Source organism: Actinoplanes sp. NPDC048967 (genome assembly GCF_040649415.1).
Taxonomy (GTDB): Bacteria; Actinomycetota; Actinomycetes; order Mycobacteriales; family Micromonosporaceae; genus Actinoplanes.
In genome coordinates this window covers 1-221190 of the sequence record NZ_JBEZFL010000001.1, presented here as the reverse complement: position 1 = coordinate 221190, position 221190 = coordinate 1, and the positions used below count along the sequence as shown (strand labels likewise).

The 221190-nt window shown below is 73.0% G+C and carries 218 protein-coding genes, 2 tRNA genes, 3 pseudogenes and 1 riboswitch (1 of these 224 only partly in view); of the genes and pseudogenes, 107 read left to right on the top strand and 116 right to left on the bottom strand.

All coding sequences use genetic code 11. From position 1 onward, the window contains the following. On the top strand, positions 1-431 hold the 3' end of the coding sequence (locus tag AB0C12_RS01115; RefSeq protein WP_360542796.1) for a lytic polysaccharide monooxygenase. It extends 691 nt beyond the left edge of the window; only the last 431 of its 1122 coding nucleotides appear in the window; its start codon lies beyond the left edge, outside the window; the stop codon is at positions 429-431. A 46-nt stretch (positions 432-477) separates the two neighbouring features. Here the strand turns inward: AB0C12_RS01115 and AB0C12_RS01110 are convergent, their stop codons facing one another. Further along, complete coding sequence (locus AB0C12_RS01110) at positions 478-1479, bottom strand: LacI family DNA-binding transcriptional regulator (protein ID WP_360544898.1); 1002 nt, start codon at positions 1477-1479, stop codon at positions 478-480. Between the two features lie 343 nt (positions 1480-1822). On the opposite strand from AB0C12_RS01110, the gene AB0C12_RS01105 reads away from it, so the two are divergent. The 4 genes from AB0C12_RS01105 (at position 1823) to yjfF (ending at position 6476) form a co-directional block, all read left to right on the top strand. After that, positions 1823-2830: an ABC transporter substrate-binding protein gene (locus tag AB0C12_RS01105; protein ID WP_360542794.1), complete on the top strand. Its 1008-nt coding sequence runs from the start codon at positions 1823-1825 to the stop codon at positions 2828-2830. An 84-nt stretch (positions 2831-2914) separates the two neighbouring features. Then, positions 2915-4438, top strand: coding sequence for a sugar ABC transporter ATP-binding protein (locus AB0C12_RS01100; protein ID WP_360542792.1), 1524 nt, complete (start codon positions 2915-2917; stop codon positions 4436-4438). Beyond that, complete coding sequence (locus tag AB0C12_RS01095) at positions 4435-5466, top strand: ABC transporter permease (RefSeq protein WP_360542790.1); 1032 nt, start codon at positions 4435-4437, stop codon at positions 5464-5466. The genes AB0C12_RS01100 and AB0C12_RS01095 overlap by 4 nt, the downstream gene beginning before the upstream one ends. Further along, positions 5463-6476, top strand: coding sequence for a galactofuranose ABC transporter, permease protein YjfF (gene yjfF / locus AB0C12_RS01090; RefSeq protein WP_360542788.1), 1014 nt, complete (start codon positions 5463-5465; stop codon positions 6474-6476). Before AB0C12_RS01095 ends, yjfF begins: the two co-directional genes overlap by 4 nt. 56 nt (positions 6477-6532) lie before the next feature. Here yjfF and AB0C12_RS01085 read toward each other — a convergent pair whose 3' ends face one another. Beyond that, positions 6533-7114 carry a GNAT family N-acetyltransferase gene (locus tag AB0C12_RS01085; RefSeq protein WP_360544895.1) on the bottom strand — a complete coding sequence of 194 codons (582 nt, stop codon included), beginning with the start codon at positions 7112-7114 and terminating at the stop codon, positions 6533-6535. 113 nt (positions 7115-7227) lie between these two features. On the opposite strand from AB0C12_RS01085, the gene AB0C12_RS01080 reads away from it, so the two are divergent. Next, a complete protein-coding gene (locus AB0C12_RS01080) occupies positions 7228-7800 on the top strand; it encodes a hypothetical protein (protein ID WP_360542786.1) in 573 nt (190 codons plus the stop codon). Here the strand turns inward: AB0C12_RS01080 and AB0C12_RS01075 are convergent. Beyond that, positions 7787-8281: a pyridoxamine 5'-phosphate oxidase family protein gene (locus AB0C12_RS01075; protein ID WP_360542784.1), complete on the bottom strand. Its 495-nt coding sequence runs from the start codon at positions 8279-8281 to the stop codon at positions 7787-7789. The genes AB0C12_RS01080 and AB0C12_RS01075 overlap by 14 nt on opposite strands. A gap of 135 nt (positions 8282-8416) precedes the next feature. On the opposite strand from AB0C12_RS01075, the gene AB0C12_RS01070 reads away from it, so the two are divergent. Both AB0C12_RS01070 and AB0C12_RS01065 read left to right on the top strand, forming a co-directional pair. After that, a complete protein-coding gene (locus AB0C12_RS01070) occupies positions 8417-12622 on the top strand; it encodes an NB-ARC domain-containing protein (RefSeq protein WP_360542782.1) in 4206 nt (1401 codons plus the stop codon). 246 nt (positions 12623-12868) lie between these two features. Then, on the top strand, positions 12869-13042 hold the full coding sequence (locus AB0C12_RS01065; RefSeq protein ID WP_360542780.1) for a hypothetical protein: 174 nt from the start codon (positions 12869-12871) through the stop codon (positions 13040-13042). 121 nt (positions 13043-13163) lie between these two features. Here AB0C12_RS01065 and AB0C12_RS01060 read toward each other — a convergent pair whose 3' ends face one another. Further along, positions 13164-13691 carry a SigE family RNA polymerase sigma factor gene (locus AB0C12_RS01060; RefSeq protein ID WP_360542778.1) on the bottom strand — a complete coding sequence of 176 codons (528 nt, stop codon included), beginning with the start codon at positions 13689-13691 and terminating at the stop codon, positions 13164-13166. Between the two features lie 101 nt (positions 13692-13792). Between AB0C12_RS01060 and AB0C12_RS01055 the strand changes: the two genes are divergently transcribed. Further along, a complete protein-coding gene (locus AB0C12_RS01055) occupies positions 13793-14359 on the top strand; it encodes a hypothetical protein (protein WP_360542776.1) in 567 nt (188 codons plus the stop codon). Here the strand turns inward: AB0C12_RS01055 and AB0C12_RS01050 are convergent. Further along, positions 14319-14678, bottom strand: coding sequence for a MerR family transcriptional regulator (locus AB0C12_RS01050; RefSeq protein WP_360542774.1), 360 nt, complete (start codon positions 14676-14678; stop codon positions 14319-14321). The two genes, AB0C12_RS01055 and AB0C12_RS01050, sit on opposite strands and share 41 nt — an antisense overlap. Before the next feature lie 48 nt (positions 14679-14726). Here AB0C12_RS01050 and AB0C12_RS01045 point away from each other — a divergent pair, with 48 nt between their 5' ends. Continuing rightward, a complete protein-coding gene (locus AB0C12_RS01045) occupies positions 14727-15230 on the top strand; it encodes a deaminase (RefSeq protein WP_360542772.1) in 504 nt (167 codons plus the stop codon). Next, the gene (locus AB0C12_RS01040) at positions 15227-16132 is read left to right on the top strand and encodes a TIGR03619 family F420-dependent LLM class oxidoreductase (protein WP_360542770.1); all 906 of its coding nucleotides are present in this window, start codon (positions 15227-15229) and stop codon (positions 16130-16132) included. Before AB0C12_RS01045 ends, AB0C12_RS01040 begins: the two co-directional genes overlap by 4 nt. Before the next feature lie 28 nt (positions 16133-16160). Here AB0C12_RS01040 and AB0C12_RS01035 read toward each other — a convergent pair whose 3' ends face one another. The 6 genes from AB0C12_RS01035 to AB0C12_RS01010 all read right to left on the bottom strand — a co-directional run bounded on the left by AB0C12_RS01035 (position 16161) and on the right by AB0C12_RS01010 (position 20718). Further along, positions 16161-16418 carry a type B 50S ribosomal protein L31 gene (locus AB0C12_RS01035; RefSeq protein WP_360542768.1) on the bottom strand — a complete coding sequence of 86 codons (258 nt, stop codon included), beginning with the start codon at positions 16416-16418 and terminating at the stop codon, positions 16161-16163. Positions 16419-16487: 69 nt separating this feature from the next. Further along, positions 16488-17624: a gala protein gene (locus AB0C12_RS01030; RefSeq protein ID WP_360542767.1), complete on the bottom strand. Its 1137-nt coding sequence runs from the start codon at positions 17622-17624 to the stop codon at positions 16488-16490. Further along, positions 17621-18952: an SDR family NAD(P)-dependent oxidoreductase gene (locus AB0C12_RS01025; RefSeq protein ID WP_360542765.1), complete on the bottom strand. Its 1332-nt coding sequence runs from the start codon at positions 18950-18952 to the stop codon at positions 17621-17623. Before AB0C12_RS01025 ends, AB0C12_RS01030 begins: the two co-directional genes overlap by 4 nt. A gap of 23 nt (positions 18953-18975) precedes the next feature. Then, positions 18976-19048 (bottom strand) — tRNA-Glu (locus tag AB0C12_RS01020). A 27-nt stretch (positions 19049-19075) separates the two neighbouring features. After that, positions 19076-20605 carry an ankyrin repeat domain-containing protein gene (locus tag AB0C12_RS01015; protein ID WP_360542763.1) on the bottom strand — a complete coding sequence of 510 codons (1530 nt, stop codon included), beginning with the start codon at positions 20603-20605 and terminating at the stop codon, positions 19076-19078. A gap of 38 nt (positions 20606-20643) precedes the next feature. Next, positions 20644-20718, bottom strand: a tRNA-Cys gene (locus AB0C12_RS01010). A 125-nt stretch (positions 20719-20843) separates the two neighbouring features. Between AB0C12_RS01010 and AB0C12_RS01005 the strand changes: the two genes are divergently transcribed. Continuing rightward, positions 20844-21590, top strand: coding sequence for a metallophosphoesterase (locus AB0C12_RS01005; RefSeq protein ID WP_360542761.1), 747 nt, complete (start codon positions 20844-20846; stop codon positions 21588-21590). Positions 21591-21593: 3 nt separating this feature from the next. Beyond that, positions 21594-22214: a LysE family translocator gene (locus AB0C12_RS01000; RefSeq protein ID WP_360542759.1), complete on the top strand. Its 621-nt coding sequence runs from the start codon at positions 21594-21596 to the stop codon at positions 22212-22214. Here the strand turns inward: AB0C12_RS01000 and zwf are convergent. Beyond that, complete coding sequence (zwf, locus tag AB0C12_RS00995; protein ID WP_360542757.1) at positions 22203-23597, bottom strand: glucose-6-phosphate dehydrogenase; 1395 nt, start codon at positions 23595-23597, stop codon at positions 22203-22205. The two genes, AB0C12_RS01000 and zwf, sit on opposite strands and share 12 nt — an antisense overlap. Before the next feature lie 202 nt (positions 23598-23799). Between zwf and AB0C12_RS00990 the strand changes: the two genes are divergently transcribed. Then, positions 23800-24546, top strand: coding sequence for a hypothetical protein (locus AB0C12_RS00990; protein WP_360542755.1), 747 nt, complete (start codon positions 23800-23802; stop codon positions 24544-24546). 76 nt (positions 24547-24622) lie between these two features. Here the strand turns inward: AB0C12_RS00990 and AB0C12_RS00985 are convergent, their stop codons facing one another. Continuing rightward, on the bottom strand, positions 24623-24754 hold the full coding sequence (locus AB0C12_RS00985; protein ID WP_360542753.1) for a hypothetical protein: 132 nt from the start codon (positions 24752-24754) through the stop codon (positions 24623-24625). A 145-nt stretch (positions 24755-24899) separates the two neighbouring features. Here AB0C12_RS00985 and AB0C12_RS00980 point away from each other — a divergent pair, with 145 nt between their 5' ends. The 6 genes from AB0C12_RS00980 to AB0C12_RS00955 all read left to right on the top strand — a co-directional run bounded on the left by AB0C12_RS00980 (position 24900) and on the right by AB0C12_RS00955 (position 30893). Next, positions 24900-25853: a helix-turn-helix domain-containing protein gene (locus AB0C12_RS00980; protein ID WP_360542751.1), complete on the top strand. Its 954-nt coding sequence runs from the start codon at positions 24900-24902 to the stop codon at positions 25851-25853. A gap of 79 nt (positions 25854-25932) precedes the next feature. Beyond that, positions 25933-26238 carry a hypothetical protein gene (locus AB0C12_RS00975; RefSeq protein ID WP_212988961.1) on the top strand — a complete coding sequence of 102 codons (306 nt, stop codon included), beginning with the start codon at positions 25933-25935 and terminating at the stop codon, positions 26236-26238. Further along, on the top strand, positions 26235-27221 hold the full coding sequence (locus AB0C12_RS00970; protein ID WP_360542749.1) for a phosphotransferase: 987 nt from the start codon (positions 26235-26237) through the stop codon (positions 27219-27221). The genes AB0C12_RS00975 and AB0C12_RS00970 overlap by 4 nt, the downstream gene beginning before the upstream one ends. Before the next feature lie 83 nt (positions 27222-27304). After that, positions 27305-28003, top strand: coding sequence for a sigma-70 family RNA polymerase sigma factor (locus AB0C12_RS00965; protein WP_360542747.1), 699 nt, complete (start codon positions 27305-27307; stop codon positions 28001-28003). Then, complete coding sequence (locus AB0C12_RS00960) at positions 28000-30072, top strand: EAL domain-containing protein (RefSeq protein ID WP_360542745.1); 2073 nt, start codon at positions 28000-28002, stop codon at positions 30070-30072. The genes AB0C12_RS00965 and AB0C12_RS00960 overlap by 4 nt, the downstream gene beginning before the upstream one ends. Before the next feature lie 29 nt (positions 30073-30101). Further along, a complete protein-coding gene (locus tag AB0C12_RS00955; protein WP_360544893.1) occupies positions 30102-30893 on the top strand; it encodes an SAM-dependent methyltransferase in 792 nt (263 codons plus the stop codon). An 18-nt stretch (positions 30894-30911) separates the two neighbouring features. Here AB0C12_RS00955 and AB0C12_RS00950 read toward each other — a convergent pair whose 3' ends face one another. Continuing rightward, positions 30912-31949, bottom strand: coding sequence for an LLM class flavin-dependent oxidoreductase (locus tag AB0C12_RS00950; protein WP_360542743.1), 1038 nt, complete (start codon positions 31947-31949; stop codon positions 30912-30914). A 173-nt stretch (positions 31950-32122) separates the two neighbouring features. On the opposite strand from AB0C12_RS00950, the gene AB0C12_RS00945 reads away from it, so the two are divergent. The 3 genes from AB0C12_RS00945 to AB0C12_RS00935 are packed head-to-tail and all read left to right on the top strand — an operon-like array spanning position 32123 to position 34795. Then, entirely contained in the window at positions 32123-32860 is a 738-nt protein-coding gene (locus tag AB0C12_RS00945) for a hypothetical protein (protein WP_360542741.1), read from the top strand. A gap of 16 nt (positions 32861-32876) precedes the next feature. Then, positions 32877-34148 (top strand): primary-amine oxidase, encoded by a 1272-nt coding sequence (locus tag AB0C12_RS00940; RefSeq protein ID WP_360542739.1) that lies wholly within the window; start codon positions 32877-32879, stop codon positions 34146-34148. Positions 34149-34204: 56 nt separating this feature from the next. Then, a complete protein-coding gene (locus AB0C12_RS00935) occupies positions 34205-34795 on the top strand; it encodes a DUF305 domain-containing protein (protein ID WP_360542737.1) in 591 nt (196 codons plus the stop codon). Here the strand turns inward: AB0C12_RS00935 and AB0C12_RS00930 are convergent. Then, the gene (locus tag AB0C12_RS00930; protein ID WP_360542735.1) at positions 34776-37007 is read right to left on the bottom strand and encodes an EAL domain-containing protein; all 2232 of its coding nucleotides are present in this window, start codon (positions 37005-37007) and stop codon (positions 34776-34778) included. The two genes, AB0C12_RS00935 and AB0C12_RS00930, sit on opposite strands and share 20 nt — an antisense overlap. 117 nt (positions 37008-37124) lie before the next feature. Between AB0C12_RS00930 and AB0C12_RS00925 the strand changes: the two genes are divergently transcribed. Continuing rightward, positions 37125-39869: a hypothetical protein gene (locus AB0C12_RS00925; protein WP_360542733.1), complete on the top strand. Its 2745-nt coding sequence runs from the start codon at positions 37125-37127 to the stop codon at positions 39867-39869. A 304-nt stretch (positions 39870-40173) separates the two neighbouring features. On the opposite strand, the gene AB0C12_RS00920 is transcribed toward AB0C12_RS00925, so the two are convergent. Further along, on the bottom strand, positions 40174-41157 hold the full coding sequence (locus tag AB0C12_RS00920) for a SemiSWEET transporter (RefSeq protein ID WP_360542731.1): 984 nt from the start codon (positions 41155-41157) through the stop codon (positions 40174-40176). A gap of 159 nt (positions 41158-41316) precedes the next feature. On the opposite strand from AB0C12_RS00920, the gene add reads away from it, so the two are divergent. Further along, complete coding sequence (gene add, locus AB0C12_RS00915; protein ID WP_360542729.1) at positions 41317-42282, top strand: adenosine deaminase; 966 nt, start codon at positions 41317-41319, stop codon at positions 42280-42282. Between the two features lie 68 nt (positions 42283-42350). Continuing rightward, entirely contained in the window at positions 42351-42620 is a 270-nt protein-coding gene (gene fliQ, locus AB0C12_RS00910; RefSeq protein WP_360542727.1) for a flagellar biosynthesis protein FliQ, read from the top strand. Positions 42621-42676: 56 nt separating this feature from the next. Here the strand turns inward: fliQ and AB0C12_RS00905 are convergent, their stop codons facing one another. Genes AB0C12_RS00905 through AB0C12_RS00895 form a run of 3 tightly spaced genes read right to left on the bottom strand, consistent with a single transcriptional unit; the run spans position 42677 to position 45604 of the window. Next, positions 42677-43957 carry a hypothetical protein gene (locus tag AB0C12_RS00905; RefSeq protein ID WP_360542725.1) on the bottom strand — a complete coding sequence of 427 codons (1281 nt, stop codon included), beginning with the start codon at positions 43955-43957 and terminating at the stop codon, positions 42677-42679. Positions 43958-43994: 37 nt separating this feature from the next. Continuing rightward, complete coding sequence (locus AB0C12_RS00900) at positions 43995-44672, bottom strand: phenylalanine--tRNA ligase beta subunit-related protein (RefSeq protein ID WP_360542723.1); 678 nt, start codon at positions 44670-44672, stop codon at positions 43995-43997. Further along, positions 44669-45604, bottom strand: coding sequence for a DMT family transporter (locus AB0C12_RS00895; protein WP_360542721.1), 936 nt, complete (start codon positions 45602-45604; stop codon positions 44669-44671). Before AB0C12_RS00895 ends, AB0C12_RS00900 begins: the two co-directional genes overlap by 4 nt. A gap of 50 nt (positions 45605-45654) precedes the next feature. On the opposite strand from AB0C12_RS00895, the gene AB0C12_RS00890 reads away from it, so the two are divergent. Then, positions 45655-47061 (top strand): PLP-dependent aminotransferase family protein, encoded by a 1407-nt coding sequence (locus AB0C12_RS00890; protein WP_360542720.1) that lies wholly within the window; start codon positions 45655-45657, stop codon positions 47059-47061. Here AB0C12_RS00890 and AB0C12_RS00885 read toward each other — a convergent pair. Genes AB0C12_RS00885 through AB0C12_RS00870 form a run of 4 tightly spaced genes read right to left on the bottom strand, consistent with a single transcriptional unit; the run spans position 47046 to position 50015 of the window. Then, positions 47046-47426, bottom strand: a complete 381-nt coding sequence (locus AB0C12_RS00885) for a 6-carboxytetrahydropterin synthase (protein WP_360542718.1) — start codon at positions 47424-47426, stop codon at positions 47046-47048. The two genes, AB0C12_RS00890 and AB0C12_RS00885, sit on opposite strands and share 16 nt — an antisense overlap. Positions 47427-47437: 11 nt before the next feature. Continuing rightward, positions 47438-47992, bottom strand: a complete 555-nt coding sequence (locus tag AB0C12_RS00880; RefSeq protein ID WP_360542716.1) for a GerMN domain-containing protein — start codon at positions 47990-47992, stop codon at positions 47438-47440. Beyond that, positions 47989-49341, bottom strand: coding sequence for a HAMP domain-containing sensor histidine kinase (locus AB0C12_RS00875; RefSeq protein ID WP_360542714.1), 1353 nt, complete (start codon positions 49339-49341; stop codon positions 47989-47991). Before AB0C12_RS00875 ends, AB0C12_RS00880 begins: the two co-directional genes overlap by 4 nt. Beyond that, positions 49338-50015, bottom strand: coding sequence for a response regulator transcription factor (locus tag AB0C12_RS00870; RefSeq protein WP_360542712.1), 678 nt, complete (start codon positions 50013-50015; stop codon positions 49338-49340). The genes AB0C12_RS00875 and AB0C12_RS00870 overlap by 4 nt, the downstream gene beginning before the upstream one ends. A 123-nt stretch (positions 50016-50138) precedes the next feature. Between AB0C12_RS00870 and AB0C12_RS00865 the strand changes: the two genes are divergently transcribed. The 5 genes from AB0C12_RS00865 to AB0C12_RS00845 all read left to right on the top strand — a co-directional run bounded on the left by AB0C12_RS00865 (position 50139) and on the right by AB0C12_RS00845 (position 53089). After that, positions 50139-50444, top strand: a complete 306-nt coding sequence (locus AB0C12_RS00865) for an STAS domain-containing protein (protein ID WP_360542710.1) — start codon at positions 50139-50141, stop codon at positions 50442-50444. Beyond that, the gene (locus AB0C12_RS00860; protein ID WP_360542708.1) at positions 50441-50797 is read left to right on the top strand and encodes an STAS domain-containing protein; all 357 of its coding nucleotides are present in this window, start codon (positions 50441-50443) and stop codon (positions 50795-50797) included. Before AB0C12_RS00865 ends, AB0C12_RS00860 begins: the two co-directional genes overlap by 4 nt. 167 nt (positions 50798-50964) lie before the next feature. After that, entirely contained in the window at positions 50965-51450 is a 486-nt protein-coding gene (locus tag AB0C12_RS00855) for a nucleoside 2-deoxyribosyltransferase domain-containing protein (protein ID WP_360542706.1), read from the top strand. Between the two features lie 48 nt (positions 51451-51498). Continuing rightward, entirely contained in the window at positions 51499-52554 is a 1056-nt protein-coding gene (locus AB0C12_RS00850; protein ID WP_360542704.1) for a diguanylate cyclase, read from the top strand. Positions 52555-52585: 31 nt separating this feature from the next. Then, on the top strand, positions 52586-53089 hold the full coding sequence (locus AB0C12_RS00845; protein WP_360542702.1) for an AAA family ATPase: 504 nt from the start codon (positions 52586-52588) through the stop codon (positions 53087-53089). 17 nt (positions 53090-53106) lie between these two features. Here AB0C12_RS00845 and AB0C12_RS00840 read toward each other — a convergent pair whose 3' ends face one another. From AB0C12_RS00840 to AB0C12_RS00800, 9 genes are read right to left on the bottom strand one after another with little or no spacing between them, the layout of a single operon-like run. Continuing rightward, on the bottom strand, positions 53107-53892 hold the full coding sequence (locus AB0C12_RS00840; RefSeq protein ID WP_360542700.1) for an IclR family transcriptional regulator C-terminal domain-containing protein: 786 nt from the start codon (positions 53890-53892) through the stop codon (positions 53107-53109). 16 nt (positions 53893-53908) lie between these two features. Beyond that, entirely contained in the window at positions 53909-54289 is a 381-nt protein-coding gene (gene pcaC, locus AB0C12_RS00835) for a 4-carboxymuconolactone decarboxylase (RefSeq protein ID WP_360542698.1), read from the bottom strand. Continuing rightward, complete coding sequence (pcaD, locus tag AB0C12_RS00830; RefSeq protein WP_360542696.1) at positions 54282-55166, bottom strand: 3-oxoadipate enol-lactonase; 885 nt, start codon at positions 55164-55166, stop codon at positions 54282-54284. Before pcaD ends, pcaC begins: the two co-directional genes overlap by 8 nt. Next, positions 55163-56572, bottom strand: coding sequence for a lyase family protein (locus AB0C12_RS00825; RefSeq protein ID WP_360542694.1), 1410 nt, complete (start codon positions 56570-56572; stop codon positions 55163-55165). The genes pcaD and AB0C12_RS00825 overlap by 4 nt, the downstream gene beginning before the upstream one ends. Beyond that, the gene (gene pcaG / locus AB0C12_RS00820; protein ID WP_360542692.1) at positions 56547-57062 is read right to left on the bottom strand and encodes a protocatechuate 3,4-dioxygenase subunit alpha; all 516 of its coding nucleotides are present in this window, start codon (positions 57060-57062) and stop codon (positions 56547-56549) included. Before pcaG ends, AB0C12_RS00825 begins: the two co-directional genes overlap by 26 nt. Then, positions 57059-57730: a protocatechuate 3,4-dioxygenase subunit beta gene (gene pcaH / locus AB0C12_RS00815; protein WP_360542690.1), complete on the bottom strand. Its 672-nt coding sequence runs from the start codon at positions 57728-57730 to the stop codon at positions 57059-57061. Before pcaH ends, pcaG begins: the two co-directional genes overlap by 4 nt. Continuing rightward, on the bottom strand, positions 57727-58485 hold the full coding sequence (locus AB0C12_RS00810) for a CoA-transferase subunit beta (protein WP_360542688.1): 759 nt from the start codon (positions 58483-58485) through the stop codon (positions 57727-57729). Before AB0C12_RS00810 ends, pcaH begins: the two co-directional genes overlap by 4 nt. Beyond that, positions 58482-59285 (bottom strand): CoA-transferase, encoded by an 804-nt coding sequence (locus tag AB0C12_RS00805; protein WP_360542686.1) that lies wholly within the window; start codon positions 59283-59285, stop codon positions 58482-58484. Before AB0C12_RS00805 ends, AB0C12_RS00810 begins: the two co-directional genes overlap by 4 nt. Continuing rightward, entirely contained in the window at positions 59282-60424 is a 1143-nt protein-coding gene (locus AB0C12_RS00800) for a 4-hydroxybenzoate 3-monooxygenase (RefSeq protein ID WP_360542684.1), read from the bottom strand. Before AB0C12_RS00800 ends, AB0C12_RS00805 begins: the two co-directional genes overlap by 4 nt. Before the next feature lie 116 nt (positions 60425-60540). On the opposite strand from AB0C12_RS00800, the gene AB0C12_RS00795 reads away from it, so the two are divergent. From AB0C12_RS00795 to AB0C12_RS00780, 4 genes are read left to right on the top strand one after another with little or no spacing between them, the layout of a single operon-like run. Continuing rightward, entirely contained in the window at positions 60541-61506 is a 966-nt protein-coding gene (locus tag AB0C12_RS00795; protein WP_360542682.1) for an ABC transporter substrate-binding protein, read from the top strand. Then, a complete protein-coding gene (locus tag AB0C12_RS00790; protein ID WP_360542680.1) occupies positions 61503-62309 on the top strand; it encodes an ABC transporter permease subunit in 807 nt (268 codons plus the stop codon). The genes AB0C12_RS00795 and AB0C12_RS00790 overlap by 4 nt, the downstream gene beginning before the upstream one ends. Continuing rightward, positions 62306-63073 carry an ABC transporter permease subunit gene (locus AB0C12_RS00785; RefSeq protein WP_360542678.1) on the top strand — a complete coding sequence of 256 codons (768 nt, stop codon included), beginning with the start codon at positions 62306-62308 and terminating at the stop codon, positions 63071-63073. Before AB0C12_RS00790 ends, AB0C12_RS00785 begins: the two co-directional genes overlap by 4 nt. A 14-nt stretch (positions 63074-63087) precedes the next feature. Next, the gene (locus tag AB0C12_RS00780; protein ID WP_360542676.1) at positions 63088-63879 is read left to right on the top strand and encodes an ABC transporter ATP-binding protein; all 792 of its coding nucleotides are present in this window, start codon (positions 63088-63090) and stop codon (positions 63877-63879) included. On the opposite strand, the gene AB0C12_RS00775 is transcribed toward AB0C12_RS00780, so the two are convergent. After that, positions 63824-65284: an aldehyde dehydrogenase family protein gene (locus AB0C12_RS00775; protein ID WP_360542674.1), complete on the bottom strand. Its 1461-nt coding sequence runs from the start codon at positions 65282-65284 to the stop codon at positions 63824-63826. The genes AB0C12_RS00780 and AB0C12_RS00775 overlap by 56 nt on opposite strands. Positions 65285-65787: 503 nt before the next feature. Further along, positions 65788-67026, bottom strand: coding sequence for a serine hydrolase domain-containing protein (locus AB0C12_RS00770; RefSeq protein WP_360542672.1), 1239 nt, complete (start codon positions 67024-67026; stop codon positions 65788-65790). A 108-nt stretch (positions 67027-67134) separates the two neighbouring features. Here AB0C12_RS00770 and AB0C12_RS00765 point away from each other — a divergent pair, with 108 nt between their 5' ends. From AB0C12_RS00765 to AB0C12_RS00740, 6 genes are all read left to right on the top strand, one after another. Further along, complete coding sequence (locus AB0C12_RS00765) at positions 67135-67845, top strand: DinB family protein (protein ID WP_360542670.1); 711 nt, start codon at positions 67135-67137, stop codon at positions 67843-67845. Between the two features lie 123 nt (positions 67846-67968). After that, positions 67969-68700, top strand: coding sequence for a DUF6082 family protein (locus AB0C12_RS00760; RefSeq protein WP_360542668.1), 732 nt, complete (start codon positions 67969-67971; stop codon positions 68698-68700). 330 nt (positions 68701-69030) lie between these two features. Continuing rightward, entirely contained in the window at positions 69031-70497 is a 1467-nt protein-coding gene (locus AB0C12_RS00755; RefSeq protein ID WP_360542666.1) for a hypothetical protein, read from the top strand. Next, positions 70487-70975, top strand: coding sequence for a hypothetical protein (locus AB0C12_RS00750; protein WP_360542665.1), 489 nt, complete (start codon positions 70487-70489; stop codon positions 70973-70975). Before AB0C12_RS00755 ends, AB0C12_RS00750 begins: the two co-directional genes overlap by 11 nt. Further along, positions 70972-72186, top strand: coding sequence for a cytochrome P450 (locus AB0C12_RS00745; RefSeq protein ID WP_360542663.1), 1215 nt, complete (start codon positions 70972-70974; stop codon positions 72184-72186). The genes AB0C12_RS00750 and AB0C12_RS00745 overlap by 4 nt, the downstream gene beginning before the upstream one ends. A 34-nt stretch (positions 72187-72220) precedes the next feature. Then, positions 72221-72574 (top strand): VOC family protein, encoded by a 354-nt coding sequence (locus AB0C12_RS00740; RefSeq protein WP_360542661.1) that lies wholly within the window; start codon positions 72221-72223, stop codon positions 72572-72574. Between the two features lie 706 nt (positions 72575-73280). On the opposite strand, the gene AB0C12_RS00735 is transcribed toward AB0C12_RS00740, so the two are convergent. Next, positions 73281-74657: a serine hydrolase domain-containing protein gene (locus AB0C12_RS00735; RefSeq protein ID WP_360542659.1), complete on the bottom strand. Its 1377-nt coding sequence runs from the start codon at positions 74655-74657 to the stop codon at positions 73281-73283. Positions 74658-74717: 60 nt separating this feature from the next. Between AB0C12_RS00735 and AB0C12_RS00730 the strand changes: the two genes are divergently transcribed. Beyond that, the gene (locus AB0C12_RS00730) at positions 74718-75422 is read left to right on the top strand and encodes an alpha/beta hydrolase (RefSeq protein ID WP_360542657.1); all 705 of its coding nucleotides are present in this window, start codon (positions 74718-74720) and stop codon (positions 75420-75422) included. 90 nt (positions 75423-75512) lie between these two features. Here the strand turns inward: AB0C12_RS00730 and AB0C12_RS00725 are convergent, their stop codons facing one another. Next, on the bottom strand, positions 75513-75884 hold the full coding sequence (locus AB0C12_RS00725) for a hypothetical protein (protein WP_360542655.1): 372 nt from the start codon (positions 75882-75884) through the stop codon (positions 75513-75515). 180 nt (positions 75885-76064) lie between these two features. Here AB0C12_RS00725 and AB0C12_RS00720 point away from each other — a divergent pair, with 180 nt between their 5' ends. Genes AB0C12_RS00720 through AB0C12_RS00710 form a run of 3 tightly spaced genes read left to right on the top strand, consistent with a single transcriptional unit; the run spans position 76065 to position 79646 of the window. Continuing rightward, positions 76065-76583, top strand: coding sequence for a sigma-70 family RNA polymerase sigma factor (locus tag AB0C12_RS00720; RefSeq protein ID WP_360542653.1), 519 nt, complete (start codon positions 76065-76067; stop codon positions 76581-76583). Continuing rightward, positions 76580-78010: an extracellular solute-binding protein gene (locus AB0C12_RS00715; RefSeq protein ID WP_360542651.1), complete on the top strand. Its 1431-nt coding sequence runs from the start codon at positions 76580-76582 to the stop codon at positions 78008-78010. Before AB0C12_RS00720 ends, AB0C12_RS00715 begins: the two co-directional genes overlap by 4 nt. Positions 78011-78044: 34 nt before the next feature. Beyond that, on the top strand, positions 78045-79646 hold the full coding sequence (locus tag AB0C12_RS00710) for a hypothetical protein (protein ID WP_360542650.1): 1602 nt from the start codon (positions 78045-78047) through the stop codon (positions 79644-79646). A 50-nt stretch (positions 79647-79696) separates the two neighbouring features. Here AB0C12_RS00710 and AB0C12_RS00705 read toward each other — a convergent pair whose 3' ends face one another. Continuing rightward, on the bottom strand, positions 79697-80563 hold the full coding sequence (locus AB0C12_RS00705; protein ID WP_360542649.1) for a pentapeptide repeat-containing protein: 867 nt from the start codon (positions 80561-80563) through the stop codon (positions 79697-79699). Positions 80564-80598: 35 nt separating this feature from the next. Between AB0C12_RS00705 and AB0C12_RS00700 the strand changes: the two genes are divergently transcribed. Then, on the top strand, positions 80599-81522 hold the full coding sequence (locus tag AB0C12_RS00700; RefSeq protein ID WP_360542647.1) for a 2-hydroxyacid dehydrogenase: 924 nt from the start codon (positions 80599-80601) through the stop codon (positions 81520-81522). Positions 81523-81571: 49 nt separating this feature from the next. Here AB0C12_RS00700 and AB0C12_RS00695 read toward each other — a convergent pair whose 3' ends face one another. After that, positions 81572-83368 (bottom strand): carbohydrate-binding module family 20 domain-containing protein, encoded by a 1797-nt coding sequence (locus tag AB0C12_RS00695; RefSeq protein ID WP_360542645.1) that lies wholly within the window; start codon positions 83366-83368, stop codon positions 81572-81574. A gap of 265 nt (positions 83369-83633) precedes the next feature. Then, positions 83634-84686: a LacI family DNA-binding transcriptional regulator gene (locus AB0C12_RS00690; protein ID WP_360542643.1), complete on the bottom strand. Its 1053-nt coding sequence runs from the start codon at positions 84684-84686 to the stop codon at positions 83634-83636. A 215-nt stretch (positions 84687-84901) separates the two neighbouring features. On the opposite strand from AB0C12_RS00690, the gene AB0C12_RS00685 reads away from it, so the two are divergent. The 3 genes from AB0C12_RS00685 (at position 84902) to AB0C12_RS00675 (ending at position 88672) form a co-directional block, all read left to right on the top strand. Continuing rightward, complete coding sequence (locus AB0C12_RS00685) at positions 84902-86155, top strand: maltose ABC transporter substrate-binding protein (RefSeq protein ID WP_360542641.1); 1254 nt, start codon at positions 84902-84904, stop codon at positions 86153-86155. A gap of 85 nt (positions 86156-86240) precedes the next feature. Then, complete coding sequence (locus tag AB0C12_RS00680) at positions 86241-87830, top strand: ABC transporter permease subunit (RefSeq protein ID WP_360542639.1); 1590 nt, start codon at positions 86241-86243, stop codon at positions 87828-87830. After that, complete coding sequence (locus tag AB0C12_RS00675; protein ID WP_360542637.1) at positions 87827-88672, top strand: sugar ABC transporter permease; 846 nt, start codon at positions 87827-87829, stop codon at positions 88670-88672. The genes AB0C12_RS00680 and AB0C12_RS00675 overlap by 4 nt, the downstream gene beginning before the upstream one ends. Here AB0C12_RS00675 and AB0C12_RS00670 read toward each other — a convergent pair. Both AB0C12_RS00670 and AB0C12_RS00665 read right to left on the bottom strand, forming a co-directional pair. After that, positions 88662-89090 carry a nuclear transport factor 2 family protein gene (locus tag AB0C12_RS00670; RefSeq protein ID WP_360542635.1) on the bottom strand — a complete coding sequence of 143 codons (429 nt, stop codon included), beginning with the start codon at positions 89088-89090 and terminating at the stop codon, positions 88662-88664. The two genes, AB0C12_RS00675 and AB0C12_RS00670, sit on opposite strands and share 11 nt — an antisense overlap. Before the next feature lie 25 nt (positions 89091-89115). Then, the gene (locus AB0C12_RS00665) at positions 89116-90570 is read right to left on the bottom strand and encodes a peptide MFS transporter (protein WP_360542633.1); all 1455 of its coding nucleotides are present in this window, start codon (positions 90568-90570) and stop codon (positions 89116-89118) included. A gap of 110 nt (positions 90571-90680) precedes the next feature. Here AB0C12_RS00665 and nhaA point away from each other — a divergent pair. Next, positions 90681-91870, top strand: a pseudogene (gene nhaA, locus AB0C12_RS00660) (Na+/H+ antiporter NhaA); the annotation flags it as partial. Between the two features lie 75 nt (positions 91871-91945). Then, positions 91946-92569: a thioredoxin domain-containing protein gene (locus AB0C12_RS00655; protein WP_360544891.1), complete on the top strand. Its 624-nt coding sequence runs from the start codon at positions 91946-91948 to the stop codon at positions 92567-92569. A 164-nt stretch (positions 92570-92733) separates the two neighbouring features. Here AB0C12_RS00655 and AB0C12_RS00650 read toward each other — a convergent pair whose 3' ends face one another. Beyond that, the gene (locus tag AB0C12_RS00650; RefSeq protein WP_360542631.1) at positions 92734-93294 is read right to left on the bottom strand and encodes a TetR/AcrR family transcriptional regulator; all 561 of its coding nucleotides are present in this window, start codon (positions 93292-93294) and stop codon (positions 92734-92736) included. A gap of 83 nt (positions 93295-93377) precedes the next feature. Between AB0C12_RS00650 and AB0C12_RS00645 the strand changes: the two genes are divergently transcribed. Further along, a complete protein-coding gene (locus tag AB0C12_RS00645; protein ID WP_360542629.1) occupies positions 93378-94562 on the top strand; it encodes a thiolase family protein in 1185 nt (394 codons plus the stop codon). Here the strand turns inward: AB0C12_RS00645 and AB0C12_RS00640 are convergent. From AB0C12_RS00640 to AB0C12_RS00615, 6 genes and pseudogenes are all read right to left on the bottom strand, one after another. Beyond that, positions 94559-95302: an ABC transporter ATP-binding protein gene (locus AB0C12_RS00640; RefSeq protein WP_360542627.1), complete on the bottom strand. Its 744-nt coding sequence runs from the start codon at positions 95300-95302 to the stop codon at positions 94559-94561. The two genes, AB0C12_RS00645 and AB0C12_RS00640, sit on opposite strands and share 4 nt — an antisense overlap. Next, on the bottom strand, positions 95299-96060 hold the full coding sequence (gene cbiQ / locus AB0C12_RS00635; protein ID WP_360542625.1) for a cobalt ECF transporter T component CbiQ: 762 nt from the start codon (positions 96058-96060) through the stop codon (positions 95299-95301). The genes AB0C12_RS00640 and cbiQ overlap by 4 nt, the downstream gene beginning before the upstream one ends. Further along, positions 96026-96407, bottom strand: a pseudogene (locus AB0C12_RS00630) (PDGLE domain-containing protein); the annotation flags it as partial. The pseudogene AB0C12_RS00630 and the gene cbiQ, both read right to left, overlap by 35 nt. Then, positions 96404-97135, bottom strand: a complete 732-nt coding sequence (locus AB0C12_RS00625) for an energy-coupling factor ABC transporter permease (RefSeq protein WP_360542623.1) — start codon at positions 97133-97135, stop codon at positions 96404-96406. The gene AB0C12_RS00625 and the pseudogene AB0C12_RS00630, both read right to left, overlap by 4 nt. A 98-nt stretch (positions 97136-97233) precedes the next feature. Further along, a complete protein-coding gene (locus AB0C12_RS00620; RefSeq protein ID WP_360542621.1) occupies positions 97234-98088 on the bottom strand; it encodes a hypothetical protein in 855 nt (284 codons plus the stop codon). Positions 98089-98111: 23 nt separating this feature from the next. Then, positions 98112-98879, bottom strand: coding sequence for a hypothetical protein (locus AB0C12_RS00615; protein WP_360542619.1), 768 nt, complete (start codon positions 98877-98879; stop codon positions 98112-98114). Positions 98880-99658: 779 nt separating this feature from the next. On the opposite strand from AB0C12_RS00615, the gene AB0C12_RS00610 reads away from it, so the two are divergent. The 4 genes from AB0C12_RS00610 to AB0C12_RS00595 all read left to right on the top strand — a co-directional run bounded on the left by AB0C12_RS00610 (position 99659) and on the right by AB0C12_RS00595 (position 102850). Continuing rightward, on the top strand, positions 99659-100267 hold the full coding sequence (locus AB0C12_RS00610) for a TetR family transcriptional regulator (protein WP_360542617.1): 609 nt from the start codon (positions 99659-99661) through the stop codon (positions 100265-100267). Positions 100268-100347: 80 nt separating this feature from the next. Further along, positions 100348-101814, top strand: coding sequence for an FAD-dependent monooxygenase (locus tag AB0C12_RS00605; RefSeq protein ID WP_360542615.1), 1467 nt, complete (start codon positions 100348-100350; stop codon positions 101812-101814). A 43-nt stretch (positions 101815-101857) separates the two neighbouring features. Then, positions 101858-102481, top strand: coding sequence for a hypothetical protein (locus tag AB0C12_RS00600; RefSeq protein ID WP_360542613.1), 624 nt, complete (start codon positions 101858-101860; stop codon positions 102479-102481). Positions 102482-102538: 57 nt separating this feature from the next. Beyond that, positions 102539-102850, top strand: a complete 312-nt coding sequence (locus tag AB0C12_RS00595) for a hypothetical protein (protein WP_360542611.1) — start codon at positions 102539-102541, stop codon at positions 102848-102850. A 10-nt stretch (positions 102851-102860) separates the two neighbouring features. On the opposite strand, the pseudogene smpB reads toward AB0C12_RS00595, so the two are convergent. Both smpB and AB0C12_RS00585 read right to left on the bottom strand, forming a co-directional pair. Continuing rightward, positions 102861-103346 (bottom strand): annotated as a pseudogene (smpB, locus tag AB0C12_RS00590) (SsrA-binding protein SmpB); the annotation flags it as partial. A gap of 88 nt (positions 103347-103434) precedes the next feature. Beyond that, a complete protein-coding gene (locus AB0C12_RS00585) occupies positions 103435-103875 on the bottom strand; it encodes a helix-turn-helix domain-containing protein (RefSeq protein WP_360542609.1) in 441 nt (146 codons plus the stop codon). 219 nt (positions 103876-104094) lie between these two features. Here AB0C12_RS00585 and AB0C12_RS00580 point away from each other — a divergent pair, with 219 nt between their 5' ends. Further along, positions 104095-104424, top strand: a complete 330-nt coding sequence (locus tag AB0C12_RS00580; RefSeq protein WP_360542607.1) for a putative quinol monooxygenase — start codon at positions 104095-104097, stop codon at positions 104422-104424. A gap of 64 nt (positions 104425-104488) precedes the next feature. Here the strand turns inward: AB0C12_RS00580 and AB0C12_RS00575 are convergent, their stop codons facing one another. Together AB0C12_RS00575 and AB0C12_RS00570 are read right to left on the bottom strand one after the other, a co-directional pair. Next, a complete protein-coding gene (locus AB0C12_RS00575; RefSeq protein ID WP_360542605.1) occupies positions 104489-105598 on the bottom strand; it encodes a cellulose binding domain-containing protein in 1110 nt (369 codons plus the stop codon). A 10-nt stretch (positions 105599-105608) separates the two neighbouring features. Beyond that, positions 105609-106127, bottom strand: a complete 519-nt coding sequence (locus AB0C12_RS00570) for a cellulose binding domain-containing protein (protein WP_360542603.1) — start codon at positions 106125-106127, stop codon at positions 105609-105611. A gap of 196 nt (positions 106128-106323) precedes the next feature. On the opposite strand from AB0C12_RS00570, the gene AB0C12_RS00565 reads away from it, so the two are divergent. Beyond that, positions 106324-108534 carry a cellulose binding domain-containing protein gene (locus AB0C12_RS00565; RefSeq protein WP_360542601.1) on the top strand — a complete coding sequence of 737 codons (2211 nt, stop codon included), beginning with the start codon at positions 106324-106326 and terminating at the stop codon, positions 108532-108534. Positions 108535-108537: 3 nt separating this feature from the next. On the opposite strand, the gene AB0C12_RS00560 is transcribed toward AB0C12_RS00565, so the two are convergent. Next, positions 108538-109062, bottom strand: coding sequence for a hypothetical protein (locus AB0C12_RS00560; RefSeq protein ID WP_360542599.1), 525 nt, complete (start codon positions 109060-109062; stop codon positions 108538-108540). Positions 109063-109129: 67 nt separating this feature from the next. On the opposite strand from AB0C12_RS00560, the gene AB0C12_RS00555 reads away from it, so the two are divergent. Then, on the top strand, positions 109130-109693 hold the full coding sequence (locus AB0C12_RS00555; protein WP_360542598.1) for a TetR family transcriptional regulator C-terminal domain-containing protein: 564 nt from the start codon (positions 109130-109132) through the stop codon (positions 109691-109693). Here AB0C12_RS00555 and AB0C12_RS00550 read toward each other — a convergent pair. The 3 genes from AB0C12_RS00550 to AB0C12_RS00540 are packed head-to-tail and all read right to left on the bottom strand — an operon-like array spanning position 109669 to position 113632. After that, the gene (locus AB0C12_RS00550) at positions 109669-111045 is read right to left on the bottom strand and encodes a heterodisulfide reductase-related iron-sulfur binding cluster (protein WP_360542597.1); all 1377 of its coding nucleotides are present in this window, start codon (positions 111043-111045) and stop codon (positions 109669-109671) included. The two genes, AB0C12_RS00555 and AB0C12_RS00550, sit on opposite strands and share 25 nt — an antisense overlap. Beyond that, positions 111045-112184 (bottom strand): FAD-binding oxidoreductase, encoded by a 1140-nt coding sequence (locus AB0C12_RS00545; RefSeq protein ID WP_360542596.1) that lies wholly within the window; start codon positions 112182-112184, stop codon positions 111045-111047. The genes AB0C12_RS00550 and AB0C12_RS00545 overlap by 1 nt, the downstream gene beginning before the upstream one ends. Continuing rightward, positions 112184-113632, bottom strand: coding sequence for an FAD-linked oxidase C-terminal domain-containing protein (locus AB0C12_RS00540; protein WP_360542594.1), 1449 nt, complete (start codon positions 113630-113632; stop codon positions 112184-112186). The genes AB0C12_RS00545 and AB0C12_RS00540 overlap by 1 nt, the downstream gene beginning before the upstream one ends. A gap of 153 nt (positions 113633-113785) precedes the next feature. On the opposite strand from AB0C12_RS00540, the gene AB0C12_RS00535 reads away from it, so the two are divergent. After that, positions 113786-116659: a M36 family metallopeptidase gene (locus AB0C12_RS00535; RefSeq protein WP_360542592.1), complete on the top strand. Its 2874-nt coding sequence runs from the start codon at positions 113786-113788 to the stop codon at positions 116657-116659. Between the two features lie 82 nt (positions 116660-116741). Further along, complete coding sequence (locus tag AB0C12_RS00530) at positions 116742-117200, top strand: hypothetical protein (RefSeq protein WP_360542590.1); 459 nt, start codon at positions 116742-116744, stop codon at positions 117198-117200. Positions 117201-117202: 2 nt separating this feature from the next. On the opposite strand, the gene AB0C12_RS00525 is transcribed toward AB0C12_RS00530, so the two are convergent. Further along, positions 117203-117472, bottom strand: a complete 270-nt coding sequence (locus tag AB0C12_RS00525) for a hypothetical protein (RefSeq protein WP_360542588.1) — start codon at positions 117470-117472, stop codon at positions 117203-117205. Between the two features lie 111 nt (positions 117473-117583). On the opposite strand from AB0C12_RS00525, the gene AB0C12_RS00520 reads away from it, so the two are divergent. Then, complete coding sequence (locus AB0C12_RS00520) at positions 117584-118585, top strand: ketoacyl-ACP synthase III (RefSeq protein WP_360542586.1); 1002 nt, start codon at positions 117584-117586, stop codon at positions 118583-118585. On the opposite strand, the gene AB0C12_RS00515 is transcribed toward AB0C12_RS00520, so the two are convergent. Next, positions 118582-119727, bottom strand: a complete 1146-nt coding sequence (locus AB0C12_RS00515) for a hypothetical protein (RefSeq protein ID WP_360542584.1) — start codon at positions 119725-119727, stop codon at positions 118582-118584. The genes AB0C12_RS00520 and AB0C12_RS00515 overlap by 4 nt on opposite strands. A gap of 124 nt (positions 119728-119851) precedes the next feature. Here AB0C12_RS00515 and AB0C12_RS00510 point away from each other — a divergent pair, with 124 nt between their 5' ends. Further along, positions 119852-120208, top strand: coding sequence for a YciI family protein (locus AB0C12_RS00510; protein ID WP_360542582.1), 357 nt, complete (start codon positions 119852-119854; stop codon positions 120206-120208). Between the two features lie 56 nt (positions 120209-120264). Next, positions 120265-121422, top strand: coding sequence for a DUF6596 domain-containing protein (locus tag AB0C12_RS00505; RefSeq protein WP_360542580.1), 1158 nt, complete (start codon positions 120265-120267; stop codon positions 121420-121422). Here the strand turns inward: AB0C12_RS00505 and AB0C12_RS00500 are convergent. The 3 genes from AB0C12_RS00500 to AB0C12_RS00490 all read right to left on the bottom strand — a co-directional run bounded on the left by AB0C12_RS00500 (position 121419) and on the right by AB0C12_RS00490 (position 124034). Then, positions 121419-122300 carry a glutathione S-transferase C-terminal domain-containing protein gene (locus tag AB0C12_RS00500; RefSeq protein ID WP_360542578.1) on the bottom strand — a complete coding sequence of 294 codons (882 nt, stop codon included), beginning with the start codon at positions 122298-122300 and terminating at the stop codon, positions 121419-121421. The genes AB0C12_RS00505 and AB0C12_RS00500 overlap by 4 nt on opposite strands. Positions 122301-122380: 80 nt before the next feature. After that, a complete protein-coding gene (locus tag AB0C12_RS00495; protein WP_360542576.1) occupies positions 122381-123610 on the bottom strand; it encodes an HDOD domain-containing protein in 1230 nt (409 codons plus the stop codon). A gap of 61 nt (positions 123611-123671) precedes the next feature. After that, positions 123672-124034: a nuclear transport factor 2 family protein gene (locus AB0C12_RS00490; protein WP_360542574.1), complete on the bottom strand. Its 363-nt coding sequence runs from the start codon at positions 124032-124034 to the stop codon at positions 123672-123674. 66 nt (positions 124035-124100) lie between these two features. Between AB0C12_RS00490 and AB0C12_RS00485 the strand changes: the two genes are divergently transcribed. Then, positions 124101-124958, top strand: coding sequence for a hypothetical protein (locus AB0C12_RS00485; RefSeq protein WP_360542572.1), 858 nt, complete (start codon positions 124101-124103; stop codon positions 124956-124958). Positions 124959-124981: 23 nt separating this feature from the next. Here the strand turns inward: AB0C12_RS00485 and AB0C12_RS00480 are convergent, their stop codons facing one another. The 10 genes from AB0C12_RS00480 to AB0C12_RS00435 all read right to left on the bottom strand — a co-directional run bounded on the left by AB0C12_RS00480 (position 124982) and on the right by AB0C12_RS00435 (position 134401). Continuing rightward, entirely contained in the window at positions 124982-126070 is a 1089-nt protein-coding gene (locus AB0C12_RS00480; protein ID WP_360542570.1) for a hypothetical protein, read from the bottom strand. 167 nt (positions 126071-126237) lie between these two features. Continuing rightward, complete coding sequence (locus AB0C12_RS00475; protein WP_360542568.1) at positions 126238-126609, bottom strand: NAD-dependent epimerase/dehydratase family protein; 372 nt, start codon at positions 126607-126609, stop codon at positions 126238-126240. Positions 126610-126685: 76 nt separating this feature from the next. Continuing rightward, complete coding sequence (gene recQ, locus AB0C12_RS00470) at positions 126686-128524, bottom strand: DNA helicase RecQ (protein ID WP_360542566.1); 1839 nt, start codon at positions 128522-128524, stop codon at positions 126686-126688. Positions 128525-128586: 62 nt separating this feature from the next. Continuing rightward, positions 128587-129249, bottom strand: a complete 663-nt coding sequence (gene ribA, locus AB0C12_RS00465) for a GTP cyclohydrolase II (protein ID WP_360542564.1) — start codon at positions 129247-129249, stop codon at positions 128587-128589. Between the two features lie 49 nt (positions 129250-129298). Continuing rightward, entirely contained in the window at positions 129299-129988 is a 690-nt protein-coding gene (locus AB0C12_RS00460; RefSeq protein WP_360542562.1) for a dihydrofolate reductase family protein, read from the bottom strand. Positions 129989-130061: 73 nt separating this feature from the next. Continuing rightward, entirely contained in the window at positions 130062-131102 is a 1041-nt protein-coding gene (locus tag AB0C12_RS00455; RefSeq protein ID WP_360542560.1) for a lysylphosphatidylglycerol synthase transmembrane domain-containing protein, read from the bottom strand. Positions 131103-131163: 61 nt separating this feature from the next. Then, positions 131164-131967, bottom strand: a complete 804-nt coding sequence (locus AB0C12_RS00450; RefSeq protein WP_360542558.1) for a methyltransferase domain-containing protein — start codon at positions 131965-131967, stop codon at positions 131164-131166. Next, positions 131964-133022, bottom strand: a complete 1059-nt coding sequence (locus AB0C12_RS00445) for a glycosyltransferase family 4 protein (protein WP_360542556.1) — start codon at positions 133020-133022, stop codon at positions 131964-131966. Before AB0C12_RS00445 ends, AB0C12_RS00450 begins: the two co-directional genes overlap by 4 nt. Continuing rightward, complete coding sequence (locus AB0C12_RS00440) at positions 133019-133417, bottom strand: 6-carboxytetrahydropterin synthase (RefSeq protein WP_360542554.1); 399 nt, start codon at positions 133415-133417, stop codon at positions 133019-133021. The genes AB0C12_RS00445 and AB0C12_RS00440 overlap by 4 nt, the downstream gene beginning before the upstream one ends. Continuing rightward, positions 133418-134401: a zinc-binding alcohol dehydrogenase gene (locus AB0C12_RS00435; RefSeq protein WP_360542552.1), complete on the bottom strand. Its 984-nt coding sequence runs from the start codon at positions 134399-134401 to the stop codon at positions 133418-133420. It abuts the gene before it with no gap. 106 nt (positions 134402-134507) lie between these two features. Here AB0C12_RS00435 and AB0C12_RS00430 point away from each other — a divergent pair, with 106 nt between their 5' ends. Then, positions 134508-135314 (top strand): CDP-alcohol phosphatidyltransferase family protein, encoded by an 807-nt coding sequence (locus AB0C12_RS00430; protein ID WP_360542550.1) that lies wholly within the window; start codon positions 134508-134510, stop codon positions 135312-135314. 6 nt (positions 135315-135320) lie between these two features. Here the strand turns inward: AB0C12_RS00430 and AB0C12_RS00425 are convergent, their stop codons facing one another. The 4 genes from AB0C12_RS00425 to AB0C12_RS00410 form a co-directional block, all read right to left on the bottom strand. Further along, a complete protein-coding gene (locus tag AB0C12_RS00425; RefSeq protein ID WP_360542548.1) occupies positions 135321-136205 on the bottom strand; it encodes an ABC transporter substrate-binding protein in 885 nt (294 codons plus the stop codon). Between the two features lie 2 nt (positions 136206-136207). Next, entirely contained in the window at positions 136208-137032 is an 825-nt protein-coding gene (locus tag AB0C12_RS00420) for an alpha/beta hydrolase (RefSeq protein WP_360542546.1), read from the bottom strand. Positions 137033-137186: 154 nt separating this feature from the next. Further along, positions 137187-137957, bottom strand: a complete 771-nt coding sequence (locus AB0C12_RS00415; RefSeq protein WP_360542544.1) for an alpha/beta hydrolase-fold protein — start codon at positions 137955-137957, stop codon at positions 137187-137189. Positions 137958-138008: 51 nt separating this feature from the next. Beyond that, positions 138009-139004, bottom strand: coding sequence for a nitronate monooxygenase (locus AB0C12_RS00410; protein WP_360542542.1), 996 nt, complete (start codon positions 139002-139004; stop codon positions 138009-138011). 86 nt (positions 139005-139090) lie between these two features. On the opposite strand from AB0C12_RS00410, the gene AB0C12_RS00405 reads away from it, so the two are divergent. Both AB0C12_RS00405 and AB0C12_RS00400 read left to right on the top strand, forming a co-directional pair. Continuing rightward, positions 139091-139432: a helix-turn-helix domain-containing protein gene (locus tag AB0C12_RS00405; protein WP_360542540.1), complete on the top strand. Its 342-nt coding sequence runs from the start codon at positions 139091-139093 to the stop codon at positions 139430-139432. After that, positions 139429-139995: a carboxymuconolactone decarboxylase family protein gene (locus tag AB0C12_RS00400; RefSeq protein WP_360542539.1), complete on the top strand. Its 567-nt coding sequence runs from the start codon at positions 139429-139431 to the stop codon at positions 139993-139995. The genes AB0C12_RS00405 and AB0C12_RS00400 overlap by 4 nt, the downstream gene beginning before the upstream one ends. Positions 139996-139998: 3 nt before the next feature. Here the strand turns inward: AB0C12_RS00400 and AB0C12_RS00395 are convergent, their stop codons facing one another. Beyond that, complete coding sequence (locus AB0C12_RS00395; protein ID WP_360542537.1) at positions 139999-141117, bottom strand: FAD-dependent oxidoreductase; 1119 nt, start codon at positions 141115-141117, stop codon at positions 139999-140001. A gap of 45 nt (positions 141118-141162) precedes the next feature. Between AB0C12_RS00395 and AB0C12_RS00390 the strand changes: the two genes are divergently transcribed. Then, positions 141163-141771: a TetR/AcrR family transcriptional regulator gene (locus tag AB0C12_RS00390; RefSeq protein WP_360542535.1), complete on the top strand. Its 609-nt coding sequence runs from the start codon at positions 141163-141165 to the stop codon at positions 141769-141771. A 194-nt stretch (positions 141772-141965) separates the two neighbouring features. Then, a complete protein-coding gene (locus AB0C12_RS00385) occupies positions 141966-142166 on the top strand; it encodes a hypothetical protein (protein ID WP_360542533.1) in 201 nt (66 codons plus the stop codon). Position 142167: 1 nt separating this feature from the next. Here AB0C12_RS00385 and AB0C12_RS00380 read toward each other — a convergent pair whose 3' ends face one another. Next, complete coding sequence (locus tag AB0C12_RS00380) at positions 142168-142626, bottom strand: hypothetical protein (protein ID WP_360542531.1); 459 nt, start codon at positions 142624-142626, stop codon at positions 142168-142170. A gap of 119 nt (positions 142627-142745) precedes the next feature. Between AB0C12_RS00380 and AB0C12_RS00375 the strand changes: the two genes are divergently transcribed. Further along, a complete protein-coding gene (locus AB0C12_RS00375; RefSeq protein ID WP_360542529.1) occupies positions 142746-143177 on the top strand; it encodes an ASCH domain-containing protein in 432 nt (143 codons plus the stop codon). Positions 143178-143196: 19 nt separating this feature from the next. Here the strand turns inward: AB0C12_RS00375 and AB0C12_RS00370 are convergent, their stop codons facing one another. Beyond that, a complete protein-coding gene (locus AB0C12_RS00370) occupies positions 143197-144543 on the bottom strand; it encodes a ferredoxin reductase family protein (protein WP_360542527.1) in 1347 nt (448 codons plus the stop codon). A gap of 120 nt (positions 144544-144663) precedes the next feature. Here AB0C12_RS00370 and htpG point away from each other — a divergent pair, with 120 nt between their 5' ends. Further along, on the top strand, positions 144664-146511 hold the full coding sequence (gene htpG, locus AB0C12_RS00365) for a molecular chaperone HtpG (RefSeq protein ID WP_360542525.1): 1848 nt from the start codon (positions 144664-144666) through the stop codon (positions 146509-146511). Between the two features lie 42 nt (positions 146512-146553). Here htpG and AB0C12_RS00360 read toward each other — a convergent pair whose 3' ends face one another. From AB0C12_RS00360 to AB0C12_RS00350, 3 genes are read right to left on the bottom strand one after another with little or no spacing between them, the layout of a single operon-like run. Beyond that, complete coding sequence (locus AB0C12_RS00360; RefSeq protein ID WP_360544889.1) at positions 146554-147435, bottom strand: aminoglycoside phosphotransferase family protein; 882 nt, start codon at positions 147433-147435, stop codon at positions 146554-146556. A 19-nt stretch (positions 147436-147454) separates the two neighbouring features. Beyond that, positions 147455-148306 (bottom strand): aminoglycoside phosphotransferase family protein, encoded by an 852-nt coding sequence (locus AB0C12_RS00355; RefSeq protein ID WP_360542523.1) that lies wholly within the window; start codon positions 148304-148306, stop codon positions 147455-147457. 27 nt (positions 148307-148333) lie between these two features. After that, entirely contained in the window at positions 148334-148858 is a 525-nt protein-coding gene (locus tag AB0C12_RS00350; RefSeq protein ID WP_360542521.1) for a TetR/AcrR family transcriptional regulator, read from the bottom strand. Between the two features lie 59 nt (positions 148859-148917). On the opposite strand from AB0C12_RS00350, the gene AB0C12_RS00345 reads away from it, so the two are divergent. Then, the gene (locus tag AB0C12_RS00345) at positions 148918-149925 is read left to right on the top strand and encodes an NADP-dependent oxidoreductase (protein ID WP_360542519.1); all 1008 of its coding nucleotides are present in this window, start codon (positions 148918-148920) and stop codon (positions 149923-149925) included. 55 nt (positions 149926-149980) lie between these two features. Here AB0C12_RS00345 and AB0C12_RS00340 read toward each other — a convergent pair whose 3' ends face one another. Further along, on the bottom strand, positions 149981-150886 hold the full coding sequence (locus AB0C12_RS00340) for an alpha/beta hydrolase (RefSeq protein ID WP_360542517.1): 906 nt from the start codon (positions 150884-150886) through the stop codon (positions 149981-149983). 182 nt (positions 150887-151068) lie between these two features. After that, entirely contained in the window at positions 151069-151305 is a 237-nt protein-coding gene (locus AB0C12_RS00335) for a hypothetical protein (RefSeq protein WP_360542515.1), read from the bottom strand. A 104-nt stretch (positions 151306-151409) separates the two neighbouring features. Between AB0C12_RS00335 and AB0C12_RS00330 the strand changes: the two genes are divergently transcribed. Continuing rightward, entirely contained in the window at positions 151410-151874 is a 465-nt protein-coding gene (locus AB0C12_RS00330) for a MarR family transcriptional regulator (protein ID WP_360542513.1), read from the top strand. Between the two features lie 88 nt (positions 151875-151962). Here AB0C12_RS00330 and AB0C12_RS00325 read toward each other — a convergent pair whose 3' ends face one another. The 7 genes from AB0C12_RS00325 to AB0C12_RS00295 all read right to left on the bottom strand — a co-directional run bounded on the left by AB0C12_RS00325 (position 151963) and on the right by AB0C12_RS00295 (position 157587). After that, on the bottom strand, positions 151963-152124 hold the full coding sequence (locus AB0C12_RS00325; protein WP_360542511.1) for a hypothetical protein: 162 nt from the start codon (positions 152122-152124) through the stop codon (positions 151963-151965). Between the two features lie 17 nt (positions 152125-152141). Beyond that, positions 152142-153374 carry a glycosyltransferase gene (locus AB0C12_RS00320; RefSeq protein ID WP_360542509.1) on the bottom strand — a complete coding sequence of 411 codons (1233 nt, stop codon included), beginning with the start codon at positions 153372-153374 and terminating at the stop codon, positions 152142-152144. 239 nt (positions 153375-153613) lie between these two features. Beyond that, positions 153614-153946, bottom strand: a complete 333-nt coding sequence (locus AB0C12_RS00315) for a hypothetical protein (RefSeq protein WP_360542507.1) — start codon at positions 153944-153946, stop codon at positions 153614-153616. Positions 153947-154058: 112 nt separating this feature from the next. Then, on the bottom strand, positions 154059-154331 hold the full coding sequence (locus AB0C12_RS00310) for a hypothetical protein (RefSeq protein WP_360542505.1): 273 nt from the start codon (positions 154329-154331) through the stop codon (positions 154059-154061). 50 nt (positions 154332-154381) lie between these two features. Continuing rightward, the gene (locus AB0C12_RS00305; RefSeq protein WP_360542503.1) at positions 154382-155722 is read right to left on the bottom strand and encodes a VWA domain-containing protein; all 1341 of its coding nucleotides are present in this window, start codon (positions 155720-155722) and stop codon (positions 154382-154384) included. Continuing rightward, positions 155694-156323 carry a class F sortase gene (locus AB0C12_RS00300; RefSeq protein ID WP_360542501.1) on the bottom strand — a complete coding sequence of 210 codons (630 nt, stop codon included), beginning with the start codon at positions 156321-156323 and terminating at the stop codon, positions 155694-155696. The genes AB0C12_RS00305 and AB0C12_RS00300 overlap by 29 nt, the downstream gene beginning before the upstream one ends. After that, on the bottom strand, positions 156310-157587 hold the full coding sequence (locus AB0C12_RS00295; RefSeq protein WP_360542499.1) for a hypothetical protein: 1278 nt from the start codon (positions 157585-157587) through the stop codon (positions 156310-156312). Before AB0C12_RS00295 ends, AB0C12_RS00300 begins: the two co-directional genes overlap by 14 nt. Positions 157588-157889: 302 nt before the next feature. Between AB0C12_RS00295 and AB0C12_RS00290 the strand changes: the two genes are divergently transcribed. Continuing rightward, positions 157890-159293 (top strand): serine/threonine-protein kinase, encoded by a 1404-nt coding sequence (locus AB0C12_RS00290; protein ID WP_360542497.1) that lies wholly within the window; start codon positions 157890-157892, stop codon positions 159291-159293. Between the two features lie 4 nt (positions 159294-159297). Here AB0C12_RS00290 and AB0C12_RS00285 read toward each other — a convergent pair whose 3' ends face one another. From AB0C12_RS00285 to AB0C12_RS00275, 3 genes are all read right to left on the bottom strand, one after another. Then, a complete protein-coding gene (locus AB0C12_RS00285) occupies positions 159298-160158 on the bottom strand; it encodes a PfkB family carbohydrate kinase (RefSeq protein WP_360542495.1) in 861 nt (286 codons plus the stop codon). A 14-nt stretch (positions 160159-160172) separates the two neighbouring features. Then, a complete protein-coding gene (locus tag AB0C12_RS00280) occupies positions 160173-160328 on the bottom strand; it encodes a hypothetical protein (protein WP_360542493.1) in 156 nt (51 codons plus the stop codon). 67 nt (positions 160329-160395) lie between these two features. Then, complete coding sequence (locus AB0C12_RS00275) at positions 160396-161265, bottom strand: amidohydrolase family protein (protein WP_360542491.1); 870 nt, start codon at positions 161263-161265, stop codon at positions 160396-160398. A 63-nt stretch (positions 161266-161328) separates the two neighbouring features. On the opposite strand from AB0C12_RS00275, the gene AB0C12_RS00270 reads away from it, so the two are divergent. Both AB0C12_RS00270 and AB0C12_RS00265 read left to right on the top strand, forming a co-directional pair. Further along, positions 161329-162873 (top strand): DHA2 family efflux MFS transporter permease subunit, encoded by a 1545-nt coding sequence (locus tag AB0C12_RS00270; RefSeq protein WP_360542489.1) that lies wholly within the window; start codon positions 161329-161331, stop codon positions 162871-162873. Then, positions 162870-163481 (top strand): TetR family transcriptional regulator, encoded by a 612-nt coding sequence (locus AB0C12_RS00265; RefSeq protein ID WP_360542487.1) that lies wholly within the window; start codon positions 162870-162872, stop codon positions 163479-163481. The genes AB0C12_RS00270 and AB0C12_RS00265 overlap by 4 nt, the downstream gene beginning before the upstream one ends. Here AB0C12_RS00265 and AB0C12_RS00260 read toward each other — a convergent pair. Further along, complete coding sequence (locus AB0C12_RS00260) at positions 163478-164065, bottom strand: TetR family transcriptional regulator (protein WP_360542485.1); 588 nt, start codon at positions 164063-164065, stop codon at positions 163478-163480. The genes AB0C12_RS00265 and AB0C12_RS00260 overlap by 4 nt on opposite strands. 105 nt (positions 164066-164170) lie before the next feature. On the opposite strand from AB0C12_RS00260, the gene AB0C12_RS00255 reads away from it, so the two are divergent. Then, positions 164171-164854: an SDR family oxidoreductase gene (locus AB0C12_RS00255; protein WP_360542483.1), complete on the top strand. Its 684-nt coding sequence runs from the start codon at positions 164171-164173 to the stop codon at positions 164852-164854. A 94-nt stretch (positions 164855-164948) separates the two neighbouring features. Here the strand turns inward: AB0C12_RS00255 and AB0C12_RS00250 are convergent, their stop codons facing one another. Then, positions 164949-165578 carry an NAD(P)H-dependent oxidoreductase gene (locus AB0C12_RS00250; RefSeq protein WP_360542482.1) on the bottom strand — a complete coding sequence of 210 codons (630 nt, stop codon included), beginning with the start codon at positions 165576-165578 and terminating at the stop codon, positions 164949-164951. 90 nt (positions 165579-165668) lie between these two features. Between AB0C12_RS00250 and AB0C12_RS00245 the strand changes: the two genes are divergently transcribed. Next, positions 165669-166109, top strand: coding sequence for a MarR family transcriptional regulator (locus AB0C12_RS00245; RefSeq protein ID WP_360542480.1), 441 nt, complete (start codon positions 165669-165671; stop codon positions 166107-166109). Between the two features lie 41 nt (positions 166110-166150). Then, on the top strand, positions 166151-167644 hold the full coding sequence (locus AB0C12_RS00240; protein ID WP_360542478.1) for an SLC13 family permease: 1494 nt from the start codon (positions 166151-166153) through the stop codon (positions 167642-167644). 45 nt (positions 167645-167689) lie between these two features. Here the strand turns inward: AB0C12_RS00240 and AB0C12_RS00235 are convergent, their stop codons facing one another. Continuing rightward, positions 167690-167884, bottom strand: coding sequence for a hypothetical protein (locus AB0C12_RS00235; RefSeq protein ID WP_360542476.1), 195 nt, complete (start codon positions 167882-167884; stop codon positions 167690-167692). Between the two features lie 167 nt (positions 167885-168051). On the opposite strand from AB0C12_RS00235, the gene AB0C12_RS00230 reads away from it, so the two are divergent. Both AB0C12_RS00230 and AB0C12_RS00225 read left to right on the top strand, forming a co-directional pair. Then, the gene (locus AB0C12_RS00230; protein ID WP_360542474.1) at positions 168052-169293 is read left to right on the top strand and encodes a sensor domain-containing protein; all 1242 of its coding nucleotides are present in this window, start codon (positions 168052-168054) and stop codon (positions 169291-169293) included. Then, the gene (locus AB0C12_RS00225) at positions 169281-169940 is read left to right on the top strand and encodes a response regulator transcription factor (RefSeq protein ID WP_360542472.1); all 660 of its coding nucleotides are present in this window, start codon (positions 169281-169283) and stop codon (positions 169938-169940) included. The genes AB0C12_RS00230 and AB0C12_RS00225 overlap by 13 nt, the downstream gene beginning before the upstream one ends. Before the next feature lie 37 nt (positions 169941-169977). Here AB0C12_RS00225 and AB0C12_RS00220 read toward each other — a convergent pair whose 3' ends face one another. Beyond that, the gene (locus AB0C12_RS00220; RefSeq protein WP_360542470.1) at positions 169978-170760 is read right to left on the bottom strand and encodes an LLM class F420-dependent oxidoreductase; all 783 of its coding nucleotides are present in this window, start codon (positions 170758-170760) and stop codon (positions 169978-169980) included. Positions 170761-170847: 87 nt separating this feature from the next. On the opposite strand from AB0C12_RS00220, the gene AB0C12_RS00215 reads away from it, so the two are divergent. After that, positions 170848-171879, top strand: coding sequence for a chlorophyllase (locus AB0C12_RS00215; RefSeq protein ID WP_360542468.1), 1032 nt, complete (start codon positions 170848-170850; stop codon positions 171877-171879). Positions 171880-171898: 19 nt separating this feature from the next. Further along, the gene (locus AB0C12_RS00210; RefSeq protein ID WP_360542466.1) at positions 171899-174058 is read left to right on the top strand and encodes a transglycosylase domain-containing protein; all 2160 of its coding nucleotides are present in this window, start codon (positions 171899-171901) and stop codon (positions 174056-174058) included. Positions 174059-174069: 11 nt separating this feature from the next. On the opposite strand, the gene AB0C12_RS00205 is transcribed toward AB0C12_RS00210, so the two are convergent. Together AB0C12_RS00205 and AB0C12_RS00200 are read right to left on the bottom strand one after the other, a co-directional pair. Beyond that, positions 174070-174753: a response regulator gene (locus AB0C12_RS00205; protein ID WP_360542464.1), complete on the bottom strand. Its 684-nt coding sequence runs from the start codon at positions 174751-174753 to the stop codon at positions 174070-174072. Next, entirely contained in the window at positions 174750-176324 is a 1575-nt protein-coding gene (locus tag AB0C12_RS00200) for a sensor histidine kinase (protein ID WP_360542462.1), read from the bottom strand. The genes AB0C12_RS00205 and AB0C12_RS00200 overlap by 4 nt, the downstream gene beginning before the upstream one ends. 93 nt (positions 176325-176417) lie before the next feature. Between AB0C12_RS00200 and AB0C12_RS00195 the strand changes: the two genes are divergently transcribed. The 3 genes from AB0C12_RS00195 to AB0C12_RS00185 all read left to right on the top strand — a co-directional run bounded on the left by AB0C12_RS00195 (position 176418) and on the right by AB0C12_RS00185 (position 179526). Further along, positions 176418-177818 (top strand): cation:dicarboxylase symporter family transporter, encoded by a 1401-nt coding sequence (locus tag AB0C12_RS00195; protein ID WP_360542460.1) that lies wholly within the window; start codon positions 176418-176420, stop codon positions 177816-177818. A gap of 182 nt (positions 177819-178000) precedes the next feature. Next, the gene (locus tag AB0C12_RS00190; protein WP_360542458.1) at positions 178001-179041 is read left to right on the top strand and encodes a hypothetical protein; all 1041 of its coding nucleotides are present in this window, start codon (positions 178001-178003) and stop codon (positions 179039-179041) included. An 80-nt stretch (positions 179042-179121) separates the two neighbouring features. Beyond that, positions 179122-179526, top strand: a complete 405-nt coding sequence (locus AB0C12_RS00185; protein ID WP_360542456.1) for an ester cyclase — start codon at positions 179122-179124, stop codon at positions 179524-179526. A 208-nt stretch (positions 179527-179734) separates the two neighbouring features. On the opposite strand, the gene bluB is transcribed toward AB0C12_RS00185, so the two are convergent. From bluB to AB0C12_RS00165, 4 genes are all read right to left on the bottom strand, one after another. Beyond that, positions 179735-180361 carry a 5,6-dimethylbenzimidazole synthase gene (gene bluB, locus AB0C12_RS00180; protein ID WP_360542454.1) on the bottom strand — a complete coding sequence of 209 codons (627 nt, stop codon included), beginning with the start codon at positions 180359-180361 and terminating at the stop codon, positions 179735-179737. A 35-nt stretch (positions 180362-180396) separates the two neighbouring features. Beyond that, positions 180397-180601, bottom strand: a riboswitch (cobalamin riboswitch). A 36-nt stretch (positions 180602-180637) separates the two neighbouring features. Continuing rightward, the gene (locus AB0C12_RS00175; protein ID WP_360542452.1) at positions 180638-181882 is read right to left on the bottom strand and encodes a D-arabinono-1,4-lactone oxidase; all 1245 of its coding nucleotides are present in this window, start codon (positions 181880-181882) and stop codon (positions 180638-180640) included. 23 nt (positions 181883-181905) lie between these two features. Further along, a complete protein-coding gene (locus AB0C12_RS00170; RefSeq protein ID WP_360542450.1) occupies positions 181906-183117 on the bottom strand; it encodes an acyl-CoA desaturase in 1212 nt (403 codons plus the stop codon). 50 nt (positions 183118-183167) lie between these two features. Next, positions 183168-184223 carry a ferredoxin reductase gene (locus AB0C12_RS00165; protein WP_360542448.1) on the bottom strand — a complete coding sequence of 352 codons (1056 nt, stop codon included), beginning with the start codon at positions 184221-184223 and terminating at the stop codon, positions 183168-183170. A gap of 95 nt (positions 184224-184318) precedes the next feature. Between AB0C12_RS00165 and AB0C12_RS00160 the strand changes: the two genes are divergently transcribed. Beyond that, on the top strand, positions 184319-185491 hold the full coding sequence (locus AB0C12_RS00160) for a helix-turn-helix domain-containing protein (RefSeq protein ID WP_360542446.1): 1173 nt from the start codon (positions 184319-184321) through the stop codon (positions 185489-185491). Between the two features lie 88 nt (positions 185492-185579). Further along, a complete protein-coding gene (locus AB0C12_RS00155) occupies positions 185580-186071 on the top strand; it encodes a hypothetical protein (protein WP_360542444.1) in 492 nt (163 codons plus the stop codon). 39 nt (positions 186072-186110) lie between these two features. Here AB0C12_RS00155 and AB0C12_RS00150 read toward each other — a convergent pair whose 3' ends face one another. The 4 genes from AB0C12_RS00150 to AB0C12_RS00135 are packed head-to-tail and all read right to left on the bottom strand — an operon-like array spanning position 186111 to position 191836. Then, positions 186111-187448, bottom strand: coding sequence for a UDP-glucose/GDP-mannose dehydrogenase family protein (locus AB0C12_RS00150; RefSeq protein WP_360542442.1), 1338 nt, complete (start codon positions 187446-187448; stop codon positions 186111-186113). A gap of 25 nt (positions 187449-187473) precedes the next feature. Beyond that, the gene (locus AB0C12_RS00145) at positions 187474-188661 is read right to left on the bottom strand and encodes a right-handed parallel beta-helix repeat-containing protein (RefSeq protein WP_360542440.1); all 1188 of its coding nucleotides are present in this window, start codon (positions 188659-188661) and stop codon (positions 187474-187476) included. Continuing rightward, positions 188658-190517, bottom strand: a complete 1860-nt coding sequence (locus AB0C12_RS00140) for a right-handed parallel beta-helix repeat-containing protein (RefSeq protein WP_360542438.1) — start codon at positions 190515-190517, stop codon at positions 188658-188660. Before AB0C12_RS00140 ends, AB0C12_RS00145 begins: the two co-directional genes overlap by 4 nt. After that, positions 190514-191836 carry a glycosyltransferase family 2 protein gene (locus AB0C12_RS00135; RefSeq protein WP_360542436.1) on the bottom strand — a complete coding sequence of 441 codons (1323 nt, stop codon included), beginning with the start codon at positions 191834-191836 and terminating at the stop codon, positions 190514-190516. Before AB0C12_RS00135 ends, AB0C12_RS00140 begins: the two co-directional genes overlap by 4 nt. A 275-nt stretch (positions 191837-192111) precedes the next feature. Here AB0C12_RS00135 and AB0C12_RS00130 point away from each other — a divergent pair, with 275 nt between their 5' ends. Both AB0C12_RS00130 and AB0C12_RS00125 read left to right on the top strand, forming a co-directional pair. After that, positions 192112-192354 carry a hypothetical protein gene (locus AB0C12_RS00130; RefSeq protein ID WP_360542434.1) on the top strand — a complete coding sequence of 81 codons (243 nt, stop codon included), beginning with the start codon at positions 192112-192114 and terminating at the stop codon, positions 192352-192354. Between the two features lie 10 nt (positions 192355-192364). Next, positions 192365-193858: a hypothetical protein gene (locus AB0C12_RS00125; protein ID WP_360542432.1), complete on the top strand. Its 1494-nt coding sequence runs from the start codon at positions 192365-192367 to the stop codon at positions 193856-193858. A gap of 3 nt (positions 193859-193861) precedes the next feature. On the opposite strand, the gene AB0C12_RS00120 is transcribed toward AB0C12_RS00125, so the two are convergent. Next, on the bottom strand, positions 193862-195370 hold the full coding sequence (locus tag AB0C12_RS00120; protein ID WP_360542430.1) for a diguanylate cyclase: 1509 nt from the start codon (positions 195368-195370) through the stop codon (positions 193862-193864). 88 nt (positions 195371-195458) lie between these two features. On the opposite strand from AB0C12_RS00120, the gene AB0C12_RS00115 reads away from it, so the two are divergent. Continuing rightward, the gene (locus AB0C12_RS00115) at positions 195459-196751 is read left to right on the top strand and encodes a serine/threonine-protein kinase (RefSeq protein WP_360542428.1); all 1293 of its coding nucleotides are present in this window, start codon (positions 195459-195461) and stop codon (positions 196749-196751) included. 3 nt (positions 196752-196754) lie between these two features. Here the strand turns inward: AB0C12_RS00115 and AB0C12_RS00110 are convergent, their stop codons facing one another. Beyond that, positions 196755-197678, bottom strand: a complete 924-nt coding sequence (locus AB0C12_RS00110) for an AraC family transcriptional regulator (protein ID WP_360542426.1) — start codon at positions 197676-197678, stop codon at positions 196755-196757. A gap of 4 nt (positions 197679-197682) precedes the next feature. Continuing rightward, the gene (locus AB0C12_RS00105; protein WP_360542424.1) at positions 197683-198495 is read right to left on the bottom strand and encodes an NAD(P)H-binding protein; all 813 of its coding nucleotides are present in this window, start codon (positions 198493-198495) and stop codon (positions 197683-197685) included. A 248-nt stretch (positions 198496-198743) separates the two neighbouring features. Between AB0C12_RS00105 and AB0C12_RS00100 the strand changes: the two genes are divergently transcribed. The 8 genes from AB0C12_RS00100 (at position 198744) to AB0C12_RS00065 (ending at position 206685) form a co-directional block, all read left to right on the top strand. Then, positions 198744-199880 carry an inositol-3-phosphate synthase gene (locus AB0C12_RS00100; RefSeq protein WP_360542422.1) on the top strand — a complete coding sequence of 379 codons (1137 nt, stop codon included), beginning with the start codon at positions 198744-198746 and terminating at the stop codon, positions 199878-199880. Next, positions 199877-200725 (top strand): SCO3242 family prenyltransferase, encoded by an 849-nt coding sequence (locus tag AB0C12_RS00095; RefSeq protein ID WP_360542420.1) that lies wholly within the window; start codon positions 199877-199879, stop codon positions 200723-200725. Before AB0C12_RS00100 ends, AB0C12_RS00095 begins: the two co-directional genes overlap by 4 nt. After that, positions 200722-201564, top strand: coding sequence for a sugar phosphate isomerase/epimerase family protein (locus AB0C12_RS00090; RefSeq protein ID WP_360542418.1), 843 nt, complete (start codon positions 200722-200724; stop codon positions 201562-201564). Before AB0C12_RS00095 ends, AB0C12_RS00090 begins: the two co-directional genes overlap by 4 nt. 70 nt (positions 201565-201634) lie before the next feature. Next, entirely contained in the window at positions 201635-202243 is a 609-nt protein-coding gene (locus AB0C12_RS00085) for an EboA domain-containing protein (protein ID WP_360542416.1), read from the top strand. Then, a complete protein-coding gene (locus AB0C12_RS00080) occupies positions 202243-203091 on the top strand; it encodes a TatD family hydrolase (RefSeq protein ID WP_360542414.1) in 849 nt (282 codons plus the stop codon). The genes AB0C12_RS00085 and AB0C12_RS00080 overlap by 1 nt, the downstream gene beginning before the upstream one ends. Beyond that, entirely contained in the window at positions 203091-204242 is a 1152-nt protein-coding gene (gene eboE, locus AB0C12_RS00075; protein WP_360542412.1) for a metabolite traffic protein EboE, read from the top strand. Before AB0C12_RS00080 ends, eboE begins: the two co-directional genes overlap by 1 nt. After that, positions 204239-205621 (top strand): nucleotide pyrophosphatase/phosphodiesterase family protein, encoded by a 1383-nt coding sequence (locus tag AB0C12_RS00070; RefSeq protein ID WP_360542410.1) that lies wholly within the window; start codon positions 204239-204241, stop codon positions 205619-205621. The genes eboE and AB0C12_RS00070 overlap by 4 nt, the downstream gene beginning before the upstream one ends. After that, a complete protein-coding gene (locus AB0C12_RS00065) occupies positions 205618-206685 on the top strand; it encodes a polyprenyl synthetase family protein (protein WP_360542408.1) in 1068 nt (355 codons plus the stop codon). The genes AB0C12_RS00070 and AB0C12_RS00065 overlap by 4 nt, the downstream gene beginning before the upstream one ends. A gap of 4 nt (positions 206686-206689) precedes the next feature. Here AB0C12_RS00065 and AB0C12_RS00060 read toward each other — a convergent pair whose 3' ends face one another. Continuing rightward, positions 206690-208999 carry an ABC transporter permease gene (locus tag AB0C12_RS00060; RefSeq protein WP_360542406.1) on the bottom strand — a complete coding sequence of 770 codons (2310 nt, stop codon included), beginning with the start codon at positions 208997-208999 and terminating at the stop codon, positions 206690-206692. Positions 209000-209090: 91 nt separating this feature from the next. On the opposite strand from AB0C12_RS00060, the gene AB0C12_RS00055 reads away from it, so the two are divergent. From AB0C12_RS00055 to AB0C12_RS00045, 3 genes are read left to right on the top strand one after another with little or no spacing between them, the layout of a single operon-like run. Further along, positions 209091-210332, top strand: coding sequence for a sensor domain-containing protein (locus AB0C12_RS00055; protein ID WP_360542404.1), 1242 nt, complete (start codon positions 209091-209093; stop codon positions 210330-210332). Next, positions 210305-210964: a response regulator transcription factor gene (locus AB0C12_RS00050; protein WP_360542402.1), complete on the top strand. Its 660-nt coding sequence runs from the start codon at positions 210305-210307 to the stop codon at positions 210962-210964. Before AB0C12_RS00055 ends, AB0C12_RS00050 begins: the two co-directional genes overlap by 28 nt. A gap of 23 nt (positions 210965-210987) precedes the next feature. Beyond that, entirely contained in the window at positions 210988-211938 is a 951-nt protein-coding gene (locus AB0C12_RS00045; RefSeq protein ID WP_360542400.1) for an MBL fold metallo-hydrolase, read from the top strand. Between the two features lie 47 nt (positions 211939-211985). Here AB0C12_RS00045 and ftsH read toward each other — a convergent pair whose 3' ends face one another. Further along, on the bottom strand, positions 211986-214091 hold the full coding sequence (gene ftsH / locus AB0C12_RS00040) for an ATP-dependent zinc metalloprotease FtsH (RefSeq protein ID WP_360542398.1): 2106 nt from the start codon (positions 214089-214091) through the stop codon (positions 211986-211988). Between the two features lie 131 nt (positions 214092-214222). Here ftsH and AB0C12_RS00035 point away from each other — a divergent pair, with 131 nt between their 5' ends. Beyond that, positions 214223-214387, top strand: a complete 165-nt coding sequence (locus AB0C12_RS00035) for a hypothetical protein (RefSeq protein ID WP_360542396.1) — start codon at positions 214223-214225, stop codon at positions 214385-214387. Continuing rightward, complete coding sequence (locus AB0C12_RS00030; RefSeq protein WP_360542394.1) at positions 214384-215598, top strand: LCP family protein; 1215 nt, start codon at positions 214384-214386, stop codon at positions 215596-215598. Before AB0C12_RS00035 ends, AB0C12_RS00030 begins: the two co-directional genes overlap by 4 nt. Before the next feature lie 28 nt (positions 215599-215626). On the opposite strand, the gene AB0C12_RS00025 is transcribed toward AB0C12_RS00030, so the two are convergent. The 3 genes from AB0C12_RS00025 to AB0C12_RS00015 form a co-directional block, all read right to left on the bottom strand. After that, the gene (locus AB0C12_RS00025; protein ID WP_360542392.1) at positions 215627-216451 is read right to left on the bottom strand and encodes a hypothetical protein; all 825 of its coding nucleotides are present in this window, start codon (positions 216449-216451) and stop codon (positions 215627-215629) included. A gap of 694 nt (positions 216452-217145) precedes the next feature. Further along, a complete protein-coding gene (locus AB0C12_RS00020; protein ID WP_360542390.1) occupies positions 217146-217631 on the bottom strand; it encodes a hypothetical protein in 486 nt (161 codons plus the stop codon). Between the two features lie 57 nt (positions 217632-217688). Then, on the bottom strand, positions 217689-218591 hold the full coding sequence (locus tag AB0C12_RS00015) for a LysR family transcriptional regulator (protein WP_360542388.1): 903 nt from the start codon (positions 218589-218591) through the stop codon (positions 217689-217691). A gap of 72 nt (positions 218592-218663) precedes the next feature. Between AB0C12_RS00015 and AB0C12_RS00010 the strand changes: the two genes are divergently transcribed. Continuing rightward, positions 218664-219542, top strand: coding sequence for a DMT family transporter (locus AB0C12_RS00010; protein ID WP_360542386.1), 879 nt, complete (start codon positions 218664-218666; stop codon positions 219540-219542). A gap of 843 nt (positions 219543-220385) precedes the next feature. Here AB0C12_RS00010 and AB0C12_RS00005 read toward each other — a convergent pair. Then, positions 220386-221042 (bottom strand): hypothetical protein, encoded by a 657-nt coding sequence (locus AB0C12_RS00005; RefSeq protein ID WP_360542384.1) that lies wholly within the window; start codon positions 221040-221042, stop codon positions 220386-220388. Positions 221043-221190: the final 148 nt, after the last annotated feature.

Here is a 221190-nt window from a genome sequence, read left to right as displayed (position 1 = left end):
TGACCGGCATCGGCGGCGGAACCTCCACGCCGCCGCCGGACCCGACGACCCCGCCGCCCGGCCCGACGACCCCGGCACCGGACCCGACGACCCCGCCGCCCGGTCCGACGACCCCGGCGCCGGGCACGGACAGCGGTTGCTCCGCGATGTACAACGTCACGGGATCGTGGGGCGGTGGCTTCCAGGGTGAGGTCATGGTCCACGCCGGCACCACGCCGGTGAGCAAGTGGAAGGTGTCGTGGACGTTCCCCGGCGGGCAGACGGTCAGCCAGCTGTGGAGCGGTAAGTACACCGGAAGCGGATCCCTGGCCACGGTGTCGAACGAGTCGTGGAACGGCTCGATCGCGGCCAACAGCCATACCAGTTTCGGATTCACCGGCACGGGATCGACACCCACCACGGTGCAGAATCTGAGCTGCACCACCGCGTGAGACGACGGGGGCCCGGGGCGCGAGCGCGCTCCGGGCCTCTGCGCGTCTACCGGCGGCCCCGGCGCTTCGGCGGGGCGGCGGTGCTGGCCCGTACGACCAGCTCCGGGGTGACGACGACGTGGGCCGGGGACTCGGGACCGGCCATGTGCTCCAGCAGCAGGGCCAGGCTGAGCCGGCCCAGCTCGGCGAAGTCCTGGCGCACCGTGGTCAGCGGGGGCAGGAAGTATCCCGAGTCCGGCATGTCGTCGAAGCCGACGACGCTGACCTCCTCGGGCACCTTGCGGCCGGCCTCGTGCAGGGCGCGCAGCACGCCCAGGGCGATCCGGTCGTTGGCGCAGAAGATCGCCGTGACCGCCGGGTCCCGGGCCAATGCCTGGCCCTGCACGTAACCGGTCTCGGCGTTCCAGGACTGCGGCAGGATCGGCGGCACCTCGGCGCCGGCCGCGGTCAGGGTGTCGCGCCAGCCGGCGATGCGCTCCTGCGCCTCCGGCCAGTCGCCCGGGCCGGCGACGTGGTGCACCGTGCGGTGGCCCAGATCGAGCAGGTGCCGGGTGGCGAGCTGGGCGCCGCCGGCGTTGTCCACGCGTACGGTCGGGACCCCGTCGGCGCCACCGGCCCCGCCGACCGCCACACAGGACAGGCCGGCCGGGGCCTGCGTCAGGGCGTCGGTGACCGCGTGCTTGGGGGCGATGGCGATGATGCCGTCCACCGCGTGCTGGCGCAGCCGGTCGACGGCCTCCAGCACCGGCCGGCGTTCCAGGTTGCGGAAGGTGGCGATGCTGACCAGGTAACCGGCGGTGCGGGCGGCGTCCTCGATGCCGTACAGCATGGAGGCCGGGCCGAACAGGGTGGTCTCGAAGCCGATGATGCCCAGGGTGTGCGACTGCCGGGTGACCAGCGTACGGGCGGCGAGGTTGCGGCGGTAGTCCAGCGACTCCATCGCCTCGAGGACCCGGGCGCGGGTCTCCTGCCGGACGTTCGGGTGCTCGTTGAGGACCCGCGACACCGTCTGGTGAGAGACGCCCGCGAGCTTGGCGACGTCACGCATGACCGCCGCCGGCTTCTTCGATGGCACGCAGTTCCCCTTGTCGCTCCCGCACCGGTGTCGGCCACAGTGTAGTTCTTTCAAGTTTCCGAACAGTGCCCTTGACCTCGGTGTCGGCGCTCTGTCGGCGCTTGCTAGGTCACGATACGGAACGATCTCTTGACGCCGGGATTGGGAACGGTAACACTCCTGAAACGCACCGTGTGACGGGAGCCACTGCATCGAGCGGCTTGGCTGTCGTCTGGCTGCTCCGCGCGTTCCCACCCCCGGACGCCGCGGGACTGCCGCTCTCCTTCCTGTCAATTGAACACCGGCTTCGCGAAGTTCAGATTGTGAACGCTAACAAATGAGATACCTGGAGGACGTTGTGCTCAAGAAATGGTCCGCTGCGGTCCTGGCCGGCGCGCTGGCGGTCGGCGCCCTCGCGGGATGTGGTGGTGACGACGCCGGCAGCGGCGACGGTGGTGGCGGCGGTGGCAAGATCACCATGGGCTTCTCCCAGGTCGGCGCCGAGAGCGGCTGGCGTACGGCGAACACCAAGTCGATCCAGGAATCGGCCGCCACGGCCGGCATCGACCTGAAGTTCTCCGACGCCCAGGGCAAGCAGGAGAACCAGATCAAGGCGATCCGGTCCTTCATCGCCCAGCGCGTCGACGTGATCGCCTTCTCGCCGGTCGTGGAGTCCGGCTGGGACACGGTGCTCAAGGAGGCCAAGGACGCGAACATCCCGGTGATCCTCACCGACCGTTCGGTGGACTCCCAGGACAAGTCGCTGTACAAGACCTTCATCGGCTCCGACTTCGTGCTCGAGGGCAAGAAGGCCGGCGAGTGGCTGGTCAAGGAGTACGAGGGCAAGACCGGCGACGTCAACATCGTCGAGCTGCAGGGCTCGCCCGGCGCGGCCCCGGCCAACGACCGCAAGGCCGGCTTCGCCGAGGTCATCAAGGCCGACCCCAAGTTCAAGGTCATCGCCTCGCAGACCGGTCAGTTCACCCGGACCGACGGCAAGGAGGTCATGGAGGCCTTCCTCAAGGCCCACCCGAAGATCGACGTGCTGTACGCGCACAACGACGACATGGGCCTGGGCGCGATCGAGGCGATCGAGGCGGCCGGCAAGAAGCCCGGCACCGACATCAAGATCATCACGGTCGACGCGGTCAAGGACGGCATGACGGCGCTCGCCGCCGGCAAGATCAACTACATCGTGGAGTGCAGCCCGCTGCTCGGCCCACAGCTGATGGACCTGGCCAAGAAGGTCAAGGCCGGCGACACGGTGGAGCAGCGCGTGCTCACCGAGGAGACCACCTTCACCCAGGAGCAGGCCAAGGCCGCTCTGCCGGACCGCAAGTACTGAGCGGGCCGTAGGTACCAGTCACGCACGAGCGGCACCGCCCCGGCCGGCAAGCCGGGGCGGTCCGCCGTCGACAAGGAGCAGACAATGGGTGACCCGCCGATCCTGCAGATGACCGGCATCCGCAAGACCTTCCCGGGCGTGGTCGCGCTCGACGGCGTCGACTTCGCGCTGCGGCCGGGCGAGGTCCACGCCCTGATGGGCGAGAACGGTGCCGGCAAGTCGACCCTGATCAAGGTCCTGACCGGGGTGTACGGCATCGACGCCGGCGACATCCGGCTCAACGGCACCCCGGTGCGCTTCGGCGGGCCGCTGCAGGCCCAGCAGGCCGGCATCAGCACGGTCTACCAGGAGGTCAACCTCTGCGCGAACCTCTCCGTGGCCGAGAACATCTTCATCGGCCGTGAGCCCCGGCGCTTCGGCAAGATCCGCTGGTCGGAGATGCGCCGCCGCTCGGCCGCCCTGCTCGCCGGGCTGGACCTGCACCTGGACGTGGCCGCGCCGCTGAGCACGTACTCGCTGGCCATCCAGCAGATGGTCGCGATCGCCCGGGCGATCGACATCTCGGCCAAGGTGCTGATCCTGGACGAGCCGACCTCCAGCCTCGACGCCTCCGAGGTGGAGCGCCTGTTCGAGGTCATGCGCCGGCTCAAGCGCGACGGCGTGGCCATCCTGTTCATCTCGCACTTCCTGGACCAGGTCTACGCCGTGGCGGACCGGATGACCGTGCTGCGCAACGGCACCCTCATCGGCGAGTACGCCACCGCCGAGCTGACCCAGATGCAGCTGGTCACCAAGATGATCGGCAAGGAACTGACGGTGCTGGAACGCCTCGAGGAGGAGCCCCGCACGGTCACCGCCGACGCGCCGCGGGAGCCCATCATCGAGACCCACGAGCTGGGCCGCACGGGCGCCATCGCCCCGTTCGACCTGACCATCCGCGGTGGGGAGATCGTCGGACTGGCCGGGCTGCTCGGCTCGGGCCGGACCGAGTTGGCCCGGCTGCTGTTCGGCGCGGACCGCCCGGACGAGGGCACCATCAAGATCGACGGCAATCCGGTCGCCCTGCGGACCCCGCGGGTGGCGATGAACCACGGCATCGCGTTCTCCTCGGAGAACCGCCGTACCGAGGGCGTCGTCGGCGAGCTCAGTGTCCGGGAGAACATCGTGCTCGCGTTGCAGGCTTCCCGCGGCTGGTCCCGGCCGATCCCGCGACGCAAGCAGGACGAGCTGGTCGAGCGCTACATCAAGACCCTGGGCATCCGCCCGGCCGACCCGGACGTGGCCGTGCGCAACCTCAGCGGCGGCAACCAGCAGAAGGTGCTGCTGGCCCGCTGGCTCATCACCGAGCCCCGGCTGCTCATCGTGGACGAGCCGACCCGCGGCATCGACGTCGGCGCCAAGGCCGAGATCCAGCGGCTGCTGGTCGAGCTGGCCGACGGCGGGATGGCCGTGCTCTTCGTCAGCGCCGAGCTCGAGGAAGTGCTCCGGCTCAGCCACAAGATCGAGGTGCTGCGCGAGCGGCACCTGGTCGAGGAACTCGACAACACCGGCGGCGGCGTCGACGCCGACCGCGTCATGCAGGCCATCGCGAGTGGAGCTACCCCGTGACCGCCATCGTCAAGCACCGGCTCTTCTGGCCCGCCGTCGTGCTCGTCCTGCTGCTGGTCAGCAACGTCTTCTTCGCCCCGCGCTTCTTCACGATCACCCTGCAGGACGGCCACCTGTACGGCTCGCTGATCGACGTGCTGCGCTCGGCCACCCCGCTGGCCCTGGTCGCCCTGGGCATGACGATGGTCATCGCCACCGGCGGCATCGACCTGTCGGTCGGCTCGGTGATGGCGATCTCCGGCGCCGTGGCGTGTCTGTTCATCGGTGACCTGAGCGACCAGGGCAGCGTCGGCGGCGTGCTGCTGGCGGTCGGCCTGGCCCTGGTCCTGTCGCTGGTGGCGGGCATCTGGAACGGCGTCCTGGTGTCGGTGATCGGCATCCAGCCCATCATCGCCACGCTGATCCTGATGGTGGCCGGGCGGGGCATCGCCCAGCTGCTCACCGGCGGCCAGATCATCAACGTGTCGTCACCGCCGTTCCGGGTGATCGGCGCGGGCTACGCGCTGGCCATCCCGGTCTCGGTGATCATCGTCGCGGTCGTGGTGGCCGCGGCCGTGCTGCTCATCCGCCGCTCGGCGCTGGGTGTGCTGGTCGAGGCCGTGGGCGCCAGCCCGACCGCGAGCCGGCTGGCCGGCATCCGGTCCCGCGGGCTGACCATCATGGCGTACATGTTCGCCGCCGTCTGTGCCGGCATCGCGGGCCTGATCTTCAGCTCCAACGTGGCCAGCGCCGACAGCAACGCGGCCGGCAACCTCATCGAGCTGGACGCCATCCTCGCGGTGGTGATCGGCGGTACGGCGCTGACCGGCGGCCGCTTCTCGATCGCGGGCAGCGTGCTCGGTGCGGTGCTGATCTCGGCGCTGGACATTACGACGTACACGATCGGCGTGCCGGCCGAGACGACCCTGTTGTTCAAAGCGGTCGTGGTCGTCATTCTGTGTCTGAGCCAGTCCGCCGCCTTCCGCGCCGCGGTGTTCCGCCGCCGCCGTACCCCCGCCGTCACTCCCGCAGCCGAGGTGCCCGCATGACCGACGTGAAGGCTCCGCCCCAGCCGGCGGTCACCGTGGCCGCGCCGCACAAGCGGCGCCGGCTCGACCGGCGGCACATCCCGGTGCTGGCCACCCTGGCCCTGCTCGCCCTGATGTACGGCCTGGGCGTCGCCAACTACGACAACTTCTCCGACACCCAGGTCCTGCTCAACGTCTTCGTCGACAACGCCTTCCTGCTCGTCGTCGCGGCCGGGATGACCTTCGTGATCCTCACCGGCGGCATCGACCTGTCGGTGGGGGCCGTGGTCGCCCTGACCACCGTGGTCGCCGCGACGCTGCTCAACGACGGCTGGCCGGCGGCGCTGGTGCTGCCGCTGGTGCTGCTGATCGGCACGACGCTGGGCCTCGGCATGGGCCTGGTCATCCACTACTTCAAGGTGGAGCCGTTCATCGCCACGCTGGCCGGCATGTTCCTGGCCCGCGGCCTGTCGCTGCTGATCAACCGCAACTCCATCCCGATCACCGACCCGTTCTGGACCGCGATGGCCCAGGAGCGGATCCGGTTCGGGCCGGGCATCTTCATCTCCACCAGCGTGGTCATCGCCCTGGTGGTGGTGCTGGCCGGGGCGTTCGTGCTGGCGTACACCCGGTTCGGCCGTACGGTCTACGCGATCGGCGGCAACGCGGACTCGGCCCTGCTGATGGGTCTGCCGGTGGGCCGGACCCGGATCGCGGTCTACACGATCAGCGGGTTCCTGTCGGCGCTCGGCGGCGTGCTGCTCAGCTTCTACATGCTGTCCGGCTACAGCCTGCACGCGCAGGGCATGGAGCTCGACGCGATCGCCGCGGTGGTGATCGGCGGCGTGATCCTGACCGGCGGCTCCGGCTACCTGTTCGGCACCGTGCTGGGCGTGCTGGTGCTGGGCCTGATCCAGACGATCCTCACCTTCCAGGGCACGCTCAGCTCCTGGTGGACCCGGATCGTGGTGGGCATCCTGCTGTTCGCGTTCATCGTGCTGCAGCGCCTGGTCACCAGACGGGCCCGTTAGCGGCACCACGTGAACTGCCCGGCGGACCGCCATCCGCCGGGCAGTTCTCGTTTCCGTCAGTCGCCGCGCACCCGGGCGTGCAGGTGCATGTCGTGCCGGCCGTCGGCATGCACGGCGGCGCTGCGCCTGGTGCCCTCCAGCCGGAAGCCGGAGGCGGTGGCGACCCGGCAGGACGCCTGGTTACCGGTCGAATGATCCAGCTCCAGGCGGTGAAACCCGGCCTGACCGAGAGCCCAGTCGCTCACGGCGGTGAGCGCCCGCGAGGCCACTCCCGCACCCCGGGCGGCCGGAAGCACCCAGTACGCGCACACAGCCACGCCGTCGCTGAGGTCGAAGCCGCGCAGGGCGATGCGTCCCAGCACGGCACCACCGGCCCGGGTCACCGCCCAGTGCCCGCCCCGCTCCTGCGCCCAGTCCCGCCGGTACTGCTCGAACCACTCGTCGACCTGCTCGGCCGAGGAGGGGCGGCGGGTGTGCCAGCGCCGGATCTCCGGGTCGCTGTAGGCGTCCAGGAAGACCCCGGCGTCAGCCGCCTCCCACGGCCGCAGCAGCAGGTCACCGGGGGCGGACAGCACGGGTTGGGGGCCGGCGGCGAGGGTGCCGGCGACGATGGTGGGCGGCGTCGAGAAGGCGGTCACGTCAGCCAGCTTCGCAGCCCGGCCGCCCGGGATGGCACACAGGTCATCTTCCCGGGTGCCGTCCGGCGGGGGAGAATCGATCGAGGTCACGCTGCTCGCACCCGGAGGCGGACATGAACGAAGCGGTCACCCGCCGACGTCAGCGGGGTGTGCTGGCCCGGCTCGGCTCCGCGATCGAGGCGCTGTCCTCCCGGTCACCCGCGGCGCCCACCGCACCACCGCATCCGGCCCCCGGCAGCCACCGCCACCAGGACGCCCTGGCCGTGCTGACGGCCGCCCGGGCCGTGGTCGCGCGCGGCTGGACGCAGCAGACCTGGTACGTCATGGAGACACCGGCCGGCCGCCGCCGCACCATGTCGTCGATCTTCCCCAGCCGCCTGGACCGCACCAGGGTCGTCGAGGCCTGCCTGGTCGGCGCCGTGATGCACGCGGCCTGGCAGCAGAGTCCCCGCCCGGAGCACGCCTACCCCGCGGTGGACGCGCTCTGGTGCACCCTGCTCGGCGGCGGCACCCCGGTCACCGACCCGGTCGGACCGCTCTCCGCGCCGCCGGTGCGCGTCGCCCGCGTCCGCGACCTGACCACCTGGAACGACCGGCCGTACCGGACCCGGGCCGAAGTGCTCGACCTGCTGGACCGCACCACGGCCCGGATCGCCGACGCGGACCGGCGGCTCACCCCCCGATGACCCGGGCCCGGTGGTCCTGGGCGAGGCCGTGCCGCGGGCAGGCCTCCCGCGGCTCCCGGGGGCACAGCACCCACATGTCCGACACCGTCAGCCGGTAGAGGCGGTACGAGGAAGACCCGGTCACGTCCTCCCTGGTCACCGGTGCGGCCCCGCCTCCGTCGGCCCGGGGATAGCTGCGCAACGCGTGCTCGAGGTCCGCACCGGCCACCTCCCGCGCCTCCCCGACCGCGTAGACGGCCCGGCCGTGATACGGCGCCACGGTGGAATCGAAGACGACCATGCTCACCCGCGGATGCGCGGCGAGGTGACCGGAGTGGACAGCGTCCTGTTCGGACACCCAGTAGTGGTGCCGGTCGCCGGACGGGGCGAAGTAGACCGGGGCGGTCCACGGATGCCCGTCCGGCCCGGTGGTGCCGAGCACGAGGTAGTGGTTGCTCGCGATGATGCCCCGCGCGTGGGCCAGGAGACCGTCGTCCGTCATGCGAGCACTCTGCCTCAGGGGGCGCGGGCGCGAAGGCCCGACCGGCGGTTCACCCGGAAGGAGGATGCGGTCGTCGCGGTTTGGTCGTCCGCGAGGCTCCGCGGTTCAATGAGCCGTCTCGGACGGGGAGGACTCGTGGCGCGGTTTGCCGGCGTGGCCGGCGCGACGATCGCCGGCGCCGTCATCACGGTGATCGTGGGCATCGCCGTCAACGTCGCGACGGGAAGCCCGGCGCCCTGGTTCCCCACCATGGACCGGCATCCCATCGCCTGGCTGGTCGGCGCCACCTTGGCCGGCGTCGCGACCACACTGCTGGCCATCAGAGTCCAGCGCCGGTATGACCAGGGACTGGCTGATCTGGTGCCCGCGCCTCAGCGGTCCGAGTCCTGGGTGGTCGACCGGCCCGCCGAGCTCGCCGGCGTCACTCGGGCACTGGGCGGCCGAAACGCGACGACCGTCGGTATCACCACCGCCGTGCACGGAGCCGGCGGGTTCGGCAAGACGACGGTGGCCCGGTTGGTGTGCTCGGACCGGCACGTATGGAACAGGTTCGGCGGCCGGATCTACTGGGTGACGCTCGGCCGCGACGTCCAGGGCGGCAAACTCGTGGAACGGGTCAACGACCTGCTCCGGCGCATCGATCCGGTGCGGGCGCAGCCGTTCACCGACGTACGTCAGGCCGCCGAACACCTCGCCACCGTGCTGGCGGCCGGCCCGCGCCGGCTGATCGTGGTGGACGACGTGTGGTTCGAGAGTCAGGCGGACGCGTTCCCGGTGGCCGGTCGCAGTGCGCGGCTGATCACCACCCGCGTTGCCTCGCTGATCCCCGACGGGGCCGTGTCGGTCCGGGTCGACGGGATGAGCGACGAACAGGCTCGCCGGGTGCTCTGTGCCGACCTGCTGCAGCCACCCGGCCCGCAACTGGTCGACGAACTCCTCGCGGCGGCCGGTAACTGGCCGCTGCTGTTGCGCCTGCTCAACAAGATCCTGGCCGACCAGAGCCGGTTCGGCGCGGAGCCGGAGTGCGCAGCCCGCGAGATCCTCCACCAGGTCCGCCGCGGTGGCCTGGCCCGGATCGACGAGATCGCCGGGACCGGACTCGACCTGGATGACCCGGACCGGCGCGACGGCGCCGTGGCCGCCACCATCGAGGCCAGCACCGGCCTGTTGAGCGCCGCGGACCACGAGCGGTTCGCCGAACTGGCGATCTTCGTGGAGGATGAGGTGATCCCGATCTCGCTGGTGGCCTCGCTGTGGCAGGTCACCGGCGGCCTCAGCGAGGTCGACACCCGCGCACTTTGTTCCCGCCTGACGGATCTCGCGCTGCTGAGCCGGGCGACCGGGGACGGCACCGGCGTCGCCGTGCACGACGTCATCCGCGACCATCTGCACCGGCGTCTGGAACCCGGAAGGGTGGTGCAGCTTCACGGGGTGCTGCTGGACGCGGTCGCACCGGCCTCATCGTCCTGGTGGCTGCTTCCGGAGAAGGACCGCTATCTGCGCGATCACCTGGTCGAGCACCTGCTCGCCGCCGGTCGCCACACCGAGGCCGAGGCGGTCGCCACCGACCTGTGCTGGGTTCTGGCCCGGCTCACCGCGTCCGGCCCTCTCGCGCCGCTGACCGACCTGCTGCTGGCCGCAACACCGGAGGCGGACCGGCTCAGTCGCCTGCTGGCCCAGATCGCGCATCTCCTGACCCCGACGCAGCCTGCGCACTCGGTGGCCGACATCCTGCTCTCCCGCGTGGCGCACGACCCGTCGTGGGGTCAGCGGGCACGCGCCGTCGAGCGGTCACTGCCCGCACTCGCCGCCACGTGGGCACTGCCGGACCTGCCGTCGCCCGGCCACCGGATGACCCTCAAGCACGGACCGGGACAGGTCGCGTTCCTGGCCGCGCCTCGGGACGGCTCATGGTTGGTCACGGCCGGTACGGACGGGCCGATCCGGATCTGGGACCTGGCCACCGGCCGGCCTCGCACCACGCTGGCGGCGCATGCCGGCCCGCTCCGTGCCCTCGGCGTCACGGCCGACGGTACACGGATCATCACGGTCGGCGGCCGCCGTGGCATCTGGCAGGTCTGGGATGCCGTCACCGGAGAACTGTGCGAAGAACGCGCCGCTGCCGTGGGACGGAACCACAAGATCCTCATCGCTCCGGATACCGGATGGCTGGTATCCCTGAGTCGACGGAACAACCTGGAGGTGCGCAACGTCGCCGGCGGCCGTTCATGGGCCCCGCGCGAACTCGGCAAGGTCATCGACGTGGCGATGCCTCACGACGCTGAGTGGCTGGCCGTCGCTGATCGGGACGGGAGGGTCGGAATCTGGGACACGGCCACCGGCCGCCTCCGCTACGAAGTGGCGGGCGCCGGGTTCGCACCGACCGACATGGTGTCCTCTCCGGACGGTGACTGGCTGGCTGTCATCGGAGCGGACGGGAGTGTCCGCATCTGGGATGTCGCCGAACGGCACCAGCGACACGAGTGGTCCATCCGGCCGTCCGTCGCTGAGAGAACGGTCGCGCTGGACGACGGCCGCCTGGTTCACCTGGACAGTCGCGGCGGACTGAACTTCTGGGACGTATCGACCGGTCTCTGGTCCGGTGAACTGGCCGCCTATCACCACGCCGTCACCCACGTGACGGTCAGCGAGCGAGAGGCCTGGATGGCCAGCGCTGCTCGGGACGGCACGGTTCGGATCTGGGACCGTGCCGCCGGCACCGCTTGCCAGAGCGAAGTAGGGCCGACGCCCGTCACCAGCCTGGAGGTGAGCAAGGACGGAAGACGCCTGGTAGTCGGCAAGGGCCAGCGGTTCGTCCATCGGGACGCCGACACGGGTGTCCGCCTGCCGCATCCACCGGCGAACGGGGTCCGGCTCCGGCACCCAGCCGCATACCGGTCGAGCAAACCGGCGCTGACCTGCGATCCGCAGATTCAGGAGCTGGTCGCCGAATGGTGCCATGACACCTGGCCGGACGCGCTCGCGATCGCGCCGGACCGCAGCTGGATCGCCATGGCACGGGATCCCGTCAACATCGAGATCTGGGACCTCGTCACCCGGCGGATGCAAGACATCCGGGCGGTCAGGGGCGATCCCAAACAGGTGAACAGTGGGAACTGTGCCGAGCGGCGCACCAACGCCCTGGCAGTGGCACCGGACGGCACGTGGCTGGCGAGTGTCGGCAACGACGGTGCGGTGCGCCTGTGGAAGGTTCCGGGGCTGACCCGCCGAGCGAGACTGCCCGGCCGCACCCCGCTGCACACGGTCGCGATCGCTCCCGACGGGAACTGGCTGGTCGCCGCCGGGCCGGCCGGTCCGCTGCGCCGGTGGGACGTGGCCACCGGCGGCGTGCGCGTCATCCACCCGGGCGGCCACACCGCCCTCGCCGTCGCACCGGACGGGGAATTTGCTGGCCGGCGTCGGAGTGGACGACGCGGTCCGGGTCTGGCGTCCGGACGGCGAGCCGGTCGCGATGACCCGGCTCGACGCGCCCGGGACCTGCTGCGCCTGGGCCCCGGACGGCCGTGTCCTCTTCGTCGGAGGAGTTCGCGACGTCTACCGCTTCGCATTGAACGGTCTGTAGTCACGGTCCGCGCCTTCGGGGCCGCAGCAGCGCACTACCTTCACCGGCAGCGCCACACCACGGCCTGGATCGTGCCGGATGCGTCGTCCGACTGGCCGCCGATGGTGCGTCCGTCGTCGCTCAGGGTGGTGGCGATGGTGGCCAGGCCACCGGGCTCGTGCGTGGCCAGGTCCGGCAGCACGACCGTCCTGCCGTCGGCCACCAGCACCGCGCGTCCCTGCTTGTCCGGGCCGACCTGCCAGCCGTGGGCGTTCGCCGTGTTCGCGCCGATCCCCATGCCGTCGATCAGCCGGACCTCGCCGGTGCGGACGTTCCAGCGGACGGCCGTCACGCGGGCCGGTGCCTTCTTGTCGCCTTCCTTGGCCCCGGGGGAGGGGTTGCCGCCGTCGCGGCCGGTGCCGTCGGTGGCCACCCCGGTCGCCCAGCCGTTGCGGATGCTGAAAGCCCGGGCGGTGGCGGCCGGCTTGCCGCCGACGACCGGCATCGGCAGCTCGCGGTGGGTGCCGTCCGGGAACCAGACGTACGGCCGTTCGTCGTCGAGGGTGCCGACCGCGGTGCCGTCCTCGTCGATGTCTGTCGCCTGGGCCCGGGACGTGCCGGCGGGCACCGGCAGCCGGATCGGTTCCGCGGTCGCCGAGCGCCACAGCAGCGCGGCGTTGCCGGTGTCGTTGTCGCCGACGATCGCGCCGGCCTCGTTGATCGCCAGCGCCGAGCCGCGCCGTACGCCCGGCAGTTTCGCCACCTTGCCGTCGCGGTAGACGTACGGCACCGGGCCGCTGCCGGCGTAGCTCCAGCCCACCGCGGTGCCGGCCGAGTTGACGTCGCGCAGGGACTCCTCCTGGTCGCCGGGGAGCAGCACCTTGCGGGCCTCGCCGTCGTGCCAGATGACTGCCTGGTAGCCGCCGGCCTTCGGGTACGAGCGGCCGACGATGTACCGGCCGCCGGGGTCGGCTCCAGAGACCAGCGCCATCGGTGCGTTGTCGGGCGCGGGTAGCTGGTGCAGCGTGCAGCTGCTGGGCGGGGTGGCGGCCGGCGCGGTCCACCCCGGGGTGCCGGGGACCGTGGCGGGGGAGGACCTGACCGGTGCGGCGATCTTCGGTTGCGGCTCGGCGACCGGCCCGGTCGCGACCGACGCCCCGGCGACGGCGAGCGCGGTCACCGCCGCCGCGCCGGTGTAACCCGCCGCACGGCGGGTGCGGTGCCGGCGGCGCCCGTCGGCGATCGCGCGGCCGATGTCCACGGTGGACGGCGTGCGCGGCTGGTCGTCGAGAGACCGCAGCAGGTCGACATCGGACGGCATCATCGGCTCCTCATTTCCTGGGTGGAAAAGCCCGTCAGTTCCCGCTCGCCCAGCAGGCGTCGCAGGGTGGTCAGACCGCGGGAGGTGTGGCTCTTGACCGTGCCGGCCGAGCAGCCGAGGATCGCGGCCACCTCGTCGACCGGCAGGTCGTAGAAGAAGCGCAGCACCAGCACGGCCTGCTGCCGGCGCGGCAGCCGGGCCAGCGCGACCCGGACGATCTGGCGGTCCTCGATGCCACTGCCATCGGCCGGCGGCAGCGGCTCCGGTGTCTCGCGCAGCAGCCGGACCCGGGCCCAGGCCAGCCGCCGCTCGTCCACGAACGTGCGGACCAGCATGGTGCGCACGTACCCGTCGAGATGCGTGACCGCGGCCGCCCGCTGCCATTTCACGTACAGCGTGGTGATGGTCTGTTGCACCAGGTCGTCGGCGCGGTGCTCGTCGCCCGCCAGCAGGAACGCCAGCCGCCGCAGCGCGGGTATCCGCGCCGTGACGTAGTCGACGTACTCCGCTTGAGAAGCGTCCCGCATCCTGCCGCCCTCCGTCGGGTCATCACTTCTCAGACGGGTGCGGAGGACCACCCGGTTGTCCGGTCGCCGGGCCCGATCGTGACACGGGCACAATCGCTGGCGTGGATGTGCCCGGACTCCTGCGCCAGGCGGCGGGCGAGCTGCCCGCCCGGCTGCCCCGGGCCGACCTCGACGAGTACCTGGACCGGCACGAGTGGGAGCTCGCGCTGGACGTGCTGCTCGACCGGGGCGACGACCATCCGGTCACCACGTCGTACTTCCAGATCCTCGAGGAAGCCGCGTACCGGATGGGCCTGGAACGCAGCGCCGCGTGGTGCGCGTGGCGCCGCCGCGAGGTGCTGCACGGCGTCATCCGCGCCGAGCTGCGGCTGATCCCCGGCACGCGCACGGCGGCGATCCCCGGCGCCGGGACGGTACGCCCGCTGTGGGACACCGGCCTGCTTACCCCGGCCGGCGCGCCGGACCTGGCGGTCGCGCTGATCTGGGTCGAGTTCGCCCAGGAGCTGCCACCGGGCGGTGCCGGTCCGGTCCGGCTGGCCCCGCTCACCGCTGTCCGCTGGCATCATCTCGAGCCCGGTGACCGGATCACCATGCACGAGGGGGGCGTGACCACCGGCACGGCGACGATCACCGAGGTGGTGTTCCCGGGACCGCCAGATCGCCGATGACGGCGTCGAGGGCGGCGACGGTCCCGGTCAGCTCGGCGATCTCGGCGACGATGCGTTCCCGCTCGGCCCGCAGCCGGTCGGTGAGCCACGGGGTCCGGATCGCCGGGTCGCTCAGGCAGGGCAGCAGGTCGGACATCGTCCGGCTGCTGATGCCCGCGTCGAAGAGCCGCCGGATCAGCAGCACCCGCTCGACCGCCGCCTCCGGGTACGTGCGCTGACCGCTGCCCGAGCGCACCGACGTCAGCAGCCCCTGCTCCTCGTAGTAGCGGATCGACCGCGTGCTCGCGCCGGTCCGGGCGGACAGCTCACCGATCCGCATCACAACTCCCTTGCCCTTCACACCGATGTCAACTTCTAGTCTCGTCGGATGACCACCGTTGATGTCAATGCGCTGATCGGCGTCCCGCTCGACGAGGGGGCGGCGCTGGCCCGTACCGTCGAACTGGCTCTGCACCAGGCCGCCACCGGCCGGCTGCCCTTCGTGGCGCTGGTCGTGCGCGACGGCGTCGTGCTCGGCGGCGGCGCCAACACCGTCGTGGACGACCACGACCCGTCCGGGCACGGCGAGGTCGTCGCCGTCCGCGACGCCACCCGGCGGCTCGGCACGGCCGACCTGTCCGGCGCCGTCGTCTACTCCAGCTGCGAGCCGTGCGCCATCTGCCGGCTGGTCGCCGCCGCGGCCGGGATCGGCGAGATCGTGTACGCCGCGGACAAGTCAATGGTCCCGGCGGCGATCGACGGCGACGCGGCGACCACGGCCCGGCTCATCGACGCCGTCACGGCGGTCCTGCCCGGCATCGCCCGTCCCGGGCACACCGACGCCGACGCCGCCGCCCCCTTCCGGCGCTACGAGCAGGCGGTCGCCCGATGATCCGGCTCGGCGTGAACGTGCCCAACTTCGGGCCCGAATCCAGCTACGACGCGCTGCTCGGCTGGGCCCGCTTCGCCGAGGACGGCGGCTTCGACACCCTGGTGGTCTCCGACCACGTCGTGCTGACCCCGGAGGTCGCCGCGATCTATCCCGAGCCGTTCCACGACCCGTTCGTGCTGCTCGCCTGGCTGGCCGGGCAGACCTCGACCGTGCGGCTGGGCACCTCGGTGGTGCTGCTGCCGTACCGGCACCCGCTGCACACCGCCCGGATGAGCGCGATGCTGCACCTGATGAGCGGCGGCCGGTTCGTGCTCGGCGTCGGGGCCGGCTGGTCGGCCACCGAGTTCGCCGCGCTGGGCGCCGATCACGCCCGGCGCGGCCCGGTCACCGACGAATACCTGGAGATCATCACGGGGGCGTGGGCCGCGGACCGGGTCGACGGGCCCGGATATCAGGGGGTGCGGACGGGGCCGCGACCGCCGCAGGGCCGGGTGCCGGTCTGGGTCGGCGGAGCGTCGCGCCGGGCGATCCGCCGCGCGGTCCGCTCGGGGAGCGCCTGGCATCCCATCAACCCCGACCTGGACTGGCTGCGGGACAAGGGGCTGCCGGCGCTGCGCCAGGAGGCGGCGGAGCAGGACCGGCCGGTGCCGGAGCTGGTCGTCCGCGTGAAGGCGCGGCTGCAGGCCGAGCCGGCCGGTCCGGAGCGCCCGGCCGGGGTCGGCACGCTCGAGCAGGTGGTGGGGGACGTGCACGCGCTGGCCGGGCTGGGCGCGAGCGAGGTGATCCTCGACCCCACCCCGGACGAGCCCCGCCCGCGTGACTACGCGGCCGAGCAGGGGCAGCTGGCCGAGATCAGGCAGGCGTACGCGGCCGGGTACGCGAAACCGGCGGCCACCCGGTGAGGGGTGCCGCCGGTTGCGTGGTGACGGTCTACTTTCCGCCGCGGGCGCGGGCGTACTTGGCGCGGAACTTCTCGACCCGGCCGGCGGTGTCGAGCAGCCGCTGCTTGCCGGTCCAGAACGGGTGGCTGCCGCTGGAGATGTCGACGTCGAGCACCGGGTAGGTCTGCCCGTCGCTCCACTCGACCGTCTTGTCACTGGTCGCGGTGGACCGGGTCAGGAACGAGTAGTCGGCGCTGCGGTCGCGGTAGACGACGTAACCGTACGCGGGGTGGATGCCGGTCTTCATATCTCAGTCCTCCAAGTGGATCCAGGGGGTAGAACGCAGGAGGACGCCGGTTATTCCACTCACCTCGGGCTATCGGTAGACGCTCGCGATCGCCCGGACATCGGCGTGCGGCACCGGCGCCGGCTGCCCCGCGAGCAGCTCCGCCGCCTTGCGCCGCTGCCGGCGCGGCACCCCGCCGTTGAGCCCCAGGTACGCCAGCGTCGGATGCCCCTGCACCGCCGTCACCAGCCGCCGGGCGCCGCGCCCGCCGATCTCCGTCCGCCGCAGGTCCAGCCGTTGCAGCCGGGCCCCGCCGAGGGCGTCGGCCAGCGCGTACGCGCCCTCGTCGCCGACCACGTTGCCCCGCGCGCCCAGCGACCGCTCCGACGGCGGCCGGGCCAGGTCCAGCGCCGTCCACGCGCCCAGGTGCCGGGCCAGTGCCACGGCCCCGGCCGGGGTCAGGCCGTTGCCGCCCAGCCCGAGGGTCAGCGCCACTCCGTCCGCGAGCCCGGCCAGCGCCGCCGCCCCGGCGTCACCGAGGTGGTTCGCGGCCAGGTAGATCTCGTGCACCCCGGCCTCGTGGATCAGCGTGCCCAGCACCGGCACGGCGTCCGGGCCGAAACCGTTGCCGCCCAGGTAGAGCCGCTGCAACCGGGCCGGGCGGGCGGCGAGCGCGGCGGCCAGCGCCCGCAGGCCGGGGACGGTCAGGCCGACGTTGACCAGGTCGAGCGTACGGATGGCCCGGTTGGTGGCCAGCGCGGCGGCCAGCCGGGCCACGCCGTCGTCGCCGACCGGGTTGCGTTTGAGCCAGAGTGCCCGCACGGTGTCGTCCTGGGCCAGCCGGGCGGCGATCGCGTCCACGCCGTCCGCGTCGATCCGGTTGCAGCCAAGGTAGAGCGTCTCGACGTGGTGGCCGGGCCGCAGCGCGCCGGCGACCGCGCGGGCGCCGTCGGCACCCAGGCCGTTGGTGCCGAGCAGCAGGTGACGCACCAGCGGCGAGTCGACGGCCGCCGCGACGATCCGCGCCGCCTGCGCGGGGCCGAGGCCCTGCTTGCAGAGGTCGAGCCGGCCGTCGGGCTGGACGGTCCCACGCGGGAACCCCTCGGGCCGGGCGACCGTACCCGCGGTGGCCAGCCGGGCCAGCAGGGGAGCGAAGTCCGCGGGGTCGGCCAGCCCGGCGCCGGGGTCGGTGATGGCCGGGCAGCGCACCGGGGTCGCGTCGCTCACCAGGGCACACTCCGGTAGTCCTTGAGGAACTGGCCGCTCACCGGGTCGCCGCGCAGCCCGCGCACGATCGGGTCGTACACCCGGGCGGCGCCGTCCACGACGTCGAGCGGCGGCCGGAAGCCGGCCTCCCGCACGGCCGTCCTGGCCGGGTGCGGGCGTTCGTCGGTGACCCAGCCGGTGTCCACGCTGTTCATGTGGATGCCGTCCCGCTCGTAGTCCGCGGCCACCGTGCGGACCAGCATGTTCAGCGACGCCTTGGCCATGTTGGTGTGCGGGTGCCGGACGGTCTTGCCCTGCCGCGAGAAGCTGCCCTCCATCGCCGACACCTGCACGACATGCCGCTGCGGGTGCCGGCTGGCGGCCAGCAGTGGACGCAGGCGCGAGGTCAGCAGGAACGGCGCGAACGCGTTGACGACGTGCACCTGGAGCCACTCGTGCGGGCTGACGTCACCGTCGTGCAGCACCCACGAGTTGACCGCCCGCAGGTCCAGCTGCAGGCCGGTCTCGTCGCGGTGCCCGGCGGGGAACAGCGGGTCACCCGTGGCCACCGGCACCCTCGGGTCGCCGGCGGTGATCGCGATGCGGGCGGCCGGTCCGGACAGCGCGGCGGTCTCGGCCGCACGCACCTCCCGGTGGTACGCCTCGGGCCGGTACAGCGTCTGCGCGGCGTTGTTGACCAGGATGTCCAGCCCGGTGAAGCGCCGTCCGGCCAGCGCCACGAAGTCCAGGGTGGCGTCGAGGTCCAGCAGGTCCAGCTCGTGCACGGAAAGCCGGTGTCCCCAGGCGGTGAAGTCGGGCACGGCCGCGTACCGGCGGGCGGCGTCGCGGGGGAAGCGGGTCGTGACGATGACCTCGGCGCCGTCGCGCAGCAACTTCAGCGCGGTGTGGAAGCCGATCTTCACCCGCCCGCCGGTGACCACAGCGGTACGCCCGGACAGGTCGCACCGGGCGTGCCGGCGCACCCTGTTCTCCTCCGCGCAGGGCGGGCAGAGCAGGTGATAGTCGGCGTCGACCTCCCGGTACGCCGTCTTGCACACGTAGCACCGGCGCTCGCGCCGCAGAGTGCCGGCGGGAGCGGGCGTGGCCGGGGAGGGGCCGGGCAGCTCCGGGGGGATCTCGGTGTGGAAACGGGTGGCCGTCGCCAGCACGGCCCGGTCCGCGGCCCGGGTCTCGGCGTCACGGCGCACCTTGGCCCGGCGCTTCACATCCCGGGCGGCCGAGGTCACGGCTCGTTCCAGCGTCAGCCGGGTGGCGTCGTCCAGGCCGGGGTCGCCGAGCCGCGCGAGCACGGAAAGGCACACCGCCAGCTCCGTACGGTCGACCGACACTGCGCCCTCCTGCGGCCCGGGGGCGAGACCGACCGGAATCGAACCGGCGTCCCCCCGCTTGAGAGGCGGGTGCGTCGACCTCTGCGCTACGGCCTCGCCGCGCGGAAGCATAACCAACCGCCGCTACGAGCCGCGCACCTCGGCCAGCACCCGAGCCGGGGTCCGTCCGAGCTGGTCGCGGGCGTGCGGGTCGGCGCCCGCCGCGATCAGGGCCGCCATCGTGGCCTCGGCGGACGACTCGGCCGCGGCGTGCAGAGCCGTGCGCCCCTCGTGGTCGCGGTCCTCCAGCGACAGCCCCGCGCCCAGCAGCACCGGCAGCAGCCGCTCGTGGTCCAGGTGGGCGAGCCAGTGCAGCAGAGTGCCGCCGCCCGGGCCGCGCAGGGCGGGGTCGAGACCGTCGGCCAGCCGGGCGAGCAGCCCGTCGCTGTCGCCGTGCAGGGCCAGGGCGAACAGCGCCTGCCGGTCCTTGCGGACGTCCTTGGGCATCGGCCGGACGCCGGTGCGCCAGCCCCGCACCGCGGCCGCGCAGCCGCTCATCGGCCCGCCCGCGTCGGCGTCGCCGTGGTGCGGGGTGCGCAGGTGCCCGCCGGTGGCGACGACCGTGTGCCAGTCGGTGCCGCAGCGGACCCGGATCGGCTCCGGCACGTGCGGAACCTGCGCCCGCCACTGCTGGACGCGGTCCGGGAACAGCGCCTCGTGCACCAGCGGATGCAGCTCGTCCGGGCCGATGTCACCGAAGCGCAGCAGGCTCGTCTCGGCCGGGGCGGGCACCTCGAACATCCACGGACCGGAGGCGGCGCGGGAGTAGTCCTGCCGGCGCACGGTGAACCGGGTGACGCCGACCAGGCCGTACTGCGCCCGGAAGCGCTCCTGCTCGTACCGGTGGGCGAGCCGGAGCAGCTCGGCGCGGGCCACCGGAAGGGCCCGGCCCATCCGGGCCAGCAGCTTGGTCAGCTCGGGGCCGTAGTGGTGGGTCGGGGTCCGGTCGACCTCGAAGCCGGCCAGCTCGAACGCCTCGACCGGCCGCCCGGCGGCCAGCGCCGCGGCGATCCGCTCGATCTCACCGGTGCGGTCGGCCGCCTGCTCCGGGGGCGTCACGGTGCCCTGGGGGTACGGGGACCCGTCGGCGAAATGCCACGGCAGCCGGTCCGGACCGGCGCCGTACACCCAGCGCCGGTCGGGCCCGGCGTCGGCGCGCCACGTCCATTCCGGCAGGTCGTAGAAGTGGGTGGGCAACTTGTGCACCACCCGCAGCGTCACGGCCTGCCGGACGACCTGCCAGCTGCGCGGATGGGTGGCGACCAGCACCGGCCCGTGCCGGCGGGTGCCTTCCCGGGCGCCGCGGCACGGCTCGTCGAAGCGCGACAGCACCACCGTGGCCCGCGGCACCAGCCGGCCCTCCGACCGGGGCAGGAACCGGCGCAGCAGGTCGGGGGCGAAGCCGGTCAGCTCGGCCTCGATCCGCTCGGCGTGCGCGGCACCGTAGGACGACGCCACCGCCCGCAGGTCGAGATCCACCTCGACCAGCGCGGCCGCGCAGGCCCCCCGCCAGTCACCGGCGAGCCGCCGCTCGGTGGCCGCGGCGATCATCGCGGGCGGCGCGCACAGGTTCAGCTCACGCCGGTACCGCAGGCGTTCCCGTCGCCGCTCCACGCCGACCCCTCCCGTCGCCGGACCTCCCCGCCGGTGGTGGCGGACCGGCCGGAATCGAACCGGCGTCCTCCGCATCTGCAGTGCGGCGCGACGACCTCTGCGCTACGGCCCGCCGCCGCAGGACTCTAGCGACACCAGGACCGCGCTGTCCGCCCGGGAAAAGGGGCGGCGCCGGGATCGAGGCCGTTGCTAGCGTGCGCGGCTGACGGTTGCCGCATCTACCCGCAGGGAGCTGCCGATGTTCGTGCTCGCCCACTTCAGCGACACCCACCTGGACGACACGCCGGAGTCGGCGGCCCGGACCGCAGCCGTCATGGATCACCTGAACGCCCTGCCCGGGCCGGTGGACGCCATCCTCATCACCGGCGACATCGCCGACAACGGGCGCGAGGACGAGTACCGGCTCGCCGCCAAGCTGTTCGCCTCGCCACTGCCGGTGCTGGTCTGCCCCGGCAACCATGACGTGCGGGACGCGTACCGCAAGGGCCTGCTGGGGATCGCCGAGGGCGGCACCGCCCCGATCAACAGCCGGCACGACGTGGCCGGCGCGGTCTTCCTGCTGTGCGACTCCAGCATCCCGGGCGCCGACCAGGGCCGGCTCGACGAGACCACGACGGCCTGGCTCGCCGGCCAGCTGGCGACCGTCCCGGCGGGGACGCCGGTCTTCATCGCCTTCCATCACCTGCCGGTCGAGCTGCACCATCCGGTGGCCGACTCGATCCGCCTGGTCGACGCCGGGCCGCTGGCCGCCCTGATCGCGGCGCATCCGCAGGTCGTCGCTGTGCTGACCGGGCACGCGCACACCGCGGCGGCGAGCACCTTCGCGGGCCGGCCGCTGCTGGTGGCGCCCGGGGTCATCTCGACGCTGCGGATGCCCTGGGAGGGCCCGGGCCCGCTCGCCACCCGCAGCCAGCCGCCCGGCGTGGCCTTCCACGTCCACGACGACTCCGGCCGGCTGACCACCCACTACCGCGTCGTGGTCTGAGCCGTGCGCCTCGCCGCGGTGCTCGGCTTCCTCGCCGTCGTCGCCCCGATCAGCATGAGCCCGGGCACCAGCCTGACCCTGGTCGTCTCGCGGGTCACCACCTCGGGCCGGCGGCACGGCCGGTGGGTGGTCGCCGGCACGGTCACCGGCCTGTACGTGCACGGCCTGCTCGCCGCGGCCGGGCTCGCCGCGCTGGTGCTGCACTCGGCCCAGGCCTTCCGGCTGGTGCAGGCGGCCGGCGCGGTCTACCTGGCCGGCCTGGGCCTGTGGATGATCGTCTCGACGCTGCGCCGCCGGGAACCACCGCCCCGGCCGCGGCGCGTCGGCCTGGGCCACCCGTACGGCCAGGCGCTGCTCGGCAACGTGCTCAATCCGAAGGCCGCCGCCGTCTACCTGACCCTCGCGCCCCAGTTCCTCGTGCCGGAGCGCCCGGTGTGGGCGCCGATGCTCGTCCTGGTCACCGCGCACGCACTCGTCGTCGTCGGCTGGCTCGGCGCCTGGATCGTCGTCTCGTCGGCGGGCGCCCGCCTGTTGCGCACCGACCGGGCCCGGCAGGTGATCAACCGGGTCGGCGGGGTGATCCTCGTGGTGCTCGGCATCCGCTCGGCGGCCTCACTGCCCTGACAGCCACCGGTACGGCGCCACCAGCTTCTTGGCCGCCGCCGGGCCCCAGGAGCCCTGCGGGTACTTCGCCGGCCGGGGAGGCGCGTCCAGGATCGGCTGCACCGCCCGCCAGGCCGCCGACAGCCCGTCCGGCCGGGTGAACAGCGACCGGTCCCCGAGCAGCACGTCGTGGATCAGCCGCACGTACGGCGGCAGCGGCTCGGCGTCCGGCAGCTCGGCCAGCGGCAGCTTGATCGTGGCCGGCTCGACCCGCAGCTCGACGCCCGGCTTCTTGGCCAGCAGCCGCAGCTCGATCTGCCCGTCGCCGGACAGCGAGAAGGTCAGCGCGTTCGCCTGGGCCGGCAGCCCCTCGATCGGCCGGTCCGGGGTCCGCAGCACGACGGTGACCCGCTGCTCGCTGGCGGCCATCCGCTTGCCGGTGCGCAGCAGGAACGGCACCCCCTTCCAGCGGGCGTTGTCGATCCACAGCTTCGCGGCGACGAAGGTGTCCGTCTTCGACCGGGGGTCGATGCCCTTGACGGCGCGGTAGCCGTCGAACTGGCCCAGGACCACCTCGGCCGGGTCCAGCGGCCGGAACGAGCGGATCACCCGTTCCCGGGCGGACTGCAGGTCGGCGGCGCCCAGGCCGGCCGGCGGCTCCATGGCGACCTCGGCGGCGACCTGGAACAGGTGGGTGACGAGCATGTCGAGCACCGCGCCGGTCGCGTCGTAGAAGCCGGCCCGGTCGTCGACCCCGAGGTCCTCCGGGACGTCGATCTGCACGCTCTCGATGTGCTCGCGGTTCCACATCGCGGCGAACAGCTCGTTGGCGAAGCGCAGCACGTGCAGGTTCTGCGTCGCCTCCTTGCCCAGGAAATGATCGATCCGGTAGACCTGCGACTCGTCCAGCACGCTGTGCACGATCCGGTTGAGCGACCGGAAGTTGCCCGGCGAGGTGCCGAACGGCTTCTCGTAGACCACCCGCGCGCCCTCGGCCAGGCCGTGCTGCCCGAGCGCCCGGGTCAGCTCGGGAAAGGTCTGCGGCGGTACGGCCAGGTAGTGCACGAGCTCCGCGTGGGGGCCCAGCTTCTTGCGGGCGCCGCCGATCACGTCGAGCAGGCTGCCGGGGGAGTCGGTGGAGAAGCCGCCGCCGGCGAACAGCAGCCGCTGCTCGAACTCGCGCCACGGGCCCTTGTCCGGGTGCGGTCCGAACTCGACCAGCACGTCGTGCACGTGCTTACGGAAGTCCTCATGGGCGACGTCGCCGCGCCCGTTGCCCACCAGCACCCAGTCGGCGGGCAGCAGCCCCTCGATGGCCAGGGTGTAGAAGGCGGGCAGCACCATCCGCTTCGCCAGGTCACCGGTGGCCCCGAACAACACGAACACGGTCTTCTTCGTCGCCATGCTCCCAGCATTCACCGTTCGCGGGGCCGGTTAACCGCCGATGGGCGTACCGCGGGTGTGACGCCGGACGCGCGCACGATGTGCCGAAAAAAGTCGCCGATATTTTGAACCGGTTGAATTCGCCGAAGATCTGAACCTGATCGCCATGCCTTCGCGTACTTGCTGCCGGAACGACATTGATGTCCGACGACGAGGAGTGGTGATGAGACTGCGACAGCGACGACGCATCGGGACCGGCCGGACCGGGGTCAACCGTAAGGCGATCGGCGGCGCGGTCATCGCTGGTGTGCTGGTGGTGGGCGGTGTCACCGGTCTGCAGCTCGCCTCGGCGGGCGAGCAGGCGCAGGCGTCGGAGATCGTGGTGGTCGACGGCCAGAACTTCGACATCGCGGGCTGCGAGAAATTGGAAATCAACGCGGGCGCCGTTGTCTGTGACGGCGAACCATTGGCGCCGGAGGACGAGATCGGTGCCGCCGAGGCGGCCGCCGCGTCGGCGCAGGCGCTCGAGGCCGCCTGCGATCAGTTCGCCATCGATCAGGCCGCCGCGGATGAAGAAGCCGCCGGCGCCGCCGGGGAAGGCGCGGAAGAGGGCGCCGGTGACGAGGCGGCCCCGGCGGAGATGTCCAAGAAGGCCAAGAAGGTCGTGGCCAAGAAGTACGCCAAGGGCATGGGCGCCGAGAAGGCGGCGGGCAAGAAGAAGGGCGCCGCTGAGCGGGGCGCTGCCGAGGAAGGTGCCGCTGAAGAGGGCGCTGCCGGTGCCGAGGAGCTCGACGCCGCTGTCACGGACGCCCGCGCCGCTCTGCTGGTCGCCTGCCTGGACCTCTCGGGCGCCAAGGCCGCCGCGGGCGAGGCCGCCGGTGACGCCGGTGACGCCGGTGCCGGCGAGGAGGCCGGTGCCGGGGACGAGGCCGGCGCGGCCGAGGAGCAGGGCGCAGTCAAGAAGAAGTAGTCGCTGAGCACCGAACGGCACCGGCCTGTCCCGCATGTCATCCGCGGGACGGGCCGGTGCCGTGTTTCATCCGAGGTCAAAATCTGTCCGGCGTACGCACGCCGTCGGCGGTGGGCTTCCAGTCGCCGCTGTCCCGGCTGTCGAAGGTGAGCCCGGCTCCCGAGGCGACGGCGATGGCGATGAAGAAGAGAAGGACGGCGAATCCCATGACGTTCACACCCTTGTTCCGGCGGTTCGTTGGCCGGTGCGCACCGGGTTGCTTGTCACCAGCATGGACCCGGGCCGGAGCCCCGGACAGTGGCAGAGATGCCATACATCTTCAAAATCCTGCCAGTACGCCGTAGGCTGGCCGCATGTTGCGCAGTGTCGCCGTGATCGCCCTTCCCGACGTGGCCGTCTTCGAGCTCGGCGTGCTCTGTGAGCTCTTCGGCTACGACCGCACCGCCGAGGGACTGCCGAGCTACGAGTTCGCCGTCTGCAGCGTCGACGGCGCTCCGGTCCGTACCCATGCCGGCTTCTCCATCTCGCCCGCCCACGACCTCGGCCCGACCGACCGGGCCGACCTGGTCGCGGTCGTGCCCGGCAACGGCGTCGCGGAACCGCCGGCGACCGTCCTCGAAGCCCTGCGCCGCGCCCACTCCCGCGGCGCCTGGGTGATGAGCGTCTGCACCGGCGCGTTCGCGCTCGGTGCGGCCGGGCTGCTCGACGACCGCCGCTGCACCACCCACTGGCGGCACGCCGACGCCCTGGCCGCCCGCTTCCCGCGGGCCAAGGTCGACCCGGACGTGCTGTACGTGGCCGACGGCAACGTCATCACCAGCGCCGGCACGGCCTCGGCAGTCGACTGCGGACTGCACCTGATCCGCGAGGAGCAGGGCTCGGCGGTGGCCACGCAGCTGGCCCGCCGGATGGTCGTGCCACCGCACCGCGACGGCGGCCAGGCCCAGTTCATCGAGACGCCGGTGCAGCCGATCGAGTGCGACACGCTCCAGCCGCTGCTCACCCACGTGCTGGAGACCCTGGACCAGCCGCACACGGTGGACACCCTGGCCGCGGAGGCCCACATGGCGCCGCGCACCTTCGCCCGTAAGTTCCGGGCCGAGACCGGCGCGACCCCGCACGACTGGCTCACCGGCCAGCGGGTGCTGCTGGCCCGCCGCCTGCTGGAGGAGTCCGACCTGGGCATCGACACGATCGCGGTACGGGCGGGCTTCGGCAGCGCCGCGACGCTGCGGCACCACTTCGGACACCGGCTGGACACGACGCCGCAGGCGTACCGGTCGATGTTCCGCACGCGCACCCACTGACCCGTGCTCGCCGCGCCGCCGTGGCGGCGGCCGGGACCGTGATCGGCACTCGATACCATGAGCGCCGCATCGGAGGTGCATGGTGACGGACGCGACGCGGTCGCTGCGGTGGTACGGCGGGCTGGCCGTGCTCTTCTTCGGCATCGGGCCGGCGGTGATGCTCACGCTGCTCGTCGTGCAGGGCCGGACCCCCGGCTCGGTCGGGGTGCTGCTCATCTTCGGCATCCCGCTGGTGCTGCTCGCCCTGGTCATCGCCGGGCTCGGGCTGACCGGCTCCGACCCCGAGCTGACCAGCCGCCGGATGCACCTGGCCATGGCCCTGGTGGCCGGGGCCGACGTGCTCATGCTCGGCGGCAACGCGATCATCCGGATGATCGCCGAGTGATCTTCCGGCGGGCCCTGCCGCTCGGGCCCGCGCTGCGCGACCGGCTGGGCCGGCCGCGCCGGGTGCGGGCCATCGCCAGCAGCCCGCGGTCGCGTGTCTGGCGAGCTGAGTTCGCCGGTACGCCCGCAGTGGTCAAGCAGATCGTCGGCGGCGCCGACGCGGCCCGCCGTTTCGGCCGGGAGCTGACCGCCCTGCGCCTGGCCGGGGCCACCCGCCCGGCCGTCGTGCCCGAGGTGCTCGCCGCCGACCCGCAGCGGCGGGTGCTGGTGCTCGAACACCTCACCGAAGTGCCCGACCGCGAGCCCTGGGCGATCCGGTACGCCACCGCCCTCGCCCGCCTGCACGCCCTCAGCCCCGGCGACCTGCCCGCCGACACCGGGCCCGCACCGCGCGATGTCCGGGCGTTCCTCGACCTGGCCGGCGCGCTGGGAGTGACTGTCCCGGCCGGGGCCGACGACGAGCTGGCGGCCCTGCTCGAGCGCCTGCGGGCAGCCGGGACCGCGGCGCTGCTGCACGGCGACCCCTGCCCCGGCAACGAGATCACGACCGCCGGTGGCATCCGCTTCGTCGACCTCGAAGGGGCCGCCGCCGGCGCCGGGATCACCGAGCTCGCGTACCTGCGGATCGGCTTCCCGACCTGCTGGTGCGTGCGGGCCACGCCGGAGCCGGTGCTGCTCGCCGCCGAGCGGGAGTACCGGGAGACCTGGCGGTCGGTGCGCGGCGGTGACCCGCCCGGCGATCTCGCCGACGCCTGCCTGGGCTGGGTCGTGCAGGGCGACGCGCTCGTGGAACGGGCCGAGCGGCGCGGCCCCGACCACTTCGCCCGGATGCTGCGCGCCGACTGGCGGTGGGGCACCATGACCGCGCGCGAACGCCTCACGTACCGGCTCGGGGTGGCTGCCGCCGCGGCCGACGGACGGGCTGACCTCGCGGGCACCGTACGGCTCGGCCGCGCGATGCGGGAGGCCCTGGCCCGCCTCTGAAAAGAATCTTGATCGTCGATGTCACGCCGGCCGGTTCCCACGGACCTAACTAGGTGGGAGTTCAACGGCGAACGGAGACATCGGTGCCCGACGCGCACGGCACGCACGACACACCCGACGTGGAGCGTGCGGCGTCACCGCCGATTTCCCCACCGCTGATCCCGGAGCCACCTCCGGCCGACGAGATCGAGGAGTTCTTCCGGCGGTACTGGGCGGGCCTCGTGCGCAGCCTGCTGCGGGAGGGCGCCGACCGCTGGGAGGCCCAGGACGCCGTTGCCGAGGCGATCCGGGAGGCGCTGCGTCGCTGGTCGGAGCTGACCCACCCGGTCGCCTGGGTGCGCACCGCGGCCCGGTCACACTGGCTCAAACAGCGGCGCAGCGCCGGGCGCGGCGACGTCGAGGTGCTGGTCGCCGACGTCGCCGAGCTGGGCACCGGGCGGGCCGACCCCGAGCTGGTGGCGTACGAGCTGCAGGAATGGTTCGCGGGGGTGCTGGCCCAGCTGCCGCCGGCGCGGCGTGAGGCGTTGGAGCTGTCGGCCGAGGGGCTGACGCCGACCGAGATCGCCCGGCAGGTGGGCAAGACGCCGGAGGCGGTCCGGACGGCGCTGAAGCTGGGTCGTAAGCAGGCGGTGGCCATGTGGCAGGCGGCGCCCGCCCAGCGCGGGCGGCCGACTGAGCCCGGCACCGAGGCCGGGTCCGAGCCCGGGTCCGAGCCTGAGCCCGAGCCCGGATCCCCGGCCGGACCGGCGTCCGAGCCCGAGTCCGAGGGAGGCCGGTCATGACGCCGCACGACGATCCGTTCCCGCCGGACGAGGGTGGCCTGACCCACGCGATGATGATCGCCGCGCTCAACGAGATCCTCGCCGAGTGCGGTTACGACCCGGTGCCCGAGGAGGACGAGCCCACCCCGGCCGAGGCGCCCGCCGACCGGCTGATCGAGGAGGCCCGCCACCGCGCCGACGGGATCGTGGCCGCCGCGCTCGAGACCGCGGTGCAGTACACGGACGCCGCCCTCGATCAGGCCGCCCGCACGGTGCTCAGCGCTCGCCGTACCCTCGATCCGCTGCCGGCCGCCGCCCGCCCGCTGGAGCCGGCGCGGCAGCCGGCTCCCGGCACCCGCGGCCAGAGCCTGGGCGACATGTGGTTCGCCGCCGCGGCGGCCGCGGGGGTCTACCTGCCGATCGCCGAGGACGCCGCGACGCGCACGCTCGAGGCGTACGCGGATTGTCTGCGGGCCGCCACCCAGGCGAGCCCGCCGGACCTCGACGCGGCCTACCAGGTCGGGGTGGAGGTTGTCGCCCTCGGCGTCAGCCGGCCCGAAGCGCTGCCGGCCAGCATGACCCTGCTGCTCGACCACCTCAGCGACGGCGACACCGTGCGGCGCCCGGCCCGGCAGGTCGCCGGTACGTTCGCCGCCGGATTCGCCGCCGCGCTCCAGGCCCGCACGCTGGCTCAGCAGGAGTCGCTGCACCGGGCCACCCAGCGGGCCGCCCGCGAGTTCCAGTCCGCCCTGCAGCACAGCGAGGCCCGCTACCACCGGCTCGCCTACTACGACCCGGTCACCGGCCTCGCCAACAAAGCGTGCCTCGTGCAGCGCCTGCGGCAGTCCGCCAACGGTGACGACCCGGACCGGCACGTCGGGCTCTGCCTGATCGACCTGGGCGGCCTGGTCGCGGTCGGTGAGCAGTTCGGGGCCGACGCCGGTGATCACGTACTGACCGAGGTGGCCCGCCGGCTGCAGCGCGTCGCCCGGCACCCGGACTATCTGCTGGCCCGCCACAGTGGGCACACGTTCGTGCTGCTGGTGCAGGACAGCGGCGGCCTCGCGCACCTCGCCGAGCTGGCCGAGCGGCTCACCCGCGAGCTGGCCGAGCCCGCCTCGCTGCCCGGCACGGGCCTGACCGCCCCGCTGCACGCCGCGGTCGGGGTCGTCGACGTGCCGACCGCCGGCCTCGACGTCACCCGGGTGCTGGTCGACGCCGAGATCGCCCTGCGCCAGGCCCGCGCCGGCACCACCGGCTGGGCCGCGTACGACCCGCAGCCCGCCGGTCCCGGCCGTCCCCGCGCCGCCACCAGTGTCTCCGGGCTCGTCACCGGGCCGCCGTCGTACCAGCCGGTGGTGCGGCTCGAATCCGGGCGCGTCGCCGGGCTGCACGCGCGGATGGCGTGGCGGCACCCGCACCTGGGCATCCTCGACCTCACCCGGATCGGGCAGCTCACCGGCGACCGCGACACCACGACCCGGCTCGCCGGCAGCTTCCTCGGGCAGGCGTGCCGGCAGGCGATGAGCTGGGACGGCGGCCGCCAGGGCCCGTTCATCGGCCTGGAACTGCCGGTGCATCAGATCGGCTACCCGGACATCGTCGACCTGGTGCGGGACGCGCTCGCCGGCAGCGGCCTGCCACCCCGGCGGCTGCACCTGCACCTGTCGGGGCTGGACGCCGTACCGGCCGGGGAGCACAGCCACACCGTGCTGACCGCGCTGGCGGCGCTCGGGGTCCGGCTCGAGCTGGACGACTTCGGCAACGGGTACAGCAGTCTGCCGTACCTGCGGGAGCTTCCGCTGCACGGCCTGCGGTCGCCGGCGAGCCTGCTGCGCTCCCCGGCCACGGGCCCCGACGCCGACCGGGACCTGCTGTCCGGGATGGCCCGGGTCGCGCACGCCCTCGGTCTCACCCTCACTGTGCACGGCGTGGACGAGGAAGGGGTCCAGGCCCGCCTGGCCGGAACGGGCGTCGACGGCGCCCAGGGGTTGCGCTACGGCGCGCCCACGACCCCGCACCAGGTGCCCGCACTGCTGCGCGGGCCCGCCCGGTTGGTGACAGTCGCGGACCGGCGGGTGGCCTCGTGACCGACCACAGTGGAGTAGGGTTCCTCGGCATGGGAAACCCGGACGCGGACTATGCCAGCCGGCCCAGCAGTGCCCGGATCTACGACGCCCTGCTCGGCGGCAGCCACAACTTCGCCGCCGACCGTGAGGCGGCCAAGCGGCTGCTGGCGATGATCCCCGCGGCGGGCGAGATGGCCCGGGCCAACCGCGCGTTCCTCAACCGGGCCGTGCAGTTCATGCTCGACGCGGGCGTGCGGCAGTTCCTCGACATCGGCAGCGGCATCCCGACAGTCGGCAACGTGCACGAGATAGCCCAGCGCCGGGTCGACGACGCCCGGGTGGTCTACATCGACATCGACCCGGTGGCGGTCGCGCACGCCGGCGAGATTCTGCGCGACAACCGGTTCGCCACCGCGGTGCAGGCCGACATGCGTTTCCCCGAGGCGATCCTCGGCCACGCGAGCGTGCGCCGGCTGCTCGACCTGGAGCAGCCGATCGGGCTGCTGCTGGTCGCGATGCTGCACTTCGTGCCCGACGACGACGCCTATTCCGCGGTCGAGCGGCTGCTCGCCAGCCTGCCGCCGGGGTCGTATGTGGCGATCTCGCACGGTGTCTCGGAGACGGCGGCGGACTCGGCCCTGGACGGGGTCGCCGACCTGTACCGGCGGACGGACGTGTCGACGGCGACCGGCCGCAGCCGGTCGCAGATCATGCGGTTCTTCGGCGACACGGTGCTGGTGCCGCCCGGGCTGGTCTGGGTGCACGAATGGCCGGCCGGCCCGCAGGGCGACGGCGATCCGGGCGACATGGCGGTGGTCGCCGCGATCGGCCACAAGCCCTGAGCGGGCGGGGCGCGCGGCTCAGACCTCGTTCTCCAGCAGCTCGCGCACCCGCGGTATGACCTCGGTGCCGTAGAGGTGGATCGCCGTCATCATGTCCTCGTGCGGCAGTGTCCCGGCCGAGTACTTCAGGTCGAACCGCTGCACCTCCAGCACCCCCACCGTCCGGGCGATCTTGCGAGCCACCGTCTCCGGTGAACCGACGTGCCAGGCCCCCTCGGCGATGTCCGCCTCGAAGCGTTCGCGGGTCAGCGGCGGCCACCCCCGCTCAGCCCCGATTCGGGTGATCGACGCCCGGGCGTGCGGCCACAGCGTCTCGACCGCCTCCTCGTCGGTGGCCGCGACGAAGCCCGGCGCGTGCACCGCGATCGGCAGCGGCCGGCGTTCGTACTGGTCCAGGGCCCGGTGGTACAGCTCCACGTACGGCGCGAAGCGGGCCGGGTCGCCACCGATGATGGCCAGGACCAGCGGGAAACCGTACCGGGCCGCGCGGACCACCGATTCCGGGCTGCCGCCGACGCCGACCCAGGTGGGGATCCGCCCGGCCGCTGTCTTCGGGTAGACCGGCTGGCCGTCCAGCGGCGGGCGGACCGTGCCGGCCCAGGTCACCGGCTCCTCGCGGAGCAGTTCGGCCATCAGGTCGACCTTCTCGGCGAAGAGCCGGTCGTAGTCGTTCAGGTCGTAGCCGAACAGCGGGAACGACTCGGTGAACGAGCCGCGGCCCAGGGTGATCTCGGCCCGGCCGTTCGACACCGCGTCGAGGGTGGCGAAGCGTTCGTAGACCCGCACCGGGTCGTCGGAGCTGAGCACCGTCACCGCGGTGCCGAGGCGGATCCGCCGGGTGCGGCCGGCGATGGCGGCCAGCACGATCTCCGGCGCCGACACCGCGAAGTCGTCGCGGTGGTGTTCGCCGAGCCCGAACGCGTCCACCCCGACCTCGTCGGCCAGCACCGCCTGCTCGACGACGTTGCGGATGACCTGCGCATACGGCAGCGGTTCGCCGTCCGGGCCGACGGTGACGTCGCCGAACGTGTCCAGTCCGAACTCCACGGGCAGCATGTGCCGATCATGCCTCACCGCCGCCGGCGCGCCGCGTGAGCCTCGGCTGATACCGATCCGCCCGAGGAGATCGTTCGTGTCGGGAATTGGGCACCGAGGGGCAAACCTCACCTCCGCCTCACGGTGCCTCGCCCAGGCTCAGCCCGCACGCATCGAGGGGGAGGAGTGGCGACTTGAGATCGACCACAGTGCGGAGATGGGCCTGGGGGCTGGGCATCTCGACGGTGACGGCGGTGGCCGCGTTCGGGGTGGCCGGCTGGCAGGCGAACGCGGCGCCGACGCCGGGGACCACGCCGGGGGCGGCGGCCGAGCAGCCGCGGGTCTCGGATCCGAGCCCGGTGGCCGAGCCGGCCGCCGGCACGGGCAGCGACGCCCTGACGACCGGCGAGCTCGCCAAGGCCCGTACGGCCGCGCTGACGCCGCAACTGGCCGCCGCGAAGGACGTCACGGGCGCCGCCGGGCCGGAGTACCTGTCCGCCGAACTGTCCGCCGACAGCTCCGTGCGCCGCGCCGAGCTCTACTTCTACGACTACGGCACCGACAAGCTCGTCAAGCAGGTCGTCGACCTCGGCACGGGCAAGCTGACCGGCTCGTACACGGCCACCGGCATGCAACAGCCGGCCGCCGACCGCGAGGTCGCCACGGCGCTCGACCTGGTCCTGGCCGGCCCGTACGCGAAGGACGTGCGCGACCGCTACGCCCAGGCCACCGGCCGCACCTGGACCGGCAAGCAGGACGTCGTCGTCACCGCGCACGTCCACCAGGCCCGCCCGGCCGATCCCGCCGCGGTCCGCCGCTGCGGCGCCCACCGCTGCCTGCGGCTGGTGGTCCAGGCTGCCGACGGGCCGTTCATCGACCTCGACGACATCATCATCGACCTCTCCGGGCGCACGGTCGCCCGGCTGAAGTGACGGGGACAGCGCACAGATGAAGATCAAGCGGACCATGGGCGCGGCCGCGGCGGCCGCCCTGCTCGCGACCGCCGGCATCACCGGTACGGGGGCCGGCCCGGCCGCCGCCCAGGCCCCGGCACCCCAGCAGTGCGCGGCGTCCACCACGGTCAAGGAAACCCTGCCGAACGGCACCACCTGGCAGCTCTGCTGGCGGATGCACGCCAAGAGCGGGCTCGTGCTGGAGAACGTCTCGATCGCGTCGGCGCGCCATCCGCAGCCGGTGCGGATCCTCAAGTCGCTGACCCTGGCCCAGCTCAACGTCCCGTACGACTCCGGCGAGACCGAGTACAACGACATCACCGAGTTCGGCTTCGGCGGCGAGTACCTGCAGACGCTGGCCGGTGACGACTGCAAGGGCGGTTCGGCGCGGGTCGGCTCCGACGGTGGTGCCGAGCCGCAGCGGCGCAAGGTGCTGTGCGTGGGTGCGGAGGCTTCCGGGCTCGCGTACCACCTGGCCAACGACGAGACGCCCGGCAAACCGTACGCGAAGCAGGGCCACGACCTGGTCCTGCGGGCCCTGAGCCGGGTCGGCTGGTACGAGTACGTCACCGAGTACCGCCTGCACGACGACGGTCAGATCTCCGCCCGCCTCGGCGCCACCGGTGACCTGTCGCCGATCGACTTCACCACCCCCGACAAGGGCTGGCCGATCGGTAAGGGCAAGCAGGCGTACGCGACCAACCACTACCACAGCGCGTTCTGGCGGGTGGACTTCGACATCGCCGGCGGCGGCAAGGAGCAGGTCGAGCAGTACGACTCCAAGGTGACCGGCCCGGGCACCGTGTCCGCCAAGATCGCCACCGTGCACAAGACCATCGCCAAGGAGGGCAGCTTCACCAAGGTCAACCGCCGCTGGTGGCGGGTGGTCAGCCCCGGCGCGAAGAACGCCGACGGGCACAACCGCTCGTACGAGCTGGTCACCGGCGCGAACGACGTCTACGAGGCGCATCCGGAGACGGTCCCGGACGTGACGTTCACCCAGTTCCACGCCTGCGAGCGGTACGCGACCGGCAACGCCGACCCGCAGTGCCCCGGCCGGCGGGGCATCGTGGACTACGCGCTGCGCCCCGAGACGCTCGCGGATCCGATCATGTGGGTGCGGGTCGGCTTCCACCACGTACCGCGCGACGAGGACCAGAGCCCGATGCCGTTGCACTGGCAGGGTTTCGACCTCGTCCCGCGCGACTTCACCGAGATCAACCGGCTCGCCCCGCCCGCCCTCAGCGGCGTCAACGGCCAGAACTGACCTGACCGCGCCGGTCCCGGGTGCCGCCCGGGGCCGGCCTGCCGATGAGGAGACCGATGCGCGTCCGCAGCCTTGTCCTGGTCCTCGTCCTGGCCGTCGCCGGGTGCGGGCCCCGATCCGCGCCCGTGGCGGCACCCTCGGCGTCCGTCGCCGCGCCGAACGGCGTCGACCTGCTCTTCGCCCAGATGATGGTCGTCCACCACGCCCAGGCGGTGCAGCTCAGCCGCGTCGTCGCCGCCGAGCCCGGGGTGAGCGAGCGGATCCGGCACGTCGCCGGCTTCATCGCCCACGACCAGCAACGCGAGATCGACGAGACGAACGCCTGGCTGGTGGCCTGGGGACGGCCGGCGGTGGACCCGGCCGATCCGGTGGTGCGGCAGCTGCACGGCGGTGGCGACGCCGCGACGCACGGCATGCTCAGCGACGCCCAGCTCGACCAGGTACGCGACGCGGTGCCGGCCGAGGCGTCCCGGCTCTTCCTCCAGCAGATGATCGCCCATCACACCGGTGCGATCACCATGGCCCGCTCGGCGTTGGAGGACGGCGCCAACGCCTACATCCGTACGCTGGCCACCCACATCATCAATGAGCAGACCGCCGAGAACGACGCCATGCGGGCCCTGCTCGTCACGCCGCCTCCAGGCTGAGCTCGCGGGGCCGCACCAGCATGGTGTGCATGTCGTCCGGCGTGAGCGGCCGGCTGAAGTAGTAGCCCTGGATCGCCGGGCAGTCAGCCGTGCGCAGCGCGTCCCAGTCCGCGATGTCCTCCACGCCCTCGGCGACCACGGACATGCCCAGCGACCGGGCCAGCCACAGCACGGCCGAGATGATCGACGCCTTGCGCGGGTCGCCGGCCAGTCCGGCGACGAACGAGCGGTCCAGCTTGACGATGTCCGCGGGCACGGACTGCAGCCAGGTCAGTGAGCTGTAGCCGGTGCCGAAGTCGTCCAGGGCGATCCGTACGCCCAGCGCCTTGAGCGCGTGCAGCCGGTCCTGCAGGTCCACGGAGTTGGACAGCAGGGCCGTCTCGGTGATCTCCAGGACCAGCCGCGCCGGGTCGTCCAGGCCGCTCGCCGCCAGCAGGCCGGCCAGCATCGGCACGAAGCCGGGCTCGGACAGCTGCCGCGGGCTCACGTTGACCGACACGTAGCCCAGCTCGTCGCGCCACCGGTGCAGGTGGCGCAGGGCCTGAGCCAGCACGTGCTCGCCGAGCGGGACGACCAGCCCGGTCTCCTCGGCGGCGGCGATGAAGTGCCCGGGCGCGAGCAGCTCACCCTCCATGGTCCACATCCGCACCAGGGCCTCGGCGCCGACGATCAGGCCGGTGGCGGGCGACACGATGGGCTGGAACCACACCGGCAGGGTCGCCTCGCGCCGGCCGTCCAGGGCCTGCCGCAGCCGGGACTCGGCGGTGATGCGCTGCTGCACCGCGACCCGCATGTCGTCGTTGAACAGTTCGAGGCGGTTGCCGCCGGCGCGCTTGGCCGCGTACATCGCGGTGTCGGCGGCGAGGACTGCCTGCTCGGCCTGGCGCGGCCCGTGCGCGACGGCCAGGCCGATGCTGAGCGCGATCTGCAGCTGGGCACCGGCGACCGGGAGCGGCTCGGCCAGCGCGGCCAGCACGGCCCGACCCACGCGTACGCCGGTCTCCTGCGGACCGGGCAGCGCCACCACGAACTCGTCACCGCCGAGCCGGGCCACCAGGGAACCGGCCGGCACGGTCCGGGTCACCCGGTCGGCCAGGGCGCGCAACACGTCGTCGCCGGCGGAGTGCCCGGACCCGTCGTTGATCGTCTTGAAGCGGTCCACGTCGAGGTAGAGCACCGAGGCGGGGGCGGCGTCGGCGCTCAGCATGGCGAACAGGTCGACCTCGAAAGCGGCCCGGGACAGCAGCCCGGTCAGCGAGTCCTGGCGTACCTGGCGGCGCAGCGCGGCCTCGTGCTCCTGCTGCCGGGTGACGTCCATGCAGTGCACGAAGACCAGCCGCAGCTTGCCGTTGCGATCGCGCAGCCCGTTGCTGTGCACCTCCACGTGCATGATCGACCCGTCGTCGTGCCGCCGGTACGCCGTCGTGAAGGTCACCGGATCCGTCGCCTGCGTCAGCGCCTCGAAGACCCCGGCCTCGGCGGGATCCACCGCGGTCATCGGCAGGTCCGCCACCCCGAAACCCGGGGGCAGCTCCGCCGGCAACCCCAGCCAGGACCGGTACGCGGAGTTGGTGCGCAGCAACCGCCCGTCGGGCGCCAGCATCGCCATCGGGACGGGCGTCTCGTCGAACGCGACGCTGAGCTGTGCCCGGCTCTCGGCCAGGTTGTCCTCGGCGCGCCGCTCCTCGGCCTCGGTCAGGCGCCAGGCGACCACCTGGAACGCGGCCGCCAGCAGCACCGCGAGCCCGTGCAGCAGCGCCCAGGTGAACGGGTGCAACTCGGCGCTGCGGTGGTCGTACGTGTGCTCGCTGACGAGCGTGCCGAAGACGGCGTGGTGCAGAGTGGTGCTGACCAGGAAGGCGCCGAACGGCGCCCAGTCGCGATACAACGCCAGCGCGGCCACGGCGACGAAGAAGCTGAAGTGCGACTCGGTGAGCCCGTCGGACATGGCGACGAAACCGGCACAGGCGACGGTGAAGCCGGCCGCGACCGCGATCGACGGCAACCGGCGCGCCGGCAGCAGCACCGCGCCGACGACACAGGGCAGGACCAGCAGCACGGTCACCAGCCAGTCCGCGTCCAGCCCGCCCCGCGCCGCGCCGAACACGGTCAGGCCGGGCACGGTCGAGGCGAGCAGCATGGTCAGCAGCCGATGGCGACGAGCCCAGTCCTCGTCACGCAAGCCGCCGCCGGTCGGCAGCCAACCGCGCATAGTCGAACTCCTGTCTCGTCAACCGTCTGGATCCTGATCGGCGGCCCGCGGGCGGGCATGAGTGATCGGCCGGCGCCGGCGGCGTATTCCGGTGGACGCGGGGGTCATCATGATCGGGTGGGAGTCACCCTCTCGGGCGGTATCAGGCCGAAACCGGGTCACCGCGTGCTCGCGGCCGGCCCGGTCGGCGATGCTGCCCGGCCCGCACCCGGCACGCCGGTCGCGGTGGGTCCGGCGACGAGCGCCGAAGTGGCGGCCGATGTCCTGGCCCGGCTGGGGGAGCTGGTCGCCGCGGGCGGTGCGGTCGCGGCCGGCGCGGACGTCGACCTGGGGGCCGGACACCGGTCGGCGCGGATCGACGGTGGTGCCGGGGACCGCCGGGACGCGGTGCTGGCCGCGCTGGCCGTACCCGGCTTCGCCGGCCGGCTGGGCCCACCGGCCGCGTTGCTGGTCGCGCTCTTCGGCCCGGACGCGACCAAGCCGCTGGGGGCGGCCGCCCTCGAGGCGATCACCGCCGGCCGGTGGCCGGTGCTGCGGTACGCCGTGGCCGCCGCCGACCTGCTGGGGCCCGAGCAGCTCGTCCGGCTGCTCGCGCTGCGGGCGCCACAGGGGGTCGACCCGTTCCCGTCGGGCCTGCCCTCGGTCGTCGGCTCACACCTGGGCCGCGTCCTCGGCCCGCTGTCCGCGGCGCGGCGGCTGCGGCTGCTGACCGACCTGTGGGAGCAGGTCTGCGCGGCCGGGCGGGCCCGGCAGCGCCGCGAGCGGCTGCTCGACAGCCAGCGTCAGCCGGCGGGCTACGAGGATCTGCGGACCCGGGCCGAGCGGTTCGAGCACGACGAGATTCTGCGGCGGCTGCGCCGCCGGTTCGGCGCCGAGCCGACTCTGGTCCAGGCCGCGCTCTGGGAGCCCCCGCCCGAGGTGTGGACGGCCCGTACGGCGTGGGTGCTCAGCGATGCCCTGGCCGCGACGGTGCTGGCCCGGCTGGCGACGACGGCGGTCGACGCCGGCTGCGCGGAGGCGCTGCGACGGCACAGCGCGGAGATCACGGCGGCGGTCGCCACCCTCACCAAGCGGGAGGCCACCGACGCCGGCCGGCCGGTGCCCGGCCTGTGCGCGTACCCGTCGCGGCCCGTCTGCTACCTGCGGGACCTGCAGCGCCTGCCGGCGGGCGGGCCGCTGAGCCCGAGACAGACCCGGTACGTGCGCGACCGGCTCTCCCTGGCCCGCGACTACGGCATGCTGGCCCTGGAGAACGCCCGCGCCTATGTCGTCCAGGGCCGGTTCCACGAGGACGAGAGAGCCCGCCCGGCCCGGCAGACGTGGGCGGCCGCCGGGCTCGGCCCGTGGCGTGCGCAGGTCGGCTACTTCTCCCCGGAACGCCGGCCCGGCTGGGAACACGCCACCGGCGAACTGACGGCGGCCACGGAGACGGTCGGCAACCTCTTCTGGTACGCCGAACTCGCCGACTCCCTGGCCCGGCTGCGTGGGACCGCGGCCGCCGAGCTCACCACCGACGAGTTCGGCCCGTACGCGGACCCGGAGACCGACCCGCCGGACGACCCGCTGATGCCCCGCCTCGACGCCGTCGCAGCGGCCGCGGCCGGCACCGCTCAGCTCGCCGAGCTCGGCGGATCCGTGGCGCCGCGCCCGCGCACGTGGGCGGAACTCGTCGGTGGCCTGCTCGCCGGGGTCGCCGCCGCGGAGGCTCAGCCGGGCCGGTTCGCCGTCCCGGGGCCGGCCGAGGCCGCCGACGGCACGCTGCTGCCGGGCACCGACCTCCGGATCGAGGTGGCGCGCTCCGGGCGGCAGCTCGCGCACTGGGCCGGCTACATGGGCAACTGCATCGCCGGACCTCCGTACGCCGACGGCGCTGCGGTGGGCCGGCAGGTCCTGGTGGCCCTGCGCGGGCCCGACGAGCGGATCGTCGCCAACGTCGAGGTCCGGCTCACCGGCCGGGGCTGGCGGACCGGCGAGATCAAGGCCCGCTTCAACGAACCACCCGATGAGGACCTGCGGCGGCGGACCTCGGACTGGGTCGCGTCGCTGCCGCCGCCCGCCGGGGAGGAGCCGGACGCGGGGGTCGAGCCGCTGGTGCCCGTACCGGTGCGGCGGGCGCGGCGACCGGCCCCGGCGGCCCGGCTGACCGCCGAGGTCGGGGACCGCCTCGGGGAGCTGGCCGAGGCCGCCCTGCGGCCGTCCCCGCTGCTCGCCGCTCTGATCGGCGCCGAGCCGGGGCCGGCAGCGCTGGTGGCCCTGCGGCGCAGCAGCCCGGCGACGCTGATCCGCGGCTGCCGGCGCCTGCTCACCGACGTGCCGATCGCCGAGCTGTGGGAGGCGAGCGGGCACCGGCCGCTGACGGAAGCGGTGGCGGGCATGCCGGCGTCGGTGCGGGACAAGCTCGCGCCGCTGGGTGCGGATGTGCCGATCCCGCGGACTATGCGCCGGGTGGCCCGGCTGACGCGGGTCGCCCCGGCCCGCAACGCGGAACTGGTGGCGATCCGGCTGCGCGCGGCACTCGGGCACCTGCTGCGGGCGGACGCACCCGAGCTGGCGCAGGCCATGGCGGTACGGCCGCCGCGGCAGCTGCTGCGCGCGGGCGTGCTGACGGTGACGTCGTGGGGTGGCCTGGGCGCGGCGGGGGCGGTCACCGCGGTGACAGGTCGGCGGCGGGTGCGGGTGCCGGGTTACCCGCAGTCCTCGCTGAACGACGAGGACTGGCAGGCGGCCTGGCCGGACGCGGTCGAGCTGGGTGCCGAGCCGGAGGGGTTCTGGGCCCGGATCGTCGCGCACGGTGCGCTGGTGCCGTCTTCTTGGCTCGGCGGCGGTGACTGGCCCGCGCTGTGGGGACGGGCCACCCGCTGACGCTCCGGCCCGGCCTCAGGCCGGGGCGAGCTCCTGGACCCGCGGTCTCGGTCCGGCTCGGAAGCCCTGCCACGCGCTGGTCGGGCTCAGGCGGGGCGTGGTCCTGGACCGGGATTTTGGTTTCGGTCGGGCTCGGAAGCCTTGCCACGCGCCAATTGGGCTCAGGCCGGGGCGAGCTCCCGGACCGCGGTCTCGGGAGGGCTGGGCCGGGAGCCGCGCGCGCCGGTCGGCGTCAGGCCGGGGCGAGCTCCCGGACCGCGGTCTCGGGATGGCTGGGCCGGGAGCCGCGCCGCGCCGGTCGGCGTCAGGCCGGGGCGAACTCCCTGGCCATGATCATCGTCGCCGCCTCGGACGGGTGGGGCACGGTGGCCACGCCGCGCGCCGGCCGGGGCCGTGCCGCTCGTGTGGCGCCGTAGACCGGGCGAGCCGCGGCGGAAGCCGGACGGACAACCCGGGCGGCAGCCGTCGAACCGGTCGCCCTGGTCGGGCAGAGGGCCGGCGCGGCGGCCCGAGCCGGGCGGACAACCCGGACGGAGCTGCGCGCGGTCCGAACGGCAACAGCGACGGTCGCGGGGGCGGCGACCGCGGGGGCGGCGATCGTGGGGACGGCGACCGCGGAGGCGGCGACCGCGGGGGCGGCGACTGTGGCGACCGCGGCGCGGGAGCGGCGGTCGGTGACCAGGACCCAGCACACGATCAAGGCGCTGGCCAGGCCCACCAGCGCGGACAGCCAGACGGCCGGCTGGCCGGTGGCGAGGCCGTACGTGCACCAGGAGCCGCACGCGAAGGCCGCGAGCCACCAGCGCAGCGGGGACAGCCCGGCCAGGTCCTGGTTGCGGTCGCGCAGCAGCGACAGCGGCTGGGGGATCGCGCCGAGGATCGCCGTGCCGGCCAGCACCGCGCCCAGGAACGCCGCGGCGCGGGGGCTGCCGATGTCGGTCAGCCGGCCGGCGATCGCGCTGCCCGCCGCTGCCGTGAGGACGCCGGCCGCGCCGGCCGCGCTGACCAGCAGCTTGCGGCCGGTACGCAGTTCGCTCTGCTTCCGCAGCACCGTCACCAGCACGGCGAGCCCGGCCACCCCGGTCACGGTGTTGGTCACGACCTGGACGGTCTCCCCGGTCAGCAGGCCGTAGGTGATCCAGCCGACCGGCATCGCCGTGCTTTGCCAGCAGGCGGTCGAGGAGAGTCCCTTGGTGCGGCCGCGGGCGACGGAACGCCAGACCTGGGGCCAGGGGAGAGTGATGGACAGAGCGGCGCCGAACCAGCCGAGCAGAGCGATGGAGTGCATGATCCAAATCCGGTCGTCGGGACAGAGGGCGGCCGGAGCGTCCCGGCCACCTGTGCCCCATCGGCGTCGCCGCCCGACCGGCTGACAAGATCCATCCGTGAGAGGCGACACGGCGGGAAACCACCGTTTCGCACCCAAGTTCCGGAGGGACCGAGCGATATGGCGACGCGCCCACTGATCGACCTGCACCGGCACCTGGAGGGCTCGATCCGCCTCAGCACGTTCCTGGACGTGGCCCGCCGTGACGGCCATCCGCTGGCGGCGCACCCCCGGCCGCGGGATCTGCTGGTCGCGGACGGGCCGCTGGGTGGGCTGTTGCCATACCTGGCCAAGGTCGACGACCAGATCGGGGTCTTCCGTACGCTCGACGACTGGCGGCGGGCCGGGCGGGAGGCCGTCGAGGACGCCTTCAACGACGGCCTCGACTACGTGGAGCTGCGCTTCAGCCCGTACTTCATCCAGCAGCAGACCGGCCTCGCGCCGGCCGCGGTGATCGACGCGGTCGCCGACGGTGTCGCGGCCGCCGGCCGCGGCACCGGGCTGCCGGTCGGCCTGATCGCGACGATCCTGCGTGACCTCGGGCCGGAACGCGCCCTGGAACAGCTGTCCACGTTCCTCACCCGGCGGGACGTGTGGTGCGGGGTCGACCTGGCCGGCAACGAGGCCGGCTACGCGGCCGCGCTGTTCGCCCCGGCGTTCGCCCGGGTCCGCGACGCGGGCCTGCCCGTCACGGTGCACGCGGGGGAGGCGGCGGGCCCGGAGAGCGTCCGGGCGGCGGTCGAGGACCTCGGCGCCGAACGGATCGGCCATGGCGTACGCGCCGCCGAGGATCCGCGCCTGCTGGAGGACCTGGCCCGGGCCGGGGTGACGCTGGAAGTGGCGCTGACCAGCAACACCCAGACCGGGGCGGCGCCGGGCTACCGCGACCACCAGATCCACACGCTGCTGGCGGCGGGGGTCGGGGTCACCCTCAACACCGACAACCCGCGCGTCAGTGACGTGACTCTGTCCCAGGAGCACGCCCTGGCCCGTTACGCCACGGGGCTCACCGACGAGCAACTGAGCCTGGTCGCCCGGCAGTCCGCGACGGCCGCTTTCGCCGACTTGAGCTTTCCGGGCCCCTGAACCGAACGGCAACCGTGGCGCGCCCGTTCTGCGCTCCCCGGCTCGGGTGGAAGCCCGAAGGGGATGGCATGACGGACACGCAGATCGTTGAGCTGGGGCTGCAGGCCATGACCATCGCCGCGAAGATGTGCGCGCCGGTGTTGTTGACGGCGCTGCTGATCGGGTTTGCGATCTCGTTGTTCCAGTCGGTGACCCAGATCCAGGAGGCGACGCTGTCGTTCGTGCCGAAGGCGGTGGGCGTGGGTGCGGCGATCCTGTTCTCGGGGAACTGGATGTTGCACGAGATGGTCACCTTCACGACCCAGCTGTTCGAGAAGATCCCGACGCTGATCGGCTGACCTCGCGAGCATCGAAAAAGGGCCGCCCATCGGGCGGCCCTTTTCGTTTGTCCTGGTCACACGGCCGAGGCCGCTGCCTTCACCAGCTCCACGGTCTGATCGACGGTCGCTGCCCGGTCGGCGGCGAAGGTCTCGTCGATGATCACCAGCGGGTCGGCCGGGTAGACCAGCGCCGAGATGTGCAGGTGCCCGCCCGGGACGTCGGTCGCGCCCAGGGCCAGCCGCAGGCGGTTGGACCTGTACATGCTTTCGTTGGACAGGTAGTTGCCGCCGCCACCGGACTGGGCCTGCGACCCGGGGGTCGGGCCGTTGTTGTGACACCGCACCGCGGCCGGGTCGGGGCGGGTGCCCGCCGGCCACTCGCACAGCCGGGGGTTCAGCGCCGTCGGCCACGGGCCGGTCCCGGCCGCGACCATCGCCGCCCAGGGCAGCGTCGTCTCGATGAACTCCGGCTGGGGCTGCGGCTGCGGCCAGCGGGGCGCCGGCGGCACCGGCTCGGCCACGCCCTCGTTGTTGTTGTCCGGCGAGCCGCCGCGCCAGGCGCCGGCCCACTGCTCGATGTTCATCAGGCCGCGGTTGCCCTGGCTGATGGTCATGATCAGGTCGGCGCGCTGCCGGGACCGGGCGGTCAGGTGCGGCCCGAAGGTGTCCTCGACGATGCCGGCGTCGAAGCCGCTCCACGTCACGGGCAGCGCCACGGCCTGCACCTGCACCCGGTGGCCGGCCACGGTGAAGCGCAGGCCGTCGAGCTGGAGTGCCGACGCCCCGGACGGGTTCGACCGGCGGATCTCCCCGTTCAGCTGGTACGGGTCGAACCCGCTGACCAGCACCCGCCGCACCCCGCGCGCGAAGTCGGTGGAGGAGACGCCGCGGGCCGCGTACTCGTAGGTCCGCAGCAGGCCGGCGCGCTGGGCGTCGGTGAGCGGGAACGCGGGCTGCCACTGCCGCAGGTCACGCGTGCCCATCAGCCGGGTCCAGTACAGCGGACGGTCGTCGTACCGGTCAATCGTGCCCATCCGCACCTTGCCCTGCGCCCGCAGCACCGCCGTGCGCCACAGCCGATCGCCCTCACGCCGCAGCACCCGCTGCGCGTCGGCGACCGACCGCGTCCGGCACAGCGAGCCCGTCAGAGCCCGCGCGTACGGCGTGAAACCACCCGCCTCGACCAGCTCGTAAGGCACCCGCGTCCCACCGGGCAGGGCCGGGGTCTCGATCCGGCCCTCCTCGTAGGTGACGGGGGCTGCGCGGTCGTAACACTCCGCGGGGCGAGCGGCCGTGGCGGCCTGGGGAACGGCCAGGAGCGCCGCGCTGACTGCGATCACGGTGACCAGACGCATCGGACCTGCCTTCACCAGAGGGCATCGACGTGGGTGACTATATCGTGAATCCGGGCGCGTCCCGGGTGAGAACGGACACCCGTTCCGCCCCCAGGGCTTGGGCCAGTGCGGCGGTCAGGCGAGCGATGTCGGCGGCCGCTCCCTCGTGCAGAGCCTCGGCCACGATGAGCGCGCTCGTGGTGTCCGCGGTGACGGCGGAGAGCCCGCTCTGCCGGTTGGTCCAGCGCCGGGCGTGGGCGTTGCCGGCGGTGTCGGCGAACGTCACCTCGCCGGGCATCGGGTGCTCCTTCTCGCCGCCGAAGGTCAGGTAGGTCTCGTCCCCGGTGGCGTGGCGCACCTCCAGGTCGCCGTCGATCCGGGCCACGTCCAGCGCGGCGACCGGGATCGCGAAGGCCGCGGACATCGCGTTGCCCACGTCGACCAGCGGATGCACGGCGGGCAGGTCACCATCGCGCCGCAGCCGGCGCAGCAGCGATTCGGAGGCGCAGCGGTACTGGGTGGCTCTGACGCCCAGCGCGGTGAACGCACGCCGCCACGCCTGGATCTCCGGGAACTGACCTTCAGGACCGGCCGCGAGCCGCTCGCGTGCGACCGCGAGCTGTCGCGCGACCACCTCGGCGGCGTGCGCGGGGGTGGGTACAGCCGGCACCAGCAGAGCGCCCGCAGCCAGAGCCGGGAACTTCCGCCAGATGTCGTCGTGATGCTGGAACCTCATGCGATCTCCCCGATGAGTGCGGGCACCGGCCGGCGACCCGTGAGCGGCCGGTCAGGACTTCCCTCACCGGTGGTGCGCAGGCCGATCGCCAGACCCAGGGCCACGACGGCGATGCCGGCCCAGACCAGCGGGCGGGGCGCCGGTCCGCCCAGGGCCATCCCGGCCAGGGCGGCGGCGATCGGGGCGATGCCGGTGAGCAGCCCGGCCCGCCCGGCGCCGAGCCGCGACACGCAGGCGTACCAGAGGACGAACGCCACCGCGGTCACCGCGACCGCCAGATACGCCCCGGCGGCCAGATCGCTCGCGGTCAGCCGGAGCGCCGCGGCCGGGCCCTCGTGCAGCACGCCCAGCACCGCCAGCATCACCGCCGCCAGCCAGGTGGCGTGCACGGACACCCCGACCGGGCCGTGCCGGCCCAGGACCGGCACCGCGAGCAGGGTGAACGCCGCCTCGCAGGCGAACGCGACCACCGCCCAGAGCAGCCCGGTCCCGTCGGTGCGTCCCATGCCCTGCACGAGCCCGGCGCCGACGGTCACCACGACCGCGCCGGCCAGGACCGCCGGCGCCGGGCCGCGTCCCTCCAGCAGCGGGCCGATCGCGGCGAGCAGCACCGGTACGCACGCGACGGCGACGCCCAGTACGGCGGGTTCGGCGTGCCGGGCACCCTGGACCAGCGCCACGTTGAAGATGACCAGGCCGGTCGCGGCGATGCCGGCCAGCCAGAGCCATTCGGTGCCGCGCGGGCGGACCGGCCGCCGGCGGCTCGACGCGGCGAAGCCGAGCAGCAGCAGGCAGGCCAGCGCGTACCGCAGGGCCTGGATGGTGAACAGCGGGGCGTCGGCGATCTCGGCGGAGACCGCGACGCTGCCGCCGACGCAGGACATGGCCGCGGACCCGGCGGCGAGGGGCAGGAAACGGGACACACGAACCATGCTCGACGCGAGTATGGTCCAGCAGGAAGGACCAATCTTCGGTTCGAGGAGTGGACCAAATCGACTTCCTGGAGCTGCATCCGGGCGCGGCGCCGGCCAAGGGCGTCACCGCATGGCTGGTCGACGCGCTGCGCGCCGCGATCAGCGAAGGTCGGCTGGCCGCCGGGGCCCGGCTACCGGCGACCAGGGCGCTGGCCGGTGATCTCGGGCTGTCCCGCGGGGTCGTCGTGGAGGCGTACCAGCGGCTGACCGACGAGGGACTGCTCAGCGGGCGCACCGGGGCCGGGACCGTGGTGACCGGGCTGGCGGCCCAGCCCCAGACGCAGAGCCGGCCCCGGGAGCCGTCCGCGATGCGGCTGCCGCTGCCGCCCTCACCCGGCGTCGACCTGGACCTCTCTCCCGGCGTACCGGATCTGTCGGCCTTTCCCCGGGCGGCCTGGCTGCGCGCCGAGCGGGCCGTGCTCGCGACCGCGACCAACGCCGACCTCGGCTACGGCGACCCGCGCGGCAATCCGCGGCTGCGCGGCGAGCTGGCCGGCTGGCTGGCGCGGACCCGCGGCGTGCAGACCGGCCCGGACGACCTCATCGTCGTCAGCGGCGTCGCCCAGGCCCTCGCGCTGCTGGCCCAGACCCTGCGGAGCCGCGGCGGCACCGAGGTGGCGGTCGAGGACCCCGGCTCCCGGGGCACCCGCGACGAGCTGGCCCACTGGGGGCTGCGCCCGGTGCCCGTCCCGGTCGACGACGAAGGGCTGCGGGTCGACCGGCTCGCCGCCACCGGGCTGGAGACCGTGCTGCTCACCCCGGCCCACCAGTTCCCGACCGGGGTGGTGCTGAGCCCGGCCCGGCGCCGCGCCCTGCTGGCCCGGCCCGGTCTGATCATCGAGGACGACTACGACGCCGAGCACCGCTACGACCGGGCGCCGGTCGCCGCGCTGCAGGCTTCGGCGCCCGACCGGGTCGCCTACACCGGCAGCGTCTCCAAATCCCTGGCCCCGGGCATGCGCCTGGGCTGGCTGATCGCGCCGCGCGCGCGGCACGCGGACCTGGTCACCGCCAAGCACGCCAGCGACCTGGGCAACCCGGCGCTGCCCCAGCTGATCTTCGCCCACCTGCTGGCCGGCGGCGACTACGAACGGCATCTGCGCACGGTCCGCCGCCGGCAGGTCCGCCGCCGCGACGCCCTGCTGCACGGCCTGCGCGAGCACGTGCCCCACGCGCGCGTCGAAGGCGTCGCCGCCGGGCTGCACCTGCTCATCACCCTGCCCGGGCCGGCCGACGACACCGAGCTGGCGCGCCGGCTCGAGCAGGACGGCGTGCGCGTCCACCCGCTCTCCTGGCACCGGCTGCTCGACGGGCCGCCGGGTCTGGTGCTGGGCTACGCCGCCCTGCCCCCGGACCGCCTGCTGGAGGCGGCCCGCCGGATGGGACGCGTGCTGGGCGCTCAGCGCGCCCGATAACGGGTACGGCTGCCGAAGGTCCGGTCCTCCAGCTCGACCCGGGCCAGCTGCGGGACCACAGCGGCCAGCTCGTCGAACACGTGCCGGGCGACCAGCTCGAATGTGGGCCGGAAGGCGAAGTGTGCCGTCCACACGCCGGTACCGAGCACCTGCGCCCAGCCGTCGAGCCGTTCGGCCAGCTCGTCGGTGTCGAAGAACCAGCCGCGTTCGGTGAGCTGGGCGTCGTCGAAGGCCACGGCGGCCCGCAGCACCACCTCGATGTCGGCGCCCGCTTCGAGCGGAGTCAGCCCACGGCGGTGCCGCACCGGCGACGGCAGGCCCTGCCGGGCCCGGAACGCCCGCTCGACCTCCACCTCGTAAGCCATCGCCGGCGCCGTCAGTCGAGCAGGCTGCTGTAGTCGGCGATGGTCAGCGGGGTGTCGGCCAGCGAACCGTCCGAGCGCGGCACCCACAGCGGCGCGCCGCCGGCCAGGAAGGACACCGTGCCCACGTCCGGCAGGCTGGTCAGCGTGCAGACGATCTGCCCGAACGCGAGCACCTCGTCGCTGCGTACCCCCGGCCCGGCGCGGTCGCCCAGGGTGACGGTGGCGCGCCGGCCGGCCAGGTCGACTCTCGTCACGGTCGTCGTGGTCAGCGCGCTGGACAGGCCGTCCTCGCTCTCCTCCGCGGTCGGGCCGGCCAGTAGGGCGTCGAGCTGCTGGGCCGGGGTCAGCGGCGCGGGCACCCGGCGCGGCACCCGGACGAGCCGGCCGTCCCGGATCAGGTAGAGCCGCAGCACCGTCGAGCCGGCCACCTGCGCCGCCGGGCTGCCGGACCGGTCCACCCGGCCCGGTGCGTCCAGGCTGCGCGGCTCGGCGTCCAGCGGCACCCCGCACCCGGCCACGGCCAGCACGATCAGCGTCAGCGTCCCCAGGATCCGGCCGCGTCTCATGGCCGGCACCCCGGCAGGTCGACCCGGAAGCGGGCGCCGCCGCCGGGCCGGTCCAGCACCGCGGCCGTCCCGCCGTGCGCGGCCGCGTGCTGGGCGACCAGGGCCAGACCCAGGCCCGCGCCACCCGAGTCGGCCCGGGCGCCCGCGGACCGGCCCCGGACGAACCGGTCGAAGATCAGCGGCTTGTCCTCCGGGCTGACCCCCGGCCCCTCGTCGTCGACGTCGATCCGGCCCACGTCACCGTCCAGGCGCAGGCTCACCGCGACCGGGCCACCGCCGTACGCGCGGGCGTTGTCCAGCAGGTTGCCGAGCAGCTGCCCGACCCGGCGCCGGTCCACGCTCCACCGGGACTCGCCGTCGGCCGCCACGATCGTCGCCGGCAACCGGCGTTCCCGGCACACCTGCCGGGCCAGATCCGCCACGTCCGTGGTGGTGCGGGCGGCCGGCCGGTCACTGCGGGACAGCTCCAGCAGGTCGTTGACCAGCTGCTGGAAGTGCGCGATCTCCTGGGTGACCAGGCCCGCGGCCGTGGCGGTGCGTTCGTCGAGGTGCTCGCGGCGGCGCTCCAGCACGCTCGCCGCCGCGGCGAGGGTCTGCAGCGGGGACCGCAGCTCGTGGCTGACGTCGGCGGCGAACCGGCGGTCGCGTTCCAGCCGGGCCGACAGCTCGTCGACCATGTGGTTGAACGACGTGGTGAGCCGGGCCAGGTCGGGTTCGGCCGCCGGGTCCAGCCGGTACTTCGAGGCGCCGCCGGCGATCTCCTGGGCGGCGTCGGCCACCCGGCGCAGCGGGCGCAGGACGTACCGGCTCGCGTACCAGCCGAGGCCGGCGCCCAGCACCGCCGTGCCCATCGCGACCAGGGTCAGCACGACCGTCAGCACGCTCAGGGTGTGCTCCAGCTCGCGCAGCGAGTCGACCTCGTAGAAGACGTCGCCGGGGGCGAGCGGCACCGCCACGACGATGCTGGCGTGCCCGCCGGTGCGGACCCGCTGCACCGAGGCGGTGCCCGCGGCCGCCTGCCGCTGCAGGGCCACCGGGATCGCGCCGGTGCTGCCCTCGTCGGCCTTGAGGGCGTACCACTCGCCCCGGCGTTGCAGCAGCGCCCGGCGGCTCTCGCCGGTGTCCAGCACGCGGAGCACGGCCGCGACGTCCGGGCGGGTGGTGGCACCCAGGCCGGCCCGGACCGCGGCGGCGTCGTCGTACGCGGCCCGCACGGCGGTGCGCTCCCGTTCCTTGATCAGCGACTGCCGGGCCACCTGGTACGACGCCAGGGCCATCGTCGCCGACAGGGCCAGCGCGCCCGCGGCGAAACCGGCGACCACCCGTGCCCGCAGCCCGGCGCGCCTCATCGCTGCAGCTTGTAGCCCAGGCCGCGGACGGTCACCAGGTGCCGCGGGGCGCCCTCGCCGTCCTCGATCTTCTGCCGCAGCCGGCCGACGTGCACATCCACCAGCCGCTCGTCACCACCGTCGTAGCCCCAGACGCGCTGCAGCAGCTGGTGGCGCGACAACACCCGGCCCGGATGCTCGGCCAGCTCGCACAGCAGCTGGAACTCCGTACGGGTGACGGCGACCGGGGTGCCGGCCAGCCGGACCTCACCGGCCTCGGGGGAGATCTCCAGGTCGCCGAAGCGCAGCACCGGGACCTCGTCGCCGGCCCCGGCCCGGGCCCGGCGGCGCAGTGCCCGCAGCCGGGCCGTCAGCTCCTTCACCGCGACCGGTTTGACCAGGTAGTCGTCGGCGCCGGCCTCCAGCGCGGCCACGATGTCGTGGGTGTCGTCGCGGGCGCTGATCACCACGATCGGCACGTCGTGGGCCCGGCGCAGGGTCCGGATGCACTCGAAGCCGTCGATGCCGGGCAGCATGAGATCGACCAGCACGGTGTCGGCGGGCTTGCGGCGTTGCGCGGCGATGCCCTCCTCGGCGGTCGGGGCGCCGGTGGCCTCGTAGCCCTCGTCCTCCAGCGCCAGCACCAGCGACAGCCGGATCCGGTCGTCGTCCTCGATCACCAGCACTGCTGACATGCCTTGCATCATCCCCGCCCGGCCGCGTGCCGCCAAAGAGCGCGGGCGGACGCGACCGGACTGTCACGCAACCGTCATACGGCTGCGGACCACCCGCCACACACCGGGTCGAACCTTGCACCTGTGAGCGGTGAGCACGCGACGCAGGAGACGACCGTGGTCGTCACCGAGGCGCTGGCCGGTGCGACGGTCGACCGGTGGCAGTCCCGGTTGCGGGACGCCGTGGCCGGGCGCCCGGCCCGGCTGATCGTCGACCTGCGGCACAGCCCGCGCATAGACGCGGCTGCCATCGTGGTGCTGCTGCAGGTGCACCGGGAGCTGATCCGCGCCGATGCCCGGCTGACGCTGCGCGCCCCGGGCGCGCGGGTCCGCCGGATGCTGGGTCTGGCCCGGGTGGACCACGTGCTCGAGGTCGAGGAGGCCCGATGACCGCACCCGAGGTGGAGCTGGACGTACGGCTGGACGCCGTGGTCGTGCACGTGCGGGCCGGGATGGACGCCACGGTGGCGCCGACGCTGCGGGAGAGCCTCACCGACGCTGTCGACCGGCATCCGCACGTGGTCGTGGACCTGACGGAGGTGCCGACCCTGGACGACGTCGGGCTCGGTCTGCTGGTCCGCGCGCACCGGCGGGCCCGGCGCCGGGACGGTCTCGTGGTCCTGGCCGGTCCGTCGCGGTTCGTCATCACCGTGCTGCACACGATGCACGTGGACGGGCTGTTCCCGATCTTCGACGACTGCCCGGCCGCCCTGGACTGGCTGCGTGCCGAGTTCCCCCGCTGACAGCCGCGGGCGCCGATAGGGGATGCCGCGGCCGCGGGCGCCGCCACTCGCGGGGGCACACGAGCGGCGCGGCCACGCGACCGCGTCATCCGGGCCCATGGTCGGGCACGCACATGGCGGTCCGCCCGCGGCCACATGACGGTTGTGTGACGGCTACGGTGGCAACCGTGCGATACGTGCAGGCGCCGCAGCGGTACGACGGGCCCGGCCCGGCGCTCTTCCTGGCCGGCGGCATCACGGACTGTCCCGACTGGCAGTCGCAGGCCGTGGCTTTGCTGCGCGACACGCCCGGGCTGACCGTCCTCGATCCCCGCCGCGCCACCTTCGACCTCGCCGACCCCGCGGCGGCCACCGAGCAGATCACCTGGGAGCACGCCCACCTGCACCGGGCCGACGTGGTGCTGTTCTGGTTCGCCCCGGGCGGCAGCGTCCAGCCCATCACCCTGTACGAGCTGGGCGTGCACGTCACCCGCGGGGTCCCGCTGGCGGTCGGGGCCGACCCGGGGTATCCGCGCCGGCACGACGTCGAGATGCAGCTCGCCCTGGCCCGCCCCGGCCTGCGGGTGCACGACACGCTGGCCGCCACGGTACGGGCGGCCGAAGTGCTCAGCTCGGCCGGCCGGTCGCCGATGAGCGGGGTCCACGAGGCGTAGGCGGATGCACTACGGTCGGTTGATCACGGTGTGGCGAAAGGAGCGCGGGTGACGGCCTCCGATCCGCAGCTGCAGGCCCTGCGGGCCCTGCACGCGGTGACCAAGCGCGTGCACGCCAGCCTCGACCTCACCCAGACCCTGGACGCCGTCGCGAGCGGGGTCGTCGAGGCGTCCGGCTTCGGCCTCGCCGCCGTCAACCTGGCCGAGGAGAACGGCGACTACACCACCGTGGCCGTGGCCGGCAGCGACGACCTGCGCCGGGAGCTGCTGGGCACCCGCGGTTCGGCGGAGAACTGGCGGGAGTTGTTCCGCCGCGCCGAACGCTGGGGCTCGCTGTACTTCGTCGACCACCGCAACGGCGTGCCCGAGTCGCTCTACGTCTGGGTCCCGGACATCGAGGCGACCGACGACCCGGAGCTGTGGCACCCGCTGGACTGCCTGTTCGCGCCGCTGATGGCGCCGTCCGGGGAATGGGTGGGGGTGCTCAGCGTCGACCTGCCCGACGACGGGCGCCGCCCGGACGCCCAGCAGCAGGAGATCCTGGCCTTCTTCGCCGAGCACGCCGCCATCGCCATCCAGCACGCCCGGCTGCACTCCCAGCTCGAGCGCAGCCAGGCCGAGGCGGAGTACGCGGCGACCCACGACAGCCTCACCGGGCTGGCCAACCGGGCCCTGCTCAAGACCAGCATCGACAGCCTGCCGGCCAAGGGTGCGCCGCAGGTCGGGGTGCTGGTGGTGGACCTGGACGGCTTCAAGAAGGTCAACGACGACGCCGGGCACGAGGCCGGCGACGAGGTGCTGCGGATCGTCGCCCAGCGCCTGCAGCACCACCTGCGCCCCGACGACGTGCTGGCCCGCACCGGCGGCGACGAGTTCGTCGCGGTGCTGACCGGCGACGACCTGAGCCGGGCCCTGCCGGAGGCCGCCCAGCGGCTGCGCGAGGCGATCCGCGAGCCGATCTGCGGCAGCACCGGCGTGCACCGCATCGGGGCCAGCGTCGGCTATGCGATCGGCCGGGCCGGTGAGGACTTCTCCCGGCTGGTGGCGGCCGCGGACGCGGAGATGTACAGGGAGAAGCGCCGGGCCAGTGCCCATGTCGCGTAGTCAGGACCACGCCGGGGCCGTCTCCAGGACTGTGAAGAACCTGGTCATCATCGGCGGCACGATGGGTGTCGGCAAGACCGCGACGTGTCGCGAATTGCAGAAGTGCCTTCCGCGGAACGTATTTCTCGACGGTGACTGGTGTTGGGACATGCATCCGTTCGTGGTCACGGAAGAGACCGTACGGATGGTGGAGAGCAATATCGCTCACCTGCTCACCGGGTTCCTCGACTGCTCGGAGTTCGACAACGTCATCTTCTGCTGGGTGCTTCACGAGCAGAGAATCCTGGACAATCTCCTGTCGAGGGTGAATCACGGCGGCTTCGCCATCCACACCTTTTCGCTCGTCAGCGATGAAGCGGCTCTGTCGGAAAGATTGAGCCGCGACATCGCAGCGGGAAAGCGGGATCCGGCAGTCATCGAGCGCAGCCTCGCCCGGTTGCCGTTGTACGGCGAGCTCGACACCGTCAAGATCGACGTAACTGATATCTCGGCAGCCGCCGCGGCAACTCGGATCAAGGATTTCCTGGCAGCCTGACCGCGCAATACCGCCGGTCAACGCCCCGGTCGCGTGACCCGCAGGTCGGCCGTGATGCGTTCGGCGGTGGCCAGCAGCGGCGGCAGCAGCTCGGCCCGCATCGCGGCCACCGAGGTACGGCTGGCGTGCACCGAGACGTTGACGGCGGCGGTGACCGCCCCGGACCGGTCGGCGACGGGCGCGGCCATCGCGCGCAGCCCCTCCTCGAGCTCCTGGTCCACGATGGCGTAACCCTGCTCGCGGACCCGCGCCAGCTCGTTCCGCAGCTCCGCGACCGACCCGACCGTCCGCGCGGTGAGCTGTTCCAGCCGTACCCGGGACAGATAGGCCTCGACCTGCTCAGCGGGAAGGTGCGCGATCAGCACCCGGCCCATCGAGGTCGCGTACGCCGGGAACCGGGTCCCCACGTTGATCGCCACGGTCATGATCCGCCGGGTCGGCACCCGGGCCACGTAGATCACGTCGTCACCGTCGAGCACCGACACCGACGACGACTCGTGCACCTCGGCGGAGAGCTGCTCCAGGTGCGGCTCGGCCACGTCGGGCAGGGACAGGCTGGACAGGAACGCGTACCCCAGCTCCAGCACCCGCGGCGTCAGCGAGAACAGCCGCCCGTCGGTGCGGACGTAGCCGAGGTCGGTCAGGGTGAGCAGGAAGCGCCGGGCCGCGGCCCGGGTGAGGTCGCAGATCCGGGCCACCTCGCTGAGCGTGAGCTCCCGGTGGTGGGCGTCGAACGCCCGGATGACGGCCAGCCCCCGTTCCAGGGACTGCACGAAGTGCGGCTCGCGCGCGTCGTCACTCATCGCTGCGACCACCGGGTCACGCCCCGGATCCGTCGTCGGCCAGCACGGCCTCGGCGATCTTGAAGGCGGCGTTGGCGGCGGGCACGCCCGCGTACACGGCGGTGTGCAGCAGCACCTCGGCGATCTCGTCCGGACTGAGCCCGTTGCGGCGGGCGGCCCGCACGTGCATCGCCAGCTCGTCATGACACTGCAGAGCGGTGAGCAGGGCGAGCGTCACACAGGACCGGGTACGCCGGTCCAGGCCCTCCCGGGTCCACACCTGCCCCCAGGCGGCCCGGGTGATGTACTCCTGGAACGGCGCGGTGAAGCCGGTGGTGGCCGCGACCGCTCGGTCGACGTGCGCATCACCGAGCACCTCGCGCCGCACGGCCATGCCGTCGGTGTAGTCGTCAGCCATCGAGCGCCTCCAGGATGAGTCGGTTCGCGGTCGCCGCCTGCTCGAAACTGGCCAGATGCGCCGCACCGGCGACGACCTCGAGCCGGGCACCCGGGATCGCGGCGGCGATGGCGGCACCGTGGGCGGGAGGGGTGGCCGGATCGTCGGCTCCCGCGACGACCAGCGTGGGGGCGGCGACACCGGGCAGGTCGGGCCGCAGGTCCATGTCCTCGATCGCTGCGCACGCGCCCGCGTACCCGATCGCCGGGGTGGCCGCGACCATGTCCCGCAGCCGCCGCACCTCGCCCGGATGGGCCGCCGCGTAGGCCGGGGTGACCCAGCGGGCGACGACCGCGTCGGCGACCGCGGCCGTGCCCCGGGCCCGGACCGTCGCGGCCCGCTCGGCCCAGGCGGCCGGCGGCCCGAGTCGGGCGGAGGTGCAGAAGAGCACCAGCCGGTCGACCCGCTCGGGCGCGTGCGCCGCGAGCCACATGGCGGTCATCCCGCCGAGCGACAGGCCGACGACCTGGGCCCGCGCGACCCCGAGCCGGTCCAGCAGGGCGAGCGCGTCCCGCCCGAGATCGGCCAGACCATACCGACCCGGGGGTACGGGGGAGCGACCGTGACCGCGCGCGTCGTACCGGATGAGCCGGAACCGTGCGCCGAGCGCGGACAGCTGCGGCTCCCACATGCTCAGATCCGCACCCAATGAGTTGATCATGAGGAGCGGGGGAGCGTCCGGCGGCCCGTCGACACGATGATGCACCGCGAGCGCGTTCATCGCCGGGCCGCCGCTGCGGTCTGCGGGCCGGCCCAGCGCCTCGATGTGCGGGTCCGCGTCGTCGCCGGGCCGCCGCTGCGGTCCGCGGCCCGGCCCGGCGCCGTGACGTGCGGTCATCGCCGGGCCGCTTTCAGGGCGCGGTCGATCAGGGCGTCGGCGCTGCCCAGGTAGGTCTCGGGCGCGAGCAGGGCGGCCAGGCGGTCCGGGTCCAGGTGGGCGGTGATCGCGGGGTCGGTGCCCAGGTCGCCGCGTTCGACGGCCGCGCGGACCACCGCGTGCGCCTCGGTGCCCAGAGCCGGCCGCAGGGCCGCGGCGACGCGTTCGGCCAGCAGGGCGCCGTGGGTGAGGTCCAGGTTGGCGCGCATCCGGGCGGCGTCCACCCGCAGGTCCGTCAGGGCCCGGCGCAGCTGATGGGCGGCCGATCCGGTCGAGGTGAGCAGCGCCCGCAGCGGCTGCCACTCGGCGTGCCAGTCTCCGGCGGCCCGCTGGTGCTCGTGCGCCATGGCGGCGAGCAGGGTGGCGACCAGTCCGGGCGCCTGGGCAGCCGATGCGGCGGCGCTGATCGCGGCGATCGGGTTGTGCTTGTGCGGCAGCGTCGACGAGCCGCCGCCGTCGCCACCCTCGGCCACCTCACCCACCTCGGTCTGGGCGAGCAGGACCAGATCCCGGGCGACCTTGGCGACCGCGCCGGCCGCGGCGCCGAGCGCCCCGGCCAGGTCGGCGATGCGGGTGCGCTCGGTGTGCCACGGCAGGTCCGGCTCCGCCAGCCCGACCTCGGCACTGAACGCGCCCAGCATCCGGACGCCGACGTCATCCGCCGCGACCTCGGCGAGGCCCGCCGTGGGTCCGGCATCGCCCGTCGCGGCCCGGGCCTCGTCGCCGGCCCCCGGCTTGCTGGGCCGGAATGCCGCGAGGGTGCCTGCGGCCCCGCCGAGCTGGGCGGCGAGCCGGTGCTCCCGGACCTCGATCAGCCGGCGCCGGGCATCGTCGAGGCCGGTCAGCCACCCGGCCGCGACCAGGCCGAACGTCGTCGGCAGCGCCTGTTGCAGCAGCGTCCGCCCGGCCGTCACCGTCCCCCGGTGCCGGTCGGCGAGCGCCGCGGTCAGCTCGGTCACCGCGGCCAGGTCGGCCAGCAGCAGCCCGAGCGCCCGCCGCGCGACCAGCATCGCCGCCGTGTCCACGATGTCCTGGCTGGTCGCGCCCCGGTGCACCAGCGGCGCCGCGTGCTCCGGGACCGCCGCCCGCAGGCGTTTGATCAGTGGCACGACCGGGTTGCCCGTACCGGTCGCCTCGGCGCCGAGCTCGCCCGGGTCCACCTCCAGACTCGCGCAGGCGGCCGTGACGGCCGCGGCGTCCTCGGCCGCGGCGATCCCGCACCGGGCGGCCGCCCGGGCCAGCGCGGCCTCGGCGTCGAGCATCGCCCGCACCCACGCCGCGTCGGCCACGGCCGCCCGCACGTCGCCGGCGGCCAGGACACCGTCGAACAGCCCGGCGGTGTCAGACGGTGAAGAAGACGGTCTCATCGGGCCCCTGCAGGGTGATGTCGAAGCGGTAGCCGTCCGGGGACCTGTCCGCGATCAGGGTGCCGCGCCGGTCGGCCGGGACGCGGGCCAGGACCGGGTCGGCCTCGTTGGCGGCCGGCTCGTCGGCGAAGTAGACGCGGGTGACGACCCGGTGCAGCAGGCCGCGGGCGAACACCGACATGTCCAGGTGCGGGGCCTGGTCCTGGACCACGCCCGGCTTGACCGTGCGGATCGCGTACCGTCCGTCGTCGTCGGTGGCGCAGCGGCCCAGGCCGCGGAAGCCGGGGGTGTGGAAGCGCCCCGAAGGGTCGCTCTGCCAGGTCTCCACCAGGGCATCCTTCACCACGTCGCCGCGGCCGTCGCGGATCTCGCCGCGCAACCACACGGCCCCGGGCGCGTCGGCCGCGACCACGTGCGGGCCCTCGTCCCAGGTGAGGCCGATCGACAGGTACGGCCCCACGGTCTGCGACGGCGTCGCGCTCGTGCTCATCGGGTCTCCATCGGCGTCGCGGCCGCCCCGCTGAGCACGATGTCGAAGCGGAAGCCCAGCGCCCACGACTCGACGGTGGCGTCCAGGTCGAAGCCGGCGACCAGCCGGTCGCGGGCGAACTCCGGCACCGAGTGGTAGATCGGGTCGTAGGCGAACAGCGGGTCGTCCGGGAAGTACATCTGGGTGACCAGGCGCTGGGTGAACGCCCGGCCGAACAGCGAGAAGTGGATGTGCGCGGGCCGCCACGCGTTCGGGTGGTTGCCCCACGGGTACGCGCCCGGCTTCACCGTCACGAAGCGGTAGTCGCCCCGCGCGTCGGTCATCGTGCGGCCCACGCCGGTGAAGTGCGGGTCCAGCGGTGCGTCGTGCCGGTCCCACTTGTGCCGGTAGCGGCCGGCCGCGTTGGCCTGCCACACCTCGACCAGGGTGTCCGGCACCGGCCGGCCGTCGGTGTCGCGGACCTGGCCGTGCACCACGATGCGCTGGCCCTGCGCCTCGCCGGTGCCGTCCAGGGTCAGGTCGGCGTCCGCGGCGGCCACCGGGCCCTCGCCCAGCACCGGCCCGGTCAGCTCGGTGAGCGTGTGCGGCAGCAGGATCGGCGCCTGGTGCGGGGCCCGCAGGATCGTCGACTTGTAGCCGGGGGACAGCAGCGGCGGGTGCGCGGTCATGGGTTCTCCTTCGCTCCGGTCAATGCGCGCAGGGCGGTCAGCTCGTCCTCGCTCGGCGGCTCGGTGCTGGTCAGGTGCTCGGCGACGCGCAGCTTCCAGCCGGTGGCCGCGACGGCCTGCTCGACGGTGACGCCGGGGTGCAGCCGGGTCAGGGTCAGCTCCCGGGTCCCCGGGTCCGGCTCCAGCACGCCCAGGTCGGTGATGACCAGCACCGGGCCGCGGCCGCGCAGGCCCAGCCGGGCCCGGTCGCCGGGGCCGCGGCCGTGCCCGACGGAGGTGACGAAGTCGACCCGGTCGACGAACGCCCGCGGGCTCTGCCGGACCACCACGATCACCTCGCCGCAGGAGGCCGCGATCTCCGGGGCCCCGCCCGCGCCGGGCAGCCGGACACCGGGGTCGGCGTAGTCGCTGCCGATGACCGTGGTGTTGATGTTGCCGTACCGGTCGATCTGGGCGGCGCCGAGGAAGCCGACGCCGATCCGGCCGGGCTGGAGCCAGTAGTTGAACATCTCCGGGACGCTGACCACCGCGTCGGCGGTCGCGGCGAGCACGCCGTCGCCGATGGACAGCGGCAGCCGGTCCGGCTTGGCCCCGATGGTGCCGGACTCGTAGACCAGGACCAGGTCCGGGGCATGGGTGCGGCGGGCCAGGTTGGCCGCCGTGCTGGGCAGGCCGATGCCGACGAAGCACCGGGTGTCGCCGCGCAGGACCCGGGCCGCCGCGACGGTCATCATCTCGTCCGCGGTCCAGCTCATGCCGTCACTCCCGTCAGCCACTGCGAGAACGCCTCCCGGTCCCGGCTGATCTTGTCCCAGGCCTGGTAGTAGTCGTTGTCGCGGTCGCTGTAGCCCATCGCGTACGAGGGATGCGCGCCGCCGGGCACGTGCGCGACCCGGGTGACCGCCCAGCCCGGCAGCACCACCGCGCCGGGCACCGGCGTCAGCTCGTCCACGATCTCCTCGACCGTGACCAGCGACCGGGCCGAGGCCAGCACGACCTCCTTGTGCACCCCGGTGATCCCCCAGAACTGCACGTTGCCGGCCCGGTCGGCCCGCTGGGCGTGCACGATGCCGACGTCCGGGTTCAGCGCCGGCACCGCGGTGAGCGTCTCGCCGGTGAACGGGCAGGTGATCGGGGCGATGGTGGCGGTGTGCTCCGGCAGGTCGGTGCCGAGGTAGCCGCGCAGCACGGCGAAGGGCAGACCGGAGGCGCCGGCGACGTACCGGTTGGCCATGCCCGCGTGGCTGTGCTCCTCGATCTCCAGCGGCGCCGGCCAGCCGTGCTGGACGGCGTCGCGGAAGCGGTGCAGCGAACCGACGCCGGGGTTGCCGGCCCAGGAGAACACCAGCTTGGCCGCGCAGCCGGCCCCGATGAGCTGGTCGTAGACGATGTCCGGGGTCATCCGGACCAGGGTCAGCCCGCGCCGGGCCTGCCGGATGATCTCGTGGCCGGCCGCCACCGGGATCAGGTGGGTGAAGCCCTCCAGCGCGACGGTGTCGCCGTCGTGCACCAGCTCGGCGATCGCGTCGGGGAGCGGGACGATGCGGGCGCTCACCGGGGGAGTCCCACGTAGTTCTCGGCGAGGGTGGTGGCGGCCGCGGTGGACCCGGTCACGTATTCCAGCTCGGCGAGCTGGACGCGATGGCCGAACTCGTCGTCGCCCTCGTGGCGGTGCAGCATCGTGGTCATCCAGTTGGAGAAGCGCTGCACCTGCCAGACCCGCTTGAGGCAGGTCCCGGAGTAGCTGTCGAGCAGCTCGTCGGTCCGTTCCCGGTAGTGCGCGGCGAGTGCCTCGGCCAGCACGCGTACGTCGGCGATGGCCAGGTTCATGCCCTTGGCGCCGGTCGGCGGGACGATGTGGGCCGCGTCGCCGGCCAGGAAGAGCCGGTCGTGGCGCATCGGCTCGACCGCGAAGCTGCGCATCCCGGTGATGCCGCGTTCCAGGATCTCGCCCTCCTTGAGCGGCAGGTCGAGGCGGGTGCGCAGTTCGTCCCAGATCCGGGTGTCGGGCCAGCCGGCGAGGTCGGTGTCCCGCGGCACCTGCAGGTAGAGCCGGACGATGTCCGGGGTGCGCATGCTGTGCAGGGCGAAGCCGCGTTCGTGGTAGGCGTAGACCAGCTCCTCGGCGGCGGCGGGGGAGCGGGCCAGGATGCCGAGCCACGCGTACGGGTGCTCGCGCTCGGCCGTCCGCAGCGCGCCGTCGGGCACGGCGAGGCGGGCCACCCCGTGCGAGCCGTCGCAGCCGGCCACGAAATCGCACTCCAGACGGTGCCGGACGCCGTTCTGCCGGTACTCCAGCACGGTGCCGTCGACGGCGGTGACCTCGGCCTCGAAGTGCAGCGGGAGGTCGTCGGCCAGCCGCGCGGCGATCAGATCCTTGACCACTTCCTGCTGGCCGTACACCGTGATGGTCTTCCCGGTGAGCGCCTCCAGATCGATCCGGTGGCTCTCGCCGCCGAAGCGCAGCACGATGCCGCGGTGCACCATGCCCTCACGGCGCATCCGCTGTCCCACGCCGAGCTCGTCGAGCAGCTGCGCAGTGCCGTGTTCGAGCACCCCCGCACGGACCCTGCTCTCCACATAGGATCGCGAGCGGCGTTCCAGGATCACCGCGTCGATCCCGGCCCGCTGCAGCAGCCGGGCGAGGACAAGTCCCGCCGGGCCCGCCCCGACTATGCCGACCTGCGTGCGCACGGCGACCTCCCGTTAATCGATGGTGATCGTTGACGTGAGGCAGACCACACCATACGTTCTTCATAAGAACGTACGTGCGGTGTGCGCACAAGGACAACCCACTGGAGGTCTGCAGAATGCGTCGGTTCATCACGGGGATGGCCGTGCTCGCCCTCGTCGGAGCCGGGGCGGGCTGCGGATCCTCTTCAGGCTCGGGTCCCGCCACCACCGACGGCGGGGTCGCGCAGGTCAAGGTCGGCGTCATCCCGATCGTCGACGTCGCGCCCATCTACCTGGGGCAGAAACAGGGATTCTTCCAGAACCGGAAGATCGAGCTGACCATGGAGAGCGGCCAGGGCGGCGCGGCGATCGTGCCCGGCGTGGTCAGCGGCCAGTTCCAGTTCGGCTTCAGCAACATCACCTCGCTGCTCATCGCCCAGACCAAGAACGTGCCGATCAAGGTGGTCAGCAACGGCGTGGCCTCCACCGGTACGGCCGGCCAGGACTTCGGTGGCGTCGCGGTGCGCAAGGACAGCCCGATCACCAAGCCGGCCGACCTGGCCGGCAAGAAGATCGCGGTCAACACGCTGAAGAACATCGGTGACACCACCGTGCGCGAGTCGGTGCGCAAGGCCGGCGGCGACCCGAGCGGGATCAGCTTCGTCGAGATGCCGTTCGCCAACATGCCGGCCGCGGTGGAGAACGGCCAGGTCGACGCCGCCTGGGTGGTGGAACCGTCGCTGTCGGCCGTGACCGCCGCCGGTGGCCGGGTGGTCGCCTGGAACTACGTCGACGCGGCGCCGGATCTGACCGTGGCGGCGTACTTCGCCTCCAGCAAGCTCATCGCCGACGACCCGGACCTGGTCAAGCGGTTCACCGAGGCGATGAACGAGTCGCTGGCCTACGCCGACGCGCACCCGGACGAGGTCCGCGAGATCCTCGGCTCCTACACCAAGATCGACCCGAAGGTCCGCGAGGCGCTGACCCTGCCGAAGTGGCCCACCGAGATCAACAAGGCGTCGGTCGAGACGCTGAGCAAGCTCGGCGCCCAGGACGGCATCTTCGGCTCGGCCACGCCCGACCTGGCCAAGATCCTGCCGTGACGGCGGTCGGGGCGGCGGCGCCGCGGACGGTGCCGGGGGGCCGGGCGGTGCTCGGCCTCTCCGGCCTGGCCGGGCTGCTCGTGCTGGTCGAGCTGCTGCCCCGCGCCGGGATCGTGTCGGACAGCTACCTGCCGCCGACCAGCCGGATCCTGGCCGCCCTGGCCGACGAGGCGGTCACCGGCGCGTTCTGGGTGGCGGTCGGGGACACCCTCACCGCGTGGGCGATCGGCCTGGCCGTCGCGGTCGTGGCCGGCGTCGCCGCGGGGGTGCTGATCGGCGCTGTGCCCCTGCTGCGCGCGGTCACCGCCTCCACGGTGGAGTTCCTCCGGCCCATCCCGTCGGTCGCGCTGATCCCCCTCGCGGTCCTGCTCTACGGCGCGGACCTGGGCTCGACCCTGCTGCTGGTGGTCTACGCGGCCTTCTGGCAGGTCCTGGTCCAGGTCCTGTACGGTGTCGCCGACGTCGACCCGGTCGCCGACGAGACCGCCCGCAGCTTCCGCTTCGGCGCCTGGGCCCGGATCCGCTACGTGCTCTGGCCGACCGCCCTGCCGTACGTCTTCACCGGCATCCGCCTCGCCGCCTCGGTCGCGCTGGTGCTCGCGGTCACGACCGAGCTGGTCATCGGCGCCCCCGGCCTCGGCGCGGTCATCGCGGTCGCCCAGACCTCGAACGCGATCCCCACCATGTACGCCCTCATCGTCGTCACCGGCCTGCTCGGCGTGGCCATCAACCTGGCCGCCCGCTACGCCGAACGCCACTTCCTCGCCTGGCACCAGTCCGTCCGCGGGGAGGCACCCTCATGATCAGACGCCTGCTGCTGGTCCTCGGCCTGCCGATCGTGCTCTTCCTGACCTGGTACGCGGCCAGCGCGAACAGCGAGAACTTCTACGCGCCCCCACTGCGCCGGATCCTCGCCGCGTTCGCCGACACCTGGACCCCCGAGCGGCTGCGCGCCGACGTGCTGCCCAGCCTGGCCCGCCTCGGCGCCGGTTACCTGCTGGCCGCGGTGATCGGCATCGCGGCCGGCGTCGCGATCGGCGCCAACCCCCGGTTGCGGGCGGCCGCCGAGCCGGTGCTGGAGTTCTTCCGGGCCGTGCCGCCGCCGGTGCTGGTCCCGGTCATCATGCTGTTCGCCGGCATCGGCAGCAGCATGAAGGTCATCGTGATCGTCTCCGGCTGCGTCTGGCCGGTGCTGCTCAACACGGTTGAGGGGGTCCGGGCCACCGACGGCGTGCTGTCCGACACCAGCCGCGCGTACGGGATCACCGGCGCGGCCCGGCTGCGTCACCTGCTGCTGCCTGCCGCGTCACCGCAGATCGTCGCGGGCCTGCGGCAGGCGCTGTCCATCGCGATCATCCTCATGGTGATCAGCGAGATGTTCGCCGCCAGCAACGGCCTGGGCTTCACCATCGTGCAGTTCCAGCGCAGCTTCGCCATCCCGGAGATGTGGAGCGGCATCATCCTGCTCGGGCTGCTCGGTTTCGGCCTGTCCGAGCTGTTCCGCCTGGCCGAGCGCCGCGCGCTGGCCTGGTACCACGGCCTGCGCGACGCCCAGCGGCGCTCGTGACGAAGGAGACGACGATGCTCGAGGTCAAGGGCCTGCGCAAGGTCTACCGGTCCGGCGGCCGCGAGGTGGAGGCGCTGCGCGACCTGACGTTCACCGTCGCCGCGGGCGAGCTGGTCTGCCTGGTCGGCCCGTCCGGCTGCGGCAAGACCACCCTGCTGCGCTGCGTCGCCGGGCTGCTCGACCCGACCTCCGGCGAGGTCACGGTGGGCGACCGGAGCGGCCTGGCGATCGTCTTCCAGGAGTACGGCCGCAGCCTGTTCCCGTGGATGACGGTGCGCGACAACGTCGACCTGCCCCTGCGGCAGAAGAAGGTCCCCAAGGCCCGCCGTAGGGAACTGGTCGCCGAGGCCCTGACCGCGGTCGGTCTGGACGGCACGGAGTCCGCGTACCCGTGGCAGTTGTCCGGTGGGATGCAGCAGCGGGTGGCGATCGCCCGGGCCGTGGCCTACGAACCGTCGATCCTGCTGATGGACGAGCCGTTCGCCGCGGTCGACGCGCAGACCCGGGCCGACCTGGAGGACCTGGTCCGCTCGCTGTGGCAGCGGCTGGGCATGACGATCCTGTTCGTCACGCACGACATCGACGAGGCGGTCTACCTGGGCCAGCGCGTGCTGATGCTGTCCGCGTCCCCGACGGTGGTGCAGGACGAGCTGACCGTGGACCTGCCGCCCGAGCGCGACCAGCTGCACACCCGGGCCGATCCGCGCTTCGTCACCCTGCGCACCCGGGTCTACTCCCAGATCCAGGCGGCTAAAACGGGTACTGCTTCGGGCGCTGCTGGAGAGTTATCCAACGCAGATCGGTGAACGCCTCGGCGCCGGCCCGGCCCCCGAAACGCCCGTAGCCGGAGTCGCCCATCCCGCCGAACGGCGCCGTCGGGTCGTCGTCCACGGACTGGTCGTTGACGTGGGCGATGCCGGTGCGCAGCCGCCGGGCGACGGCGAAACCCCGGTTGACGTCCTGGGTCAGCACTCCGGCGGTGAGCCCGTACGGGCTGTCGTTGGCGACCGCGATCGCCTGCTCCTCGTCGGCCACGGTCAGCACGGTGGCCACCGGCCCGAAGATCTCCTCGGTGTGGATGCGCATGTCCGGCGTCACGCCCGCGAGGACCGTCGCCGGGTAGTGCGCGCCGTCCGGCGTACCGCCGCCGCTGAGCACCCGGGCGCCGCCGGCGACCGCCTGATCGACCAGGCCGGCGACCCGCTCGGCCGCGCCGGCGTTGATCAGCGGCCCGATCACCGTGTGGGGGTCGGTGGGGTCCCCGGCGGGCAGCCCCTTGGCCTTCTCGGCCAGCCGGGCGGCGAACTCGTCCGCGAGGGACCGGTGCACGATGACCCGGTCCGCGGACATGCAGATCTGCCCGGAGTTCAGGTACGCCCCGAAGGCGACGGCGTTCACCGCGTACTCCAGGTCGGCGTCGTCGAGCACCAGCACCGAGTTCTTGCCGCCCAGCTCGAGCACCGCCGGGGTGAGATGCCGGGCGGCGAGCTCGCCGATGCGCCGGCCGACGCCGGTGGAACCGGTGAAGTTGACCCGGCGCACCCGGCGGTCCCCGATGAGGGTCTCGGCGACGACCGCCGCGTCGGCCCGGTCGTTGGTCAGCACGTTCAGCGCGCCCGGCGGCAGCCCGGCGTCGCGCAGGATGTCGGCCAGGAAAAGCGCACAGGCCAGCGGCGCGTCCTCACTGGCCTTGACCACGACGGTGTTCCCGACGGCCAGCGGCGCGGCGACCGCCCGGGCCCCCAGGATCAGCGGGGCGTTCCACGGCGCGAACGCGGCGACCACCCCGGCCGGCTGCCGGATGGCCAGCGACAGCGCGGTCGGGTCCGCACCGGCCAGCACCTCACCGACCGGGAGCGTGGTCAGGGCGCCCGCCTCACGGAACATGCTCGCGGCCAGCCCGACGTTGAACAGCGACCAGCCCAGCGTGCCGCCGGTCTCGGTGGCCATCAGCGCGGCGGCCTCGGTGGCGCGTTCCTCGAGCAGGTCACCGGCCCGGGTGAGGATCCGGCGCCGCTCGGTGGGGGCGGTGGTGGACCAGCCGGCGAAGGCGGCGTCAGCGGCGTCGACGGCCCGGGTGACATCGGCCGGTCCGGCCGCGGCGATCCGGGCGACGACGTCACCGGTGTGCGGGTTGAGATCCTCGGTGGTGCGCCCGTCCGCCGCGGCGACCTCGTCGCCACCGATCAGCAGGCTTCTGGACTGGGTCACGGGCCACCTCCGCGGGAGTGTTCGGTATGCGAACACATGTGCGCTCCGAAACGTGCCCGAAACGCTAGTGCGGCCGGGTGGGCTGGTCAACCGGTGGGCGCTCGCGCCCTCGTGGCCGGGGCCGGACCGGGGCGATGATGCGGGTCATGGTGCGCAGGCGGCGGGTACTGCCCCGGGCCGGAGCGCTCGCGTCGGGGGTGCTGCTGATCGCCGTGGCCGCGTTGTTCGCCGCCACGGGCGTCGCGTGTGGACTCAGCGGGGTCGGCAAGAGCGAACTCGCCCTCCAGTTCGCGCACCGCAACCGGGGGCGCTTCTCCTCGAACGGCTCTCCCGCGACGGCCACCTGGCCTCCCGCCGGCTCTCCCAGCAGGTCAAGCCCGACCGCGTCGTCTACACGATCACGCCTTGCAGGACGGTGGGGTCACGCTCGCGGCGGTACGCGCGACGCCCCGTTCGGCGCCACCGGACGTGGCCGACGCCGCGTCGTGACGCCGTCCCGCGCCTCAGCCGCCGCCCCCGGACGGCGGGCTGACCGGCGCGCCGGTGATGGCCGCCTCCTGCCGCAGGAGGAGATCCTGGATCGGCAGGTGGTCGTCGTTGCTGAGGACAACACCCACCCAGCCGGTGTCCGGGTAGATGCTCCAGTTGGCGCCGACCCCGCCGTCCGCGCCGCCGCGGCCGATCACCCACTGACCGTTGCTGATGCTGATGGGCATCGTGTATCCGTCGAACGACGTCGGATCCGGGCCGGGGAGCTTGGCCCCGGCGAACAGATCGGCGTACGGCCGGTCCAGCACCGTGCCGTCCCGTAGCGCTTCGGCGAAGCGGACCAGGTCCGGCGCGGTGGCGAAGCCGCCGCCCGAGGCGTGCCCGATGAAGCCGCGGCCCGGATTCCGGCCCTGGGTGAAGGGATCCACGCTGCCCTGGTCGAGGTTCCGCACGGCGTCCACGAGACTGCCGTCGGCCTGCGACATGTACGGGTGCGCGATGTGCTCGTCGGTGAGCCACTGCTCCCGGGTGTAGAACGCCGAGCCGGTCATGCCGCAGCGCCGGAAGACCCGCCGGTGCACGTAGTCCCAGAACGTCATGCCGGACACGGCCTCGACGATCAGCGCGGCCATGGCCAGGCCGACACCGCCGCCGGGCCGGTGGCCGTTGGACGCCGCGCCGGGCACCCCCACCAGCGTCGCCTGCCGCACCCACTGCTCGGCGTACTCGTGCACCTCCGGCCGGCTGTGGAAGACGCGTTGCCAGTCCGGCATCGGCGCGTCCAGCCCGGACGTACTGGTGAGCAGGTGATGGATGGTCACCTTCTCGGCGATCTCCCCGGAAAGGTCCCGCAGGTGCCGGCCCACCGGGTCGGACAGCGTCAACCGGCCCTGCTGCAGCAACTGCAGGACGGCCACCGCCAGGAAAGGCTGGCTGGCCGAGGAGAGGTTGAACGCGATGCCCTCGTGGTTGCGGATGCCCTTGGCCTTGTCGGCCATGCCGTAACTACGCGACAACACCGTCCGGCCCCGGTGCGCCAGCAGCACCACACCGGAGAACCTGCCGTCGGCGGCGAGCTTCGCCACGTACCGGTCGAAGGCTCCACCGGGCCGGGTGTCCGGCGGAATCCGGCCGCGCCCGGCCCTCGCGGGGTCGGCGCCGGCCACCACGCCGGCGGCGGCGAGCCCGCCGGAGGTGAGCAGTCGCCGCCGGCCGATGCCACCTGAGTTCGACAATGAAGCGTTGTGGTCCATGCCGCCACTGAAGACGAATGTCCGTTGCGGTGGCGTATGCGGATTTCGATACGCCGGCGATACAGCGGATCCCCGAAATTGTCGGTACCCCGGTGGATACTGCCCGGCATGGCGAGCTTCGAGGACCAGGACCTGACCGATGCCGAGTTCCGCGAGTGCGATCTGACCCGCGCCCGGCTGATCGGCGTGGTGATGCAGGACGCGGTGATCGACGGGCTGGTCACCAACCTGGTGGTCAACGGAGTCGAGGTGACGTCGTACGTCGAGGCCGAGCTGGACCGCCGGCATCCGGTGCGGCTGCTGCTGCGCTCAGCCGATCCGGCGGACCTGCTGCAGGCTGTCCGGCAGCTGCGGACCGGCTGGGCGCAGACCGTCGAGCGCCTGCGAGCGATGCCCGGCGGATCGGAGCACCGGCGCGTCGGCGGCGAGTGGTCGGCGGTGGAGACCCTGCGCCACCTGGTGTTCGTGCACGACTCGTGGTTCCGCCGCTGCTGTCTGGGATCGACCGAGCCGTTCACCGCGCTCGGGCTGGCGTCCGACTTCGTCCCGGACCAGGAGGAACAGGGCCTGGACCGGGCGGCGGCTCCCGGTCTCGACGAGGTGCTGGCCGTGCGCGAGGTGCAGGGAGCTGAGCTGGAGCGTTGGCTGTCGATGGTGACGGCCGAGGAGCTCTCGGGGCCCGCTCCGGTGCCGGCGGGCCCGGGCTGGCCGCCGTACGGCCTGGGAAAGTCGATGCTGGAGTGCGTGCAGGTGGCCCTGAACGAGGAGTGGGCGCACCACGGTTTCTGCGTACGCGACCTCGATCTCCTCGGCTCATGACCCTCGGCCCGCCCGATGGTGTCGCTCTGGCGTGACAGCGCGCGGGCTTGTTCACGGTGACAATGAAAGCATCGAGAACGCCGACCTGGGGAGACTCAAGTGAAGCCTCGTAGTCGTTCTTTCATGATCGCCGGCGCTGTATCGGGAGCTCTCGTCGGATTCGGGGCGGTGTTGTTCTCGCCGATCCTCCTGTTGCGAGCCAATCATCTGACGGCACAGGATTGGGGGACTCTGAGCAATGTCGGGCAAGCCTACGGGGGAGTATCGGCGATTCTCACCGCCCTGGCACTGATCGGTGTCGCCGCGTCGCTACTGGTGCAGCGCCAGCAAGCCGATATAGCCCGCACTCAGGCCATCAGGGCGTTTCAGCTGCAGATGCTGACCCTGTGCCTCGAGCGACCTGACACCTACTACCCGCTCATGGGGCACGAGGTCACGGGAACCGTCGAGGACGCACGACGGCAGATATTCGCGACCTACTTCCTCAATTACGTGCACGCCGGGTATTCCATCGACTTCTTCGACGAGAAGTCTCTCACCAGCGATGTGTTCCCACGGTTCTTCACATTCGACACAGGTCGTGAGTATTGGGAGACGATGCGACCACTCTGGGTCGCACGCTACTTCTCGAAGAAGTCGCGGAAGTATGTCGGCATGTTGGACGCATCGTACGAGCGTGCCGTGCTCGCTGGACCGCCCGTGCCGGCGACGCCCCCGCCGGCTTCGACGGATGACGGCGACAGGCCTGGAGCAAAAGTGCGGACCGCTCGGGGACTCCTCCTCCTCGGCGGCGGGTTGATAGCCGGAGCAGCCTTCGGAGCGTTGCGGGGTCGTCGGCTCACTCGGCAACGCTGACGACGTCCACGTCGCGTCGAGCACCCTGCTCCGGCGACCGGACTCCCGACCGCCCACGCGCGCGCGGAGCCCTCGTTCCCGGCGTGATCGGTCATGGCGTCCGAGGGACGCCGACGGATGGCCAGAAGCGCTCGATGTACTGCCCGTTTGAGACCTGCTTGCGCAGATCGTGGGCTTCCCCCGGGCGCGTGCCTCTAGTGTTCCCCTCTCCGGAGGATCTCCGGGGATGTCATTGCGCCCACCGTTCCACCTCGCGACGGCCGGTGCTTGCTGCAGATCTGAGGAGACGCCGTGTTACTCGTGCGGGACGAGGTCCTTCGCGCTCATCACATGAGCCTTGTGGAGTCTCATCTGCGAACCGTCAGAGCCGTCCACGCCGGTACGGACGACCTGAGCGCACTGCAGGCGCGGAAGCTGCTCGACACGCTCGCTGTCGCGGCTCACTCGAGGCTCTATGCGGAGTCGTTGCGGGACTGGCGGGACGACCGTACGCTCGCCGAGGCCCGCACGATGCCGGCTGATGTGGTGCTCACCAAGCTGTTGCCCAGCGTGCCGCTGCTCGACCGTGGGGAGTTGCGCGCCCGGTCTCGGGACGCGTTCACCCGGCCGGTGACCAGTTTCCTGCACTATTACGAATCCTCGGGCACGACCGGTGACCCGGTGGCCGCGCCGAAGGCCGTCGACGACCTGGCGGTCAACACCATGAACATCGGCGAGATGTGGGGCCGGATTCTCGACCCGTCGGATTCGGCGCTGTTCCTCATCAATGGTCCTTTCGCTCCTGCCGGCTACCAGTTCGAGAAGGTCCTGGAATACCTCGGGGTCGTGTCGATGCGGCTGTGGGTCGACAACGTCACCGGTGACTACACCCGGGTGCTCCGGCTGGCCGCGGACCTGCGGGCCAATGTGTACGTGGGTACGGCCTCGCGCCTGCTGGAGCTGGTGCATTTCGCGGTCCGCAACGGCACGCCGCCGCCGCGCTTCGACCGGCTGCTGCTGATGGCCGAGCAGACCGGCGACAGCCTGCTGCGGCACCTGGAACAGCTGACCGGAGCGACCGCGTACGTCGCCTCCTACGGCTCGTCCGAGACCGGTACCACGGCGGTGACCTGCGAGCGCGGACGCCTGCATCTGCAGTTGCAGAGCTACGTGCTGGAACTGCACGACGAACGGGGTACCCGGCTGGTGGACGGAGGGCCGGACCGCGGCGAACTGGTCGTCACCACCCTGGATCTGCCGGCCCGGCCGCTGGTGCGCTACCGGACCGGTGATCTGGTCGAGCTCACGGGCGAACCGTGCCCGTGCGGTCTCGCGCTGCCGGTGATGCGCACGCTCGGCCGGCGACAGGATGCGATCACGTTCGGCGGCGTGCACGTACGGCAGGAGGACTTCGAGGCGGAACTGTGGTCCGGCTCCGGGGCAGGGCCGACCGTCCTCGATTACATGCTGGTCGTCCGGGGCCACGAGGTCGTCTGCCTGGTCACCACCGACCAGCCACCGAGTGAGTCGTGGGTCGCCGCCGCGACCGATCGTCTCGGCTCGTCCTTCGCGGGGCGGCGCTTCGGGATCGGTGTCGTCGACGCGCTCCCACCACTGGCGACGATGGGTTCCTACGTCGGCTGGAAGCTGTCGCGGATGCTGGACCTGGACGACGCCCGGGCGTGGAGCGGGCTTCCGGCGCCGATCGAAGCGGCGCTGCGGGAGACCCTGCACCAGGTGGAGGCGTCCACCGGTCTGCGCCCGGCCCACCCCGGCGGCACGTTCACCGAATCGGAGAGGATCACCGATGGAAGCTGACCGGAGCCCGATGTCCGAGGCGGACAAGGCCCAGTTCGTGCTGGGTGTCTACTTCCGTACGCAGGCCGCGATCGAACGGTTCATGGGGGTGGACGGCCTGCCACAGTGGACCGAGCATGTCGCGAGCATCAACGCCGAAGCCGCCCGCCGGCGGGTGCCCGACGCCGCCGGCCAGGCTCGCGATCTGCTGACCGGCCTGGAGTCCATGCTCGAGGTCTACGGTTCGGACACCACCCGTACGGAGACACCCGACCGTTCCCGGCTCACCGTGCGCCGCTGTGGCATCTACGACTACCGGGAGCGTGCCCAGCAGCAGGGCGTACAGCTGACCCTCAAACGACCCTGCGAGTTCTGTGTCGACCTGCACCACCGGACCGCCGACCACCTCGGCGTCACGGTTGAGCACAAGCTCGGCGAGCGCAGCTGCGAATGGGTCTCCCACGTGCCGTCCGGCGACCAGGAGAGGTCGGCGTCGTGACGCAGAGCGACACACTGCCCCTGCCGTACCGGCGCGACGCCGGCTGCCCGTTCGATCCCGACCCGGAGATGCGCCGACTGCGTGCGCAGGAGCCGATCACCCGGATCACCATCAACGGTGGGGACGTCGTCTGGCTGGTCACCCGGTTCGACGACGGCCGGGACATCCTCGGCGACCGCCGGTTCAGCAGCGAGCTGACCCCGCTGGGGATCGTCCTGCCCGAGCCGGGCAACCGTACGCTGGCCGAGGAGTTGCAGGACCAGCAGCCCGGCACGTTCATCGAATGCGACCCACCGGAACACACCCGGCTGCGCCAGATGGTCGCCGGTGAGTTCAGCGCGCAACGAATGGCGCAACTGCGGCCCCGGATCGAGGCCGTCATCGAGCACCACCTCGATGCGATGGCGGCCGCCGGGCCGCCGGTCGATCTGGTCGAGGAGTTCGCGCTGCCGGTGCCGTCGACGGTGATCTGCGAGATGCTCGGCGTACCGGAGGATTTCGACTTCGACTTCGCCGGCCACACCCGGATCATGACCGACGTGATGTCCAGCCTGGAGACCCTGATCCCGGCCCGGAACGCGCTCCGTGCCGGGATGCTCGAACTCGTCGAGCACAACAGGAAGCAGCCCGGCGACAACGTGCTCGGCCGGATCATCCAGGAGCACGGTGCCTCCGTCACCGATCAGGAGCTCGTCGGTATCGGCAACCTGCTGCTGGTCGCCGGGCACGAGACGACCGCGAACATGCTCGGCATCGGCACCCTCGCCCTGCTGCGTCATCCCGACCAGCTGGCGTTGCTGCGCGACGATCCGCACATCGTCGAGCGCGCCGTCGACGAACTCGTCCGGTACGTCTCGATCCCCAACCACGGGGAGATCAGGACCGCCACCGCCGATGTGACGGTCAACGGAACCCTGATCAGAGACGGCGAGCAGGTGCTGGTGGCGATCCCGTCCGCCAACCGGGACGAATCGAGGTTCCCGGACCCCGATCGGCTCGACTTCACCCGCGAACCCCGCACCCACCTGGCCTACGGCCACGGCGTGCACTACTGCGTCGGCGTCCCGCTGGCCCGCCTGGAGATGCATTTGGCGTTCCCGGCCCTGCTGCGCAGATTCCCGCAGCTGCGGCTGGCGGTCCCCTTCGAGGACGTCTCGTACCGGCGATCCAACGTCACCTATGGCGTCCACTCGCTGCCGGTCGCCTGGTAGCGCAGGTCCCTTAACCGTTGCCCGGAGGCGATGAATGTCGAACATCACCGGAGTGCTGGCCCGGGTCGTGGTTCCCGACCTCGACGCGGCGATTCCCCTGTACCAGGCCCTTTCGGGTGCCCCGGAGGTGCAGCGGTTCGCCTTCGCCGGCGTGGAGCTGGCCGGCGTGGGCCCGTTCCTGCTGCTGTCCGGTCCGGACGCGGCCCGATACAACAATCGGGTGGCCACCCTGCTGGTCAACGATCTGGACCCGGTCATCCGCGCCATCACCGAGGCCGGCGGCGACATCCTGGACGGCCCCGACCCCGCCCCGAACGGCGCCCGGCTCATCGCGAGAAACCCGGACGGCGCGGTGTTCGAATACATCGAGACCGGGACACCCGCATAGGAGCAACGCCGGCTGGAGCAGGTCCAGGTGGAAGTGCGGTGGGTGGTCGTCCGTCCTCCGGGGGCCGACCATCCACCACTACCGCCCGCTGCACAGCAACACGCGATCATGGTGCATGCTCGGCCGCCATCTACGGGCGGTCCGGCCAATACAGGCCCTGCTTGAGCAGTGCCAGTTCTTCCAGCGGGAAGGGACGGCCGTCCCACAAGCCGCCGTACCCGGCTGCGGGATGCTCGTCGACGACGCCCTGGGCCATGCGGCAGGTGGCCTCGATGCAGGTAGACGTCTTCGGCCGCTCCGCCGAACAGGAACGTGTAGCCGTCGGGTATGCCGTAAACGCCAGCGATGGTGGACCTGGACCCGAGTTGCAGATCCAGCGCTGCGCGCAGGAGCTGGTCCAGGCTTTTGTCGAGGTAGGACGTACTGATCCTCAGCTCGAAGTCGTCTGCCGTCCAGGTGAACCTGGCCCAGGCGGAACTCGTGATGGTCCAGCTCATGCTTAAGCGCGCAACGGTCACCGAGACTGTCTACCGGACGCCACCACCTGCGGGCTCGGATGGCGGTTCTGTTCGAGGACGGCTCTGAGTCGCGACGGCGGATTGCCGCTCTTCACGACGGTAGTCGGCGATCCGTAACGAGGCTGCGTCGTATGGCCAGGGCCATGTTCCGGGCTGCCATTGGAGGCTCCGTACACAGGCCTCGTGAGTCAGCCGGCCCGCCAACCCGCCGGGTCGACGCCGCCGGGTACCGGCTCCTCGGGGTGGTAGGGCTGCCGGGTGAGGATGAACGTCCCCAGATCAAGGTGGCTGACTGCCCCGGAAGCGTCGCGTTGCACCCGCAGTCGCTCGCCGGCGAAGTAGCCGTTGAGCCCCTCCCAGCTGCCGTCGCCGGCAGGGCGCAGCCGGGTGCCGCGTCCGCCTCCGGACAACGAGGCCAGCTCCAGGAAGCCGTCGGCCAGCGGGCGCAACACGAACGGGGCCGGCCCCCAGTACCACGGTCCGGCGATCTCCAGAAGCTGCGGTTCGACCGAGGGCAGCGGACGCCACGGCGCCGGGATCCGTGGTTCCCGCTCGGCGACCGTGTGCAGCAGGTCAGCGGCCAGAGAACCGACGGCCAGGCCGGTGGTCACGTTGCCCAGTACGACCGCGCCCAGGGCGTCTTCGGGGCTGACCCATACGGTGGCGACGAAGCCCGGCATCGAGCCGGTGTGTCCGGCCAGCAGTCGGCGTTCGCGGCGCAGCAGCTGCATGCCGAGCCCGTACCCGTGGTCCCAGTCTGTCGCCTCCGGCGGACTCGCCGGGGTGCGCATCTGCGCGACGGTGTCCGGATGCAGCACCCGCTCGTCGCCGTCGAGGAGGAACGCGGCGAACCGGGCCAGGTCCGTCGCGGTCGACCACAGCTGCCCGGCCGGCGCCATCAGGCCGGTGTCCACGGCGGGCTCCGCCTGCAGCACATCGGCCCAGGGGTGCACCGCCCAGCCCGTGGCGTGCGGCGCGACCGGCAGCAGGGTGGTCCGGGTCATCCCGAGCGGTTCCAGCACCTCGCGTCGCAGGACCTCGCCCCACGCCTGACCGCGCACTCGCTCCACCAGCGCGCCGAGCAGGGCATAGCCGGGGTTGGAGTAGTGATGGCGCTGTCCGGCCGGATGCACCCTCGGATCGCTGCCCAGTACGTCGGCCAGCTCAGGGCGCAGCGTCCCCGGGGTTCGTTCCCACCATGGGCCGGGCGCTTCGGCGATCAACCCGGCGGTGTGCGCCAGCAAGGCACCGATGGTGGCCTCGCCCGCCACCGTGCCGGGCAGGTGCTCGGCCAACGGGTCGGTCAGCGCGAGCCGGCCCTCGTCGCGCAGGCGCAGCACCAGCACGGCCACGAATGTCTTGGTGATCGAGCCGATCCGGTACTGGATGTCCCCGTCCGGCACCCGGCCGTCCACCGTTCCCCACCCGTACACCCACACCGGCCGGCCGTCACGCACCACGGCGGCGACGACCGACGGCGCCCGTCCCTCCACCTGACCGGTGGCCAATCGGTGGACCAGCGCACGACGAGTATCCGGCAACAGCTCCGTCGGGATCGATGACATACCGCAAACCTAGCGGCGGCCCGTACGGCGGCGAAGAACGCTTGCTGCCAGAGTGGACCGGTGGATGCCGCGTACGTCTTGGTGCACAGCCTGTTGCTGGGTCCGCTGAGCTGGGCGCCGGTGGCGGCCAGGCTGGCCGCCTCGGGGGTGCCGACCGCAGTGCCCTCCCTGGTCGGCGTGACCGACGGGGACGACCCGCCGTTCTGGCCGCGCGTCACGGACACTGTCAACGCCGCCGTCGACCGGCTGCCCGCGGGCCGGCCGGTTGTGGTGGTCGCGCACAGCAACGCCGGCCTGCTGGTTCCGGTCATCGCGCACGCGGCCCGGCGCCCGGTTGCCGGCTGCCTGTTCGTCGACGCGAGACTGCCCGACCGCACCGGACCCTCGCCCGCCGCGAGCCCCGAGCGGCTGGCCCACCTCCGGGCCAAGGTCGCCACCGACGGCCGGCTGCCGCCGTGGACGACGTGGTGGGACGAGGACGACGTGGCCCGCTTGTTTCCCGACCGGGAGACGCGGACGGCGGTCTCGGCCGAGCAGCCCCGGCTGCCGCTGAGCTACTACGAGCAGCGGATCCCCGTGCCCGCCGGGTGGGACGACCGGCCGTGCGGCTACCTGCTGTTCGGGCCGCCCTATGACCTGATGGCCCGGGACGCCGGGGAACGCGGCTGGGCGGTGGACCGGCTCCCCGGTGACCACCTGCACCAGCTCGTCGATCCGGACGCGGTGGCCGCCCGCCTCGTCGCCCTGACCCGCGGGTGGCGCTGAGTCAGCCCTTCACCGCGCCCGCGGTCATGCCGGCCACGATCTGGCGGTTGAAGGCGGTGGGCCTGCGCTCCTGGTCCCCGTGACCGGGCCCTAGATGTTGAGCAGGTTCTCGATGCGGCGCAGGTGGTGGCGGGCCATCGCGAGGTTGGCCCGGGAGCGGTCCAGCGACAGGTAGAGGAACAGCCCGTGCCCGGAGCGCGCGGTCAGCGGCCGGATCAGGTGGTACTGGCTCTCCAGCGTGATCAGGATGTCCTCGATCTGTTCCTGGATGCCCAGCAGCTCCATCGCGCGCAGCTTGGACCGGACGACGTCGGTGTTGCCGGCCGCGGCCACGTTGAGGTCGAAGTCGCGGGTGCCGCCCGCGATACCCAGCGCCATGCCACTGGTGTGGTCGACCAGCGCGACACCGATGGCGCCGTCGATGGTCATGGCGTCCTTGAGGGCAATGTCCATCTCGGCCATGTCTTTGTCCTCCCGGGGTCGGGTGGGCGGAGTGCGAAGCTACCCACGCGTTCCATGGTGATCGGCGAAGACCGATCTCGATCGGACAGGGTGTGCGGCGCCGGTAACTGTCGGCTACCCGACACCCGGCGGTGCAGCACATCGACCACGGTGAGCGTCTGCCCGGCGAGGAGGTGGCTGATGAGCGCCGAAGGGGAGGACGCCGATGAGTTCGCGCGTACCCGGCTGGACTCGCTGCGCCGGTTCGCGTACCTCGTCTGCGGCAGCGCGGCCGAGGCCGACGACCTGGCCCAGGTCGCCGTCGTGGAGGTGTGGCGGCGCTGGGCCACGGTCCGTACCGACCCCGAGGCGTACGCCCGGCGCGTCATCGTGACCCGCAACGTCAGCCGGTGGCGGCGCTGGCGGCGGGAGGTGCCGTCCACCATCGCCGACCGCGACGGCGAGGATCCGGCCCACCGGCGGGTCACCGATCCGGCGCTGTGGGACGCGCTGCACGCGCTGGGCAAGCCGGAGCGGACCGTGGTCGTGCTGCACGTGCTGTTCCGGTACACGTTCGACGAGATCGCCGCGATGTCCGGCGAGCCGCGCGGCACGGTGTCCAGCCGCTACACCCGGGCACTGCGCGCGCTGCGGCAGCATCTGCGCGCCCGGGCGGACGCCGAGCCCGGCCACGACTGGATGCTGAGGATGACGCCATGACCATCGACGACGACATGCTCGCCCGGCGGCTCGCCGTCACGCTGGCCCAGGCCGCGACCGCGCTGCCCGGCGCCCCGGCCGACGCGGTCGGCACGGTCCGGCGGCGCTTCGCCCGCCGCCGGCGCCGCGTACGGGTGCTCACCGGCGCCGCGGCCGCCCTCGTCGCGCTGGCCACGGTGGTGGCGGTGGCCGGCCCGCGCCTCGGCCTGCGGACGACCCCGGCCACGCCGCACACCGGCATCATCCACCTGTGGACGCTGGGCACCGCCGACCGCAATCCCGGCCTGCGTGACCGCATCGGCGCCTTCAACGACCGCTCGGACGTGAGCGTGCAGCTGTCCACCTTCGGCAACGACGCCTACAAGCGGGTGATGGCCGGGCCGTGGCCGGACCCGGCACCGGACGTGTACGAGAACTGGGGCGGCGCGAGCCTCACCGAGCCGGTACGGGCCGGCCACGCCGCCGACCTCACCGACGCGGTCGCCGCGCACCCTGAGGTGGCCGACGTGCTGCTGCCCTGCGTCCTCGCCGGCGCCCGCGTCGACAACCTGCTCTACGGCCTGCCGATGACCGGGGTCCAGCCGGTCGTGCTCTTCTACAACAAGAGGGTGTTCGCCGACGCCGGCCTCGAGCCGCCGCGGACCTACGCCGAGCTGCTCACCGCGGTGGACACCTTCCGCGACCGGGACATCACGCCGATCGCGCTGGGCGGCAGCGAGCGATGGCCCGCGCTGATGTACCTCGCCTACCTCACCGACCGGATCGGCGGCGCGGGCGTCTTCGCCGACATCGCCGCCGGCCGACCGGGCGCCTGGCGGGACCCTGCGCTCAAGCAGGCGGCCACGCTGGTGCGGGACCTGGTGAACCGCGGGGCGTTCGGCCCGGCCGCGGACGTGACGGGCTACGAGTCCGGAGCCGCGTCCCGGGCGCTCGCGGCCGGCCAGGCCGCCATGCAGGTCATGGGCAGCTGGGAGTACGGCAACCAGCTGCGCGCCGACTCCGCGTTCGCGACCCGGGACCTGGGCTGGGTGCCGTTCCCGCGGGTGGCCGGCGGCATCGGTGATCCCGCCGCGCTCGTGGGCGTACCGGCCAACTACCTCACTGTCGACGCGCAGAGCCCGTACCGGACGGAGGCGGTGGACTTCCTGCTGCGGACCGTGACGTCGGACGCGTACCTGGACGGCCTGCTCGAGGCCGGCGAGGTGCCGGCGGTCCGCGACCTGGAACCGCGGCTGGCCGCCCACCCGCACGCCGACTTCGCCCGCTTCACCCACCGGCTGGCCGCCGACGCGCCCACCTTCACCCTCGTCTGGGACCAGGCCCTGCCCTCGGGCGTCGCCGGCGAACTCCTGGACCAGACCGAACGGCTCTTCCGGCTCGAGATCACCCCCGACCAGTTCGTGGCCGCCATGGCCGCGACCCGCTGACCACCACCACCACCACCGCTCACGGGAGGCACCTGTGCTGATTCCGCACGCCCGGATCGCCGCGGCGACCGGCGTCCTGCTCGCCCTGTCCCTGGCTCCGTCCCTGCCGGCGTACGGGTCACCGCCGGACGAGAACGCCGCCGCGCCGCCGACCGACTGCGCGGCGCAGGTCGGCTACCCGCACAACAAGGTGATGCCGGGCTACGCCGTGCCGGACCGCCGGCTGGGACGCGTCTGTGTGCCGTTCAGCCGGCTCACGCCCGCGCCGGCCGGCTACTCCGGCGACTACCGGGTGCGCGAGTTCTCGTTCGCGGCCGCGCAGCGCCGGCTCGACGAGTGCCGGGCGGCGCCACCCTGCTCGGCGCTGTCCGACGTGGCCGGCTACGAGCCCGGCCAGTTCCGGTCCACCGGCCTGGTCGACCCCACCGGGGCCATCGACCCGTTCGCGACCCGGGTCGACCTGGCCGACATCCGCCGGCCCGCGTACTTCAGCCGCGCGCCGTATGCCGAAGGCATCGCCGCCGCGGAGAAGAGCACGTCCACCGTCGAGTTCACCGTGCCCGCGGAACCGTACGAGGTGATCAACCGGGGTACCACCGAGCCGGTCCGGCTGCGCGGCTGGTACCTGCGCGGCACCGGCGTGAACGCGCCCGGCGGCCGGCGGGTCCGCGCGCTGGCCGTCCTGCTCGGCGGCCGGACCATCGAGACGACGGCCGTGCAGGACCCTGCCGACCCGCTCTACACCAAGGACGCCACGGGGGCGTACCTGGGCGTGAGCTACCCGTCGCGGGGCACGGAGAAGTGGGGTGCGCGGCAGTGGCGCGAGTACCTGCTCGCGCTGCACCGGGCCGGCTTCGACGTGCTGACCGTCGACAAGCGCGGGCACGGCATCTCCGGCGGCCTCAGCGCGGACAACACCCTGCAACAGGGCCTGGACATGCTGCGCATGGTGGACGCCCTGCAGGACGGCACCGGCCTGCGGGCGCTCGGTCCGGACGGCGCCAGCCGTACCGGCGCCGACGCGGCCCGCCGGATGCTCGGCGCCGGCCACCTGGCCCGCACCATGCCGATCCTGCTGGGCGGGGCCAGTCAGGGCGCGTACGCGACCCAGTGGGCGATGAACGCGAACCTGCACCGCTGGTGCGCGCTCGACACGCCGGGACAGCCCTGCTCCGAGCCGTGGGGACACCGCAACATCCGCGGCGCGCTCCTGCTCTCCGCCCAGTGGGGCTTTCCCTTCTTCGAACCGGGCGACCTCGTCTACGCCGCCGCGCAGGCCGAGGTGAACCACTTCATCTACGCACCCACCAGCGAACCTTTGGCGGGCCTGGGTGATTGGCCGGCCACCTTCATCGCCCAGGGCGCGTGGGACGAGTACCAGGGCCCGCTGGCGTCGTTCAGCGCGTACCGGCGGACCGGCGGCCGGGCGGAACTGGCGCTGGTCCGCGGTCCGCACTCGGAGAACGAACACGGGCCGGCCAACGTGGCCTACGTCCGGGAGCGGCTGGTGCGCTTCGCGGTGGCGACGGTGACCGGGGCGCCGGCCTCCGGGTCCCGGTTCGCGACGCTCCGGGACGCGCTCGCGGCGAGCCCGCCGACGTGGGAGCCGTCGACGGTGCCGACCGCGGTGCGGTAGGGGGATGAGGCGGGAGGGCGGGCATCCACTGCCGGCCCTCCCGCCGGGGTTCAGCCGCCGGCGGCGTCGCGGCGTTCGATCGATCCGGTCGGTCCGGCCGCCCAGCCGGCCGGCAGCCGCACCTCAGCGTGGGAGACGACGGTGCTCGCGCCGCCCATCTCGACGCCCCGCCGGAACGTCGCCGCGTCGAGCAGCACGTCGGCGTGGAAGGCGGTTCCTCGGAAGCCCGCCTCGGCCTGGAAGCCGGCCCCGGTGAAGAGGGCACCACTGAGGAAGGTCGCGTCGACGAACCACGCGTCGCCGTGGAACGCCGTGTCGGCGAACCAGGCGTCCCCTTCGAACACCGCGCCCCCGAAGACGGCGAAGCCGAGGAACTGCGCCTCGCCGAAGAAGGACTCGCCGCTGAACCGCGCCCCGATGAACTTGGCGTGCCGCGCGACGCACCGGTGGAAATTCCAGTCGTAGAGCACCGCACCGGTCAGATCGAGCTCGGTCACCCGCTTCTCGGCCGCGTCGAACTCGACCCCGATGGCGTTGGCCTCCAGGTGCCGCTGCCGGTGGAAGGCCAGCAGCAGAGCGGTCGCCGCGCCCGCCCCGCCGGCCGCGGTCAGGCCCGTCCGGATGGCTTCCACCCGGGCCGTCGCCCGGCCCGTGCCCGCCGGGATGGCCGCCGTCACCTCGAACAACCAGGCCGTGGTCACCCACATGGCCGCGATGACCGCGCACGCGCCGACGAGCATCCACCACGCCGAGATGGTGCCCATCGACCGGGCACCGGGTGGCATCTCGGGGGAGTAGTAGTACACCGGGCGCAGCCGGAACGAGGCCGCGAGGCAGGCGACGCCGATCAGCACCACCACCAGGCGAAGCCAGGAGGCGCGGCCGAGCAGGTCGAGCAGCACCCCGTCCCCCGCCATAATGGCGACCGACCAGATCCGAAGGGAAGTGACAGGTGGATGCACCAGGACGGGCGGGCACCGGGTTGCGGGTGAGTCTGCCGGACGACCGGCTCGCCGAGGCGCTGGGCGACGTCCCGGCCGGGGTGGACCTGCTGCGCTGGGACATGACCGGTCCGGCGCCGTGGAAGGACGTCGACCTGGTCGTGGTGCCGTACGTGCCGGGCAACGAGCACCTGCGCCGGCTGGCCGGGGTGCGGACCCGGCTCGTGCAGGCGCAGTATCTGGGCTACGACGGCGTGGCTGAGGCGTTGCCGCCGGGGCATGTCTACGCCAACGCCCGCGGGGTGCACGAGACCTCCACCGCCGAGCTGGCCCTCGCGCTCCTGCTCGCTGCCCAGCGGGGCATTCCTGACTACGTCCGGGCCGCCGGGCCGATCGCGCCCGACTGGTATCCGAGCCTGGCCGACCGGCGGGTGCTGGTGCTCGGCCAGGGCGGCGTCGGGCAGGCGGTCGAGGCCCGGCTGGCGCCGTTCGAGGTGGATCTCGTACGGGTCGCGCGTACCGCCCGCGAGGGTGTGCACGGCATCGCGGAGCTGCCGGAGCTGTTGCCCACCTGCGAGGCGGTCGTCGTCGGGGTGCCGCTGACCGAGGACACCGTGCATCTCGTGGACGCCGCGTTCCTCGCCGCGCTGCCCGACGGTGCGATCGTCGTCAACGTCGCGCGCGGCCGGGTGGCGGACACCGCCGCGATCCTGCGGGAGGCCCGGTCCGGGCGGCTGCGGTTCGCGCTCGACGTCACCGATCCGGAGCCGCTGCCGGCCGGTCATGAGCTGTTCCGGCTGCCGAACGTGCTGATCAGCCCGCACGCCGGGGGCATGTCCACTGCCATGCTGCCGCGGGTGGCGCGCCTGGTCCGGCGGCAGCTCGATCTGCTGCTGGCCGGGGCCGAGCCGGTCAATGTGGTGCTGCGGTCCTGAGGCCGGCCGCCGCCACCCGCCCGGAGGCTGATGACGGCGGCCGGGGGAGTCAGCGCCAGGTGTCGGTCCAGGTCGCCGTGCACGGTGACGTGGCGGCGGTGGTCCGCGTACGGTTCGGGTCGCTCTCCCAGACCACCGCCGACCCTTCCTTCTTGATGTACTTGTACTCCACCGCGGTGCTGCCCGGCAGCGACACCGTGGCCCGCCAGACCGGGTACGTCGCCGAGGACAGCGCGACCGCGTCGGCCGGGTTCCAGTTGCCCAGCGCCGCCGTGTTGCCGGTGACGAAGACGTTCTGGCCGAACGTGGTGCTGACGGTCGCCGCGAAGGTGGTCGCCGCTGTCGTGCAGCCCGCCGGCGGCGTGGTCGGCGTGCCGGTCCCGCTGGTCCGGGCGTTGGTGTGCAGCGCCAGCGCGGCGTTGGCGGCCACGGTCGCGGTGACCTGGCCGCTGCCGTTCACCGTGTACGCCGGCCCGGTGCACGAGCCGCCGGACGGGTCCCCGGCCATCACGTCGCAGTAGGTCCCGGCCGGCAGCGAGGTCTGGAAGGTCCGGGTCAGCGCCGAGCCGGAGCGGTTGAACGCCACGTAACCGGTGCTGCCGCGGCCGAACGCGATCTGGTTGGAGCCGTTGCTCCACCAGTTGGTGACGCCGGCGCCGGCGGCCGTGTTGCGCAGCGCGACCATGTTGGCCGTCGTGCGCCAGCGGTGCTCGCACTCCCAGCCGTTGCCGCAGCTCACCTGATTGGTGGTGCCGTTGCTGGCGGCGGGCGGGCCGGCGTCGGGGCCGGAGAACGTGAAGCTGGACATGACCTGCGGGACACCGTACGGCCAGGCGATCATGAAAGCCTCGGCGAGCGCGTACGCGGAACCGTTCTTGTAGGTCAGTTTGGCCCGGCCGTTGCGCTGGGTGTCGTGGTTGTCCACGAAGGCCACCGCGTCACCGGAGCCGAGCCGCATCGAGCTCGCCAGGTTGTTGAGGTTGGCCAGGTTGCCGTTGGCGAACGCGCCGCCCACCACGTCGCCGTAGCGGAACTCGGTCACGTCGCCGAAGCCGGCGTACTCCTCGGGTGCGGGCTCACCGGAGCCGCCCTCGATCACCTCGGAGAAGACGTACGGGTCGCCGGTGACCGGCGCGATGAACGCCGACATGTCGCCGGCCGGCATGTGCTTGGCCGCGTCCACGCGGAAACCGTCGACGCCCAGCCCGACCAGGTCGTCGAGGTACGCGGTGAGCTTGCCGCGCACGTACGAGGACTCGGTCTTGAGGTCGGACAGGTCGACCAGCTCACAGTTCTGCACCTCCCACTTGTCGCCGTAGTTGGCGATGTCGTCGTTGCCGTTGCGCCCGCAGTGGTGGAAGTCGTCGGTGCCGTAGGGCACCGCCGGGTACGCGTAGTGGCTGTAGCCGTTGCCGCCGCTGCCGGTGCCGGTGGACGCGCCGCCGGCCATGTGGTTGACGACCGCGTCGACGTAGATCTTGACGCCCGCGGCGTGGCAGGTCCGCACCATGTTCGCGAACGCGGTGCGGTCGCCGCGGCGGGTGGTGAGCTGATAGCTGACCGGCTGATAGTCCTGCCACCACGGATAGCCGCTGCCGGGCAGCACCACGTGCTCCTGGGGTGGCGAGACCTGAACGCCGCCGAAGCCCTTGGGGCCCAGCGTGGTCGTGCACTCGTTCGCGACCGAGGCCCACGGCCATTCGAAGAGGTGCACGATGACGTCCTTGGCGCCGGGCGAGGCGGTGGAGGCCTCGGCGTTGCCGGCGCTGCGGACGACGCCGACGGCCAGCAGGGCCGTGGCCAGGACGGCGGTCGTCGCGGCGGCGACAACCTGACGGGTACGCATGGAGACCTCCAGGGGACGCGAGGAGCGGTACGGCGGGGGACGGCACCGTGAAAACTCTTGCGCAAGTGCCGGAAAGTTATCAGGGTGTTTCCCGCCGGTAAAGCGACCGCTCTCGATACAAGCGCCCGGAATGCCAGGTTCCGGAGTGTTCTCCTTGCAGTAAGGAGTGTTGATCAAGCCGCCCGACGCCACGAAAGGGCAGGTGAGCGGCGTTCTCCCAGGTCGATGCCCTGGCAAGAACTTTCAAAGATCAACTTAACAAGCGTTACGCGGCGGTGGCGTCCACGCTCTCGGCGGCCCGGCCGGCCTTGTGGATCGCGGTCGAGCCGCGCACCACCAGCTCGGGGGAGAAGACGTACTCCGAGCGCGGCGCGCCGTGACCGTTGATCTCGTCGACGAGCTGGCGGATCGCCGCGTTGCCCATCGCCGCCACCGGCTGGCGCAGGGTGGTCAGCGGCGGATCGGTGAACGCGATCAGCGGCGAGTCGTCGAAACCGACCACCGACACGTCCCGGGGCACACTCAGGCCACGCCGGCGGGCCGCCCGGATGGCACCCAGCGCCATCAGGTCCGAACCGCACACGATGCCGGTCGCCCCCCGGCTGAGCAGTTGACCCGCCGCCACCTCGCCGCCCTCGACGCCGAACAGGGTCAGCGCCACCAGCTCCTCCAGCTCGCGGTCGCCGGCGCCCAGCTCACGGCGCATGGCGGCGCGGTAGCCGGCCAGCTTGCGCTGCACGTTGAGGAAGCGGTCCGGGCCCGAGACGAAACCGATCCGGGTGTGCCCGAGCGCGACCAGGTGGGAGACCGCCAGCTCGCCGGCCAGCCGGTCGTCGCAGGAGATGAACGGGGCGTCCAGGCCCTCGGCGTACCCGTTGATCAGCACGATGGGCAGCGGCCGCTGCACCAGGCGGCGGTAACGCTCGTGGTCGGCGGTGGTGTCGGCGTGCAGGCCCGAGACGAAGACGATGCCGGACACCTGGCGGTCGAGCAGCATCTCGACGTACTCGTCCTCGGTGACGCCGCCCGGCGTCTGGGTGCACAGCACCGGGGTGAAGCCGCTCTGCGACAGTGCCGACTCGATGGTCTGCGCGAAGGCCGGGAAGATCGGGTTCTCCAGCTCCGGCACGATCAGGCCGACCAGCCCCGCGCTGCGCTTGCGCAACCGCTCGGGCCGCTCGTAGCCCAGCACATCGAGGGCGGTCAGCACCGCCTGGCGGGTTTCGGTGGAGACGCCGGGCCGGTCGTTGAGGACCCGCGACACCGTCGCCTCGCTGACCTCGGCCTGGCGCGCGATGTCGGACAAACGTGCGCGCATGGGCGTCACTATAGAGCCGTCCGCGATGCGGGACGGCCGACTGACCGCGTCTGGAACTTCTTGCGGAGGCATTGCAAGGTCTTCCATTGTCGGTAATCCCTTGCTAACGTCCCCGCAACAGCCGAGCTGGGCCTATGGGGGCCTTGCTTCCGGTTCCCCCCTTTATGTCCGTGCCACCTCTTCGGGCGCTGTTCCGTGCCCGATAGGAGAAGATCATGCGCATCCGTACCGCGGGTGTCGTCACCGCTCTCACCCTGGCGCTCGCCGCCGCGGGCTGCAGCAGCGGCGGCGAACCCGAAACCCCTTCCTCCGCCGCACCCGCCGGCGCCGCCGGCAAACTGGTCATCTGGGGCGACGACAAGCGCGCCGCCGCGCTGAAGCCGTTCGCCGACAAGTTCGGCCAGGAGAACGGCGTCACCGTCGAGGTGCAGGCCATCTCCAAGGACCAGCAGACCACCTTCGTCACCGCGTCGCAGCAGGGCAGCGGGCCCGACGTGATGGTCGGCGCGCACGACTGGATCGGCAACCTCGTGCAGAACGGCGCGATCGACCCGGTGCAGCTGACCGCCGAGCAGCAGCAGGGCCTGGCCCCGAACGCGGTCAAGGCGGTCACCTTCAACGGCCAGGTCTACGGCGTGCCGTACGCGACCGAGAACCTGGCGCTGATCCGCAACACCGAGCTCGCGCCCGAGGCCCCGGCCACCATGGAGGATCTGGTCGCGCAGGCCAAGAAGCTGCGGTCCGGAAAGAAGGCGAGCGAGCTGCTCTGCCTCCAGGTGGGACAGAACGGCGACGCCTACCACGCGTACCCGCTGTTCAGCTCGGCCGGCGGCTACCTGTTCGGCACCGCGGCCAACGGCGACTACGACAAGAACGACCTCGGCATCGCCAAGCCCGAGTCGATCGCCGCCTTCCAGAAGATCCGGGCGCTCGGCGAGAAGGGTGACGGCGCCCTGAAGCGGTCGATCACCGTGGAGAACTCCATCGCCACCTTCACCGCGGGCAAGTGCGCGTACCTGGTCTCCGGGCCGTGGGCGGTCACCGACGTGAAGAAGGCCAAGATCGCGTACGACATCTCGGCCGTGCCCGGTTTCGCCGGCGCCGAGCCGGCCCGGCCGTTCCTGGGTGTGCAGTCGTTCTACGTCGCGGCCAAGGGCAAGAACAAGGCGCTGGCGCAGGAGTTCGTCACCAACTACGTCACCACACCCGAGCTGGCCGTGGCGCTCTACCAGGCCGAGCCCCGCCCGCCGGTGCTCACCGCGGCCTACGACCAGGTCAAGGGAGCCGACCCGGACCTGGCCAAGTTCGTCGAGGCCGGCAAGAACGCGGTGCCGCTGCCGGCGATCCCGGAGATGGCCTCGGTCTGGGACCCGTTCAGCAAGGCGGAGTCCGCAGTGGTCGGCGGCGCCGACCCCAAGACGGCTCTGACCGCCGCGGCCAAGACGATCTCGGGCCAGATCAAGTCATGACCGACTGCACCGAACCTCGCCCGGCGGGAGTCCCCGACGGCCGTGCCGGTGAGGGCCAGGAGGGCATGACGAAGGTGGCTCAGCAATGACTGCTCTTCTGGAGCGGGAGACCGCCCCGGCCGAGGCTTCGCGCCCCGGCCGGGGCGGCCTCGCCGGCCCCATCGTCAAGATCGCCCTGCTCGGGCTGGTCGCCGGGCTCGCCGTGTGGGCGGCCTTCCCGCTGATCGCCGAGCGGGCCTGGAACGGCCTGGCCGTGCTGCTGGCCGCCACGGCCGGACTGTTCTACCTGTACACGAGCCGCCGGCGGGTGCCCGCCAAGTACCTCGTGCCCGGCACCCTGTTCCTCATCGTCTTCCAGCTGTTCCCGGTGGCGTACACGGCCGCGACCGCCTTCACCAACTTCAGCGACGGGCACCGCGGCGACAAGCGGGAGGCCGTCGTGGCCATCCAGACCGCGTCGGTCACCCGGGTGCCGGGCTCCACCGAGTACGCGCTGACGGTCGCCACCACCGGCGACCCGGCGACCGGGCCGCTGACGTTCCTCGTGACCGACCCGGCCACCAAGGCTGTCTCGGCCGGCACCGCCGACGGGCTCAAGACGCTCCCGGCCGGTGACGTCACCGTCAGCGGCACCGGCCGGGTCACCGCCGCCGAGGGCTACACGCTGCTCAACGGCGGGCAGGCCAGTGCGCGCAGTCAGGAGATCACCGACCTGGCCGTGCCGACCGCGGGCGGGGCGGTCCGTTCGCAGGGACTGTCGCGGGCGTACGAGGGCAAGGCCGGGCGGGCGTACGACGCCGGCTGCGACTGCGTCCGGGACACGACCACCGGCCGGACCTGGACCGCGGACGACCAGGTGGGCGCGTTCGTGGCGGCCGACGGTGAGCGGCTGGCCCAGGGCTGGCGGGTCGGCGTCGGGCTGAGCAACTTCACCCGGCTCGTCACCGACTCGGCGATCGCCGGCCCGTTCGCCCGTACCCTGATCTGGAACCTGGTCTTCGCCCTGGCCTCCACCGGCGGGACCTTCGTGCTCGGCCTGGGCTGTGCTCTGGCCCTGCACTCGCCACGGGTCCGCGGCCGGGGCCTCTACCGCACGCTGCTGGTGCTGCCGTACGCGATGCCGTCGTTCGCGATGCTGCTGGTCTGGCGGGACATGTTCAACACCGACTTCGGGCTGATCAACAACCTGTTCGGGCTGGACGTGGACTGGTTCGGCGGGGCCGCGTCCGCCCGGATCGCGGTGATCCTGGTGCAGCTGTGGCTCGGCTACCCGTACATGTTCCTGGTCGCGACCGGCGCGTTGCAGGCCATCCCGCCCGAGCTGTCCGAGGCCTCCCGCATCGACGGCGCCTCGCCGTGGCAATCGCTCAAGCGGGTCACCCTGCCGCTGCTGCTGGTGGCGCTGACGCCGCTGCTGATCTCGTCGTTCGCGTTCAATTTCAACAATTTCAACGCGATCTACCTGACCACCGACGGCGCGCCGTTCCCGGCCGACAACCCGGCCAACGGCGCCACCGACCTGCTGATCACCTACACCTACCGGCTGGCGTTCGGCGGCTCCGGCGCCCAGTACGGCTTCGCCGCGGCGGTGTCCGTCTTCATCTTCGTGATCGTCGCGGTGATCTCCACGGTCAGCTTCCGCCGCACCCGCCGCCAGGAAGAGGTCTACTCATGAGCAAGTGGCTGGCCCGGGTCGGATGGCGGCACGGGGTCGCCGTGCTGGCCGTGCTCTTCTCGCTGTTCCCGATCGTGTTCGTGGTGTCGGCGGCACTCAACCCGCTGGGCACGCTGTCGTCGACCGCGGCCGTGCCGACCGGGGCCTCGCTGGGCAACTTCGGCAACCTGCTGGCCGACACGGACTTCGCCCGCTGGTTCGGCAACTCCGTGCTGATCGCGGGGGTGTCGGCGCTGGCCTCGGTGTTCCTGTCGGCGCTGGCCGCGTACGCGTTCAGCCGGATGCGTTTCCGCGGCCGCCGGATCGGCCTGCTGGCCCTGCTGCTGATCCAGATGTTCCCGCAGTTCCTGGCGATCGTGGCGATCTTCCTGATGTTCTCCACCATCACCGACCTGTGGCCGGCCATCGGCTTCAACCAGGCCTGGGGCCTGATCCTGCTCTACCTGGGCGGGGCGCTGGGGGTGAACACCTGGCTGATGAAGGGCTTCTTCGACACGGTGCCGCGGGAGCTGGACGAGTCGGCCACGATGGACGGCGCGTCGCACGCCCAGACGTTCTTCCGGATCCTGCTGCCGCTGGTCGCCCCGATCCTGGCGGTGACCGGCCTGCTGGCCTTCATCGGCACGATCAACGAGTTCCTGATCGCCAACGTCTTCCTGACCGACACGGGCGCCAAGACCCTGTCGGTCGGCATGTACGGCCTGGTGGCAGGGGAGCGCAACAACAACTTCGGCATGTTCTGCGCGGGCACCCTGCTCACGGCGGTCCCGACGGTGCTGGTCTTCCAGTTCCTCCAGCGCTACATCGTCAACGGCCTCACCGCCGGGGCGGTCAAGGGCTGACCGGGCGGGTCACCTCGTCCCGGGCGGCGTCGAGGCCCGCTGCGGCCAGTGCTCCGGCGACCCCGTCGTCGAAGCGTTCGTAGCGGGCCACCCGGCCGTCGTCGACCCGGAACAGCGAACCGATCCGGAAACTGTCCTGCGGCTCGCCGGTGGCCGGGTCGTGCCAGGTGGCGTCCTGCTCGACCACGACGAGGCCGTCGCCGCCGCAGAACCAGCGCAGCGGTTGCGACGAGAAGCCCGAGCGGGCCAGCCACTCGCTCAGCACCGCGCGGGGAGCGCTGCCGCGCCCGCGGGGTCCCACGATGTCGACCTGCTCCTGGCTCAGGGACTCCACGCGGGCGCCGTCGCGGGCGTTGACGGCGGTCAGCCACTGCTCGACGACGCCGAGCGCGCCGCGGGTCCGGGTCGCATTCGTCATGCCGACAGGATAGGACCCGCGGCGGTCAGCGCACCCCGCTCATCAGCCGGCTGATCGGGCGGGCGGCCAGGGCCAGGGCGGCGCCGATCACGATCGCGACCAGACCGAGGATGCCGAAGTACGCGGTCTCGTGGTCCTCGCTGTAGTACTTCGCCAGGGTGCCCGAGGCCGCCGTGCCCAGCGCCACCGACAGGAAGAACAGCGCGACCATCTGGGTGTGGAACACCGCCGGCGCCAGCTTGGTCGACAGCGACAGCCCGACCGGGGACAGCAGCAGCTCGGCGACGGTGAAGACGAGCAGGATGCCGGCCAGCGCGAGCAGCGGGGCGCTGTTGGGGCCGCCGCCGGCCAGCGGCAGGAAGAGCAGGAACGCCACGCCCATGATCGCGGTGCCGGCGGCGAACTTGATCGGGGTCCCCGGCTGGCGCGGGCCGAGCCGGGTCCACAGAGCGGCGAAGACGCCGGACAGCACGATGATGAAGACCGGGTTGATCGACTGCACCCAGGACACCGGCATCTCCCAGCCGAACAGGTTTCGGTCGAGGCGCTGGTCGGAGTAGATCGTCACGACCGTGAACTGCTGCTGGTACAGCGACCAGAACACCGCGCTGGCGACGAACAGCGGGATGAACGCGTACACCCGGCGGCGCTCGACATCGGTGATCCGGCGGCTGCGCAGGATGACCACGAAGTAGGCGACCGCCGCGGCGGCGCTCAGCACGATGACCACGTTCGACAGCGCCGAGGCCCGCAGCACGCCGGTCAGGGCCAGCACCAGGACCAGCACCGCGGCCGCGGCGACGAGCAACGCCACCGGCAGGCGGCGCTGCGGCGGCAACGGATTGGGTACGTCCCGGGCGGCGCCGGTCAGCCGCTTGCGGCCCAGCGTGTACTGGATCAGCCCGATCGCCATGCCGACCGCGGCCAGCGCGAAGCCGGCGTGGAAGCCCCAGTTCTTCTGCAGCAGGCCGGTCAGCAGCGGGCCGACCAGGGCGCCGAGGTTGATGCCCAGGTAGAACAGGGAGAAGCCGGCGTCGCGGCGTTCGTCGTGCTCGTCGTACAGGCCGCCCACCAGCGACGTGGCGGTGGCCTTGACCCCGCCGCTGCCGATCGCGATGAGGATCAGTCCGACGGTGACGCCGGTCAGCCCGGGCAGCGCCGCGAGACTGATGTGCCCGGCCATCACCAGCACCGCGCTGAGGAACAGCACCCGTTCGGGCCCGAGCAGGCGGTCGGCCACCCACGCGCCGAGGATCGTGGCCAGGTAGACGGAACCGCCGTACGCGCCGACGATGCTCGTGGCGGTCTGCTCGGACAGGCCCAGCCCGCCGTCGGCCGCGGAGTAGTACAGGTAGATCAGCAGGATGCCCTGCATGCCGTAGAACGAGAACCGTTCCCACAGCTCGACCCCGAACAGGTTGGCCAGCACCGGCGGCTGACCGAAGAACGTACGCTCGCGCGGTGCCGTCTCCTGCGTCATGACCCTGTCGCTTACCGCATCCGGCGCCGCCGTAAACGACCGTGCCGGGCCCGGATCTTGCCCCGGGGCGCGCCGGTGACCAGGCTGGTGCCGTGACTACGTCGGGTGGGATGCGGGGACGCACGCAGTGGACACGGGGGCTCGGCGCGCCGCTGCGGGCGTTCCTGCGTACCGAATCGGGCAGTGCCGGGGTGCTCGTCGCGGCCATCGCCGCCGCGCTGATCTGGGCCAACCTCGACACCGCGTCGTACGACGCGGTGTGGCGCACCGATTTCTCGGTGCGCTTCGGTGCCATGGGCATCACCGAGGACCTGCGGACCTGGATCAACAGCGGGCTGATGACGCTGTTCTTCCTGGTGGTGGGTCTGGAGGCGCGGCGCGAGTTCGACCTCGGCGACCTGCGCGACCGACGGCGTTTCCTGCTGCCCAGCGCCGCCGGGCTGGTCGGGATGCTGATCCCGGTGCTGATCTACCTGGCCGTCACCCACGGCGGCCCGGGCGCGCACGGTTGGGGCATCGCGATGTCCACCGACACGGCGCTGGCGCTGGGCCTGCTCGCCCTGGTCGGCCGGGGGTGCCCGACTCGACCCGGGTCTTCCTGCTCACCGTCTTCGTGGTCGACGACCTGGTGGCGCTGCTGGTCATCGCGGTGGTCTACAGCGAGGACATCGCCATGATGCCGCTGCTGATCGCCGGCGCGGCCTTCGGGGTGTGGCTGCTGCTGCGCACGTTCGGCGTCCGCAGCGCCTTCAGCTACGCGGTCGTGGGCCTGGTGCTGTGGGCGGCGATGCTGGCCAGCGGCGTCGACCCGGTGGTGGCCGGACTGGCGATGGGCCTCACTGCGGTGGCCTACACCCCGGTACGGGAGAACCTCGAAGCCGCCAGCGGGCTCTTCAAGCTGTTCCGCGAGCAGCCGACGCCGGAGCTGGCCCGTACGGCCGCGCGCGGGCTGACTGAGACACTCTCGCCCAACGACCGCCTTCAGCGCGTCTACCATCCGTGGTCGAGCTACGTGATCGTGCCGCTGTTCGGGCTGGCCAACGCGGGCATCGCGATCGACGGCAGCTTCCTGAGCCGGGCCTTCACCTCACCGGTGACCTGGGGGGTCATCCTGGGCTACCTGATCGGCAAGCCGGTCGCGGTGGTCGGGGTGTCCGCGCTGCTCACGGCGGCGACCGGTGGCCGGGTACGCCCCACGGTCGGCTGGGCGGCGGTGCTGGGCAGCGGCACCATCGCCGGCATCGGCTTCACGGTGTCGCTGCTGATCGCGGCGCTGGCGTTCGAGGGCCCGGAGCTGGCCGAGGCGAAGATCGGCGTGCTGACCGCGGCGGCCGGCGCGTCGCTGATCACCTGGGCGGTCTTCCGGGCGACCCGGATGCTGGCCCCGCAACGCCGGGCCCGGGCCATGCTCGGCGACACCGAGGAACTGGTCGACCTGATCCCGGCCGTCGACCCCGAACGCGACCACGTCCGCGGACCGCAGGAGGCGTCGGTCACGGTCGTCGAGTACGGCGACTTCCAGTGCCCGTACTGCGGTCAGGCCGAACCGGCGGTCCGGGACCTGATCACCGACACGGACCTGCGCTACGTCTGGCGGCACCTGCCGCTGCCGGACGTCCATCCGCAGGCGCGGCTGGCCGCCGAAGCCGCGGAGGCGGCCGCCGGTCAGGGCAAGTTCTGGGAGTTCCACGACCTGCTGCTGGCCCACCAGGACCACCTCAAGATCATGGACCTGCTCCGGTACGCCGACCAGCTCGGCCTGGACACGAACCGGTTCCACGACGAGCTGATGGACCACCGGCACGCGCAACGGGTCGCCGACGACGTGGACTCGGCCGACCTGAGCGGGGTGTCCGGCACGCCGACGTTCTTCATCAACGGGAGCCGGCACTATGGGGCGTACGACATCGTGACGCTGAAGCAGGCGGTGAAGACCGCTCGAACCCGGGCGGGTCTCGCCCGGATTCCTCAAGCCGCCCACGAGGAGGGGACCGCGTGACAGCGGTCCGGCATCCCGCTTGCCCGCGTAGCGACCGCAGTTGAGCTTCTGGAAGAGGCGGCCTTCCTTTCAACCCAGTAACCTAGGATGCCTTACGCCGTGAGCGGACCGCCACGTCCCGCCCATCTGGGGCTTGCTCGACGGAGAGGTCGGCGACCGGCGCTTCAAAGGGTCGCGACGAGCTCCTTGACCAGGGCGACTGCCACCTCGGCCTGCTGAGCGGCATCCGGCCGGCCCGCCACCGCGTACAGACCCTCGATGACCAGCCAGACCCGATCGGCCAGTCCCGGCGACCCGCCCGCGACCCGCACCAGCTCATCAACCCGGGCCCGCGACGACGCCAGATACTCCCGAGCGACCCGCCCCGGCACGTCGTCCTCCGCCGGGAACTCGGTGAGGTAGTTGCGCATGGCGCATCCCCGGAACCCCGGTTCCCGCACCCGGTCCGCGATCTCGGCCACCAGGGCGACCACCGCCTCCCGCCCCTCACCGGCCGCCGCGAGGGCCCGCTCGGCCGACCGGTCCCGCTCCGCGCTCACCAGGGACAGATAGGCCGCCACCAGCTCGTTCTTACCCGGGAAGTGCGAGTACAGCAGGTTCTTGCCGCAGCCCGCCGCCGCGACGATCTGGGCCATGCCCACCGCCCGCACCCCCTGGCTGTAGAAGAGCGGGGCCACCGTCGAGACGATGCGGGCGCGGGTGCCGGGTGTTGCCGTGCGTGCCATGTGGCCAATGTAACGGACCGATCGGTCCGCCGAGCCTCTAGGATCGGACCGATCGGTCCGTCACTCGATGGGGAGGGCACGACATGCGCGACGCGGTCATCGTCGAAGCGGTACGCACACCCGTGGCCAAGGGCAAGCCCGGCGGCGCCTACGCGGAGATCCACCCGGTCGATCTGCACGCCCACGTCCTGCGCGCCGTCACCGCCCGGCTCGACGGCCTCGACCCGGCCGAGCTCGATGACGTCATCGGGGGCACGGTCGGTCAGATCGGCGAGCAGAGCACCAACAACACCCGGCTGGCCGTGCTCGCCGCCGGCTTCCCCGAGTCCGTGCCGGGCACCACCGTCGACCGGCAGTGCGGCAGCAGTCAGCAGGCGTTGAGCTTCGCCGCCCAGGGGGTGGTCGCGGGCGCCCACGACATCGTGGTGGCTTCCGGGGTCGAGTCGATGAGTCGCGTACCCATCGGCAGCTCCGCCCTGGTCGACGGTGCGCGGGCGTTCGTCGGGGGTCCCGCCGTCGCGGAGCGCTATCCCGGCGGGCTGATCCCGCAGGGGATCAGCGCCGAGCTGATCGCCCGGCGCTGGGGTCTGTCGCGCACGCAGCTAGACGAGTTCGCCGCGACCAGCCACCAGCGGGCGGCCGAGGCGTGGAAGCAGGGCTGGTTCACCGGCCAGGTCGCGCCGCTGGCCGGGCTGGAGACCGACGAGACGATCCGGCCCGGCACCACCGTGGAGACGCTGGCCGGGCTGCGGCCCGCGTTCGCCGACGAGCGCTGGGCCCCGCGCTTCGGCGATCTGGAGTGGAAGGTCACGGCCGGTAACTCCAGCCCGGTCAATGACGGTGCCGCCGCGCTGGTCGTCACCACCAGTGAGATCGCCCGGCAGCGGGGCTGGCGGCCGAGGGCTCGGGTGCACACCGCGACGGCCGTGGGCGACGACCCGATCATGATGCTGACCGGCGTCATCCCGGCAACCGACAAGGTGCTGGCCCGGGCCGGTCTCACCCTGGCCGACATCGACGCGTTCGAGGTCAACGAGGCGTTCTCGTCGGTGGTGCTGGCCTGGCTGGCCGAGACCGGCGCCGACCCGGCGAAGGTCAACGTCGACGGGGGCGCGATCGCCATCGGTCACCCGCTGGGCGCCAGCGGCGCCCGGCTGGCGACCACCCTGCTGGGCGTGCTGGAACGCACCGACGGACGCTACGGGCTGCAGACCATGTGCGAAGCCGGCGGTACGGCCAACGCCACCGTCATCGAGCGCCTGGTCTAGAGCGGTCGCACCGGGTGGAAGCCGAACGGCAGCTCCAGCCGGTGCGCCCGGAGCAGCTCCTCATCGGCCAGCAGCTCGGCGGTGGGGGCGTCGGCCACGATCCGGCCGTCGTCGAGGATCACCGAGCGCGGGCACAGCTGCAGCGCGTACGGCAGGTCGTGGGTCACCATCAGCACCGTCACCGGCAGCCGTTCGATGATCTCGGCCAGTTCCCGGCGGCTCGCCGGGTCCAGGTTGGACGAGGGCTCGTCCAGCACCAGCAGCTCGGGCCGCATCGCCAGCACGGTGGCCACGGCGACCCGGCGGCGCTGGCCGAACGACAGGTGCAGCGGCACCTGGTCGCGGTGGGCGGCCATGTCCACGGCTTCGAGGGCCTCGTCGACCCGGGCCTGCAGCTCGGCGCCGCGCAGTCCGAGGTTGGCCGGCCCGAAGGCGACGTCCTCGGCGACGGTCGGCATGAAGAGCTGGTCGTCGGGGTCCTGGAAGACGATGCCGACCCGGCGGCGGATCTCGGCCAGCCGGGCCCGGTCGCGTGCGTCCACCCGCAGCCCGCCGACGTCGACCGTGCCGGCGCCGCCGTGCAGGATGCCGTTGAGGTGCAGGACCAGGGTGGTCTTGCCGGCGCCGTTGGGCCCGAGCAGGGCCACCCGGTCCCCGGCGCCGACGCTGAGGTCGACACCGCGCAGCGCGACGCTGCCGTCAGGGTAGGCGTAGGTGAGGCCGGCGATCTCGAGGCTCACGCCAGCACCGCCGTAAGGGCGATGGCGGCGGCCGCGGCGGGCAGGACGGCCGAGGTCGCCCAGTCGGCGGTCGTCGCGCCGCCCGCCTCGGGCCGGGGGAGCCGTCCGTCGTAGCCGCGGGAGACCATCGCCAGATACACCCGCTCGCCGCGCTCGTACGCCCGCAGGAACAGTGCCCCCACGCCGACCGCGAACGCCTTGACCTGCCACAGGAAGCGGGGGTCGTAGCCGCGGGAGAGCCGGGCGATGCGCATCCGGCGCGCGTCGTCGGCCAGGATGTCCAGGTAGCGCAGCATGAACGTGGCGATCTGGGTGAACACCCGCGGGCAGTGCAGCCGGTCCAGGCCCAGGATCAGGTCACGCATGGTGGTGGTGGCCGCCAGCAGCAGCGAGGCGACCACGCCCAGGGTGCCCTTGGCGACGATGTTCCACGCGCCGTGGAGCCCGTCGACCGACAGCGACAGGCCGAGCCAGGTGATCCGCTCGCCGTGGCCCGCGAACGGCAGGGCGACGGCGAGCACGACGAACGGCAGCTCGATGGTGGCGCGCTTGGCCAGCCACGGCAGCGGCACCCGGGCCAGCGCCGCCACCACCGCGAGCAGCACGGCGTAACCGCCGAACGCGGCGAACTCGGTGCGCGGGGTGGCCACCACGACGATGGTGAACAGCAGCGTCGCGAGAATCTTCACCTCGGGGGCCAGGGCGTGCACCGGGCTGGGGCGGTCCAGGTGCAGCGGGTGGGCGTGGCCCGCGCCCATCAGACCTTCTCGGGGCTGCGCCGGCGCACGAGCCAGAAGGCGCCGCCGCCGATCGCGAACGTCACCAGCACGCCCAGCACCCCGGCCAGCCCGGTCGACAGGTACGGGTTGTCGATGCCACGGATGCCGTAGTCGGCCAGCGGGCTGTCGGCGAGCTGGTGGTCCTGCTCCCGCTGAAGCATGCAGGTGCCGCCGGTGATCTCGCCGTGGGAGTCGAAGGTGCAGCCCTCGCGGGCCGTCGCGTCCAGGCCGTCCGGGCTGCTGGAGGCGAAGTTGCTGACCACGCCGGCCAGCAGCAGGGCGACCAGCAGGCCGCCGGCCAGGAACCAGCCGAGTCGCCGGGTCATGCCTTACCTCCCGAGACAGTGGCGGGCGCCTCGGCGGGGGTGGCCGCCACCGGCGCCGGTGGGGTGCGGAAGCGGCGCAGCGCGTAGACCAGGTCCGGCCGGACCTTGGCCACGGTGGCCACGGTGGTCGCCGCGATCAGGCCCTCGCCGATGCCGATCAGCACGTGGGTGCCGGCCATCGTGCCGGAGACCCAGGGCAGGGAGAGCTGGGTGGTGCCGCCGAGCCAGTACTCGAACACGAAGCCCTGTGAGGCGGCCACCACGCCGACGATCGAGGCGATCAGCGCGGTCGCCCCGAGCCCGGACGGGGTCCTGGGCAGCACCCGCAGCAGGCCGGCGACCAGCAGATATCCGGCGGCGGTGCCGATGATCGCCATGTTGGTGATGTTGAGCCCGAGGGCGGTCAGGCCGCCGTCGGCGAACAGCAGGCACTGGATGATCAGGACGGTCGACACGCAGAGCGCGCCGACCCACGGTCCGACCAGGACGACGGCCAGGGTGCCGCCGAGCAGGTGACCCGAGACGCCGGGCAGCACCTGGAAGTTGAGCATCTGCACGGCGAAGATGAAGGCGGCGACGAGGCCGGCCATCGGGGCCAGCCGGTCGTCGAGGTCGGCCCGGGCCCGCCACACGCAGAACGCCAGGGCGAGGGCGGCGAAAGCGGCGAAGATCGCCGACACCGGGCCGTTCACGATCCCGTTGGCGATGTGCATCGTCTGGACGTCCATGGATCCCCCTCCGGCCGCGGGTGCGCCTCGATCAGCATATGGGTCACCGTGGCAGTTGCAAACTATTGGCAACAGCGTCCGCGCGGCTGCGACGGGGATCACTTCCGGGGCGGGGCCGCCGCGCTCAGAAAGCCCGCTTTGACCAGAGTCCGGCTGAGCGGCCGCGCCAGCTCCGCGAGCCGCGTCACGCCGTCGGCCCCGAGCACGCGGTACGCCGGAGCGGCCAGCCGGTCGGTGTCGGCCTCGATCCCGTCCCGCAGCGCCCGTCCCTGGTCACTGAGCTCCTCGCCGGAGATCAGGCCCCGTTCCCGCAGCGCGTTCTGCTCGTCCGCCCACTCCTCCCGGCTCCAGCCCCGGCTGGCCCGCAGGAACCGGCCGTTGGCCTGGCCCGACGCCGCGTGCAGAATGATCGACTGCAGCCCGCTGACCCCGGCCACCAGCAGCGCCGCCACGTGCGCGTCCCCACGGAACTCGCGCAGCAGCGTCTGGGCGTGCCACAGCACCAGGTGCGGCGCTTCCGGCCAGTCGAGGCCGGCGTGCGCGGCGAACAGCGGCCGTCCCGCGGCGTACGCGATCGCCGACTCCGCCGCCCGCCGGGCCAGCTCCGCCGCCTCGGCCACCTCGGGGCTCTGCACGACGTCGCCCAGGCCCCGGACCAGCGCCGCGTCGGCGGCGTCGAGCCGGGCCGCGACCGCGGCCGCCGGCGACACGATCTTCCAGGCCGCGGGCAGCGCGCGCGCCACCAGGCCGGGATGGAAGTTGTAGAACGTGGCCACCACCGGCCCGGGACCGACCGGGCCGAAGGCGGCGCCGCGGGAGGCGAAGTAGTCGACGCCGGCGGGCACGCCGAGCGCCGCGAAACGCTCCCGCACCTCCGGGGCGAAATAGATCATCGCGTGCAGCGGCTCGGCGAGCCGCCAGGCCTCACGGGCAAGAGCGGGCGTCACATCCATGCCCGTCATCCTGTCATTACCGGCTAGTAGGGTGCGACGGTCAGGGCCGACATGCCGGCGGCCGCGTCGACGTCGACCCGGTCGACCGCCGCGGCCCAGCTCGCCGGCGTGAAGGTCCGCCCGGCGGCCACCCCGGCATGCCGCTGCCCGTCGAGGGTGACCTGCCCGGCGCCCCGCCCGACCCGTACGCGGACCGGTGTCCGCTCGGCCGTGTGCACGTCGAAGAGGCTGACCCCACCGGACATCCGGACGCTCAGCGTGCCGTCCGGCCGCGGCAGCGTCAGGGCGATCCGGCCGGCGCCGCCGGTCAGATCCACCCCGCCGACCCGCCCGGCGCTGAGGTCGATCGTGGACACCTGGGCACCGCCGGCGATCCGCAGATCCCAGCGCACGGCGGCGTTGAGGGTGATGTCGACGGACTCCGCGTCGCCGTCGAGCCGCAACCGGACCCGGCCGGCCTGCTCGTCGGTGCGCGGCACCACGGCGCCGGCGTCCGGCGTGGTGATCCGGTAGAGGGCGTCGCCGAGTCCGGCGGCCCGCAGCGTGACCCGCTCGGCGCCGTCGATGAGGTCAAAACCGGCACTGGTACGCCCGTCGCGGGCGGCAGTGGCCAGGTGCGGGGCGGAGGGGGCGGCGGCCACCGGCGGGCTCCAGCCGGCGGGGGTGGTGCCGGGGTCACCGTCGCGGCTCAGGGCCACCACGGCGGCGCCGGTGAGCAGGAGGGCGGCGGCTGCGATTCCGGCACCGACCAGCCAGCCCCGGCCGGGCTGCGCCGGCTCTCCGCCGTCCACCGGATCACTACCGGCCTTGTCACCGGTCCGGTCAGGAGATCGCTCCCCGCCAGGCGCGGGTCTGCCGTCACCGGCATCGCCACCGGGCCGGCGGCCGTCGGCCCGCGCAGCGGAGAGGCCTGATTGGGCGGGTCTGTCTTCACCGGCATCGCCACCGGGCCGGCGGCCGTCGGCCCGCGCAGCGGAAAGGCCTGATTGGGCGGGGTTGCCCGGCCCGGACGAGCCGGCCGGGTGAGTGGCATCTGTCGGCCCGGCGAGGCCGGGTGGGCGGTCGGAGCCGGTCGGTCCGGCGGGGTCTGTGGCGCCCGCCGCGTCGGTGGGGTCACCCGGATGGATCGGGCCGGCTGGGTGGAGCGGCCCGGCCAGGAGGTCGTCCAAGCTGGCTTGTCCCGCGGCCGCGGGCTGCGGCGCCGGGCGGGCACCGCGTCGTTGCCGGGCCGGGATGCGCCGGGCCCGCGAAGACCTGGTCAGCGCGAGCGACAGGGCAGCGCCGGCCAAGGTGGGCGTCGAGGTCGCGGCGAGCATGGCTTCGGTGATGACCGGCAGCTCGACCGTCGGTTCCTCGCCGGCCAGCGGGGTGCCGGGCTCGGGCCAGTCCGGCGGCGGACGCTGCGGCGATCTGTCGGCGGAGCCGGCGTCGGGGATTCCGTGCACGGTGATACCTCCATGTCGGTGCCGCCCACCGGTACGGAATCCAGCGCGCCCCGGATCGGTTCCGCCCAAAAACTTGCGTGCCCCGCATCTTTGCGTGGCCCGCAACTTCGGCTACGGTGGTGGGCATGGGACTCCGTGAGCGCAAGAAGGCCGAGACCCGGGCCGCGCTCAGCTGGGCGGCCATCCGGCTCGTCGTCGAGCGGGGTTTCGACAACGTCAAGGTGGAGGACATCGCCGCCGCGGCCGGGGTGTCCCCGCGTACCTTCAACAACTATTTCGCCGGCAAGGGCGACGCCATCGTGTCGCGTCACCTCGACCGGCTGCGCCGCGCCGCCGATGACTTGCGGGCCCGGCCGGCCGGCGAGCCGCTGTGGACGGCCATCACCGCGGTCGCCCTGGCCCAGCTCGAGCCCGGTCCGGAGCTGGCCGCGCATCCGGTGGCCGATCAGGAGGCCTGGGCCGCCGGGGTGCGCACGATGATCGCCGAGCCGGCCCTGCAGGGTGACCTGCTGCGCGCCGGCGCGCTGGCCGAGGCGGAGGTCGCCGCGGCCGTCGCCGGGCGCACCGGCACCGACCTGAGCAAGGACATGTATCCGCACCTGGTGGCCTCCGTCGTGATGGCCGCGAACAACGTCGCCCAGGCCCACTCCCTGCGCGCCGGCCCGCACGTGTCGATGCCGGAGCTGCTGACCGAGGCCCTCGCCCGGATCGCCGCGGGCCTGCCCCCGCCCTGAGCGACCGCCACCTCGACATTCCAGCGTCAGCCCGCCGTTCGCCGGCGGGCCGGTGCCCCGTACCCGGAAGAGGGTTCACCATGATCGACGTCGTCATCGCCGGCGCCGGGCCGAACGGCCTCATGCTCGCCTGCGAGCTGGCCCTGGCCGGGGTCCGGCCGCTGGTCCTGGAGCGGCTGCCCGAGCCCACCACCGAGCAGCGCGCCAACGGCCTGGTCGGGCAGGTCATCCGCATGCTCGACCGGCGCGGCCTGTACGAGCGGCTCGCCGGCACCCCCGGTCCGCCCCGCCCGGCGCCCGGGTTCACCTTCGCCGCCTTCCCGCTGGACCTGCACGATCTGCCGGACAACCCGCTCTACACGATGCTGGTGCCGCAGCGGCGGATCGAGCAGATGCTGACCGGGCGGGCGGCCGAGCTCGGCGTGACGATCCACCGTGGTCACGAGGTCCTCGGCCTGACCCAGGACGAGCGGTCGGTGACGGTCGAGGTCGCCGGCCTGGCCCCGGTCGAGGCGGCCTACCTGGTCGGCGCGGACGGCGGGCACAGCGTGGTACGCAAGCTCGCCGGCATCGCGTTTCCCGGCGTGACCAGGGACGACACGGTGTCGCGGACGGCGCATGTCAGCGTGCCGGCGAGCATGGTCGACGCGCACGGTGCGCTGCACGTGCCGGGCTTCGGGGTGCTGCCACCGTTCCTGCACACCCGTACCGAGCAGGGTCTGATCGCCTGGGCGCCGATGCCCGGCCGTGCGCCGCTGGTCAGCGTGGGGGAGCGCTATCGGCCCGGCGACGACGTGGGCGACGGTGAGACCAGCATCGCCGAGCTGCGGGCGGCCGCGGGCCGGGTGCTCGGGGCCGACCTGCCGCTCGACGCCCCGGACGGACCCGGTCCGCACCTGCTGCGGCGGACGGTCGGTGGCAACACCCGGCTGGCGTCGGCGTACCGGGCCGGGCGGGTGCTGCTGGTCGGCGACGCGGCGCACGTGCATTCCGCCCTCGGTGGCCCCGGGCTCAACCTCGGCCTCCAGGACGCGATCAACCTGGGCTGGAAGCTCGCCGCCGAGGTGCTCGGCCACGCCCCGCCCGGGCTGCTGGACACGTACGAGTCGGAGCGGCGGCCCGTCGGCCGGCGGGTGACCATGCACACCCGGGCGCAGTCCGTCCTGGTCGGTCCCGGCGGTGAGGTGACCGCCCTGCGCGAGCTGGTCGGCGAGCTGCTGGCGTTGCCGCAGGGCCGCCGGCACATCGCCGAGCTGATCTCCGGGGCCGACATCCGCTACGACACCCCGGGAGTCGACGGTCCGCACGTCGGACGCTGGGCGCCGGACGTGCCGGGCCTGCGGGAACTGACCCGGTCCGCGCGCCCGCTGCTGCTCGACCCCACCGGCCGGCTGGACGTGGGCCCGTGGGCCGGCCGGGTCGACGTCGCTGCCGCCCCGGGCCTGCCGGCCGCGCTGCTGCTGCGCCCGGACTGCTACGTCGCCTGGGAGGGCACCACGGGCGACGGACTGCCCGAGGCCATGGCGGCGTGGTTCGGCCGGCCCTGACCGGCCCGGGTCAGTTGTCGGTGGGTGCCGCTAATCTGCCCTGATGGACGACCTGGCACAGCGGCTCGCGGAGTTGACGTTCGCGGGCCTCACCCAGGACGAGGTCACCGCCCGGATCATCGACGAGGTGGCGGCCTGGGGCCTGGCCCAGGGCTGGCGCGTCTACCGGCGCGCGCCCAGCGTGGTCCGGCTGCCGCCGCCGATGGACAAGCAGCATTCGGTGCTCGACGTGGCCCTGGCCCGCCCGGCCGCGCCGCCGATCGTCGTCGAGGTCGACCACACCGACCGCAAGCGGACGGTGGAGAAGCTGCTCGCCGAGGCTGCGGAGGGGCGCGTGGCGGTTTGGGTTCGTTGGGGGCCGGGCCGGTTCGCCGAGCCGCCGCCCCCGATCCGGCTGGTCACGCTGCCGGTGACCCGCAGCCGGGGCCGATATTCGCGGACGACCGCGCCGGATCGGCCGGCGCCGAGCCATTCGGTGGCCCCCGCGGTCCCGGGCGAGGCAGCCGAGCTTCCCCTTCCGGTCCCGGGCGAGGCAGCCGGGCTTCCCCTTCCGGAGCCGGGCGAGGCGGCTGGGCTTCCCCGGCCAGCGGTGGCGGAGCTGCCATCGCCGGAGCCGGCCACGGCGGCTGAGCTTCCCCTGCCCGGGCCGGGCGAGCGGGCGTTGTGACCGGTGGCGGGGCGGCGTACCGTCCGAGGTGGAGCCCGTCACCCGGAGGTGGTCGGCATGCGCTCTGCCGTACTCGGTCTGGTGACCCTGCTGTTTCCCGTTCCCGGCCCCCGCATCGCTCATCGGCGCGGGCGGCTGGCGGTCTGCGGTGAGGAGAGCTGTCAGTGGCGCAGCTTCGTGCACGACCTCACGCCCACCACGACCTGCCGGCGCCATCCCGGCCGCACCGACTACGTGCCGGACGGGACCAAGCTGCGGGTGCGCTGCTTCCATGAGGGCTGTCTGCAGACCTCGGTGCCGGTGACGTACTGGCACGACATGCACACCGCGCAGAACTTCTGCTGCCCGACCCACCTCGTCCGGGTCTGAGCACCTCCGCTCAGCGTGCCCGGGCGGTGCGGCCCTTGAGGTGGCGGCCCATGGCGCGGGCGATCTCCCGGTTGGCGTCGCGTTCGGCGAGGGCCTGGCGCTTGTCGTACTCGCGCTTGCCGCGGGCCAGGGCCAGCTCGACCTTGGCCCAGCCCTCGTTGAAGTACAGCGACAGCGGCACCAGCGTGTTGCCCGGCTCGCGGAGCTTGTCGAGGATCCGGTCGATCTCGATGCGGTGCAACAGCAGCTTGCGCGTACGGCGCGGCGCATGGTTGGTCCAGGAGCCGAAGCCGTACTCGGCGATGTGCAGGTTGTAGAGCATGAGCTCGCCCTCGTGTTCCTGGGCGAACGCGTCGACGATCGACGCGTACCCGGCGCGCAGCGATTTCACCTCGGTGCCGGCCAGCACCAGGCCCGCCTCGTACGTCTTGAGGACCGCGTAGTCGTGTCGCGCCTTCTTGTTCGTCGCGATGACCTTGCGTCCGGTCTCCCTGGCCGTGGCCGCCCCCTCGCTGTCGCCGGACCGCTGCTGTGGCCTTCATCCTCGCAAACGTCCCGGCCCGCCACCGCCCCGGCCGGGCGGCTCAGCTCAGCCGGTCGCCGTCGACCAGCTCGATGCCGCGCGGCAGCACCAGCCCGGCGGCGGCCAGGTCACGCAGCAGCCGGCTGAGCGTGGCCGGCCGCAGGCCGGTGTGCCCCGGGGCGTCCGGCGCCGGGACGTCGAGCGCGCGGGCCGCGTCCAGGGCGCTGTCGGTGATGGCGGCCTCGAGTGCCCTCAGCCGCCGGGCCCGCAGGGCCACGTCGGGGGAGTGCAGCAGGGCGTCGTGTTGGTGCAGGAGGCGGTGCAGGTTCGCCACGACCTGTTCGATCGGCGGGGCCGGCGGGCCCGGGTCCGACTCCGGGTGCACCCGGAGCCACGCCGCGCGCACGACCCGGGGCAGGTAGATGATCGCGCCGAAGGCCAGTGTCGGCGACAGCAGGATCAGCACGATCTGCGTGATCTGCCCGGCCCGCCCGATGTCCATGCCCTGCCCGATGTCCGTGCTCAGCGTCCCGTGGCTCCCGCGAAGTCAGATTCGTAGCTTCCGCGCGCCCGCGTCGCAGTGTCAAGGGCCGGGCCCGGCCCGGCGTGACCCCTTGTCACCATCTGCACGCGCCTGTCGCCGCCGTCTCCGCGGGCCGAGCGGAGTTAGATGGACCGGGTACGGGGTGGCACGGCGAGCACGCACGAGAGGCAGGCACCGATGATCTTCATTACCGCGAAATTCCTGATCAAGCCGGAGGACGCCGACAACTGGCCGCGGATCGCGGCCGCCTTCACCGCCGCGACCCGCGCCGAGCCCGGCTGCCTGTGGTTCGACTGGTCCCGCAGCCTCGACAACCCCGCCGAGTACGTACTGGTGGAAGCCTTCCGCGACGGCGAGGCGGGAGCGGCGCACGTCGGTTCGGCCCACTTCGAGCAGGCCCGGCGGGACCTGCCGCCGCACCTGGCCGCAACCCCGAAGATCGTCAGTCAGACAGTCGACCAGGACGACTGGTCGGAGCTGGGCGAGATGGCCGTGCCCGGCGAGTGAACGCCGGGCGGCCCCGGACCTCCGCCCGGTCCGGGGCCGCCGCTCCGGGGCCGGCCCGGCCGGCTCAGGAGATGGCCGCCAGCAGGGCCGGGTACCAGCGGTCGGCGATCTTGCGGTTGCCGTTGTCGTTGGGGTGCACGCCGTCCGGGGTGTCGGTCGCCGTGTTGAAGCCGGTCCACTGGTCGACCACTGTGACCGGCGAGGCCGCGGTGCTGGTCGCGGCCGCCCAGGCCGGGATCGCCGCGTTGAAGTCGATCACCCGCTGGGTGCACTCGGCGCAGTTGCCCGGGGTCATCGGCAGGATCTGCGCCACCAGGATCTTCATCGCCGGGTTGGCCGCGCGCATCTGGCCGACCAGCTTGGTGAACGCCGCGAGGATCGTGGCCGGGGAGCGGTTGCTCCACACGTCGTTGGTCCCGAAGTGCATCATCACCACGTCCGGGTCCGTGGCCGACAGCCAGCCCGGCAGCTGGTTCTGGTCGGCGACGTTGGTGGCGAGGAAGCCGCCGTGGCCCTCGTTCTCACCGTCGTAGGCGAAGCCGCAGCCCTGCCCCGGCAGCGTTCCGACGAAGTCCACCGAGGAGGCCCGCCCGGCCTGCTGCAACCGCTGCCACAGCAGCGCCCGCCAGCACCCCGGCGACCCGGTGATCGAGTCACCCAGTGCCATCACCTTGACCACGCCACCGGGCGGCGGGGTGGTGGGTGGCGGGGTCGTCGGCGCGGGCGTGGTGGGCGGCGGCGTCGACGGGGCCGGCGTGGTGGGCGGGGTGGTGACTCCACCGGTGCAGGAGACCCCGTTGAGCGTGAAACTGCTCGGCACCGCGTTGCTGCCGGTCCAGGAGCCGTTGAAGCCGAACGACGTGGACGCGCCGGTGGCCAGCGAGCCGTTGTAGCCGGCGTTGCGGACGGTCACCGCGGCGCCGGACTGGCTGACCACGCCGTTCCACAGCTGGGTGACGGTCTGGCCGGACGGGAAGCTCCAGCCCAGCGTCCACGCGGTCACCGGGTCGCCCAGGTTCGTCACGGCCACGGACGCGCCGAAGCCACCCTGCCATTGGCTGGTCACCGCGTAGGTGACCTGGCAGCCCGCGGCCGCGGACGCCGGTGCGGCCAGCAGACCGATCGGTACGGCGGCAGCCGCGGCCACCGCGACCAGGATTCTTCTCGTCGACATCACATTCACCTCAGGTTGGGGACTTCGTCGCGGGTGACGACGTACGGGCTGTGCCAGGTGTCGGACAGCACCCGGCAGGACGCGGTCGACCGCGCCGGGCCGGTTGGGAGCCGGCGTGTCCGTCCGGGGTCCGGTCCGGCGCGCCCAGGTGACGGCCGGCCGTCCTGGCCGCTCCACCGGTGCGGGCGACGGTGACCGCGGTCAATGCGGATGGCGACGTGTGGTGACCGGTCAGCGCGCCTTTGAAATCGATTGAAACGGAGGCGCCGGCCGCGATGCTCGCGTTGTATCCGGCCTCGCGCGCGCTGATCACGGGTCCGCACCGGCCGACCGCGCTGTTCCGCATTCGCGTGACAGTCCGGCCGCCCGCAAGCTCCAGATGGGCGTTCGGACGGTGCCGGGGACGGACGCGTCGAAGCCGCCCGGCCAGGTGTCGGTGGCTGCACAGGCGGCCGGGCCAGGGGTGACCACGGCCGCGGGCGGCCGGCACGGCCTCGTGGCCGGCGCCGGCAGGCGACGTTCCGGTCATCATTCCTCCCGGGGAGAGGCGCGGGGCTGAACCGCGTAAGGAATATCCGGCATTCTGGCATGGGAGCGCTCCCAGCAATAGGCCGTGGGGGTGTGAAAGTTAATTTCAAATAAATTTCCGGGGCTTGACGGGAGCATTTCCCGACGGCAAGGTTGGGAGCGCTCCCAATCGACGGGCGTCACTGCGAGGGGACCACATGCGTACCATCACCAAGTTCGCCGGCCTGGGGGTCGTGGCGCTCGGCGCCGCGTTGCTCACGGCCGTCAACGCCTCGGCGGCGGCCGGCTGCCAGGTCACCTACGCGGTGACCAACACGTGGCAGGGCGGCTTCGGTGCCGCCGTCGAGGTGACCAACCTCGGCGACCCGGTGAACGGGTGGACGCTGGGCTGGAGCTTCCCGTCCGGCCAGACCGTCACCCAGCTGTGGGGCGGCACCGTCAGTCAGTCCGGGGCCGCGGTCAGCGTGCGCGACGCGGGCTACAACGCGGCCATCGCCACCGGCGCGAGCGCCTCGTTCGGTTTCAACGGCGCTTTCACCGGCGCCAACACCAACCCCACGGCGTTCACCCTCAACGGCGTCGCGTGCACCGGCGGCACCACCACGACCCCGCCGACCACGCCGGCCGGCACGCCGCCGGCGAGCACACCCCCGCCCACCTCGCCGCCGCCGGCCAACGCCGGCGGGCGGCAGATGGAGCGCCTGGACCGCGGCCTGATCAGCGTGCGCTCCGGCAGCGGCAACCTGGTCAGCTGGCGGTGGCTCGCCGCCGACCCGGCCGACGTGGGCTTCAACGTCTACCGGGGCACCACCAAGGTCAACGCCACCCCGATCACCGCCTCGACCAACTACCTCGACGCGGGCGCCGCGGCCGGGGCGGCATACACCGTGCGGGCCGTGGTCGCTGGAGTGGAGCAGGCCGCCTCGGGAGCCGCGCTCAACTTCGCCAACGGTTACCTCGACGTGCCGATCCAGAACCCCAACGGCTCCGCGTACGCGGCCAACGACGCCAGTGTCGGTGACCTCGACGGTGACGGCCAGCTCGAGATCGTGCTCAAGTGGGACCCGCTGAACGCCAAGGACAACTCGCAGTCCGGCGTCACCGATCCGGTCTACGTCGACGCCTACCGGCTCAACGGGACCCGGCTGTGGCGCGTCAACCTCGGCCGCAACATCCGGGCGGGCGCGCACTACACCCAGTTCCAGGTCTACGACTACGACGGTGACGGCGACGCCGAGGTGGCCATGAAGACCGCCGACGCCACCGTGTCCGGCACCGGTCAGGTGATCGGCAACGCCTCGGCCGACCACCGCAACTCCAGCGGCTACGTGCTGGCCGGGCCGGAGTTCCTGACCATGTTCGACGGCCGCACCGGGGCCGCGCTGTCGACGGTCGACTACGTGCCGCCCCGGGGCACGGTCTCCTCCTGGGGCGACTCGTACGGCAACCGCGTCGACCGGTTCCTGGCCGGCACGGCGTACCTCGACGGCCAGCGGCCCAGCCTGATCATGGCCCGGGGCTACTACACCCGGACCGTGGTCGTGGCCTGGGACTTCCGCAACGGCACGCTGACCCGGCGCTGGACCTTCGACAGCAACAGCTCCACCAACTCGGGCACCGCCGGGCAGGGCAACCATCAGCTGTCGGTGGCCGACGTGGACGCCGACGGCCGCGACGAGATCGTCTACGGCTCGCTGGCCATCGACGACAACGGGGCCAAGCTGTGGAACACCGGCCACGGTCACGGTGACGCGCTGCACGTGGGCGATCTGAACCCGGCGCGGGCCGGCCTCGAGGTCTTCAAGGTCGACGAGGACGCCAGCAAACCGTCGTCGTGGTTCGCCGACGCCCGTACCGGTCAGGTCCTGTGGTCCACCCCGGCCAGCGGTGACAACGGCCGCGGCGTCTCGGCCGACATCTGGTCCGGCAGCGCCGGGGCGGAGTCCTGGTCGTCGGCCGCCGACGGCGTCCGCGGCCCGACCGGCTCGGTGGTCGCCACCCGCAAGCCCGGTTCGACGAACTTCCTGGCCTGGTGGGACGGCGACCCGGTCCGGGAGCTGCTGGACGGCACGCACATCGACAAGTACGGCACCTCGGGCGACACCCGGCTGCTGACCGCGGCGAACGTGCACTCCAACAACGGCACCAAGTCGACCCCGTCGCTGTCCGGCGACCTGTTCGGCGACTGGCGGGAGGAGGTGATCTGGCCGACCGCGGACAACACCGCCCTGCGGATCTACGCCACCCCCACGGCCACGGACCGCCGGATCACCACCCTGCTCCAGGACGCGCAGTACCGGCTCGCGCTCGCCTGGCAGAACACCGCCTACAACCAGCCCCCGCACCCCAGCTTCTTCATCGGGGCGAACATGGCGACGCCGCCCCGGCCCAGCATCACCCAGCCATGACGCTCAGGAACGGGGCGACAGGGTGTAGCTGAAGGCCACGATGAAGTCGATGACCAGAGCCACGGACCAGGGCGCCATGACGGCCCACAGGGGAACGGTCCGGCTCAGGTCACCGACGATGAGGGTGAGGACAGCGAGCACGGTGGCGGCGACGGCGAAGGCCAGCAAGTGCCGCAGCCACTGCCGGCGCTCGCGGGCGGCGTGGGCCCGCCCGGTACGCGGTGGGCGTACCGGTGCGGGCCCACCCGCGAAACGGTGGGCGAAGCGCTGGTCGGCCCAGCTGGTGAGCTGGTGGCCGAAGGCCAGCGAGACGCCGATGTAGACGGCGGCGAGGCCGTGCTCGAAGCCGGCCTCGCCGCCGCGCCGCAGGTCGACGGCGGTGGCCGCGAGCAGCACCACGTCGACCAGCGGAACGGCGACCAGCAGGGCGGTGCTCAGCCGCCGCGCGCGCAGCAGATACCGGGCGGCCAGCCCGGCACCGAGCAGCACCCAGAAGCCGATCTCGCACGCGACGATCAGCGCGATCATGACGTCCTCCCCGTTTTCACACGACTGTGTTGCTTCCTTGATAACGCACCCGTGCGATAATGAGGGGGTGCCGAAGGTTGTGGATCACACCGAACGCCGCCGCGAGCTCGCCGAGGCGGTGTGGCGGGTCATCGCCCGCGACGGCGTCGCCGACGTCTCGATCCGCACAGTGGCGGCCGAGTCGGGCTGGTCCTCAGGCGCGCTGCGGCACTACTTCGCCACCCGCGACGAGCTGCTCGCGTTCGCCTGCGAGCAGGTCATCGACCGGGCGAGCGAGCGCATCCGGGAGCTCGACCCGCCGGGCACGGTGCGCGAGCAGATCGGGGCCGTGCTCGCGCAGACCGTGCCGCTGGACGCCGAACGGCACACCGAGGCGTCGATCATGTTCTCCTTCCTGACGCTCGGCCTCGGCGACCCGGCGCTGGCCCGGGTGCAGCGCCTGCACTTCACCGCGATGTACGAGCTCTGCCTGCACCTGGTCCGGCAGCTGGTCACCACCGGGCCGGAGGCGGCCGCCCGTCGGCTGCACGCGGTCGTCGACGGCCTGACGGTGCACGTCCTGGCCGGCCACCTGAGCCCCGAGGTGGCGGGGGCCGAGCTGGACGCCTATCTCGACGAGCTGGCCGGCTGAAGCAGCGCCGACACCGGCAGACCGCGGATCGACGCGTCCAGAACCCGGGCCGTGTGGGCCAGCGCGATCTCGCCACCGAGGCGCTGCACCGCGGCCGCGACCTGCATCAGGCAGCCGGGGTTGGCCGTGACCAGCAGCCGGGCCCCGGTGGCGAGCACGTCCCGGGCCTTGCGGTCGCCCAGCTCGGCCGCCGGGCCCGGGTTCAGCACGTTCCAGATCCCGGCCGAGCCGCAGCAGATCTCCGGGTCCGCGATCTCCCGCACCTCGAGCCCCGGGATGCCGCCGAGCAGCGCCCGCGGCTGCGCCCGTACGCCCTGGGCGTGCGCCAGATGACAGGCGTCGTGGTAGGCGACGGTCACCGGCAACGGGTGCCGGCGGGCCACCGGGCCCAGCTCGACCAGCATCTCCGACAGGTCCCGGACCTTCGCCGCGAACGCCGCCGCCCGTTCGGCGTACCGGGGGTCGTCACGCAGCAGATCCGCGTACTCCTTCATCGACGAGCCGCAGCCGGCCGCGTTCACCACCACCCGCTCGACGCCGGCCCGCTCGAACCGGTCGATGAGCCGGCGGGCGAAGCCGCGCGCCTGCTCGTCACGCCCGTTGTGCCCGCTCAGCGCCCCGCAGCAGCCCTGCCCCGGCGGCACGACCACGTCGCAGCCCTCGGCCGCCAGCACCCGGATCGTCGCCGCGTTCACGTCCGGGAAGAACGCGCCCTGCACACAGCCGGTCAGCACACCCACGACCGCGCGGCGCGGGCCGCGGGCCCGGACCCGGCGCGGCGGCCGGGGCACCCGGGTCAGCGGCGGCGCCAGCGACTCCAGGGTGGCCAGCGTCGGCGCCAGCCGCGGCAGCAGGCCGCTGCGGGCGACCAGCCGCTGCAGACCGGTGGCCTGGTACGCCCGCAACGGCACCCGCAGCAACCGCAACCGCCGCGGGTACGGGAACAACGCGAAGATCGCCTCCCGCAGCAACCGCTGCCGGGGCGGCCGGTGATGACGCCGCTCGACCTGCGCGCGGGTGTCCTCGATCAGCCGGTCGTAGCGCACGCCGGACGGGCACGCCGTCACGCAGGCCATGCAGCCCAGGCAGGCGTCCACGTGCCGCACCATGGCGTCACTCATCGGCTCGCCGTCCAGCCCCTGCTTCATCAGGTAGATCCGTCCGCGCGGCGAGTCCATCTCCTCGCCCCACAGCACGTACGTCGGGCAGGTGGTCAGGCAGAAGCCGCAGTGCACGCAGTCGTCCACCAGCTCCCGCCGGGGCGGCCGGTGCTCGTCGAAGGCCGGTTCACCGGCGACCGGGCCGAGCACGTCGCGGGGTGCTTCTCCGGTGCCCCAGGTCGCGTCGACCATCAGATGCCTCCCACGAAGCGTCCCGGGGCGAACCGGTGTCCCGGGTCGAACCGGTCCTTGACCCGGCGCATCAGGGCCAGGCCGGCCACCGGTCCCCACATGTCCACGAGCTCCCGGACCGGCTGCGGCGCGGTGAGGACGACGGCGTGCCCGCCCACGCGGACGGCGGTCGCGCGCAGCCGCTCGACCACGGTCGGCGCCGAGCCGACCGGCACGTCGGCGTAGAGCACGCCGGTGCCCGCCGAGCCGCGGACCGCCACCCCGGCGTCGAGCAGATCCGGTACGTGCGACAGCGGCACCGTGAGCTTCATCCCGGCCTGATCCCACGGGTACCGGCCCCACCAGGACGGGAACTCGTCGGTGGCCTGACCGCCGAGCACCTTCTCCAGCCGGGCGGCGCGCTCGCGTACGCCGGCGGTGGTGCCCTCCACCAGCACGGCCAGGGTGACCGGGCCGGCGGCGGGCGCGTCGATCTCCACGGCGGACGGCACCACCTGCTCGGCCCGTACCGCGGCCAGCAGCGCACCGATCTCCGCGGCCGGGGCCGTCCGCAGCACCAGGGCCGAGACTTCAGGTCGCGGGTGCAGCCGGAAGGCGCACTCGGTGATGAGGCCGAGGGTGCCGTACGAGCCGGTGAGCAGCTTGCCCAGGTCGTACCCCGCGACGTTCTTGACGACCTTGCCGCCCGCGTGCGCGACCCGGCCGTCGGGCCGCACCACCGTCATGCCGATCAGCAGGTCGCGGGCCGTGCCGTAGAGCTGGCGCCGGGGGCCGCTGGTGGCGGTCGCGACGGCGCCGCCGACGGTGGCGCCGGGCACCGGGGAGTCCAGGGCGAGCTGCTGGCCGGCCAGGTCCAGCCCGTCGAGCGGGGTCCCGGCCCGCAGCACCACGATCAGGTCGCCGGCGGCGTGCTCGACCACCCCGGTCAGCCGCCGGGTGTCGACGATCAGGTCGAGCCGGCGCGGCGGCATGCCCCAGTCCAGCTTCGTGCCGCCGCCGCGGACGACCACGGCCAGGTCGTCGCGCGCGGCCTCGTGCAGGACGGCGGCGGCCTCCTCGGTGCTGGCCGGGGCGGCGACGAACCGCGCGGGCACGCCCGCGACTGTGTCCGCGTCCGTCGCGTCGCTCCACAGCGCCATCAGAACAGCTCCGCCGGGGTCGCCTCGCCGGCCCGGTGCCGCCGGGGCACCTCGCCGCAGAGCCGGGGCGTCGGGAAGATCTTGCCGGGATTGGCCAGCCCGGCCGGGTCGAACGCGCACCGCAGCAGGTGCATCGTCTCCAGATCGTCGTCGGTGAACATCCGCGGCATGTACTTGGCCTTGTCCATGCCGACGCCGTGTTCGCCGGTGATCGAGCCGCCGTACTCGATGCACAGGTCGATGATCGCGCCGGAGACCTCCTCGGCCCGGTCGGCCTCGCCCGGCACCGCGTCGTCGAAGAGCACCAGCGGGTGCAGGTTGCCGTCGCCGGCGTGGAAGACGTTGGCCACGCGCACGCCGTGCGCCCGCGACACCTCGCCGATGCGGTGCAGCACCTCGGGCAGTGCCGTCCGCGGGATCACCCCGTCCTGCACGATGTAGTCGGGGCTGATCCGGCCGACCGCCGCGAAGGCCGATTTGCGGCCCTTCCAGAACAGCGCGCGCTCGGCCGGGTCGGCGGCGATCCGCAGCTCGAAGGCGCCGCTCGCCTTGCACAGCGCGGTGACCTGGTCGAACTGCGCGTCGACCTCGGCGGCCGGGCCGTCCAGCTCGACGATCAGCACCGCCCCCGCGCCGCCCGGGTAGCCGCAGGCCACGGCCGCCTCGGCGGCTTCGATGGCCAGCGCGTCCATCATCTCGACCGCCGCCGGGACCACCCCGGCGGCGATGATCGCCGAGGTCGCGGCGCCGGCCTGGTCGGTGGAGGGAAAAGCGGCGAGCAGGGTACGCACGGACTCGGGCAGCCGGGTCAGCCGGACGGTGACCCGGGTGGCGATGCCCAGCGTGCCCTCCGAGCCGACGAACGCGCCGAGCAGGTCGTAGCCCGGGGTGTCCGGCGCGCGCCCGCCCAGCTCGATCAGCTCGCCGTCGGGGGTGACCACCTGGGCGCCGGTGACGTGGTTGGTGGTGAAGCCGTACTTGAGGCAGTGCGCGCCGCCCGAGTTCTCCGCCACGTTGCCGCCGATCGAGCAGATCTGCTGGCTGGACGGGTCCGGGGCGTAGTAGTAGCCGTGCGGGCCGGCCGCCTTCGTGACGTGCAGGTTGATCACGCCGGGCTCGACCACCGCGCGTTCGTCGTCCGGGGCGACCTCGACGATCGCGCGCATTTTGGACGTCACGATCAGCACACCCTCGGCGTGCGGCAGGGCGCCACCGGAGAGCCCGGTGCCGGAGCCGCGGGCCACGAACGGCACCCCGGCCTCGACGCAGGCGCGGACCGTACGGGCGCACTCGCCTGCGTCGCGGGGCAGCACCACCAGCCCGGGAATGACCTTGTAGTGGGCCAGCCCGTCGCACTCGTAGGTCCGCAGCTGCTGCCGGTCGTTCACGATCCGGTCCGCGCCCAGCTCGGCGCGCAGCCGGGCGGCGAGTACGTCAAGCGTGGTCATCGGCGACCCCCCGGGACAACGTAACCTTCCCCCGGCGCGGCAGTCGAGAGCCGCCGTCATGGTTGAAACATTTCGTTCATCTATCCACGTCTATGCACGCGTAGTGTCTCGATCGTCTGGAGAGATCCTCCAGGCCGATCCCAGGAGGCATGCGTGCGTTTACGCAGACGGTCCGCCGTCGCCGGAATCCTCGCCGCGACCACAATCATCGCCGCCGCGCCCATCGGCGCCAGCGCGGCCCCCGCCGACCCGCAGCCGGCCGCGGCCACGCCGCTGACCGGCGAGCAACCCGACCACGACTACGACTTCGTCGACAACCGCGGCGGTCGCGCCGCGCCCACTGCCGGCCAGCGCTCCCTGGTCCGCGACGACAACCTGGTCACCCGCTGGAACAAGCTGGGCACCCCGGCCTCGGTCACCCCGGCCAAGGGCAGCCTCGCCGCCGGGCTCAAGGGCAGCCCCGAGACCGTCGCCCGCGCCTTCCTCAAGAACAGCGTGGGGCTGTTCTCGTTGCGCAGCGCCGCCGTCGACGACCTCGACACCATCGCCCAGACCAAGGTCGGCGAGGGCACGGTCGTGCTGATGCGCCAGCGCTACGGCAAGCTCGCCGCCGCCCACGACGGTCTGGTGGCCGTGGCGGTCAAGGGCGGCGACGTCCTGCGGGTCACGTCGTCGCTGAGCCCGCAGACCGCCGAACCGGCCGCCGCGACCCTCAAGCCCGACGCCGCGCTGGCCGCCGCCCTGGCCGACGCCGGCATCGCCCGCGACGAGCTCGCCGACTCCCGGGTCCGGCAGGTCGCGGTGCCGATGCCCGGCGCCGCCCCGCGCACGGCGTACGAGGTGGTCGTGCTGAGCAAGGACGCCGACCACCCGCTGGGCTACACGACCTACATCGACGCCCGCGACGGCAAGGTGCTGCTCCGGGAGAACCTGGTCAACTTCGCCGAGGACGACCCGCACTGGAAGGTCTTCCCGGCCACGCCGGCCGCGGCCGGCACCGACACCCGGCAGACGTGGTGCGCGACCACCGCGCCCGGCTGCGCCCGCCAGGTGCTCGACCCGGCCACCGGCAAGCCCTGGGACATCGACCCGGCCACCGGCACGCCGACCTTCACCAGCAGCGGCAACTCCGCCGAATCGGTGCGGCTGTGGGGCAACGGGAACCCGGCGGTGCCCGCCGCCACCCGGCCCGACCGCGAGTACGTCTACCCGTTCACCAACCAGTGGAACACCAGCAAGTGCGACCCGAACGCGCTGACCTCGCCCGAGCAGGCCGACGCCGACGCGGCCACCGCGAACCTGTTCGCCATGCACAACCGGATGCACGACTGGTCCTACCGGCTCGGCTTCACCGAGGCCACCTGGAACCTGCAGAAGACCAACGTGCTGCCGTACGGCAAGGGCGGTGACGCCGAGCGCGGCAACGCCCAGCAGGGCGCGGCCACCGCGACCACGCGCAACAACGCCAACCAGGCGACCCCGCCGGACGGCATGCAGCCGACCACGAACATGTACATGTGGCAGCCGTTCGCGGGCAGCGCGTACCCGCCCTGTGTCGACGGTGACTTCGACATGACGGTGATCGGGCACGAGTACACCCACGCGATCAGCAACCGGATGATCGCCGGGCCGGACAGCGGCATCAGCTCCAGCCAGGGCGGGGCGATGGGCGAGAGCTGGTCCGACCTGCTGGCGATGGAGTACCTGTTCGAGAGCGGCTACACCCCGCGGGGGAACACGCCGTACGTCACCGGCGCGTACGTGACCGGGGACGTGAGCACGGGCATCCGCAACTACGACATGAGCGCCAGCCCGCTCAACTACTCGAACTACGGCTACGACCGCGGTGCGGCCGTACACGCCGACGGTGAGATCTGGAGCGCCACGAACTTCGACGTGCGGCGCGCCTTCGTCACCCGGTACGGCTCGGGCACCCGGGCCCTGCAGGAGAGCTGCGCGTCCGGGGCGACGCCGGCGACCGAGTGCCCGGGCAACCGGCGCTGGGCGCAGCTGGTGTTCGACTCGTACCTGCTCGCGGCGACCGGCTCGATCAGCATGCTCGACATGCGCGACAACATGATCACCGCCGACGCGCTGCGCTTCGACGGGGCGAACGCCGACCTGTTGTGGAACGCGTTCTCCGCCCGCGGCATGGGCGCCGGCGCGTCCAGCGGCCCGTCGGACACCGACCCGGTGCCCAGCTTCGCGTCGCCGTACGCCGACAACGTCGAGGTGACGTTCAAGGCGCTGGGCGAGGCGGCGGGCAAGCCGGTCCGGCTCTACGTCGGCGACCACGAGTTCGGCACGACCCCGATCGCCGACACCGACCCGGCCACCGACCTGCCGGCCACGGTCACGCTGGCCCCGGGCACGTACAAGTTCCTCGCCATCGGCGCGGGCTTCGGTCACAAGCGGTTCACCCAGACCGTCTACCCGGGTGTCACCGCGACGGTCGGCGTGGTCATGCCGGCCAACCTGGCCTCGGCCACGTCCGGCGCCACGATCACCGGCGACGGCACCAACCTGGGCCGGCTCACCGATGACGCCGAGAACGCCGCGTGGTCCGCCACCGGCGGGGCGGCGGGCCGCCAGGTCACCGTCGACCTGCCGGCCGACGCGGCCAAGCTGGTCTCCCGGGTGCAGCTGAGCACCTTCCCGGGCCCGGGCGCCCCGACCGCGTCGCTGTACAGCACGGTGCGCCAGTTCGAGATCCTCACCTGCAACGCGACCGCGGGTGCGGACTGCGCCACCGACGCCGGCTACAAGGTGGCGTACACCAGCCCGGCGAACGCCTTCGACACCGGCTCGTTCCGGCCGAAGGTGCCGAACCTGCTGATCAAGTCGTTCCCGGTCCGACCGACCCTGGCGACCCACGTGAAGCTGCGGGTCCTGACCAACCAGTGCACGGGCAACCCGCTGTACGCCGGCGAGCAGGAGAACGACCCGCGCAGCGCCAGCGACTGCGCGACCGCCGCACCCGCCGCGGCCAACGTGGTGGCCGCGGAGTTCGAGGTGTTCAGCAGCTGACCCACCAGCCCGGGAGGAGCGCGGTGGCGGCCGCGTCCTCCCGGCGCCGGAAGTGTCGTACCGGTGTGGTCAGCTTCTGGGCATGGGCGTTCTGTGTGACTACTTCCGCGCCGCCGACGACGCGGCGGCGATCGGCGTGATGGAGCAGACCGGCGGCGGTCCCGCCGCGGTGGCGGGCGGCGGCCCGGTGGACGCGATCGACCTGAAAGGCATCGAGCCGCACGTGATCCTCGGACAGCTCGTGGCCCTCGCCGCGGGCGTCCCGTGGAGCGCACGGCTGGTCGGCACCGAGCTGATCTGGAGCGGCGGTGACGAGGGCCCCTGGCTGATGTCCATCCAGGACACGGTCCGGGACACCCTCGCCGCGGTCACGGCGGCGCGGATGCCGGAGCTGTCGGCGCGGTGGGGGCGCACCGAGGAGCTGGCCTCGCCGGGCCCGTTGCCGCCCGAGCAGCTGGTGCCCGTGATCGAGGAGATCGCCGGCCTGGCCCGGCGCGCCCGCGACACCGGCGAGCACCTCTACTGCTGGTGCTGCCTGTAGGCCTACGGGATCGGGCGCCGCATGGAGTAGGTGACCCCGTGCAGCCGGTGCGGCTCGTTGATCACGTGGATCGCGGCCCGGTCGTACGCCTGCCAGCCCGCCGCCCCGGCCCGGTTGAGGTGACGCAGGTCGTCGAAACGCTCGTCGGTGCCCCAGCGCAGCGTCCCACCCGGGTGGTGGAACGTGGCCGTCCAGTCCATGAACCGGTCGGCCCCGAAGGTGCCGGCCGCCCGGTACTCGAGTCGCGCGTATTCCCAATTCGTCACAGTCATGATTATCACTGGTGATCGCCGGACCGCACGCCCCGGCGGGCCCCTGCCCGGCTCAGGAAAACCGCCCGGCCGATCCTCAACCGGGTCACCGCCGCGCCGATAAGCGGGGACATGCAACCGGTAGCGCGAATCGGCATCCTGGGCACGGGTTCCTACCTGCCCGAGCACGAGGTCACCAACGAGGCTCTGATGGAGCTGGTGACCGACACCACACCGGAGTGGATCTCCCGCCGCACCCTGATCGAGGCCCGCCGCTTCGCCGCCCCCGACGAGGCGACCTCCGACCTGGCCACCAAGGCCGCGCTCGCGGCGCTCACCCGGGCCGGGATCGACGCCGACCGGATCGACTACCTGATCGTCTCCACCTCGACCGGCGACTCGCCGCAGCCGCCCACCGCCTCGCTCGTGCAGCACGCCATCGGTGCGCACCGGGCGGCCGCCTTCGACATCAACGTCGTCTGCGCCGGTTTCGTCTTCGGCCTGGCCCTGGCCGACAGCCTCGTCGCCACCCGGCCCGAGGCGGTCGTCCTGGTGGTCGCGGCCGACATCTACTCCCGGATCCTCGACTTCGGCGACCGGCGCACCGCCATCCTGTTCGGCGACGGGGCCGGGGCCGCGGTGGTCGGTGCCGTGCCTGCGCCGTACGGGCTGGTCGACACCGAGCTGATCACCCGCGGCGACGCCCACGAGCTCATCCACGTCAAGGCCGGGGGCAGCCGGCTGCCCGCGTCCGCCGAGACCGTGGCCGACGGCGACCACTACTTCCGGATGAACGGCCGCGGGGTGCGCGACTTCGTGCTGGCCGGGGTGCCGCCGGTGCTGGCCGACCTGCTCAAGCGGGCCGGGGTCACGCCCGGTGACGTCGACCACTTCGTGCCGCACCAGGCCAACGGCATGATGATCGGTGAACTCGTCGAGGCGGCCGGGCTGGGCGACGCCCGTACCCATCTGGTCCTGGACCGCTACGGCAACACCGGCAGCGCGTCCGCGGCGATCGCGCTCGACGCGGCCGCCCGGGCGGGCGAGCTGCACGACGGCGAGCTTGTCCTGCTGGCCGGCTTCGGCGGCGGCATGTCGGTGGGCGCGGCGCTGCTGCGCTGGTACGGCAACTAGCGGCTCAGTTTCGCGCCGAGGAAGAAGATCCCGGGCTGCCCGCTGGTCTCGAAGCCCGCACTGCGGTTGCCGCGCAGGGCCGAGCCGGTGAGCGTGAGGGTGCCGGTGCGGTCGTTGCTGACGAAGAAGACCGCACCGCCGCCCTCGTTGGCGTGGTTGTCGCGGATCACGGTGTCCCGGATCGTCACGGCGAACGCGTTGCCGTCGGTGTAGATCGCTCCGCCCGAGCCCCCGCCGGGGGTGCCGCCGCGGGCCGGGTTGGCGCCCCGGCCGATCGCCTTGTTGCCGGCGAAGACGCTGTTCAGCACGGTCCACGAGACGCCGATGCTGCTCAGCGCGCCGCCGTTGGAGCAGCGGCCGCCGGTGAAGGTGCTGTGCACGACGTACACCGGTTGCGACTGGGAGAGCACGCGGATCGCGGCGCCGCCGAGGTCCTGGCCCGTACCGTCGCAGCGGTTGGCCGTGAAGCGGGAGTTGACCACCTTCAGCCGGCCGCCGCGGACGAAGATCGCGCCTCCGCCGCCGCCCTCGGCGGTCTCGCCGGTGGCGTCGCCGCCGGTGAAGGTCAGATTCTGCACGGTGAGCCGGGGTGTGGCCTGATCCTGGCAGTGCGAGGTGGTGAAGCGCTGGGCCTCGTCGCAGGTGTTCTGGTAGAGGATGCGCCGCTTGCCGCCGCCGCTGAGGGTGACCCGGCCACCACCGTCGAGCACCACGAGGGGACCGTGGTCGTTGCGGACCTTGGCGGTGGCCTTCATGGTGATCGTCACCGGCGCCGGGCCGCAGTCGAAGGTGATCACCCCGCCGGCCGCGACGGCCGCCACCACGGCGGCCGACGTGCAGCTCGCGGGTGTGCCCCGGCCGACGACCCGGTCGGGTTCGCGGGTGTCCTCCGCCCGGGCCGCGGCCGGCACCGCGGCGTCACCGTCGGGGTTGCCCGGGCTCGGCAGCGGCCGAGGCGGCTTCGGCTTCGGGGCCGGGGAGGCGGACGAGGGTGCGGGGGCCGTGGCGGCTGAGGGGGCCGCGGAAGCCGGCGCCGGCGCGGAAGCCACCGGGGCCGGCGAAGCGAGCGGAGTGTCACCGGTGCAGCCGGCCAGGGTGAAGGCGCAGGTCACGGTCAGGGTGAGGGCAAGCGGGAAGCGCACCGCACGATGCTAAGTGGCAGCATGACTGCGGAACAGCCGGGCCGGGTTGTCGATTCGCGGCCGGCTGAAACGTCGCAGTGGTGACCGGGCCCGCACAGGGGTCCCGCGCGAACGGATGACCGACATGGCGAAGTACCTGGTGCTGATCTACGGCGACGAGCAGGAATGGGCGAACACCGGGCCGCAGGAGCGGGCACGGATCGAGGCCGGCCACCGGCGGTTCGCGGCGACGGCCGGGGCCGCGGTGCTCGGCGGGCACGAGCTGATGCCGCCCGGCACGGCGACCACCCTGCGTCAGGGGGCGGCGGACCGGCCGACGGTCACCGACGGGCCGTTCCTGGAGAGCAAGGAGGTGCTCGGCGGCTTCTACCTGCTGGAGGCGGCCGACCTCGACGCGGCGATCGCCCTGGCCGGGCTGCTGCCGGAGGTGTCCGCGAGCCACAGCGGGGTGGAGATCCGCCCGATCCGGGAGCACAACTGATCCCCGAGGGCGTCCGCGGGGCCGTCGCGGACGCGCACCGTCGCGAGTGGGCCCGGGTGCTCGCCGCGACGGTGCGCGTCACCCGCGACCTGGACCTCGCCGAGGAATGCACCCAGGACGCCTACACCCACGCCCTGAGCAGCTGGGCCGGCCACGGGATCCCCGAACGGCCCGGAGCCTGGCTCACCACCGTCGCCCGCAACCGGGCCCTGGACGCGTTGCGGCGCGCGGCCGTGCTGCGCCGGACCCTGCCGCTGCTGGTGATGGAGGAACCGGTGGCCGGCCCGGCCGAGGACGACCTCCTGCGGCTCATCTTCACCTGCTGCCACCCGGCGCTGGCGAGCGACGCCCAGGTGGCGCTCACCCTGCGGCTGCTGTGCGGGCTGTCCACCGCCGAGGTGGCGCGGGCGTTCCTGGTGCAGCACGCGACCATGGCGGCCCGGATCACCCGGGCCAAGAAGAAGATCGCCGCGGCGCGGATCCCGTACCGGGTGCCGGGACCGGACGAGCTCGGGAAACGGCTCGACGCCGTGCTGGCGGTGCTGCACCTGGTCTTCACGACCGGCCACACGGCGCCGATCGGGGCGGTGCTGGCGCGCCGCGACCTCGTGCACGCCGCCCTGGACCTGACCCGGACCCTGCACCGGTTGCTGCCCGGGCACGCCGACATCGCCGGTCTGCTGGCGCTGGAGCTGCTCACCGACGCCCGGCGCGACACCCGGGTCTCCGCCGACGGGCGGCTGGTCCTGCTGGCCGACCAGGACCGCAGCCGGTGGGACCGGGCCCAGATCGCCGAGGGTGCGGCCCTGCTGGGCGAGGCGCTGCGGGCCGGACCGCCGACCCGGTACGCGGTGCAGGCCGCCATCGCCGCCGTCCACAGCGAGGCGCCGACCTGGGCGGACACCGACTTCACGGAGATCGTCGGGCTCTACGACGTGCTGCGCGAGCTGTGGCCCTCGCCGGTGGTCGAGCTGAACCGGGCGGTCGCGCTCGGGGAACGCGACGGTCCACAGGCCGGCCTGGACGCGCTGACGCCGTTGCTCGCGGAGCCCGCCCTGGCCACCTACGGCTATCTGAGCGCGACCCGGGCCGACTTCCTGCGCCGGCTGGGCCGCCGGGCCGAGGCCGCCGGGGCGTACGAGGAGGCACTGGCCCTGACCGACAACGACGTCGAGCGGGCTTTTCTCACCGCCCGGCTCGACGAGGTCCGTTAACGGTCGACCGGCGCGTCCCAGTCGGGCAGGGGCACTCCGGGCCGGGCGAACGCCGCGAAGTCGGTGGTGTCGCGGAAGGCGGGGATCCGGTGGAGCGCCCGGGCGTACGACCACAGGTGCGGATACACGTGCAGACCCGGGTTGATCGCGCGGAAGGCGTTGGCGCCCACGTCGTAGCGCACCAGCGTCACCCAGAGCCGGATGTCGGCCTCGGTCAGGTCGTCCCCGAGCAGATAGCGCGATCGGGCCAGCCGCCCGTCGAGCTGCTCGAACGCCTCCAGCAGCGCCTCGCGGGCCGGTCCGGGGCGCCCGGCCGCGCCGACGCCGTGGTTGACCGCCGGGCCGAGCCAGCGGTCCAGCTCCTCGATGCGCTCGCGCAGCCGCGGCGGGTACGTCTCCACCAGCGGGTCGGCCAGGTGCCGGAACCGGGTCGCCAGGTCGATGCCGATGCCGTGGCTGTCGTTGCTGACCAGCCGGGACCCGGCCCGGTCCCAGAGCGCCGGGACGCTGACGTGGCCGTCGAAGCCCTCCTCGGTGGCCTCGTAGACCTCGCGCAGCAGGGTGAAGCCGTTGACCGGGTCGGGGCCGTACTGCTCCCGGAAGGCCCAGCCGCGACCGTCGCGGGCGCCGTCGACGAACGACATGGTGACGATGTCCTCGAGGCCGGCCAGGGCGCGGGTGATCGCGACCCGGTGGGACCACGGGCAGAACCAGCCGCCGTACACGTGATAGCGGAAGGGACGGGCGGTGAACTCGCCGTCGGTGGTGATCCGGCCGGTGAAGCGCAGCAGCGGCCCGGGGGTGTCCGGTATCCGGTACTCGCCGAAGGTCGCGGTGTCGACGGGACCGGCCAGGCGGGTGGCGGGCGACAACGGCATGACCCTCTCCTTCACACGGGCGAGACGGCGTCCAAAGCCTAGCTCTGCGATAGGAGATGGGCAATGCCCGCGACGGGGGCCTACGCGGCGGTCTGGGTGGCCTGGACGGCCATCCGCGACCAGCGCATCGCGTCCATCACGGTGCCGGTCAGGTCGTCGCCGACGTACGCCGCGGCCACCTCGGCCAGGTCACCGCGCTCGTAGGCGTTCACCACCCGCAGCACCTGGCCCAGCGGCCCGGCCCCCCGTTCCAGGGCGGACGCGATGTCGGCGCTCAGCGGCAGCTGGTGTGCCATCGCGGCGGGGGACAGGCCGAGCATGGCCGCCACGGAGGTGATCAGGCCGGCCATGAACGCGGCGTCCGAGGCGGCCCCGAAGGCACCGGCCACGTTCTCGCAGAGCCGGGCCCGGGTCAGCGCCTCGGCCATCTGCACCTCGGTCGCCTCGGCCACGTCGTCGACCACCATGAGCATGGCCCACTGCCGGATGTGGGCGACGCCGAGCATGACGACGGCCTGGCGTACCGAGGAGATCCTGGTGGTGGCCCCGACCGCCGCGGAGTTGCTGGCCCGCAGCACCCGGATGGTCAGCGCCGGGTCGCCCGCGATGATCGACAGGATGCGCTCGAGGTCGGTGTCGGGGGCGGTGAGCGCGCCGAGCAGTTCCAGCCGGCGCAGCCGCGACGGGGTCAGTGAGGTGGCGGTGAGGACCTGCGGGCGGCTCAGCACGTACCCCTGGCGCAGCTCGAAGCCGTAGCGGTTGCTCAGCGCGAGGTGCTCGGTCGTCTCCAGGCCCTCGGCGACGATCTGGATGCCCGGGTACGCCCGGCAGGCCGCGACGATCTCGTCGAGGTGGGTGAGGTCGCCCTGGAGCAGATCGAGCTTGACGTACGAGGCCAGTGGCAGCAGCCGCTCGTGCCCGGAACCGTAGACGAAGTCGTCGAGGGCGATCCGGTAGCCCTGGGTGACCAGGTTGGCGACCCCGGCGACGACCTCGTCGTCCACCGTGACGGTCTCCAGCACCTCCAGCACCACGTGTTCCGGGCCGAAGGGCAGCACCAGCTCACCGGTGAGGAACTCGCGGGTCAGGTTGATGAAGCAGGTCCGGTCGCCGACGACCTCGTCGATGCCGAACTCGGTGAACGTGTTGACGATGACCTGGCTGGTCGCGTACGTGTCGCGGCGGCCGGCCTCGACGGCGTCCATGCTGCCGCGGAACAGCAACTCATAGGCGACGACGTCGCCGGTCCGGTCGAAGATCGGCTGCCGGCCGACGTGCACGAGCTGTGTGCCCGGCAGGGGGAGCGGCACCGTGGGTTTCACGGCCTGACTGATCGGCCGGCACCGCGGCGCCTTGAGGTTTCCGCCCCGATCATCGCAGCGTGTTCTGATCGTGCACCAGCAGCCACCGCTCGCCGTCCCGGGCGAAGACCAGGGTGAGCAGGTAGCTCAGCTCGTACGGCCGGCCCTGGCCGTCCAGGTCGTGGTAGTCGGCCGCGAAGATCGCGATGCCGGTGTCGCCGGCCACCACCGTGCGCCGCAGGTCCAGCTCCCAGCTCCAGTCCGGGTCACCGAACCAGTCCCGGTGGAAGGCGGCCAGCTCGTCGTGACCGCTGAGCAGGGTGCCGTTCGGCATGATCAGACTGACGTCCGGATGCACGGTCGCGAGATAACCGTCGAGGTCCCGGCGGCCGATGGCGGCCAGGTGATGATTGACAGCAGCGGGGAAGTCCATGGCGCGCATCATGGCACCGCAGGACGGGACAGCGGCACCGATTTCGGTGTGACAGGATCTCGGCCCGTGCCCCTTCGCCGGATCCTCGTGCTGGTCTTCGCCGTCACAGCCGCCGTGGCGGTGCTGAGCGCCCTCACCGGCTTCACCGGCTGGCTGCCGGGCGCGTCCGGCGTGCTGGCGCTGCTGACGGTCGCGCTGTATTCCGCCCGGTACGTCGCGCGGCCGGTGCCCCGCTGGAGCCTGACCGCGGCCGCCGTGGTCCTGGCCGCCGCGTCGGTGGTGACCCAGCTGCACACCGACCCCATCGCGGCCGGCTTCTCCGAGATCACGGCGTTCCACGAGCAGGCGGCCGAAGGCCGGTACGCCGAGGCGGTGCTGCTGGTGATCGCCGTGGCCGCCCTGACCGTGGGAGTGCTCGCTCTGCCGCAGTTCCGGCGGCCGATCCGGCTGACCGCGGCCGCGTGCGTCGTCGCGCTGGTGCCGGTCGCCGTGGTGGCGATGGACGCCGCGGACGAGCGCGACCTCGCGCCGGCCGTTGATCAGGTGGCGCTGGTGCGGCATGTGGCACCGGGCATGCTGGCGACTGTGCTCGGCGGGCTGCTGCTGGTGCTCGCCGTCTCCCGCGCGGACCGGTGGTTCCTGGCGCCGGCGGGTGCGCTGCTCGTCCAGCTGGCGGCGGCGCACGCGGCCTGGGGCATGTCGGGGTCGTGGTACTTCGCGGAGTCGCTGCGGGGCGTCGAGACCAGCTCGGCGTTCCTGGAGCCCGGCTTCCGGACGGACGTGTCGGCCGCGGCGAGTGCGACCCTCGACTTCGAGGTCGGTGCGGCGCTGGCTTTGATGGCGTTGCTGGCCGGGCCGGCGCTGATCGCGGCCGGCGCTGCCCGCACGGCGGGTGACCGGGCCACCGCCGGCGGCCCGGCCTGACACGACGCCGACGGTGATACCGGTCAGCCTCGCGGGGGCACCGGCAGCGTGCCGAGGGTGAGTCCGTGCACGACGAAGGCGGCGGCGGCCTCCGCGGCGGTCCGCCTGGTGTCGTCGGTCAGTTCGCCGGTGCCCCAGTCGGAGATGCCCTTGACCATGATCCATCCGCTGCGGCGACCGGCTGTGGCCGCGTAGACCCCGGTCAGTTCCATCTCGCCGGCCGATGCCTCCTCGAACTCCCGGCGCAGTTCCGCACGCAATGTCGCACTGCTGACGAGGGTGCTGCCGGACAGGACCGTACCGAAGTGGACCGGTCGTCCGGTCCAGCCGTGGGTCGCCGCCTTGAGCGCCAGCAGCAGCGGCGTGCTGGCCTGGACCCGCTCGCCGCGCCGGAGGATCCGTTCGCGGCCGCCCTCGTCGGTGACTTTGCGGTGGTCGACGTTGTGCACGTACTCGGAGACGACGACATCGCCGAGCTCCTGTTGGCCGTTGTCGTACCGGCGCGACCACAGCCCGAAGCAGATACCGGCGAGGATCACGTAGTCGGGCCGTACGGCGGGAATGAGTCGTTCCGCGGTGAGCATCATCGCCGCCGGGGTCACGATGCCCTGGGCGGCCTGGGCGAGCAGCACTTCGGTGCCGTGGTCACCGAGCCGGCCCAGGCGGAAGATCGGATAGCCGGCCGCAGTGTCCGGTTCGGCCGGTCGGCCGTTGCCGGCGGCGACCGCGCTGATGACCGCGTCCCGCTCGATGTCGAGCACGGTCAGGACGAGGACCCGGATGCGCCGGTTGATCGTCGTTTCCAGATGGGCGAGGGTTCTCTTCTGCCGCTTCTTGAACGTGCTGGCCTGCCGCCAGGCCGCGACGGCGAGGCAGAGCAGGACGACCAGGCCGAGCGGTGGCATCAGCCAGCCGAAGATCCGTGCCTCGGTGGTCGCCGGGGCCGGACCGGAATCATCGAGCACCATGCGATCGATCAGCCACATCGCGGCACCGGTCCAGGTCGCCGGCCGGTCGGGGCAGTCTCCCGCGGCGGCGCACGCGGTGGCCTCGGCGTCCGCGGTGAGCCGGGCCACCACCGCGACGACGAGTGCCGTACCGGTCAGGAGCACCGGAATGAAGCTGATGGGCCGATGTGCGCCCGGATCCGGTGGCACGAACCCACCGCCGTCGAGCACGACGCGTACGCCAGGCCGGTCGGGGCCCGAATCGTTCGCGGACGGTGCGGCCGCAACAGCCTTCCGGGCCTCCGCGGTCGTGATGCCACGCTCCAGGCACATCAGCGCGTGGGTGCCCTCCGCGACGTCCGGTCGGATGTTGGCCCTGGCCAGGTGCTGCGACCGGTCGAGGGCGGCCCGCAGGAGCCGATCGGCCTTCGCCGGGTCGGCCAGGTGGACCAGGACCACGGGTCCCGCGTGGTGGCGTCGCCGGTGGCGGCGAGGTGCGCGACCGCGTCGGCCGCGGCGAACTGCTCGGTGAGCCAGCCGGTGTCGAAGAGGTCACCGACGGCGGCCCGCGCACCCAGCGCGGTGGCCTTGCCGGCGCCCGCCTCGTTGCGCACCAGCGCGGTGACGCTGTGCCCGGCGCCGACCAGCTCCGCGATCAGCGCCGACCCGAGATAACCCGTTCCACCTGTCACTACGATCGTCATGACCTCGACGCTAGACCCGGCCGGGCGACCACGGTACGTGACGATCGCCGCGCCCGGACCGGGAACAAAACGCGCCTCAGGCCTCCTGCAGCGCGGCCAGGACCTGTGCGCCGAACTTGTCCAGCTTGCTCTGGCCCACACCGTTCACCGTGGACAGTTCGGCCAGGCTGCCCGGGCGCTGGGTGGCGATCTGCCGCAGCGTGGCGTCGTGGAACACCACGTACGCCGGGACTCCCGCCTCCTTGGCCGCCGCGGCCCGCCACGCCCGCAGCCGCTCGAACACCGGCGCGGCCTCGGGTGGCAGGTCGGCCGCCGGTGCCGCCGCCTTGCCCGTGCGGGCGCGGGGGGCCCGGGCGGCGCGTTCCGGCTCGCGGCGCAGCATGACCTCGCGTTCCTTGCGCAGCACGCTGCCGCTCTCGTCGGTCAGCACCAGCGTGCCGTAGTCGCCCTCGACCGCCAGCAGGCCCTGGGCGAGCAGCTGCCGGACCACGCCGCGCCACTCCGCCTCACGCAGCTCCGCACCGATGCCGAACACGCTCAGCTCGTGGTGGCGGAACTGGGTGACCTTGTCCGTGGTCTTGCCGAGCAGGATGTCGATGGACTGCCCGGCGCCGAACTTCTGGCCGCGCTCGCGCTGCAGCCGCAGCACCGTGGAGAGCAGCTTCTGCGCCGGCACCGTGCCGTCCCAGGACTCCGGGGGATTGAGGCAGGTGTCGCAGTTGCCGCAGGCCGCCGCCGTGGTCTGGCCGAAGTAGGCGAGCAGCTGGCCGCGCCGGCACTGCACGGTCTCGCAGAGCGCGAGCATGGCGTCCAGGTGCGCGGCGAGGTTGCGCCGGTGGGTGAAGTCGCCCTCGGACGTCTCGATCATCTTGCGCTGCTGCACCACGTCCTGCAGCCCGTACGCCAGCCACGCGGTGGACGGCAGCCCGTCGCGCCCGGCCCGGCCGGTCTCCTGGTAATAGCCCTCGACGGACTTGGGCAGGTCGAGGTGGGCGACGAAGCGCACGTCGGGCTTGTCGATGCCCATGCCGAACGCGATCGTGGCCACCATGACCAGGCCGTCCTCGCGCAGGAAACGGGACTGGTGGGCCGCGCGGACGCGGGCGTCGAGACCGGCGTGATAGGGCAGCGCGGGGATGCCGTTGTGCACCAGGAACTCGGCCGTCTTCTCCACCGAGGCTCGGGACAGGCAGTAGACGATGCCGGCGTCGCCGGGGTGCTCGGTGCGCAGCAGGTCGAGCAGCTGCCGGCGGGGCTCGTTCTTGGCGACGATGCGGTACTGGATGTTGGGGCGGTCGAAGCTGGCGGTGAAGTGCCGGGCGCCGGTCAGGTCGAGCCGCTCGGCGATCTCGGCGTGGGTGGCCGCGGTGGCGGTGGCGGTCAGCGCGATGCGCGGCACGTCGGGCCAGCGCTCGTGCAGCATCGACAGGTTGAGATAGTCGGGACGGAAGTCGTGGCCCCACTGCGACACGCAGTGCGCTTCGTCGATGGCGAACAGCGAGATCCGGCCGCGGTCCAGCAGCCGCTGGGTGGCCGGGACGCCGAGGCCCTCCGGCGCCACGTAGAGCAGGTCGAGCTCACCGGCGACGAAGGCCTGCTCCACCCGCCGGCGCTCGGTGAGATCCTGCGTCGAGTTGAGGAAGCCGGCCCGCACGCCGAGTGTCCGCAGCGCGTCGACCTGATCCTGCATGAGGGCGATGAGCGGCGAGATCACCACGGCGACGCCGTCGCGCACCAGGGCCGGGATCTGGTAACACAGCGACTTGCCGCCGCCGGTGGGCATCAGCACGAGGGCGTCGCCGCCGGCGATGACGTGCTCGATGATCTCGCGCTGCTCACCGCGGAAGGCGGCGTAGCCGAAGACCCGGTTGAGCACGTCGACGGCGGACCGGGGGATCTCGGGGGCGGAAGTCACCCCCGAGATAGTAGTGACTCCCTCCGGAGCGGGCCCGGACCCTGTGGACAACGTGCGGAGTCCTACAGGCCCGGCAGGTCCAGCGTGTGGGCGGTGTGGGTGGCCTTGGTGGCCAGGTAGCGCAGGTTCGCCGCCGACAGATGGACCCCGGTCGGGATGCGCTCGGTCACCTCGACCCCGCGCGCCTCCAGCTGGGCCGCCTTGTCCGGGTTGTTGCTCAGCAGCCGGATCCGCCCGGCGCCCAGCGCCAGCAGCATCTGCGCCGCCGCCGTGTAGTCGCGCTCGTCCTCACCCCGGCCCAGCGCCACGTTCGCCTCGTACGTGTCCAGCCCCGCGTCCTGCAGCGCGTACGCGTCCAGCTTCGCGTACAGGCCGATGCCACGGCCCTCCTGGCGCAGGTAGAGCAGCAGGCCGCCCGGCTCGGCGATGCGCTCGACGGCCTCGCGCAGCTGCGGGCCGCAGTCGCAGCGCTGGCTGCCGAACACGTCACCGGTCAGGCATTCGCTGTGCGGGCGGACCAGCGGGGTCGCCTGCACCGCGCTCTCCCAGTCGCCCAGGCCCAGCGCCAGGTGCTCGCGGCCGTCGACCAGGCCGTCGAAGGTCAGGACCCGCGCGGTGGTCGCATACCCGTCCGCGAAGCGCAACGGGACCGTGACACGCGTCCGTACCGTGGCTGGCGGGATCGTCCCGACGTCGAGCGTTCCCCAGCCGGCCGTCTCGGACATCGGCCCCCCATTTCGATCGGACAGTTCAGGTTCCCAGATCACGGCTTGCTCAGTCCCGGTAGCGCTCGGAAAGGGCGTAGCGCAGCAGCACCACGTCGCCGATCTGCCGGACCTCGGTCAGGTCGGCCCGGCGGTCCGGGCCCCACGGGAAGCTGCCGTCGCCGACGAAGCGCGGCGCCCGCGAGTCGCCGACGAAGAACGGCGCCACCACCAGCTGCAGCTCGTCGGCGAGGCCGGCGGTGAGGAAGCCGGTGTGGATCGTGCCGCCGCCCTCGACCATCAGCCGGCCGACGCCGCGGGCGGACAGGTCACCGACCACCCGGCGCAGGTCGAGCGGATCGCCACCGTCGATCACCGTGGCCACCTTGCCGATGCGCTCCTCGGCTCCCGGCAGGGCCGGGGTGGCGCAGTAGACCAGCTTGTCGGCGTCGCCGAGGGTGAAGAAGCGGGCCTCCGCGTCGAGGTCGCAGCCGTTGGTCACGGTGACCTTCATCGGGTCCGGTGGCAGCCCGCGGGCGAGCCGGGCACGGCGGCGGTTCTCGTCTCGGATCAGCAGCCGCGGATTGTCGACCCGGACCGTGGTGGCGCCGACCAGGATCGCGTCACAACCCGCCCGTACCTCATCGACCCGGTCGAAATCAGCGTCGTTGGACAGCAGCAGCCGCTCATCGGTCGGGCTGTCGACGTAGCCGTCGATCGACATCCCACAGCTGAGCAACACGTACGGTCGGTCGAGCACGGACGCTCCTCCTCGGGAGCGACCATCGTCACTCCGGCGTCCACCATAAGTCGAACGGCCGGCGGCGGCCTCCTCAAGCACCGGTGCTGACCAGCTCCCGCACCGGCAGCATGAGCGTCTGCGGCGGCACGACCACCGGCTCGGCCGCCCTGACCACGGCGGCGGCCCGGATCCGCGCCTTCGCGCGGGCCCCGGCCAGGGCCCGGGTGACAATGACCACCAGGCCGGGCAGCGCGGCCACGAAGGCGAACAGGCCGTACACCACGGCGATGGTCAGGCCCTGGGTGGCGCTGAGGCCGGCCGCGCCGAACGCCCACGCGGTCACGCCCTCGCGCGGGCCCCAGCCGCCGATGTTCACCGGCAGCGCCATCGACAGCAGCGCGAGCAGCATCAGCGGGGCCAGGCGCAGCAGCGAGGCGTCGGATCCGGCGGCCCGGGCCGCGACGACGAAGGTCGCCAGGTGACCGGCCAGCACGATCGTCGAGGCGAGCACGATGCCCGGCCAGTTGCGCCGGGCCAGCAGCCCGGCGCGGACCTCGGTGACCCCGGTCCGCGCGGCCCGGGCCCAGCGGGACGCGCCGCTGCGCAGCCGCCCGACGAAGAAGATCACCAGGGCCGCGAGGCCGACGGTGGTCGCGGCCGCGACGGCGAGTCCGCGGGCGTTGGCCTGCAGGTGCGACAGAACCGGCGACGGTACGGTCAGCAGCACCGTCACGCCGACGGAGACGAGCACCACCTGACCGGCGGTCCGTTCGAGCACCACAGCTCGTACGCCGCGGCCGACGTCGCCCTCTTCCCGGCCGTGCTGCACCGCCCGGTCCACGTCACCGAGCACGCCGCCCGGCAGCGCCGCGTTGATGAACAGCGCCTTGTAGTAGTCGGCGACGGCGCCGCGCAGCGAGAGCTTCATCCCCAGGCCGCGGGCCACCAGGCACCACCGCCACGCCGAGAAGACGGTGGTCGTGACGCCGATGGAGAACGCGAGAGCCAGGGCCGGGCCGTCGATCACCCGGAGGCCGTCGAGGAAGGCGCCGGTGCCCAGGCGCCAGAGCAGCACGGCGAGGATCCCCACCCCGCCGAGTACCCGTACCCACGCCCAGATCGATCGGTTCATGCTACTGCCCCCTCAGGTTCACCCTTACTGGGACTAGTACGTCCCGGCGGCGGCAGGTGGTTCAGTCTTTCTGCGCGAGAAGATCTTGATGCCCTACCGTTACCCGCAGCCGGCCCGCCTCGGCGGCCGCCGTCCGGGCCGCCAGGTAGGCGTCCAGGTCCAGTTCAGGACGCTGGTCGGCGGCCGCGGCGACCCAGCCGCGCAGCCATTCCGCGGCCAGCGCGCCCTGCTCGGGCCCCAGCTGCCACGGGCTCGGCCGTACGCTCACCGACACCCCGGCCTTCGCGAACGCCTCCGCCGCAGCGCCGACCGCCTCCGGCCCGAGCAGCCGCCGCTCGCCGACCGAGCGCCGCTGGTGGGCGTTGAACGCCTCGGTGACCTGGGCGTCGAGCGGATCGGCGGGCTCCAGGACCACCTCGCCGACGACGGACAGGGTGAACAGTGCCGGAGTGTCCGACGCCACACAGACCTCGGCCAGCGCGGCCACCTCGTCGGTGGTGAACAGGTCGAGCAACGCCGAGCAGGTCACCAGCGACGTGTCCGCCAGGTCGGCCACTGTCAGATCGGTGACATCGTCCTCGGCGGTCTCCACCGTCACCGCGGTGCCGTCGGCGGCGGCCGCCGGCAGGTGTGCGGCGGCGTGGGCGAGCAGCGCCGGATCGCGGTCCTGCAACACCCAGCGCTGCGGGCCGGGCAGCTGCGGCGCCAGCCACCGGCCCATCGAGCCGGTGCCGCAGCCGAGGTCACGGATGACCAGCCCGCCGGCGGCCGGCAGGCGCAGCGTCGCGATCAGGTCCCGGGCCCGGGCGGCCGCGTCGGCGGGCTCGCGCAGGGTGAGCCAGGTCGAGCTGAACTCTCCGGTCATGGGTGCAGTACCTCGCTCAATCGTCGTGTCGTGAAGTCCCAGCCGCGGAGGCCGGCCCGGCGGGCGAGGGCCGCGGCCCGCCGGTCGTGGCGCAGCGCCGGCTCGGTGAGCCAGCGACGCAGCTCAGCGGCCAGCGCTTGCGGGTCACCCGGGGGCACGAGCGCCCCGGGCAGGCTGCCGTCCGGGGCGGTGCCCAGCGCCTCCGGCACGCCGGCGACCTCGGTGCCGAGCACGGGTACGCCACGCGCCAGCGCCTCGGTCACCACCATGCCGTACGTCTCGGCCAGCGACGGCAGCACCAGCAGGTCCGCCTCCGCGTACGTGCGGGCCAGCGCCTGCCCGGTGCGCGTCCCGGCGAACTCGATCCGGCCGGGGGTGGCCGCGGCCAGCTCCCGTACCCGGGTCACGAAGTCCGGCGCCCGGTCCAGAGCGCCGACCAGCGTGCAGGTCCAGGGCAGATCGGCGACGAGCCGCAACGCTTCGACCAGTACGTCCTGGGCCTTGCGCGGGGTCACCGCCGCGACGCAGAGCAGCCGGTCGCCGGCGGTGCTGGGCTCCGCGAGCGGTGCCGGGTCGACGCCCGGCGCGGCGACGTGCACGCTGCCGGGCGGCAGATCGTGCAGTGCCTCCAGACGCCGTGCCGCACCCGCGCTGGTCGCCACCACCGCGGCTGCGGTACGCAACGACCGGCGCTCGCGGGCGGTCAGCCCGGATGCCTCGGCGGGGGAGAGCCCCGTCTCGTCCCCGAGCGGCAGGTGCACCAGCACCACCAGCCGCAGCCGGTCCGCCAGCGGCTCCAGCAGCTCCGGCACCGCGCAGCCGACCAGGCCGTCCAGCAGCACCGTCGAGCCGCGCGGCACCTGCACCAGCGCCCGCGCCAGCACCGACCGGGCCGCCTCCGCCGGGTACGGCCAGGCCGCCGCGACGGCGATCTCGTGCACGTCGCCGGTCGCGGCCAGCCCGGTCAGCACCCGGCGGTCGTACGTGTTGCCACCGCTCGGGGCGGCCGGGTCGTCGATGCCACCCGGCAGCACCACGTGCAGGGCAGCGGTCACAGGTTCCGCTCGTAGCTCGCCCACGCGATGTGCGACTCGTGCAGGGTGACCGCGATGCCGGTCAGGCCGCGCGCCCCCGCCCCGAGCTCGCCCGAGTCCGCCTTGCCGGCCAGCCGGTCCGCGATGATCTTGGCCAGGAACTCCGTCGACGTGTTGACGCCGGCGAACTCCGCCTCGTCGTCGAGATTGCGGTAACTGAGCGCGCCGCAGATGGCGTGCAGCTCCTCGCTCGCCCGGCCGATGTCCACGACGATGTTGTCCGCGTCCAGCTCGGGACGCTTGAACGTGGCGTCGACCACGAAGGTCGCGCCGTGCAGCTTCTGGGCCGGTCCGAAGACCTCCCCCGAGAAGCTGTGGGCGATCATGATGTGGTCACGGACGGTGACGCTGAACATTCACTCTCCTGTCGGGTAGCTGATCAGGTGGCACAACGCGGGCAGCTCCCCGCTGGTCAGTCGCGGCATGACCGCCGGCAGCTCGGCGAACGCCGACTCCCCGGTGAGCAGGGCGTCGAAGATCGGGTCGGCCAGCAGGTCCAGGGCGATCGCCAGCCGATCGGCGTAACTGCGGCGCCCGCGCCGGGCCGGGGCGATCCCGCCCACCTGACTGCTCTTGACCACCAGGCGGCGGGAGTGGAAGAACTCGCCGAGCGGGACGCTGACCTCGCGGTCGCCGTACCAGCTGAGCTCGATGACCGTAGCCTCCGCGGCCAGCAGCTCCAGCGCCCGGGTCAGGCCGGCCGAGGTGGCGCTGGCGTGGACGACCAGGTCACAGTCGCCGGCGGCGTCCGCGGGCAGGGCGAAACCGACGCCGAGGGCGGCGGCCAGCGTGGCGCGTTCCGGGTTCGCGTCGACCAGCTGCACCTTGGCGCCGGGGAAGCGGGCCAGCACGGCGGCGACGCTGGCGCCGACCATGCCCGCGCCGACCACGGCGATCCGGTCACCGACCAGCGGCGCGGCGTCCCAGAGGGCGTTGACGGCGGTCTCGACGGTGCCGGCCAGCACGGCGCGGCTCGCCGGCACGCCCTCGGGCACCACGGTCACCGCGTCGGCCGGCACCACGTAATGGGTCTGGTGCGGGTACAGGGCGAAGACCGTGCGGCCCAGCAGCTCCGGCGGACCCTGCTCGACGACGCCGACGTTGAGGTAGCCGTACTTCACCGGGGCCGGGAATTCGCCCTCCTGGAAGGGCGCGCGCATCGCCGCGTGCTGGCTCTCCGGCACGCCGCCGCGGAACACCAGGGTCTCGGTGCCGCGGCTCACCCCGGAGTGCAGCGTGCGGACGAGCACCTCACCGGGGCCGGGGTGGCCGACGCTCACCGGCCGGATCTCTCCCCGGCCGGGCGCGGCGAGCCAGAAGGCGCGGGCCTGACCCGTCATCGGTAATTCTCCTCCGAGCGCTGAACCGAACGCGCGGATCAAGCGTGTTCAGTGACGACAGCGGCAACCATACGCGGCAACGGATCTTGCCCACCCCGGAGGCACGGTGACTATCAGTATCGCCACGATCACGGCTCGCGAGAGCCGGGGACCGATCGTCGGCCTGGCCGCCCATCTGATCCTGGTGACGGCCCTCGCCGCCACCGTGGGGGTCAGCCCGGCCGGCTGGCTGGCCGGTACGGCGTACGCCGTGGTCCTGGCCGTGGTCCTCGGCGCGGGCCTGCGCCGCAGTGGAATGCGCGCCCTCGGCCCCGCGAACGCCGTGACCCTGGGCCGCGCGACGCTGGTCGGCGGCGTGACCGCCCTGGTGGTGACCTCCTTCACGGCGCCGGTGCCGGTGCCGGTGCTGGTCACCCTGATCGGGGTGGCGCTGGCCCTGGACGGCGTGGACGGCCAGGTGGCCCGGCGCACCAACTCCACCACGAAGCTGGGCGCCCGCTTCGACATGGAGGTCGACTCGTTCCTGGTCCTGGTGCTGAGCATCGCGGTGGCCGGCACCTTCGGCTGGTGGACGATCGCGATGGGCGCGTTCCGGTACGTCTTCGTCGTCGCCTCGTGGGCGTGGCCGTGGCTCAGCGCCCCGCTGCTGCCGAGGTTCTCCCGCAAGGTCGTCGCGGCGGTGCAGGGCGTGGCGCTGGTGGTCGCCACCGCGAGCCTGCTGCCCGAGGCCGTCGCGTTCGTCGTGCTGGCCGCCGCGCTGGCCTCGCTGACCTGGTCCTTCGGCCTCGACGTGCGGTGGCTGTGGCGCGAGGAGAGCCGCCGCCGGCTGAACGTCGCCCGGGCCCGGGTGGCGCAGCGCCGAGTGGTCCTCTTGCCGGACCCGCGTCGCCGGCCGGCCTCGGTGAACGCCTGAGGCCGGTCAGGCGACCCGGGCGATCGCGCCCGGCGGGGGAGCGGGCACCGCGTCCGGATGCAGAATCGCCGCGATCGCCTCGACGCCGTCGATCAGGCGGGGGCCGGGCCGCACCACCAGGGCGTCACCGTCGATCGCCCACACCTGAGCTCCCGGGAAGTGTGCCGGGAGCCCCGCGGCCTGTGCGGCGGCTCCGTCCAGGTGGAAGCCGCACGGGGTGACCAGCACGATCTCCGGGTCGTCGGCGGCCAGCTCGGCCCAGGTCGTCTGCACGGACCGGGCCCCCGGCCGGGCCGCGACCGGGTCACCGCCCGCCGCCGTGACCAGGTCGGGCACCCAGTGCCCGGCGGTGAACGGCGGTTCCACCCACTCCACGACGGCCACCCGGGGACGGGCCCGGCCGGCCACCGCTGACGCGACCGCCGTGAGCCGTCCCCGCAGACTCGTGACCAGTGCCTCCGCGCGTGGCCGCACACCCGCCCGGGCGCCGACGGCGAGGAACGTGTCCAGCACCTCCTCCAGCGAATACGGGTCCAGCGACAACACGTCGGCCCGGCAGCCCAGATAGTCCAGCGCGTCCGACACGTGGTCGGAGGGCAGCGCGCACACCCGGCACAGGTCCTGGGTGAGGATGAGGTCGGGCGCGAGCTCCGCCAGCGCGTCGGCGTGCAACGTGTACAGATCGCCGCCCGCCGTCAGCTGCTCCTTCACGTACGCGTCGATCTCGCCCGGGTCCATGCCCCGCGTGTCGCGGCCGCCGACCACCACCGTCTTCTCCTGCCGGGCGGCCGGTGGCTCGTCGCACTCGAACGTGACGCCGACGAGGTCGTCACCGAGGCCGAGGGCGTACACGATCTCGGTGGCGGACGGGAGCAGCGAGACCAGGCGCATGGTCAAGCAGTGTGCCGCAGGATCTCCTCGATCACGACACCCCACACGGCCTGGGGCGGAAACTCGTGGCCCACGCCGGGCAGCGGCACCAGCCGGGCGTCCGGGATCTCGCGGGCCAGCGCGGCCGGATGCGCCATCGAGAGCAGCGGGTCCACGGTGCCGTGCATGACCAGCGTGGGCACGCCGACCGTGCCGAGGCGGTCGCGGACCGGCGGTCCGCCGGCGGCCAGCCAGTGATTGCTGTACGCCGCGGCCGGATCAGTGGTGCGGTCCAGGACCCGCTCGGCGAGCTGCCGCAGGTGGGAGGCGTCCGCGGTGAACGGCCCGCCCACCGCTGTCACGCACGCGACGAGCTCGTCCACCGCTGCCGCCCGGTCCGACCAGTCGGTCTGCGGGGACCGGGGAGGCACCGCCCCGGCCGGCGACTCGTCGATCAGGCCCGGCGTGGTCGAGATCAGCGTCAAGGTGCGCAGCCGGGGCGGGTCCTCGACGGCCAGGCGCTGAGCCAGGCCGCCACCGAGCGAGAGCCCCACGATGTGCGCGCGGGCCACCCCCAGGGCGTCGAGCACCCCGAGCGCGTCCTCGGCCATGTCCACCTGCGAATACGGTGGTGCCCCGGCCGGGAACGACGTCGACCGGCCGGTGTCGCGGTGGTCGTAGCGGATCACGAAGCGGCCACCGTCGGCCAGCCGGCGGCAGAACCCGTCCTCCCACCAGTCCATCGACCGGGCACCGCCGGCGATCAGCAGCACCGCGGGATCGTCGCGCCGGCCGAACGCCTCGAGGCACAGATCCACCCCGTTCGCCGGCACCATCGTCTCGCCCATGGCCGGAGTATCGCCGCGCAGCCTGACAGTTTCCTGCGCCGCGCTGTCCCCCGAAAGGCTCACGTCCTCATCGCTCCGGGTTCGGAAGATCATCGTGTGGGTCAGGGTCGGACTGTGCCTCTGCGCACCCCGGTCCGCGCCCGCTGACAGCCGCTCAGCGCAACGCTCGCGAGACGAGATCACAGGCGGCCGGCAGGCACGTGCTCCAGTAAGCGAAGTTGTGCCGGCCGCCGGTGTACGAACCGGCCGCCCTGGGCTGCGGCAGGGCCCGTTCCAGCGCCCGTACGTCGTTGAGCAGGCCGTCGTCGGTGCCGCACCAGAGCCCGATCGGCACCCCCCGCAACGCGGCGGCGCCGGCGAAGACCTCGTCACCGGGGGAGACGGCCGGCGAGAACGCGGCCACGGCCCGTACGAAGCCGGGAAAGGTCTGGGCCAGCAGCAGGGCGCCGTACCCGCCCATGGACCAGCCGCACACCGCCAGCCGGTCGGTGGCGAAACCGCGTTCGGCGCACCACGCCGGGATCTCCTCGTGCACCATCCGCTGCGGGTCGTCGGCCCCGGACGGCCGCCAGGAGAGCCGGCCCCCGGTGGCGCCGGCCAGCACGAACGGCGCGTTGCCCCGCCGGACCGAGTCGGAGGCGAACCGGCCCAGCCCCAGCACGGGGAAGTCGGCGGCGGTCTTCGACGCGCCGTGCAGGACCAGCAGCACCGGCAGGCCGCGGCCGTCGCCGTACCCGGCCGGCACGGCGGTGTAGAAGTCGACCGTCCGGCCGCGGGCGGCCGATCGCCGTTGCTCCAGTCGCTCGTCACCGAGCGGGGCCCCGGGAATCACGGGTACGGCGGAGCCGCGCCGCTGGTACCAGCCACTGACGGCCGCGACACCCGCTGCCGCGCCGGCCCCGGCCAGCAGGGTCCGCCTTCTCACCCGGTCTCCATGGCCGTTTCAACGGCGCCGCGGCACCGAGGTGACGGTGGTTCAGGCCGCGCCCGGCCGGATCGCGGTGGCCTCGGCGGCGATGCGCCGGACCAGCTCGCCCGCGGGTTCGACGTCGCGAACGAGCTCCACCGACTGCCCGGCGTACAGGGCCATGTCCGCGAGCTCACCGGTCATACCGGGCAGGGGGATCAGGTCCTCGTACCGGTGATGGGCGCGGCCGGTGCTGTCGACGGCGACGACGTCACCCTCGCCAGGACGGTCCGGGCCGGCGGGTGACCCGGCCTGCTCCCAGCGGCTCAGGGTCGCGTTCCGCAGCGCGCGGTGCGCCGCGCCGGGCCAGCCGCCGTCGAAGCAGTGGGTGTGGACGGTGTCCTCGGCGCCGGCGTCGACGAGGTGGCGGCGGTAGAGCTGGTGGCTGCGGGCCTCCGCGGAGGCCAGGAAGCGGGTGCCCAGCCACGCGCCCTGCGCGCCCAGGGTCAGGGCGGCGGCGAGACCACGTCCGTCGCTGATCCCGCCCGCGGCCAGGACCGGGACCGGGGCGACCGCGTCCACGACGGCCGGCACCAGGACCAGGGTGGTGGTCGTGCCCCGGACGTGACCGCCGGCCTCCCAGCCCTGCGCCACGACGACGTCGACGCCGCAGCCGGCGGCGTGCACGGCCTCGGCGACGCTGCCGACGGTGTGCATGTGCAGCGCCCTCGCTGCCCGGATCGTCCCGCTGACCGGCCGGGGGTCGCCCCAGAAGGTGGAGATCACCGGTACGCCCTCGGCCAGGCACATGTCCAGCGTGTCGGCCACCGGGAAGTCGAGCACCAGATTGACCCCGAACGGGCGGGCCGTCAGCCGGCGGACCCGGCGGATGTCGTCACGGGCCGGGCCGGCTCCTCGCCAGGTCAGCGCGAGCATGCCCAGCCCGCCCGCGTCAGCCACCGCCGCGGCCAGCTCCGGGCCCGCCGCGGAACCGATCGGTGCCTGCACGAGCGGCACGTCGATGCCCAGCCGCTCGCACAGCGGTGTGCGTATCCCACGTGACATGACCTGACCCCGCTTCGGATTCCGAATCACCCGGCCACGCGTTACCGTATCGGAAACAGAAGCACTCGGGGAGGGGTGGGAACGCGATGGCGGTGCCGAAGCCGGGACTGCCGGTACGCGGATCGAGCACCGGGCGTCCGCTGATGGCGGCGCTCGACCTGTTCGGCCGGCGCTGGAGTCTGCGCATCGTGTGGGAGCTGCGGCACGGTGCGCTCGGCTTCCGGGCGTTGCAGCAGCGCTGCGACGACATGTCCTCCAGCGTGCTGCGGCAACGGCTGTCCGAGCTGGTCGAGGCCCGGATCGTCGCGCAGGAGGCCGACACCGCGTACGCGCTCACCGAGCTGGGTCTGGCCGCGTACAAGGCGCTGCGGCCGCTGGTCCGGTGGGCCGACGACTGGGCGACCGCCCTCGAGGACGGCGCCCCGTGAGCAGGATCGCCCCGGTGGAACCACCGTACGCGCCGGAGGTGGCGGCCCAGCTGGAGTCGATGATGCCGCCCGGGGTGCCGCCGATCGGGCTGTTCCGCACCCTCGCGCGCAACCTGCCGATGACGGCCGCGATGAGCGGATGGGGCCGCTACGAGCTGGGACCGCGGCTGTCACTGTCCATGCGCGAGCGGGAGATCGCCATCGTCCGCACCTGCGCGCGGTGCCGCTGCGAGTACGAGTGGGGCGTGCACCTGGCGTTCTTCGCCGGACGCGTCGGGCTCACCGGGGACCAGATCCGCTCCCTGACGGCCGGGTCCCCCGGCGACCCGTGCTGGGCGGTGGCCGGCGAACGGGCGGTGATCCGGGTCGTCGACGCGCTCTGCGACACCGGCGACGTCGGCGACCAGCTGTGGACGGCGGCGCGGGAGGTGCTGGCCGAGCCCCAGCTGCTCGACCTGCTGCTGCTCTGCGGCTGGTACCACGCGGTCAGCTTCACCGCCCGCGCCGTCCGGGTCGCCCTGGAGCCCGGCGCTCCGCGCTTCGCGGACGTCGTCGCCCCCTGACGCTCACGGGTGCCAGTCGGCGTAGCGGGCCATCGACCGCAGCGCCAGGCGCGGCGGCGTCCAGCGGATCGCGGTGTTGCGCGCGGCGACCAGCAGCGGCTGGGTGAGCTGCTGGCCGAAGCGCCCGATCCGGTACGAGGCCCGGGCGACCGACTGCGACCGGGGCCGCCGCCGTGCGTCGTAGTCGGCCAGTCCCTCGGCCAGCGGCCGGCCCGGCGGGCACGAGACCCCGAGGACCACCGCGTCCTCGATGGCCTGGGCGGCTCCCTGGCCGAGGTTCGGCGTCATGGCATGGGCGGCGTCACCGAGCAGGGCGACAGTGCCGCGCACGTAGGTCGGCAACGGCGCCGGCAGGTGCCGCAGGTCGTGGTGCAGGACGGTCGTCGTCGCGTCGAGCAGCGCCGTCACGGGGTCGTGCCAGCCGCCGACGATGTCCCGGACGGCCGCCTTCTCGTCGTCGGACCGGGTGCCGGGCGGGGCGTTGGTGGCCGCGAACCAGTAGACCCGGCCGTCGCCGAGCGGCACGATGCCGAACTCGGTGCCCGGGCCCCAGGTGATCGCGACGGTGAGCTCGCCTGTCCACGGTTCGTCGGTGACGCCGCGCCAGGCCGTCGTCCCGACGTATCGAGGTGGGGCGGCGTCCGGCCAGAGCTGCCGGCGTACGGCGCTGTCGATGCCGTCGGCGCCGATGATCAGATCGGCCTCGAAGCGGCCGGCCGAGGAGAGCACCGCGCCCGGCTCGACGCTGGTCACCGCGGCGTTCGTGACCAGCGCGGACCCGGGCAGGGCGGCGAGCAGGACGCGGTGCAGGGTGGCGCGGTGGATCCCGAGAGCACCCGTCCCGAGGGCCGCCTCCAGGTCGGCGGCGTCGATGCGGGCCAGCCAGCGGCCGTCCGGGGTACGGGTGCCGCCCGGCGCGTCGACCCGGCCCTGGGCGCGCACCTCGTCGCCCACGCCCAGGGCGTCGAGCCCGGCCAGCGCGTTGGCCATCAGTGTGATGCCGGCGCCGACGGCACCGATCTGCGGCGCGCGTTCCAGCACGGTCACTTCCCACCCGGTCCGGCGCAGCGCCAGCGCCGCGCACAGGCCCCCGATCCCGCCACCGACGATGACAGCCTTCATGTCGTGCCACCTTTCTACATCTGTAGAAAGCCATACTACGCAGTCGTGGCCACCACCTCACCCGAGCGCTTCGCCGCTCTCACCGACGCGGCGATCGCCCTGATCGCCGAGCTGGGCATGCGAGGCCTGACCCATCGCGCCGTCGACGCCCGGGCCGGGCTGCCGGCCGGGACCGCCTCGGCCTACCTGCGTACGCGGAAAGCGCTGGTCGAGGCGGTCGTACAGCGCATCGCCGACCTGGACACCGCGGACCTGGCCGCCCGGGAGGTGCCCACCGGGGCCTCCGACGCGGCCCCGGACCTCGATGCGCTCGCCGCGAGCATCGCCGCGCTGCTCGACGACTGGCTGACCACCGGCCGCACGCGCACCCTGGCCCGCTACGCCTGCCTGCTGGAGGCCACCCATCACCCCGAGCTGCGCCCGATCCTGGCGTACGGGGTGGCCATGCGCGCCCAGGCGCAGGCGCTGCTCACCGCGGCCGGGGCGCCGGACGCCGAGCAGCGCGGCAGCCACCTGGTGGCCGCCGTCGACGGGCTGCTCTTCGACCGGCTGGCCGGCGCGGGCTCGCTCGCCGCGCCCCCGCCCGGCACGCCGCGGAACCGGGCGGACCTGACCGCGGCCGTCCGTGGTCTGCTCCGCGCGGCGGTTGTTTAGGCTTCTGACGCTGCGTTGACCATCCGGTCGGTAACGATGACTGGAAGGGCCACGTGACTACAAGCCGTAACGTCGCCTAGAGTGGTCCGGTCGGCAGATGCTGACGTACTGAGCAGGAGATCACCGTGCATCTGAGCGAAGTCGCCATGGCCGCGGCTATCACTGTGAGTATTGCGGGCGTTTCTTACGCTGCGTTGAATACCGATCGGATTCGCGGCACCGCCGAGACCGTGGCGGGCCAGGCCTCGTGCCGGACCGTGGACGAGGCCATCCTCGGCTTCGTGGCGCAGCACGGCACCGCGCCCACCACGATCAAGCAGATCCAGCCGTGGACGAAGGGCGACATCTCGGCGTACCGGATCGTCCAGGGCCGGGCCGCCGGACCCGGCTGCTGAATCAGGGTCGCGGGTCGGCCTGGAGCTCGACCCGGTGCCGGAGATACTCGTCGTCGGAGCTCCGGGCGATCTCCAGCGCCCGGGTCACGAGCTCCTGCAGCTCCGCCGGGTGCGACGCGCGTCGCAGCGACAGGTTCGGCAGGATGCACCGGCGCAGATCGAGATCGTGCTCGTCGACGAAGCGGCGCAGGGCGGCTTTCGCCGTACGCCGGCTCAGCTCCTGGTAGCTGTCGCGTTCGGCGGCGCTCTCCGGGGTCAGGACCCTGGTCCCGGGCTGGTAGCGCAGGCCGATGGCCGTCCAGTACATGGCGCGGATGGCGCCGGCCGCGTCGGCGACGGTGCCGTCCTCCAGGTATTCGGTCAGGGCCACCCGGACCCGGCGCCGGCCGTACGCGTCGAGGGCGGGCCGGACCAACTGGCTGACATGGCTCGGGTCCGGCTCGTGCACCGCGGCCCGCATCAGCGGCTCGAACCACTCGTCAGGGCCGGCGCCCGCCTTGGCGCGGGCTTTGACGGCTGCGCCGACGACCCGGCGCGCGCGGTGCCGCGCGGCCGTCGCGGGATCCGTAGGCTGCCGGCATGGATCTCGACGCCCGACCGGCATACTTCGCTTTCCCCGGCCCGCTGCGCGACCAGCTCGTCGGCGCGATCCTGACCGGCGCCAAGACCTCCACCTCCAGCCTGGTCGCCGACTACGAGCACCACAACGAGCCGTTGCCGCAGGTCGGCGAGCGGTCGGTGGTGATGGACTCGCAGGACCGGCCGGTCGCGGTCATCGAGACGACCGAGGTCCGGGTCGTACGGCTGCGCGACGTCGACCTGCGGCACGCGATCGACGAGGGCGAGGGCTTCGAGTCGGTGGCCGCCTGGCGCGCGGACCACGAGAACTTCTGGCACAGCGCCGAGGCCCGGGCGGACCTGGACGACCCGGCCTTCACCGTGGACGACGACACCCTGATGGTCGCCAAGCGCTTCCGCCTGGTCGAGATCCTCCCGCCCCCGCCCGCCTGAGCAGCAGGCGTCCGCCGCGTCAGCTCGCCAGGCTGAAGCGTTCCGAGTGCACCTGGGCCGCCGGCACCTTCAGGGCGCGCAGGCTGCGCAGCACCGCGTCGGTCATCGCCGCCGGGCCGCACACGTAGACGTCCCGGTCGGTGATGTCCGGGACCAGCGCCAGCAGGTTCTCCGGGGCGAACGGGGTGTTCGGTGGGGTGCCCGCACCGGTGCGGCCGGTCAGGACGTGCAGCTGGGCACCCCGCGACGTGGCCAGATTCCGCAGTTCGCCGAGCAGGACCGCCTGCTCGGTCGTGGCCGCCCGGTACAGCACCGTCGTCGGGCCGGTCGCCTCCTCCAGCAGAGCCCGGATGGGCGTGATGCCGACACCGCCGGCGATCAGCAGGGTGGCCGGTTTCGTGCGGCTGAGGGCGGTGAAGGCGCCGTACGGGCCCTCGGCGAAGACCCGGGTGCCGACCGGGACCGTCCGCAGACGCGCGCTCGCCGTACCCACCGCCTTGGCCGTCAGGCGTAGTGTGCGGCCGTCCGGGGCGGCCGACAGGGAGAACGGGTTGGCCTCCCACCAGCGGCCGTGGCCGAGGAACCGCCAGATCATGAACTGGCCCGCGCGGGCCGGCAGCTTGTCGAGGTGCTTGCCGGTCACGTAGACGGAGACGACGTTGTCGGCCTCGGGGACCACGGCCGCGACCCGGAACTGGTGGCGGGCGTTGCGGACCAGGGGCAGCACGATCCGGCCCACGACCAGGGAACCCAGGGCGAAGACCCACAACGCCCACCAGTACGCCTCGGCGAGCGGTGACGAGGTGAACGTCGAGACCTCGGTCAGTTGGTGGATCAGGGCGAAGACGATGGCCACGTACAGCAGCAGGTGCACCGTGTGCCAGGCTTCGTACGACAGGCGGCGGCGGGCCACGCGTACCGACAGGCCCGCCGCGACCAGCACGATGCCGGCGGCCAGCATGCCCAGCAGGACCGGCAGTTGGCCGCTCAGGGTCTTGAACTCTTTCAGGGGCGTGCTGTTGTATTCGCCGGCGTAGCCCAGCAGGACGAAAGTCGGGTGCAGCAGGACCAGCCAGAACAACGTGAAGCCGGTCCACCGGTGCCACGAGGTGAGCCGGTCCATGCCGATCCGCCGGTCCAGCCAGCCGATCCGGGCCACCAGCACCAGTTGCAGGATCATCACCAGTGCCAGGTGCAGTCCCAGCCACTTGCCGAAGCCGAGGACCGCGTTCTTGGCCGGGTCGGCGGTCAGGAACACCGTCTCGACGATGAGCACGTTGAGCGCGACGACCGACCACAGGACCACGCGCCCGGTCAGCGCGGGGGACAACCCGGCGGGGGCGGCGGCGGGGTGCGCAGCGGTCATGGTGACTCCCAGTCCGGACGGAAGGCCGTCAGTTCAGCACGGCGGGGCGATCCGGGGGAAGGCCGGTCACTGTCAGGTCATACGATCGCTGCGGAACGACAAACCGGCACGGAGGGTGTTATGAGTTCGGAGACGCTGGAATTCCAGGCCGAGGCGCGGCAGTTGCTGCAGCTCATGGTCCATTCGATCTACTCGAACAAGGACATCTTCCTGCGGGAGCTGATCTCCAACGCCTCCGACGCGCTGGACAAGCTGCGGCTCGCGGTGCTGACCAGCGATCTGGAAGCCGACACGGCCGACCTGCACATCGCGCTGGAGGTGGACGCCGAGGCGCGCACGCTGACCGTGCGGGACAACGGGATCGGCATGTCGCGGGACGAGGTCGTCGCCCTGATCGGCACCATCGCCAAGTCCGGCACCGCCGAGATGCTCAGCCGGCTCAAGGACGCCAAGGAGTCGGCCGAGCTGATCGGCCAGTTCGGCGTGGGTTTCTACTCCACGTTCATGGTCGCCGACAAGGTCACCCTGGTGACCCGCAGGGCGGGCGAGAGCGAGGGTACGCGCTGGGAGTCGGCCGGCGAGGGCACCTACACGATCGAGTCCGTGGCCGACGCCCCGCAGGGCACCGCGGTGACCGTCCACCTGCGTCCCAAGGACGAGGAGGACGCACTCTACGACTACACCGACGAATGGAAGATCAAGGAGATCGTCAAGCGGTACTCCGACTTCATCGCGTTCCCGATCCGGATGGCTTCCGGCGAGGGGGAGCCGGCCACGCTCAACTCGATGAAGGCCCTGTGGGCGCGTCCGCGCTCGGAGGTCAAGGACGAGGAGTACACCGAGTTCTACCGGCACATCAGCCACGACTGGACCGACCCGCTCGAGACCATCCAGATGAAGGCCGAGGGCACCTTCGAGTACGAGGCCCTGCTCTTCATCCCGTCGCGGGCCCCGCACGACCTCTTCCAGCGCGACGGCCGCCGTGGCATCCAGCTCTACGTCAAGCGCGTCTTCATCATGGACGACAGCCGTGAGCTGATGCCCGACTACCTGCGCTTCGTCAAGGGCGTGGTGGACGCGGCCGACCTGTCGCTGAACATCTCCCGCGAGATCCTGCAGCAGGACCGGCACATCCAGCTGATCCGCCGCCGGCTGTCCAAGAAGGTCCTCAGCACCATCAAGGACCTGCAGACCAAGGAGCCGGAGAAGTACGCGACCCTGTGGCGCGAGTTCGGCCGCGCGATCAAGGAGGGCCTGCTCGGCGACCCCGACGACCAGAAGGCCATCCTCGACGTCGCGTCGTTCGCCTCCACCGCCGGCAGCGAGCCGACCACCCTGGCGGCCTACGTCGAGCGGATGCCCGAGGGCCAGGACGAGATCTACTTCATGACCGGCGAGACCCGCGCGCAGGTGGAGAACTCGCCGCACATGGAGGCCTTCACGGCCAAGGGGTACGAGGTCCTGCTGCTCACCGACCCGGTGGACGAGATCTGGGTCGACGCCGTCCCCGAGTACGACGGCAAGAAGCTCCAGTCCATCGCCCGCGGCTCGGTGGACCTGGCGTCGGAGCCGGCCTCGCAGGAGAAGTCCGGCGAGTTCGCGCCGCTGCTGACCTGGCTCGGTGAGAAGCTGACCGACGAGGTCAAGGAGGTGCGGCTCTCCACCCGGCTGACCACCTCCCCGGCCTGCCTGGTCAGCGACGCCGACGACATCACCCCGACGCTGGAGAAGATGTACCGGGCGATGGGCCAGCAGGTGCCGCCGGTGAAGCGGATCCTCGAGCTGAACCCGGATCACCCACTGGTCAGTGGCCTGCGTGCGGCCCACGAGCAGCGCGCCGACGACCCGAACCTGCCGGAGACCGCCGAGCTGCTGTACGGCACGGCGCTGCTGGCCGAGGGCGGCGACCTGGCCGACCCGGCGCGTTTCGCCAAGCTGCTGGCCGACCGGCTGGCCCGTACCGTCTGACCGCCTCGGCGCTCGCCCGCCTGCGCTGCCGCAGGCGGGCGATCAGTCGAGGATCGCGGTCAGGGTCTCGCGGGCCGTCGCGGCCATCACGGGGTTGGTGTCGACGTAGTACGGCAGGGCGACGATCGCCTGCACGATCGCCCAGCCGGCCCCGCGCGCCCAGGTGTCGTCATCGACGCCCAGTCCCTGCCGGTAGGCGTCGCGGGCGCCGGCGGGCAGCAGGTTCCACGCCGGCATCAGGTCGACGGCCGGGTCGCCGACGCAGACCGTTTCCAGGTCGATGACCGCCGCCAGGCGGCCGTCGCGCACCAGCAGGTTGCCCGGCATGAGGTCGGCGTGCAGCCAGACGTCGGTCGCGGCGGGTTCGGCGTCGCGGCACCGCGCCCAGATCCCGGCCAGCCGGACGGTGTCGACGAGACCGGTGCTCCGGGCCAGCGCCCGCTGCACGTCATCGTCCCGGCCGGCCAGCGGGCCGCCCCGGGTGCGGCCGTTCCACGTGCCGCCGCCGGTGTCCACGGCGTGCAGCGCGGTGACGAAGCCGGCCAGGTCCCGGGCGAAGGCGGCGGGGTCACCGATGGTGTGGTGACTCGCGGTCTCGCCGGGGATCCACCGGTACACCGTCCACCAGCCGTTGTAGCCCGGCCCCGGCGCGCCCAGGGCGAGCGGTTCGGGCACCGCAAGGGGCAGGTGCGCGGCCAGCCGGCGGGCCTGCTCCTGCTCATGGGCCAGTTCGTCGCGCCGGCCGGGCGCGCCGCTCGGGCGCAACGGGAAACGGGCGACCAGGTCTCCGCCGAGGCGGAACAGGGCGTTGACCGTTCCGTGCGAGGTGACCGGCCGCACCGGCCGGTCACGCCACTGCGGGAACTGGGCGGCGACGAGCCCGGCGACGTCGGCGGGACCGACGTCGACCTGATCCGCGTGCATTCTCACGAGCCGCTCCCGGCTAGCCGCTGATCGCGGCGGTGATCTGGCGGGTGGTGTCGGCGGCGATCCGGGGGTTGACCGCCGCGTACGACGTGTACGCGTTCACCCCGGCCGCCAGGGCCCAGCCGCGGCCCCGCGCCCACGTGGCGTCGTCCACGGTCAGCGCCTCCCGGAACGCCGCCCGGCCGGTCACCGACAACAGGGTGAACGCGATGGTGAGGTCGCAGGCCGGATCCCCGACGCCGAGCCCGCCGAAGTCGATCACCGCGCTGAGCCGGCCCCCGGTGGTGAGCAGGTTCCCGGTGTGGAAGTCGCCGTGGAACCAGACCGGCGGCCGGTCCCAGGCGGGGGCCCGCAGCGCCGCGTCCCACACCGCCGTCATCGCCTCGGCGTCGAACACCCCCGCGACCTCGGCTATCGCACCGCGCGTCCCGGCATCGCGGTCGGCCAGCGGCCGGCCCGCCAGCTCGGCGTGGCCACCGACGGCCGGTACGCCCTGCAGAGCGGTCAGGAAAGTGGCGAGCTCGACGGCCGTCTCCACCGAGTCGCCGAGCATGGCCACGGTGGCGACCTGCCCGTCCAGCCAGCGCGAGACCGCCCAGGGCCACGGGTAGCCGAACGCCGCCCGGCCCACGGCCACCGGTGACGGGGTCCGCAGGGGCAGGTGCGGGGCCAGCCGGGGCAGCCAGCGCAGCTCCTTGCCGACCTGCCCGGCCGCGTCGCTGTGCCGCGGCAACCGGACGGCCAGCTCGTCACCCAGCCGGTAGATCACGTGGTCGGAGCCGGCCGGGTCGACCAGCCGCAGCGGCAGTGCGGACCACTGGGGAAATTGCGCTCGCACCAGGCGTCGGGCCAGTTCGTCGTCGATCATCGCGGGTCAGCACACCGCACCGGGCGATCAGCTGTCGAGCCGTTTTCCGGCCGGGGCCGCGGGAGTCAGAGCGGCCGCCACCGTCGTCCGCACCAGCTGGGCCGGGTCGGGGCAGGTCAGCTTGCCGTCGAGGAGCAGGACCGCCAGCCCGTGCACCATCGCCCAGGCGCCGATCTGCAGCGCCGGGGCGGCGAGCCGGCTCGCCAGGATCTCCGCGGTGCGCGCGGAGGCGGCGTTGGCGGTGGGCCGGCCGTACATCAGCCGGAACAGGCCGGGGTGGGCGAGGGCGAACGCCACGTACTGCTCGGCCATGTCGGTCAGTTCGGCGGCGGCTTCGAGGCGGTCCGCGAGCTGGGCGAAGCCGTACGTCGCCAGCGCGGCGAGCAGCGCCTCCTTGTCCGCGTAGTGCCGGTACGGGGCGTTCGGCGAGACACCCGCCCGCCGCGCCACCGCGCGCAGCGAGAACGTCTCGTCCTCCTCCAGCAGCTCCAGCGCGGCGTCGAGCAGGGCGGCCCGCAGATCGCCGTGATGATAGGGACGCGAAGTTGACACTGCACACACCGCCTTCCTAATGTGCGCAGTGTATACATTCGCGATCTCCGGGAGGGCCAGTGTCCGTCCACTCCACCGAGGTACGCCTGGCGGCCCGCCCGCACGGCTGGCCCACCGCCGAGACCTTCGAGGTCACCCGCGTCGAGGTGGCCGATCCGGCGCCCGGTCAGCTGCTGGTGCGTAACCTGCTGATGAGCGTCGACCCGTACATGCGCGGCCGGATGGACGACCGCAAGTCGTACGTGGCGCCCTTCACGGTCGGCGAGGCGCTGGAGGGCGGGGCGCTCGGCGAGGTCGTCGCCTCGGCGGTCGACGGGTTCAAGCCCGGTGACACGGTGCTGCACGGGCTCGGCTGGCGCGAGTACGCCCTGGTGGACGCCCGCTCCGCCGCGAAGGTCGACCCGTCGCGGGCGCCGCTGGGTGCGTACCTCGGGGTGCTGGGCATGACCGGGCTGACCGCGTACGCGGGTCTGCTGCGCACCGCCGAGTTCAAGCCGGGCGACGTCGTCTTCGTCTCCAGCGCCGCCGGCGCGGTCGGCCAGGTCGTCGGGCAGCTGGCCCGGCACCGGGGCGCCGCCAGGGTCATCGGCAGCGCCGGTTCGGCGGCCAAGGTCGCCTTCCTCAAGGACGAGCTGGGCTTCGACGACGCGTTCGACTACCACGACGGGCCGATCCGCGAGCAGCTCAAGCGGGCCGCGCCCGACGGCATCGACGTGTACTTCGACAACGTCGGCGGCGACCACCTCGAGGCCGCCATCTCGGCGCTGAACGTGCACGGCCGGATCACCGTCTGCGGCATGATCAGCGTCTACAACGCCACCGAGCCGACCCCGGCGCCGCGCAACCTGGCCATGCTCATCGGCAAGCGGCTCACCATCCGCGGCATGCTGGTCCGCGACCACGGTGACCTGCGGGGCGCGTTCATCGAGGAGATGGCGCCGCTGGTCGCCGACGGCCGCATCCGGCACCGCGAGACCGTCTACGAGGGGCTGGACCAGGCCCCGGAGGCCTTCCTGGCCATGCTGCGCGGCGAGGGTCTGGGCAAGGTCCTGGTCAGGATCGCCTGATCCGTGACAGGACGGCTCGCCACCGGTGCTCCGGTGGCGAGCCGTTGCCGTGCGGTCAGGAGTGCGGGCAGGTGTCGCGGTATTCCTGGATCGCCGAGCCGCTCGGCGCCGGGCAGAGGAACTGCTCGTAGCGGGTGTCGTTGTCGATGAACCGCTTGAGCCACGAGATGCTGTACTTCGCAATGGTCACGTTGGCCGAGGTCGGCGCCGAGTGCGAGGCGTTGTTCAGCTCCAGGTACGCCTTGTCCGAGCTGCTCGGCAAGCTGGTGTAGAACGGCTCCGCGTGCGACGCCACCGGTGCCACCGTGTCGTTCTCGGCCCCGATGATCAGGGTCGGCACGGTGTCCGACGACCAGTTCTTGGTGGAGTGGTACGGCGTCAGCGGAATGGACGCCTGCAGTTGCGGACGGGTCCGCGAGGCGGAGAGGCTGCCGCCGCCACCCATCGAGTGGCCCATGACCCCGAGCCGGCCCGCGTCGATCCGGGTGCGCACGGAGCTGGTGCGGGTCAGATAGTCGAGCGCGGCCAGCAGTTGGGTGCCGCGGCTGGCCGGCTGGTCGTAGACGCTGAGCGTGTCGATGGTGATGACCACGAAGCCCTGCGAGGCGAGGCGGGGGCCGTACCAGGCGACGCTGGACTGCGAGGCGGTGAAGCCGGGCGAGACCGCGACCGCGCCGAAGGTGCCGGCGGTGGTGCTGGTCGGGTAGTAGATGGTCCCGCCGCCGAAGCCGGAGACGCTGGAGCGGGCCACGGTGGTCTGGGCGATGGCGAACGAGCCGCGGGTGGCCTCGATGCCGGCCACGGTGGGGGCGGGTCCCCGCTCGTACGGGTTGGCCGCGAGGGCGGCCCCGGCGCTGAGCGGGCGTGCCGTGTCGGCCGCGAGGGCCGGCCCGGCTGGGGCGGTGACGAGGGCGGCGGTCAGGGTGGCGGCGGCGAGCAGGTGCTTGGCGGGATTTCGCATGTCCGGAGCTCCCTAGGGTGGGGAGGAACTCACCGACGTCGTCCGGCACCGCGGGGTTGGCCCGGGGGGACGGACGTTCCGGCGGCCTCGCCATCGAGGCACATCAATGCTGTGCCCCATTGGTTACTCGCCGGTAATCCCACTGTCATCATGTTTCGCCGATATGACGAACCCTTGACGGCTCAGCGGCTGCGCTCCGCCTCGCGGGCCTGGCGCCTGCGCTCGCGCTGCTCACGGGTGTAGCGCTTGCGGGCCTCGAGGTCGAGCTTCCACTGCTCGCGGGCGTACGCCTCGGCGCCGTGCACGGCGTTGCGGGTCTGCGCGGGCCCGATCATGGACCGGAAGAACCAGTTGTCGAACGTCTCGTGGAACCACCGCACGAGCCGGTTGCCGCTCCGGTCGTTCGCATCCTTCGGCATGCCCTCGCCCCTCCTTGGCCTCGTGGCCCCGATAGATCATTGCCGCACCAACGGTTTGTACACCAACTATTGGTAGTCTAACCATGGAGCTGAGGAGAACGCGCATGAGTGACCCGGTCGACACCGAGGACCCGCTGGCCCTGGAACAGCAGGTCTGCTTCGCGCTGTCCGTCGCCGCCCGCGGCGTGGTGGCCGTGTACCGGCCGTTGCTGGAGCCGATGGGCCTGACCCACCCGCAATACCTGGTGATGCTGGCGTTGTGGCAGCACGCCCCGCTGTCGGTGCGCGAGCTCAGCGGGCTGCTGCAGCTCGACCCGGGCACACTGTCTCCGCTGCTCAAGCGGCTGGAGGCGATCGGCTACCTGCGCCGCGAGCGGGACCCGGCCGACGAGCGCAGCCTGGCGGTGACGCTCACTCCGGCCGGGCAGGCGCTGCGCAGCCAGGCCGAGCAGATCCCGCCGGCTGTGGTGCAGCGTCTCGGCATGCCGATCGAGGAACTGCGGAGCCTGCACGCGGCCCTCACCCGGGTGATCGCCGCCGCCCGCCCGATCGAGCCCGGCTCGTCCTGAATCGGCCGTGGGCCGCCGTCCGCGGCCCAGGCATGGCCGTGGCCCCTGTCCCGGGCGGAAGCAGGGGCCGCGGACGACTCGGCGACGGTCAGCCGCGTACCCGGCGCCGCTTCGGGACCAGGCGCATGACCGCCAGGCCCGCCACCATCAGCGTGACGCCCGCGACCAGCGTCCAAGCCGTGTCGAAGCCGGTCAGAGCGAGCGCCCCGCCCCCGACCGTGGCGCTGCCTCCGGCAACTTGTCCGTACATGATGTCCTCCCCAGGAATCAGACGTTGATCCATTCGCGGCGGGAGCCGCGCAAGGTCTTCCAGACCGCCAGCCAGTACACCCCCGACCGCCACTGCTCGTAGGCCCATTCGGGCAGCAGGACCGCCGCGAGCAGCAGGTCCGACGGGCGGTTGCGGCGTACTGTCCACACCCGTTCCGCGACGAACACGAGGGTGAGCGGCGCCCACTTCCAGGAGAACGGCACCGCGCCGTAGCCCAGCATCGTCACCAGCAGGAACAGCAGGTAGGCGGGCGCCATCAGGGAGCCCGCGTAGATGGCCAGTTGCCGGCCCAGGTCCGCGGCGGTCGCCCGGGTGAGGCCGTAGATGCGCAGGCTGTCGAGCATGCCGCGTTGCCAGCGCAGCCGCTGGTCCCTCAGCGCCTTCCAGGTCGGCATGATGTCGGTGACCGCCCGGGCGGAGGCGGGCGCCATCGGCCGGTAGCCCAGCGCCCGGAAGGCGAAGGTCAGCTCGATGTCCTCGGTGGCGGTGTCGCGGTGGTAGAACTCGCCGGGATGGCCGGGCAGGTCCTGACCGCGGGCGGCGATCACGGCCCGGACCGCGGCGACGTCGAAGAGGGTGGCCACCCCGGACAGCACCAGGGCGTTGTCGCCGCCGCGGCCGATCTGGCGGGCGAAGCGTTCGTACTCGTTGCGTTGCAGGCGGGCCAGCAGGTTCGTCGGTCCCGGATCGGTGCGGAAGCAGGCGCACACCGCGCCCACTTCGGGCCGGCGGCGGCGCGACCGGCGGTGCCCGTTGAGCTGCGGGCGCAGCAGGGCCCGGCGGGCGTGCTGGGTGAAGTCCGGGTCCAGCATGCTGTCGGCGTCGGTGACCAGGATCTGGTCCTCGTCGCGCAGCCGCGGCAGCAGCCTGGTGATCGCCCAGTTCAGGGCGCCGGCTTTCTTGTGGATGTTGACGCCGGGGAACTCCAGCACCGTGGCGCCCGCGGCCCGGGCGCGCTGGGCGGTGTCGTCGGTGCAGTTGTTCGGGACGACGATGATCTCGTCGAGGCGCGGCGCCCACTGCTCGCGCAGGGCCCGTACGGTGGCGGCGATGGAGGCGGCCTCGTTGTAGGCGGGAACGATGGCGACCACGAGCGGCGTACGGACCGGCAACGGCACGCGCCGGGTCTGCTCGCCCGGGTTGCGCCGCGGGCTGACGCGGGTCCGCACAGCGCCGGGCTCACGGCCCTGGCGGGCGTAGTCGCTGGCCCGAGGCCTGTCGATGATCATCGAGAAAGAACGTAAGCGCGATGGGCTCTGTCGCGCATCAGGCGTAGGGGGTCATGATCCACCGGGTCGGCTGAAGGGCTCAGGGCCGCAGTGATGAGTGGACCGGTCGACATGCGCCGGTACGGTCCGATATGCCCGGTCGGCGGGCACGACAAGGCCCCGCTGGACCGCCGCACGGTCGGGGGGAGTTGCGGCGGTCCGGCGGGGCCGGCTCTGGGTCGGTCCGGGCCTGCGGGCGCCTACCGGGTACGCGGGTCGGCGTCGCGGCTGCGCGTGCCGGACTTGGCCAGACCGCGGCTGATGAGGTAACCGATGGTCAGCAGGGTCACGTACCACCAGGCTTTGTCGGCGGCGAAGTAGTCACTGCCGTCGTTGACACCACGGTCGCCGACGAGCTGCGAGGCGAGCAGGACACCGGCGACCGCCGCGAGATACACGAACAGCTCCGTGGTCTTCCAGGACGGCTTGGTCTCGTCACCGTGCGCCGGACGGGCGTAGTGCCGGGTGTCACGGTCGGCGTCGGACAGCAGCCCGGTGGTGGCGTGGCTACCGGTGATGGGGGAGGTCGTCATCGTGGTCTCCTCTGAGGCGTTCGTCCACTTCGGTGATCACGGGATCCCCGCCATCACCGGGGCAAAAACGCAGAGACCATCCGAACACTGGCAATTCACCCGTACGGGTCGGTCAGCGGTCCCAGCCGTCGCAGCAGTCGTCCGGCTCCTCGGCCAGCAGATCGAGCAGATCCGTGCCGGTCTGCTCATCGGTACGCAGCCGCGGAACCGCGACGATCAGTCCGAGCTTGAGCGCGCAGTCCTCGCCGAAACCGTGGATCATCCGGTCCACCCGGGTGGGATGCCCGCACCGGGCGCACGGCTTCTTCGCCGGCCGCCCCGACTCCGGCCGCCCCGACTCCGGCCGCCCCGACTCCGGCCGCCCCGACTCCGCGAACAGGTCCACGACCCGATCTTGCCGGTTTTCCGTGCTCAGCGCAGGGCCGTGGCGATCTGTCAGCTCCGGTCCTGCTCCTCGGCCCGGGAACCCGGCGGCACCTTGGCCCGGCCACGGGCCACAGCTCCCGGCACCCTGGCCCGCCCCCGGACCACCCCGGACGACGGTGCCGGCAGGTGGTGGACGGCCGTCGGTTCCCCGGCCGCCGTAACGTCCGGGCCGGGCGCTGCCGGTTGTCGGGCCGGTGGTGGGCCGGAGTGGGGTTGGCCGGTGACCGCGGACGGCGCTGCCGGTTGTCGGGCCGGTGGTGGGCCGGAGTGGGGTTGGCCGGTGACCGCGGACGGCGCTGCCGGATGTCGGGCGCGCTGGGGGCCGGGGTGGGATCTCCGGTCCTGAGCGGTCGACGATGCCGGCCCGGATCGGCGGCGCCGCCACCAGAGCATCGCCACGATCGCGACCGTCAGGCCGATGGCCACCAGGCCCGGCACGACCGCAGTCCACGGGCGATCTCCCGCGGGCGGGCGGGCCACCGGCGCCGGAACCACCGCGTCACCGGCGAGCTCGAGGTCGCCCGCGTCGACGCGGACGGAAACCGTCGCCGGCAACGACGCCGGGGTCGGAAAGCGGATCAGATGGCGCCCTCGGAGCGTGGTCGTCACCTGATCCAGCGCGGGCATCACCACCGGATCGCCCGCCGGCGCGAAGAAGCCTCCGGTGCCCGCCGCCGCGCTCGCCCAGTACGAGCCCCCGGCGGCCGTGCCCACCACGACCAGAATCGTGCCGCTCGCCCGGAACCGGCCGGCCAGCACGTCGGCCCGCTCGCCGACCGCGTCGGCCGCCGTCGTGTAGAGCACCACCACCCGCCGCCCGGTCTCCGCCGTCGGGAACTGCCGTTCGGCCAGACTGAGCGCCGCCGCGGTGTCGCGTTCGCCGCGGGGTCGCAGGGACGTGAGGGCCCGGATCACCCCGGCCCGGCCGCGTTCGCCGCCGGCGGTGACCGAGGCGGGCGCCGAGCCGGCGATCACGGCCGCGCGGGTCGTGCCCGGTGCTTCGAGGATGAAGCGGGCGGCCGCGCTCAGCCACGCCGGGAGTGCGGTGGCGCCGTCCGCTGACGTGTCGACGACCAGGGTGACGGCGAGGCCGTCCGCCACGACAGGCTCCACCGTGGCCTGCTGGGGCCGGCCGTCGTGGGTCACCGCGACGGCTGCCGGCCGGGTGCTCGCGCTCAGGTCGACCACCAGCGAGGTCTGCGCGCCGTCGACCAGGACGGCGGTGATGGGCAGCGGGACCGGCGCGGCCGCTGCCGCCGGGCTCACCGCCAGCAGCGTGCCCACCGCCAGCAGCAGGGCGGCGGCTCGGGTACGGCGGCGGTCAGGCCTGGTCCGCGTACACGATGACATTGTCCCGGTAGCTTCCTCGAGTGCGGTCGAAGCTTCCGCCGCAGGTGACCAGCCGCAACGTGGGGTCGAGGCTGGGGGCGTACACCAGGTCGGTGGGGAACCGGGTCTTGGCGGTCTGCGCCACCTTCCGCACCCGGAACGTCACGGTGCTGCCGTCCGCGCGGTCGACCCGGATCTCCGTGCCGCGCTTCAGTTTGCGCAGGTCGACGAAGACGCCCGGGCCGGTGCGGGAGTCGACGTGACCGAGGATCACCGCGGGTCCGGGCTGGCCGGGGCGGGGGCCGTCCTCGTACCAGCCGGCGACGTCGGCGCGCTCCGGGACCGCGACCGTCCCGTCGTCCTGCCGGCCGAGGCGCTGCAGGGTGCTGTCGACGCGCAGCGCCCGGATCCGCAGCCGAACCGGTGTCGCCACTGTGGGATAGGTGCGGGCCGACCGGAAGGTGTCCGCCCGCGCCGGCGCGGCGGCGGCCGGCGTGGTGCTGCCCGTGGCCGGCCGCGCGGTCGCCTCCGGCTGGGCGCCGGCCAGGGCGGCGATCACGGCCAGGGCCAGACCGGCGAGCGACACGGTACGGGCGTACGCCTGCATGTCAGCGATGCCCACCGGCGAGCCCGCCCTGGCCGGTCTCCGGTCCACCACGCGGCAGGCGCGCCGCGACCTGGGCCCCGAAGCCGTCAGCGAGCCGGCGGGCGAGCTCGAACATGTGCTCGTAGGTCTGCCCGGCCACCTCGTGAGCGCCCTGGTAGTCCTTGGCGGCGTACAGGTCGGCGTGGCGCAGCAGCATCTCGTCGTGCTGCACGAGCGCCGCGGTCAGGGCGGCCGGGGTCATCCGGCCGCCGGTGGCCGGGGCGAGGATGGCCGCCAGGCCCCGCTCGAAGTTGTGCAACGCCGCGCGGACGCGCTGCTTACGGTCGTTCTGCCCGGCGGCGGTGGCCCCCGCGTACGCCACGAGCTGCTCGACGTGGGACGCCCACTGGGCCTGGAACCGCCGGGCGACCGGCGCGCCGAACAGGGTGTCGACCGCGGCCGCCACGTCGCGGGTGTTGCCGTTGATGCTTTCCGCGGCCGCGTCGAAGTCGGGTGTGCCGGTGACCGCCGCCCGGCTCACGTCCTCGACCAGGGCGGCGTGCTCGGCCAGCAGCTTGCCGAGCTGGGACCGCAGCCGCCACACCGGCTCCCGCAGCGTGGCCCGGTCGGCCGCCGGCAGCAGCGCCTCGGCCAGCGTCAGGCCCAGGTCGTACGTGTGCTGGAAGCTCTGCCGGTACAGCCGGTCGGCAGTTGCGTGGTCGCCCGCCGCGTACGCGTCCGCTTGCCGGGTCAAGTGGTCGACGTGCATGAGGACCGCATCGCGGGCGGCGGCCCGGGGCAGCCGGCCGTGTGACGCGCCGGCGAAGAAGTCGGCGAGTTCCTGCTCCGAGCCGGTCAGCTGCGCGCGGGCGCGGGCCAGTGCGCCGGTGTCCTGGTCCGCGACGCCCGCGGCGTACGCCACCAGGTCGACGACGTGGTCGGACCACATCGGCCCGAACTGGGTGGCCGCCGCGGCGCCGAAGAGCTGTCCGATCAGGCCGGTCATGGCCTCGGTGTTCTGGCCCAGTGCGGCGTCGGCGGCCTGGACGAAGCTGTCGTCGCCCCGGATCCGGCTGCGCATCAGGTCGGCGGCCAGGATCGAGTGCTGCCCGAGCAGGCCCTGCAACCGGATGGCCTGGTCGGCGGCGGAGACGCGGGCCGGTTGATGGACGTGGGCGGCTTCGCTGTGCGCCACCAGCGGCGCACGCGAGGCGACGGCCGCCGGGCCCATCGAGAGGATCGCCGTCAGCCCCAGGCAGAGCATCGGCACCAGTCGTCGGATCGCTCGGTGTTCCCGCATACGCCTCATCGCCCAGCGTCTCGTCGCCCGGCCGGGCCACGCGCGGACCGCCACCGCACCGGGAGGCGGCCGGCAGTGCCGGCGGGCCGGTGACCAAGGACAACCGGGACGGTTGCCCATGGTGATGCGGCAGCCACGATACGCGCGCATCGATGAGCTTCGGGTCCTCCGAGCGGCGCGACCGGGCGCCTGTGTGGACAGCCCCGGATCGTCCGAACTCCGCCTTCGGGGGGCCGACATCCGCGGCCCCGTCCAGTATCGTCGAAGTGGCTGCTGACCTTCGCAAACGTCCGGGGTGTGGCATGGCGCAAGGACACCTGGTGGGCGGCCGCTACCGGCTGCTGCGGGCCCTCGCCGCCGGGGGCATGAGCGAGGTCTGGCTGGCCGACGACGAGCGGCGCTCCCGCCCGGTCGCCATCAAGAAGTGCGTGCCACCCGAGGGCCTGACCCCGGCGCAGCGCGACCTCGTCCGAGATCTGACCCTGCGCGAGACGCGGGCACTGACCCGGGTCCGGCACCCGCACGTGATCCGCATCCTCGACGTACTGTCCGACGACGAGGACCCCTGGATCGTCATGGAGTACGTCGCCTCCCGCTCACTGCTCGAGGTCCTCCAGGAGACGGGGCCTCTCCCGCCGGCCCGGGCCGCCACGATCGGGCTGGCCGTGCTGCACGCCCTGAACGCGGCCGGCCGGGCCGGGGTGCTGCACCTCGACGTGAAACCGGCGAACGTGCTCATCGCCGACGACGGACGGATCGTGCTCGCCGACTTCGGCCCGGCCGGCACCGAGGCCGGCGTCCGGGCGCTGACCAGCGCCGGGATCACGCTCGGCTCGCCGAAGTACGTCGCGCCGGAGCGGCTGCTCAGCCAGGTGTCGACCGCGCGGGCCGACCTGTGGTCACTGGGTGCGACGCTCTACCACGCGGTGGAGGGCCGGCCCCCGTTCGTGGGGGAGACCACCGAGGACACGCTGCGGGCGCTGACCACCGGCGCTCCGGACCCGCCCGTGCGGGCCGGTCCGCTGACCGAGGTGCTGCAGGGCCTGCTGCGGCGCGAGCCCGCGGAGCGGCTCACGGCGTCCGAGGTGGAGGACCGGCTGCGTGCGGCGGCCGCCCTGCCGCGCCGGCGGGAGCGGCGGAGGGTGGCCGTCGTGGTGGCTCTCGTGCTGCTGGCCGCGCTCGGTGGAACGGCTGCGGCCGTACGGCAGGACGGCGGCCCCGGCGACCACCCCGCGATCGCCGCCTCCCCGGTCGCCCGGGCCCGGTTCGTGCTGCCGGAGGACTTCCGCTGGTGGACCGAGACCGGGCAGTACCGGGTGGCCGTGCCGGCGGGCTGGCGCCGCAGTCGCAACGCCGCCGGTGACCTCGTGTTCCGGCCCGCGCGGGGCGAGCTGAGCCTGCGGATCGCCCGGTGGGATCCGCCGCCGCGCAACGTCGTCGCGGGGCTGATCGCCGCGGAGAGCGCCACCCGGCTGGCCTCGTACCGGCGGGTGCGGATCGAGGCGCTGGCGCAGCCACCGGACGCGGTCTGGGAGTACACGTTCCGGGACGCGGACGCCGGGGTGATGCACGGGTTGCGCCGGGTGCTCAGCGTGGACGCAGACACGTACCTGGTGGAGTGGCACGCGCCGGGTGCGGCGTGGGCCGGGGAGCTGCAGCGGCTGGCCGTGGTGCTGGACAGCTTCGGACCGGCGCCGGGCGCGTAGCCGGTCAGGTCAGGTGCACGGGTCCGTCCGGCAGGAACCGGAGCCAGGAGCGCGGCCCGGTGTGCCGGACCCGGATGCCGGCGATGCCCACCGCGTACCGCAGGGCCGGCAGCAGGTCGTCGCCGCGGCCGAGAGCGACCGCGAGGGCACCGTGGAACGCGTCCCCGGCGCCGGCCGTGTCGACCGCCGGGACGGCCGGCACGGTGAGCTCGCCGTGCTCGTCGCCGTTCCACCAGCTCACCGGCTGCGGTCCGCGGGTGATCGCGCCGCGCCGCACACCGTCCGACCTCAGCGCATCGCGGACCGGTGCGCCGCCCGGCGGGCGGAACGCGGCCGAGCACGCCACGACGTCGGCCCGGGGCAGCAGGTCGGCGAAGACCGGACGCCAGCTGCCCGCGTCCAGCAGCAACGGCCGACCGCTGCGCGCGGCACCCAGGGCCAGCTGCGGATGGTGGCCGTCCACCAGCACCATGTCCGCGCCGGCCAGCAGCTCGGCGAAGCCCGGGGGCACCGGCGCCTCGGCGGCGCCGGCGTTGCGGCTGACGATCGTGCGCTCGCCGGTCGCGTCCAGCACGGTGACGGCCGAGACCGGTGGTGGCGTACGCGCCAGCGGCGTCGCGTCGACCAGCGTCACCCCGTACGCCTCGGTGTCGGCCCGGATCAACCCGCCCAGCGGATGCGCGCCGACCGCGGTGACCAGGGTGACCTGCGCGCCCAGCGCGGCCGCGGTGATCGCGGCGTTGGTGGCCGGCCCGCCCGCGGCCACCTCGGCGGTGAGCGCCTCGGTCTTGGAGTCCACGCCGGGCAGCCGGTCCACGCGCTGCACCAGGTCCACGGTGGCCAGGCCCACGCAGACGATGTGCACGGCGGGCCCGGGGCTCAGTTCGCCAGTTCGGAGAAGAACGTGCCGACGTTGCGGAAGACCTCGGCGATGCCGTCGCCGATGCCCCGGGCGATGTCCGCCGCGGGGCCCGGGTTGGTGCCGATGTAGAAGATGACCAGGATCAGCACGATCCAGCCGACGGCCTTCTTCATGGCACACCTCGTCCCGTGGGTCTTGATCGATGTGATCGTGGCACAGCCGCGCACCCCGGACGTGGATCTACGCGCTGTCGATACCGAAAAGCCGGGCCGCGTTGTGCCAGCAGACCGCGCGCAGCCAGTCGTCGCCGAGCTCCAGCCGGCGCAGGGCCTCGAGCTGGTGGGCGTACGGGTAGGGGATGTTGGGGAAGTCGCTGCCCAGCAGGACCTTGCCCGCCAGCCCGAGCTCGCCCAGCCGCGGCAGCAGGGCCGGCGGGAACGGCGCCAGCTCCTCGAAGAAGTCGGTGAACGCCATGGTGGTGTCCAGGCCGACCCGTTCGTAGCGCTCGGCCAGCTCGAGGAAGCCTTCGTACTCGGGACCGCCGAGGTGGGCGGTGAGCATGGCCAGGCGCGGGTGGCGGGCGAGCACCCCGCCGATCGGGCCCGGGCCGGTGAAGCCGTGGGGGACCGGGCCGGAGCCGGCGTGCACGACGACCGGGGTGCCGGACTCGGCCAGCAGGCCCCAGGCCTCGTCCAGCTGCTCGTCGCGGGGGTCGAAGCCGCCGACCTGCAGGTGCAGCTTGAAGATCCGCGCGCCACGGTCGAGCGCCGCGCGGACATCGGCGGCCGCGGACGGCTCCGGGAAGAAGGTCGCGCTGGGCAGGCAGCCGGGCGTGCGGGCCGCGAAGTCCAGCGTCCAGGTGTTGAGGTCGGCGGCCATGCCGGGGCGGTGGGCGTACGCCAGGGCCGAGAAGACCCGTACGCCCTGCGCGCCCAGCTCGGCCACCCGCTCGGCCTCGGTGCCGCGGTAGCGGATCGGCCAGGCCCGGCCGATCAGCGGTCCGGCCTGGTCGAAGTGGGCCCAGACCCGGCGCTGCATCCGCTCGGGCAGGAAGTGGGTGTGCACGTCGGCCAGGCCGGGCAGGCCGAGCTCGCGGAGGAAGTCGTTCACCACCCGATCATTGCCCACCTCACATTCTGACAGTCGCTAGCTTTTGAGTGTTACTGTCATTTCATGGCTACTTCCACTTCACGGTGGTGGGCGCTCGGCGCGCTCGCCCTCTGCACTCTCGCCATCGGGTTGGACAGCACGGTGCTCAGCGTCGCGCTGCCCACCCTGGCCGGCGACCTGCACGCCACCACCGGTGACCTGCAATGGATCACCACCTCATACCTGCTGGTGATGGCGGCCGCGCTGCTGCCGGCCGGCATGCTGGGCGACCGGTTCGGCCGCAAGCGGATGCTGATCGGCGCGCTGGTGCTCTTCGGTGTCGCGTCGGTCGGCTGCGCGTACGCGGTCTCGACCGGCCAGCTCATCGCCGCCCGGGCCGCCCTCGGTCTCGGCGCCGCCGTCCTCATGCCGCTGACCTCGGCCGTCCTGACCGTGATCTTCGACCCGGCGGAACGGCCGAAGGCCCTGACGATCTGGGTGACGGCCAGCGCGCTCGGCATCCCGCTCGGGCCGGTCGTCGGCGGCTGGCTGCTGGACAACTTCTGGTGGGGCTCGGTCTTCCTGATCAACGTGCCGATGGTGCTGGCCGGGCTGATCGCGGTGCTGCTCTGGGTGCCGGAGTCGCACGGTGACCGGGCGCGGCGTTTCGACCCGCTGGGCATCGTGCTGTCGGCGGCGGGGCTGGTCGCTGTCACGTACGGGGTCATCGAGGCCGGCGAACGCGGCTGGACCGACCCGCGGTCCCTGCTCACCGCCCTGGGCGGGATAGCCGTTCTGGCGCTCTTCCTGGCCTGGCAGCGGCGCGCCAAAGCGCCCCTGGTGGACCTCGCGCTGTTCCGGTCCCGGGCCTTCACCTGGGGATCGCTGCTGGCCACGGTCGCGAGTTTCGGCATGTTCGGGATGCTCTTCGCGCTGCCGCAGTTCTTCCAGGCCGTCGGCGGCAACGACGCGCTCGGCACCGGGCTGCGCCTGCTGCCGGTGATCGGCGGGCTGCTGGTGGGTGCGCGGGTCGCGGGCCGGCTGGAACCGCGCCTGGGAGCGAAGACCGTCGTGACGGCCGGGCTCCTGCTGATGGCGGCGGGGCTGTTCACCGGCGCCACCACCGGTCCGGGCACCGGGCACGGCTTCGTCGCGGCCTGGATCGCCGTCGCGGGCGTCGGGCTGGGCTTCACCATGCCGCCCGCCATGAACGCCGCCCTCGGCGCGCTCTCGCCCGAGCGCAGCGGTGTGGGGTCGGGACTGATCCAGGCGCTGCGCCAGGTCGGCGGGGCCATCGGGGTCACGGTGCTGGGCACGGTGCTCAACGGCGCGTACCGGGACGGGGTCGACGTGACCGGGCTGAGCGCCACGACAGCCGACGCCGTCCGGGACAGTGCCACCGCCGGGGTCGCCGTCGCCGGTGGGCTGGGCGATGCTGCGCTGCTGGGATCGGTGCAGGCCGCCTTCACCTCCGGTATGGACCTGGCGCTGGTCGTCGCGGGCGGGGTGGCGGTTGCTGGTGCCGTACTCTCGCTGCTCTTCCTGCCGGGCCGCCCGGCGGCGCCGGATCCGGCGAACGCCCCCCTGGCACCCACGACGCTGCCGGCACCGGCAGAATCGGTGGTATGACGTCGACCCCGCCGGCCGGCCTGCGTGAGCGCAAGAAGGCCCGGACCAAGGCCGCGATCCGCGAGCACGCGATGCGGCTCTTCCACGAGCAGGGGTACGCCGCCACGACGGTCGACCAGATCGCCGCGGCGGCGGACGTCTCCCCGAGCACGTTCTTCCGGTACTTCCCGACCAAGGAGGACGTGGTCCTCACCGACGACTACGACCCGCTGATGGTCGCGGCGTTGCGGGCCCAGCCGGCCGACCTGTCCCCGATCGAGGCGATCCGGCGCAGTGTCCGGGAGCTGTTCGCGCAGCTCACCGACGCGCAGTGGCAGCAGGAGCGGCGCCGCCAGCAGCTCATCGCCAGCGTGCCCGAGCTGCGGATGCGCACCCAGCAGCAGTACGCCGACTCGATCACGCTGCTGGCCGAGGTGGTCGCCGAGCGGGCCGGGCGGCCGAGCGACGACTTCGCCTCCCGGGTGGTCGCGGGCGCGGTGATGGGCGCGGCGCTGGCCGCAAACCGCGGTGGCAGGAGCATGGCCGACGGCGCCGCGTACTTCGAGGACTTCGACCGGGCGCTGGCCCTGCTCCAGGCCGGCCTCCCGGTCGGGCCCTCCGCGGGCTAGCCGGGGAGCTGCCCCTGCCCCGGAGTGCGGTCGTCCAGTGACCGGCGGGCGGCCGTGAGGATGCGGTCGGAGAGCTCGGTGCCGGCCGTCGCCCGGGACAGCATCAGGGCGCCCGCCATCGTCGCGATCGCCACCAGGTCCTCCTCGTCGCCGTCGCCCATCCAGCGGGCGAAGTCGCGCACCCCGTCGGCGTACGGCTCGCGGGCCGGGCTGTCCGGCGCCTCCCGGGCCATGTCGCCGCCGAAGGCCGTGGTCGGGCACCCCTGGCCGGCGTGGTCGCGGTGCTCGGGGGAGAAGTAGTAGTCCAGCAGGTCCCGCCGAGCGGCCGCGTGGTCGCCGGGATGCCGGGCGTCCAGGGCGGTCAGCCGCTCGCCCAGCTCGCCGAAGGCCCGGCCGGTCGCCTCGGCGACCAGCGCCTCCTTGGACTCGAACCGCTTGTAGAAGCCGCCGTGGGTGAGCCCGGCCGCCGCCATGAGGTCGGTGACGCTGACCCCCTGAACGCCGCGCTCGCGGAACAGCCGCGCCGCCTCGACGATCACCCGTTCCCTGTTCTGCTGTGCCTGGGCCTGGGTCACCCGTGCCATCGCGCACCTCCGGCCCCCATCTTATATGACGCTCGTCATCTAACCTTGCGGCCGATAGATGACGTTCATAATCTAAAACTCGTCGGACCAACGGAAGGAACCACCATGCAGCTCGAGAACTCCGTCGCCCTCGTCACCGGGGCCAACCGCGGCCTCGGCCGGCATTTCGCCGCCCAGCTCGTGCAGCGCGGCGCGAAGGTGTACGCGGCGGCCCGGCGCCCCGAGACCATCGACCTGCCCGGGGTGATCCGGGTGCGGCTCGACATCACCGACCCGGAGTCGGTGGCCCAGGCGGCCAAGATCGCCGACGACGCCACCGTGGTGGTCAACAACGCCGGCACCAGCCTCGGCGTGAACCTGCTGGAGGGTGACCTCGACGCGATCCGGCTGGAGATGGAGACGCACTACTTCGGCACGCTCGCCGTCACCCGGGCCTTCGCGCCGGTGCTGGAGCGCAACGGCGGCGGCGCGGTGCTCAACGTGCTGTCCGTGCTGTCCTGGCTGCACCCGGGCCCGGCCGGGGCGTACAGCGCGGCCAAGGCGGCCGAATGGGCGCAGAGCAACGCCCTGCGCGACCTGCTGGCGCCCAAGGGCATCACGGTGTCGGCGCTGCACGTCGGCTACATGGACACCGACATGGCGGCGTTCGTCCCCGCGGACCAGAAGATCGACCCGGCCGTCGTGGCGACGCTGGCCCTGGACGGCATCGCCGCCGGGAAGCCCGAGATCCTGGCCGACGAACTCAGCCGTCAGGTCAAGGCCGGCCTGGCCACGGCGCTGCAGGGCTGAGCCGCGGTCGGGCCGTCCCGGTCGGGCCGTCCCGGTCGGGCCGGCCTGGCGGGGCCGTCCCCGGTTGGTCGGGGACGGCCGCCCGACAGCGCGCTCAGGCGAAGCGCTTGGCCAGGTCGCGGGCCTGCTCGTGGGCCAGCCGGCGGCCGGTGGCCGCGTCGGCGGTGGCCAGGTTCGGCCGGAAATGCACCTCGCCGACGTCGGCGACGCCGGCCCAGTGCAGCCAGTCGGTGAAGAACGGCGCCTGGAAGTCGGCCCCGAACGCCGGGCCGCGGCCGGGGCCGTAGACCGCGCTGGTGTAGACGACCGCGGCGCGCTTGCCGGTCAGCAGGCCGGTGTACCCGTGCTCGGGGTCGAAGCCGAAGACCAGGCCGGGCTGGCTCACCACGTCGATGAACTGCTTGAGCACGTACGGCACGCCGGCGTTCCACATCGGGACGCTGAACAGGTAGCGGTCGGCGGCGTCGAAGCGGTGGAAGGTGTCGACGGCGGACTGCCAGGCCTCGGCCGCCGCGCCCCGCGGCTGCTCGCCGGCGAAGATCGCCATCTTGGCCGCGGCGGCGTCCGGGCCGAACGCCGGCAGGGTGCCGTCCCACAGGTCGTACGTCTCGACGGCGCTGTCCGGGTGCTCGGCCCGGAACGTGTCCAGGAAGGACGCGGCGATCGCCAGCGACTCGGACTGCTCGCCGCGCGGCGAGGCGGAGATGTGCAGGAGCTTGGACAAGGTGGCTCTCCTCGGCTCAACTTGAATGCGTGCGCACGCACATTCTTACGCCGATGCGTGCGCACGCACAAGAGTCGCTAGGCTGCGGTGATGAGCGACACCGGTGTTGCGGCCTGGAGCGCCCTGCTGCGCGTGCACGCCGCCCTCGTCCCGCAGCTCGACCGCGACCTGCAGGCGGCCTGCGGACTGCCGCTGACCTGGTACGACGTCCTGCTGGAACTCAACGCGGCGCCCGGTCGCCGGCTCAGCATGGGCGAACTGGGGGCCGTGGCCGTGGTCAGCCGCTCCCGGGTGAGCCGGGTCGTCGACCAGCTCGCCGCCGACGGGCTCGTCACGCGCGAGGCCAATCCCGACGACCGCCGGTCCGCGTACGCGACGATCACCGAGGCCGGCCGGGCCCGGCTGCGCGCCGCCGCGCCGGTCTATCTCGGCGGCATCGAACGCCACTTCACCGCCCATCTCGCCGCCGCGGAGGCCCGCACCGTGGCGACGGCGCTGGGAAAGGTCATCGCCGCGCTGGACCGCTCCTGAACGAACGGTTGGAAAACGCCGGCATCGGGTAGGGCACGCCCATGACCTCGCTCTCTGCCCCGGTGTTGGCCGCGGAAGCGATAACCTCCGCCGGAACCGGCCAACTCGTCCTGGCCGCGGTGCTCGGCATCGCGGTCGTCGTCCTGCTCATCGCCTGGGCCAAGTGGCATCCCTTCCTCGCCCTGATCATGGGCGCGGCCGTCCTCGGAGTCGTGGCCGGCGCCGCGCCCGACGACACCATCACCTCCTTCACCACGGGAGTCGGCAGCACGGTCGGCAGCGTCGGACTGCTGATCGCGCTCGGCTCCATGATCGGGGCGCTGCTGGCCGAGTCCGGCGGCGCCGACGGCATCGTCACCGCGATCGTCCGCAGATTCTCCGGATCGGCGCTGCCCTGGGCCATGGCCGGTGTCGCCGCGCTCATCGGCCTGCCGCTGTTCTTCGAGGTCGGCGTCGTGCTGCTGGTGCCGATCGTGCTGCTGGTGGCCCAGCGCACCGACGTACCGCTGCTCAAGATCGGTATTCCGGCGCTGGCCGGTCTGTCGGTTCTGCACGGCCTGGTCCCGCCGCACCCGGGCCCGCTGGTCGCGGTCTCCAGCCTCGGCGCGGACCTCGGGCTCACCCTCGCCTTCGGGCTCATCTGCGCGATCCCGACCGTGATCATCGCCGGCCCGGTCTTCGGCAACTTCATCGCCAAGCGGGTGCCGCTGGCGGTGCCGGCCCAGCTGGTGCCCGCGGGCGGCGGTGGCCGGTCCGCCGGTTCGGGCCCGGCCGGCGGTCAGGACTTCGTCGACCGCGACGACCTGGCCAACGCCGGTTCCACGGAGCCGGACAAGGCCGTCGACAGCGACCTGCCGGCCCGGCGGCGCAACCCGGGCGTGGTCCCGGCGGTGCTCACCATCCTGCTGCCGATCGTGCTGATGCTCCTCCGCGCGGTCGGTGAGCTGACCCTCGACGAGGACAACGGCCTGCGCAAGGCGCTCGACATCGCCGGCACCCCGGTGGTGGCGCTGCTGGCCGGCGTGCTGCTGGCCATGTGGACGCTGGGCAAGCGGGCCGGTTTCGACCGGGCGCAGACCTCGGCGGTCATCGGCGGCTCGCTGCCGCCGATCGCCGGCATCCTGCTCATCGTGGCCGCCGGCGGCGGTTTCAAGCAGGTGCTGGTCGACGCCGGGGTCGGCAACGTGGTCGCGGACGCGGCCAAGGACGCCAACATCTCCGCGCTGCTGCTCGGCTTCCTGGTCGCGGTGGGCATCCGGGTGGCCACCGGTTCGGCCACCGTCGCCACGATCACCGCCGCGGGCATCGTGGCCCCGCTCGCCGCGACCCTGGACAAGCCCGAGGTCTCGCTGCTCGCGCTGGCCATCGGCTGTGGCTCGCTGTTCTTCTCGCACGTCAACGACGCGGGCTTCTGGCTGGTCAAGGAGTACTTCGGGATGACCGTCGGGCAGACCATCAAGACCTGGTCGGTGATGGAGACGATCATCTCGGTGGTCGGCTTCGCCTGCGTGCTGATCCTCGACATCTTCGTCTGACCCGGATCCTTCCCCCGGTGACCGCGCCCGCTCCGGCGGGCGTGGTCACCGCTTGGTGCGGAAGTACGGCACGACCAGCGCGGCGATGCACAGCAGAGTCACCACGCCCAGGCCGAGGTGCACGACCAGCGGCCCGCCGTAGATCGACAGCGCCAGGTTGCCGACCGTGCAGAGCAGCAGCAGGGTCCAGACCAGGGCCCGGGTGGCGGGGGAGGTGCTGGAACGGTCGATGTCGGTCATGGCTGACTCCTCATGGGGCGGGACGCGGTGTGCGTCCGTTGCCATCGACGCTAGGCAGCCGCGCCGGCCGTGCCGATCCCGTCATCTGCCCTGCCGGGGTACAGCAGGCTGTACTTTCGGGCCCCGGCCCTGCCACCGGTGGCGGCTTGGCCCTAGGGTCAGCGGCCATGGAGGCGAAGATCCGGCGGCTGGCCGGCGAGGCACGCAGGTCGACCCTGCGGGCGCTGCGCGACCTGCTCGTCGGTCTGGGCACCGCCACCCTGGCCCTGGGCGCGCTGTCCTGGCTGATCCTGGTGGCCGTCACGAGCCTGATCGGCATCGGACTGGTGCTGCTGCCCTCGGCCCTGCGCCTGCTGCACGCCGTGGCCGACATCGAGCGCAACCGGCTGTCGCGCCGCGGCGAGGAGGTGCTCAGCCCCGGCCCGCCACCGGCCGGTCGGCGGGCAGCGCTGGCCGATCCGGGCACGCGGCGCGAGGTCGCCTGGGCGGCCCGGCACGCCACCCTGGGCCTGCTGCTCGGCGCGCTCGGCATCCAGCTGCCGGTCTGGGCCGTACGGGACAGCACGTTCGCCCTCTGGTGGCAGCTGCTCCCCGAGGGTGAGCGGACGCCGGGACTCGGGCTGTGGACCGTGCACGACTGGCCGGGCGTCGGCACGGTCACGCTGCTGGGCCTCTGCTGGGCCGTGGTGACCGTCGGCCTGACCCCGGCGATGGCCCGCTTCCAGGGGGCGTACGGACGGCGGCTGCTCGCGCCCGGCCCGGAGGTCGACCTCTCGCTGCGCGTCGCCCAGCTCACCGCGACCCGCGCCGCCGCCCTCGACGCGCACGCCATCGAGCTGCGCCGCATCGAACGGTCGCTGCACGACGGCACCCAGAACCGGCTGGTGGCGACCACCGTGCTGCTCGGCGCCGCCCGCCGCATGCTCACCCGCGACCCGGCCGAGGCCGAGGCGCTGCTGGAACGCGCGCAGAGCTCGGCCGAGCTGGCCCTGGCCGAGCTGCGCGCGGTGGCCCGGGGCATCCTGCCGCCGGTGCTGGCCGACCGCGGCCTGGCCGGCGCGCTGAACGGGCTGGCCACCGACAGCGCCGTGCCGTGCCGGATGGATGTCGACGTGCCGGACCGCTGCGCCGCCTCCGTCGAGTCCACCGCCTACTTCGTGGTGGCCGAGGCGCTGACCAACATCGCCAAGCACAGCGGGGCCACCCAGGCCACGGTCGAGGTGCGCAGCAGCGGCGGCCGGCTCCGGCTGCGCGTCACCGACAACGGCCGCGGCGGGGCCGACGAGAGCGGCGGCTCGGGCCTCATCGGCATCCGGCGCCGTATCGAGGCCCTCGACGGCGCCCTGACCATGACCAGCCCGCCCGGCGGGCCGACAACCCTGGAGGTGGAGCTGCCGTGCGGATTGTGATCGCCGAGGACGATGCCCTGTTGCGGGAGGGACTCGCGTTGCTGCTGCGCGCCGAGTCGCTGGACGTGGTCGCCACCGCGGGCACCCCGGACGCCTTCCTGGCGGCCGTCGACGAGCACGCTCCGGACGTGGCCATCGTCGACGTGCGGATGCCGCCGACGCACTCCGACGAGGGGATCGTGGCCGCGGTCGAGGCCCGGCGGCGCCGGCCCGGCCTGGCGGTGCTGGTGCTGTCCGCGTACGTCGAGCAGATGTTCGCCACCGAGCTGCTCGCCGGCGGGGCCCGGGGCCTGGGTTACCTGCTCAAGGAGCGGGTGGGCCGGGTCGAGGAGTTTCTGGAGGCGCTGCACCGGGTGGCCGGCGGCGGCACGGCCGTCGACCCGGAGGTGGTGGCCCAGCTGTTCGCCCGGACCCGCCCGGACTCGCGGCTGGACCGGCTCAGCCCGCGCGAGCGCGACGTGCTGGCGCTGATGGCCGAAGGGCTGGGCAACCTGGCCATCGCCGAGCGCCTCTTCGTCAGCGAGGGGGCCGTGCACAAGCACATCCGCAGCATCTTCAACAAGCTCGACATGGCGCCCGACGACCGCTCGGACCGCCGGGTCGCCGCCGTGCTGCGCTACCTGGACGGCCGCGAGCGCGCTTCCTGAGACGGGGCGGCCGGGCCCGCAGGCCCGGCCGCCGGGCTCACGCGTTCTGCTCGTCGCGCCAGGCCAGCCACTGCTGCAGCGGGCCCAGATCCGGCTTGGGCCCACCGACGCCGACGGTGAAGAGCGAGACGCCCTTCTCGCGCAGCTCGGGCCCGCCCACCGACGGGTCGCCCTTCGGCGCGCCGGCCGACACCTCGATCTCGGCGGCGTCGCGGCCCACGTCCGCGCAGTGCCCGCGCAGCACCCCGAGCTTGCGCTCGATGGTCTCGGCGTCACCGAAGCTGTGCCAGATGTCGGCGTGCTTGGCGACCAGCTTGAGCGTCTTCTTCTCACCACCGCCGCCGATCAGCACGGGGATGTCCCGGGTCGGCGGCGGGTTGAGCTTGCCCCAGCGGGACTCGATCCGCGGCAGCGCCTCGGCCAGATCGTCGAGCCGGCCGCCGGCCGTGCCGAACTCGTAGCCGTACTCCTGGTAGTCCTTCTCGAACCAGCCGGAGCCGATGCCGAGGATGAGCCGGCCGTCGCTGATGTGGTCGACCGTGCGGGCCATGTCCGCCAGCAGCTCCGGATTGCGGTAGCTGTTGCAGGTGACCAGGGCACCGATCTCGACGCGGGAGGTCGCCTCGGCCCAGGCGGCGAGCATCGTCCAGCACTCGAAGTGCAGACCCTCGGGCTCGCCGTAGAGCGGATAGAAGTGGTCCCAGTTGAACAGCACGTCGACGCCGAGCTCCTCGGCCTCGGCCGCCGTGCGGCGGATGGTGGCGTAGTCCATGTGCTGGGGCTGGAGCTGCAGCCCGATCCTTACCGGCCTGGAGGTCATGATCGCAGCCTAATCCCGTACGGAGTGTGATCTACCGCTCGGGGGATTCTCAAGGTCAGCACAGGTTCGTATCGCAAGATGGTGACCATGCGTAGACGGACAATGCTGGCCGGACTGGCCGCCACCGCCGGCGCCGGCGCCCTGACGGCGTGCACGTCGCCCAGCGGCACGGGCGGGTCGGCCACGGCCTCCGCCAGTGCCACCGCCCTGCCCTCGGCGTCGGCGTCGGCCTCCGTCTCGGCGGCCCCGATCCTGGCCTCCACGACCGCGTCGTCGCTGGCGCCGCAGAACGTCACGGCGCCGTACGCCCCGGCGCCGGGGACCGCACCGGCCGGTGCCTTCGCGGTCGGCCGGCGGGTGCTGGAGTTCTCCCGCGGCGCGGACCGGCCGCTGCCGACCACGGTCTGGTATCCCGCCACCGGCGAGACGCAGCCCAGCCCCGATCCGGTCGACGACGCGCCGGCCGCCCCGGGCCGTTTCCCGCTGGTGCTGTTCAGCCACGGCCTGACCGCGCAGCCCGGCGACTACGCCCCGATGCTCACCCGCTGGGCCCAGGCCGGCTTCGTCGTGGCCGGCCCGACCTACCCGCGCACCTCGTACGGCGCGGCCGACTTCTACGCGCCGGACATCGTCAACCAGCCGCAGGACGCGTCGGCGGTGCTGGACTCCCTGCTCGCGCTGACCGATCCGCTGGGTGCGATCATCGACCCGGACCGGCTGGGCGCCGCCGGTCACTCCGGCGGGGGAATCACCACGGTCGGGTTGTTCAGTGCGCATCGTGATGAACGTCTCAAAGCAGGCGTCGTCCTGGCCGGCACCGACTTCCAGGGGATGCCGTTCACCGGCCCGCCCGCCGCGATGCTGTTCGTGCACGGCCGCAAGGACAACACGGTGACCTACCGGGCCGGACACGCCGTGTTCGCAGCGGTTCCCTGGTCACGCGCGATGCTGTCGATCACCGACGGCGGGCACGTCACCCGGGCCGGCGATTTCGAGGCGACCACCGTCACCTCCACAGAGTTCCTGCGTTGGGCCCTGCACGGCGACACCGCCGCCAGGGCCCGCATCCCGGGGGCCGCCCGGACCGGTGACGTGGCCACTCTCGAGACCGACCTCTGAGAGGCAGCCTTGGATCTTCATGACTAACCTGGTTCGAGTGACTTCCCCTACGCCTGTTCGCGACCGCAACAAATTCGCCAGCGCCGGATCACTGCTGATCTGCGGGCTGCTGGCGGGCGTGGTGGTCGCCGCGGCCTCGTTCCCGGCCGTCGCCATGTCAGGGCTGGCGGCCAAGGCCGGGTCGGAGACGTTCGCGCAGTTGCCCAGCCAGCTCGAGCAGCAGACGGCGCCGCAGGTGACGCGGGTCTTCGCCGCCGACAACAAGACCCAGCTCGCGGTCATGTTCGACGAGTTCCGCAGCGACGTCCCGCTCAAGGACATCTCGGTCAACATGCAGAACGCGATCGTGGCCGCCGAGGACCACCAGTTCTACAAGCACAACGGGGTCGACCTCAAAGGCGTCGCCCGGGCCTTCGTCAACAACAAGCAGGGCGGCGACAAGCAGGGCGCCTCGACGCTGACGATGCAGCTCGTCCGGATGACCCTGGCGTACTCGGCGAAGACCCCGCAGGAGGCCGTCGACGCCACCAAGGACACCCCGGAGCGCAAGCTCTCCGAGATGAAGTACGCCCTGCAGCTCGAGAAGGAGCTCACCAAGCAGGAGATCCTCGAGCGCTATCTGAACATCGCCCCGTTCGGCAACGGCGCGTACGGGGTCTACGCCGGCAGCCAGGTGTACTTCCGCAAGAAGCCCAAGGACCTCACCGTCGCCGAGGCGGCGCTGCTGGCCGGCATGGTCAAGGCGCCGACCTCGTTCGACCCGACCACCGCCAGCGGCTATCCGCAGGCGCTGGACCGGCGCAACTACATCATCGACAACATGCGGGACCTGGGCTACCTGAAGCCGGACGAGGCCACCAAGGCCAAGACCGTCAAGCTCGGCAAGACCACCAACCGGCCCGGCAACGGCTGCGTGTCGGTCGCGAAGAACAACTGGGGCTTCTTCTGCGACTACTTCTACCGCTGGTGGCTGACCCAGGAGGCGTTCGGCAAGACCACGTACGACCGGGAGCGCCAGCTCAAGACCGGCGGCTACCGGATCGTCACCTCGCTCGACGTCAAGGCGCAGAGCGCGGCCCGCAAGGAGATCACCGGGCTGATCAAGGACACCAACCGCAACGCGCTGCTGCTGGCCGGCGTCGAGCCCGGCACCGGGCGGGTGCGCACCCTGGCGGCGAACCGCAAGTACAAGCTGGACAGCACCGCCGATCCGGAGAACAAGATCTCCTCCGACCCGGCGAAGGCGGCCGAGGGCATCCGCGGCACCTACCCGAACACCACCAACCCGATCATCACCGGTGGCGGAGACATCAACGGCTACCAGGCCGGCTCGGTGTTCAAGATGTTCACCATGGTCGCGGCGCTGGAGAGCGGGCTCGAGCCGGACTTCACGATCAACGCCCAGGAGCGGTACAAGTCCGGTTACATCATCGACCCGAGCTCCCCGGCGGCCTGCCCGGGCACGCACTTCTACTGCCCGGGCAACTCCTCCAAGAGCGAGGTCGGCCCGTTCAACATGTGGACCGGCTTCGGCCGCTCGGTGAACACGTACTTCGTGCCGCTGCAGGAGAAGGTCGGCGCGGAGAACGTGGTCGACGTGGCCAAGCGGTTCGGGGTCAAGTTCCGGGCGCAGAAGGACGCGGAGATGGCCGACAACGAGGAGGCCGCGAACCAGTGGGGCGCGTTCACCCTCGGCGTCTCGGCCTCGACGCCGCTGGACATCGCGAACGCGTACGCGACGCTCGCCGGTGACGGCATGTACTGCGCGCCCACCCCGATCCAGCAGATCTACACCCAGAACGGCAAGAAGAGCGACATCGGCCAGCCCAAGTGCAACCGGGCGACCAGCAAGGACGTCGCCCGCAAGGCGCTGGACGCGGCCCGCTGCCCGGTCGGCGACCGCGCGCAGCTCGGCAACTGCGGCGGGGCCACCGAGGCGAACGCGCGCCGCGTCGTCGGCCACCCGATCTTCGGCAAGACCGGTACGACCGACGCCGACAAGACCGCCGCGCTGGTGGTCGGCACCCAGCAGCTGGTGGTGGCCGGTTACCTGGTCAACCCGGACTGGGCCGGGCACACCGACCGGATGTCGCACGGCATCGTGAACCCGGCGGTCTACCGCACCGTGGCCGACTACATGGACGGCAAGCCGCAGGAGGAGTTCAAGAAACCCGGCTGACGAGAGAAGGATCAGGCCGGCCGGTATTCGACCTCCGGCCGGCCCGGGCCGCCGTAGCGGGAGCTGCGGACGACCCGGCCGGCGTCGGCCAGGTGCTCCAGGTAGCGGCGCGCGGTGACCCGCGACGCCCCGATGCTGCCGGCGACCTCGGCGGCGGAGAGCCCGGCGGGGCCGGTCACCGCCCGCAGCGCGGCCAGGACCAGATCGAGGGTACGGGCGTCCAGGCCCTTGGGCAGTGAGTCCTGCGGGGCGCCGCGCAGCGTGGCCAGCACCCGGTCGATCTCGTGCTGGGCGGCGACCTCCCCGGTGTCGCGCAGCTGGCTGCGGTAGCGCGCGTAGCCGTCGAGCTTGTCGCGGAACGCCGCGAAGGTGAACGGCTTGAGCAGGTAGTGCGTCACGCCGAGAGCCACGGCGGCGCGGACCATCGCGATGTCCCGGGCCGAGGTCACGGCCAGCACGTCCGTGCCGCTGCCGGCCGCCCGCAACGCCCGGGCGACCTCCAGGCCGTGCTTGTCCGGCAGGTTCAGGTCCAGCAGCACCAGGTCGACCGGGCCGGCCCGCAGCGCGGCCATCGCGTCGCGGGCGGAGTGCGCGACGGCGACGACCTCGAAACCCTCGATCCGCTCGGTGTACGCCCGGTGTGCGTCGGCGATCAACGGCTCGTCGTCGACCACGAGCACCCGGATCGCGGTCATGACGGCACCGGCAGCCGAACGGTCAGCACCGCGCCGCCACCGGTCGCCGGGGTGACGTCGTAGCTGCCGCCGTACCGCTCGGTGACCTGGCGGACCAGAGCGAGCCCGACCCCGTGGCCCGGCCCGTCCTTGGTGGTCCAGCCGCGGCGGAAGGCCGCCGCGGCCTGGTCGGCGGACAGGCCCGGACCGGTGTCGGTGACCCGGACCAGCACCGCGGCGTCCTGCTCGCGGACCAGCACCCGCACCCGGCGCGGCGGCGGCGCGGCCGCGACCGCCTCCAGGGCGTTGTCGACCAGGTTGCCGACGACGGTGAGCAGATCCCGGCTCGGCAGCGGCTCGCCCTCCAGCCGGGACGACTCGTCCACCGTCAGCTCCACTCCGCGCTCGCTGGCCTGGGCCGACTTACCCAGCAGCAGGGCCGCCAGGGCCGGCTCGGTGAGCGCGCCGACCACCTGGTCGGTGAGCTGCTGGGCCAGCGCCAGCTCGTCGGTGGCCAGCCGGATCGCCTCGTCGGTGCGGCCCAGCTCGACCAGGGTCAGCACGGTGTGCAGGCGATTGGCGGCCTCGTGCGCCTGCGACTGCAACGCCTCGGTGAGCCCGCGCACCGAGTCCAGCTCCCCGGTCAGCGCCCGCAGCTCGGTGTGGTCGCGCAGGGTCAGCACCGTGCCCAGGATGCGGCCCTCGAACCGGGTCTCGCGCTGGCTGGCCACCAGCACCCGGTCACCGGCCAGCACCGGCTCGTCGACCGTGGTGCGGCGCGACGTCAGCAGGGCCGCGGCCTCGGCGGGCAGCTCCAGCTCGTCGACGCGGCGGTCGGTGCGCGCGTCCTGGCCGAGGCCGAGCAGCCGCCGGCCCTCGTCGTTGATCAGGGCCACCCGGCCGTCCCGGTCGACCACCACCAGCCCCTCCCGTACGGCGTGCAGCACCGCGTCGTAGTACTCGTACATCCGGGTCATCTCGGCCGGGCCCAGCCCGTGTGTCTGCCGGCGCAGCCGCCGGCTGAGCAGCCAGGCCCCGGCCGCGGCCAGCAGCAGCGCGGCCACCGTGGCCAGCGCGACCGTGGGTGCCTGGCCCAGCAGCTTACGGTTGATCTCCTTGGTGGTGATACCGACCGAGACCAGGCCCATGACGGTGCCGTCGGCCGCGCGCACCGGCACCACGGTGCGCACGGACTCGCCGAGACTGCCCCGGTACTGCTCCACGACCGTGCCGCCGGCCAGGGCGCCGGCCACCGTGCCGGCGAACTTCTGCCCGATCAGGTCGGGGTTGCGGTGGGTGTACCGGGTGCGGTCGGTGGCCATCACCACGACGAAGTCGGTCCCGGTGGCGATCCGGGTGGCTTCCGCGTACGGCTGCAGCACGGCACTGGGCCGCGGCGAGCGCAACGCGTCAGCCACCAGGGGGGAGCGGGCGATGGTCTCCGCGACGGCGCTGACCTCCTCGACCGCGGCGTCGTGGGCGTCCTTGCGGGCCAGCAGCACCGCGCCGGTGGTGCCGCCGGCCACGAGCAGGCTGACGACCAGCACCTGCAACGCGAACAGCTGCCCGGCGATGCTCCAGCGTCGTCTCATCGGCGTGTTCCCAGTCGTCGTCGCGTTTCGCCGCGGTGAACAGAATGAACGCAATGGTGCCCCGGGGGTGAGACCCAGGACACAGTCTGCGGCATGGAGAGTCAGAGCCCCGCCCCGCCCGCCCCGACCCCAGGGGCGAAGCGGGACCGCACCCACTACCTGTATCTGGCGGTGATCGTCGCCGTCATCCTCGGCATCGCCGTCGGTTTCCTCGTGCCCGACTTCGCGGTCGAACTGCGCCCGATCGGCACCGGCTTCGTCAACCTCATCAAGATGATGATCAGCCCGGTCATCTTCTGCACCATCGTGCTGGGTGTCGGTTCCGTCCGCCAGGCCGCGAAGGTCGGCAAGGTCGGCGGGCTCGCGCTCGGCTACTTCCTGATGATGTCGACCGTGGCCCTGGCCATCGGCCTGGTCGTCGGCAACCTGATCCACCCCGGGTCCGGCCTCAACCTGGACGCCTCGGTCGCCGAGGCCGGCCAGAAGGCGGTCGGTGACTCGGCGAGCGAGGGCACGGCCGACTTCATCCTCGGCATCATCCCGACCTCGCTGTTCTCGGCGCTGACCGAGGGCCAGGTGCTGCAGACGCTGTTGGTGGCCCTGCTGGTCGGCTTCGCCCTGCAATCGATGGGCCCACGCGGCGAGCCGGTGCTGCGAGCGGTCACCGTCTTGCAGCGGCTGGTCTTCAAGGTCCTCGCGATGATCATGTGGCTGGCCCCGATCGGCGCGTTCGGCGCGATGGCGGCGGTGGTCGGCGCGACCGGCGTCGACGCCCTCAAGAGCCTGGCCCAGATCATGCTGGGCTTCTACGCCACCTGCGCCATCTTCGTGTTCGTCATCCTCGGTACCCTGCTGTGGCTGGTGGCCCGGATCAACCTGCTCAAGCTGCTGCGCTACCTCGGCCGTGAGTTCCTGCTGATCGTCTCGACCTCGTCGTCGGAGTCGGCGCTGCCCCGGCTGATCGCCAAGATGGAGCACGTCGGCGTCAGCAAGCCGGTCGTCGGGATCACCGTGCCGACCGGGTACTCCTTCAACCTGGACGGCACGGCCATCTACCTCACCATGGCCTCGCTGTTCGTCGCCCAGGCGGTCGGCGACCCGCTGTCGGTCAGCGAGCAGATCTCGCTGCTGGTCTTCATGATCATCGCCTCCAAGGGCGCGGCCGGCGTCACCGGCGCGGGCCTGGCCACGCTGGCCGGCGGCCTGCAGAGCCACCGCCCGGAACTGCTCGACGGCGTCGGCCTGATCGTCGGCATCGACCGGTTCATGTCCGAGGCGCGGGCCCTGACCAACTTCGCCGGCAACGCGGTCGCCACCGTGCTGATCGGCACCTGGACCAGCGAGTTCGACCGGGACCGGGCCCAGCGCGTGCTGGCCGGGGAGGACCCGTTCGACGAGGCGACGATGCTCGACGAGCACGACGACCCGCCCCCGGCGGCCACCCCGCCGCCCGCCGCCCCGCCGTCCACTGTCGCCGCGGGCGCACCCGCCTGACCCCGCGGCACCCTGATCCGCCACTCCGCCGCGCCCAACTCGACTGCCCCGGGCGCGGCGGGGTGGTGCCGTGCCGACTCTTCGGTCCGCGGCCATCCGGGCGTTGCGGCTCGGCCACGTATCCACCACCGTGAGACCCATACATTGCCCGTGGTCTATCCATTCGGTGAAGGTGGGCACACATGGTCGGTAGGGGCAGAATCGCGGCCGCGCTGTCGGTGGCGCTGGCATCCATCGGGCTCGCGGCACCGGCACCCGCCGGCGCGGCGATCAGCCGGGCCGACCTGGCTCTGCGCTGGGCACCCATCCACTACCAGGACGTCGACGCCACCGGCAGCCATGCCCTGGGCGGCAAGGCCGACTACCTGACCAGAGTGGACTTCGACGGCGACTGGAACGGCCGCAACAACTGGGACCGCGCAGCCGAGTCCGGCGCGTCGTTCTCGGCGGCGGCGTACTACTCGGTGGCGGAGACCAGCACCCACTGGTACGTCACCTACTTCTTCTTCCACCCCCGCGACTGGGTCGACCACCCGTTCTTCGAGACCGAGCACGAGAACGACGGCGAGGGCGTCCTGCTGGCGATCCAGAAGGACGGCTCCCCGTACGGGGTGCTGCGCTCCGCGGTCACCGTCGCGCACACGAGCTTCTACTCGTACACACCCAGCGGCAGCACCTGGACCACCGGCCGGGAAACGGTCGACGGCACGCTGCAGATGCAGTCCTCACCGCACGACTCGTTCCAGCACCCCGTCACCGCGCAGGAGGTCCAGGGTCACGGCCTCAAGGCGTACCCGCAGTACGCCATCAACGGCGACGGACTCGTCTACTACCCGGCGGCCGAGGGTGAGACACCGAGCAGCACCAACGACCGCGACGTCCGCTACGAGCTGATCGACATCTTCGCGGCGGGCGGCCTGTGGGCCCAGCGGGACAACCCCGACCTGTACGCCAACCTGGGCACTTTCGCCGGTGACACCTCGGGCGGCTGCGGCGTGGGCACGTACTCGTGCGGCACCAACTCGGCCAACGCGCCGTGGGGCTGGGACGACGGCGACGATCTGCCGGGTCGCGGGGAGATCGCCACGGACCCGGCGAAGCTGTCCGCCGAGTACTTCACTGTGCCGGGGGAGCTGGCGCGGGCGTACGCGTACAACCCGTACACGGCGGAGAAGGCCGACCTGCGCGAGGCCGCGCGGACCGCGCCGACCGTCACGGACTGACGGCGCAGCCGGCGGCCGGGGTTTGCCCCGGCCGCCGGTCCGCAATGCGCCGAAGGTCGCCATGGCATAGAAATTGATGCATGGAAGCGACGGAGATCGCGTGCGCGTGGTTCGCCATGTGCCGCACGGGGGACGAACAACGGCTGACCGGCCTGGTCACCGAAGACTTCGTGGCGCACGGACCGGGCGGCAGCGGCGACCTGGCCGCCTTCACGACGTGGCTGCGCTGGTACCCGGCGGCGTTCGCCGACCAGGAACCGGTGCTGGAGGACGTGATCGTCAGCGGGGACCGGCTGGTGGTGCGGTACACGATCCGGTCGACCTACCGGGGCGGGTATCTGGACCTGCCGCCGGACGACCAGCGGGTGCGGGAGACCGGGATCATCATCTTCCGGCTGGCCGGGGGCAAGGTGGCCGAGAGCTGGTTCGAGGGCAACGACCTCGAGGTGGCCCAGCAGATCGGCGGCCGGATCACCCCGGCCTGAGCCGGGGCTTTCGTCCGCCGCCCGGCTCGGCCCGCCACGTCGGGCTCGGCCGATCACGTCGGGCTCGGCCGATCACGTCGGGCTCGGCCGATCACGTCGGGCTCGGCCGATCACGTCGGGCTCGGCCGATCACGCCGGGCTCGGCCCGGCCCGGTCCGCCGCGCCCGGCTCGGCCGGCCATGCCCGGCCCGGACCGAGCCGGTCCGGCTCAGCCGCCCCAGCGGTCCGTGTGCAGAGCCAGTTGCAAGGGCCGGCGTTGCCGCCAGCCGTGCCGTTCCAGATCCGGCACGTCCTCGAGGTGGCTGACCGGGCCCAGGCACAGCCAGGCGACCGGCCGCACCGAGTCCGGGATGCCCAGGAGGCCGCACAGGAAGTCCTCGCGGTAGAAGGACACCCACCCGACGCCCAGTCCTTCGGCGGTGGCCGCCAGCCACAGGTTCTGGATGGCCAGGCACACCGAATAGAGCCCGGCGTCCGCAATCGCGTGCCGCCCCAGCACCGCGGGCCCACCCCGCGCGGCGTCGTAGGTCACCACGACCGACAGCGTCGACTCCAGAACCCCGTCGATCTTGATGCTTGCGAACCGCCGCGCGGCGTCACCGTCGAGGGTGGCGGCGAAGGTCTCGCGTTCGGTGTGCACGTGCCGGTGGAACGTCTGCCGGAGTTCGCGGTCGCGGACCAGGATGAAGTCCCACGGCTGCGACAGCCCGACGCTGGGCGCCTCGTGCGCGGCTGTGAGGATCCGGTCCAGGACGTCGTCGGGGACCGGCGCACCGGTGAACTGGCCCCGGACATCGCGGCGGCGGCTGATGGTCTCGTACAGGTCGTGGATCATGGGCAGGCTCCCGCTGCGCTCGTGCCCCGGGCCGGCCGGGGTCATCGACGCGAGGCCGGTCTTCGGACTCCCGGATCAGCGCCTCACCGCCCGCCTTCCCAGCCGTCCGGCCAGTGGCTGCGCACCAGGGTGCGCGTGGGCGGCAGCTCCCCGGTCACCGCGGCGGGCCCGTGCCGGATTCGCACCGGCTTCCCGATTCTCCCCACCCGTGGGCGGGGCACCTCGCAACAAGTTCGTGCCGGACGACACGCTACCGCCATGGCCGACGGCCGCGGGTCAGTGGCCCAGGATGTCGTCGAGCCAGGGGTTGCGGAAGGTGCCCTGGGGGTCGTACTTGGTGACCAGGGCCTGGAAGTCGGCGAAGCGGGGGTAGCGGCTGCGGACCGTCGCCGGGTCCTGGGTGAAGACCTTGCCCCAGTGGGGGCGGGCCTCCAGCGGCGCGAGCTGCTCCTCCAGCGCCGCCACGGCCGGCAGGACCGCCGCCGTGTCGGCGATCCAGGTGAAGTGCAGGCCGAGGCTGTCGCGCTCGTAGTTCATGCTCAGCCAGAGGTTGTCCGCCGCCACCGTACGGATCTCGTTCACCTGCAGCACCGGGACGATCTTCTCCCGGACCCGGGCCACCGCGTCGATCGCCTCCAGGGCGCGGTCGAACGGCACCATCCACTCCGACTGCAGCTCCGCGCCGGTGCTGGGGGTGAACTCCATCTTGAAATGCGGCAGCCGGGCGTGCCACGGGCCCGGAACGCCGAACTGGTCGGTGCTGTTGTCCGCGGCCACGCCGGGCACCGGGTGGCGCTTCCCGTCGGCCGGGCGGGCGCCGAAGAGCGGGCCTTCCGGCAGCTCGTCCGTACGCTTGAACCAGGCGTGGTTGATGTCCCCGGACTGCCAGTTGGTAAACAGGCTGACGCTGTAGCCGGCCGCGAGGATCTCCGGCAGGTGCTGCTCCAGTGACGCCCGGGGCAGGTCGTCGTAGACGTACTGGCGGAGCTCGAACGCCGGCACCACGTCCAGCGTCAGCGCGGTCACCACGCCGAGGGCGCCCAGGCCCACCACCGCGCCGGGGAAGTCTTCGTCGCCGCGGCGCAGGGTCACCAGTTCGCCGTCGCCGCGGATCAGCTCGATCGCCGCTACCGAGGTGGCCAGGTTGCCGTTGCGGACGCCCGAGCCATGAGTCGCCGTGGTGACCGCGCCGGCCACCGAGATGTGCGGGAGCGAGGCCATGTTGTGCACCGCCAGGCCCGCCGCGTCGAGGCGGTCGACGAGTTCGCCGTACCGGATGCCGCCGTCGACCCGGACCGTCCGGCGGTCCTCGGCGATCTCCACGACGCGGGGCAGGCCGATCAGGCTGATCAGGTCGCCGGTCGTGTCGGCCATCCGGTTGAAGGAGTGCCCGCTGCCCAGCACGCGCAGCGGGCCGCCGGCCCGGACGATCTCCTGCAGCTCCGGCAGCGCCGCCGGCCGGTGCAGCCGGCGGGCGCCGAAGGTGATGTTGCCGGCCCAGTTGGTCACCACGTTGCTCACCGGACCAGCCTAGGCCGTACGGGTCAGGAGTTCACAGCCACCGGCTCGGTCTGGGTCTCGGCGGCCGGGCGCTGCCAGCGGGTCGCCTTCGCCTTGCGGCCGCTGGCCGGGCGCGGGCCGTCGGCGAGGGCCTTGGCCTCGCCGCGGTTGGGCAGCGAGAGCCGGAAGACCTTGTACCAGGCCGAGCCGACCTGCCGGGGCAGCGAGCCGCTGGTGTACGAGAGCCCGTAGCGCTGGAACAGGTCGCGGATCTGCGGCGCGATCTCCTGGTACCGGTTGCTGGGCAGATCCGGGAACAGGTGGTGCTCGATCTGGTACGACAGGTTGCCGGTCATGATGTGCATCGCCCGGTTGCCGTCGATGTTGGCCGAGCCGAGCATCTGGCGCAGGTACCACTCGCCGCGGGTCTCGCCCTCGATCGAGGTGCGCTCGAAGGTCTCCACGCCCTCCGGGAAGTGACCGCACATGATCACCGAGTGGGTCCACAGGTTGCGGACCAGGTTGGCCGTCGCGTTGGCGGCGATCGTGGTCAGCCAGGAGCCGGTCAGCGCGGACAGGGCCGGGTGCACGCCGTAGTCCTTCAGGATCTGCTTGCCGATCTTGCGGCGGACCTGCTTGAGCCGCTCCTTGAACTGCGGCGACTGGCGGCGCTTCTTGGTCTTGAGGTTCTTGCCCAGCTCCAGGTCGTACGCGGCGATGCCGTACTCGAAGAAGCAGGCGTTGACGAAGTTCCAGAGCGGCTGACCGAGATGGATCGGGCTCCAGCGCTGCTGCTCGTCGACGCGCATGATGCCGTAGCCGAGGTCGTTGTCCTTGCCGATCACGTTGGTGTACGTGTGGTGCAGCTCGTTGTGCGAGTGCTTCCACTGCTCCGACGGCGAGGCGTTGTCCCACTCCCAGGTGGTCGAGTGGATCTTCGGGTCCCGCATCCAGTCCCACTGGCCGTGCATGACGTTGTGCCCGATCTCCATGTTCTCGAGGATCTTGGCGACCGACAGGCCGGCCGTGCCGAGCAGCCAGGCCGGCGGGAAGATCGACACGAGCAGGACCGCGCGGCTGGCCAGCTCGAGCCGGCGCTGGGTGGTGATCACCCTGCGGATGTACCGGGCGTCGCGTTCGCCGCGGCTGGCCACGATCTCGTCGCGCAGGGCGTCCAGCTCGCGGCCGATGGCCTCGATGTCCTCGGCGGTCAGGTGCGCGATCGGGTTCTTCGGCTTGCGCTGCAGAGTGGTCACGGCAGTCCTCGGTTTCCTTGTGAAGCTGAAGCTGGAGCGGGAGCGGAGTCTCAGTGGTCCAGGTGACAGTTGCCGGCGGCGGCCGACACGCAGGTCTGCACCAGGACGTTGTCGCCTTCGACGGCCGTGGTGATCGAGCCGTCGCGTAGGTCGCGCACGGCGCCCTCGGTCATCGGCAGCACGCAGCTGAAGCAGATGCCCATCCGGCAGCCGGACGGCATCAGCACACCCGCGGCCTCGCCGGCCTCCAGCAGCGGCGTGCTGCCGTCGGCGTCGACGACCGTGCCGGTGCGGCCGAAGGTGACCTTGCCGCCGTCACCGGTGGCGATGACGGTCGGGCGGAACCGTTCGACGTGCAGCCGGGTGATGCCGGCCTCGGCGAAATGCGCGCCCAGGTCGTCCAGCATCTCGTTGGGCCCGCAGGCCCAGGTGTGCCGCTCGGCCAGGTCGGGGACCAGGGTGGCCAGCTCCGGTGGGGCGATCCGGCCGGCGGTGGCGGTGTGCCGCTCGACGAAGCGGATCCGGCCCGCGGCGGCCAGCGTACGCAGCTCGTCGCCGAAGACGACGGCCTCGCGTTCCCGCGCCGAGTGCACGACCACGACGTCCTTCAGCTCGTGCAGGGCGCTGCGCAGGATGCCCATCACCGGGGTGATGCCGCTGCCGGCGGTCACGAACAGCACCTTGGCCGGGCGGACGGCCGGCAGGGTGAAGTCGCCGGCGGGCTGGTCGAGGTGCACGATCATGCCGCGCCGGGCGTGCTTGATCAGGTGGTTGCTGACCGCGCCGTCCTTGACGGCGTTGACGGTCACCGACAGCCGGCCCGGTGCGCTGGTCACCGAGTACGCGCGCCACAGCCGTACGCCGTCCACGTCGACGCCGAGGCGGACGTACTGGCCGGGCTCGTGCCGGCGGAAGCCGCGACCGGGCCGCAGCACCAGGGTCACCGCGTCACGGGTCTCGGGGCGTACGGCCTCGATCCGGGCGCGCAGCACGCCGGCGTTGCGCAGGGGCGCGATCACGTCGAGGTAGTCAGCCGGCACCACCGGTGTCGTGAGGAGCTCCACGACCCGCCAAGCACCCGATCGCAGGGTATGAGTCACCGCCATGTCTCAAGCCTGCGGTGATCTCGGCACGAATGCCTGACCCGGTCAAGGGAATTTGACGGCAGGTTATTGTTCCCTGCGAACAAAAGGGGGTCGCGGTGAGCGATGTGAAGGACTTCCGCCTATCCGCCGAGGCGGTCGCCCCGCTGCGGCACGCGCTCCCGGCGGTCGCGACGCAGACCGTGGAGGCGATCACCGAGGGTGTGCCGGCGTACGCGAAGGCCTTCGCCGGCGAGCTCGGCCCGCAGATCGAGAAGGCCGTCCGGGCCGCGCTGGCCACCTTCCTGAACCTGGTGTCCCGCTCGGCCGGCAAGGGGCGGGGCTCACCGCTGACCCCGGCGCTGGAGGCAGCGTACGCGCTGGGCCGCGGTGAGGCGCGCAACGGGCGCAGCCTGGACTCGCTGCTGGCGGCCTACCGGCTGGGGGCGCGGGTGGCCTGGCGGGAGCTGGCGGCGATCAGCGTCGGGGCCGGGCAGGACTCGGCGACCATCGCGCACTTCGCCGAGCAGGTGTTCGCCTACATCGACGAGCTCTCCGCGGCCAGCGTCGCCGGGCACGCGGACGAGCTGGCCAGCTCCGGCCGGGTCCGCCGGCACCTGCTGGAACGCCTGGCCCAGGCCCTGCTGGCCGGTGAGCCCGCGCACGTGGTGACCGCGGCGGCCGAACGCGCGGAGTGGGTGCCGCCGCAGACCCTCACCGCCGTGCTGGTGCCCGAGCCGTTCGCCCGCTCGGTGCTCGACCTGCTCGACGCCCGCACCCTGCAGGTCGCCGAGGCCGGCCCGGACGAGACCTCGGTGCTGCTGGTCCCGGACGCCCAGGGCCCGTCCCGCAGCCACCTGATGCGGCTGCTGGCCGGCCGGGGCGCGACCGTCGGGCCGGTCCGGCCCTGGCTGCAGGCCCGCGACTCACTGGCCCGGGCCGTGCGGACCTCCCGGTTCGCGCCCAGCGCCGGGGGAGCGGTGGTCGACACCGAGGACCACCTCGTCGCGCTCATCGTCACCGCGGACCCGCAGGCCCTGGCCGACCTGCGGGCCAAGGTGCTGGCCCCGCTGGCGGACGAGAAAGAGCCGGTGGTGGCCAAGCTGGCCGAGACACTGCGGGCCTGGTTGCAGCACCAGGGCCGCCGCGACGAGGTCGCCGCGGCGCTGTTCGTGCACCCGCAGACGGTCCGCTACCGGATGACCAGGCTGCGCGAGCTGTACGGCGACCGCCTGCGCGACCCGCAATGGCTGCTGCAGCTGACCGTCGCCCTGGCCCTCGAACCGGCCTGATTCACCGTCCGCCGAACGAATGACGACCGTGGTCGCGTCCCGCGTGGCGCGCTTATGGTCAGCGCGGACACGACGAACGGGGACAGACGTGGACGATGCCGACGAAGACCTGCGGACCGGGCAGGATGTCGTTCGTGAGGTGCTGGCCGCGCTGGCCCCCGCCGAGCTGCCGTACGTGGGCACGGTGCTGGAGGCGTACCGGATCGAGCCCTGGACCCTGACCGGTCTGGCCGGTGGCCGGCAGCTCGGGTGGGCGCCGTTCGTGCTGGGTTTCGTCGCCGAGACGGTGGTCACGCTCGCCGTGGGCGAACCGGAGACCGCGCCCGCCCGCCGAGGCCGGCTCGCGGCGCTGCTCAGCCGCTGGCGTCGTTCGCGCACCGACCACCTGGCGCAGGTGCCGGACCAGCCTGTGCCCGCCTTCGACCAGGGGCAGCTGCGCGCGGTCTGGGCCGCGGCGACGGACGCGGCCACCGAGCACGGCTGTCCCCCGGGCGACCGGGAGGCGTTCGCCGCGGCGGTGGTCGCGGCCCTGTCCGTCGGTCACCTGCCCGGGCCGCGACGCCCGCCGGAGCAGACCTGACGCGGGGGCCGGGTGGACCGGCCCCCGCGTCCTGCGCGGTCAGGGACGGCCGAGCGCCTTGTACTCCCAGCCCGCGGCGCGCCACGCGGCCGGGTCGAGGGCGTGCCGGCCGTCGAAGATGCGCCGGCCGGAGACCACCGCGGCCATGGCCTCCGGGGCGATCTCGCGGAACTCGGTCCACTCGGTGAGCAGCACGACCACGTCCGCGCCGCGGGCCACGTCCAGGGCGCTGCTGCCGTACGACAGCTCCGGGTGCACCTTGCGGGCGTTCTCCATCGCCGCCGGGTCGAACACGTGCACGTCCGCGCCCATGCCCGCCAGCGTGCTCGCCACGTCGAGGGCGGGCGCGTCGCGGATGTCGTCGGAGTTCGGCTTGAACGCCGCACCCAGGGCCGCGATCTTCTTGCCGGCCACGTCGCCGCCGCAGAGCTCGACGACCAGGTCGACCGTACGGGCCCGGCGGCGGCCGTTGATGCCGTCGATCTCCCGCAGGAAGCCGACCGCCTGACCGACACCGAGTTCCTCGGCCCGGTGCGCGAACGCCCGGATGTCCTTGGGCAGGCAGCCGCCGCCGAAGCCCAGGCCGGGGCGCAGGAACTTGCCGCCGATGCGCTCGTCGTAGGCCAGCGCCTCGGCCAGGTCGTGCACGTCGGCGCCGGTGGCCTCGCAGACCTCCGCCATCGCGTTGATGTAGGAGATCTTGGTGGCCAGGAACGAGTTCGCGGCGACCTTGACCAGCTCGGCGGTCTGCAGGTCGGTGACCTTGACCGGCACGCCCTGGGCCAGCACCGGCGCGAAGGCCGAGCGCAGCTGCTGCTCCGACCAGGCCGAGGTGACACCGAAGACCATCCGGTCGGGCTGCATGGTGTCGTCGACGGCGAAGCCCTCCCGCAGGAACTCCGGGTTCCAGGCCAGCTCGACCTGGTCGCCGGCCGGCGCGGTGGCGCGCAGCACCTCGGCCAGACGGGCGGCGGTGCCCACCGGCACCGTCGACTTGCCGACCACCAGGGCACGGCGGTGCAGGTGGGCGGCCAGCGCGGTCACCGAGGCGTCGACGTAGGTCATGTCCGCGGCCTCGGAGCCCTTGCGCTGCGGGGTTCCGACGCAGATGAAGTGGACGTCACCGAACTCGCCGGCCTCCTGGAACGAGGTCGTGAAGCGCAGCCGGCCGGTCTCCAGGGCCTTGGTCAGCAACTCCGGCAGACCGGGCTCGAAGAAGGGCACCTCGCCGGAGTTGAGCCGCTCGACCTTGCTGGCGTCGACGTCGACGCCGATGACCTCGTAACCCATCACTGCCATGCAGATCGCGTGGGTGGCGCCGAGGTACCCGGTGCCGATGACGGTGAGACGGGGACGGGTGGTGGTGGTGGTGTTCATCAGAAGTCTCCTAGCGCGGGGGATGTCAGCTGCAGGCAACGTTGGCGAGGCCCTCGGCCGCGCCGATCGCCTTGTTGTCGCAGGCGACGCGGTTGTCCTCGACGGGGGCGAGGTGGAAGCCGTAACCGGGTCCGTCGACCCGGGCGATGTTGCCGGTGAAGGTGTTGCCGCGGCCCCAGCCGTCGTACACCTGGTGGGTCTGGAAGCCGTCCGCCGGGCTGCGCTGCCCGGTGTTGCCGCTGATGGTCCAGTTGTTGCCCTTGACGTCGACCCACGAGTCGGCGCCGGTGACGGCACTGCCGTCGAAGGTGTTGCCGGTGACGGTGCCGCCGGTGGTGCCCTCCTTGATGTCCACGGCCTCCGCGGTGGTGCCGGAGATGGTGTTGCCGCGGACGACGTTGCGGTCGCTGGTGTCAGGCGCGCCGCCGGTGATGGCGGACCAGTTCGAGTTGGCGGAACCGATGTAGACGCCCTCGCCGAACTTTTCGCGCCGGTTGCCGGTGTCGCTGATGACGTTGTTCTCGACCACGTTGTCGGAACTGAACTTGCGCAGGTGGATGGCCTCGTCGCCGATCGCGGTGACGGTCAGCCCGCTGATCACGCTGTGGTTGACGCCGTCGCCCATGACGCCCTTCTGGGCGTTGCGGACGGTGAACCCGGCGATCCGCCAGTGGTCCGCGCCGTCGAGGTGCAGGCCGTAGCCCTTCTTGACGCCGCCGCCGTCGATGACCGCGCCCGCGCCGCCGCAGAGGAAGATCGGCCGGTCCGCCGTTCCCTTGGCCGCCGCGGTGAAGGTCCCCGGGTAGACGCCGTCGGCCAGGGCGATGCTGGTGCCGGGCCCGGCCTGCTCCAGCGCGGCCGACAGGCCGGCCGCGTCGGCGACCGTCACCGTGGCGGCCGGGCAGGTGAGCGACGTGGTCGTCGCCACCGGTTCGGTGGGCACCGGGCCGGGGGCGGGCCCGGTGCCCGGCTCGGCCGGGAGGGTGCCCACCGGAGCGGTGGTGATCGTCTCGCCGGCCGGGATCGTCGGCCCGACCGGTCCGGTCGCGCCGGCGACCGGGGCCGGGGCAGAACTGGCGGTCAGTGAGATCACCAGGGCGATCACCGCGATGAGCAGAGCCGCGCCGCCGAGCCAGAGGCCCGGTCCGCCCGGCAGAGCCGCGAGGCGCTGCCGCAGCCGGGGCCAGTCGAATCCGTTGTCCGGCTGGGTCACGCCGCGCTCCCGACGAGTTCCTCGGCCGGGGCCGGTGCCCGGAGCGGCACGGTGTTCGCGTACGGGTGGTGGATGCCCGGCCGGCGCCGGCGTACTCCGAGCACCGCCGAGCCGATGATCAGCAGCACGATGGCCACCCACAGCATCGTCATCGGGCTGGCGTAGTGCCGGAACCGGACCCAGAACGAGCTGGTGTCGTGCCAGGCCGAGATCGTGTTCTGGTCGATGTCGACGTCACCGCGGGCCCGGGAGTGGTCCAGCGCGCTGGGTCCCACCCCGGCGACCACGTTGTAGCTGACCTTCGAGCCGCCGGTGGCGTCGACCAGGGCGATGCCGTGGTTGGTGGCCCCCTCGACGGTGTTGCCGCGGACCTCGGCGACCGAGCTGCGCACGTAGATGCCGTTGTCGGCGTCGCTGACCACGTTGCCGGTGATCAGCGCGTTCGTCACGCCGTCGCGGACCGCGATGCCCTGGCGCCGCTGGTCGCTGACCTGGTTGCCGTTGATGGCCACGCTGTCGGCACCCTCGCGGGCCACGATGCCCATGTCACTGCCCACCACCGTGTTGTTCTGCACGGCTATGTTCAGCCCGCCGATGACCTCGATGCCGTAGTGCGCGTTGTAACGGGCCACGCTGTTGGTCACCGAGTTGTTGCCGTAGCTGCCCACGAACTCGCCGGAGGCCGACGCGCCGGTGGCCAGCGGCAGGCCGTTGACGGTGAAGCCGTTGCCACCGTTGCCCTGGGCGGTGCTCGCGCTGACCCGGACCTGCTGAGCCGCCCGGGAGAGCACGATGCCGTCGCCGCCGTTGTCGATCGAGACCACCCGCTGGATGTCCGCGCTGGAGGCGAAGCGGTGCAGCACCAGGCCGTCCTGCAGACTCCGGGCGATCGTCGTGTCGCTGATGGTGATGCCGTTGGCGCTGGAGACGAACAGCCCGAACGCGTTGCCGCTGATGCTGGCGTGGTCGATCTTGCCGGAGACGTAGGACAGGCCGGGCACGTCGAAGCGGGTGTCGGGCGCGGCCAGGTTGCCGCTGGGCTGGGCGAAGACGTCACCGGCACCCGGTGCGGCGTCCGCCGCCGCGTCCGTGGCGAGCCGCTCGGCCTTGGCCTCGTGGCGCTGGGTCTTGGTGAGGTGGGTCGGACCGTCCACATCGCCGGTGTTCGGCCGGTCGGTGCCGGTCAGGCTGACGCCCGCGGTGCGCCCGCTCCAGAACCCCAGATCCGAGACCTGGGCGTACGACATGGCGAACTGCCCGCCGATGGCCCGGATGTAGGCCCGGCCGTCGTCGACCCGGGTGTCCGGCAGCCCGGTCCGGACGTCCCAGCTGGTGATCTTCGTGGGCGCCTGCGGGGTGCCCTCGACGGTGAGGCCGCCGCCGAAGGACACGATGGACACGAAACCGTTGGTGGTGCTGGCCATCCGCAGGGTCAGGCCGCCGGGGTTGCTCAGCCGCAGCTTCGCCCCCGAGTTCAGGTAGATGTTCTCGGTCAGCAGGTAGCTGCCGTCGGCCTGCCGCACGAAGGTCTGCGGCGCGAGCTTGAGCAGATCGGTGACCGTGTACGGCTCCCGCTGCTGGGTCAGCACCAGGGTGTACCCGTCACCGGTGTCCAGCCGGTACGGCTTGGCCCAGCCGATGCCCCGGGTGGGCGCCACGGCGGTGACGGCGCGTACCTGGGTCAGCCGCCGGTCCTCGCCGGCGACCAGGGCGGCCTGCTGCTCGGCGGACTCGGCGGTGGTGCCGGCGTCCATCGCGCCCTGCGGGTCCGCGGCGGCCGGGGCGGCCAGGGCGAGGGAGGCGGTGCCGAGCAGGACGGCGGCCAGGCCGGTGAGCCCGGTACGGGTCGGCTTCATGCGGAGACCCCCTGTCCGGCGAGCACGGCGACGGGCTCCTCGGTCGTCTCCTCGGTCGGCGCGGTGGTACGGGTGGCGGTCAGAGTGGCCGAGCCCTGGCCCTCGCCGCCGACGCTGTCCGCCGTACGGGTCAGCCAGCCCTGCTTGTTCATGGTCACGAAGGCGTAGAGCTTGATCGGCAGCGCGATGAAGATGACCACCAGCGCGGTCACCGGCAGCAGCAGGATCTCCTGCGGGTGCCGGCGCAGGTGCGAGTAGCCCCGCACGCCGCGGCCCAGCAGCAGCCAGATCAGCGCGAGCCCGAGCGAGTGCAGCGTCAGCTCCAGGCGGCTGAAGATCAGGTACGCCAGCGCCATGCCCATGGTCACCGGGGTGAGCAGGATCTGCAGCACGGTGATCTTGGTGACCATCGGCTGCTTCCAGAGCCAGCCCTTCCACAGCGCCGTCAGGTACGTGCGGTAGGAGTTGCGGCTCCACCGGACCCGCTGCTTGACGAAGGCCGAGAACGAGGCCGGGAACATCGAGATCGCCCGGGCCGACGACTGGTGCACGGTCTTGTAGCCCGAGGCCAGGACCAGCCAGGTGAGCCGCCCGTCGTCGCCGGCGACGCAGCGCCGGCCGAGGAAGAACTCGTCCTCCAGGTGGGTCAGCACCGGCGCGATGGCCGAGCGGCGGTAGGCCGCGGTACGCCCGGACAGGCAGGCCACCGCCCCGGCCCGGCCCATCGCCGGCACGTAGTCGTAGTAGCGCAGGTTGACGAGCCAGTCGGCGATCCGCCGCCAGATGCTGGTGGTGCGCTGGTAGACGTTCTGCTGCGTGCCCACCCCGCCGACAGCCGGGTCCACGAAGGGCATCTGCACGGCCGCGAGCAGTCCGGGCTCCCAGCGGGTGTCGGAGTCGGCCAGCACGACCAGCTCCCCGGTGGCCGCCCGGATACCGACGCCGAGCGCCGAACGCTTGCCGCGGTGCACGAACGGGATCACCCGCAGCCGCGGGTCGGTGACGGCGGCCAGGCGGGCGAGCACCTCGGTGTCCTCGACGTCGGGGACGATGATGACCTCGTACGGGTCCTGCGACAGCCAGCTGTCCAGGCACTCGAGCAGGATCTCGGGGTCCTCGCGGTAGGCCGGGACGACCACGGAGACGGTGGTGCGGAAGTCGTTGACGACGGGCCGGGCGAAGCGGGACAGCACGGCCCGGTAGAGCCAGAGAAGCCAGACGAAGATCCCGGCGAGGCCCAGCGGCATGACGTCGCGCCACGACGTCGAGCCCGCCGCCTCGACGATCCAGGACCAGATCACGTCGACGAAGTGAGACATGGGTGTTACTCCCTTGAGCCGTACAGCGCATGTGGATGCGGAGGGGTCTCACCTGCTCGGGCGGCGCCGCGAGGGGGAACTCGGGCGCGCGGGATCCACCGGGGGTTCGCGGTGGGAGCAGGGAGCGGGCCGGTGGCGGCGTTGCCACGGGCGACAGGTAGGTCAGGAACTCCGGGGGTACGGAGAGCTGCTACCGGCGCGACCGGCTGTGCGGGAGTGGTGGTGCGGGCGCCGGGCAGGGAGGCCGTCGGCGCGTGGTGCGGGCTGCGTTGCTCATGAGCGATCTCCTTGGAAGAACCAAGGACGTCGGTTTCGCCGCTGGCTCCCCGCCGGACATGGGCGACCAACTCGCCCGGCGGATCTTCACCTCGCCCACGACTCGGGATGAGTCGTTCGGGAATATCCTGTCATTTACCTATTTGTCGGTCGTCGGCCGAACGGTCAGCCTTTCCGGGCGACCCGGTCCGGTGGCTGGTCGCCGGGACGGTCAGAGTCTTGCCGGCATCGATGAAATGTAGGGTGACCGGCATGCTTTCGCGGGCCGTGCTCCTGGCGCTGACTCTCGCCCTCACCGGTCCGCACCTGACGGCGGCCGGCCCGGCCGCGACGGCCTCTCCCGCCGCGCAGGCGCTCAACCGGCCCCGCGCGGCGGCGCCCGACGCGCCGGCCGTATCGCCGCTTGACCGGCCCGGCGCGGCGGTGCTTGACCGGCGCGGCGAGCAGGCGCTGACCCGGCTCGGTGAGCAGGCGCTGACCCGGCTCGGTGAGCAGGCGCCCGCCCCGTCCGGCTCGCCGGTGGCGCCCGGGGCCGCCGAGCCGGTGACGTGGTACCGCGTCCGGCCCAGCTACGACGGTGAGAACGAGTACCTCTACGAGATCGCCGAGCGCTTTCTCGGTGACGGCGACCGCCTGGACGAGATCTTCGAGCTCAACCGCGGCCGGCTGCAGGCCGACGGCAACCGCCTGACCGTCCCGGACGAGATCGAGTCCGGCTGGGTGCTGCGCATGCCCGCCGACGCCGAGGGACCCGGGCTGGAGACGGGCCCGTTGCCGGCCGTGGCGCCCAGCGCCCCCGCCGCCTCCGCGCCCGCGGTGCGGGCGGCCACCACCCCGCAGCAGTCCGGGTTGTCGCCGATCCTGCTCATCGCCGGGCTGCTCCTGGTCGTGGCCGGTGCCGCCCTCGCGGTCCTGCTGGCCCGCCGCCGACGGACTGCGCCGCCCGCCTCCGGCGTCGTGGTGCCACGCCAGCGCACCGGCGAGGAGCCCTTCGACGCGGCCGCCTCCTGGACCATCGACCGGGCCCTGCGGGTGCTGGCCACCTCCGCCGCCGCGGCGGGCCGGCCGGCGCCGCCCGTCCTGCGGGTCAGCGTCGGCGAGAGCTGGATCGGTCTGCGGCTCGCCGAGGCCGACCCGGCTCCGTGCGAGCCCTGGGAGGCGCGCGAGGACGGCACGCTGTGGGTGGCCGCGCTGCGCGCCTTGCAGGCTCTGCCGGCCGACCAGCAGCTCGCCGCGTTGTGCCCGCGGCTGGTGACGCTCGGCGTCCAGGACGGGACGCGCGAGCTGCTGGACCTGGGCCGGGTCGCGGGGCCGGTGAGCCTGCGGGGTGACGCGCCGGCGACCCGGGCGCTGCTCGGGGCCTGGGCGGCCGAGTTGACCGGCAGTCCCTGGTCGTCCGGCGTCCGGGTGGTGGCCGGCGGCCTGCGGCCCGAGGTACGCGACGCGGGCCCGGTGCTGTCGGTGCCCGCCCTCGACGACGCCGTCGCGCAGGCCACCGGCGAGGCGGCGCCGGACGACGGGTGGCTCTCCGTGCTGCTGCTCGGGGCCGTACCGGCGGGGCGGGACGCCGACCGGGTGCGGGAGCTGGTGGCGCGGGAAGGACGGCCGTGGGCTGTCGTCGTGCTGGGCCGGGCCAGGACCGAGGCGGTGCAGCTCACTCTGCATCCGGACGGCCGGCTGGACACCGGTTCGCTGGGCGTCACCGTCCGGACGTCGAGGGCGGCGGTCGAGCCCAGGCCGGTCTGAGGATCAGTCGGCGACCACCCGGTCGCGGCCGGCGTGCTTGGCCGCGTACAGGTGCCGGTCGGCGCGGGACAGCAGCATCGCCGGCGTGACCCCCGCGTCCCTGGTGGCCGTCACGCCGATGCTGGCGGTGACCGGCAGGCGGCCGGTGACCGGCGCCCAGTCGTAGCCGCGTACCTGCGCGGCCAGCTGCTCGCAGACCCGGACCGCCGCCGCCGTGTCGGTGCCGGGCAGCACCAGCAGGAACTCCTCGCCGCCGAGCCGGGCGGCGAAGGCGGGCTCGGCCAGCGCCTCGGTGAGCAGCCGGCCCACCTGGCGCAGCACGAGGTCACCCGCGTCGTGCGACAGCGTGTCGTTGATCCGCTTGAAGTGGTCCAGGTCGGCGATCGCCACCGCCAGCGGGCGGCCCGCCGCCACCGCCTCGCCGAGCAGCGCCGGCAACCGTTCGTCGGCGTAGCGGCGGTTGTGCAGGCCGGTCAGCGCGTCGCGGTGGGCCAGCTCGCGGAAGTGCTCGCCGACCCGGCGGGCCTCGGTCGCCTCGAACACCGCCTGCAGCGTGCGGGCCTGGGCGTCGCGCTGCGCGGACTGGAGTTCGGCGAAGAACCGGTGGTATGCCACGTGCGCGTCGTACGCCTCGCGGTGCAGGTCCATCGCCGCGTACAGGGCGGCCTGCTGCTCCAGCATCGCGGCCTGGGTGGCCCGCAGTCCGCGCTCCTGCGCGAGCCGGCGGGCGGCGTCCAGATCGGCCTGGGCGGCGCTGAACTCGCCGGCCAGCCGGTGCGCCTCGCCGAGGGTCAGCATCGCCTCGGGCAGCGCCGCGCTGGTGCTGTGCAGGTAGTCGGGATCCTGGGTCAGCGGGCGCAGGATCTCCTCGACCGCCCGGTGGTCACCGCCGGCCAGCCGGACCCGGGCGATCGTGATGAGCTGCGGCCCGTCCAGCGGGATACCGGCGGTGGCCTGGACCTCGGTCATCCGCTCGACCGCGCGGGCCGCGGTGCCGGGATCGTCCTGCTGGGTGGCCAGGTTGGCCAGGTTGCCGAGGATCATCAGCATCTGCTGGTGGTCGCCGGCGGTGGCGGCCAGCTCGAGGGCCTCCCGGTAGCGCTGGGCGGCCTCGTCGGGGGAGCCGCTCTCGCCGAGCACCACGGCCAGGGTCATCAGGTGCCGGACCCGTACGGCCACCGGATCGCCGGCGCCGAGGTGGGCGACCGCCTGCACGGCGTGTCCGAGGGCGCCGGCCAGGTCGCCGATGTAGTAGTGGAAGTGGGTCAGCGTGCGGTGGCTGCAGGCCAGCACGTACGCGTCCCCGCGCTCCAGCGCCCAGGCGTTGACCTGCTGGGCGAGGGTGCCGCCCTCGGCCGTACGGCCCTCGCGCAGCGTCGCGTCGGCCCGGATCAGCCGGGCCCGCATCACCGTGCGTTCGTCACCGTCACGCTCCAGCGGCGCCGCCGCGGCCGCCGTGGCCCGGAAGTCGGTGACCGGTCGCAGCTCCAGCTCCGCGACCTCGATGCTCACAAAACGCAATGTAATGCTCACAGGTCTCGCTCGGGGTGCGAACCCGGCCTCCGGGTTTCACCGCCGGAGCGGTGGGCACAGCCTCCGCGTGGACGAACGGTATCGACTGGTGGAACGGCTCGGCGTCGGCGGCATGTCCGAGGTGTGGCGCGCCCATGACCAGGTGCTCGCCCGGGACGTGGCGGTCAAGGTGCTCGCCCCCGGCGCGCCCGCCGACTCGCAACGCCCGGCCCGTATCCGGCTCGAGGCGCGCGCCGCCGCCGGCCTGCGGCACCCGAACATCGTCGAGGTCTACGACTACGGCGAGGCCACCGACGGCGCCGGCCAGGCCCGCCCGTACGTGGTGATGGAGCTGGTCGACGGCCCGACGCTGGACGACCTGCTCAAGGACCGGGCCCTGCCGTGGGCCGCCGCCACCCGGATCGGTGCGCAGGTCGCCGCCGCGCTCGCCGCCGCGCATGCCCGCGGGGTGGTGCACCGCGACGTGAAGCCCGGCAACGTGATGGTCACCCCGGACGGCGTGAAGCTGGTCGACTTCGGCATCTCGGCCGCCGCCGGCGCGGTCGACGAGACCGACGGCGAGGTGCTGGGCACCCCGGCCTACCTGGCCCCGGAACGCCTCGACGGCGGCCCGGTCCGGGTCGCCACCGACGTGTACGCGCTCGGCCTGCTGCTCTACCGCGCGCTGGCCGGCCGGCTGCCGTGGACCGGTTCGACGGTGACCCAGATGGTCGGGAACCACCTCTACGTCGACCCGGCGCCGCTGCCCCGCATCGCCGGGCTGCCGTCCCGGGTGGCCGAGCTGGTGCGGCGCTGCCTGGCCAAGCGTCCGGGGGACCGGCCGAGCGCGGCGGAGGCGGCCCGGATCCTCGGTGCGGCCGTGGGCCAGCCCGTTCCGGAGCCGCTGGCCCTGCCGACCGTCGCCGTCCAGGCCGGCGCGCCGACCGTCGCCCTGACGGTGCCGGCTCCCCGCCGTCCCCGCCGGCCCCGCCGCCCGGGGCTGCTGATCGCCGCGGGGGTTGCGGCGGTGGCGATGATGTCGTCGTACACCTGGTGGCCCTCGGGCACGCCCCGGTCGGCCGAGGCCGAGGCCTCGACGGTGCCGTCCGCGTCCGCCCCGGCGTCGTCGAGTGCCACGCCGGCGCCGAAGCCGTCCGGGACGACGACCGACCGCCCGACCGGCCGCCGGACGACGGTGACCAGGCCGGTGGTGGCCACCAAGGCCAGGCCCAAGCAGGCGCCCGAGCCCAAGCTGGCGCCCGGACCCAAGCAGGCGTCCAAGCCCAAGGGCGGGCCCAAGGACGACGCCAAGCACGGGCCCTCCGGGCCCAAGGGCCCGGAAAAGGTGAAGGCGAAGTCCGGCGGCAAGGGCAAGGGCTGACCCTCAGGCCAGCCGCCGGTACTCCTGCGGGCTCATGCCACGCTCGCGTTTGAACGCCGCGCTCAGGGCGAACGCGCTGCCGTAGCCGACCCGGCGGGCCACCGCCCCGATCGTCGACTCCGGCTCGCGCAGCAGGTCCGCCGCCAGCGTCAGCCGCCAGGTGGTCAGGTAGCTCATCGGTGGTTCGCCGACCAGCTCGGTGAAGCGCCGGGCCAGCGCCGAACGCGAGACCCCGCACCGCTGGGCCAGGGTCGCCACCGTCCACGCCTCGGCCGGTTCCTCGTGCAGCAGCCGCAGGACCGGTCCGACCACGGTGTCGTTCCGGGCCCGGTACCAGGCCGGTGCCCCGGACTCCGGCGCGGCCAGCCAGCCCCGCACCACCGCCACCAGCAGCAGGTCCAGGATGCGGTCCAGAACCAGCTCCTGGCCGGGCTCCGGGCGGGAGATCTCGGCGGCGAGCAGCTCCACCGGTCCGGCCGCGCCCGGGCGCACCAGCAGCGGCGGCAACGCGTCGAGCAGCCGCCGGCTCACCTCGGTGCGCAACTGGTAGGTCCCGGTCAGCAGCAGAGTGCTGCCGTCCGGTCCGTCGCCCCAGGTCCGGCCGCCGGCGTCGACCGTGGCGGTCCGGTCGGGGCCGGCCAGCGTGGTGCACGTCTGTCCGGGACCGATCAGCGTCTGCCACGGCGTGCCCGGATCGTCGGCGACGGTGTAGTGGCCCGGCCCGCGGACCAGCGCCACGTCGTACGGGTGCAGCAGCACCGGCGCCCCGTCGTCGGGCAGCACCCAGGCCGACCCCCGCACCAGCGTCATCACGGTCAGCGGCGCCTCGTCCTCGATCCGCAGTGCGTACGGCGGTGCGAGCAGCGACCGCAGCAGGAACGCCCCCCGCGCCCGCGGCCCGTCCAGCAGCCCGGTCAAGGTGTCCACCCGGTCACCGTAGCGCCACGTCCCAGACGCCGGTGGCCGCCGTGGCCCGCGCGTAGTCGGCGAAGTCCCGTGGCGGGCGGCCCAGCGCGCGTTGCACCCCGTCGGCGAGGCCGGCGTTGCGACCGTCGGTGATCATGTGGAACAGCTCGCCGAGATCCTCGGGCAGGCCGTGCTCGCGCAGCACCGCGGTGAACTCCTCGGGCCGCAACGCCACGAAGCCCAGCGGCCGGCCGGTGGCCTTGGCGATCTCGGCGGCCGCGTCGGCGAAGGTGAGCAGGCGGGGGCCGGTCAGCTCATAGGTCTGCCCGGCGTGCCGCGCGTCGGTGAGCGCGGCCACCGCCACCTCGGCGATGTCGTCCGCGTCGGTGAACGGCTCCGCGGCGTCGCCCACGGGCAGCGCCAGCTCGCCGGAGAGCACGGCGTCGAGCAGGAAGCCCTCGCTGAAGTTCTGGTTGAACCAGCTGGAGCGCACGACTGTCCACTCCAGACCCGAACGGCGTACGGTGTCCTCACTGAGGAGCGCCTGCGGTTCACCCCGCCCGGAGAGCAGGACCAGCCGGCGTACGCCGCGGGCTGCCGCCCGGTCCACCAGGGCGGCGACCGTCTCCGCCGCACCGGGCAGCGCGAGGTCGGGATAGAAGCTGAGGTAGGCCGCGTGGACGCCGTCGAGGGCGGCGTCCCAGGTCTGCGGCCGGTCCCAGTCGAACGGGGGCCGGGCCGAGCGCGAGCCGAGCCGTACGGGCCGGCCCTGCCGGGTGAGCAGGGACGCGATCCGCCGGCCGGTCTTGCCCGTGCCGCCGAGCACCAGAGTTGTCATGCCCCGAGTCAACCGCCACGCACCGGGACGGGCCATGGTCCGGAGTCGCCCGTCCATACGCGAGCGTCCACAACCGCCGATCGACTTTCGTACGGGGCACGGAAAAGTTTTGATCGCACATGGAGAACTTTCTTCATATCGAGCCTTTCCTTTGTCCCGCGCCCTGGGCTAGCGTCGCCTCACGTAACACGGAAGACACATGGTGTTAGCGGAAGTACGTCTCTGCCTGCGATCGGAAGGGATGCCGTATGCGCACGGGAATCTGGTTGATCGGCGCACGCGGCTCGGTCGCCGTGACCGCCATGGTCGGCGCCACCGCCCTGCGGGCCCGCCTGGTCGAGCCCACCGGCTGCGTCACCGAGCTGCCACAGCTGCGCAGCGCGGCCCTGCCCGGCTGGGGTGAGCTGGTCTTCGGCGGCCACGACATCGTCACCACGCCGGTGCTGAAGAAGGCCGACGCGCTGGCCGCCGCCGGTGTCGTGCCCGGCCGGCTGGTCGCTGCTCTGGCCGACGAGCTGACCGCGATCGAGAGTGACCTGCGGCCGCTGCCCGCCGCGCCGACCCAGGCCGGCACCGCCGAGCGGATCGCCGCCGACCTGCGCCAGTTCCGGGCCCGGCACGAGCTGGCGCAGATCGTGGTCATCAACGTGTCGACCACCGAGCCGCTGCCGGAGCCGCACCCCGCGCACACCTCGCTCACCGCGCTGACCGGGGCGCTGGACGGGCCCGACCCGGTCCTGCCGCCCAGCGCGCTGGCCGCGTACGCCGCCTTCACCGCCGGTTGCGCCTTCATCGACTTCACCCCGTCCACCGGCGCGCGTCTGCCCGCGCTGGCCGAGCTGGCCGAGAGCGCGGGCGTGCCGTACGCGGGCAACGACGGCAAGACCGGCGAGACGCTGGTCAAGTCAGTGCTGGCGCCGATGTTCGCGCTGCGCAACCTGCGGGTGCGCAGCTGGTCGGGGATCAACCTGCTGGGCGGCGGCGACGGCGCGAACCTGGCCGACCCCGCCGCCAACGCCGCCAAGGTGGCGAGCAAGCAGCGGGTGCTGGGCGACGCCCTGGGCTACCAGCCCGAGGGCACCAGCCGCATCGACTACGTGGCCGAGATCGGCGACTTCAAGACGGCCTGGGACCTGGTCACCTTCGAGGGCTTCCTGGGCACCGGCATGCGGATGGAGTTCACCTGGCACGGCTGCGACTCCGCGCTGGCCGCCCCGCTGGTGCTGGACCTGGCCCGGATGACCGCCGCCGCGCACCGGGCCGGGCGGGCCGGGCCGCTGAGCGAGCTGGGCTTCTTCTTCAAGGACCCGCTGGGCGCCGGGCCGTCCGCGCTGGCCGAGCAGTGGGCCACGCTCGCGGCGTTCGCCGCGGGGCTGACGCGATGAAGGCGCCGCTGCGTACCCTCGCGGAGCTGGTCCGGGCCCCGGCCGCGCTGTCCGTGCCGGGTGATGTGGTGGCCGGCGCGGCCGCGGCCGGCACGCTCAGCGCCCGCACCGCGGGACTGGCCGGCGCGTCGGTCTGCCTCTACTGGGCCGGCATGGCCGCCAACGACTGGGCCGACCGCGACCTCGACGCGGTCGAACGACCCGAGCGCCCGATCCCGTCCGGCCGGATCTCGGCCCCGGCGGCGCTGGGCATCGCCGCCGGGCTCACCGCGGCCGGCCTGGCCGTCGCCGCGAAGGCCGGGGGAGCGCGGACCCTGACGGTGGCCGTGCCGCTGGCCGCCGCGGTCTGGGCCTACGATCTGCGGGCCAAGAACACCGCGGCCGGACCGGCGGGCATGGCCGCCTGCCGCGCCCTCGACGTCCTGCTCGGCGCGACCCCCGGCGATCCGGTACGGGCCCTGCCGGCCGCCCTGGCCGTCGCCGCCCACACGTACACGGTGACCGAGCTGTCCCGCCGCGAGGTCTCGGGCAGCGACAGCTCCACTCTGCCCGCCACGACACTGGGAGCCACCGTGGCTCTGGCGGCGGCCGTCGCGTCCCGCGGCACCGCGGCGACCGGCCTGCTCGCGGGCGAATACGTGACCAGCTACGGGCGCGCCCAGGCCCGCCTGTTCACTGAACCCGGCGCTGCCACCGTGCGCGCGGCGGTCGGCGCGGGCATCACCGCGCTGCCGTCGTTGCAGGGCGCCCTCACCGCCCGGGCCGGCCGCGGCTGGACCGGCCTCGCGCTCGCCGCCGCCGCGCCGCTCGCCCGGCTGCTCGCCCGCAAGGTCTCACCCACATGACCGGGCTGCGGTTCGGCTACGGCACGAACGGGTTCGCCAACCACCGCCTGGCCGACGCGCTCACCGTGATCGCCGGGCTCGGCTACACCGGGGTGGCGCTGACGCTCGACCACGACCACCTCGACCCGTTCGCGCCCGGCCTGGCCGCCCGGGTGACCCGGACCGCCGACCAGCTCCGCGACCTGGGCCTCGCGGTCGTCATCGAGACCGGCGCCCGCTATCTGCTCGACCCCTGGCGCAAACACGCGCCCACGCTGCTGCACGACGATCGCAAGCTGCGGCTCGACTTCCTGCGGCGGGCGGTCGCGGTGGGCGCGGACCTGGGGGCCGAGGCCGTCTCGTTCTGGGCCGGCGTACGCCCGGACGACGTCGACGAGCGCACCGCCTGGCACCGGCTGGTCGACGGCTGCGCCGAGGTCACCGAGGCAGCGACCGCGGCATCCGTGCCGCTCGGTTTCGAGCCCGAGCCGGGCATGCTGGTGGCCGACATCGCGGACTGGCGGCGGCTGCACGCCGAGCTCGGGGCCCCGGCGATGTTCGGCCTCACCCTCGACATCGGACACTGCCGGTGCCTGGAGCCCGACCCGGTGCCCGACTGCGTGACCGCGGTCGCCGGGCACCTGGTCAACGTGCAGATCGACGACATGGTCCGGGGCGTGCACGAGCACCTCGAGTTCGGCACCGGCGAGATCGACTTCCCGCCGGTGCTGCGGGCCCTTCGTGAGAGCGGTTACCGAGGTCTGGTCGCCGTCGAACTGCCTCGGCACTCGCACGCCGCTCCGGCCGTCGCGCGCGAGTCCCTGGCCTTCCTGCGAGCGGCCGACGAGGAGGCGCGATGACCGCCTGCACCGAGCATCGCCCTGCGGGACCGGCCGACGGCCAGAAGGGCATCGCGAAGGAGGCTCAGCCATGACCCTTGACGACCTGCGCGCGGCACTGGCCGCCGTACCGGGACGGGACTGGCTGGATGACGCCCTGGCCCGCGTCCGCGCCGACCCGGACGCCGCCGGGCCGTTGTTCGCCCGCGCCGAGCGCAAGCTCGGCCGGGAGCCGCTGGCCGGCGACAGCGCCTGGACGGCCGGGCGGGCCGGGCGCGTCCTGCTGCTGGCCGAACTGGCCGACCCGCCGCGGATCGTGACCCTGTACCAGCAGGGGGACGCCGCCGAACGGCTCGCCGTGCTGGCCGCCCTGCCGCTGCTGGACATCGGCGACGCCGGGGTGCCGTTGCTGCACGACGCGTTGCGCACCAACGACACCCGGCTGGTCGCCGCCGCACTCGGCCCCTACGCCGCGCACCTGGACGCCGCGACCTGGCGCCAGGGTGTGGTCAAGTGCGTCTTCATGGGCGTCCCGCTCAGCGCGGTCGACCGGCTCGGCGACCGGGCCGACCAGGAACTGGCGGCCATGCTCGGGGCGCTGGCCACCGAACGCGCCGCCGCCGGCCGGCGCATGCCGGACGACGCGCTCGCCCTGCTCAACCGGCTCACCGTCGCCAACACCTCGAGGAAGCAGGCGTGATGCGCATCTTCGACCCGCACATCCACATGACCTCGCGCACCACCGACGACTACCGGGCGATGGCCGCCCACGGCGTGCAGGCCGTGGTGGAGCCGGCGTTCTGGCTCGGGCAGCCGCGTACCAATCCGGGTTCGTTCGCCGACTACTTCGACTCGCTGATCGGCTGGGAGCCGTACCGGGCGGCCCAGTTCGGCATCCGGCACCACGCCACGCTGGCCCTGAACCCCAAGGAGGCCAACGATCCGCGCTGCCGGGGCGTGCTCGACCTGCTGCCGCGCTACCTCGACAAGGACGGCGTGGTCGCGGTCGGCGAGATCGGCTACGACTCGATGACCCCGGCCGAGGACGAGGCCTTCGCCGCCCAGCTCGCCCTGGCGATCGAGTACGAGCTGCCCGCGCTCGTGCACACCCCGCACCGGGACAAGGCCGCCGGCACCAAGCGCACCCTCGACGTGGTGGCCGAGTCCGGCATCGAGCCCGGCCGGGTCGCCGTCGATCACCTCAACGAGGTCACCGTCGGCCTGGTCCGCGACTCCGGCTGCTGGCTGGGCTTCTCCATCTACCCGGAGACCAAGATGTCGCCGCCGCGGATGGTGGAGATCATCAAGGCGTACGGCACCGAGCGGATCCTGGTGAACTCGGCGGCGGACTGGGGTCACTCCGACCCGCTGCTGACCGTGGAGACCGGCAAGGCGCTGCTGGCCGCGGGCTTCACCGCCGACGACGTGGACCGGGTGCTGTGGCGCAACCCGATCGAGTTCTACGGCCAGTCCGGCCGCCTCGACCTGTCCGCGACCACGCCGGGCCCGTCCTTCGCCGGCAGCTCGATAGCCCGCGGAGGCAGCTGATGCGGCTGCGTCATCGCGACGGGCAGACCGTGCACCTGTCCTACTGCACCAACGTGCACGCCGCCGAGGACCTCGCCGGCATCCTGGAGCAGCTCGACACGTACGCGGTGCCGATCCGGGAACGGCTCGGCACCGACGTGCTCGGGCTCGGCCTGTGGCTGGCCGCACCGGTCGCGGCGGGGCTCGCCTCCGACGTCGCCGACCGGCAACGGTTGCGCCGGGAGCTCGACGCGCGCGGGCTGGAGGTGGTCACTCTCAACGGGTTCCCGTACCAGGCGTTCCAGGCGCCGGTGGTGAAGCACGCCGTCTACCAGCCCGACTGGAGCACGGCGCAGCGGCTCGCGTACACCCTGGACCTGGCCCGGGTCCTCGCCGACCTGCTGCCGGCCGGCGCCGCCCGGGGTTCCGTCTCCACCCTGCCGCTGGCCTGGCGCGACCCCTGGAACGCGGGCCGGGCCGCCGACTGCCGGCACAACCTGGACGAGCTCGCCCGCTCGCTGGCCCTGCTGGACCGCCAGATCCGGGTCGCCTTCGAACCCGAGCCGGGCTGCGTCATCGAGAACACCGTCCAGGCGGCGGAACTGCTCGCCGGCGCCGACACCACCCGTCTCGGCGTCTGCCTCGACCTCGCGCACCTGGCCTGCTCCTGGGAGGAGCCCGCCGACGCGCTGCGCCACCTCGCCGACGCGGGCCTGCCGATCGTCAAGGTGCAGGTCTCGGCCGCGCTGGCCAGTGCCGATCCGCGCGCCGACGCCGCCGTGCTGGGCGAGTACGTCGAACCGCGGTTCCTGCACCAGACCAGGGGCCCGCGGGGACTGTCCACGGACGACCTCGACGAGGCCCTCGCGCTGCCCGGCGCGAGTGACCAGCCCTGGCGGGTGCACTACCACGTGCCGTTGCACGCGCCGCCCGTACCGCCGCTGCAGAGCACCGTCGGGGTGCTCGTCGACTCGCTGCGGCTGCTGGTGGGCGGTCCCGAGGCGTTGTGCGACCACTTCGACGTGGAGACGTACACCTGGCATGTGCTGCCGCCGGCCTCGCGCCCGCACGGCCCGGCCGAGCTCGCCGCCGGGATCGCGTCCGAGCTGTATTTCGCCCGGGCCCAGCTCACCGCGCTGGGTCTCACCGCCGATCAAGGAGTGACGTCGTGAAGCCCGTGGTCGTCCTGGACGTCGTCGGCCTGACGCCGCGGCTGCTCGAGCACATGCCGCGCCTGGCCCGGCTGGCCCGCACCGGATTTCAGGCCCCGCTCGGCACCGTGCTGCCGGCGGTCACCTGCTCGGTGCAGTCCACCTTCCTCACCGGCACGCTGCCCGCCGAGCACGGCATCGTCGGCAACGGCTGGTACTTCCGCGACCTCGGCGAGGTGCTGCTCTGGCGGCAGCACAACGCGCTGGTGCAGGGGGAGAAGCTGTGGGACGCGGCCCGGGCGCGCCGCCCCGGCTTCACGGTGGCCAACGTCTGCTGGTGGTACGCGATGGGCGCCGACGTGGACTGGACCGTCACGCCCCGGCCGATCTACCACGCCGACGGGCGCAAGGACCCGGACTGCTACACGTACCCGCCGGAGCTGCACGACCAGCTCACCGCCGAGCTCGGCACGTTCCCGCTGTTCAGCTACTGGGGGGCCAACGCCGGGCTGCCCTCGTCGGCCTGGATCTGCCGGGCCGCCGAGCAGATCATGGACCGCCACCAGCCCGACCTGACCCTGGTGTACGTCCCGCACCTGGACTACGACCTGCAACGCCACGGCCCGTCCTCGCCGCAGGCCGCCGCGGCCGCCGCCGAGCTCGACGTCACCCTGGGCCCGCTGCTGGACGCCGCCGCGGCCCGGGACGCCACCGTCGTGGTCCTCTCCGAGTACGGCATCACGGACGTCTCCCGCCCCGTCGACATCAACCGGCTGCTGCGCGCCGAGGGCCTGCTGGAGGTGTACACCCAGGCCGGCATGGAGTACCTCGACCCGTGGCGGTCGCGGGCGTTCGCCGTCGCCGACCACCAGATCGCCCACGTCTACGTCCGCGACCCCGCCGACATCCCGGCCGTGGCCAAGCTCTGCGCCGCGCTGCCCGGGGTCGCCGAGGTCCTCGACGCCGGCGCCCAGGCCGGACACGGGCTCGACCACGCCCGCTCCGGTGAGCTGGTGCTGGTCGCCGAGCCGGACGCCTGGTTCACGTACTACTACTGGCTGGACGACGCGGCCGCCCCGGACTTCGCCCGGCTGGTCGAGATCCACCGCAAGCCCGGCTACGACCCGGCCGAGCTGTTCTTCGACCCGGCCGGACCCGGCGCCGCCAAGGGCCGGGCCGCGGTGGCTCTGCTGCGCAAGAAGGCCGGCATGCGGTACATGATGAGCGTCGTGGGCCTGGACGCCGGCGCCCGCGCGGTCCGCGGCTCGCACGGCCGGCTGCCCACCGACCCGCGGGACGCGCCGGTGCTGATCTGCTCCGACGCCTCCGCCGCCCGGGAGTCGATCGAGGCCGTCGAGGTGAAGGAGCTGCTGCTCACCCTGGCCGGCCTGCCGTCATGAGCGTCGGCACCGATCCGGGCACCGACGCCGAGCTGGCCCGCCGGTGCGAGGCCGCGCTGGTCGCGTACCTGGACCGGCAGCGGCCGCACTGGCCGGACGGCACCCCGGCGGGTGTGCTCGACGCGGTCCGCCGGTTCGTGCTCTCCGGCGGCAAACGGCTGCGCCCGATGTTCTGTTACTGGGGCTGGCGTGGCGCCGGGCAGCCGGACACCCCGCAGATCGTCATCGCGGCGGCCGCCCTGGAGCTGTTCCACGCGTTCGCGCTGATCCACGACGACATCATGGACGGCAGCACCCTGCGCCGTGGCCAGCCGACCGTGCACCGGCACTTCGCCGAGGTGCACACCCGGCACTCGTGGCGCGGCGAGGCCACCCGCTACGGCCACAGCGCGGCGCTGCTCTGCGGCGACCTCTGCGCGGCCTGGGCCGACCACATGCTGCACGAGTCGGGCCTGCCGATCGACTGGATCCACCGCGGCTACCGGCTCTTCACGGTGATGCGCACCGAGGTCATCGCCGGGCAGTACCTGGACCTGGTCTCCGGCGTGGGCGACGGCTCGGTGGCGGGCGCCCTGACCGTCATCCGGATGAAGGCGGCCCGCTACACGGTGACCCGCCCGCTGCAGATCGGCGCGGCGCTGGCCGGTGGCGATCCGGCGCTGCAGGACGCGTTGCAGGCGTTCGGGGACCCGCTGGGCGACGCCTTCCAGCTGCGCGACGACGTGCTGGGCGTCTTCGGCGACCCGGCCGTCACCGGCAAACCGGTCATCGACGACCTGCGCGAGGGCAAGCCCACCGTGATGGTGGCGATGGCCCGGGACCGCGCCGACCGCGCCCAGGCGGCCCGGATCCGCCGGCTCTTCGGCGATCCCGAGCTGGACGAGGCCGGTGCGACGGAGCTGCGGTCGATCATCACCGCTACCGGCGCCCGGGAACGCACCGAGGACCTCATCGCGCAGCGCGCCGGCCAGGCGACGGCCGCTCTCGCCGACGCGCCCCTGACCGGTGAGGCCCGCGAGGCCCTCGCCGGGCTGGCCGCCTCCGCGGTGGTCCGCCGGCACTGAGCCGTCACCGCGCGCGCCGCACCGCCGTGGCGAGGGCCGCCGTCATCGCGATGATCGCGCAGGCTCCCGCGGCACCGGCCAGCGGCTGCCACGGCACGACCAGCGGCGACCACACCGACAGCCGGCCCAGCGCGGCCCAGATGCCCGCCAGGTTGAGCAGCGTGACGGTCACCCCGAGCACCGCACCGACCCCGACCACCAGCAGGGCTTCGACGGTGACCAGCCGCAGCAGTTGACCGCGGGTCGCCCCGGCCAGGCGCAGCGCGGAGAACTCCGGCACCCGGCCCGTGGTGGCCATGACGAGCGTGTTGGCGAGCGCGATGGCCGTGTAGAGCAACGCGATGCCGAGCACCACCAGAAAACCCACCCGGGTCGGCCGACCGGTGCCTGGCGCCTGCTCGGCGAGCCACTGCTCCCGGCTCAGGCCGAGCCCGGTCACCAGGGACGGCTCCGGGACGGTCATCTCCAGGCGGTCCGGTGCCACGCCCGGCGCGTTGGCCTGGGTCACGTACGCGCCGTCGCTGCCCGTACCGGCCGCGAGGACCGCCGCGATGCGCAATGTCCTCGGTGTCCCGTCGCCCAGCCACACGTCGATCCGGCTGCCCACCGTGTGCCGGGCCCACTCGTCGGTGACCACGATGCTGGAGTCGTCCAGCTCGGCCAGGCTGCCCGCGACCACCGGCAGCCGCCGGACCGACGCCAGCGCGCCCGCGTCCACGGCCGACGCCGGGAAGCCGACCAGCGCCACACCGTCCTCCAGGACGTAGACCGCCGTCTGCGCGCTGGTCATGACGGTGGCACCCGGTACGGCCCGGGCCTTTGCCACCGTGGCGGCGTCCGGTCGCTCGACGATCAGGTCGGCCCGGGTCCGCTCGCGCAGCTCGGTGGCCTTGGCGGTGGTGATGGTGGCCGTCGCGCCCAGCAGCGACCCGGTCAACGCGACCGTGATCAGCACCGGCGCCGCCATCGCCGCGGTGCGCCGGATCCCCGCGGCGGCGTTCTCGCGGGCCAGCAGGCCGGTCACGCCGGGCAGCCGGACGGCGCGGACCAGCGGCCGGACCACGAGCGGCGCCAGCAGGGCGACGGCGGTGATCAGCAGCATCGGCTGAGTGGTGTAGGTCTTGCGGTGAAGGGCTTCGCCGGGTTCCACGACCACGCGCCAGATCAGCAGCCCCAGGCCGGTCGCCAGCACCACCGCACCCGCGATCCGGCGTCCCGGCGGCATGCTGCCGGTGTCCACGGCGGCTTCCCGCAGCGCCGCCAGCGGCCCGACCCGCCCGGCCCGTACGGCGGCGGTCACCGCCCCGGCCAGCGCCACCAGCAGCCCGGTCCAGAAAGCCACGTGGAACGGCCAGCGGTGCGCGCCGATGACGAACCACGGCGGCGCCAGCCGTTCGTCGACGAGCAACCGGGCCAGCAGCGGCGCACCCCGGGCGCCCAGCCCACAGCCCGCGGCCGACGCCAGCACCCCGACCACCGCCGCCTCCGCGAGCACCATCCGGCCCACCTGACCCGGCGTCGCCCCGGCAGTCCGCAGCAGACCGAGCTCCCGGCGGCGCTGGGCGACCGCGAAGGCGAACGTGGACGCCACCACGAACACCGACACGAACATGGTGATCCCGCCGGCCGTGCCGAGCAGGGCGTTCACCGTCATCAGCGCCTCGGCGTCGCGATCGGGGTCGGGATCGGCCCGCCGCCGCTCGTCGCCGGTCAGCACCTGGATCCCCGGCGCGGCCCCGATCAGCGCCCGGACCGGACCGGGATCGGCGGCCACGACGAGGTTGTCGATCCGCGGGGACAAGCGCGCGGCCGCCGCGTCGGTGAAGAACACGGCCCGCTCGTACCCGGCCGGCTCGACCGTCCCCACCACGCGGCGGTCCTGCACCTCCGAGCCGAGCAGCGCCGGCTCCCCGCTCACCACGATCTCGCCGTCGGCGGCGGGGGAGCGGCCCGCCGTGAGCCGGTAGCCGCCGAACCGGGCCACCGACCACGGATGACCGGTGAAACCGTCGCGCACGGCGAACGACCGGTCCGCGACAGTCGGCACGGCCGCCGCCAGCCGCGCGGCGACCCCGGCCGGGACGCCCCGGTAGTTCGCGAGCGGCCGGTGCTTGTCACCGACCCGTAACTCGTCCGGTCCGCGGACCACGACGGGGGCGCCGGCCAGCCGTTCCGGCCGCTGCCCGGGAGTGTCCAGGGTGGACGCGAGCGCGAGGCCCATGGTGGCCAGCAGGGCCACGCCGAGCGTCAGGGCGACGAAACTGCCGGTCAGCGTCGCCCAGCGGGTACGCAGGCTCGCCAGTGTCACGATCATCGCTTCACCCTGCCGACGCCGGCGCCACCGCACAGTCTCCCGGAGAGGAGTCTTCCCGGTAGCGCTGGCACTACGGTCTACGGTGTGCCGCGTGAACGTGTGGCAGGCACTGGGCAGCCGGCGGTTCCTGCTGTCCGCGTGGCCGTGGCGCGCCGCGGCCTATCTGCTCGGCGGCGCCCTGACCGGCGCTCTGGTGCTGCTCGCCGGGCTGCTGTTGCTGACCGCCGGGGCGCTGGTCGTGCTGGGCCCCGCCGCATTCGCCCTGACCGGCCTGCCGGTCGCGCGGGCCGAACGCCGGGCCCGGCGGCTCCTCGACGACCGGCCACTGCCGGACGCGCACCGCACACCGCCCCGGCCGGGCCTGCGGTCCTGGCTGTACACCCGCTACACCGAACCGGTCACCTGGCGCGAGCTCGGCCACGCGCTGCTGCTCGCCCTGCTCTGGCCGTTCGACGTGCTCGCGGTGGTGCTCACCGTCGCGGTGCCGCTGGCGCTGCTCGCCACCCCGGTCCTGCTGGGCGTGGACGGCGAGCAGGTCAACGTGCTCAAGGCCTGGCCGGTCACCTCGTGGCCGCTCGCGGTGGCCGTCGCCGCCCTCGCCGGGCCGGTGTTCGTGCTGGCCGCGTACGGGATGACGGTTTATGCCGGGGCCCGCGCCGCGCTGGCCCGGACCCTGCTCACCGGCCCGGACGCGCGCATCACCGAGCTGACCCGCTCCCGGGTCCGGCTGGTCGACGCCTTCGAGGCCGAACGCGCGCGCATCGAACGGGACCTGCACGACGGCGCCCAGCAGCGGCTGGTCGCGCTGACCATGATGCTCGGGCTGGCCCGCCTCGACGCGCCCGCCGGTCCGCTCACCACCCGGCTGGCCCGGGCCCAGGACGAGGCCGAGCGGGCCCTGACCGAGCTGCGCGAGCTGATCCGCGGCATCCACCCGCCGCTGCTGACCGATTTCGGCCTGCCCGCCGCGGTGGCCGAGCTCGCCGACCGCTCGGTGCTCCCGGTCGCCGTCGGCCTGGACCTGCCCGGCCGCTTCCCGGCCCCGATCGAGTCGACCGCCTGGTTCGTCGTCTGCGAGGCGGTGGCCAACCTGACCCGGCACAGCGGCGCGGCCCAGGCGGAGATCACCGGCGGCTACGCGGACGGCCTGCTGACCGTCCGGGTACGCGACGACGGCCGCGGCGGCGCCGACCCGGACGGCGGCACCGGACTGCTGCGGTTGGGTGACCGGGTGTCCGTGGTCGATGGGAGACTGACCCTGTCCAGCCCGCCCGGCGGCCCGACCGTCCTGACCGTGGAGCTCCCGTGCCGGCCACTGCCACCCTGCGCGTAGTCCTCGCGGAGGACAGCGTCCTGCTCCGCGAGGGACTGGCCGGGCTGCTGGCCCGGTTCGGTCACGAGGTCGTGGCCGCGATCGACGACGCCGCCGCGCTGCCCGAGGCCGTCGCGACCGGTCGCCCCGACATCGTGGTGACCGACGTGCGGATGCCGCCCGGCTTCACCGACGAGGGCCTGCGCGCCGCGGTCGAGCTGCGCCGCCGCCACCCGGCCCTGCCGATCCTGGTCCTGAGCCAGTATGTGGAGACCACCTACGCCACTCACCTGCTCGAATCCGGCGACGGCACCGGCGTGGGCTACCTCCTCAAGGACCGGATCGGCCGGGTCGAGGAGTTCGTCGAGGCGCTGCACCGGGTCGCGGACGGCGGCACGGTCGTCGACCCGGAAGTCGTACGGCAGCTGCTGCGCCGCCGCCGGGACCCGCTGGGCGCGCTCACACCCCGGGAGCGGGAGGTGCTCGCGTTGATCGCGGAGGGCCGCTCCAACGCGGCGATCGCGGCGCGGCTGGTCGTCACCGAGGCGGCCGTGGCCAAGCACATCCGGGCCATCCTGCAGAAACTCGACCTGCCCCAGGACGAGCAGGACCACCGTCGCGTGCTGGCCGTCCTCGCCTACCTACGCGCCTGACCCCTACTCCCGCCGGAGGGACCATGTCCGCTGACCGCGTCGCGTACCGCAAGGGTCTGCACGAGATCGCCGAGGGCGTGCACGCCTGGCTCGCCCCCGACGGCGGCTGGGGCCTGAGCAACGCGGGCCTGATCGAGGGCGCCGGCAGCACGCTGCTCGTCGACACCCTCTTCGACCTGCCGATGACCCGCGAGATGCTCACCGCGATGGCCCCGGTCACCGACCGCAGCCCGCTGCGCCACGCGGTCAACACCCACGCCAACGGCGACCACTGCTACGGCAACGCGCTGCTGCCGGCCGGCACGGTCATCCACGCCGGCCCGCACTTCGACGACGATCTGCACGAGGTGCCGCCGGCGTTGCTGGCCCAGCTCATGACCGCGGAACTGGGCCCGGTGCTCGGCCCCTACCTGCGGCGCAACTTCGGCGCGTACACCTTCGCGGACATCCCGGTCCGCGGCGCCGACGAGACGGTCACCGCGCCCACCACGCTGGAGGTCGGCGGCCGGGCTGTCGAGGTGCTGCCGCTCGGGCCCGCGCACACCCGCGGTGACGTGGTCGTCTGGGTGCCGGACGCGCGGACACTGTTCGCCGGGGACCTGCTCTTCATCGGCGGCACCCCGATGATCTGGTCCGGGCCGGTCGGGAACTGGATCGCGGCCTGTGACCGGATGCTGGCCCTGGACCCGGTCACGGTCGTGCCGGGCCACGGCCCGGTCACCGGCCCGGACGGCATCCGCCAGGTCCGCGACTACCTGACCTTCCTGCACGGGTACGCCGTCAGCAGCATCGCCGCCGGCCGCACCTGGCGCGAGGCCGCCGCGGTCGTGGACCTCGGCCGTTACGCCGCCTGGGGCGAGACCGAGCGCACGGTCGCCAACCTGTACTGCGCCTACCGGTCGCTGGACCCGGCCACCGAGCCGATCACGCTGTTGGAACTCCTCACCGCGATGGCCGGCTGGCAGCGCCCCTGACCGACCGCGGGCTCGCGATCGGCCCGCGGTCCTTCGTCCTCGCTTGATCAGTCGCGGGTCGCGGTCACCGGCTGGTCGTCCTGGGTGGTTGCCGGGGCGTCCTCGGGCGGCAGGCCGGGCGCCGGCGGGGTGCCCGGGATCTCGCCGCGGGCCACCGCTCCCGGCGCGTGCTCGCGCTCGATGCCGGCCGCGGCGTAGGCGTCCGCCTCGTCCAGCGTCTCCGCCTCCAGCAGCCGGTGCGCCAGTGCGCTCAGCTGCTCGCGGTGCCCCCGCAGCAGGCTCAGCGCCTCGTCGTAGCACTCGTCCACGATCTTGCGGACCTCGGCGTCGACAAGCTCCTTGGTGGCCGGCGCGACACCGTCCAGGCCCAGCGGCGACTCGCTGCCCGGCGGCGGCAGCACGGTCACCGGGCCGATCGCCTCGGACATGCCCCAGCGGCCCACCATCTGCCGGGCGATGCTGCTGACCTGGTCGAGGTCGCTCTCGGCGCCGGTGGTCATGTCGCCGTAGACGACCTCCTCGGCCGCCCGGCCGCCGAGCGCGCCGATGATCCGGCCCCGCAGATACTTCGCCGAGTAGCCGTACCGGTCGGCCGAAGGGCTCTGGAACGTCACGCCCAGGGCCTGCCCGCGCGGGATGATCGAGATCTTGCGGACCGGGTCGGCGCCCGGCGTGAGCATGCCGAGCAGCGCGTGGCCGGACTCGTGGAACGCTGTGCGTTCCTTCTCCTGCGGGGTCAGCATGATGCCGCGGACCGTGCCGAGCACGATCTTCTCCAGCGCGTCACTGAAGTCGGCCACGGCCACCTGCTCGTGCTTGCGCCGGGCGGCCAGCAGCGCCGCCTCGTTCACCAGGTTCTTCAGGTCGGCGCCGACCATGCCCGGCGTCGCGGAGGCGATCGCGCCCAGCTCCACCTCGGGCGCCACCGGCACACCGCGGGTGTGCACCTCGAGGATCTTGCGCCGGCCGCTGAGGTCGGGCGGGCTGACCGTGACCCGGCGGTCGAACCGGCCCGGGCGCAGCAGCGCCTGGTCGAGGATCTCCGGCCGGTTGGTGGCCGCCAGCACGACGACGCCCTCGCTGCCGGTGAAGCCGTCCATCTCGGTGAGGATCTGGTTGAGGGTCTGCTCGCGTTCGTCGTTGCCGCCGAGCGACTGCGCGCCGCCGCGGGCCCGGCCGATCGCGTCCAGCTCGTCGATGAAGATGATGGCCGGGGAGACCTTCTTGGCCTGCTCGAACAGGTCTCGCACCCGGCTGGCGCCGACCCCGACGATCATCTCGATGAACTCGGAGGCGGAGATCGAGAAGAACGGCACCTTGGCCTCGCCGGCCACCGCCCGGGCCAGCAGCGTCTTGCCCGTGCCGGGCGGGCCGGACAGCAGCACGCCGTGCGGGATCTGCGCGCCGAGCCTGCGGTACTTCTCCGGCTCGCGCAGGAAGTCGACGATCTCGGTGACCTCCTGCTCCACCTCCTCGATGCCGGCCACGTCGGCGAACGTCGTCCGCGGGCCGCCCTCGGGTTGATAGAGCTTGGCCCGCGACTTGCCGAACCCGCCGATGCCGCCGCCGGCCCCGGCGGCGGCCCGGCGCAGGAACCAGATGAGCAGCCCGACCAGCAGCAGGGTCGGCCCGAAACCCAGCAGCACCTGCTGCCAGATCGGCCGCGGCGCGTCCGGCGGGTTGGCATTCACCGGTACGCCGTTCGCCTGCAACTTGGCGAACAGGTTGTCCTCGGCGAACGACGGCCGCTGCGTGGTGAACCGGTCGACCTGCACGGCCTTGCCACCGACCGGCGTGTACGACGTCTTCTCGGTGAACGTGCCCTCGATGGTGTCGGCCGTCGAGGTGATGTCCGCGACGTTCTTCGCGTCGACCTGGGTCAGGAAGAACGTGTAGGAAACCGCGGTGCGCGGCTCGGGCGCCAGCAGGGTCGAGGAGATGATCCAGTTGAGCGCGAGCAGCACCAGCAGCATCCAGCCGAAGCGCTGCCAGGCCGGACGCGGGGTCTTGGCACCGTTGCTGCCCGGCGGGGCGCCCTCGACCCGCCACGGCGGCGGGGCGGGCGGACGGTCGTCGCCGGCGCGGCCGGAGCCGCCGGCACGGGACAGCGGCCCGCTGGGGCGACCGCTCTGCTCGGGCCCGGGGGTGCTCATGGTCGCGACGCTACTCGCGGTGGGTGCCCGGTTGCCCGCGACGTGATGAGGGCGACGCTCCTCGATTGTTCATCCAGAATTTCGCAACGTTCTCATGTTCCGTACCCGTCGTCTCCATCGAGGGGGCAACCATGATCGAACGAGAACGGCGCACCGCGTTCGCACGCCGTGACGCGGTGCGGGGACTCGCGGCCGGCACGCCGCGCGCCACCGCCGACGTCCGGGCCCGACGGCTCGCGGCGACCGCGGCACGCCTGCGGCCGGAGCGCGTCCTGAGCCGGGAGCGGGTGCTGTGAGCAAGCGTGCGAGCCGTGGAGCGCAGACGGCAGGGGAGCAGGGCGACAGCGCCCCCGCTCCGGCGAAGAAGGGCCGGACGAGGCGTTCGCCGCGCTGGGCGCTGTGGTGCGTCGTGGTCGGCGCGTTGCTGATGGCGGGCAGCGGGGCGGCGGTCGCGGGCACCCGGGTGCTGCTGGGCACGGCCACCGAGACGGTCACCCAACAGAACCTGCTGGGCGAGACGCGGGTGGAGACCAAGCGGGTCAGCGTCAAGGGCGCGAAGACGATCCTGCTGGTGGGCCTGGACACCCGGCCGAACCAGGATCCCAGCAAGCTGACCCGGTCGGACTCGATCATCCTGCTGCACATCCCGGCCGACCACAAACAGGCGTACCTGGTGTCGCTGCCACGCGACAGCTACGTACGCATCCCGGAATTCGACAACGGCGCCCAGCGGTACGCCGGCGGCCGCAACAAGATCAATTCAGCGTTCGCCTACGGCAGCCGGGGCCTGACCGGCGAGAAGGCGCTCACCGGCGGCTTCACCCTGCTGGCCAAAACGGTGAAGAGCCTGACCGGCATCACCCCCGACGCCGGCGCGATCATCGACTTCCAGGGCTTCCGCAAAGTGGTCGACGTTCTCGGCAAAGTCTGCATGTACGTGGACACCACCACGACATCGATCCACTACGGCCACGACAACAAGACGGGGAAGCTGACGGCGCCGTACCGCATCAACCCGGACGGCACGCTGCGCGCCAAGATCCGCGGCGTGACCCCGAACATCTACCGCAAGGGCAACCGCTGCTTCACCCCGTCAGAGGCCCTGGACTTCGTCCGCCAGCGTGACCTGCTGGAGGACGACAGCTACGACTACGGCCGCCAGCGTCACCAGCAGCAGTTCCTGAAGGCCCTGATCAAGAACATCATGGACAGCGGCCTGGACTCACCGACGAAGCTGCCCGGCCTGCTGAAGGCGGTCGGCAAGACCATGACGGTCGACGACGGCGGTATCCCGTTGCCGGACTGGGTGTTCGCGCTGCGGGGGATCCGCCCGGAGGACCTGATCACCATCAAGACGAACAACGGCAAGTTCAACAGCGAGACCATCCCGGGCGTGGGCAGCGCGGAGATCCTGAGCGACACGAGCATGGACCTGCTGAAGTCGGTGAAGACCGACACTGTCGACGAGTTCGTCCTGGCCAACCCCAGCTGGGTGACGCGCAGCTGACCGATGCCTGGCAGATCGGAGCGGTGTCTCACCCCGGATCTATGTGGGAGAGGTACTCGCGTACTTCGGCCGCCGACCAGGCGCCGTCGGCCAGCATGCGCCGCACCATCGCTTCGTAACCGGCCAGTTGCTCGGATGCTGATGGCGTCCGATTTGCTTCCCACAGGTCCTTGAAACGGTGAGTCCAGCCGTCGACCCGTTTGAACTGCACCGTACTGCGACCGGTCCGGTAGTCCACGGTCGCCTGCTGCTCTTCGATCAGAACGGCGGCCCCCGCGAACACGACGAAATCAACCGCGTGTGTGGGGTCGATGCGCTCGAAGACCGCCATGCCACAGGCCACACCTATGTTCCGGTGCCGGTGTACGACGTCGAGCAGGTCCTGTGCGAAGTCCCGCGAAGCCAGATCCGATTCTCGACAGATGAACACTCGATGCACCGCTCCGCCGGACCTTATCAGCTCTCTGTTCGACGTCAGGTAGTCCTGCCTCGTCTTGAGAATGTCGGGGTTGCTGGTGAGATCGGTCGCGTAGACCTGTTTGGCGTCGTCTGTGGATTCCGCCAGCGCGTGAAAGAGCGTGACGCTGACGGCTCGCACATCGGATCCGAAGACGCGAAGTATTCCGTCAGCCATGTCCTCGATGTCGGAGAGGCGTCTTCCGACCACGTCGCGCTGCACCTTCTCGTAGAATCGAGGATGCGCCATCTCGCCAGGATTGCCTCGCGGTGCCATGATCTTGCTCTGCTTGGCCAGGAACTCGCGAACAATCAACGCTGCGATAATCAACGCGCTCAGCACGAGCAGCAAATTTTTGGCATTCCCATTCTTGCTGATCAGGCCGACGGCCGGCACCGCAATGCCGATGAGTCCTACTACGGTGCCTGTGGTGGGATCAGAAAGGAGGCCCCTGATTCCTCCGTGTCTTCGCCCACTCATATTGCCGAGTACCCGCTACCGGGAACGACCATGGCAGTGTGCCCCTTCCGACCCCTTCGAGGCTGCTCCAGCGGGTTGGTCCTTCTAGCGTCGGCTGTTTGTCGGCGCCTGTCCAGCGAGCGCCTGTCGCGTGGGTGACAGCGAACGCCGGCGTGGCCATAGGCCTGCGCGCGGTCATCCCGATCAGACCATCCCCTGTACCTCGTTCGTGTTCACGTCTCAGTCGAGCCGGCGGCTCGCAACGTCGAGCTGAGGACCAGGGGCCGCTGTAACGGATCTGGCCTCAGAAGGCGGGCCGTCAGCTGTTCCGGGTGACCGAGAATCGAGGCTGAGGCGGTCCTCAATCGCACCCACCCGGAGCATCTGGGCCGCCGTGAAAGCGCATGATCGAGTCGGATCCGAATCCGGCAGGTCTGCCCGCTGTACGTTCTGGGTTCCCGACGCCCGACCCCGCGATCGCGAAAACCCGTCCGAGAGGTGCCGGCGCCCGCCCGGCCGTAGTGACCACGACTGTTATTGACGGCGTGCCGCCTTGAGAGGCGACAAGGCCTCCGGAGAGACCGTCGTGAACTCCACGCGGTTCATATCGGTAGCATGGAACTGACGTCGGTCAAGGCTTCGCACATGCCTTGTCCACCTTCTGGCCCGCCGCGTCGAACGCGGGACTCAGGGCCGCCTGCACCGGGTCGGCGGCACCGGCCGCCTTTGCAGCCTCGGCCGAGAGTCCCTCCAGCGCGTCGGCCAGCTCGCCGTCGCCGGACGCGGCGAGGTCGCTCAGCGTGGCAGCCAGGCCCGTCATCAGCTTCTTGCCTTCCGCCGGGGGCACCTTTCCGCCGGGAGCGACCACCCGTTTGAGATCCTCATTCAACGCCACCTTGGCCGCCGTCACCTTCTCGCACAGCGCCGTACCCCCTCCCTTCGCGGCGGCCGATGCCGACGCCGCAGGCCCGTCGCCGGAAGCGGAGCTGGGCGCCACGGACAACGAGGACGTCGCGGGCGCAGCCGTGCCGGTCTGCGGGGGCTCATCCGAGGAGCACCCGCTGAGGAGCGCAACGGCAACGGCACCGAGGGCCCAGGAGATCGTCAGTCGGTTCACAGTGCCCGACCCTACTGATGTTTGTCGATATCTGCTGGCTGCACCCTGGCGCCGCCGTCAGGCTCGAGACGGGCGCCGGTGCTCGGCCGCGATCTCGTGCAGCGCGTCGAGGACCGTGCGTACCGCGACCCGGTGCAGGTTCTCCGGGCGGGTGAGGACGTCGATCCGGCGCCCGACCGGCAGGTCGGCCAGCGGCCGCAGCGCCACGCCGGGATCGGGCCGGCTGGTGTAGCCGGGCAGCAGCGCGAGCCCGCCGCCCGCGGCCACGATCGCGGCCACGACGGTGAACTCGTTGACCCGGTGGACGATCTCGAGGGGCCGGCCGGCAGCCGCGGCGATCGCCGTCAGGACGCCTTCGATCGGGAATCCCTCGCGGACGCTGATCCACGGCTCGGCGGCGACGTCGTCGGCGGTGAGGGAGGTCTTCGAGGTGAGCCGGTGGCCGGCGGGCATCGCGACGTACAGCGGCTCGTGGACGAGCGGCACGACGGTGAGCCGGTCCGCCGGCCAGGGTGGGCTGTGGGCCAGCCGATGCGCCAGCACCAGGTCGTGGTCGGCGACCAGGGCCGGGAAGCCGGCCTGCGGCACGTCCTGGTCCGAGCACCGCAACGGTGGCAGGCCGGCCCGGCTGAGCAGCGGGCCGAAGTAGGTGAGCCCGGCGCTGTGGAAGGCGGCCACGGTGACCGGCACGGCCGGGTTGTCGAGGTACGCGTCCACGGCCCGCCCGGCCCGGTCGAGTGCGGTGGAGACCTCGATGGCCGCGGCGGCCAGGGCCCGGCCTGCTTCGGTCAGCACGAGGCGGCGGCCGCGGCGTTCGGTCAGCGGCACGCGCGCCGAGCGTTGCAGCGACCGGAGTTGCTGCGAGACGGCCGAGGGCGTGATGTGCATCGCTCGGGCGACGGCGGCGAGGCTTCCGCGGTCGCCGAGTTCCCTGAGCAGGCGCAAATGATGCAGATCCATTAGGCGTCACTACACCATCGGTTGAGAAGCTGGCGTCTTGTCTTCACGATAGACCGGCTCCAGGCTGCGACCATGTCGATACGCCGTAGCGATCTGTTGTTGCTGGCCGTGGCGGTGGTGTGGGGCAGCAGCTATCTGGTCGCCCAGACCCTCGTGCTGGTCGGTGGAGTGCTGGCTGTGCTGGCGCTGCGCTTTCTCGTCTCGGCGGTCGCGCTGGCGCCGGTCATGGCTGTGCGACGGCTGAGCCGCTCGGAGGTACGGGTCGGGGCGCTGCTGGGCCTCACCCAGGCGGCGGTGCTGGTGCTGGAGACGTACGGGGTGGCGCTGACCAGCGCGACCAACGCCGGGGTGCTGATCAGCCTGACGATCTTGCTGACGCCGGCGCTGGAGGGTGCCGTGCGCCGGCGGTGGCTGCCGCCCCGGTTCTTCGTGGCCGCGGCGGTGGCGGTGGCCGGCGTGGTGCTGCTCGTCGCCGGGCCGGGGCTGCGCGCACCGACGACCGGCGACGCGTTGATGCTGACTGCGGCCGTCGTTCGCGCGGCGCACGTCACGCTGTCCGGACGACTGACCGACGGCCGGCGGTACGACACGGTGACGCTCACCGGGCTGCAGATGATGGTCGGCGCGGTCCTGTTCACGGTCCTTGCGGCACCGGCTCTGCCCTCGGCGGTGCGGGCCTTCGGGCCGGGGCACTGGCTCGGCGTGCTGTATCTGGCGCTGGGCTGCAGCGTGTTCGCGTTCCTGGTGCAGCTGTGGGCGATCCGCCGTACGTCGGCGGCCCGCGCGAGCCTGCTGCTGGGCACCGAACCGGTGTGGGCCGTGCTGATCGGGGTGGGCGTGGCCGGCGAGCACCTGACCCCGATCGCCGTCGCCGGGATCACGCTCGTCCTGGCCGGCACGTACTACGGCCAGCGCGTCGAGGCCGACCACCGGGCGCTGGTCCCGGTCTGAACCGCAATGCGCCGGCGCGCCCCGGCCGGCAGCGCCGGCGGCGACACATCGCCATCGTCCAGTACCACTGCGACGGCAACCCATCCCTGTGGCGCACCTCCCTCGCCTGAACAAGAGCGCTCCAGCGACGGCTCGTCCGCACCCCAACGGACGAGCCACCGCATCCCCACCTCCCGCACAGGCCGAGGCCGAACCACGTGCCGAACCCCAACCTCACGGCAGCCCCCGGATACCACTGTGGATCCGCATGCAACCCCGCGCAGCCCCTCCCCGCCACGAACCGACCAACCGACCGCGAAACCTCGCCCAGCACCACACGCTGCACCCCGAAAACAGCGCCGAAGCGCCCGGCACGGCCGACGAGGACGATGCGTGGCCCGGCGCTCTGCCACACACGGATTCCGCAGCGTTGCCGGCGAGACGGCAGCGAACGGCTGACGGCGAATCGGCCACCACCCAGACGCCAATGGCATGCAACAGGTCTCAGATGAGACCGTCGGCGGGCCGGTAGCCCCACCAAGCAATCACCGAAACCGGCGAGGTGCGTACGCAAGACCCACCACTCAGGCCGGCCTGCCCGACAAAATCCCCCGCAATAACCACAGCGCGGCAGCCAGACCCCTCACCGCAAGGGGATCACCCAGGAAAGCGCAGCACCCAGCGACGAGCAACCAAAATCCAACCCGGAACAGGAAACCATGCAAGGTTGGGGGCAGGGGTGACCAAGAACGGCATAAATGCTCCTCAAGCCGATCTTGGTCACCCCTGCCCCCAACCGTCCAACAGCAAGCCGGCAAAAACCGCTCAAAGAACCCGGCATACTGCGAAAGCAGAGCAGGCAGATCAACAGCCGGTGTACGAGGAACAGCCCCCAGGACCGAACGCGGAGCCCAGCGTCACCGGAAGGCAACGAGTCCCGCCGAGCTGTTCCGCCACGTGCTTCTCGATCGCGGCCAGGGCGTTGTCGTCGAGCTGGTGGTCGGTGCGCATCCGGTCGACCAGGATCCGGATGGGGTCGTGCCGGGGACTGTCCGCCCGGGCGTACGTGCGGAAGTGCAGCAGCCGCGGCCCTGCTCCGGCCCGTACCGGATGCACCGCCGTCAGGGCCGCCCGGGTGACCGCCTCGATGTCCGCGCCGTCCACCGTGCCGGCCGGCAGGCCGTCCGGATCGGTCCCGTGCCGGCCCGCGCAGCAGAACAGTACGGGCAGCCGGTCGTCGATCGCCCGGCCCAGGCAGCTGGTCAGCCCGGGCGCCGCCTCGTCACCGACGAAGCAGACCGTCACCGCCGGCCGGTGCCGCCGGACGTCGTCGTGCGCGAGCTCCACGGCCAGGACCGGGCCGGCGGCCACGGTGTCGCCCGGGCCGAGCGCGGACCGCAGGCCCACCGCGATCGCCTCCTCGCCGCGGTGGGCGGGGTCCTGGTCGCCGGCGCGCAGCAGCAACATCCGGTGCAGGAGTTCGGTGCGTTGGGCCGCTGTCGCCGGATGTCTGCCGGTCATCGTGGACACCTCCGTCGGTGCGTCCCCCTGAGTGTCGGGGGCCGGCCGGGCGGCCGCCCCGGGGGGGGGGCCCGCCGCACGGCCGGGGGCCGGGGCGGCGGGGGGGGGCCCCCCGGCCGAGGGGGGGAGCGCACGCAGGGACACCCGA

Bases quoted from the DNA above. Each gene is read 5' to 3' on its own strand.
- AB0C12_RS01110 (WP_360544898.1), bottom strand. From the start codon at position 1,479: ATGCGTGACGTCGCCAAGCTCGCGGGCGTCTCTCACCAGACGGTGTCG.
- AB0C12_RS01105 (WP_360542794.1), top strand. From the start codon at position 1,823: ATGAGATACCTGGAGGACGTTGTGCTCAAGAAATGGTCCGCTGCGGTC.
- AB0C12_RS01100 (WP_360542792.1), top strand. From the start codon at position 2,915: ATGGGTGACCCGCCGATCCTGCAGATGACCGGCATCCGCAAGACCTTC.
- yjfF (WP_360542788.1), top strand. From the start codon at position 5,463: ATGACCGACGTGAAGGCTCCGCCCCAGCCGGCGGTCACCGTGGCCGCG.
- AB0C12_RS01080 (WP_360542786.1), top strand. From the start codon at position 7,228: ATGAACGAAGCGGTCACCCGCCGACGTCAGCGGGGTGTGCTGGCCCGG.
- AB0C12_RS01075 (WP_360542784.1), bottom strand. From the start codon at position 8,281: ATGACGGACGACGGTCTCCTGGCCCACGCGCGGGGCATCATCGCGAGC.
- AB0C12_RS01060 (WP_360542778.1), bottom strand. From the start codon at position 13,691: ATGCGGGACGCTTCTCAAGCGGAGTACGTCGACTACGTCACGGCGCGG.
- AB0C12_RS01050 (WP_360542774.1), bottom strand. From the start codon at position 14,678: ATGCGGATCGGTGAGCTGTCCGCCCGGACCGGCGCGAGCACGCGGTCG.
- AB0C12_RS01045 (WP_360542772.1), top strand. From the start codon at position 14,727: ATGACCACCGTTGATGTCAATGCGCTGATCGGCGTCCCGCTCGACGAG.
- AB0C12_RS01040 (WP_360542770.1), top strand. From the start codon at position 15,227: ATGATCCGGCTCGGCGTGAACGTGCCCAACTTCGGGCCCGAATCCAGC.
- AB0C12_RS01035 (WP_360542768.1), bottom strand. From the start codon at position 16,418: ATGAAGACCGGCATCCACCCCGCGTACGGTTACGTCGTCTACCGCGAC.
- AB0C12_RS01005 (WP_360542761.1), top strand. From the start codon at position 20,844: ATGTTCGTGCTCGCCCACTTCAGCGACACCCACCTGGACGACACGCCG.
- zwf (WP_360542757.1), bottom strand. From the start codon at position 23,597: ATGGCGACGAAGAAGACCGTGTTCGTGTTGTTCGGGGCCACCGGTGAC.
- AB0C12_RS00990 (WP_360542755.1), top strand. From the start codon at position 23,800: ATGAGACTGCGACAGCGACGACGCATCGGGACCGGCCGGACCGGGGTC.
- AB0C12_RS00985 (WP_360542753.1), bottom strand. From the start codon at position 24,754: ATGGGATTCGCCGTCCTTCTCTTCTTCATCGCCATCGCCGTCGCCTCG.
- AB0C12_RS00980 (WP_360542751.1), top strand. From the start codon at position 24,900: ATGTTGCGCAGTGTCGCCGTGATCGCCCTTCCCGACGTGGCCGTCTTC.
- AB0C12_RS00975 (WP_212988961.1), top strand. From the start codon at position 25,933: ATGGTGACGGACGCGACGCGGTCGCTGCGGTGGTACGGCGGGCTGGCC.
- AB0C12_RS00960 (WP_360542745.1), top strand. From the start codon at position 28,000: ATGACGCCGCACGACGATCCGTTCCCGCCGGACGAGGGTGGCCTGACC.
- AB0C12_RS00955 (WP_360544893.1), top strand. From the start codon at position 30,102: ATGGGAAACCCGGACGCGGACTATGCCAGCCGGCCCAGCAGTGCCCGG.
- AB0C12_RS00950 (WP_360542743.1), bottom strand. From the start codon at position 31,949: ATGCTGCCCGTGGAGTTCGGACTGGACACGTTCGGCGACGTCACCGTC.
- AB0C12_RS00940 (WP_360542739.1), top strand. From the start codon at position 32,877: ATGAAGATCAAGCGGACCATGGGCGCGGCCGCGGCGGCCGCCCTGCTC.
- AB0C12_RS00935 (WP_360542737.1), top strand. From the start codon at position 34,205: ATGCGCGTCCGCAGCCTTGTCCTGGTCCTCGTCCTGGCCGTCGCCGGG.
- AB0C12_RS00930 (WP_360542735.1), bottom strand. From the start codon at position 37,007: ATGCGCGGTTGGCTGCCGACCGGCGGCGGCTTGCGTGACGAGGACTGG.
- AB0C12_RS00920 (WP_360542731.1), bottom strand. From the start codon at position 41,157: ATGCACTCCATCGCTCTGCTCGGCTGGTTCGGCGCCGCTCTGTCCATC.
- add (WP_360542729.1), top strand. From the start codon at position 41,317: ATGGCGACGCGCCCACTGATCGACCTGCACCGGCACCTGGAGGGCTCG.
- fliQ (WP_360542727.1), top strand. From the start codon at position 42,351: ATGACGGACACGCAGATCGTTGAGCTGGGGCTGCAGGCCATGACCATC.
- AB0C12_RS00905 (WP_360542725.1), bottom strand. From the start codon at position 43,957: ATGCGTCTGGTCACCGTGATCGCAGTCAGCGCGGCGCTCCTGGCCGTT.
- AB0C12_RS00900 (WP_360542723.1), bottom strand. From the start codon at position 44,672: ATGAGGTTCCAGCATCACGACGACATCTGGCGGAAGTTCCCGGCTCTG.
- AB0C12_RS00895 (WP_360542721.1), bottom strand. From the start codon at position 45,604: ATGGTTCGTGTGTCCCGTTTCCTGCCCCTCGCCGCCGGGTCCGCGGCC.
- AB0C12_RS00885 (WP_360542718.1), bottom strand. From the start codon at position 47,426: ATGGCTTACGAGGTGGAGGTCGAGCGGGCGTTCCGGGCCCGGCAGGGC.
- AB0C12_RS00880 (WP_360542716.1), bottom strand. From the start codon at position 47,992: ATGAGACGCGGCCGGATCCTGGGGACGCTGACGCTGATCGTGCTGGCC.
- AB0C12_RS00875 (WP_360542714.1), bottom strand. From the start codon at position 49,341: ATGAGGCGCGCCGGGCTGCGGGCACGGGTGGTCGCCGGTTTCGCCGCG.
- AB0C12_RS00870 (WP_360542712.1), bottom strand. From the start codon at position 50,015: ATGTCAGCAGTGCTGGTGATCGAGGACGACGACCGGATCCGGCTGTCG.
- AB0C12_RS00860 (WP_360542708.1), top strand. From the start codon at position 50,441: ATGACCGCACCCGAGGTGGAGCTGGACGTACGGCTGGACGCCGTGGTC.
- AB0C12_RS00840 (WP_360542700.1), bottom strand. From the start codon at position 53,892: ATGAGTGACGACGCGCGCGAGCCGCACTTCGTGCAGTCCCTGGAACGG.
- pcaC (WP_360542698.1), bottom strand. From the start codon at position 54,289: ATGGCTGACGACTACACCGACGGCATGGCCGTGCGGCGCGAGGTGCTC.
- pcaD (WP_360542696.1), bottom strand. From the start codon at position 55,166: ATGACCGCACGTCACGGCGCCGGGCCGGGCCGCGGACCGCAGCGGCGG.
- AB0C12_RS00825 (WP_360542694.1), bottom strand. From the start codon at position 56,572: ATGAGACCGTCTTCTTCACCGTCTGACACCGCCGGGCTGTTCGACGGT.
- pcaG (WP_360542692.1), bottom strand. From the start codon at position 57,062: ATGAGCACGAGCGCGACGCCGTCGCAGACCGTGGGGCCGTACCTGTCG.
- pcaH (WP_360542690.1), bottom strand. From the start codon at position 57,730: ATGACCGCGCACCCGCCGCTGCTGTCCCCCGGCTACAAGTCGACGATC.
- AB0C12_RS00810 (WP_360542688.1), bottom strand. From the start codon at position 58,485: ATGAGCTGGACCGCGGACGAGATGATGACCGTCGCGGCGGCCCGGGTC.
- AB0C12_RS00795 (WP_360542682.1), top strand. From the start codon at position 60,541: ATGCGTCGGTTCATCACGGGGATGGCCGTGCTCGCCCTCGTCGGAGCC.
- AB0C12_RS00785 (WP_360542678.1), top strand. From the start codon at position 62,306: ATGATCAGACGCCTGCTGCTGGTCCTCGGCCTGCCGATCGTGCTCTTC.
- AB0C12_RS00780 (WP_360542676.1), top strand. From the start codon at position 63,088: ATGCTCGAGGTCAAGGGCCTGCGCAAGGTCTACCGGTCCGGCGGCCGC.
- AB0C12_RS00770 (WP_360542672.1), bottom strand. From the start codon at position 67,026: ATGGACCACAACGCTTCATTGTCGAACTCAGGTGGCATCGGCCGGCGG.
- AB0C12_RS00765 (WP_360542670.1), top strand. From the start codon at position 67,135: ATGGCGAGCTTCGAGGACCAGGACCTGACCGATGCCGAGTTCCGCGAG.
- AB0C12_RS00760 (WP_360542668.1), top strand. From the start codon at position 67,969: ATGATCGCCGGCGCTGTATCGGGAGCTCTCGTCGGATTCGGGGCGGTG.
- AB0C12_RS00755 (WP_360542666.1), top strand. From the start codon at position 69,031: ATGAGCCTTGTGGAGTCTCATCTGCGAACCGTCAGAGCCGTCCACGCC.
- AB0C12_RS00750 (WP_360542665.1), top strand. From the start codon at position 70,487: ATGGAAGCTGACCGGAGCCCGATGTCCGAGGCGGACAAGGCCCAGTTC.
- AB0C12_RS00740 (WP_360542661.1), top strand. From the start codon at position 72,221: ATGTCGAACATCACCGGAGTGCTGGCCCGGGTCGTGGTTCCCGACCTC.
- AB0C12_RS00735 (WP_360542659.1), bottom strand. From the start codon at position 74,657: ATGTCATCGATCCCGACGGAGCTGTTGCCGGATACTCGTCGTGCGCTG.
- AB0C12_RS00725 (WP_360542655.1), bottom strand. From the start codon at position 75,884: ATGGCCGAGATGGACATTGCCCTCAAGGACGCCATGACCATCGACGGC.
- AB0C12_RS00720 (WP_360542653.1), top strand. From the start codon at position 76,065: ATGAGCGCCGAAGGGGAGGACGCCGATGAGTTCGCGCGTACCCGGCTG.
- AB0C12_RS00715 (WP_360542651.1), top strand. From the start codon at position 76,580: ATGACCATCGACGACGACATGCTCGCCCGGCGGCTCGCCGTCACGCTG.
- AB0C12_RS00705 (WP_360542649.1), bottom strand. From the start codon at position 80,563: ATGGCGGGGGACGGGGTGCTGCTCGACCTGCTCGGCCGCGCCTCCTGG.
- AB0C12_RS00695 (WP_360542645.1), bottom strand. From the start codon at position 83,368: ATGCGTACCCGTCAGGTTGTCGCCGCCGCGACGACCGCCGTCCTGGCC.
- AB0C12_RS00690 (WP_360542643.1), bottom strand. From the start codon at position 84,686: ATGCGCGCACGTTTGTCCGACATCGCGCGCCAGGCCGAGGTCAGCGAG.
- AB0C12_RS00685 (WP_360542641.1), top strand. From the start codon at position 84,902: ATGCGCATCCGTACCGCGGGTGTCGTCACCGCTCTCACCCTGGCGCTC.
- AB0C12_RS00680 (WP_360542639.1), top strand. From the start codon at position 86,241: ATGACTGCTCTTCTGGAGCGGGAGACCGCCCCGGCCGAGGCTTCGCGC.
- AB0C12_RS00675 (WP_360542637.1), top strand. From the start codon at position 87,827: ATGAGCAAGTGGCTGGCCCGGGTCGGATGGCGGCACGGGGTCGCCGTG.
- AB0C12_RS00670 (WP_360542635.1), bottom strand. From the start codon at position 89,090: ATGACGAATGCGACCCGGACCCGCGGCGCGCTCGGCGTCGTCGAGCAG.
- AB0C12_RS00665 (WP_360542633.1), bottom strand. From the start codon at position 90,570: ATGACGCAGGAGACGGCACCGCGCGAGCGTACGTTCTTCGGTCAGCCG.
- AB0C12_RS00655 (WP_360544891.1), top strand. From the start codon at position 91,946: ATGCTGGCCCCGCAACGCCGGGCCCGGGCCATGCTCGGCGACACCGAG.
- AB0C12_RS00650 (WP_360542631.1), bottom strand. From the start codon at position 93,294: ATGGCACGCACGGCAACACCCGGCACCCGCGCCCGCATCGTCTCGACG.
- AB0C12_RS00645 (WP_360542629.1), top strand. From the start codon at position 93,378: ATGCGCGACGCGGTCATCGTCGAAGCGGTACGCACACCCGTGGCCAAG.
- cbiQ (WP_360542625.1), bottom strand. From the start codon at position 96,060: ATGGGCGCGGGCCACGCCCACCCGCTGCACCTGGACCGCCCCAGCCCG.
- AB0C12_RS00625 (WP_360542623.1), bottom strand. From the start codon at position 97,135: ATGGACGTCCAGACGATGCACATCGCCAACGGGATCGTGAACGGCCCG.
- AB0C12_RS00620 (WP_360542621.1), bottom strand. From the start codon at position 98,088: ATGGATGTGACGCCCGCTCTTGCCCGTGAGGCCTGGCGGCTCGCCGAG.
- AB0C12_RS00610 (WP_360542617.1), top strand. From the start codon at position 99,659: ATGGGACTCCGTGAGCGCAAGAAGGCCGAGACCCGGGCCGCGCTCAGC.
- AB0C12_RS00605 (WP_360542615.1), top strand. From the start codon at position 100,348: ATGATCGACGTCGTCATCGCCGGCGCCGGGCCGAACGGCCTCATGCTC.
- AB0C12_RS00600 (WP_360542613.1), top strand. From the start codon at position 101,858: ATGGACGACCTGGCACAGCGGCTCGCGGAGTTGACGTTCGCGGGCCTC.
- AB0C12_RS00595 (WP_360542611.1), top strand. From the start codon at position 102,539: ATGCGCTCTGCCGTACTCGGTCTGGTGACCCTGCTGTTTCCCGTTCCC.
- AB0C12_RS00585 (WP_360542609.1), bottom strand. From the start codon at position 103,875: ATGGACATCGGGCGGGCCGGGCAGATCACGCAGATCGTGCTGATCCTG.
- AB0C12_RS00580 (WP_360542607.1), top strand. From the start codon at position 104,095: ATGATCTTCATTACCGCGAAATTCCTGATCAAGCCGGAGGACGCCGAC.
- AB0C12_RS00575 (WP_360542605.1), bottom strand. From the start codon at position 105,598: ATGTCGACGAGAAGAATCCTGGTCGCGGTGGCCGCGGCTGCCGCCGTA.
- AB0C12_RS00570 (WP_360542603.1), bottom strand. From the start codon at position 106,127: ATGACCGGAACGTCGCCTGCCGGCGCCGGCCACGAGGCCGTGCCGGCC.
- AB0C12_RS00565 (WP_360542601.1), top strand. From the start codon at position 106,324: ATGCGTACCATCACCAAGTTCGCCGGCCTGGGGGTCGTGGCGCTCGGC.
- AB0C12_RS00560 (WP_360542599.1), bottom strand. From the start codon at position 109,062: ATGATCGCGCTGATCGTCGCGTGCGAGATCGGCTTCTGGGTGCTGCTC.
- AB0C12_RS00550 (WP_360542597.1), bottom strand. From the start codon at position 111,045: ATGGTCGACGCGACCTGGGGCACCGGAGAAGCACCCCGCGACGTGCTC.
- AB0C12_RS00545 (WP_360542596.1), bottom strand. From the start codon at position 112,184: ATGGCGCTGTGGAGCGACGCGACGGACGCGGACACAGTCGCGGGCGTG.
- AB0C12_RS00540 (WP_360542594.1), bottom strand. From the start codon at position 113,632: ATGACCACGCTTGACGTACTCGCCGCCCGGCTGCGCGCCGAGCTGGGC.
- AB0C12_RS00530 (WP_360542590.1), top strand. From the start codon at position 116,742: ATGGGCGTTCTGTGTGACTACTTCCGCGCCGCCGACGACGCGGCGGCG.
- AB0C12_RS00525 (WP_360542588.1), bottom strand. From the start codon at position 117,472: ATGACTGTGACGAATTGGGAATACGCGCGACTCGAGTACCGGGCGGCC.
- AB0C12_RS00520 (WP_360542586.1), top strand. From the start codon at position 117,584: ATGCAACCGGTAGCGCGAATCGGCATCCTGGGCACGGGTTCCTACCTG.
- AB0C12_RS00510 (WP_360542582.1), top strand. From the start codon at position 119,852: ATGGCGAAGTACCTGGTGCTGATCTACGGCGACGAGCAGGAATGGGCG.
- AB0C12_RS00500 (WP_360542578.1), bottom strand. From the start codon at position 122,300: ATGCCGTTGTCGCCCGCCACCCGCCTGGCCGGTCCCGTCGACACCGCG.
- AB0C12_RS00490 (WP_360542574.1), bottom strand. From the start codon at position 124,034: ATGGACTTCCCCGCTGCTGTCAATCATCACCTGGCCGCCATCGGCCGC.
- AB0C12_RS00475 (WP_360542568.1), bottom strand. From the start codon at position 126,609: ATGACGATCGTAGTGACAGGTGGAACGGGTTATCTCGGGTCGGCGCTG.
- ribA (WP_360542564.1), bottom strand. From the start codon at position 129,249: ATGTCCGAGACGGCCGGCTGGGGAACGCTCGACGTCGGGACGATCCCG.
- AB0C12_RS00455 (WP_360542560.1), bottom strand. From the start codon at position 131,102: ATGAACCGATCGATCTGGGCGTGGGTACGGGTACTCGGCGGGGTGGGG.
- AB0C12_RS00450 (WP_360542558.1), bottom strand. From the start codon at position 131,967: ATGACCGGAGAGTTCAGCTCGACCTGGCTCACCCTGCGCGAGCCCGCC.
- AB0C12_RS00440 (WP_360542554.1), bottom strand. From the start codon at position 133,417: ATGTTCAGCGTCACCGTCCGTGACCACATCATGATCGCCCACAGCTTC.
- AB0C12_RS00435 (WP_360542552.1), bottom strand. From the start codon at position 134,401: ATGACGGGTCAGGCCCGCGCCTTCTGGCTCGCCGCGCCCGGCCGGGGA.
- AB0C12_RS00425 (WP_360542548.1), bottom strand. From the start codon at position 136,205: ATGCGCCTGGTCTCGCTGCTCCCGTCCGCCACCGAGATCGTGTACGCC.
- AB0C12_RS00420 (WP_360542546.1), bottom strand. From the start codon at position 137,032: ATGGGCGAGACGATGGTGCCGGCGAACGGGGTGGATCTGTGCCTCGAG.
- AB0C12_RS00410 (WP_360542542.1), bottom strand. From the start codon at position 139,004: ATGTCACGTGGGATACGCACACCGCTGTGCGAGCGGCTGGGCATCGAC.
- AB0C12_RS00405 (WP_360542540.1), top strand. From the start codon at position 139,091: ATGGCGGTGCCGAAGCCGGGACTGCCGGTACGCGGATCGAGCACCGGG.
- AB0C12_RS00395 (WP_360542537.1), bottom strand. From the start codon at position 141,117: ATGAAGGCTGTCATCGTCGGTGGCGGGATCGGGGGCCTGTGCGCGGCG.
- AB0C12_RS00380 (WP_360542531.1), bottom strand. From the start codon at position 142,626: ATGCGGGCCGCGGTGCACGAGCCGGACCCGAGCCATGTCAGCCAGTTG.
- AB0C12_RS00375 (WP_360542529.1), top strand. From the start codon at position 142,746: ATGGATCTCGACGCCCGACCGGCATACTTCGCTTTCCCCGGCCCGCTG.
- AB0C12_RS00370 (WP_360542527.1), bottom strand. From the start codon at position 144,543: ATGACCGCTGCGCACCCCGCCGCCGCCCCCGCCGGGTTGTCCCCCGCG.
- htpG (WP_360542525.1), top strand. From the start codon at position 144,664: ATGAGTTCGGAGACGCTGGAATTCCAGGCCGAGGCGCGGCAGTTGCTG.
- AB0C12_RS00360 (WP_360544889.1), bottom strand. From the start codon at position 147,435: ATGCACGCGGATCAGGTCGACGTCGGTCCCGCCGACGTCGCCGGGCTC.
- AB0C12_RS00355 (WP_360542523.1), bottom strand. From the start codon at position 148,306: ATGATCGACGACGAACTGGCCCGACGCCTGGTGCGAGCGCAATTTCCC.
- AB0C12_RS00340 (WP_360542517.1), bottom strand. From the start codon at position 150,886: ATGCGAAATCCCGCCAAGCACCTGCTCGCCGCCGCCACCCTGACCGCC.
- AB0C12_RS00335 (WP_360542515.1), bottom strand. From the start codon at position 151,305: ATGCCGAAGGATGCGAACGACCGGAGCGGCAACCGGCTCGTGCGGTGG.
- AB0C12_RS00330 (WP_360542513.1), top strand. From the start codon at position 151,410: ATGAGTGACCCGGTCGACACCGAGGACCCGCTGGCCCTGGAACAGCAG.
- AB0C12_RS00325 (WP_360542511.1), bottom strand. From the start codon at position 152,124: ATGTACGGACAAGTTGCCGGAGGCAGCGCCACGGTCGGGGGCGGGGCG.
- AB0C12_RS00320 (WP_360542509.1), bottom strand. From the start codon at position 153,374: ATGATCATCGACAGGCCTCGGGCCAGCGACTACGCCCGCCAGGGCCGT.
- AB0C12_RS00315 (WP_360542507.1), bottom strand. From the start codon at position 153,946: ATGACGACCTCCCCCATCACCGGTAGCCACGCCACCACCGGGCTGCTG.
- AB0C12_RS00305 (WP_360542503.1), bottom strand. From the start codon at position 155,722: ATGTCATCGTGTACGCGGACCAGGCCTGACCGCCGCCGTACCCGAGCC.
- AB0C12_RS00295 (WP_360542499.1), bottom strand. From the start codon at position 157,587: ATGCGGGAACACCGAGCGATCCGACGACTGGTGCCGATGCTCTGCCTG.
- AB0C12_RS00290 (WP_360542497.1), top strand. From the start codon at position 157,890: ATGGCGCAAGGACACCTGGTGGGCGGCCGCTACCGGCTGCTGCGGGCC.
- AB0C12_RS00280 (WP_360542493.1), bottom strand. From the start codon at position 160,328: ATGAAGAAGGCCGTCGGCTGGATCGTGCTGATCCTGGTCATCTTCTAC.
- AB0C12_RS00270 (WP_360542489.1), top strand. From the start codon at position 161,329: ATGGCTACTTCCACTTCACGGTGGTGGGCGCTCGGCGCGCTCGCCCTC.
- AB0C12_RS00265 (WP_360542487.1), top strand. From the start codon at position 162,870: ATGACGTCGACCCCGCCGGCCGGCCTGCGTGAGCGCAAGAAGGCCCGG.
- AB0C12_RS00260 (WP_360542485.1), bottom strand. From the start codon at position 164,065: ATGGCACGGGTGACCCAGGCCCAGGCACAGCAGAACAGGGAACGGGTG.
- AB0C12_RS00255 (WP_360542483.1), top strand. From the start codon at position 164,171: ATGCAGCTCGAGAACTCCGTCGCCCTCGTCACCGGGGCCAACCGCGGC.
- AB0C12_RS00245 (WP_360542480.1), top strand. From the start codon at position 165,669: ATGAGCGACACCGGTGTTGCGGCCTGGAGCGCCCTGCTGCGCGTGCAC.
- AB0C12_RS00240 (WP_360542478.1), top strand. From the start codon at position 166,151: ATGACCTCGCTCTCTGCCCCGGTGTTGGCCGCGGAAGCGATAACCTCC.
- AB0C12_RS00235 (WP_360542476.1), bottom strand. From the start codon at position 167,884: ATGACCGACATCGACCGTTCCAGCACCTCCCCCGCCACCCGGGCCCTG.
- AB0C12_RS00230 (WP_360542474.1), top strand. From the start codon at position 168,052: ATGGAGGCGAAGATCCGGCGGCTGGCCGGCGAGGCACGCAGGTCGACC.
- AB0C12_RS00220 (WP_360542470.1), bottom strand. From the start codon at position 170,760: ATGACCTCCAGGCCGGTAAGGATCGGGCTGCAGCTCCAGCCCCAGCAC.
- AB0C12_RS00215 (WP_360542468.1), top strand. From the start codon at position 170,848: ATGCGTAGACGGACAATGCTGGCCGGACTGGCCGCCACCGCCGGCGCC.
- AB0C12_RS00210 (WP_360542466.1), top strand. From the start codon at position 171,899: ATGACTAACCTGGTTCGAGTGACTTCCCCTACGCCTGTTCGCGACCGC.
- AB0C12_RS00205 (WP_360542464.1), bottom strand. From the start codon at position 174,753: ATGACCGCGATCCGGGTGCTCGTGGTCGACGACGAGCCGTTGATCGCC.
- AB0C12_RS00200 (WP_360542462.1), bottom strand. From the start codon at position 176,324: ATGAGACGACGCTGGAGCATCGCCGGGCAGCTGTTCGCGTTGCAGGTG.
- AB0C12_RS00195 (WP_360542460.1), top strand. From the start codon at position 176,418: ATGGAGAGTCAGAGCCCCGCCCCGCCCGCCCCGACCCCAGGGGCGAAG.
- AB0C12_RS00190 (WP_360542458.1), top strand. From the start codon at position 178,001: ATGGTCGGTAGGGGCAGAATCGCGGCCGCGCTGTCGGTGGCGCTGGCA.
- AB0C12_RS00185 (WP_360542456.1), top strand. From the start codon at position 179,122: ATGGAAGCGACGGAGATCGCGTGCGCGTGGTTCGCCATGTGCCGCACG.
- bluB (WP_360542454.1), bottom strand. From the start codon at position 180,361: ATGATCCACGACCTGTACGAGACCATCAGCCGCCGCCGCGATGTCCGG.
- AB0C12_RS00165 (WP_360542448.1), bottom strand. From the start codon at position 184,223: ATGGCGGTGACTCATACCCTGCGATCGGGTGCTTGGCGGGTCGTGGAG.
- AB0C12_RS00150 (WP_360542442.1), bottom strand. From the start codon at position 187,448: ATGAACACCACCACCACCACCCGTCCCCGTCTCACCGTCATCGGCACC.
- AB0C12_RS00140 (WP_360542438.1), bottom strand. From the start codon at position 190,517: ATGAAGCCGACCCGTACCGGGCTCACCGGCCTGGCCGCCGTCCTGCTC.
- AB0C12_RS00135 (WP_360542436.1), bottom strand. From the start codon at position 191,836: ATGTCTCACTTCGTCGACGTGATCTGGTCCTGGATCGTCGAGGCGGCG.
- AB0C12_RS00130 (WP_360542434.1), top strand. From the start codon at position 192,112: ATGAGCGATCTCCTTGGAAGAACCAAGGACGTCGGTTTCGCCGCTGGC.
- AB0C12_RS00125 (WP_360542432.1), top strand. From the start codon at position 192,365: ATGCTTTCGCGGGCCGTGCTCCTGGCGCTGACTCTCGCCCTCACCGGT.
- AB0C12_RS00105 (WP_360542424.1), bottom strand. From the start codon at position 198,495: ATGACAACTCTGGTGCTCGGCGGCACGGGCAAGACCGGCCGGCGGATC.
- AB0C12_RS00100 (WP_360542422.1), top strand. From the start codon at position 198,744: ATGCGCACGGGAATCTGGTTGATCGGCGCACGCGGCTCGGTCGCCGTG.
- AB0C12_RS00095 (WP_360542420.1), top strand. From the start codon at position 199,877: ATGAAGGCGCCGCTGCGTACCCTCGCGGAGCTGGTCCGGGCCCCGGCC.
- AB0C12_RS00090 (WP_360542418.1), top strand. From the start codon at position 200,722: ATGACCGGGCTGCGGTTCGGCTACGGCACGAACGGGTTCGCCAACCAC.
- AB0C12_RS00085 (WP_360542416.1), top strand. From the start codon at position 201,635: ATGACCCTTGACGACCTGCGCGCGGCACTGGCCGCCGTACCGGGACGG.
- AB0C12_RS00080 (WP_360542414.1), top strand. From the start codon at position 202,243: ATGCGCATCTTCGACCCGCACATCCACATGACCTCGCGCACCACCGAC.
- eboE (WP_360542412.1), top strand. From the start codon at position 203,091: ATGCGGCTGCGTCATCGCGACGGGCAGACCGTGCACCTGTCCTACTGC.
- AB0C12_RS00065 (WP_360542408.1), top strand. From the start codon at position 205,618: ATGAGCGTCGGCACCGATCCGGGCACCGACGCCGAGCTGGCCCGCCGG.
- AB0C12_RS00060 (WP_360542406.1), bottom strand. From the start codon at position 208,999: ATGATCGTGACACTGGCGAGCCTGCGTACCCGCTGGGCGACGCTGACC.
- AB0C12_RS00045 (WP_360542400.1), top strand. From the start codon at position 210,988: ATGTCCGCTGACCGCGTCGCGTACCGCAAGGGTCTGCACGAGATCGCC.
- ftsH (WP_360542398.1), bottom strand. From the start codon at position 214,091: ATGAGCACCCCCGGGCCCGAGCAGAGCGGTCGCCCCAGCGGGCCGCTG.
- AB0C12_RS00035 (WP_360542396.1), top strand. From the start codon at position 214,223: ATGATCGAACGAGAACGGCGCACCGCGTTCGCACGCCGTGACGCGGTG.
- AB0C12_RS00015 (WP_360542388.1), bottom strand. From the start codon at position 218,591: ATGGATCTGCATCATTTGCGCCTGCTCAGGGAACTCGGCGACCGCGGA.
- AB0C12_RS00010 (WP_360542386.1), top strand. From the start codon at position 218,664: ATGTCGATACGCCGTAGCGATCTGTTGTTGCTGGCCGTGGCGGTGGTG.
- AB0C12_RS00005 (WP_360542384.1), bottom strand. From the start codon at position 221,042: ATGACCGGCAGACATCCGGCGACAGCGGCCCAACGCACCGAACTCCTG.